General features: G+C 35.3%; 217 protein-coding genes, 1 other RNA gene, 1 pseudogene, 2 riboswitches and 1 other annotated feature (2 of these 222 cut by a window edge). Of the genes and pseudogenes, 184 read left to right on the top strand and 35 right to left on the bottom strand.

Annotated elements, in window-relative coordinates; translation table 11 throughout:
* Together CBF31_RS04210 and CBF31_RS04205 are read left to right on the top strand one after the other, a co-directional pair.
* Positions 1 to 16: the 3' end of a zinc metallopeptidase gene (locus CBF31_RS04210; protein WP_126831113.1), read on the top strand. The gene continues 680 nt to the left of window position 1, outside the view; 16 of the gene's 696 nt are visible here — the last part of the coding sequence; its start codon lies off the left edge, out of view; its stop codon occupies positions 14 to 16.
* Between the two features lie 41 nt (positions 17 to 57).
* Positions 58 to 402: a hypothetical protein gene (locus CBF31_RS04205; protein ID WP_126831112.1), complete on the top strand. Its 345-nt coding sequence runs from the start codon at positions 58 to 60 to the stop codon at positions 400 to 402.
* 35 nt (positions 403 to 437) lie between these two features.
* Here the strand turns inward: CBF31_RS04205 and CBF31_RS04200 are convergent, their stop codons facing one another.
* Complete coding sequence (locus CBF31_RS04200) at positions 438 to 1301, bottom strand: helix-turn-helix domain-containing protein (RefSeq protein WP_126831111.1); 864 nt, start codon at positions 1299 to 1301, stop codon at positions 438 to 440.
* Between the two features lie 101 nt (positions 1302 to 1402).
* On the opposite strand from CBF31_RS04200, the gene tadA reads away from it, so the two are divergent.
* The 3 genes from tadA (at position 1403) to CBF31_RS04185 (ending at position 3198) form a co-directional block, all read left to right on the top strand.
* Entirely contained in the window at positions 1403 to 1936 is a 534-nt protein-coding gene (gene tadA, locus CBF31_RS04195) for a tRNA adenosine(34) deaminase TadA (RefSeq protein WP_245977923.1), read from the top strand.
* A 57-nt stretch (positions 1937 to 1993) separates the two neighbouring features.
* Positions 1994 to 2092, top strand: an RNA gene (gene ffs, locus CBF31_RS04190) — signal recognition particle sRNA small type.
* 122 nt (positions 2093 to 2214) lie between these two features.
* The gene (locus tag CBF31_RS04185; RefSeq protein WP_126831110.1) at positions 2215 to 3198 is read left to right on the top strand and encodes an ornithine cyclodeaminase family protein; all 984 of its coding nucleotides are present in this window, start codon (positions 2215 to 2217) and stop codon (positions 3196 to 3198) included.
* 36 nt (positions 3199 to 3234) lie between these two features.
* Here the strand turns inward: CBF31_RS04185 and CBF31_RS04180 are convergent, their stop codons facing one another.
* Genes CBF31_RS04180 through CBF31_RS04170 form a run of 3 tightly spaced genes read right to left on the bottom strand, consistent with a single transcriptional unit; the run spans position 3235 to position 6438 of the window.
* Positions 3235 to 4023 carry a TPM domain-containing protein gene (locus CBF31_RS04180; RefSeq protein ID WP_126831109.1) on the bottom strand — a complete coding sequence of 263 codons (789 nt, stop codon included), beginning with the start codon at positions 4021 to 4023 and terminating at the stop codon, positions 3235 to 3237.
* A complete protein-coding gene (locus CBF31_RS04175; RefSeq protein WP_126831108.1) occupies positions 4020 to 5159 on the bottom strand; it encodes a TFIIB-type zinc ribbon-containing protein in 1140 nt (379 codons plus the stop codon). The genes CBF31_RS04180 and CBF31_RS04175 overlap by 4 nt, the downstream gene beginning before the upstream one ends.
* A gap of 46 nt (positions 5160 to 5205) precedes the next feature.
* Complete coding sequence (locus tag CBF31_RS04170; protein ID WP_126831107.1) at positions 5206 to 6438, bottom strand: SPFH domain-containing protein; 1233 nt, start codon at positions 6436 to 6438, stop codon at positions 5206 to 5208.
* 221 nt (positions 6439 to 6659) lie between these two features.
* Between CBF31_RS04170 and dnaX the strand changes: the two genes are divergently transcribed.
* The 23 genes from dnaX to CBF31_RS04055 all read left to right on the top strand — a co-directional run bounded on the left by dnaX (position 6660) and on the right by CBF31_RS04055 (position 30269).
* Entirely contained in the window at positions 6660 to 8429 is a 1770-nt protein-coding gene (gene dnaX, locus CBF31_RS04165) for a DNA polymerase III subunit gamma/tau (protein ID WP_126831106.1), read from the top strand.
* A 42-nt stretch (positions 8430 to 8471) separates the two neighbouring features.
* Entirely contained in the window at positions 8472 to 8786 is a 315-nt protein-coding gene (locus tag CBF31_RS04160; protein ID WP_126831105.1) for a YbaB/EbfC family nucleoid-associated protein, read from the top strand.
* A 72-nt stretch (positions 8787 to 8858) separates the two neighbouring features.
* Positions 8859 to 9455 carry a recombination mediator RecR gene (gene recR / locus CBF31_RS04155; protein ID WP_126831104.1) on the top strand — a complete coding sequence of 199 codons (597 nt, stop codon included), beginning with the start codon at positions 8859 to 8861 and terminating at the stop codon, positions 9453 to 9455.
* A 32-nt stretch (positions 9456 to 9487) separates the two neighbouring features.
* Positions 9488 to 10135, top strand: coding sequence for a dTMP kinase (gene tmk, locus CBF31_RS04150; protein WP_126831103.1), 648 nt, complete (start codon positions 9488 to 9490; stop codon positions 10133 to 10135).
* Between the two features lie 32 nt (positions 10136 to 10167).
* Entirely contained in the window at positions 10168 to 10497 is a 330-nt protein-coding gene (locus tag CBF31_RS04145; protein WP_126831102.1) for a cyclic-di-AMP receptor, read from the top strand.
* 1 nt (position 10498) lies between these two features.
* Positions 10499 to 11443, top strand: a complete 945-nt coding sequence (gene holB, locus CBF31_RS04140; protein ID WP_126831101.1) for a DNA polymerase III subunit delta' — start codon at positions 10499 to 10501, stop codon at positions 11441 to 11443.
* Between the two features lie 14 nt (positions 11444 to 11457).
* Complete coding sequence (locus tag CBF31_RS04135; RefSeq protein WP_126831100.1) at positions 11458 to 12315, top strand: PSP1 domain-containing protein; 858 nt, start codon at positions 11458 to 11460, stop codon at positions 12313 to 12315.
* Positions 12308 to 12649, top strand: coding sequence for a DNA replication initiation control protein YabA (locus CBF31_RS04130; protein WP_126831099.1), 342 nt, complete (start codon positions 12308 to 12310; stop codon positions 12647 to 12649). Before CBF31_RS04135 ends, CBF31_RS04130 begins: the two co-directional genes overlap by 8 nt.
* Positions 12650 to 12719: 70 nt before the next feature.
* Positions 12720 to 13604 (top strand): 16S rRNA (cytidine(1402)-2'-O)-methyltransferase, encoded by an 885-nt coding sequence (gene rsmI / locus CBF31_RS04125; protein WP_126831181.1) that lies wholly within the window; start codon positions 12720 to 12722, stop codon positions 13602 to 13604.
* Between the two features lie 188 nt (positions 13605 to 13792).
* Positions 13793 to 15229 (top strand): APC family permease, encoded by a 1437-nt coding sequence (locus CBF31_RS04120; RefSeq protein WP_126831098.1) that lies wholly within the window; start codon positions 13793 to 13795, stop codon positions 15227 to 15229.
* A gap of 229 nt (positions 15230 to 15458) precedes the next feature.
* Complete coding sequence (locus tag CBF31_RS04115; protein WP_126831097.1) at positions 15459 to 16160, top strand: GntR family transcriptional regulator; 702 nt, start codon at positions 15459 to 15461, stop codon at positions 16158 to 16160.
* A gap of 113 nt (positions 16161 to 16273) precedes the next feature.
* The gene (locus CBF31_RS04110) at positions 16274 to 17380 is read left to right on the top strand and encodes an amidohydrolase/deacetylase family metallohydrolase (protein WP_126831096.1); all 1107 of its coding nucleotides are present in this window, start codon (positions 16274 to 16276) and stop codon (positions 17378 to 17380) included.
* The gene (locus CBF31_RS04105; protein ID WP_126831095.1) at positions 17370 to 18467 is read left to right on the top strand and encodes a DgaE family pyridoxal phosphate-dependent ammonia lyase; all 1098 of its coding nucleotides are present in this window, start codon (positions 17370 to 17372) and stop codon (positions 18465 to 18467) included. Before CBF31_RS04110 ends, CBF31_RS04105 begins: the two co-directional genes overlap by 11 nt.
* 22 nt (positions 18468 to 18489) lie before the next feature.
* Positions 18490 to 19230, top strand: a complete 741-nt coding sequence (gene dagF / locus CBF31_RS04100; protein WP_126831094.1) for a 2-dehydro-3-deoxy-phosphogluconate aldolase — start codon at positions 18490 to 18492, stop codon at positions 19228 to 19230.
* Positions 19231 to 19245: 15 nt separating this feature from the next.
* Entirely contained in the window at positions 19246 to 20262 is a 1017-nt protein-coding gene (locus CBF31_RS04095) for a sugar kinase (RefSeq protein ID WP_126831093.1), read from the top strand.
* A 197-nt stretch (positions 20263 to 20459) separates the two neighbouring features.
* Positions 20460 to 21890, top strand: a complete 1431-nt coding sequence (locus CBF31_RS04090; protein WP_126831092.1) for an APC family permease — start codon at positions 20460 to 20462, stop codon at positions 21888 to 21890.
* A 126-nt stretch (positions 21891 to 22016) separates the two neighbouring features.
* Positions 22017 to 22703 carry a TetR/AcrR family transcriptional regulator gene (locus tag CBF31_RS04085; RefSeq protein ID WP_126831091.1) on the top strand — a complete coding sequence of 229 codons (687 nt, stop codon included), beginning with the start codon at positions 22017 to 22019 and terminating at the stop codon, positions 22701 to 22703.
* Positions 22697 to 24424, top strand: a complete 1728-nt coding sequence (locus CBF31_RS04080; protein ID WP_126831090.1) for an ABC transporter ATP-binding protein — start codon at positions 22697 to 22699, stop codon at positions 24422 to 24424. Before CBF31_RS04085 ends, CBF31_RS04080 begins: the two co-directional genes overlap by 7 nt.
* The gene (locus CBF31_RS04075; protein ID WP_126831089.1) at positions 24421 to 26271 is read left to right on the top strand and encodes an ABC transporter ATP-binding protein; all 1851 of its coding nucleotides are present in this window, start codon (positions 24421 to 24423) and stop codon (positions 26269 to 26271) included. Before CBF31_RS04080 ends, CBF31_RS04075 begins: the two co-directional genes overlap by 4 nt.
* A 119-nt stretch (positions 26272 to 26390) precedes the next feature.
* On the top strand, positions 26391 to 27146 hold the full coding sequence (locus CBF31_RS04070; RefSeq protein WP_126831088.1) for a CppA C-terminal domain-containing protein: 756 nt from the start codon (positions 26391 to 26393) through the stop codon (positions 27144 to 27146).
* Positions 27147 to 27339: 193 nt separating this feature from the next.
* Positions 27340 to 28602: a UDP-N-acetylglucosamine 1-carboxyvinyltransferase gene (locus tag CBF31_RS04065; RefSeq protein ID WP_126831087.1), complete on the top strand. Its 1263-nt coding sequence runs from the start codon at positions 27340 to 27342 to the stop codon at positions 28600 to 28602.
* Positions 28603 to 28605: 3 nt separating this feature from the next.
* On the top strand, positions 28606 to 29901 hold the full coding sequence (gene rho / locus CBF31_RS04060; RefSeq protein ID WP_126831086.1) for a transcription termination factor Rho: 1296 nt from the start codon (positions 28606 to 28608) through the stop codon (positions 29899 to 29901).
* 104 nt (positions 29902 to 30005) lie between these two features.
* Positions 30006 to 30269 (top strand): type B 50S ribosomal protein L31, encoded by a 264-nt coding sequence (locus CBF31_RS04055; protein ID WP_126831085.1) that lies wholly within the window; start codon positions 30006 to 30008, stop codon positions 30267 to 30269.
* Positions 30270 to 30406: 137 nt separating this feature from the next.
* Here CBF31_RS04055 and CBF31_RS04050 read toward each other — a convergent pair whose 3' ends face one another.
* The gene (locus CBF31_RS04050) at positions 30407 to 30796 is read right to left on the bottom strand and encodes a phosphate-starvation-inducible PsiE family protein (protein ID WP_126831084.1); all 390 of its coding nucleotides are present in this window, start codon (positions 30794 to 30796) and stop codon (positions 30407 to 30409) included.
* 185 nt (positions 30797 to 30981) lie between these two features.
* Here CBF31_RS04050 and CBF31_RS04045 point away from each other — a divergent pair, with 185 nt between their 5' ends.
* A complete protein-coding gene (locus tag CBF31_RS04045; protein WP_126831083.1) occupies positions 30982 to 32970 on the top strand; it encodes a bifunctional metallophosphatase/5'-nucleotidase in 1989 nt (662 codons plus the stop codon).
* A 45-nt stretch (positions 32971 to 33015) separates the two neighbouring features.
* Here CBF31_RS04045 and CBF31_RS04040 read toward each other — a convergent pair whose 3' ends face one another.
* Positions 33016 to 33843, bottom strand: coding sequence for an AraC family transcriptional regulator (locus CBF31_RS04040; protein ID WP_126831082.1), 828 nt, complete (start codon positions 33841 to 33843; stop codon positions 33016 to 33018).
* Positions 33844 to 34065: 222 nt separating this feature from the next.
* Here CBF31_RS04040 and CBF31_RS04035 point away from each other — a divergent pair, with 222 nt between their 5' ends.
* Both CBF31_RS04035 and CBF31_RS04030 read left to right on the top strand, forming a co-directional pair.
* Positions 34066 to 35607 carry an MFS transporter gene (locus CBF31_RS04035; protein WP_126831081.1) on the top strand — a complete coding sequence of 514 codons (1542 nt, stop codon included), beginning with the start codon at positions 34066 to 34068 and terminating at the stop codon, positions 35605 to 35607.
* 13 nt (positions 35608 to 35620) lie between these two features.
* Positions 35621 to 36007, top strand: a complete 387-nt coding sequence (locus CBF31_RS04030; RefSeq protein ID WP_126831080.1) for an HsmA family protein — start codon at positions 35621 to 35623, stop codon at positions 36005 to 36007.
* 41 nt (positions 36008 to 36048) lie between these two features.
* Here CBF31_RS04030 and gnd read toward each other — a convergent pair whose 3' ends face one another.
* Entirely contained in the window at positions 36049 to 36945 is an 897-nt protein-coding gene (gene gnd, locus CBF31_RS04025) for a phosphogluconate dehydrogenase (NAD(+)-dependent, decarboxylating) (RefSeq protein WP_126831079.1), read from the bottom strand.
* A 166-nt stretch (positions 36946 to 37111) separates the two neighbouring features.
* Here gnd and CBF31_RS04020 point away from each other — a divergent pair, with 166 nt between their 5' ends.
* The 4 genes from CBF31_RS04020 to CBF31_RS04005 all read left to right on the top strand — a co-directional run bounded on the left by CBF31_RS04020 (position 37112) and on the right by CBF31_RS04005 (position 40778).
* Positions 37112 to 37963, top strand: a complete 852-nt coding sequence (locus tag CBF31_RS04020) for a MurR/RpiR family transcriptional regulator (protein ID WP_126831078.1) — start codon at positions 37112 to 37114, stop codon at positions 37961 to 37963.
* A 108-nt stretch (positions 37964 to 38071) separates the two neighbouring features.
* On the top strand, positions 38072 to 38815 hold the full coding sequence (locus tag CBF31_RS04015; RefSeq protein ID WP_126831077.1) for a threonine/serine exporter family protein: 744 nt from the start codon (positions 38072 to 38074) through the stop codon (positions 38813 to 38815).
* A gap of 5 nt (positions 38816 to 38820) precedes the next feature.
* A complete protein-coding gene (locus CBF31_RS04010) occupies positions 38821 to 39294 on the top strand; it encodes a threonine/serine exporter family protein (protein ID WP_126831076.1) in 474 nt (157 codons plus the stop codon).
* A 218-nt stretch (positions 39295 to 39512) separates the two neighbouring features.
* A complete protein-coding gene (locus CBF31_RS04005) occupies positions 39513 to 40778 on the top strand; it encodes a YeeE/YedE family protein (protein ID WP_126831075.1) in 1266 nt (421 codons plus the stop codon).
* 21 nt (positions 40779 to 40799) lie between these two features.
* Here CBF31_RS04005 and CBF31_RS04000 read toward each other — a convergent pair whose 3' ends face one another.
* Positions 40800 to 41714: a LysR family transcriptional regulator gene (locus CBF31_RS04000; protein WP_126831074.1), complete on the bottom strand. Its 915-nt coding sequence runs from the start codon at positions 41712 to 41714 to the stop codon at positions 40800 to 40802.
* Positions 41715 to 41888: 174 nt separating this feature from the next.
* On the opposite strand from CBF31_RS04000, the gene CBF31_RS03995 reads away from it, so the two are divergent.
* The 6 genes from CBF31_RS03995 to cobT all read left to right on the top strand — a co-directional run bounded on the left by CBF31_RS03995 (position 41889) and on the right by cobT (position 48889).
* On the top strand, positions 41889 to 43178 hold the full coding sequence (locus CBF31_RS03995) for a YeeE/YedE family protein (RefSeq protein ID WP_126831073.1): 1290 nt from the start codon (positions 41889 to 41891) through the stop codon (positions 43176 to 43178).
* Between the two features lie 68 nt (positions 43179 to 43246).
* Positions 43247 to 44950, top strand: coding sequence for an FAD-dependent oxidoreductase (locus CBF31_RS03990; protein ID WP_126831072.1), 1704 nt, complete (start codon positions 43247 to 43249; stop codon positions 44948 to 44950).
* A gap of 100 nt (positions 44951 to 45050) precedes the next feature.
* Entirely contained in the window at positions 45051 to 45830 is a 780-nt protein-coding gene (locus CBF31_RS03985) for an ABC transporter permease (RefSeq protein ID WP_126831071.1), read from the top strand.
* Positions 45831 to 46871, top strand: a complete 1041-nt coding sequence (locus CBF31_RS03980; RefSeq protein ID WP_126831070.1) for a taurine ABC transporter substrate-binding protein — start codon at positions 45831 to 45833, stop codon at positions 46869 to 46871.
* A 15-nt stretch (positions 46872 to 46886) separates the two neighbouring features.
* Positions 46887 to 47666 (top strand): ABC transporter ATP-binding protein, encoded by a 780-nt coding sequence (locus CBF31_RS03975; RefSeq protein ID WP_126831069.1) that lies wholly within the window; start codon positions 46887 to 46889, stop codon positions 47664 to 47666.
* Positions 47667 to 47785: 119 nt separating this feature from the next.
* Positions 47786 to 48889: a nicotinate-nucleotide--dimethylbenzimidazole phosphoribosyltransferase gene (gene cobT / locus CBF31_RS03970; protein ID WP_126831068.1), complete on the top strand. Its 1104-nt coding sequence runs from the start codon at positions 47786 to 47788 to the stop codon at positions 48887 to 48889.
* A 61-nt stretch (positions 48890 to 48950) separates the two neighbouring features.
* Here cobT and CBF31_RS03965 read toward each other — a convergent pair whose 3' ends face one another.
* From CBF31_RS03965 to CBF31_RS03940, 7 genes are all read right to left on the bottom strand, one after another.
* A complete protein-coding gene (locus CBF31_RS03965; protein ID WP_126831067.1) occupies positions 48951 to 49937 on the bottom strand; it encodes a tRNA dihydrouridine synthase in 987 nt (328 codons plus the stop codon).
* A gap of 133 nt (positions 49938 to 50070) precedes the next feature.
* Positions 50071 to 50235, bottom strand: a complete 165-nt coding sequence (locus tag CBF31_RS11020) for a hypothetical protein (RefSeq protein ID WP_170167869.1) — start codon at positions 50233 to 50235, stop codon at positions 50071 to 50073.
* A gap of 70 nt (positions 50236 to 50305) precedes the next feature.
* Positions 50306 to 51421: an NAD(P)/FAD-dependent oxidoreductase gene (locus CBF31_RS03960; RefSeq protein ID WP_126831066.1), complete on the bottom strand. Its 1116-nt coding sequence runs from the start codon at positions 51419 to 51421 to the stop codon at positions 50306 to 50308.
* Positions 51422 to 51489: 68 nt separating this feature from the next.
* Entirely contained in the window at positions 51490 to 52377 is an 888-nt protein-coding gene (locus CBF31_RS03955) for a cation diffusion facilitator family transporter (protein ID WP_126831065.1), read from the bottom strand.
* Positions 52378 to 52561: 184 nt separating this feature from the next.
* Complete coding sequence (locus tag CBF31_RS03950; RefSeq protein WP_126831064.1) at positions 52562 to 54466, bottom strand: PTS fructose transporter subunit IIABC; 1905 nt, start codon at positions 54464 to 54466, stop codon at positions 52562 to 52564.
* Between the two features lie 13 nt (positions 54467 to 54479).
* The gene (gene pfkB / locus CBF31_RS03945) at positions 54480 to 55403 is read right to left on the bottom strand and encodes a 1-phosphofructokinase (protein WP_126831063.1); all 924 of its coding nucleotides are present in this window, start codon (positions 55401 to 55403) and stop codon (positions 54480 to 54482) included.
* A gap of 1 nt (position 55404) precedes the next feature.
* Positions 55405 to 56157 carry a DeoR/GlpR family DNA-binding transcription regulator gene (locus tag CBF31_RS03940; protein ID WP_126831062.1) on the bottom strand — a complete coding sequence of 251 codons (753 nt, stop codon included), beginning with the start codon at positions 56155 to 56157 and terminating at the stop codon, positions 55405 to 55407.
* A gap of 195 nt (positions 56158 to 56352) precedes the next feature.
* Here CBF31_RS03940 and CBF31_RS03935 point away from each other — a divergent pair, with 195 nt between their 5' ends.
* Entirely contained in the window at positions 56353 to 56871 is a 519-nt protein-coding gene (locus CBF31_RS03935) for a YehS family protein (protein ID WP_126831061.1), read from the top strand.
* Between the two features lie 35 nt (positions 56872 to 56906).
* Here CBF31_RS03935 and ypfJ read toward each other — a convergent pair whose 3' ends face one another.
* The 3 genes from ypfJ to CBF31_RS03920 all read right to left on the bottom strand — a co-directional run bounded on the left by ypfJ (position 56907) and on the right by CBF31_RS03920 (position 60133).
* A complete protein-coding gene (ypfJ, locus tag CBF31_RS03930) occupies positions 56907 to 57803 on the bottom strand; it encodes a KPN_02809 family neutral zinc metallopeptidase (protein ID WP_126831060.1) in 897 nt (298 codons plus the stop codon).
* A 159-nt stretch (positions 57804 to 57962) separates the two neighbouring features.
* Entirely contained in the window at positions 57963 to 58685 is a 723-nt protein-coding gene (locus tag CBF31_RS03925) for an amino acid ABC transporter ATP-binding protein (RefSeq protein ID WP_126831059.1), read from the bottom strand.
* Entirely contained in the window at positions 58685 to 60133 is a 1449-nt protein-coding gene (locus tag CBF31_RS03920; RefSeq protein ID WP_126831058.1) for an ABC transporter substrate-binding protein/permease, read from the bottom strand. Before CBF31_RS03920 ends, CBF31_RS03925 begins: the two co-directional genes overlap by 1 nt.
* A 220-nt stretch (positions 60134 to 60353) precedes the next feature.
* Between CBF31_RS03920 and CBF31_RS03915 the strand changes: the two genes are divergently transcribed.
* From CBF31_RS03915 to nifJ, 10 genes and pseudogenes are all read left to right on the top strand, one after another.
* Positions 60354 to 61325 carry a ribose-phosphate diphosphokinase gene (locus CBF31_RS03915; RefSeq protein WP_126831057.1) on the top strand — a complete coding sequence of 324 codons (972 nt, stop codon included), beginning with the start codon at positions 60354 to 60356 and terminating at the stop codon, positions 61323 to 61325.
* Between the two features lie 339 nt (positions 61326 to 61664).
* Entirely contained in the window at positions 61665 to 62285 is a 621-nt protein-coding gene (locus tag CBF31_RS03910; RefSeq protein ID WP_126831056.1) for a sugar O-acetyltransferase, read from the top strand.
* Positions 62286 to 62479: 194 nt separating this feature from the next.
* Positions 62480 to 63007, top strand: a complete 528-nt coding sequence (locus tag CBF31_RS03905) for a YqeG family HAD IIIA-type phosphatase (RefSeq protein WP_126831055.1) — start codon at positions 62480 to 62482, stop codon at positions 63005 to 63007.
* Entirely contained in the window at positions 63007 to 64116 is a 1110-nt protein-coding gene (gene yqeH / locus CBF31_RS03900) for a ribosome biogenesis GTPase YqeH (protein WP_126831054.1), read from the top strand. The genes CBF31_RS03905 and yqeH overlap by 1 nt, the downstream gene beginning before the upstream one ends.
* Positions 64117 to 64160: 44 nt before the next feature.
* Positions 64161 to 64472: a ribosome assembly RNA-binding protein YhbY gene (gene yhbY / locus CBF31_RS03895; protein ID WP_126831053.1), complete on the top strand. Its 312-nt coding sequence runs from the start codon at positions 64161 to 64163 to the stop codon at positions 64470 to 64472.
* A 23-nt stretch (positions 64473 to 64495) separates the two neighbouring features.
* Positions 64496 to 65092: a nicotinate-nucleotide adenylyltransferase gene (locus tag CBF31_RS03890; protein ID WP_126831052.1), complete on the top strand. Its 597-nt coding sequence runs from the start codon at positions 64496 to 64498 to the stop codon at positions 65090 to 65092.
* 7 nt (positions 65093 to 65099) lie between these two features.
* Complete coding sequence (gene yqeK / locus CBF31_RS03885; protein WP_211330818.1) at positions 65100 to 65684, top strand: bis(5'-nucleosyl)-tetraphosphatase (symmetrical) YqeK; 585 nt, start codon at positions 65100 to 65102, stop codon at positions 65682 to 65684.
* A gap of 15 nt (positions 65685 to 65699) precedes the next feature.
* A complete protein-coding gene (rsfS, locus tag CBF31_RS03880) occupies positions 65700 to 66053 on the top strand; it encodes a ribosome silencing factor (RefSeq protein ID WP_415674406.1) in 354 nt (117 codons plus the stop codon).
* A gap of 1 nt (position 66054) precedes the next feature.
* Positions 66055 to 66792: a class I SAM-dependent DNA methyltransferase gene (locus tag CBF31_RS03875; protein ID WP_126831050.1), complete on the top strand. Its 738-nt coding sequence runs from the start codon at positions 66055 to 66057 to the stop codon at positions 66790 to 66792.
* A gap of 194 nt (positions 66793 to 66986) precedes the next feature.
* Positions 66987 to 70535, top strand: a pseudogene (gene nifJ / locus CBF31_RS03870) (pyruvate:ferredoxin (flavodoxin) oxidoreductase); the annotation flags it as partial.
* 31 nt (positions 70536 to 70566) lie between these two features.
* On the opposite strand, the gene CBF31_RS03865 reads toward nifJ, so the two are convergent.
* On the bottom strand, positions 70567 to 71043 hold the full coding sequence (locus CBF31_RS03865; protein ID WP_126831048.1) for a hypothetical protein: 477 nt from the start codon (positions 71041 to 71043) through the stop codon (positions 70567 to 70569).
* A gap of 169 nt (positions 71044 to 71212) precedes the next feature.
* Between CBF31_RS03865 and CBF31_RS03860 the strand changes: the two genes are divergently transcribed.
* From CBF31_RS03860 to glmS, 6 genes are all read left to right on the top strand, one after another.
* Entirely contained in the window at positions 71213 to 72214 is a 1002-nt protein-coding gene (locus CBF31_RS03860; RefSeq protein ID WP_126831047.1) for a LacI family DNA-binding transcriptional regulator, read from the top strand.
* A 58-nt stretch (positions 72215 to 72272) separates the two neighbouring features.
* Positions 72273 to 73895 (top strand): glycoside hydrolase family 13 protein, encoded by a 1623-nt coding sequence (locus CBF31_RS03855; protein WP_126831046.1) that lies wholly within the window; start codon positions 72273 to 72275, stop codon positions 73893 to 73895.
* A 133-nt stretch (positions 73896 to 74028) separates the two neighbouring features.
* The gene (cdaA, locus tag CBF31_RS03850; RefSeq protein ID WP_126831045.1) at positions 74029 to 74910 is read left to right on the top strand and encodes a diadenylate cyclase CdaA; all 882 of its coding nucleotides are present in this window, start codon (positions 74029 to 74031) and stop codon (positions 74908 to 74910) included.
* A complete protein-coding gene (locus tag CBF31_RS03845; RefSeq protein WP_170167867.1) occupies positions 74910 to 75884 on the top strand; it encodes a CdaR family protein in 975 nt (324 codons plus the stop codon). The genes cdaA and CBF31_RS03845 overlap by 1 nt, the downstream gene beginning before the upstream one ends.
* A 29-nt stretch (positions 75885 to 75913) precedes the next feature.
* Positions 75914 to 77269, top strand: a complete 1356-nt coding sequence (gene glmM, locus CBF31_RS03840; protein ID WP_126831043.1) for a phosphoglucosamine mutase — start codon at positions 75914 to 75916, stop codon at positions 77267 to 77269.
* A 369-nt stretch (positions 77270 to 77638) separates the two neighbouring features.
* On the top strand, positions 77639 to 79453 hold the full coding sequence (glmS, locus tag CBF31_RS03835; RefSeq protein WP_126831042.1) for a glutamine--fructose-6-phosphate transaminase (isomerizing): 1815 nt from the start codon (positions 77639 to 77641) through the stop codon (positions 79451 to 79453).
* Positions 79454 to 79494: 41 nt separating this feature from the next.
* On the opposite strand, the gene CBF31_RS03830 is transcribed toward glmS, so the two are convergent.
* Positions 79495 to 80166 carry a GntR family transcriptional regulator gene (locus tag CBF31_RS03830; protein ID WP_126831041.1) on the bottom strand — a complete coding sequence of 224 codons (672 nt, stop codon included), beginning with the start codon at positions 80164 to 80166 and terminating at the stop codon, positions 79495 to 79497.
* A 224-nt stretch (positions 80167 to 80390) separates the two neighbouring features.
* Between CBF31_RS03830 and CBF31_RS03825 the strand changes: the two genes are divergently transcribed.
* The 19 genes from CBF31_RS03825 (at position 80391) to CBF31_RS03735 (ending at position 103972) form a co-directional block, all read left to right on the top strand.
* On the top strand, positions 80391 to 81986 hold the full coding sequence (locus tag CBF31_RS03825; RefSeq protein WP_126831040.1) for a mannitol dehydrogenase family protein: 1596 nt from the start codon (positions 80391 to 80393) through the stop codon (positions 81984 to 81986).
* A 1-nt stretch (position 81987) separates the two neighbouring features.
* Entirely contained in the window at positions 81988 to 83055 is a 1068-nt protein-coding gene (gene uxuA / locus CBF31_RS03820) for a mannonate dehydratase (protein ID WP_126831039.1), read from the top strand.
* A 94-nt stretch (positions 83056 to 83149) separates the two neighbouring features.
* Entirely contained in the window at positions 83150 to 84628 is a 1479-nt protein-coding gene (locus tag CBF31_RS03815; RefSeq protein ID WP_126831038.1) for an MFS transporter, read from the top strand.
* Between the two features lie 22 nt (positions 84629 to 84650).
* The gene (gene uxaC, locus CBF31_RS03810) at positions 84651 to 86039 is read left to right on the top strand and encodes a glucuronate isomerase (protein WP_126831037.1); all 1389 of its coding nucleotides are present in this window, start codon (positions 84651 to 84653) and stop codon (positions 86037 to 86039) included.
* A gap of 176 nt (positions 86040 to 86215) precedes the next feature.
* Positions 86216 to 86929 carry a glucosamine-6-phosphate deaminase gene (locus CBF31_RS03805; protein ID WP_126831036.1) on the top strand — a complete coding sequence of 238 codons (714 nt, stop codon included), beginning with the start codon at positions 86216 to 86218 and terminating at the stop codon, positions 86927 to 86929.
* Between the two features lie 165 nt (positions 86930 to 87094).
* Positions 87095 to 88297, top strand: a complete 1203-nt coding sequence (locus tag CBF31_RS03800) for a hypothetical protein (RefSeq protein ID WP_126831035.1) — start codon at positions 87095 to 87097, stop codon at positions 88295 to 88297.
* A 33-nt stretch (positions 88298 to 88330) separates the two neighbouring features.
* Positions 88331 to 89071 (top strand): tRNA (adenosine(37)-N6)-threonylcarbamoyltransferase complex dimerization subunit type 1 TsaB, encoded by a 741-nt coding sequence (gene tsaB / locus CBF31_RS03795; RefSeq protein ID WP_126831034.1) that lies wholly within the window; start codon positions 88331 to 88333, stop codon positions 89069 to 89071.
* Positions 89043 to 89618: a ribosomal protein S18-alanine N-acetyltransferase gene (rimI, locus tag CBF31_RS03790; protein ID WP_170167866.1), complete on the top strand. Its 576-nt coding sequence runs from the start codon at positions 89043 to 89045 to the stop codon at positions 89616 to 89618. The genes tsaB and rimI (CBF31_RS03790) overlap by 29 nt, the downstream gene beginning before the upstream one ends.
* Positions 89593 to 90045 carry a ribosomal protein S18-alanine N-acetyltransferase gene (gene rimI, locus CBF31_RS03785; RefSeq protein ID WP_126831032.1) on the top strand — a complete coding sequence of 151 codons (453 nt, stop codon included), beginning with the start codon at positions 89593 to 89595 and terminating at the stop codon, positions 90043 to 90045. Before rimI (CBF31_RS03790) ends, rimI (CBF31_RS03785) begins: the two co-directional genes overlap by 26 nt.
* 19 nt (positions 90046 to 90064) lie before the next feature.
* Positions 90065 to 91078, top strand: a complete 1014-nt coding sequence (gene tsaD, locus CBF31_RS03780) for a tRNA (adenosine(37)-N6)-threonylcarbamoyltransferase complex transferase subunit TsaD (RefSeq protein WP_126831031.1) — start codon at positions 90065 to 90067, stop codon at positions 91076 to 91078.
* 195 nt (positions 91079 to 91273) lie between these two features.
* Positions 91274 to 92053 carry a 30S ribosomal protein S2 gene (gene rpsB / locus CBF31_RS03775; protein ID WP_126831030.1) on the top strand — a complete coding sequence of 260 codons (780 nt, stop codon included), beginning with the start codon at positions 91274 to 91276 and terminating at the stop codon, positions 92051 to 92053.
* A 144-nt stretch (positions 92054 to 92197) separates the two neighbouring features.
* On the top strand, positions 92198 to 93073 hold the full coding sequence (gene tsf / locus CBF31_RS03770; RefSeq protein ID WP_415674403.1) for a translation elongation factor Ts: 876 nt from the start codon (positions 92198 to 92200) through the stop codon (positions 93071 to 93073).
* A gap of 149 nt (positions 93074 to 93222) precedes the next feature.
* On the top strand, positions 93223 to 93945 hold the full coding sequence (pyrH, locus tag CBF31_RS03765; protein WP_126831028.1) for a UMP kinase: 723 nt from the start codon (positions 93223 to 93225) through the stop codon (positions 93943 to 93945).
* Between the two features lies 1 nt (position 93946).
* Positions 93947 to 94504, top strand: coding sequence for a ribosome recycling factor (frr, locus tag CBF31_RS03760; RefSeq protein ID WP_126831027.1), 558 nt, complete (start codon positions 93947 to 93949; stop codon positions 94502 to 94504).
* 164 nt (positions 94505 to 94668) lie between these two features.
* Positions 94669 to 95457, top strand: a complete 789-nt coding sequence (locus CBF31_RS03755) for an undecaprenyl pyrophosphate synthase (protein WP_126831026.1) — start codon at positions 94669 to 94671, stop codon at positions 95455 to 95457.
* Between the two features lie 41 nt (positions 95458 to 95498).
* On the top strand, positions 95499 to 96305 hold the full coding sequence (locus CBF31_RS03750) for a phosphatidate cytidylyltransferase (RefSeq protein WP_126831025.1): 807 nt from the start codon (positions 95499 to 95501) through the stop codon (positions 96303 to 96305).
* A gap of 208 nt (positions 96306 to 96513) precedes the next feature.
* Positions 96514 to 97800, top strand: a complete 1287-nt coding sequence (gene rseP / locus CBF31_RS03745; RefSeq protein WP_126831179.1) for an RIP metalloprotease RseP — start codon at positions 96514 to 96516, stop codon at positions 97798 to 97800.
* A 34-nt stretch (positions 97801 to 97834) separates the two neighbouring features.
* A complete protein-coding gene (locus CBF31_RS03740; protein ID WP_126831024.1) occupies positions 97835 to 99547 on the top strand; it encodes a proline--tRNA ligase in 1713 nt (570 codons plus the stop codon).
* Between the two features lie 87 nt (positions 99548 to 99634).
* Positions 99635 to 103972, top strand: coding sequence for a PolC-type DNA polymerase III (locus CBF31_RS03735; RefSeq protein ID WP_126831023.1), 4338 nt, complete (start codon positions 99635 to 99637; stop codon positions 103970 to 103972).
* 26 nt (positions 103973 to 103998) lie between these two features.
* Here CBF31_RS03735 and CBF31_RS03730 read toward each other — a convergent pair whose 3' ends face one another.
* Complete coding sequence (locus tag CBF31_RS03730; RefSeq protein WP_126831022.1) at positions 103999 to 104820, bottom strand: metallophosphoesterase; 822 nt, start codon at positions 104818 to 104820, stop codon at positions 103999 to 104001.
* Between the two features lie 259 nt (positions 104821 to 105079).
* Between CBF31_RS03730 and rimP the strand changes: the two genes are divergently transcribed.
* From rimP to CBF31_RS03630, 20 genes are all read left to right on the top strand, one after another.
* Positions 105080 to 105553, top strand: coding sequence for a ribosome maturation factor RimP (rimP, locus tag CBF31_RS03725; protein WP_126831021.1), 474 nt, complete (start codon positions 105080 to 105082; stop codon positions 105551 to 105553).
* A gap of 32 nt (positions 105554 to 105585) precedes the next feature.
* The gene (nusA, locus tag CBF31_RS03720; RefSeq protein ID WP_126831020.1) at positions 105586 to 106761 is read left to right on the top strand and encodes a transcription termination factor NusA; all 1176 of its coding nucleotides are present in this window, start codon (positions 105586 to 105588) and stop codon (positions 106759 to 106761) included.
* Positions 106762 to 106780: 19 nt separating this feature from the next.
* Positions 106781 to 107080: an RNase P modulator RnpM gene (gene rnpM, locus CBF31_RS03715; RefSeq protein WP_126831019.1), complete on the top strand. Its 300-nt coding sequence runs from the start codon at positions 106781 to 106783 to the stop codon at positions 107078 to 107080.
* On the top strand, positions 107070 to 107375 hold the full coding sequence (locus CBF31_RS03710; RefSeq protein WP_126831018.1) for a YlxQ-related RNA-binding protein: 306 nt from the start codon (positions 107070 to 107072) through the stop codon (positions 107373 to 107375). Before rnpM ends, CBF31_RS03710 begins: the two co-directional genes overlap by 11 nt.
* Before the next feature lie 12 nt (positions 107376 to 107387).
* Positions 107388 to 109973 (top strand): translation initiation factor IF-2, encoded by a 2586-nt coding sequence (gene infB, locus CBF31_RS03705; protein ID WP_126831017.1) that lies wholly within the window; start codon positions 107388 to 107390, stop codon positions 109971 to 109973.
* A 27-nt stretch (positions 109974 to 110000) separates the two neighbouring features.
* Positions 110001 to 110351, top strand: coding sequence for a 30S ribosome-binding factor RbfA (rbfA, locus tag CBF31_RS03700; RefSeq protein ID WP_126831016.1), 351 nt, complete (start codon positions 110001 to 110003; stop codon positions 110349 to 110351).
* Between the two features lie 125 nt (positions 110352 to 110476).
* Positions 110477 to 111394, top strand: a complete 918-nt coding sequence (gene truB, locus CBF31_RS03695) for a tRNA pseudouridine(55) synthase TruB (protein ID WP_126831015.1) — start codon at positions 110477 to 110479, stop codon at positions 111392 to 111394.
* A gap of 19 nt (positions 111395 to 111413) precedes the next feature.
* Positions 111414 to 112355: a riboflavin biosynthesis protein RibF gene (ribF, locus tag CBF31_RS03690; RefSeq protein ID WP_126831014.1), complete on the top strand. Its 942-nt coding sequence runs from the start codon at positions 111414 to 111416 to the stop codon at positions 112353 to 112355.
* Positions 112356 to 112502: 147 nt separating this feature from the next.
* Entirely contained in the window at positions 112503 to 113663 is a 1161-nt protein-coding gene (hemW, locus tag CBF31_RS03685) for a radical SAM family heme chaperone HemW (protein ID WP_126831013.1), read from the top strand.
* A gap of 273 nt (positions 113664 to 113936) precedes the next feature.
* A complete protein-coding gene (locus CBF31_RS03680; protein WP_245977908.1) occupies positions 113937 to 115337 on the top strand; it encodes an amino acid permease in 1401 nt (466 codons plus the stop codon).
* Positions 115338 to 117014, top strand: coding sequence for a M20/M25/M40 family metallo-hydrolase (locus CBF31_RS03675; protein WP_126831012.1), 1677 nt, complete (start codon positions 115338 to 115340; stop codon positions 117012 to 117014).
* 114 nt (positions 117015 to 117128) lie between these two features.
* Complete coding sequence (gene orr, locus CBF31_RS03670; protein WP_126831011.1) at positions 117129 to 118205, top strand: ornithine racemase Orr; 1077 nt, start codon at positions 117129 to 117131, stop codon at positions 118203 to 118205.
* Between the two features lie 30 nt (positions 118206 to 118235).
* On the top strand, positions 118236 to 119579 hold the full coding sequence (locus CBF31_RS03665) for an APC family permease (RefSeq protein WP_126831010.1): 1344 nt from the start codon (positions 118236 to 118238) through the stop codon (positions 119577 to 119579).
* A 19-nt stretch (positions 119580 to 119598) separates the two neighbouring features.
* Positions 119599 to 120474: a DMT family transporter gene (locus CBF31_RS03660; RefSeq protein ID WP_126831009.1), complete on the top strand. Its 876-nt coding sequence runs from the start codon at positions 119599 to 119601 to the stop codon at positions 120472 to 120474.
* Between the two features lie 126 nt (positions 120475 to 120600).
* Positions 120601 to 121659, top strand: coding sequence for a 2,4-diaminopentanoate dehydrogenase (ord, locus tag CBF31_RS03655; protein ID WP_126831008.1), 1059 nt, complete (start codon positions 120601 to 120603; stop codon positions 121657 to 121659).
* Positions 121660 to 121689: 30 nt separating this feature from the next.
* Entirely contained in the window at positions 121690 to 121989 is a 300-nt protein-coding gene (gene ortA, locus CBF31_RS03650) for a 2-amino-4-oxopentanoate thiolase subunit OrtA (protein ID WP_126831007.1), read from the top strand.
* Positions 121989 to 123395: a 2-amino-4-oxopentanoate thiolase subunit OrtB gene (ortB, locus tag CBF31_RS03645; RefSeq protein ID WP_126831006.1), complete on the top strand. Its 1407-nt coding sequence runs from the start codon at positions 121989 to 121991 to the stop codon at positions 123393 to 123395. The genes ortA and ortB overlap by 1 nt, the downstream gene beginning before the upstream one ends.
* Positions 123396 to 123407: 12 nt before the next feature.
* The gene (locus CBF31_RS03640) at positions 123408 to 123779 is read left to right on the top strand and encodes an ornithine aminomutase subunit alpha (RefSeq protein ID WP_126831005.1); all 372 of its coding nucleotides are present in this window, start codon (positions 123408 to 123410) and stop codon (positions 123777 to 123779) included.
* Position 123780: 1 nt separating this feature from the next.
* Entirely contained in the window at positions 123781 to 126003 is a 2223-nt protein-coding gene (gene oraE / locus CBF31_RS03635) for a D-ornithine 4,5-aminomutase subunit OraE (protein ID WP_126831004.1), read from the top strand.
* Between the two features lie 2 nt (positions 126004 to 126005).
* Complete coding sequence (locus CBF31_RS03630; RefSeq protein WP_126831003.1) at positions 126006 to 127376, top strand: GlmL-related ornithine degradation protein; 1371 nt, start codon at positions 126006 to 126008, stop codon at positions 127374 to 127376.
* A 72-nt stretch (positions 127377 to 127448) separates the two neighbouring features.
* Positions 127449 to 127575: riboswitch (cobalamin riboswitch) on the top strand.
* 167 nt (positions 127576 to 127742) lie between these two features.
* Here the strand turns inward: CBF31_RS03630 and CBF31_RS03625 are convergent.
* The gene (locus CBF31_RS03625) at positions 127743 to 128630 is read right to left on the bottom strand and encodes a LysR family transcriptional regulator (RefSeq protein ID WP_126831002.1); all 888 of its coding nucleotides are present in this window, start codon (positions 128628 to 128630) and stop codon (positions 127743 to 127745) included.
* A 331-nt stretch (positions 128631 to 128961) separates the two neighbouring features.
* Here CBF31_RS03625 and CBF31_RS03620 point away from each other — a divergent pair, with 331 nt between their 5' ends.
* Positions 128962 to 129525, top strand: a complete 564-nt coding sequence (locus CBF31_RS03620) for a cob(I)yrinic acid a,c-diamide adenosyltransferase (protein WP_126831001.1) — start codon at positions 128962 to 128964, stop codon at positions 129523 to 129525.
* A gap of 68 nt (positions 129526 to 129593) precedes the next feature.
* On the opposite strand, the gene CBF31_RS03615 is transcribed toward CBF31_RS03620, so the two are convergent.
* Positions 129594 to 131141 carry a YfcC family protein gene (locus tag CBF31_RS03615; protein WP_126831000.1) on the bottom strand — a complete coding sequence of 516 codons (1548 nt, stop codon included), beginning with the start codon at positions 131139 to 131141 and terminating at the stop codon, positions 129594 to 129596.
* Positions 131142 to 131700: 559 nt separating this feature from the next.
* On the opposite strand from CBF31_RS03615, the gene hrcA reads away from it, so the two are divergent.
* The 43 genes from hrcA to CBF31_RS03400 all read left to right on the top strand — a co-directional run bounded on the left by hrcA (position 131701) and on the right by CBF31_RS03400 (position 173221).
* Positions 131701 to 132732 carry a heat-inducible transcriptional repressor HrcA gene (gene hrcA / locus CBF31_RS03610; protein ID WP_126830999.1) on the top strand — a complete coding sequence of 344 codons (1032 nt, stop codon included), beginning with the start codon at positions 131701 to 131703 and terminating at the stop codon, positions 132730 to 132732.
* Between the two features lie 38 nt (positions 132733 to 132770).
* Positions 132771 to 133355: a nucleotide exchange factor GrpE gene (grpE, locus tag CBF31_RS03605; RefSeq protein ID WP_126830998.1), complete on the top strand. Its 585-nt coding sequence runs from the start codon at positions 132771 to 132773 to the stop codon at positions 133353 to 133355.
* Between the two features lie 49 nt (positions 133356 to 133404).
* Positions 133405 to 135225 (top strand): molecular chaperone DnaK, encoded by a 1821-nt coding sequence (dnaK, locus tag CBF31_RS03600; RefSeq protein WP_126830997.1) that lies wholly within the window; start codon positions 133405 to 133407, stop codon positions 135223 to 135225.
* Between the two features lie 167 nt (positions 135226 to 135392).
* Complete coding sequence (gene dnaJ / locus CBF31_RS03595; RefSeq protein ID WP_126830996.1) at positions 135393 to 136547, top strand: molecular chaperone DnaJ; 1155 nt, start codon at positions 135393 to 135395, stop codon at positions 136545 to 136547.
* Positions 136548 to 136744: 197 nt separating this feature from the next.
* The gene (locus tag CBF31_RS03590) at positions 136745 to 137677 is read left to right on the top strand and encodes a metal ABC transporter substrate-binding protein (RefSeq protein ID WP_126830995.1); all 933 of its coding nucleotides are present in this window, start codon (positions 136745 to 136747) and stop codon (positions 137675 to 137677) included.
* A 384-nt stretch (positions 137678 to 138061) separates the two neighbouring features.
* The gene (locus CBF31_RS03585; protein WP_126830994.1) at positions 138062 to 138550 is read left to right on the top strand and encodes an ECF transporter S component; all 489 of its coding nucleotides are present in this window, start codon (positions 138062 to 138064) and stop codon (positions 138548 to 138550) included.
* A 23-nt stretch (positions 138551 to 138573) separates the two neighbouring features.
* Positions 138574 to 139671, top strand: coding sequence for a threonine-phosphate decarboxylase CobD (gene cobD, locus CBF31_RS03580; RefSeq protein WP_126830993.1), 1098 nt, complete (start codon positions 138574 to 138576; stop codon positions 139669 to 139671).
* Positions 139649 to 140536: a GHMP family kinase ATP-binding protein gene (locus CBF31_RS11015; protein ID WP_170167865.1), complete on the top strand. Its 888-nt coding sequence runs from the start codon at positions 139649 to 139651 to the stop codon at positions 140534 to 140536. The genes cobD and CBF31_RS11015 overlap by 23 nt, the downstream gene beginning before the upstream one ends.
* Positions 140510 to 140700: riboswitch (cobalamin riboswitch) on the top strand. Its footprint overlaps the gene before it by 27 nt.
* A gap of 89 nt (positions 140701 to 140789) precedes the next feature.
* A complete protein-coding gene (locus CBF31_RS03570; protein WP_126831177.1) occupies positions 140790 to 142169 on the top strand; it encodes a cobyrinic acid a,c-diamide synthase CobB in 1380 nt (459 codons plus the stop codon).
* The gene (gene cbiB / locus CBF31_RS03565) at positions 142160 to 143122 is read left to right on the top strand and encodes an adenosylcobinamide-phosphate synthase CbiB (protein ID WP_245977907.1); all 963 of its coding nucleotides are present in this window, start codon (positions 142160 to 142162) and stop codon (positions 143120 to 143122) included. The genes CBF31_RS03570 and cbiB overlap by 10 nt, the downstream gene beginning before the upstream one ends.
* A gap of 18 nt (positions 143123 to 143140) precedes the next feature.
* The gene (locus tag CBF31_RS03560; RefSeq protein WP_126830992.1) at positions 143141 to 143794 is read left to right on the top strand and encodes a cobalt-precorrin-8 methylmutase; all 654 of its coding nucleotides are present in this window, start codon (positions 143141 to 143143) and stop codon (positions 143792 to 143794) included.
* A 3-nt stretch (positions 143795 to 143797) separates the two neighbouring features.
* On the top strand, positions 143798 to 144919 hold the full coding sequence (gene cbiD, locus CBF31_RS03555; protein WP_126830991.1) for a cobalt-precorrin-5B (C(1))-methyltransferase CbiD: 1122 nt from the start codon (positions 143798 to 143800) through the stop codon (positions 144917 to 144919).
* Complete coding sequence (locus CBF31_RS03550; RefSeq protein WP_126830990.1) at positions 144916 to 145521, top strand: cobalt-precorrin-7 (C(5))-methyltransferase; 606 nt, start codon at positions 144916 to 144918, stop codon at positions 145519 to 145521. Before cbiD ends, CBF31_RS03550 begins: the two co-directional genes overlap by 4 nt.
* Positions 145514 to 146065, top strand: a complete 552-nt coding sequence (locus CBF31_RS03545) for a decarboxylating cobalt-precorrin-6B (C(15))-methyltransferase (protein WP_126830989.1) — start codon at positions 145514 to 145516, stop codon at positions 146063 to 146065. Before CBF31_RS03550 ends, CBF31_RS03545 begins: the two co-directional genes overlap by 8 nt.
* Before the next feature lie 10 nt (positions 146066 to 146075).
* Positions 146076 to 146828, top strand: a complete 753-nt coding sequence (locus CBF31_RS03540) for a cobalt-precorrin-4 methyltransferase (protein WP_126830988.1) — start codon at positions 146076 to 146078, stop codon at positions 146826 to 146828.
* A gap of 1 nt (position 146829) precedes the next feature.
* Positions 146830 to 147942: a cobalt-precorrin 5A hydrolase gene (locus CBF31_RS03535; RefSeq protein ID WP_126830987.1), complete on the top strand. Its 1113-nt coding sequence runs from the start codon at positions 146830 to 146832 to the stop codon at positions 147940 to 147942.
* A gap of 34 nt (positions 147943 to 147976) precedes the next feature.
* Complete coding sequence (cobJ, locus tag CBF31_RS03530; protein ID WP_126830986.1) at positions 147977 to 148702, top strand: precorrin-3B C(17)-methyltransferase; 726 nt, start codon at positions 147977 to 147979, stop codon at positions 148700 to 148702.
* Positions 148699 to 149454 (top strand): precorrin-6A reductase, encoded by a 756-nt coding sequence (gene cobK / locus CBF31_RS03525; RefSeq protein ID WP_126830985.1) that lies wholly within the window; start codon positions 148699 to 148701, stop codon positions 149452 to 149454. Before cobJ ends, cobK begins: the two co-directional genes overlap by 4 nt.
* Positions 149427 to 150845: a uroporphyrinogen-III C-methyltransferase gene (gene cobA, locus CBF31_RS03520; protein WP_126830984.1), complete on the top strand. Its 1419-nt coding sequence runs from the start codon at positions 149427 to 149429 to the stop codon at positions 150843 to 150845. Before cobK ends, cobA begins: the two co-directional genes overlap by 28 nt.
* On the top strand, positions 150845 to 151627 hold the full coding sequence (locus tag CBF31_RS03515) for a sirohydrochlorin cobaltochelatase (protein WP_126830983.1): 783 nt from the start codon (positions 150845 to 150847) through the stop codon (positions 151625 to 151627). The genes cobA and CBF31_RS03515 overlap by 1 nt, the downstream gene beginning before the upstream one ends.
* A complete protein-coding gene (locus CBF31_RS03510) occupies positions 151627 to 152355 on the top strand; it encodes a cobalt-factor II C(20)-methyltransferase (RefSeq protein ID WP_126830982.1) in 729 nt (242 codons plus the stop codon). The genes CBF31_RS03515 and CBF31_RS03510 overlap by 1 nt, the downstream gene beginning before the upstream one ends.
* Entirely contained in the window at positions 152352 to 153098 is a 747-nt protein-coding gene (locus tag CBF31_RS03505) for an energy-coupling factor ABC transporter permease (RefSeq protein ID WP_415674405.1), read from the top strand. The genes CBF31_RS03510 and CBF31_RS03505 overlap by 4 nt, the downstream gene beginning before the upstream one ends.
* Complete coding sequence (locus CBF31_RS03500; RefSeq protein ID WP_126830981.1) at positions 153098 to 153376, top strand: energy-coupling factor ABC transporter substrate-binding protein; 279 nt, start codon at positions 153098 to 153100, stop codon at positions 153374 to 153376. Before CBF31_RS03505 ends, CBF31_RS03500 begins: the two co-directional genes overlap by 1 nt.
* Positions 153363 to 154046, top strand: a complete 684-nt coding sequence (gene cbiQ, locus CBF31_RS03495; RefSeq protein WP_126830980.1) for a cobalt ECF transporter T component CbiQ — start codon at positions 153363 to 153365, stop codon at positions 154044 to 154046. The genes CBF31_RS03500 and cbiQ overlap by 14 nt, the downstream gene beginning before the upstream one ends.
* Positions 154047 to 154051: 5 nt before the next feature.
* Positions 154052 to 154858: an energy-coupling factor ABC transporter ATP-binding protein gene (locus tag CBF31_RS03490; protein ID WP_126830979.1), complete on the top strand. Its 807-nt coding sequence runs from the start codon at positions 154052 to 154054 to the stop codon at positions 154856 to 154858.
* 11 nt (positions 154859 to 154869) lie between these two features.
* A complete protein-coding gene (locus CBF31_RS03485) occupies positions 154870 to 156366 on the top strand; it encodes a cobyric acid synthase (protein ID WP_126830978.1) in 1497 nt (498 codons plus the stop codon).
* Positions 156366 to 156950, top strand: coding sequence for a cob(I)yrinic acid a,c-diamide adenosyltransferase (locus CBF31_RS03480; protein WP_126830977.1), 585 nt, complete (start codon positions 156366 to 156368; stop codon positions 156948 to 156950). Before CBF31_RS03485 ends, CBF31_RS03480 begins: the two co-directional genes overlap by 1 nt.
* Positions 156943 to 157392, top strand: coding sequence for a precorrin-2 dehydrogenase/sirohydrochlorin ferrochelatase family protein (locus tag CBF31_RS03475; protein WP_211330810.1), 450 nt, complete (start codon positions 156943 to 156945; stop codon positions 157390 to 157392). Before CBF31_RS03480 ends, CBF31_RS03475 begins: the two co-directional genes overlap by 8 nt.
* Positions 157393 to 157418: 26 nt before the next feature.
* Positions 157419 to 158351, top strand: coding sequence for a hydroxymethylbilane synthase (gene hemC, locus CBF31_RS03470; RefSeq protein WP_126830976.1), 933 nt, complete (start codon positions 157419 to 157421; stop codon positions 158349 to 158351).
* Positions 158344 to 159060, top strand: a complete 717-nt coding sequence (locus tag CBF31_RS03465) for a uroporphyrinogen-III synthase (protein WP_170167864.1) — start codon at positions 158344 to 158346, stop codon at positions 159058 to 159060. The genes hemC and CBF31_RS03465 overlap by 8 nt, the downstream gene beginning before the upstream one ends.
* Positions 159061 to 159073: 13 nt before the next feature.
* On the top strand, positions 159074 to 159817 hold the full coding sequence (locus CBF31_RS03460) for an AIR synthase related protein (protein ID WP_126830974.1): 744 nt from the start codon (positions 159074 to 159076) through the stop codon (positions 159815 to 159817).
* Positions 159818 to 160417 carry a bifunctional adenosylcobinamide kinase/adenosylcobinamide-phosphate guanylyltransferase gene (gene cobU, locus CBF31_RS03455; protein WP_126830973.1) on the top strand — a complete coding sequence of 200 codons (600 nt, stop codon included), beginning with the start codon at positions 159818 to 159820 and terminating at the stop codon, positions 160415 to 160417.
* The gene (gene cobS, locus CBF31_RS03450) at positions 160414 to 161175 is read left to right on the top strand and encodes an adenosylcobinamide-GDP ribazoletransferase (protein WP_126830972.1); all 762 of its coding nucleotides are present in this window, start codon (positions 160414 to 160416) and stop codon (positions 161173 to 161175) included. Before cobU ends, cobS begins: the two co-directional genes overlap by 4 nt.
* Complete coding sequence (locus CBF31_RS03445) at positions 161172 to 161753, top strand: histidine phosphatase family protein (RefSeq protein WP_170167863.1); 582 nt, start codon at positions 161172 to 161174, stop codon at positions 161751 to 161753. Before cobS ends, CBF31_RS03445 begins: the two co-directional genes overlap by 4 nt.
* A gap of 5 nt (positions 161754 to 161758) precedes the next feature.
* A complete protein-coding gene (gene yjeM, locus CBF31_RS03440; protein ID WP_126830970.1) occupies positions 161759 to 163267 on the top strand; it encodes a glutamate/gamma-aminobutyrate family transporter YjeM in 1509 nt (502 codons plus the stop codon).
* 208 nt (positions 163268 to 163475) lie between these two features.
* Complete coding sequence (gene alr / locus CBF31_RS03435; RefSeq protein ID WP_126830969.1) at positions 163476 to 164606, top strand: alanine racemase; 1131 nt, start codon at positions 163476 to 163478, stop codon at positions 164604 to 164606.
* 28 nt (positions 164607 to 164634) lie between these two features.
* Positions 164635 to 165081, top strand: coding sequence for a class Ib ribonucleoside-diphosphate reductase assembly flavoprotein NrdI (gene nrdI / locus CBF31_RS03430; protein WP_211330815.1), 447 nt, complete (start codon positions 164635 to 164637; stop codon positions 165079 to 165081).
* Positions 165082 to 165182: 101 nt separating this feature from the next.
* Positions 165183 to 166124 (top strand): AEC family transporter, encoded by a 942-nt coding sequence (locus tag CBF31_RS03425; RefSeq protein WP_126830967.1) that lies wholly within the window; start codon positions 165183 to 165185, stop codon positions 166122 to 166124.
* A gap of 32 nt (positions 166125 to 166156) precedes the next feature.
* Complete coding sequence (locus tag CBF31_RS03420) at positions 166157 to 167551, top strand: DEAD/DEAH box helicase (protein WP_170167862.1); 1395 nt, start codon at positions 166157 to 166159, stop codon at positions 167549 to 167551.
* A 242-nt stretch (positions 167552 to 167793) separates the two neighbouring features.
* Complete coding sequence (locus CBF31_RS03415; protein WP_211330809.1) at positions 167794 to 168726, top strand: alpha/beta hydrolase; 933 nt, start codon at positions 167794 to 167796, stop codon at positions 168724 to 168726.
* A 14-nt stretch (positions 168727 to 168740) separates the two neighbouring features.
* Positions 168741 to 169679, top strand: a complete 939-nt coding sequence (locus tag CBF31_RS03410; RefSeq protein ID WP_126830965.1) for a DUF7278 family profilin-like fold-containing protein — start codon at positions 168741 to 168743, stop codon at positions 169677 to 169679.
* Between the two features lie 327 nt (positions 169680 to 170006).
* Positions 170007 to 172646, top strand: a complete 2640-nt coding sequence (gene alaS / locus CBF31_RS03405) for an alanine--tRNA ligase (RefSeq protein ID WP_126830964.1) — start codon at positions 170007 to 170009, stop codon at positions 172644 to 172646.
* 65 nt (positions 172647 to 172711) lie between these two features.
* Complete coding sequence (locus CBF31_RS03400) at positions 172712 to 173221, top strand: GNAT family N-acetyltransferase (protein ID WP_126830963.1); 510 nt, start codon at positions 172712 to 172714, stop codon at positions 173219 to 173221.
* An 8-nt stretch (positions 173222 to 173229) separates the two neighbouring features.
* On the opposite strand, the gene CBF31_RS03395 is transcribed toward CBF31_RS03400, so the two are convergent.
* Complete coding sequence (locus CBF31_RS03395; protein WP_126830962.1) at positions 173230 to 174060, bottom strand: Cof-type HAD-IIB family hydrolase; 831 nt, start codon at positions 174058 to 174060, stop codon at positions 173230 to 173232.
* A 145-nt stretch (positions 174061 to 174205) separates the two neighbouring features.
* On the opposite strand from CBF31_RS03395, the gene CBF31_RS03390 reads away from it, so the two are divergent.
* From CBF31_RS03390 to CBF31_RS03320, 15 genes are all read left to right on the top strand, one after another.
* Complete coding sequence (locus CBF31_RS03390; protein ID WP_126830961.1) at positions 174206 to 175126, top strand: hypothetical protein; 921 nt, start codon at positions 174206 to 174208, stop codon at positions 175124 to 175126.
* 122 nt (positions 175127 to 175248) lie between these two features.
* Positions 175249 to 176583, top strand: coding sequence for a UDP-N-acetylmuramate--L-alanine ligase (gene murC, locus CBF31_RS03385; RefSeq protein ID WP_126830960.1), 1335 nt, complete (start codon positions 175249 to 175251; stop codon positions 176581 to 176583).
* Between the two features lie 132 nt (positions 176584 to 176715).
* The gene (locus CBF31_RS03380) at positions 176716 to 177177 is read left to right on the top strand and encodes a MaoC/PaaZ C-terminal domain-containing protein (RefSeq protein ID WP_126830959.1); all 462 of its coding nucleotides are present in this window, start codon (positions 176716 to 176718) and stop codon (positions 177175 to 177177) included.
* Between the two features lie 19 nt (positions 177178 to 177196).
* Positions 177197 to 177895 (top strand): Bax inhibitor-1/YccA family protein, encoded by a 699-nt coding sequence (locus CBF31_RS03375; RefSeq protein ID WP_126830958.1) that lies wholly within the window; start codon positions 177197 to 177199, stop codon positions 177893 to 177895.
* 126 nt (positions 177896 to 178021) lie between these two features.
* Positions 178022 to 180676, top strand: a complete 2655-nt coding sequence (gene polA / locus CBF31_RS03370; RefSeq protein WP_126830957.1) for a DNA polymerase I — start codon at positions 178022 to 178024, stop codon at positions 180674 to 180676.
* Positions 180677 to 180739: 63 nt separating this feature from the next.
* Positions 180740 to 181576, top strand: a complete 837-nt coding sequence (gene mutM, locus CBF31_RS03365; RefSeq protein ID WP_126830956.1) for a DNA-formamidopyrimidine glycosylase — start codon at positions 180740 to 180742, stop codon at positions 181574 to 181576.
* Positions 181577 to 182179, top strand: a complete 603-nt coding sequence (coaE, locus tag CBF31_RS03360; protein WP_126830955.1) for a dephospho-CoA kinase — start codon at positions 181577 to 181579, stop codon at positions 182177 to 182179. It begins immediately after the preceding gene.
* A 158-nt stretch (positions 182180 to 182337) separates the two neighbouring features.
* Positions 182338 to 182799 (top strand): transcriptional regulator NrdR, encoded by a 462-nt coding sequence (gene nrdR, locus CBF31_RS03355; RefSeq protein ID WP_126830954.1) that lies wholly within the window; start codon positions 182338 to 182340, stop codon positions 182797 to 182799.
* A 23-nt stretch (positions 182800 to 182822) separates the two neighbouring features.
* Entirely contained in the window at positions 182823 to 184226 is a 1404-nt protein-coding gene (locus CBF31_RS03350; protein WP_126830953.1) for a replication initiation and membrane attachment family protein, read from the top strand.
* The gene (gene dnaI, locus CBF31_RS03345) at positions 184226 to 185158 is read left to right on the top strand and encodes a primosomal protein DnaI (protein ID WP_126830952.1); all 933 of its coding nucleotides are present in this window, start codon (positions 184226 to 184228) and stop codon (positions 185156 to 185158) included. The genes CBF31_RS03350 and dnaI overlap by 1 nt, the downstream gene beginning before the upstream one ends.
* A gap of 129 nt (positions 185159 to 185287) precedes the next feature.
* Positions 185288 to 185857 (top strand): YceD family protein, encoded by a 570-nt coding sequence (locus CBF31_RS03340; RefSeq protein WP_126830951.1) that lies wholly within the window; start codon positions 185288 to 185290, stop codon positions 185855 to 185857.
* A 63-nt stretch (positions 185858 to 185920) separates the two neighbouring features.
* On the top strand, positions 185921 to 186103 hold the full coding sequence (gene rpmF, locus CBF31_RS03335) for a 50S ribosomal protein L32 (protein WP_126830950.1): 183 nt from the start codon (positions 185921 to 185923) through the stop codon (positions 186101 to 186103).
* Between the two features lie 199 nt (positions 186104 to 186302).
* Positions 186303 to 187718 carry an NADP-dependent phosphogluconate dehydrogenase gene (gene gndA / locus CBF31_RS03330; protein ID WP_126830949.1) on the top strand — a complete coding sequence of 472 codons (1416 nt, stop codon included), beginning with the start codon at positions 186303 to 186305 and terminating at the stop codon, positions 187716 to 187718.
* Positions 187719 to 187877: 159 nt separating this feature from the next.
* On the top strand, positions 187878 to 188564 hold the full coding sequence (locus tag CBF31_RS03325) for a response regulator transcription factor (protein WP_126830948.1): 687 nt from the start codon (positions 187878 to 187880) through the stop codon (positions 188562 to 188564).
* Complete coding sequence (locus CBF31_RS03320; protein ID WP_126830947.1) at positions 188564 to 190066, top strand: HAMP domain-containing sensor histidine kinase; 1503 nt, start codon at positions 188564 to 188566, stop codon at positions 190064 to 190066. The genes CBF31_RS03325 and CBF31_RS03320 overlap by 1 nt, the downstream gene beginning before the upstream one ends.
* Before the next feature lie 58 nt (positions 190067 to 190124).
* Here the strand turns inward: CBF31_RS03320 and CBF31_RS03315 are convergent, their stop codons facing one another.
* From CBF31_RS03315 to CBF31_RS03300, 4 genes are all read right to left on the bottom strand, one after another.
* Entirely contained in the window at positions 190125 to 191123 is a 999-nt protein-coding gene (locus CBF31_RS03315; protein ID WP_126830945.1) for an inorganic phosphate transporter, read from the bottom strand.
* Between the two features lie 12 nt (positions 191124 to 191135).
* Entirely contained in the window at positions 191136 to 191756 is a 621-nt protein-coding gene (locus tag CBF31_RS03310; RefSeq protein WP_126830943.1) for a DUF47 domain-containing protein, read from the bottom strand.
* A 263-nt stretch (positions 191757 to 192019) separates the two neighbouring features.
* Positions 192020 to 192982 carry a membrane protein insertase YidC gene (gene yidC / locus CBF31_RS03305; protein ID WP_126830941.1) on the bottom strand — a complete coding sequence of 321 codons (963 nt, stop codon included), beginning with the start codon at positions 192980 to 192982 and terminating at the stop codon, positions 192020 to 192022.
* Positions 192983 to 193120: 138 nt separating this feature from the next.
* Positions 193121 to 193396, bottom strand: coding sequence for an acylphosphatase (locus CBF31_RS03300; RefSeq protein ID WP_126830939.1), 276 nt, complete (start codon positions 193394 to 193396; stop codon positions 193121 to 193123).
* 153 nt (positions 193397 to 193549) lie between these two features.
* Between CBF31_RS03300 and CBF31_RS03295 the strand changes: the two genes are divergently transcribed.
* The 9 genes from CBF31_RS03295 (at position 193550) to CBF31_RS03255 (ending at position 202881) form a co-directional block, all read left to right on the top strand.
* Complete coding sequence (locus CBF31_RS03295) at positions 193550 to 194314, top strand: TrmH family RNA methyltransferase (RefSeq protein WP_126830937.1); 765 nt, start codon at positions 193550 to 193552, stop codon at positions 194312 to 194314.
* A gap of 150 nt (positions 194315 to 194464) precedes the next feature.
* Entirely contained in the window at positions 194465 to 194929 is a 465-nt protein-coding gene (locus CBF31_RS03290) for an HD domain-containing protein (protein WP_415674425.1), read from the top strand.
* 87 nt (positions 194930 to 195016) lie between these two features.
* A complete protein-coding gene (locus tag CBF31_RS03285) occupies positions 195017 to 195349 on the top strand; it encodes a winged helix-turn-helix transcriptional regulator (RefSeq protein ID WP_126830935.1) in 333 nt (110 codons plus the stop codon).
* A gap of 332 nt (positions 195350 to 195681) precedes the next feature.
* On the top strand, positions 195682 to 196731 hold the full coding sequence (pheS, locus tag CBF31_RS03280) for a phenylalanine--tRNA ligase subunit alpha (protein ID WP_126830933.1): 1050 nt from the start codon (positions 195682 to 195684) through the stop codon (positions 196729 to 196731).
* Position 196732: 1 nt separating this feature from the next.
* The gene (gene pheT / locus CBF31_RS03275; protein WP_126830931.1) at positions 196733 to 199150 is read left to right on the top strand and encodes a phenylalanine--tRNA ligase subunit beta; all 2418 of its coding nucleotides are present in this window, start codon (positions 196733 to 196735) and stop codon (positions 199148 to 199150) included.
* Positions 199151 to 199278: 128 nt separating this feature from the next.
* Entirely contained in the window at positions 199279 to 199803 is a 525-nt protein-coding gene (locus CBF31_RS03270; protein WP_126830929.1) for a hypothetical protein, read from the top strand.
* 6 nt (positions 199804 to 199809) lie between these two features.
* Positions 199810 to 200499: a cytochrome c biogenesis CcdA family protein gene (locus CBF31_RS03265; RefSeq protein ID WP_126830928.1), complete on the top strand. Its 690-nt coding sequence runs from the start codon at positions 199810 to 199812 to the stop codon at positions 200497 to 200499.
* Between the two features lie 21 nt (positions 200500 to 200520).
* Complete coding sequence (locus CBF31_RS03260) at positions 200521 to 201081, top strand: TlpA family protein disulfide reductase (RefSeq protein ID WP_126830926.1); 561 nt, start codon at positions 200521 to 200523, stop codon at positions 201079 to 201081.
* Between the two features lie 126 nt (positions 201082 to 201207).
* Positions 201208 to 202881, top strand: a complete 1674-nt coding sequence (locus tag CBF31_RS03255) for a formate--tetrahydrofolate ligase (protein ID WP_126830924.1) — start codon at positions 201208 to 201210, stop codon at positions 202879 to 202881.
* A 39-nt stretch (positions 202882 to 202920) separates the two neighbouring features.
* Here the strand turns inward: CBF31_RS03255 and nhaC are convergent, their stop codons facing one another.
* On the bottom strand, positions 202921 to 204303 hold the full coding sequence (nhaC, locus tag CBF31_RS03250) for a Na+/H+ antiporter NhaC (protein ID WP_126830922.1): 1383 nt from the start codon (positions 204301 to 204303) through the stop codon (positions 202921 to 202923).
* 153 nt (positions 204304 to 204456) lie between these two features.
* Positions 204457 to 204643: a binding site (T-box leader), on the bottom strand.
* A 152-nt stretch (positions 204644 to 204795) separates the two neighbouring features.
* Here nhaC and CBF31_RS03245 point away from each other — a divergent pair.
* From CBF31_RS03245 to CBF31_RS03180, 14 genes are all read left to right on the top strand, one after another.
* A complete protein-coding gene (locus tag CBF31_RS03245) occupies positions 204796 to 205746 on the top strand; it encodes a LacI family DNA-binding transcriptional regulator (protein ID WP_126830920.1) in 951 nt (316 codons plus the stop codon).
* 131 nt (positions 205747 to 205877) lie between these two features.
* Positions 205878 to 207560 carry an alpha-glucosidase gene (locus CBF31_RS03240; protein ID WP_126830918.1) on the top strand — a complete coding sequence of 561 codons (1683 nt, stop codon included), beginning with the start codon at positions 205878 to 205880 and terminating at the stop codon, positions 207558 to 207560.
* A gap of 44 nt (positions 207561 to 207604) precedes the next feature.
* Positions 207605 to 209371, top strand: a complete 1767-nt coding sequence (locus CBF31_RS03235) for a glycoside hydrolase family 13 protein (protein WP_126830916.1) — start codon at positions 207605 to 207607, stop codon at positions 209369 to 209371.
* Positions 209372 to 209495: 124 nt separating this feature from the next.
* Positions 209496 to 210755, top strand: coding sequence for an extracellular solute-binding protein (locus CBF31_RS03230; RefSeq protein ID WP_126830914.1), 1260 nt, complete (start codon positions 209496 to 209498; stop codon positions 210753 to 210755).
* A gap of 103 nt (positions 210756 to 210858) precedes the next feature.
* On the top strand, positions 210859 to 212163 hold the full coding sequence (locus tag CBF31_RS03225; RefSeq protein ID WP_126830912.1) for a carbohydrate ABC transporter permease: 1305 nt from the start codon (positions 210859 to 210861) through the stop codon (positions 212161 to 212163).
* A 1-nt stretch (position 212164) separates the two neighbouring features.
* Positions 212165 to 213013 carry a sugar ABC transporter permease gene (locus CBF31_RS03220; RefSeq protein ID WP_126830910.1) on the top strand — a complete coding sequence of 283 codons (849 nt, stop codon included), beginning with the start codon at positions 212165 to 212167 and terminating at the stop codon, positions 213011 to 213013.
* A gap of 15 nt (positions 213014 to 213028) precedes the next feature.
* Positions 213029 to 213856 (top strand): hypothetical protein, encoded by an 828-nt coding sequence (locus tag CBF31_RS03215; RefSeq protein WP_126830908.1) that lies wholly within the window; start codon positions 213029 to 213031, stop codon positions 213854 to 213856.
* 23 nt (positions 213857 to 213879) lie between these two features.
* Positions 213880 to 216150 carry a glycoside hydrolase family 65 protein gene (locus CBF31_RS03210; protein ID WP_126830906.1) on the top strand — a complete coding sequence of 757 codons (2271 nt, stop codon included), beginning with the start codon at positions 213880 to 213882 and terminating at the stop codon, positions 216148 to 216150.
* Positions 216151 to 216212: 62 nt separating this feature from the next.
* The gene (pgmB, locus tag CBF31_RS03205; RefSeq protein WP_126830904.1) at positions 216213 to 216872 is read left to right on the top strand and encodes a beta-phosphoglucomutase; all 660 of its coding nucleotides are present in this window, start codon (positions 216213 to 216215) and stop codon (positions 216870 to 216872) included.
* A gap of 134 nt (positions 216873 to 217006) precedes the next feature.
* Positions 217007 to 217546: a TetR/AcrR family transcriptional regulator gene (locus CBF31_RS03200; protein ID WP_170167860.1), complete on the top strand. Its 540-nt coding sequence runs from the start codon at positions 217007 to 217009 to the stop codon at positions 217544 to 217546.
* Positions 217547 to 217582: 36 nt separating this feature from the next.
* Positions 217583 to 217915: a DMT family transporter gene (locus tag CBF31_RS03195; RefSeq protein ID WP_126830900.1), complete on the top strand. Its 333-nt coding sequence runs from the start codon at positions 217583 to 217585 to the stop codon at positions 217913 to 217915.
* On the top strand, positions 217916 to 218227 hold the full coding sequence (locus CBF31_RS03190) for a DMT family transporter (RefSeq protein WP_126830898.1): 312 nt from the start codon (positions 217916 to 217918) through the stop codon (positions 218225 to 218227).
* Positions 218228 to 218384: 157 nt separating this feature from the next.
* Entirely contained in the window at positions 218385 to 219155 is a 771-nt protein-coding gene (locus CBF31_RS03185) for an ABC transporter ATP-binding protein (RefSeq protein ID WP_126830896.1), read from the top strand.
* 4 nt (positions 219156 to 219159) lie between these two features.
* Positions 219160 to 220998, top strand: coding sequence for an ABC transporter permease (locus CBF31_RS03180; RefSeq protein ID WP_126830894.1), 1839 nt, complete (start codon positions 219160 to 219162; stop codon positions 220996 to 220998).
* 71 nt (positions 220999 to 221069) lie between these two features.
* Here the strand turns inward: CBF31_RS03180 and CBF31_RS03175 are convergent, their stop codons facing one another.
* The 4 genes from CBF31_RS03175 to CBF31_RS03160 all read right to left on the bottom strand — a co-directional run bounded on the left by CBF31_RS03175 (position 221070) and on the right by CBF31_RS03160 (position 223295).
* A complete protein-coding gene (locus CBF31_RS03175; RefSeq protein WP_170167859.1) occupies positions 221070 to 221411 on the bottom strand; it encodes a YxeA family protein in 342 nt (113 codons plus the stop codon).
* Positions 221412 to 221539: 128 nt separating this feature from the next.
* Positions 221540 to 222169 (bottom strand): NAD(P)-dependent oxidoreductase, encoded by a 630-nt coding sequence (locus CBF31_RS03170; protein ID WP_126830891.1) that lies wholly within the window; start codon positions 222167 to 222169, stop codon positions 221540 to 221542.
* A gap of 78 nt (positions 222170 to 222247) precedes the next feature.
* Complete coding sequence (locus tag CBF31_RS03165) at positions 222248 to 222661, bottom strand: DUF2871 domain-containing protein (protein WP_245977906.1); 414 nt, start codon at positions 222659 to 222661, stop codon at positions 222248 to 222250.
* Positions 222662 to 222674: 13 nt separating this feature from the next.
* On the bottom strand, positions 222675 to 223295 hold the full coding sequence (locus CBF31_RS03160; protein WP_170167858.1) for a TetR/AcrR family transcriptional regulator: 621 nt from the start codon (positions 223293 to 223295) through the stop codon (positions 222675 to 222677).
* Between the two features lie 188 nt (positions 223296 to 223483).
* Between CBF31_RS03160 and CBF31_RS03155 the strand changes: the two genes are divergently transcribed.
* From CBF31_RS03155 to CBF31_RS03135, 5 genes are all read left to right on the top strand, one after another.
* Positions 223484 to 223930 carry a hypothetical protein gene (locus tag CBF31_RS03155; RefSeq protein ID WP_126830887.1) on the top strand — a complete coding sequence of 149 codons (447 nt, stop codon included), beginning with the start codon at positions 223484 to 223486 and terminating at the stop codon, positions 223928 to 223930.
* 12 nt (positions 223931 to 223942) lie between these two features.
* A complete protein-coding gene (locus tag CBF31_RS03150) occupies positions 223943 to 224455 on the top strand; it encodes a GNAT family N-acetyltransferase (protein WP_126830885.1) in 513 nt (170 codons plus the stop codon).
* 158 nt (positions 224456 to 224613) lie between these two features.
* Positions 224614 to 225048, top strand: a complete 435-nt coding sequence (locus CBF31_RS03145; protein ID WP_126830883.1) for a MarR family winged helix-turn-helix transcriptional regulator — start codon at positions 224614 to 224616, stop codon at positions 225046 to 225048.
* A 104-nt stretch (positions 225049 to 225152) separates the two neighbouring features.
* Positions 225153 to 226958 carry a glycerophosphoryl diester phosphodiesterase membrane domain-containing protein gene (locus CBF31_RS03140; RefSeq protein WP_126830882.1) on the top strand — a complete coding sequence of 602 codons (1806 nt, stop codon included), beginning with the start codon at positions 225153 to 225155 and terminating at the stop codon, positions 226956 to 226958.
* Positions 226959 to 227248: 290 nt separating this feature from the next.
* Positions 227249 to 229729: a SpaA isopeptide-forming pilin-related protein gene (locus CBF31_RS03135; protein ID WP_126830880.1), complete on the top strand. Its 2481-nt coding sequence runs from the start codon at positions 227249 to 227251 to the stop codon at positions 229727 to 229729.
* Between the two features lie 36 nt (positions 229730 to 229765).
* Here CBF31_RS03135 and CBF31_RS03130 read toward each other — a convergent pair whose 3' ends face one another.
* Together CBF31_RS03130 and CBF31_RS03125 are read right to left on the bottom strand one after the other, a co-directional pair.
* On the bottom strand, positions 229766 to 230209 hold the full coding sequence (locus tag CBF31_RS03130) for a hypothetical protein (protein ID WP_126830878.1): 444 nt from the start codon (positions 230207 to 230209) through the stop codon (positions 229766 to 229768).
* 1 nt (position 230210) lies between these two features.
* A protein-coding gene (locus CBF31_RS03125) for a helix-turn-helix domain-containing protein (protein ID WP_170167856.1) crosses the window boundary here: on the bottom strand, positions 230211 to 230686 show its 3' portion. It continues 967 nt past the right edge of the window; only the last 476 of its 1443 coding nucleotides appear in the window; the start codon falls outside the window, past its right edge; it ends in the stop codon at positions 230211 to 230213.

The following is a 230686-nucleotide window of genomic DNA, read 5'->3' as shown; positions in this document are numbered from 1 at the left end:
CGATAGACGAGATTAGTGCTATAATAAATATAGACTAAATGGTTAGGAGCTGAGAGCATGAAAACATCAAAAAAAGTGTTAATAGGTCTTGGGATTGGTGCGGCAGTGGGAACATCGATTGCTATTATAGCGTCTGAAAAAATTAAAGAATCAGTGATAGGAACGAAAAACCGTTATCAAGTGAAACAATTCGTTGATGACAAATTAAATGGTAATGAAGAGATACTGGATGTGGTATCAGAAATGTCAGATTCTGAAGTAGCAAAAATTGTTAGTTTAATTGATAAAGTTGAACGAGGTAAGAATAAAATTAAAGTGACTGGTAAATCAGTTCGAGAGGCAACAGATGAAGTAGTTGAAACGTTAAGTAGTTTCGTTACTAACATGATGGAGCATAACTAAAAAGGAGCGGACATGCTAACATGTTCGCTCCTTTTTTAGTTAACAATCAAATAACTTAGTACAAGATCATCCATAGATTTTAAATGTAATCCAGTTTGGTCATAGAATTTTTCGATACGATATTGAAGTGTGTTTCGGTGCATGAAGAGCTCCTTAGCTGTGGAGCTAATATTTCCTTGGTTATTCCAAAGAGAAATAATGATTTCTTTCATTTCAGTATCAGCTGCTAATTTTCTACCGAATACCTGCATGATTAAGCTGTCATTAATCATGTCTTTTGTAAAGAAATGAAGGGCAACTTGCGGTAAGGCGATGGCTGCTTTACTTTTAATGTGAGGTAATTCCTGTTCAAAGATATTTTTTTCTTCATGGAAGAATCTTGGAAAACCTTCACTAAAATTGTAAAAACTACCCATGAAAGCTTTTACTTTGCACGAGAAATCAGACTCCAGGGTCAAAAGGATTCCTTCTAGTTGTTCTAGAGAAATGCTATGCTTAGTTTTTTTTTCAATAAGGACGCCATATGTATTAGAAACAAAAAAAGCATCGCTTACATTTTCGAACATACTTAAGAACGCCTTTAACCAAGAGTGACGTCCTTTATTGGTGATCTCTTTAATTAATTGAAATTGAACAACACGATAAGTTCCAGAGAGTTCTTCTAGGGGCTGGTGTTCAAATAAAAAATTAAACCAAGGATGTTTTTTACCGTCTATATTTTCTTTTTCAGGTGAAGAAAATAAGTGACTTAAAAGTTCAAGTTCTGTCGAGCTAAGTGTTTTTTTTTCGATACTTAGCCACTGATTGTTGTAGGGTATGTTTAAGAAAAGGTTTTCATCTTTTGGTAAATCAATACGCTCTGCCTGAGGATAGAGTACTTCTAGTTGCTTTGGTTCCATTTTATATCACCCTTAATCTATATCTTTTGTACTGAACATAGTATACTTAAAAGAAAGAAAAATTACAAATAACAGTTGATAAATAAAGTGAGACAGGATGAATTAGAGTGGAAAATAGATTAGCGGATAAAGATAAACAATTTTTTATGAGAGAGGCCATCAAAGAAGCCTTGAAAGCAAAAGAGAAAAAGGAAGTTCCGATTGGCGCGGTTGTCGTTTATCAAGGTGAAATTATCGGTAGAGGTCATAATATTAGGGAAACTTCCCAAGATGCGACTACTCATGCGGAATTATTGGCTATCAAAGAAGCATGTCAGTATAAAGGCAATTGGCGTTTAGAAGAATGTCAAATTTTTGTAACACTTGAACCCTGTCCAATGTGTAGTGGGGGAATTATCTTAGCACGCTTAGAAAGTGTCTACTTTGGTGCAATGGACCCTAAAGCGGGAACAGCAGGCTCATTGATGAATCTATTGACAGATGAACGTTTTAATCATCAACCTTACATAGAAAGTGGTATTCTTGAAGAAGAGTGTGGTGAATTATTACGAACTTTTTTTAAAGAGCTTAGAGAGCGAAATAAACAAAAAAAGCGTGATAAACAAGCGTTGATAGAAAAAGAAATAAACCAATAGAACAAAGTCTCTAAAAGGACTAGTAATTTTAACTGAAATGTTATATAATTAATTTTGCCGCAAGGCTAGGGCAATGGTGGGCTTACTAATTGTGTCAGGTCCGGAAGGAAGCAGCACTATGTAGGTGCCGCCATGTGCCTCATTTATATGACTTTTCAAAAGAGCTACGAGAAATCGTAGCTCTTTTTTTATTGTTAAACTGTGAGTTTATAGATGATTATTTGCAAACGCTATAGTATGCTAAGAGAAGGGTAGTAATTTTAGAGGAGGCAGATAAAATGTTAGTATTATCAAAAGAAGATATTCAAAACTGTTTTACAATGAAAGAGGCAATTGAAGCTGATAAAGAGGCCTTACGTTTATATACAGAGGGCAAAACACAAGTGCCGTTACGAGTGAATCTTAATTTAGAAGAACAAAATGGTCAAAGTTTGTTTATGCCAGCCTATTCTGGTGGAGCAGAGCCTTCATTAGGTGTGAAAATCGTATCCGTTTATCCTGATAACTATAAAAAAGGACTTCCTAATTTACCGGCAACGATGATTGTTTTAAATCCAGAAATAGGCGTGGTTGATGCGATTGTAGATGGAACTTATCTTACACAACTCAGAACAGGTGCAGTTCAAGGTGCAGCAACGGATATGTTGGCTAACAAAGAAGTTGAAATCGGCGCGCTAATAGGTACGGGTGGACAAGCTGAAAGTCAATTAGAGGCGATGTTAACCGTGAGAGAGTTTAAACAAATCAATGTTTACGATCGAGATATTGAGCGTGCAGAAGCTTTTTGTGAGACTGTTGCGAAACAACACCCAACTGTGACGTTTAAAGCGACAAAGACACCAAAAGAAACAGTAACTGATGCTGATGTTATTACAACAGTTACGACTTCTAGAATGCCAACTTTTGATGCCGTAGATGTTAAAAAAGGGGCTCATATTAATGGAGTAGGTTCATATACACCAGTAATGAAAGAAATCCCTGCAGAGATTATTAAAGTGGCGGATACTATTATTTTCGATACAACTGAAGGGGTTATGGCAGAAGCAGGAGATTTTATAGACCCAATTAAAGATGGAGTTGTAACGGAAGAAGCTTACACTGGTGAGTTAGGTCAATTAGTCTTAGGTCAAATAGAAGGACGTCAAGCTGTAGATGATATTACAATTTTTAAAACGGTAGGTTCGGCTGTTCTTGATAGTGTAACCGCACAAAAAATTGTGGATAAAGCACGAGAATTAGGCTTAGGTAAAGAAATAAACTAAAAAAAGATGAACGCGATAAGCGTTCATCTTTTTTTATTAGAAACTACGACCGCCACCACCATGGCTATTTCCACCACCTGATGTATGATTGCCATTTCCGTAATTGGCACGAGGGACGTACCTTGAAGTTGTAAAGGTGTTAACTAACTGATCTTGTCGGTCTAAAAGTTCGAGATTACCATTTTGACGATAATCATAATTATAAGTAGAACGTTTTAGACTATAGTTACTAACTATTGAGCTGTAACAAGCAATAGCTGAGATAATACCAGCTACTACCCCGATAAGTATTTTAAGAGGACTCAATGTTCTGATGCGAGAAAGCTGTCCAGTTTCTTGGTCATAATCATAACGATTAGCGTAATCTGTCATATCTTCTAAGATACTTAAAGCAGCCTGACCAAATTGTTGTCGATACATCTCATCTTCAGAATGATCTAACATACGTTCACGTCTGTTACCATCAATGATGGACATCATCTTGCCTGCGGTAGAAATATAGTAAGTTCTATTGTCCATGTCGATTAAGAAAAGGAAACCACTTTTATCAGGTCCAGTCCCATAATCATGCTGGTCATAGTAATCATCAGCTACTTCCATGGCGCTCTTACCTTCTGCATTATCAGTGGTTAAAACCACAGCATCCATTTTAGTTTGATTTTTAAAGTTAGAAACAGCCTTGTTTATCTCAGTAACTTCTTCGGTAGTGAAAAGACCAGCTTGGTCAATCACATTTTCAGAAGCGTAGGCTTGGCTTAACGCATTAGGTAAGTACAAACAGAAAGATAAAGCGAGTAATAGTATCCAGCGTAATGAATATCTCATAGCATGTAACCTCCTAACATGACTAAGCCAGCAACAAGTGTTCCTAAACCGATAGAAGCTAATGACAATTTAACTTTATCTACAGGAAGCTTTCCGCTAATTTTTCCTGTGTAGCCATTCATCGCGTAGTAAAAAGGTTTTTCTTCTAGAGAAGGATTATCTTGATTTTTATAAGTTAGAAGCCAAACAGGAAGCAAGACATAATGTTGGTCATCGCTTTGAATTGTACTTCTCATTTTTTTGTTATAAACCGTTGTATAGCCGTGTACAGTATCTGATAAGGTAGCACCGGCATAATTTTTTAATTCATCTTGAATGGTGTCTGCTAAGTCTTCATATTCAATGTCACGTTTTTCTGCTTGGAAGCCAGAAAGGTATTGTGATTTAAATGGAATAGCATCATCAATAGGAAAGGGTTGAACGGACTCAACCATCGTAACAGAGCTATTTTTATTGAGTGCATTTTTGACAAGGGCTCGAAAGGACATATTCCCTTTTCGGTACAATCGGTACTTTTTAGTCTGAGTATATTCGTAATCACCCATATGCCATACGCTAATAGAATTCGCTTCGGCTTCTAATTCACCTTTTAAGTCGGCATTCGTCACCCAATAAGGGAAATAGACACCCGTAAGTTTTTCAACTTGAGAATTAGAAAAGAAGTCTTTCGGGATAAAGTATTTCTTTCGACCCCAATCTAGAAAAGCAGAGACGGCTTCTTTTTCTTCAATTTTAAAAGGTAAAACGGACTCAGGTAAGTATTTACCGTTAAGGCGTCCAGCTAAAACTACAGGATTGTGGCAATAATAACAATACGTTGCAGCCGTGGTACTCTCTGTCACAATTTCAGCGCCACAACTTGGGCAATTAAAGAGTGACATCTCTTCTGATTCATCTGAAAAAGTATCTTGTACCGTGTCGGAAGAACTCTCTTCATAACTAGGTTCAGTAGAATCTAATTCGGGAGTGACGTCCTGGTCCTCGTGCACTTGTGGCGCATTTTGTTTTTCAAAATCTTTAATGTCAGACTCTGAAAAACGACTTAAACAAAATTCACAGTGAAAATCTTGTTCTTTTGGGTCAAAGAGTAACGGACCATCACAGTTAGGACACTTGTGACTGATAACATCGTTCATGGGATTCCTCCTTTGCATAAAAGTAAGTCGCGTAAGTTACTGCTTTTTAAAGAGGTAATCCTTGGAACGGTTGGCCACATTCAGGACAGAATTTTGGAACTGAACCAGAAATTGTCACAACTTGTTCGCAAGCACCACATTTCATTTGAATGCCAGCAGAAACAGGAGCAGGTTTTGCTTCACCACATTCTGAACAGAATTTACCTGTATTTTTTGTACCATCTTTTGGACATTCCCATGTATCAGCAGAAGTATCTTGCGCTTGTTTTTCAGCATTAGCTGCCATTTGTTGTTGATTTGATTGACTAGCTGCACCCATGAAACTACCTCCAGCATTCATACCGGCGCCCATACCCATAAAGCCGGTTGTAGCACCAGCTGCATTAGAGCCGGCTGCTTCCATACCACTTGCAATAGAGCCTTGAACAAAACCTTCTCGGATAGAAGGGTCACCAAGCATAGCCCCTTTGTTACGCATATTGATTAATTCAGTTGAATCGTCTGTATAAGAGATGCTTGCGACAGCAACAGAAACGACTTCCATCCCACGATTTGCTTTCCATTCATCGTCTAAAACATCAGCCATAAACTTGCTAAGTTCCATGCTCTTAGAAGGGACGTATGAGATACGTTCGCCGTTAGCTGATAGTTGGTTGATTGATGTTTGGAAGGCTGTTAAGAATTCTGCTAAGAATTGTTCATTGATTTCATCAATTGTAACGTGTGTTGCTGATTTTGAAAGAACTTGTGTATAGAATAAAATGGGATCCACAACGCGCATTGAATAGTTCCCGTGAGCACGTAGGAATAGTTCGGCATTGTAGAAATTATCAAAATAGTTAAGAGGAGTAGGTGTTCCGAATTTAATGCCTCTAATTTCTTGTAAGTTAATGTAAATAACTTGTTGATTTTGAGGTGTTGTCCCACCAAATTTGAAACGGCTAAATGATTCACTGATTGCTGCTTTTAAGCCACCAGAAAACATTGAAGGAGCTTTATCATTTTCAACAGTGTAGTAACCTTCTTCAGCTGTATAGTCGATGATTTTGCCGCCATCAACAAGTAGCATCATAGTATTAGGATAAACACGAATAACCGAACCATCTGTAATAACACCAGGTGTGCCTTTTTTATTTGAGCCACGACGTTCATCTTTTCTAGCTAGAATACCAGTAGTCATTACTGTTTTATCGCTTAAATCGGAAGGTTCGATGACCTCTAGCCACTGATCGGCTAAGCCTCCGTTTAATGAATCAAGACCTGCTTTAATTAACCCCATATTGTAAACGCTCCTTTTTATAATAAATTTTACTGCTATTATATCATATCCATTAACCTTAATAATAGATAGACGATTGAAAAATAAGTGTCTATTTTAAGGTGGTTTTATATGCTATGTTCTTTTGAAATTTAGGGTTTAAAATAGGAGAGATAGGTGGCATTTTAGTAGTGAATAACGTATAATAATGACTAGTGATTTCAAGAAAGAGAGGGAGCAAAATGTCTTATCAAGCTTTGTATAGAGTCTGGCGCTCACAGCGTTTTGATACTATTGTCGGCCAGAAAATGGTGACTCAAACTTTAAAGAATGCGATTATTCAAAATAAAACCTCTCATGCGTATTTATTTACAGGTCCTAGGGGGACAGGGAAAACCAGTGCAGCTAAAATTTTTGCAAAAGCGATTAACTGTCCGAATAACCAAGATGGGGAACCGTGTAATGACTGTGATATTTGTAAAGGGATAACCGAAGGCCGTCTTAATGATGTTATTGAGATTGATGCGGCAAGTAACAATGGTGTCGAAGAAATTAGAGATATCCGTGAAAAAGTAAAATACGCGCCAACACAAGCAACGTATAAAGTGTATATCATAGATGAGGTCCATATGTTATCAACAGGAGCATTTAATGCCCTGTTAAAAACATTAGAAGAGCCACCGAGTAATGTTATTTTTATTTTGGCAACAACTGAACCTCATAAAATTCCATTAACAATTATTTCAAGAACACAACGTTTTGATTTTAAACGAATTGACACAAGTGATATCGTCGCTCATTTAGGGCATATCTTAACAGAGATGTCAGTTGAGTACGAAGAGCAAAGTTTATTCGTGATTGCCCGTGCAGCTGAGGGTGGTATGCGTGATGCTTTAAGTATTTTAGACCAAGCTTTATCTTTCAGTGAAGGAAACTTAACAACCGATACAGCACTTAAAGTAACAGGTAGTTTAACTGCTGAACGTTTAGATCAGTTAGTTTCAAGTTGTTTTAAACATGAAACAGAACAAGGTTTAACGTTATTACAAGCCCTGCTTTCAGAAGGCAAAGAAAGTAGTAGAATGTTAGAAGATTTACTACTGTATTGTCGTGACTTGTTGATGTATCAGCAAGCCCCTAATTTATTGATGAGTCAAAATGGAATGATGACGGATTTATTTAAAGAGTTGAGCGACCAAATGCCAGCTCCTTTAATTTACGAGTACATTAGCATTTTAAGCGAGACTCAAAAAGAAGTAAGATTTACAAATCATCCAGATATTTATTTGGAAGTGGCGATAGTTAAGCTTTCAAATGTAGGAAATCGTCCGAGCGCTCCGGTTCATACAGAAGTTATGATGGGTGAACAAAGTAATTCACCATCAGCATCAGCGGTAAGTGATGATGTCGTACAAGGCTTACTCGAACGGATGAGTCAGTTAGAAGCAAGATTTAAAGAAGTAGGCAGTCAAGGTACTCAATCAAATAAAAAAGAGACGCCTAAAAAAGCACCATCTAAGTCGTCGTACCGCTTACCAACAGAACGTGTGTATCAAGTATTAAACGAGGCAACACGTCCTCAATTGGTTCAAGTTCAAGAGGCTTGGGATGAGTTATTACAACTGCTAACTGTAACGCAGCGTGCGATGTTAAAAGCGAGTCAACCAGTAGCAGCAAGTCCTAAAGGATTAGTCTTAGCCTTTGATTACGAGATTGTGTGTCAACGAGCGAGTGAAGATACTGACCTTCACGCTAATACGAAGCAAGGCTTACAGCGTTTACTACAATTTGAACCGTCTATCGTATGTATTCCATCTGATAAATGGGCAGGCTTACGAAATGACTTTATTAACCAACGTCCATCAGCACCAACTGATGAACAAGAGGCACCTGACGAAGGGGCTTATGTTCAAATCGCTGGTGAAGAGGAGCAAGCCCAAACAGAAACAACGGCCGTTGATACAGCTTTAGAATTATTTGGTGAAGATGTTGTAGAAGTTATAAATGATTAAACTAACTAATAAAAACAATTAAAATATAGGAGTGATTGAATTATGATGCGTGGTATGGGAAATATGCAAGGTATGATGAAACAAATGCAAAAAATGCAAAAAGAAATGGTGGCTGCACAAGAAGCTTTAAATGCAACTGAATTTACAGGTGTTGCAACAAATGATTTAGTAGAAGTAACCTTCACAGGTGACCGTAAAATGGTTGATTTAACAGTCAAACCTGAAATTATCGACCCAGAAGATCCAGAGATGTTACAAGATTTAGTACTTACTGCTGTTAACGATGCATTAGGTAAAATCGAAAAAGAAACGGAACGCACAATGGGTAAATACACAAAAGGTATGCCGGGATTCTAGTAACCGTCGAAACAGGAAGAGTTCTTCCTGTTTTTTTATGAATTAAAGTCAAGTTAAGAAAGAAGGGTTACGATGCATTATCCAACACCAATTGCGAAGTTAATAGATAGTTACATGAGATTACCAGGTATTGGAGCCAAAACAGCGACACGTTTAGCATTCTTTACATTAGATATGCGTGAAGAAGATGTTAATGATTTTGCTAAATCATTAATCAGTGTAAAACGTGACCTGCATTACTGTGAAACGTGTGGAAATATCACAGAAGAAGCACTTTGTGAGATATGCCAAGATAAAACACGTGATAAGAGTGTTGTATTAGTTGTAGAAGAGACTAAAGATGTGATGTCTTTAGAAAAAATGCGAGAGTATAAAGGACAATACCACGTTCTTCATGGTGTCTTATCGCCAATGGATGGGACAGGACCGGATGATATCAATATTGCGACTTTAATCAAACGACTTCATGATGATGAGATCAAAGAAGTCATTATCGCGACAAATGCAACAACAGAAGGTGAAGCAACTGCGATGTACTTGTCTCGCTTGATTAAACCAGCAGGCATTAAGGTGACACGTCTTGCTCACGGTTTATCAGTAGGTAGTGATATAGAATATGCTGATGAAGTAACGTTACTTAAAGCAGTAGAAGGCAGACGTGAAATTTAAGAGTCATCGCAATAAATTAGGAGTGGAAAACGATGGATAGAGGTATTTTTATTACAGTAGAGGGACCTGATGGAGCGGGTAAAACAAGCTTAATTCAGGCGTTAGCACCAATGATTGAAAAAGCGACTCAACATGAGTTAGTTTTAACACGCGAACCAGGTGGTATCCCAATAGCTGAAAAGATAAGAACAATTATACTAGACCCGAAACATACAGAAATGGATGAACGCACAGAAGCACTATTATATGCCGCTGCACGCCGTCAACATTTAGTTGAAAAAGTCATCCCAGCGCTTGATAGAAAAGCAATTGTCTTGTGTGACCGTTTTGTAGACAGTTCTCTTGCTTATCAAGGGGCAGGTCGTGAGATTGGAATGGCTGAAATCGCAAGTATCAATGAGTTTGCCTGTGATGGTCTAAGACCTGATGTAACCCTATATATTGATGTGGAATCAGAATTAGGATTAGAGCGCATTGCTAAAGGGCGAAAAACAACAGAAGTAGATCGTCTTGATAATGAAGCTTTAGATTTCCATAAAAAGGTAAGGACAGGCTATTTAGAGCTAGTTAAAGCTAATCCAGATCGAATTTTAACCATTGATGGTAGCGTATCTATTGAAGAAGTTGCCAATACTTGCTTTAATAGACTAAAGGAACGATTTCCTGAATTTATAAATTAAACAGGTAGGACCAATAGAAAGGTGGAGACATTATGAAATTAATTTTAGCAATCGTACAAGATAAAGACAGTAACCGTTTATCAGAAGAGTTTATTGAGAATAATATTCGTGCAACAAAACTGTCAACAACGGGCGGTTTTCTAAAAGAAGGTAATACAACATTTATCGTCGGAATTGAATCTGATCGTGTTTCTGAAGCATTGACACTTATCGAGACTGTCTGCCAAGCAAGAGAACAGTATATGACCTCACCTATTAGTTTAGACCCAACAGTTGATAATTATTTCTCTGTTCCAGTTCCAGTTCAAGTTGGAGGGGCGACAGTATTTGTTCTTCCGGTAGAAAGTTTCCACCAGTTCTAATATGTTAATACAAAAAAAGCAACCACTCGTTTGTGAACAGCTACAAAAGAGTATTGAAACAAATCATTTAACGCATGCTTATTTGTTTGAGGGTTTAGAAGGAACAGGCAAAAGAGAGTTAGTAGAATGGTTTAGCCAGGGGATTTTCTGTATATCTGAGGGGAATAAACCTTGCGGAGAATGTATTAATTGTACGCGTATCCTATCTGGTGAACATCCAGACGTGATGACGATAATTCCTGATGGTCAAACGATAAAAGTAGATCAAATTAGAGAGATAAAAGCGACCTTTACAAAAAGTGGTATGGAAGGACAAAAGAAAATAGTTGTGATTACTGAAGCTGAAAAGATGACAGTAAGTGCGGCCAATAGTCTTTTGAAATTCATTGAGGAACCAGATGGTCAAATTGTGATTATGTTTATCACCACATCTAAAGCTCGAATTCTTCCAACTATTCAATCAAGATGTCAAATTTTCCATTTGATGCCTTTATCTAAAGAGACCTTAACTGAAACTTTAAAATCAGACGGTATCCCTGCTCAAGAGGCAGAGTTTTTAGCACGATTAACGAATAGTCAATCTAAAGCTATTGAATTTTATCAAAATGAATGGTTTAATGAAGCTAAAGTAACTGTTTCAAAATGGGTAGACTATATCTTAGCAGATAATTTATTTGCTATGGTCTATGTGCAACAGCATGTCGTGAAAGTCTTTAAAGAAAAAGACCAACAAGCGTTAGTATTTGAAATGCTTATTATCTTTTTCAGAGAAGAATTAAACCGAAAAATTACGGGTGCACAACCTACAGCTAGAAATAGTCGCTGGTCACAAAGAAAATTACTTGCAGGGTTAGAATTAATCTTGGCAAGCCGTCAAAAAATTGAAGCAAATGTCTCGTTTCAAAACGTTTGTGAACAATTGGCCATTAAATTAATAGATGGATAGATAAGGGGGATTTGATGGTAGAAGTTGTAGGTGTTCGCTTTAGAACGTCAGGTCATATATATTATTTTACACCTCGTAAAAATGAGGTCTATACATATAATCAAAAAGTACTCGTTGAGACGCAGCAAAGTAAACAATTAGGTATGGTTGCTATACCAACAAAAATGGTTGAAGAATCAGATGTCCCTGATGAGTTAAAACCAATTATTAGAATTGGAACACCAGAAGATATTGCGAAAGAAGAGAAAAATCAATTAGATGCCAAAGCGGCTTTTTCAGTTGCTAAAAAGAAAATATCAGAACATGAGTTAGAGATGAAGCTTATTCACGTTGAGTATGCTTTTGATCGATCAAAAATGATTTTTCAATTTACAGCGGATGGTCGTATTGATTTCAGAAATCTAGTAAAAGATTTGGCAGCTATATTCAAAACTAGAATAGAGTTACGACAAATCGGTATTAGAGATGAAGCTAAGTTGCTAGGTGGGATAGGACCATGTGGCAGACAGTTGTGTTGTTCGACTTTCTTGGGAGATTTCATTCCAGTGTCAATAAAAATGGCAAAAGATCAAAACTTATCTTTAAACCAAACTAAGATTTCAGGCTTATGTGGTCGATTAATGTGTTGTTTGAAATATGAAAATGATACATATGAAGAGGCAAAGCGTGAACTACCGGATTATGGTAAAGAGTTAGATACGCCAGAAGGTTTGGGAAAAGTAGTCGGCTTAAATTTATTAGATCGTGTCGTTAAAGTGAGACTTTTTGGTAAAGATATGACATTAGACTATGATTATGATGAAATTAAAGCGTATAAAAAGAAAAAAATGAGTGAACGTGACACTGATAAAAAGGAAGAGTCTGATGGATAAAAAAACATTGTGCGATGAGTTCGGCAATATTGAAACGGACTTAACGAGCATTATAAAACGTTTAAGTGATATGCAGCAAGCCGTTAATACATTAGCAGAACAGAACGTTAATTTAGAAATTGAAAACCGTCATTTACGAGAGCGTTTGATGGAATTAGAAGCAGCTACCGCTGAACAAGATGAAGAGAAACAAGGCTTATCAAAATCTCGCTTAAATCTTGAAAAAATATATGAAGAAGGCTTTCATGTTTGTAATATTTGTTACGGAACACGCCGAGAAAATGATGAAGAATGTGCCTTTTGTTTAGATGTCATTTATGGTGAGCGTCGTTAAAACTGGTTGGCTTAGCCTGCCAGTTTTTTTCTTATAGATAAAAAATGCATAGAAGATGGAGAATATAATGCTGAGTAAACAAAAAAGTTTTGATAAATTAGGTCCAGTAGGCAAACTATATTTAGTCCCAACGCCGATTGGTAATTTACAAGATATGACATTTCGTGCTGTTGCACAATTATCAGAAGCTGATGTTATTGCTAGTGAAGATACAAGAAATACTCAAAAGCTACTAAATCATTTTGAAATAACAACCCCGCAAATTAGTTTTCATGACCACAATTACCGTGAGAGAATTCCTGAATTAATCAGAAGAATGGAAGCAGGAGAAGTTATAGCTCAAGTTAGTGATGCAGGTATGCCATCAATAAGCGACCCAGGTCACGAACTTGTAGTTGCTTGTGCGGAACAAGGCATTCCAGTTATAGCTTTACCTGGTGCTACGGCAGGTGTGACCGCATTGGTAGCTTCAGGACTTCCAGCTGATCGTTTTACTTTTTATGGGTTTTTACCACGTAAAAAAAATGAGCAAATTGCAGCGTTGGAGAAGTTAGCTTATAAAAAAGAAACATTAATTTTTTATGAATCACCTTACCGAGTTAAAGCCACATTTGCTAATATTGCAACAGTCTTTGGTAAGGATAGATCGGTTGTATTGTGTCGAGAGCTTACAAAACTTCATGAAGAATATTTAAGAGGAACAGCCGATGAACTGGCTGAGTACTTAAAGGAAAATGATATTAAAGGCGAATGTTGTATACTAGTAGAGGGAACGACTGAAGAGGCTCATAATCCTGATGAGTTAGAATGGGAAACGTTAACAGTAGTTGAACATGTCGAGAATTTGATATCCGAAGAAGACATCTCTTCGAAAGAGGCAATAAAAAAAGTTTCTAAACTAAGAAATCTAAAGAAACAAGATGTGTATGCAGCCTATCATAAAGATAATAACTAGTGTTATTTAATAAATGTATTTTGAAAAAAAGCAGATGAACTTTTAATGGTTCATCTGCTTTTTTTGTTATTAATCTTTTTCACAAATTTTCATTCTGAAAAAATGCTAAAAAACAACATTGTAAACGTTTTCTATGTCGGTCAACCTTTACAATAAAAGTGTAGTATAAAATGAATTTAAGGAGATTAATGATGAACGAAAAGCAATTACGTTGGTATAATATCGCACTTATGGCATTTGTTTCGGTATGGGGCTTAGGTAATGTTGTAAATAACTATGCATTACAAGGTCTGACAGTTGTGACGTCTTGGATTTTGATTATGATATTTTATTTTGTTCCGTATACACTAAGCGTTGGACAGTTAGGTTCTACATTTAAGGAAGCTTCTGGAGGGGTATCGTCGTGGATACATGCGACCTCAACCAAACGGTTAGCTTATTATGCTGCTTGGACTTATTGGGTTGTCCACATTCCTTATCTCGCCCAAAAGCCTCAAGGAATTTTATTGGCACTGAGTTGGTTGATTCAAGGAAATGGAGATTTTGTTAATACTGTAGATTCCAAAATTATATCTGCTATTTGTTTGGTTATCTTTTTACTGTTTTTATGGATTTCATCTAAAGGACTAACTACTCTTAAGATGATTGGTAATATGGCTGGAACTGCAATGTTTATTATGTCGATATTATTTATTATATTAGCAGTATCTGCACCTGCATTAAGAGGGACGGTTAGTGAAACTGCTAATATGACGCATATTTCTACATATATTCCAAAAATAAATGTGTCGTATTTGACGACAATTTCAATGTTAGTGTTCGCAGTAGGTGGTTGTGAAAAGATATCACCATATGTTAATAGTACAAAAAATGCTTCTCGTGAATTTCCCAAAGGGATGATTATTTTAGCGATAATGGTTGCAGTCTGTGCTTTATTGGGGTCTGTTGCCATGGGAATGTTGTTCGATGCTAATAATATTCCTGATGATTTGATGGTTAATGGGTCATATCAAGCCTTTGCAAAATTGGGTGAGTATTATGGAGTAGGTCGCTTTTTCGTGATACTGTACTCTGTAGCTAATTCAATGGCACAAGTATCGGCTTTGGCGTTTTCAATAGACGCGCCACTGAAAATATTACTTTCTGATGCAGATGATGATTTTATTCCTAAGAAATTATCTAAAGTAAATAAACAAGGAACACCTGTGAATGGTTATCTTTTTACTGGGATATTGGTATCTATTTTAATTATTATTCCATCTCTAGGAATTGGTAATATGACAGAACTTATAAAATGGATGACTAGTTTAAATGCAATTGTTATGCCAATGCGTTATCTATGGGTATTTTTAGCGTATATGTGGATCAATAAGCAACATAAAAAATTTACTTCTGATTATAAATTCGTTAAAAATCCAATCGTGGGTTATATTATTGGATTATGGTGCTTTGTTTTCACAGCATTTGCTTGTATTTTAGGGATGCTTCCTAAGATCGCCTATTCAGCAGATCATGGTCAATATATCTTCCAACTTGCTATGAATATATTAACTCCCATTGTATTAATTGCATTAGGTATGATTATGCCGGCTTTAGCACGTAAGGAAAAGAAACAAATAATTTAAAAAATGAGAAAACAATGTGTAAATACTGATGTAAAAAAAATTTAAGGTGTTATATAAAAAGTAGCACCTTATTTTTTTTATATGAAGTAAAAAAAGGTTTGTGTTATTTATTGAAAAAATTATTGAGATTTAAAAGTAAAAAGAGAGCTAAAAGCTCTTTTTTTTTGTATAATGAATGAGAGTAGTCCTACGATACAAGTTGGGAGAAGAAAAGGAAGGTAGTTGTTAAATGAAAAGAAAGAGTGTTCTTTATTTAGATATTGCCGATACGATAAAAAATGACATTCAAAATAATGTTTATCCGGTAGGGACAATGTTACCGACAGAAACTGATTTTGAAGCTTTATTCGGCGTAAGTAAGATTACAATTAGAAAAGCGATAGAAGTATTAGCTAATCAGGGATACGTTGAAAAGAAAAGTGGGAAAGGGACAACAGTTATTAGTAATCGTCTATTTAATAAGTTGTCTAAAGGAGATTCTTTCTCAACTATTTTAGAAAAAAAAGGTCAAAATATTACTAAAGAAATAGTATCAATTGAGAAGATAGAAATTCATGAAGATCATCCTTACTATCACTATTTTGGGTCAGAGGTTACAAAAATATTTAGACTTTATAAGCTAGATGGAGAGCCCTATATTATTTTTAACCACTTTTTATCCGGAAGTATTTATGAAGAAATAAATGAAAATTTAGATGTTGCGTCGTTGTATCATTTACTATCTAAGCAAGGGTTTACGATTAATCATTTTAAAGATCAATTTTCGATTAGCATACTAGGTGCGGAGGAACAACGCATTTTAAAAACAGAGGAGACTCATTTATTAAAACGTGTTAGACGAAGTTATAATGAAGAAGAAAAAGTAATAGAAGTATCGGTAGCACTTTATGATACAGAAAAATATCCATATGAAATACAATTTGAAGTATAAATCCTATTTTTGATAGGATTTATTTTTTTTTATTGAGAAAATGCAGGATTATAATGTTATAATGTTATAATAAATAAAAAAGTTGTCGAATAGTAAGTGAAAGGAGTGAAAAAATGTTTGATTTAATTATTAAAAATGCTAAGACAGTCACAGGAGATAGTATAGAAATAGGGGTCACTGATGGTGAAATCGTTGCCATTTCAGATGAGCTGTCTGGAGAAAGTAAAGATAGTGTAACATTAAAAGACAGCCAACTTATTTCTGCAGGCTGGATAGATAGTCATGTTCATTGTTATGAAAAAATGTCACTTTATTATGATTTTCCTGATGAAATTGGTATAAAAAAAGGTGTGACGACAGTTATTGATGCAGGCTCGACTGGTGCGGATAATATCGGTGACTTTTATAATCATGCGATTAAGGCAAAAACGAATGTTTTGGCCTTAATTAATATTTCTAAAACAGGAATTGTAAAACAAGATGAACTAGCTGATATGGAACGATTAAGTGAAGAATCTATTAAAAATGCAATAAAAAAATACCCAGAGTTTATCATTGGTTTAAAGGCAAGAATGAGTGCTTCTGTTATTGGTGAGAATGGTTTAGAGCCTTTGATTTGGGCAAAACGTATTCAAAAAGCCACAGATGACTTACCTTTAATGGTACATATAGGCTCGGCTCCTCCAGAATTATCAGATATATTAAAAGAACTTGAAGCAGGCGATATTGTGACCCATTGTTTTAATGGAAAAGAGAATGGTATTTTAGCGTCTGATGATTCTATTAAATCATTTGTATTTGATGCCTATGAAAAAGGCGTTATTTTTGATATTGGACACGGAACAGATAGCTTTAATTTCCACGTAGCAGAAATTGCCTTTAAAGAAAAGCTTAAAGCCGCAACGATTAGTACAGATATATATCATCGTAACCGTGAAGATGGACCGGTTCATGATTTGGCAACGACATTAGAAAAATTACTAGAAGTAGGGTATAATTTACCCGAGTTAATTGAAAAAATAACGGTTAAACCGGCAGAATATTTTGATTTAACAGGTAAAGGTCACCTAGAAGTAGGGGCAGATGCTGACTTTACGGTCTTCAGTTTAAATGAAGAGTTAAAGACTTTAACTGATTCAAATGGCAATACACGACAAGTCAAAAAACAGATTATTCCGGAATTGACGATTGTAGGAGGCGACATATACAATGCAAAGTAGTCATGAGAAGTATCAATTAAAAGAAGTTATAAATGCGTCAGGTAAGATGACAATTTTAGGTGTATCAAAAGTATCAAAAAAGGTACAAGAGGCACAAATTGAAGGTGGCAATAATTTCTATGAAATGTCAGAGTTGATGAGTCAAACTGGAAATTATATCGCAAATTTAGTTGGTGTAGAAGGCGCACGTGTTGTTTCAAGTGCATCGGCTGGTATTGCCCAGTCAATAGCTGCTGTTATAGGTAAAGGGTCACGTTATCATTTGTATCACCCTTATGAAGATAGAGGAGAGGCACGTGAGATTATCATCCCTAAAGGTCATAATGTCGATTACGGTACAGGTATTGATGTTATGATTGCTCAAGGTGGTGGAAAAATAGTTGAAGCGGGTTATTCAAATCGTTGTACACCAGAAGATATTGAGATGATGATAACGGATAAAACGGCAGCTATCTTGTACGTAAAGAGTCACCATACTGTTCAAAAAAGTATGTTAACCATCCAAGAGGCGATTGAAGTTGCACATCGTCATAAGCTACCATTGATTTTAGATGCAGCAGCGGAGGAAGAGTTAAGTTATTATGTTGAATTAGGAGCAGACTTGATTATTTTTAGTGGGGCTAAGGCTATTGAAGGGCCAAGTTCAGGTCTTGTAGTAGGAAAGCAACCTTATATGGAATGGGTTAGTATGCAGTCATTAGGTATGGCGCGCTCTATGAAAATTGGAAAAGAAAATGTACTTGGCTTTACTCAAGCTATTGAAGATTATTTAGCGAATGGTAGTGAAGATGGGGAGTCGATGAAGCGCCGTCTAGTGCCGTTTCTTGAGAATCTAAATACATTAACAGGTATTACAGCAACATGTGTGCAAGATGGAGCAGGCAGAGAAATCTACCGTGCAGAAGTAAAAGTGTCAGAAAATCTTGATGCTAAAGAAGTAATCCGCGAATTAAAAGCAGAAAGTCCAGCAGTATATACGCGTGAATACCGAGCAAATAATGGCATTATTGAATTTGATATCAGAGCAGTTTCAGAAGATGAGATGACAAAGATTGTTGAACGTTTACGCACAATTGTTACGGAATAAAGAAAGAAAGAAGGAACTGAAAATGAAAAAAACACCAAATTATTATCAAGATAGAGTCTGTTTAAATGTATTAGCTAATTCAATTGAGAATGCAAAGGCATGTTACGAAGCGGCAGAAGGACACGTTGTACTAGGTGTGTTATCTAAAAATTATGCAACAGATGAGTTAGCAATTGAAGATATGAAAAAATATCAAGAAGCAACAGGTAATGCTTTATCTGTAGGACTTGGAGCAGGGGACCCTAACCAAAGTCAAATGGTGACACGCTTATCAGAAGTACTGCAACCCCAACATGTTAATCAAGTTTTTACAGGAGCGGGAGCGTCACGTACGGCTTTAAAACAAGATGAAACAGTTGTAAATGCTTTAGTGTCACCAACAGGTCGTCCAGGATTTGTTAACATCGCAACAGGACCATTGAGTAGCCAGGCGCCGGTAGCTGAAATACCTGTAGAAACGACTATTGCCTTACTAAAAGATATGGGAGCAAGCTCAATTAAATATTTTAATATGAAAGGTTTAAACCATATTGATGAATTTAAAGTAGTAGCAGAAGCGTGTGCCACTCACGATTTCTATTTAGAACCAACAGGTGGAATTGATTTAGAGAACTTTGAAGAAATTTTGAGAATTACTTTAGATGCGGGTGTAAAAAAAGTGATTCCTCATGTTTACAGCTCAATTATTGATAGTGAAACAGGTGATACAAAACCAGAAGATGTCGTAACATTATTAACAATTGTGAAAAAATTAGTCGGTTAATTGAAGGGAAACACTATGACTGAAAATAAAAAGAAAATTCTAGCTTTTGGAGAGGTTATGCTTCGCATTGCAATGGCTCAGAATAGAACAATCGAACAAACAAATGAAGCCCGTTTGAATTTCACTGGGACAGGTCTAAATGTTTTAAGTGGCTTAGCTCATTTTGGATACGAGACGGCATTACTTACACAATTACCTGATAATCGTGTTGGGGATGCAGCTAAAGCTGATGTTCGCAGACTAGGCGTATCGGACCAGTTCATTAAACAAGGTGGTAATCATATCGGCCTTTATTTTCTTGAACAAGGTTACGGCAATCGACCATCTGAGGTGACATACTTGGACAGAGCTCACAGTTCATTTTGTTTGAGCACATGGACAGAGGATGAATTACGTTTAGCCGTTGACTCAGTTGATTTGGTTCACATTTGTGGGATTTCATTAATTTTGACACCTGAAACACGTTTCGCTGCATTAGCATTGGCAAGAATTGCTTTCGAGTCAGAGAAAGAGGTTTGTTTCGATTTTAATTACCGTCCCTCACTTGCTTATGAGGCGGACCTGAATTTAATCAGGAAAGACTATGAAGAGATGTTAGGTTATGCGTCTATCGTATTGGGTTCAAGTCGTGATTTAATTGAATTATTAGAATTGGAAACGAAGTATGAGGAGTCGAACTATGAGCGGATTGTTCAGAAGTTTTTAAAAGCGAATAAAATAAAATTATTTGCAGGAACTAATAAAAAAATTGAAACGACTGCTCGATTTGTACAAGGGTTTGTTTACACAGAGTCTGAATATGCTTTATCGCCTTTCTATCCAGTCTACACGTTAGATAGAATAGGAACAGGTGATGCTTATGCTGCAGGTATTATCGTGAAGTATTTAGAAAATAGTCCTCTTCAAGATATCGTTAACTTTGCAACAGCCAGTTCAGTTTTAGCTCATACCACTCAAGGAGACAGTCCAATATTATCCAAACGACATGTTGATCAATTCTTAGAGAACCCTCACTTAGATATAATGAGATAATACTAATAATCATAAAACTTAACGTATCAACAAGGTAATCGCTTACTTTGTTAGTGCGTTATTTTTTTGTCTGTATTTTAGTGTTATTTATTAATTAAATTTTAATGATAATGACAGATTCCATATTGCTTATAAAAGAACAAGCGATTAAACTTAAGGAGGATTTATTAACTAAAACTTGATAAGGAGAGTAAACGATGAACGAAAAGCAATTGCGTTGGTATAACATCGCCTTAATGGCCTTTGTAGCTGTATGGGGTCTAGGTAACGTTGTGAATAACTTCGCTCAACAAGGGTTAACGGTAGTAGTATCTTGGATTTTGATCATGGCATTATATTTTGTTCCTTATGCATTAAGTGTAGGGCAATTAGGTTCAACTTTTAAAGAATCAGCTGGGGGTGTTTCATCTTGGATTAAAGAAACATCAACAACTAGACTCGCATATTATGCGGCTTGGACATATTGGGTTGTACATATTCCGTACCTAGCTCAAAAACCACAAGGTATTTTAGTAGCGTTAAGCTGGTTATTTAAAGGTAATGGAGATTTTGTTAATACTGTAGATGCGAAACTAGTATCACTTATCTGTTTAGCTATTTTCTTAGTATTCTTATGGATTGCTTCAAAAGGTTTAACAACACTTAAAATGATTGGTAATATGGCGGGGACAGCAATGTTCGTAATGTCATTACTATTTATTTTATTAGCTGTTTCAGCTCCTGCTTTAACAGGTTCAGAAATTGCTACACCAAATATGGGCAAACTTTCAACTTATATTCCTAAGTTTGATTTCTCATATTTAACAACAGTTTCTATGTTAGTATTTGCCGTAGGTGGATGTGAAAAAATCTCACCTTATGTAAACAATACTAAAAACCCATCTAAAGAGTTCCCTAAAGGAATGTTAATTTTAGCGGGTATGGTTGCAGTCTGTGCGTTATTAGGTTCAGTTGCAATGGGTATGATTTTTGATGCCAACAATATTCCAGAAGATTTAATGGTAAATGGAGCCTATGAAGCGTTCCAACGTTTAGGTAACTTTTATAATGTAGGACCATTATTTGTTATTTTATATGCAGTAGCTAATTCATTAGCACAAATTTCTGCATTAGCATTCTCTATTGATGCGCCACTTAAGATTTTACTTTCAGATGCAGATCCTAATTACATCCCATCTAAATTATCTAAAGTTAACAAAAAAGGAACACCAGTTAATGGTTACATCTTCACTGGTATCTTAGTAACAATATTAATCGTGTTACCTTCATTAGGTATCGGTAACATGAATGAATTATTCAAATGGTTAACAAACTTAAATTCAGTTGTAATGCCTATGCGCTATATGTGGGTCTTCTTGGCCTTTATCTGGATTAATAAAAAGCATACTGAATTCGAATCAGACTATAAATTTATTAAAAATCCAAAAGTTGGTTATATTGTTGGATGGTGGTTATTCTTATTCACTGCGTTAGCATGTATCTTTGGTATGGTACCAAAAGTAGATTACGCTACACATCAAACAGAATATATTTTCCAATTAGCTTTAAATATTGCGACACCAATCGTTTTAATTGCATTAGGTATGATTATGCCAGCAATTGCACGTCGTGAACAAGCTAAAAAATAATAAGTTTTAAAAGAAGTAGCTAATAGCTGCTTCTTTTTTTGTTGCAATATGACAGGTTGTCATATATAATGACATAGTGTCATATGACAGGTTGTCATATTTTTGGAGGAGAATGGAGGAAACAGAATGCCTAAGGAAACTTTTTTTAATTTACCGTCAGAAAAGCAAGAGCGCTTGATGGATGCGGCTCAAAAAGAATTTTCAAGAGTCCCATTACAAGACGCCTCTATTGCTAAGATTGTAAAACTAGCAGGGATATCTCGTGGCAGTTTTTATCAGTATTTCGAAGATAAAGACGATTTGTATTACTATTATTTTGATACATTACGTCTATCGAGTAAAAGCGATTTTGAGAGTTTGTTAAAACAATCTGATGGGAATTTATTTGAAGCAGCGGTTGTTTATTTTAATCGTTGGTTTGAAGAAGCGTTGTATGGTCCAAATTCTGCATTTTATAAAAATCTATTTATGTATTTAGATTTTAAAGGAACAGCACGTGTCTCGCCGGAGATTTCTCAAGAAGCTCATTATGCGAAACTTAAAGAACAACGGAAATGTGAGCATAAAGAGAAGATTGAAACGATGATGGATGTTATCGATACAAGTCAGTTGAAATTTTCAAGTGATAAGGAATTGATTATGCTAGTGAAACTAGTGACAGGCATGATGTTTACATCTATTAACCATGCATATAAGCAAGAAATTCGTGGTGAAAAAGTGAATGTTAGTGAGATTAAAGAAGAGTTTGCAACGAAATTGGGTTGGTTGCAATATGGTGTGTATAAAAATGAGGTAGGTGAAGATGAATGTTAAAAATAGTTAAACGTATGTCCTTAGTGTCGGTATTTGTAGCTTTGGGCTTTATGTTAGTTCAGGTAATGAGTGATTTATACTTGCCGACACTAACGTCAAATATTATTGATAAAGGAGTCGCTCAAGGCGATATTCCTTATATCTGGTCTGTTGGTGGCGTAATGATTGGTTTTTCTTTCATTAGTATATTAGCGGCGATTGGAAATACTTATTTTGCAACAAAAGAAGCGCAAAAGTTAGGGAAACAACTTCGCTCTGAGATTTTTTCAAAAGTGAGTTATGCCTCACATAATCAAATGGATAAATTTGGGACGGCATCTTTGATTACACGTACAACAAATGACGTGAATCAAATTCAGATGGTTGCTCAAATGTTTTTACGTCTAATGATTAATGCTCCGATTACATTAATAGGTGCAAGTTTCTTAGCGTATCAAAAAAATGCGGAGTTAACAAGAGTCTTTTTAATCACGATTCCAATTTTAATTGTCTTTATTGGGATAGTGATGTATTTTGCGGTTCCTCTATTTAAGAGTATGCAAAAGAAAACAGATAGACTTAATTTAGTTTTCCGTGAAGGTTTGACAGGTGTTCGTGTTATTCGTGCTTTTAATCGTGCGGATTATGAAGCGGATCGTTTTGATGAAGCCAATCACGATTTTGTTTCAACAGCGATTAAAGTCAATACAATTATGGCTATGATGATCCCGATTGTTACAGTTATTATGAGTGGTACGACTATTTTAATTGTATGGCAAGGTAGTCATTTAATTGCAGATATGAAAATGGAAGTAGGGCATATGATTGCCTTTATGACCTATGCAACACAAATTTTAATCAGTTTCTTAATGTTATCTATGATTTTCATTATGGTACCTCGTGCGCAAGCATCAGCCGTTCGTATCAATGAAGTCTTAGATTTAGAAGATGATTTAGAACAACCCAAAACACCAACAGCGTTATCTACTGATCAAGAAACAGTTTCATTAGAATTTGATCATGTGGATTATCGTTATAAAGGAGCTGAAAACTTAGCTCTTAAAGATGTTAATTTCTCACTTAAAGGTGGCGAAACATTAGCGATTATTGGTGGAACAGGCTCTGGTAAAACTACTTTAGTTAATTTGATTCCACGTTTCTTTGACATTGAATCGGGGGAAATTAAATTAAATGGTGTTCCTGTCAACACTGTGGATAAAGAAGAATTAGTTGATCATATTGGATTTGTTCCACAAAAAGCAATGTTATTTACAGGAACTATTAGAGAAAATTTACAGTACGGAAAAGAAAATGCAACAGATGAAGAATTGTGGCATGCATTAGAAATTGCTCAAGCTAAATCATTTGTTTCTGAATTAGAAGAGGGTCTAGACAGTCATGTTGAACAAGGGGGAGGCAACTTCTCTGGTGGACAACGTCAACGTCTGTGTATTGCCAGAGCTTTGGTTAAAGAGGCAGATGTCTTTGTTTTCGATGATTCATTCTCAGCGTTAGATTTTAAAACAGATGCTAAGTTACGCGAAGCACTTAAAAAAGATATTAAAGAAGAAATTGTTGTCATTGTAGCCCAACGTATTAGTACGGTTATCGATGCTGATTTAATATTAGTTATTGATGAAGGAAAAATCGTGGGACAAGGAACACATGATGAATTAAAAGAAACATGTGAAACTTACCAAGAAATTATTAGTTCTCAAATGAGAGAGGAGGAGATTGCATGAGCGGAAGACGTGGCGGACCAGGAGCAGCTTTAGGAACAAAACCTGAAAAGGCGAAGAATTTCTGGGGAACAACTAAACGTTTACTTAGATACATGTCCAAACGTGCGTATGCGATTTTATTAGTATTTGTACTTGCAATCGCAGCAACTATCTTTCAGATTAGTACACCTAAGGTATTAGGTAAGGCAACGACTGAAATTTATAACGGAATCATGAAAGGAGTTGCCCAAGCCAAGGCGGGGACACCTTTAGAGAAGTTTCCGATTGATTTTGATAAAGTTGGTCAAATTTTACTCATTGTTATTGGGATGTACGCCATCTCAGCAGTCTTTAATTTTACACAACAATTTATCATGACCCGTGTTTCTCAGCGTACAGTGTATCAAATGCGTCAAGAGTTAAAAGTAAAAATGAACAAGGTACCTATTCATTACTATGACACGCATTCAAATGGAGATATCATGTCTCGTGCGATTAACGATATGGATAATATTTCGAGTACGTTACAACAAAGTTTGACACAACTTGTGACGAGTACTGTGACAGTCGTGGGTGTCCTAGCGATGATGTTATCAATCAGCTGGCAATTAACACTAGTTGCTTTAGCAACTGTTCCTTTGAGTTTGATTGTTGTTATGGTGGTAGCACCTAAATCACAAAAACACTTTAGCCAACAACAAAAGAGTTTGGGGTTACTAAATAATCAAACAGAAGAAACTTATGGTGGACATAATGTAATTAAGAGCTTTAATTACGAGTCTCAAGCTATCGAAGTATTTGAGGAACAAAATGAAAAATTATATGAAGCTGGACGTAAAGCACAATTTATTTCTGCTATGATTATGCCATTAATGAATTTCATTAAAAATATCGGGTATGTCTTAGTGGCGGTACTTGGTGGGATTAAAGTGGCAAATGGGAACATGGATTTAGGGGATGTTCAGGCATTCTTACAATATACAAATCAATTCTCACAACCTTTAACACAGATTGCGAACTTGATGAATACAATTCAATCAACAATTGCTTCTGCGGAACGTGTGTTTGAAGTTCTAGATGAACAAGAAATGTCTGATGAAAAATCAGAGTATCCTGTAGTCGAAACATCTAAAAAAGTTATTTTTGATGATGTCCAGTTTGGATACGATGAGTCAGAATTATTAATGACAGGATTTGATTTAGAAGTAGATGAGGGGGAAATGATTGCCATCGTTGGGCCTACGGGTGCGGGTAAAACAACTCTTATTAACTTACTAGAACGTTTTTACGATGTTAGTGGTGGTTCAATTAAATTAGATGGTCAAGATGTTCGTGATATGACACGTGAAGAGTTACGTGCTCGTTTCTCTATCGTCTTACAAGACAGTTGGTTATTCACAGGTTCTATTTATGACAATATTCAGTATGGCAATCCTAATGCGACAGAAGAACAAGTCTATGAAGCAGCCAAAGCAGCTCATGCTGATGAATTTGTTCGTCGTTTACCAGAAGGATACGATACAGTGTTAAATGAGGATGCAAGTAATATTTCTCAAGGGCAACGTCAATTGATTACTATTGCACGTGCCTTCCTTGCTAATCCTGAAATCTTGATATTAGATGAAGCAACATCAAGTGTGGATACTCGTACTGAAGTTTTAATCCAACAAGCGATGAACCGTTTGTTAAAAGGTAGAACAAGTTTCGTGGTGGCACACAGATTATCTACGATCAGAGATGCAGATAATATTATTGTGATGAATCAAGGCTCTATTATGGAAACTGGAAATCATGATGTCTTAATGGCTAAAGATGGTTTTTATGCAGATTTATATAACAGTCAGTTTTCTGATACAGTTGAGATGTAAAAAAAGGGGTTTCTTTTTAAAAGAGACCCTTTTTTTTTTTGCGTATTACTGTTAATTTTATAGAAAAAATGATAGGATAACATTTGTTAAATATTTTCTAGAAAGGTAGCGAAAAAAACATGTTGACTGGCCGATTATTAGCCCCTGTATTAGACGTCATTGCTCTGAAAGTTAAAGATATTGATAAGGAATTGTTTTTTTATAAAGAACTATTGAATTTAGATGTTTTAATTGAAGAGAATGGGATTGCTTATGTAGGAACTAAAGCTAATAATGACACCATTTTCTCGTTATATGAAGATCCAGATAGCTATAAAACAACAGACAATCGTAATGGGTTACTTGGTTACTCATTGTATTTTCCAACACGAGAATCTTTTGATAAAGTTGAAACTAATTTTAGAAACGCAAATTACAATTATGAGTATTTAAAAGAAGCTCAAGGTCTAAGGATAAATGTAGTCGATCCAGAAGGAAACCATTTATCGATTTGTTTTGAAGAAGCGATTCATTTTGAACGTAGTGGTCCTATCCTCGGAAAAGTTAAGTTGGATGTTGTTGATGAAGAAAAAAGTCACGTGTTTTACCAGAAAATATTAGGGTTCTATACCCAAACTTACAAAGAAAGACGTATCTATCAGCCTAGTAAAAATAAAATTGGGGCACTTCAATTTGAGATGCTTTCAGGCTTGCCAAGTGAAGATGATGTTTTAGGATTAGATTATTTAGCATTTAAGATGCCTAATAAACAATCTATAGCACATCTTTCAAATTATTTAAAAGAAAATAATCAAGAATTTTATTTAAGTAGAGCAGGGGATTTACTTCAAATTGATGATCCAAATGGGATTCATTTATGGTTTTATCTCAGATAAATGCTTGTTATATGAACGTTTTTTTTGAAAGAGTACAAGAAATTGCACAAGGTTGTTGTTTTATAGATGATTTTAGGTATAATTAATAGGTACTTTTTTATAATCAAAAAATGTGATAAAATGAGTAAGATTGAAGTAAAAAAATTACTAATGAAAAATAACTGCTCAGCAGTTTTAAGGAATGTGAGAAAATATGAAAAAATTTGTTATTAATGGGGGAAATCCTCTAAAAGGTGAAGTGACAATCAACGGAGCGAAAAACAGTGCGGTGGCATTAATTCCTGCAGCTATTTTAGCAGACTCTCCTGTGACATTAGACGGTATGCCAGATATTAGTGATGTCCATTCATTAAAAGAAATTCTTGAAATTATGGGTGTTAAAGTAACATTAAAAGATAATCAAATGGTAATTGATCCAACAGGTATGGTTTCAGTACCAATGCCAAGTGGTAAAATCAGCAGTTTAAGAGCGTCATATTACTTTATGGGTGCATTGTTAGGTAAATTCGGTGAAGGCGTTGTAGGACTTCCCGGAGGCTGTTTCTTAGGACCACGTCCAATTGATTTACATATCAAAGGTTTCGAAGCATTAGGTGCAGATGTTAAAACTGAACATGGTGCGACTTACTTAGACGCAACTAAAGAAGGGCTTCAAGGCGCGCGTATATTCATGGATGTTGTTTCTATTGGGGCAACAATCAATGTTATGTTAGCTGCTGTTAAGGCTGAAGGACGTACAATTATTGAGAATGCTGCGAAAGAACCTGAAATTATTGATGTAGCAACATTATTAAATAATATGGGTGCTAAGATTCGCGGTGCAGGTACGGATGAAATTAGAATAGATGGCGTTAAAGAATTACATGGTTGTCGTCATACTATTATTCCTGACCGTATTGAAGCTGGAACTTACATCTCAATGGCAGCGGCAGCTGGTGAAGGTGTTTTAGTTAAAAATGTTATTCACGAGCATATTGAAAGTTTTATTTCAAAACTTGAAGAGATGGGTGTGGAACTTGAAATTGGAGAAGATTCAATTTTTGTTCATCCTGTTAAAGAATTAAAAGGTACAAGCATTAAAACGCAACCTTATCCAGGGTTTGCAACTGATTTACAACAACCTTTGACGCCGCTTATGTTATTAGCTAAAGGTGAAAGTACATTAGTTGATACGATTTATCAAAAACGTGTCAATCATATTCCTGAATTAGCACGTATGGGTGCTAATGCTCGTGTCGAAGGAAACTTAATTATTCTTGAAGGTCCGAATAAATTACAAGGTGCAGAAGTTGCAGCTAGTGATTTACGTGCTGGAGCATGTTTAGTTACTGCAGGACTTCTTGCTGAAGGCGAAACAAAAGTAACAAATGTAGAACATATCTTAAGAGGATATGATTCAATTATTGAGAAATTAACAACTTTAGGTGCCGACATTCGAATGATTGAAGAGGACTAACCTATGATAAAAAGTGCTAAAGATTATTTAACAATGGGAGAACTTGAAACAAAGACCCTAAAAGAATTGTATACTTACGCTAAAGACTTTAAGATTCCTTATTATAGTCAAATGAATAAGAAAGAATTATCCTTAGCCGTCATTAGAGCCCAAGCTGAAAAGCAAGGGTTCTTTATGATGGAAGGAGTTTTAGATGTCGTATCTCAAGAGGGATATGGCTTTTTAAGACCGATTAATTATTCTTCTAGCCAAGAAGACATTTACATCTCATCTTCTCAGATCCGCCGTTTCGATCTTCGAAATGGAGATAAAGTAGCAGGTAAGGCTAGACCACCTAAAGAATCTGAGCGTTACTATGGCTTAATGCATGTGGAATCTGTAAATGGTAAAAATCCAGATGAAGCAAAACAACGTCCACATTTTCCAGCACTAACAGCTCTTTATCCAGATAAGCAGTTAAAATTGGAAACTACTAAAGGACGTTTAAGTACGCGAATGATTGATTGTTTTGCGCCAGTTGGTTTTGGGCAACGTGGGCTTATTGTAGCGCCACCTAAAGCAGGTAAAACATCGATTATCAAAGAAATTGCCAATGGTATCACTGAAAATCATCCTGAAGTGGAATTAATTGTTTTACTAATTGACGAACGACCAGAAGAAGTTACAGATATCGAGCGTAGTGTTAAAGCTGATGTGGTATCATCAACATTTGATTTGCAACCTCAAAATCATACGCGTGTTGCTGAATTAGTTTTAGAGCGCGCAATGCGTTTGGTAGAAGATAAACGCGATGTTGTTATTTTAATGGATAGTATTACCCGTTTAGCTAGAGCCTATAATTTAGTCGTTCCGCCAAGTGGTAGAACATTGAGTGGAGGGATTGACCCTGCAGCTTTATTTAAACCCAAACGTTTCTTCGGTGCAGCTCGTAATATTGAAGAGGGCGGTAGCTTAACTATATTAGCAACTGCTTTAGTTGATACTGGTAGCCGCATGGATGATGTAATTTACGAAGAGTTTAAAGGGACTGGTAATATGGAACTTCATTTATCTCGTGAATTAGCAGAGCGACGTATTTTCCCAGCTGTGGATGTCAAACGTTCGGGTACCCGTAAAGAGGATTTATTATTATCAGAATCTGAATTAGAAGAAGTGTGGCACTTGAGACGCCATATGAAAGGTGATTCGCTAGAGTATACGGATCAGCTACTCAATTTCTTGCGCCGAACAGATAACAATAAAGAATTGTTTGAAGCATTTAAGACAGTTAAACCTAAAACAAAAACAGCAAAAAAATAAAAAATAGATTGTCACACTTATACTAATATGTTATCATATTAGTGTTATAAACATAAAAACAACTCTGACTCAGCAAATGATTCAGGGCAAAGGAGAGCTTAATTATGAAAGAAAATATCCATCCTAATTATGTACCTGTAGTATTCATGGATTCAACTACTGGATTCAAATTCTTATCAGGTTCAACAAAAACATCAGAAGAAACTGTTGAATGGGAAGATGGTAACACATACCCATTAATCCGTATGGAAATCAGTTCTGATTCACATCCATTCTACACTGGACGTCAAAAATTCACTCAAGCAGATGGTCGTGTGGATCGTTTCAACAAAAAATATGGTCTTAAAGACGAAAACGCTGCTGAATAATTTTATCTCTGATAAAACTATTATATTCAACGTTTACAAGAGTTCATCCTTCGTGATGAGCTCTTTTTTATTTCAATAGATAAGAGGTTAACGCTGTTTAATAAATAAAAGACACTCCAACAATTTTGGAATGTCTTTTATTTATTAAATCGTTTGAGTAAAACAATAGAACCAACTAAAACTAAAATTGCGACGGCAGTTAAGAGCGTATCAAGTGCCGAACTAGGATTACCAATTGTATGTCTTAAGATAGATGTAATCGTAATGTAGATCAACATATTAACAGGAATATGATGAGATTCTTGTATATAAGTAAAGACCATCACGATAAACTCGAATAGTAAGAAGAATAATAAAACTTCATCGATCACAAGAAGTGTTTCACTGTTATCTGCGATTAATTTTGCAATTGAAATAAGTTTAAGAACCATTTCAGCTGCGAGTCCTAAAGATAGGATAATTAAAAGTAAATCGATGATAGTTGTTGCTGTAGCTACTATTTTTTTTGTAAGTTTTGAATTTTGCATAAAAGCTCCTTTAATTAACTAGTAATTAAATTTTACAGATAATGCGTGTTATTATCAACTTTAAAGTTTGTGAAATGAAACGTTTAATATTAATTAAAGTAAAAATTACGAAAAGTCTTGAATGTAAGCGTGTACAATGGTAAAGTGAAATTGCTTTAAATATCTAATAAAGGGGTCCTCGATTTATGAAACATTGGAAAGTACTATCAAGTCAAGTGGTATTAGCAGCAGTTTTAGGTGTAGGAATGACCGGTTTAGGAACAAAAGTTGAAGCAGCAGAAAATACGATTCCAATCCAAATGTTAGGATTGAATGATTTTCATGGCGCTATTGATGCGACATCTACTGCATTCATAGAAGATGAAAAATATGAAGATGTAGGCCGAGTGGCAAATTTAGCTGTTCATTTAGATGAAGCTGAGGCTGAGTTTAAAAAAGGCAACGATAAAGCAGAAACAGTTCGATTACAAGCAGGTGATATGGTGGGGGCAAGTCCTGCGAATTCTGCCTTATTACAAGATGAACCAACTGTAAGAGCTTTTGATGCAATGAATTTTACAATAGGGACTTTAGGGAATCATGAGTTTGATGAAGGACTCAAAGAATTTAAACGAATCATAGATGGTAAAGCGCCAGTTAGAGAAGATTTCGGTGAAAATATGGATGACAAGCTTTGGGATGTGGTAGCTAACTATCCAAGAGAGGCCTCAAAACAAGAAATTGTTGTAGCAAACATTGAAAATAAAACAGATGGCGACCATGGTAAGAAAGGTGAAATTCCTTATGGTTTCAAACCGTATACAATTAAAACATACGGCGAAGGCGATGAAGCAGTTAAAGTAGCGTATTTAGGAATTGTAACTTCTGAATTTCCTAATCTAGTGCTAGCTCAGCATACTCAAGATTATAAAGTGTTAGATGAAGCAGAAACAATGGCTAAGTACTCAAAAGAATTAAGAGAAAAAGAAGGGGTCAATGCCATTGTAGTCGTTTCTCACATTGCCGCAACAAGTAACAAAGGTGAGGTTCAGGGTGAAATCGTTGATATCATGTCTGATGTGGATAAATTAGATCCAGAAAATAGTATTGATGTTGTATTTGCAGGGCATAATCACCAATTTACAAATGGTGTTATTAAAGGGAAAAATGACGTGAGAATTGTTCAAAGTACGTCACAAGGAAAAGCGTATATTGATTTGCGTGGGGAGTTAGATCCTGAAACAAAAGATTTCGCTAAGACACCAGAGGCAGAAATCAAGCCTACAACAGATGTTGGCGAAGAGAAACAGGACAAAGACGTTCAAGCAATTGTAACGGAAGCTAATGAGTTAATTAAACCTATAACAGAGGCTAAAGTTGTTTCTGCTGATACTGATACCCTAACGAAAGATGCGGAAGGGCGTCAAGTGATTACAAAAGATTATAATGCTCATAGTGAGTCACCATTGGGCAATTTAATAACAGATGCACAACTGTATATGGCCAATAATGAAGAATTAAAAGATGAAGACGGTAAGGTTGTTAAAGCAGATTTCGCACTGACTAATAATGGTGGAATACGTGCTGACTTAATTGCAGATAAAGATGGAAACTTCACTTGGGGAGCTATTCAAACAGTTCAACCATTTGGAAATATCTTACAAGTTGTTGAAATCAGCGGAAAAGATTTACGAAGTGCTTTAAATGAACAACATAAAAATGGAAAATTACATTACTTCTTACAAATTTCAGGACTGAACTATACATATTCAGGTGTAGGTGATGATTTTGAGGTGATTGATCTAAAAGATAATGAAGGTAATGCGATTGAAGACGATAAAAATTATAACATCATTATCAATGATTTCTTATTTGGTGGAGGCGATGGATTCAAGAGCTTTACAAAAGGGAAACTTTTAACAGCGATGGATACAGATACCTCAATTTTTGTTAACTACTTCAAAAAATTAGAAGCAGACGGTGAAAAAGTAAAAGCACCTGAAGTGGGACGAAAAGTTGAAGTGAAAGCTGACAAAAAAGACAAAGAGGATAAAAAAGCGACTTCTGAAACTAAAGAAGAAAAAGATTCAGAAGATAAAAAAGATACAAAATCAAACAAAGGAATTATCGGAGCTGTTGCGGTAGTTGTTATTGGAGCAATTGTTTATTTCATGAAAAAAGGTAAAAAAGAATAGTAGTATAGGAGATTAAAAAAACGTCGAAGAAAACTCTTCGACGTTTTATTTTTTTTCGACTTCTGATGGTGAGATACCGTAATGCTTTTTAAATAGTTTACTGAAGTGATAGGCATCTTGGTAACCAACAGTTTCAGCGACTTCTTTAACCGTAACATTTTGGTTTTGAAGAAGTAATTTTGCACGATTGAGCCTTATTTTTATTAAATAATTAATAGGAGGATCACCTGTTTCTTCTTTAAAAACTTTCGAAATATAAGTAGAACTAATGTACATCAAATCAGAAAGACGATCTAGACTGATATCTTCGGTATGATGGGTTTCAAGATAATAAATAATATTATTGACGATGCTTTGCTTTTCTTTCTCAGATTCTTTTTCGTTTAAAGTAGTGTCATCAAGTAGAGCACTTTTGTCACTTCTTAAAATGAGAACGATTATCTCCATAACTAATGTTTTAATAAGAGCTTCGTAGCCAATTGAGCGAGAGTTTTTTTCTTCGATAATTCGCCAACATAAGTTGAAAAATTCATGTTGTTTATCTCCTAGATTAACAATAGGTGAGTTGAATGGAAAGTGATCTCGTTTATACCCTCCAAGTGAGATGTTCTTAATTCCGATATGCATCTGATGACTACTAGTATGTGCCAATTGATTATCTTGATGCTGTTTTCCGGGATTAAAAAGCATCACGGTCCCAGCTGTTGCTGTGACTATTTCATTTTCAATAATGTAATGTGCTTGTCCTTCTAGGACGATTGAAATTTCAGGGAAATTGTGAGCATGCATACGACCTTGGCTTTCTTCAGTTCCCCAACAATCAAAAGCATAAAGTATTTCTGGATTGAATGTTTTACTATCTATTTGTAGCATTTTTCTAACCCCTAGCGTTTTAATTTACAAGTCTATTGTACCTTATTTTTGAAATGAATGTAGCGTTTACATCGTATGTTTTATAGCATTTTGTCATAGTGACAGTTAAATTAGTCAAAGTACCTAATCAATTTAGCAGTTGACATAGTGACACGGTGTCACTATAATAAATAACAGTTAGGTGACACGGTGTCACTATTAAAAAAGAAAGAGATGAGAGGTATGACACAACAAGCAAAAAAAGATACAACTAAGTTAGCGATGATGGTCCTAGTATTAGGTGTTTTCATGTCAGCATTAGATAACGGCATTATCTCGGCAGCCCTAACAACTATTAATTCATCATTTAATGTCTCAGAAGTTCAAGGTTCATGGGGCATCACGCTATATACATTAGGTATGGCGATATCGACGCCTATTATTGGGAAATTAGCAGACAGGTATGGTCGTAAAAAATTATTTATGATTGAGATTTCCGTCTTTGCTTTAGGGTCACTTTTAGTAGCTCTAAGTCCAACTTTCACTTTATTTTTAGCCGCTCGTTTTATTCAAGCACTCGGTGGTGGTGGTATTTTCATCATTGCAAGTTCATTTGTGTTAACGGTATTTCCTAAAGAAAAACAAGGTGGCTTATTAGGGATGCTTGGTGCGGTCAATGGGATTGCATCAGTTGTAGGACCAAATGTCGGAAGTTTAGTTCTTAATATGACAGGAAAATGGCATTGGTTATTTTTAATTAATTTACCAATTGCACTTATTATCATTGTGACTGGTTTAATGTGGATACCAGAAACGAAAATTAATGTTATGAAACGTACAGATTATTGGGGTACGGTGTTATTAAGTTTAGGTATCTTAAGTTTCATGTTAGCTATCACAAATCTGCAACAAAGTGATTTGTTAGGAAGTTTATTAAGCGCTAAAGTATTAGGTTTCTTAATTTTAGGTATTGTTTTATTCGTTGGTTTATTCTTACTTGAAAAAGCGAATGAGTCGAAAGATGTCGATGCGATATTAGCATATCATTTATTAACAAATCGTAATTTTATGCTGACTCTTTTAATGGGGGTATTAACAGGAACGTTAATTGCAATCTTTGTCTATATTCCAAGTTATGTGGAGCATCGTCTAGGGGTATCTGCTAATCAAGCAGGTGTTTATATGTCAGGGATTGGTTTAGCTTCGATTGTCGGTGCAGGTAGTGGTGGCCGTTTTGTAGATAAAAAAGGGGCGCGACAAACTATTTTAATTGCGAGCTTAATTTCATTTATAGGGTTTGGAAGTTTGGCTTTCTTTAGTACCTCAACAACGAGCTTTTTAATTACATCTTCAGTAACAGGTCTAGGCTTCGGTATGTTAATGGGAGCCCCACTTTCAGTATTAGCTTCAGAAGCGGCTGGGGAAGAAAAAGGCTCTGCCTTAGGAACCTTATCAGTAAGTAGACAAGTTGGGTTAACAATAGCACCAACTTTATACGCCGCTTTGATACAAAATGGGTTTGAACCTTTGTTGCCAGAAATCAAACAAACTGTTTCTTCAGACTACATGACAGATAAATTGGGTAACTTGAACACATCATCTGTCGAATCAATTTTATTAGGAATTAAAGATGTGCCAAATAGTTCAGAAAAATCTCAAATGTTAGACATTTTTTATAATACAGCACATACAGCTTATCAACACATGTTCTTGATGAGTACAGTAGCATCAGCTTTAATTTTAGTCTTTGCCTTATTATTAAAACAAAAAAAGAAAACAAGTTAAAAGGAGTATACGCATGAGTACAGAATTAATTTTAGCAAGTGGTGCAATGATGATTGCCCTAGTTTTATACAGTATCGGAGTTTTTGGAGAAAAATTAAGTGGAACAATTCAATTTAAACACTTAGTCTTTTTCTTTGGTGGTTTAATCTTTGATACGACAGGAACAACATTGATGAATCAAATTGCAAAAGGTAATGGTGGGTCACAATTCGGGTTACATCAATTAACAGGTGGGGCCGCTCTTATTTTAATGGGCTTCCATTTCATTTGGGCAATTTGGGTTTATAAAAAAGGCAGTGAAGAAGCAAAAGAAAAATTCCACAAATTTAGTATAGGTGTATGGACACTCTGGGTAATCTCATTTGTGTTAGGTATGCTTGTCGGTATGGGAGTTTTATAAAAAGGAAGGACGTTTAAACGTCCTTCCTTTTTGTATGCTTATTATTTTTTTTCAACAGCATGGCCACCGAAGCCATTACGTAAAGCTGCTACTACTTTTCCAGTGAATGTATCATCGTATAATGAGCGATTACGCATCATAAGTGATAATGCAATAACAGGAGTAGGGATTTGGTAATCTAAAGCTGTTTCGATTGTCCATTTTCCTTCACCAGAAGCGTGCATAACACCTTTGATGTTGTCTAATTTAGCATCCTCTTGGAAAGCTTCTTCAGCTAATTCCATTAACCACGAACGGATGACAGACCCATTATTCCAAACTTTTGCAACAGCTTCTAAATCATAATCAAAAGGTCCACCTTCTAAAACATCAAAGCCTTCAGCGATAGCTTGCATCATACCATATTCGATTCCGTTATGAACCATTTTTAAGAAGTGGCCACTGCCGACTTCACCAGTGTACATGTAACCATTTTCGATTGCGATACTATCGAATAGAGGTTCAATCTCTTTGAAGACATTTTTATCGCCACCAATCATCAGACAAGCCCCGTTATTAGCTCCGCTTGTTCCACCACTTGTCCCACAATCAAAGAAGAAAATACCTTTTTCTTTTAGGTCGATACCGTGTTGTTGAGAAACTTTGTAGTTAGAGTTACCACCATCAATAATGATATCTCCTGGAGTTAATAGAGTACTTAATTGATCTAGTACGATTTGTAACGGCTCACCGTTAGGAACCATAATCCAAATGATTTTCTTTTCGGGTAGGGCATTAATAAAAGATTCTAAAGTAGCTTCAGTTTTTACACCTGCACGTTTAGCATTTTCAAGACTTTCAGGCATGACGTCTGTTCCGACAACAGTGTGTCCTTGACGTCCCATATTAATTGCTAAGTTTAATCCCATTTTTCCTAAACCGATAATTCCGATATTCATAATGTGCTCACTCCTGTGAAAGTTTTATTTATTAGAGTTAGTATAAAATAAAATTTTATTTTATGCAACAATAAATAAAAGTTTTATTTTTTTAGTGACATGGTATAATCAAGAAAAGTAAAAAAGGTTTTTAAGACCTAAATAAAAAGTCAAAGGAGTTTTCAACTTGAAAAATCCCATTGAAGTAAAAATAAACACGATTTATCGTGACATTAGCCGTAAAGAACAACAAGTGGCAGATTATATTTTAAATTTTCCAGAACAAATTATCCATCAGTCTATTGGTGATTTATCTAGACAACTAGGGATGGCAGAATCAACGGTTTTTCGTTTTTGTCAGCGACTAGGTTATAAGGGGTATAAAGAATTTAAAATTGACTTAGCCTCAGCTGTTCAAAGTGAAAAAGACAAAGAACATGTTATTTATGAAGGGATAACTGAAAAAGATAGCCCTCGTGAGATTGCTCAAAAAGTATTTGCATCTAATCAACAAGCTCTGCAAGATACGATTGATTTATTAGATGATAAGCAAATGACAGCAGCAGTTAATATACTGACTCAGTCTGAGAAAGTGATATTCTTTGGAAGTGGTGGCTCTAATGTTATTGCTTTAGATGCATTTCATAAGTTTTTAAGAAGTCCGCTTAATGTAGGATGTAACACGGATAACCATATTCAGTTAATGGAAGCTGCTCGCATGGGTGAACAGGATTGTGCGGTGATTATTTCACATTCTGGACAGAGTCAAGACAGCTTGCAAATTGCTGGACTTGCTAAAAAGAATGGTGCGAAACTCATTGTTATCACAAGCTTCTTATTATCACCATTAGCGGAGTTATCGGATTGTTGCTTATTATCAACCTCAAAAGAAATTGATTATCGTCCAGAAGCTTTAGCGACACGACTGACTCAGCTTAGCTTGATCGATGCTCTTTATGTGAATGTGATGTATCAAAATATAGAAAAATCTGAGAAGTCCTTAGAACAAATTAGAGGAGCTATTTCAATCACTAAGTAATTCTTAATATTAGAGACTTTATGGTTGTCATTGCCTGTTTGCCTTGTTATGATGTATTGGAAATTGCTTGACTAGAGATGGTTACAAGTAATGGGAAGGAGGCACTATATGACTCATAAAGAATTTTTATTAGAGACGTGTGCGCTAGCTGGTAAAGTTATGCTAGAAAATGGAGCGGAAATGTACCGTGTAGAAGACACGATGAATCGAATTGCAGCATGTAAAAATGAAGTTGGTAAAACTTTTGTCACTCAAACAGTTGTCTTGATGGGGCTTGAAGGAACGCAACAAGTTCAAATGGAGACTGTGAGTGTTAGAACAATCAATTTGGGAAAAGTTTCAGCAGTAAATGATTTATCACGGTTATTAGCCAGTGATTTGATTGACATAAAAGAATTGAATCATCAATTAAAAGAATTGCAAAGAGTAATGCCACCTATAGAGCTTATGTTAAAAACAGTATGTGCCACTTTAATTAGTGCAAGTTTGATGATTTTGCTAGGTGGATCATGGCAGGATTTTATCCCAACGTGTCTTGTTGGAGCAGGGGGGTATATAGCTTATTTGCTAAGTGTTAACTATTTAAGATTAAAATATGTTGATGAATTTGTTGGTGCATTTGCAATGGGGATTCTAGCGTTCTTAATGTTAAAATCAGGATTCGGTCATTCGTTGGATGATATGATTATTGGAAGTATCATGCCTTTAGTACCCGGTGTGGCTTTAACAAATACTGTTCGAGATTTACAGGAAGGACACATCTTATCAGGGATTTCACGTGGTGTTGAAGCGTTAATTATTGCCTTGATGATAGGTGCCGGTATTGCGGTAGCTTTTAGTGTGATGAGGTAATTATTATGACAATACAAATATTTATATTAAAATTTTTTGAACAATTCATTCTAAGTTTTATATCAGCAGTAGGGTTTGCTATTATTTTCCAAGTGCCCAGAAATCGTGTGATATATAGCGGATGGGCTGGGGCAGGTGGTTGGATAATTTATTGGTTCTGTTTATTAATTGGAATGGGCAATATTATCTCAACGTTTATTGGTGCATTTTCAATAGCTTGGATTAGTTATATTATTGCAAGAAAGTTAAAAACACCGGCTACTTTATATAATATCCCAGGAATTACATCAGTCGTTCCCGGTGGGACATCTTATAAAATGACCTACAGTTTACTGATTGGTGATTATCATCAAGCAGTAGAACATGGGATTCAAGTGATTGCCTTAGCAGGAGCGATTGCAGGTGGGTTAATTTTCTTTGAAGTAGCAAGACGTAACTTTAAAGAAGGACTAGTCCCCAAAATACAAAAAAGAAGATAAAATAAGTCACAAATGTGGCTTATTTTTTTAGTGTATTTTTGCACAATCAGAACGTGACTATTGATTAGATAATAGAGTTTATTCCATTATACGATTATTTTTATGGGGTAGTTTATGAAAAAAACGTGAATTCTTTTTGAACTTTTTTCACAAAAGTTGTTCTATTTTTCACAAAGGTAGGTTATACTGTGGTTAGAAAAAAGAAGGAGTTGTAATTTATGGAGAAGAAAGACAAAATTATCGGTTTTATTTTGTTAGCCGTATTACTAGCAGGAGGCCCATTTGTTCTAGAAACTAGTGCGTTGTATTTTCGATTAGTAATTGGACTAGCGTTGGGCTATACTTTATCACGTTCATATACAGGTTTTGCTGGAAGTGTTAACAGAGCTTACAATACAGGATCAACTAAATTAATGAGAACTTTAATGTTTATGTTTGTGATTACAGCCATTATTAATGTTGCATTTTTATTATTTGCAAAAGATTTAACAGCTTATGATTTATCAATCAACCCGATTAATCTGGGGTTATTATTAGGTGGTATTTTATTCGGTTTCGGTATGTCATTTTCATCATGTTGTGCGTCTGGTGTGTTAACGGACTTAGTAACTGATTTACCAAGAGCCGGAATTACATTGATATTCTTCTGTTTTGGTGTATTTATTGGTTTCCCTATTCAAAGCACACAATCATGGATTACCGATTCATGGTTCACATCTGAAACAGGTGCTAAGTTTGCTAAAGGAGTTTATTTCCCTGACTGGTTCAAATGGGACGGTTTAGATGGTTATTTAGGTGCTACAATTTTAACTGTTATTTTAGCAGCAATTGTTATTTTCTTGTCATTCCGTTACGAACAATCTCGTCGTAAGAAAAATACATATACAGGTGTTTTATCTGAACGTATGCAAGATGTACAAGAACCTATGGATGTTGAAAACTTTGAGTTAGCAAGTGAAACAACCTATAACAGAGTATTTGTTAAGCCTTGGACATTACAACAAGGTGCCTTCATCATCACGATTATCTTTGCTTTGCTTATGGGCGTTACAAAAAGTGGTTGGGGTGCTTCAACACCTTACGGATTCTGGTTTGGTAAAGTATTAACAGTTTTCGGAGTATCTGCAGATAGTTTAGCGGACTTTACACATAAATCAGCGGACGTGTATGGAGGTCCATTACTTTCAAATGGTGTCACTGTTCAAAACTTTGCGATTTTCTTAGGAACATTAGTTTTTATCTTAACATCAGGTTTATTTATGAAAACAATGCGAGCTATCCCTAAATTAAAAGCCAAAGATGCGAGTTTGTATGCTCTTGGTGGATTATGTATGGGATTCGGAACTCGTTTATCTAATGGGTGTAATGTTGGAGCGTTATACACACCAATCGCTCATTTCTCACTATCAGGTTGGGTTTTCTTAATCACTCTAGTTGCTGGTGGTATCTTAGGAAATAAATTTGCTAAACGTATTAATGGCTAATCTATAACAAAAATAACCATGCTAAAATTTAGCATGGTTATTTTTATCATGGTTTTTACCTTCAACCAGTAAAAGGTCTCTGAATTTTTTGATAGGTTTTGATGCAATTTGATTGTTTTTTAAGACTAATGAGAAAGGAAAACCTACTGTATTGCCATTAGTTATAGCAATTTGACCAAGCTTCCCGCGTTCTAAATCTTCTTGTACTGACATGTGATAGAGAAAACTGATCCCTTCATTATTTTCGACTAATGTTTTTATTAAATTAATATGACCAACTGTTGTTTGCTTTGAAAAATCCTTAGGAGTTAATCCGTGTTTTTTTATAGCATGACTCCAACTACCATATATACCGGACCCTGTCTCACGTAATATTATTGTTTCAGAAGTGAGTGCACTAAGAGGAACTTTTGAACCTGCTAAATGATGTTCGGTTGGGCAGATACAGACAATAGGCTCGTGAATAAAAATATCGGAAGTATAATCTTCTTTGTTAAATGGACCAGATACAAGGGCGATATCAATATCACCATTATCAAGCTGTTCTAATAAATGAGTAGTATTATCGATTAACAATTTGACTTTAATCCCTTCCTCTTCTGAGAATTTCCGAACGATATCCCAAATATAAAATTCACCAATAGTTAGGCTGGCTCCAATAACGAGCGGATGGGAGTCATACGATTGTTTAAGTGTGGATTTAATGTGTTTAATTTCATAATCGAGACCAAGGATCTGTTCTTTTAAATACTCTCCTTCGGTAGTTAAAGTTAATTGATTTTTTTTATAATTTACTAATTTGACATCCAAATGATTTTCTAAATATTGAATATGTTTGGTTACAGCTGGTTGGCTTAAGTTTAGCTGTTGAGCTGCTTTAGTATAATTAAGTGTTTCAGATAGAATAATAAATGTATCATAACGGTAATCAAGCATTTAGAAATCTCTCCTTTGTTTAAGTAACGAATTATTATAAATGAAAATTATGTACAAACTTGCTTATAACTTTTAGTTATACCAGTATAACAAGTTGGTATTTCAAAAACAACTAAATGAGCACTATAATAATAAGTATAGAAAGTGAAAAAAATCACAAAGGAGAGAGATGTTATGGAAGGGAAAAAAATTAATAAGCAACAATTAGTTGGAGCTCTGATTGTTATTGCCTTATTAGTAGGATTTGGTTTTTATTTAAACTCTTTAAAAGCAGTTTTACCAATTCAACTTTTATCAGGTGTTGCGTTAGGTGTCATTTTAACAAAAGCCCGCTTTGGTTTTGCTGGTGGGATTAAACGGATTTATGTTAGAGGTGAAGGAAGTTTAACGAAAGCACTTCTAATTATGTTGACACTAACAATGATTGTATTCTTAGGTGTTCAGTGGTTTGCAGCTCAAAATGGAGCAGTTGCAGCATTTAGTGCAGTAGAAGGTCAAGCTATTATTCCAGGTACTCAAAATGTTCATTTTACTAATATTGCAACAGTTCTTGGTGGTATCATCTTCGGTATGGGAATGATTTTTGCTGGAGGCTGTGCATCTGGGACATTAACAGATATGGGTGAAGGAGAAGGTAGAGCATTATTAGCGTTTATCTTCTTTATCTTAGGATCTATACCAGGTGAACTGGCTCGTTACAGTGTGGATCAATCAGCTCTTGGTAAAATTGGTGTTCAAGCGTATTTACCAGATTACTTCGGTTATATTGGAGCGTTCGCTGTATCAATGATAGGAGTATTTGTTCTCTATGCGATAACAGTAAATTATGAGAAAAAACGAAAATTAGAAGGAACGTACGCAGATCCACTTGGTGATTGGGAAGACTTTGAGAAGCCTATGGAAGCAACAGAAAAAGATGGGTTTTGGAGTTACACGACGTATCATAAATTCTTTGTTGAACGTTTAAGTTTCAAAATGGCAGCTGTTTGGATTGCAGCGATTTGTAGTTTTATTCTACTAACAACAGGAAAACCTTGGGGTGTAACAAGTGCCTTTTCCAAACTAGCTGTTTTCTTATTACAACCTTTAGGTCTTAACTTTACCTCGCCGGGACTTGAAAAAATTGTTGCTGGTGTCGATGGTGGGATGTTAATGGATGGAGGAACTATCAGAAACCTAGGAATTGTGGCGGGAGCTTTAGTTGCTTTTCTATTAGCTGGTCGTTTTTCATTCAAATTTAAAATGACAGCAAAAGATGCTATGTACTACGCAGTTGGTGGCTTGATGATGGGATTTGGGGCTCGTTTTGCTAAAGGATGTAACGCAGGTGCTCTTTATTCTTCAATGAGTACATTCTCAATTTCAGGCTGGATCTTCTTAATTGCGATGTGTATTGGTGGTATGGTAAGCTTAAAAGTGTTTGCAGGGAAGATGTCAATGATCCCGGGCTCACGAAAAAAATAAGTAATAATAACATAAGGTAGTCATTGTAATAACTATATAGATTAACTAAATTTTAGGAGGAATTATAAATGAGTAAACGTATTTTAATCGTCGGCGGTGTCGCAGGTGGAGCTTCAGCAGCAGCAAGAGCACGTAGATTGGATGAGTCAGCAGAAATTATTATGTTTGAAAAAGGACCTTTCGTTTCATTTTCTAACTGTGCTTTACCTTTCCATTTAAGTGGGATTGTTGAAGAAGCTGAAAACTTAGTCTTAATGTCACCAGAGGTTTTCCGTAAACAATACAATATTATCGCACGTGTAAACAGCGAAGTAATGTCAATTCAACCAGATGAAAAATCAATCGTAGTAAAAGATTTAACGACGGGTGAAGAAACGACTGAAAAATATGATGAACTTGTATTATCTCCAGGAGCTAACCCAATCTTACCAGGAAGCATTAAAGGAATTGATAAAGAGCATGTCTTCTCAGTTCGTAATGTTCCAGATATTGATAGCATTAAACGTTATATCGACACAAACAACGTAGAAGATATCGTTGTTGTCGGTGGCGGATTTATTGGGGTAGAAGTTGCAGAAAACTTACACTTAGCTAAGAAAAATGTAGCGTTAATTGAAGCGGCTAATCAAGTAATGGCACCTTTCGATTATGATATGGCTCAAATTTTACATAAAGAAATGATTGATAACGATATCAACTTAATTTTAGAAGATGCTGTATCAGAAATTACAGAAGATAAAGTTATTTTATCATCAGGTAAAGAAGTTAAAGCGGGCGCTGTAATTATGGCAATTGGTGTAACACCTGAAACTAAATTAGCTCGTGAAGCTGGTCTTGAAATTGGTGTAACTGGTGGAATTAAAGTAAACCACCACTACTTAACATCAGCTCCTAATGTCTATGCTGTAGGAGATGCAATTGAAGTAACACATAAACAAACTCAAAAACCAACTCGTTTAACATTAGCTGGTCCAGCACAACGTCAAGCACGTGCGGCAGCTGACCACATGTATGGTAGAACATACCGCAATACAGGTGTTATTGGATCATCAGTTATCCAATGTTTTGAAATGAACGCAGCTTCAACTGGTTTGAATGAAAAAGATTGCCAACGTGAAGGAATTGCTTATCAAACAGCTTATGTTATTCCAAAAGATCGTGTTGGTTTGATGCCAGATGCTAATCCATTATTCTTCAAACTAATCTTTGCTGATCCATCAGGTCAAATTTTAGGAGCTCAAGCAATGGGTAAAGGTAACGTAGACAAACGTATCGACGTTATTGCAACTATGATTACAATGAATGGTAATTTAGAAGACCTTAAAGAATTAGAATTATCATATTCTCCAATGTTCGGAACAGCTAAAGATGTTGTAAATATGGCTGCTTTAGTTGGCTTAAACGTCTTAAATGGAGATTTCAAACAAGTACCTGTAACTAAAGTTAGAGAATTAGTAGAAAGCGATGCATTTATCATTGATGCTCGTGAAGAAGGCGAATATGCTGCTGGTCATTTAAATAATGCAGTAAATATTCCATTCAGCCAATTCCGTGACCGTTTATCAGAAATTCCAAAAGATCGTCCAGTTTACGTTCACTGTTTATCAAGTCAACGTAGCTACAACATGGTTAAAGCTCTAGGTATGTTAGGCTTTGATAATGTTCATAACTTAATGGGATCATTCTTAGGAATAAGCATGTACGAATACTATAACGATGTAGTTAAAGGCCGTAAACCAATTATGACAGACTATCGTTTCGATTTGTTATAAAATAAAATTTCTTGTATGATAGAAGAAATTGACATGAAAGAGGTTGGGGTCAATCCTGACCTCTTTTCTTGTCTTAAATCAATAGAAAAGTTGGGTGACTATGAAAGAACAAAAACAAAAATCTTATAAGTCATATACATGGATAACATGGTTTGTTATTTTGGGTATCTGGTTTATTGCGACAGAAAGTGGATTGGTAGCTTCTCGCTTGGTACCCTCACCAGTTCAAGTTGTTAAAACATTTTTTAAAATTGTTAAAGAAGGCTATAATGGTGTTTCCTTTTGGTCTCATTTAGGAATTAGTTTGTACAGACTAGCTTTATCTTCATTTTTAGCACTTATTACTGCGATACCATTAGGTTTAATGAGTGGGTTCTTTAAACCATTTCGTGCTATTGTAGATTCGATTGTTCAGTTTTACCGTCCGTTACCACCGTTAGCGTATTATACGTTACTTATTTTATGGTTAGGGATAGATGAGTCTTCAAAAGTGATGCTGTTATTCTTAGCAGCCTTCGCCCCTATTTATTTAGCGTGTGTATCTGCGGTTTCCAATATTAATCCAGATTTGATACTAAGTGCTCAATCGCTCGGAGCTTCTAAAAAAGAAGTCTTCAAAACGATAGTATTACCCGCTTGTTTACCTGAGATTTTTACAGGTTTAAGAACAGCGATTGGTGTCGCTTACACAACACTTGTTTCAGCGGAAATGGTCGCTGCCACATCAGGTGTAGGGTGGATGGTTATTGATGCTTCTCGTTATTTAAAGAGTGACGTAATGTTCGTTGGGATTATATTATTAGGAATTACTGGTGTGTTATTAGATATCGGTGTTCGTAAATTGGAAGAAAAAGTCGTGTTCTGGAAGGGGAAAGAATAGATGAAGAAAATGTTTAAAAGAGTAGTAATGTCACTAGGTTTGTTAGCAACTGTAGGACTTCTTGCAAGTTGTGGCAGTAAAGAAGAAGCAGGTAAGGACGCGTTACCTAAAGAAGTTAATATTGGTATTATCCGTGTACCGAATGACAAACAAGTTGCTATTTCAGAAAATTATTTTAAAGAATACTTTGAAGATAAAGGTATTAAAACAAACTTTATGTTTTTTGATTCAGGAGTAGCGGCGAATCAAGCCTTTGCTTCAGGGAGTATTGATTTTGCAGAGATGGGATACACAAATGCAGTTGTTGCATTGTCAACAGATATTCCAGTTAAATTAATTTGGCTACACGAAATTTTAGGTTCAAATGAAGCCTTGGTTGTACCGAAAGATTCTGCAGCAAAAGATGTTAAAGATTTAAAAGGCAAGAAAATTGCGACGCCATTCAGTTCAACTTCTCACTATAGTTTGTTAAATGCTTTGACTGAGGCAGGTATCAAAGATGATGTTAAATTGCTTGATATGCAAACAAGTGAAATCGTAGCAGCTTGGGAACGTGGCGATATTGACGGGGCTTATACGTGGGAGCCAACATTAAGTGCGATTAAAGAAACAGGAAAAGTTTTAACAGATAGCAAAGAATTAGCCGATCAAGGATATTTAACAGCTAATATTGATTTAGTTCGTGAAGATTTCGCTAAAAAGTACCCAGATTTAGTTAGCGATTATATTAAAGTATTAAATAAAGCTGTATCGTTTTATGAAAAATCACCAGAAAAAGCAGCAGTAGCGGCAGCGAAACCATTAGAAATCACGCCTGAAGAAGCGTTAAAACAAATGAAAGCTACTACATGGTTGCCAAGTGATAAACAAATTTCAGCAGACTTCCTAGGAACGAGTGATAAGCCAGGGAACTTCCACCAAGTCTTTATGGATACTGCAAAATTCTTAAAAGAGCAAGGGTCTATTTCAGAAGTTCCTAAGATGGAAGAAATTAATGACTTTATAGAGTCGTCATTCGTTGAAAAATCTCTAGAGAAATAAGAGGTGACATAAGAAATGTCAAACACAAAAGAAGCGATTATATCAGTTGATAACGTGAGCGTTTTTTATGATGGTAAGCAAACGAAAGTGCCAGCGATTGAAAACATTAGTTTAGAAATTGATCAAGGAGAATTTGTTTGTTTAGTTGGACCATCTGGATGCGGAAAAAGTACGTTGTTAAAAATTATAGCAGGTTATATTCAACCTAGTCAGGGTAAAGCTTTCATGAAAGAAGAAGAAATTACCCAAGCAGATTGGAGACGAGGCGTCGTATTTCAGTCGCCAACACTTTATCCTTGGTTAACAGTTAGAAAAAATATTGAATATGGTCCTAAAGTTAGAAAAGTTTCAAAAGAAGAGTGTGCTAAATTAAGTACATATTACTTAGATGAAGTAGGGCTAACCGAGTTCGCTAACCATCATCCATATGAGTTATCAGGAGGGATGAAGCAACGTGTGTCTTTAGCAAGGGCTTTAGCTAACCAGCCAGAAATCATCTTAATGGACGAACCTTTTAGTGCGTTAGATGCGATTACACGTGTAAAAATGCAAGATTTTTTACGTGAGATGTGGCAAAAAAATAATCAAACAATTTTACTGATAACCCACGATATAGATGAAGCTTTGGCTTTAGGTACAAAAGTGGCGATTATGAGTAAAAATCCAGGTAAGATTGAAAAAGTTATCGATGTAGAGTATTCTAATAAAATTATGATGGATTCTAATTATGAGTTTGAAAATGATAAAGCCTACATCCATGATAAATCAGAAATATTAAAAATGATTTCTGAATAAAACATCAGCCTTAAGCTGATGTTTTTTTTTATTTGTTAAAATTAAGCGCTTTCTATGAATGTGTAATAAAAAGGTGTAAACTTTAGATTGAAAGTACAAGAAAAGAGGAGGAAGTTTTGATGATATTTAAGTTCATAAAAGAAAAAGACTTACAGTTTGATAGTTATATAGAAGAGTATACAGACTCAATAAAAAAATGTGAAGAAAACTTCCAAATTAAGATTAATGAAAAATGTAGTGAAATGGCAGTTCCACCGGGGGCTTTTGGTCATATGGAAACACTATATAAAAAAATATATAGTATTACCAAAGGAAAAGTTAAAGTGGATAAACCTGGTATTCTTGTGTATGTATCTGATAATGGGATTTGCGAAGCTGGTGTTAGCAATAATCCGACATCTACAACTTATCAAGTAGGTCGTAATATGTTAGAAGGAAAAGCGGCGATTAATTTGTTGTCTGAGAAGATTGAGAATCAATTAGAAATTGTGGATGTTGGATGTTTGACTGATTTGGAAGAATCTGTCACTACTAAAGTGAGTTATGGGACTAATAATTTTTTAGAGATGCCAGCAATGACAAGAGAACAAGCGGGACATGCACTAGTTATAGGAATACAAAAGACAGAAGAGAAAATTAGTGAGGGATGGAACCTTATTGGAACGGGTGAGATGGGAGTTGGAAATACAACTACCTCTGCAGCAGTAATTTCAGTTTTATTACAAGAACAAGTTGAAAGAGTTGTAGGTTTTGGGGCAGGACTAGATAATGAAGGATTCAATAGAAAAATAATGGTTATTAAAGAAGGGCTGAATAAAAATAGCCCTTTTAAAGATGGGTTAGATGTTGCGGCAAAAGTAGGTGGATATGACATATTAGCAATAGCAGGAACATTTATTGCATGTGCAAAGCACCAAGTACCTTGTGTAATCGATGGGGTAATATCTATTGCAGGACTGTTAGTGGCTCAAACGATAGTTCCTGATATATGTGACTATGTGCTACCATCTCATAACTCTATGGAGCCTGGCTTTCAATTAGTGGCAAAAAGACTTGGGTTAGAACCATTTTTTCAATTTAATATGCGTCTAGGAGAAGGATCGGGATGTCCGTTTTTATTCCAATTAGTAGGCACCTCATGCTTTCTGATTGAAAATATGTCTCAATTTGAAGAAGTAGGATTAAACAGATTAGATTATGTTGATATTCGAAATAATAATTGAGAAAAAACTAGCTTCTGATTTTTCACGATAATTTTTAATCGGAAAATCAGAAGCTAGTTTTTTAATTTTCTAATGTGTCTTGAGGTGTGGGGCCTTTATAGAAGTCAGCTAAAATTTGTCTGACTTCATCAGTTGATTTTGTTGTCATGAGTTTGACGCGTAAATCACTAGCTCCAGGGAAACCTTTAACGTAAATCTTAAAGAATCGGTGTAAGCCTACAATATTACGCGGAATTAATTCGGAATAGTGGTCTTGTAAATCAAGTTGCATTTCAAGAAGACCTAATAATTCTCTAGCGCTATGTTGAGTTGGATTTTTTTCGAAAGCGTATGGATTTCTAAAAATCCCACGGCCAATCATAATACCGTCTACACCATATTTTTCCGCAAGTTCTAAACCTTGGGTGCGGTCAGCAATATCACCATTAATGGTAATTAATGTATGTGGTGCATGTTTATCACGAAGTGCCATTACGTCGGGGATTAAATCCCAGTGGGCGTCCACTTTACTCATCTCTTTACGTGTACGTAAGTGAATGGAAAGGTTAGCGATATCTTGTTTTAAAATATGTGTTAACCAAGGTTCCATTTCATCTAGCGAATCAAATCCTAAACGTGTTTTTACGCTAACAGGTAGGCCGCCTGCTTTGGCTGCCTGGATTAACTCAGCAGCAACCTCAGGACGTTGGATTAGTCCGCTTCCCTTCCCACGTCCAGCGACATTAGGAACAGGACACCCCATATTAATATCAATTCCTTTAAAGCCCATTTTAGCTAAATCGATACTCATTTTTTCAAAAAATTCAGGTTTATCTCCCCAGATGTGTGCGACCATTGGTTGTTCGTCTTCGGTAAAGACTAGACGACCACGGACACTTTCAATACCATCAGGGTGGCAGTAACTATCAGAGTTAGTAAACTCTGTAAAAAAGACGTCTGGTGCGCCTGCTTCTTTGACAACGTGTCTAAAAACAACATCAGTTACATCTTCCATTGGTGCTAATACAAAAAAAGGCTTAGGTAATTCTGCCCAAAAATTAGTAGTCATGTGATACTCTCCATTTCTATACTAGTGTCAGTTCTGACAAAACACTATTATTATACTAAGAGTGAGGGAAATAAGCAAAGACTTGAAATAAACCTAACAAAAAATCCTCTAAATAGACTTTAGAGGATAAAAATTAGTTCTCTTCTTTTTTGACAGCTTCTTCTTTTTTTAAGAATTTATCAGCTTCAGCTTGTGCTTCTTCAGCGCGTTTTTTCATTTCATCAGCATAAGGGTCAGCAAAACCAAAATCTTCAAAGCGTTTTTCTAATTTATCATTTTTCTTTAGTTTAATACTCATTATAAAAAACCTCCATAATTTTGTGTCATTTATTTTATTAGTATACCTTGTTTTGTAGTGATTGTCTTATTTATTTTTTAATAATATAAGGGGCTGTTGTGTAGTTTTCTGGTTGAAGGACAGTAGTTTCCCCATGTAACCATTCGATTAAGGTTTTAGCAATAATAGGTCCGGTTGTTAGACCAGAAGAACCTAAACCACTTGCTACAAGTAGACCTGATAATTCTGAGATTTCACCAAAGAAAGGTAAAAAATCAGATGTATAGGCACGCGTACCGACACGAACTTCCGAAATCGTTTCTTCTTCAATAGAAGGGGCGAGTGGATAAATACTTTCGACCATATCTGCTACAACCTGATCATCAATCGTTAAATCGTAACCTTGGTCATTTTCATGAGTGGCACCAATTAAAAGTGAGCCGTTATCGAAAGGAATAATATCACTCTCGCCTTGAGGCATGACAACAGGCCAGTCATTAGTAAGTTGGCTTGTTTTGAAGTGAGCCAGTTGACCTTTTTGCCCTCTGACATCAACCTCATAACCTAGAGGACTGATCAAATCAGGTAACCAAGCACCCGTTGCAATAATCACTTTATCAAAAGTTTGTGTTGAGCCGTCTGCTAGTGTTAAAAGATAGCCTTCCTCAGAAGGATTAAGTTCAGTAATACGCTGTTTTATAAGTGTTCCTTGTTGGGCAATAAAGCCAGCTTGTAATTGATTAATTAATAAGCGCCCGTCAACACGTGCACCACCCGATACGAATAGGGCAGATGAATGTGGTGTAAGAAGTGGCATTTTTTCTTTAATTTGTTCAGGAGAAAGCAGGGCGATCTCCCCAATTTCAGGTGCATCTTTTTTACGTTCTGTTGCCAAATTAAATAGTTTGTCTAGGAGTGCCTGATTTTTTTTGAATAAAAGCGTCCCTACCTGACGGTAACAAGTGGTTTCAGTAACCTTATTTAGGTCATTTATCATACTAGGATATAGGGCAGCACCAGATTTAGCTAAGTTGTACCAGTTTTTATTGCGGCGTTGTGATAACCAAGGGGAGATAATCCCTGCAGCAGCACGTGTAGCTTGCCCTGTTTCATCATCGAATAATGTTACGTCATCTTCTGGGTGTTGGCTGGCATAAAAAGCGGCACTTGAGCCAACTATTCCACCACCAATAATAGCTAATTTCATAAGAGTCTCCTTTTTTTAAATAGTAGTCTTCTTTATTATAACGTAAAAAAAGAAGAGTGGAGACAAAATTAACTGTCCGACTCTTCTTTGTAGGGTTCAACGTGAACGTCAGTATCAAATACTTTATATTTAATACTTAACATAATTTCAATTTGCTCCGTAATATCATGACTTTCTTCAACAGTCATATCCCCGTCCATTAAAACGACAACATCTAAAAAGATATTGGCCCCGTAGGTACGGCCACGGATATCGGCTACATCAATAATACCGGGAATAGCTAAGATGTCTTTACGGTAGGTTTCAATTTCTTCTTCAGAAAAGCCATCAGATAATGAAAAGGCACTTTCTGAAAAGACCTCTAGACCTGTTTTGATAATAATAAGCCCAACGACAAGAGCGGCACCATTATCTAGCCAGTGCCAATTAAAACTAGCTGCTAATATTGCAATGGCAGTCCCTATACTGGTATAGGCATCCGATAAATTATCTTTTGCAGCAGCGAGAAGAGCTTGGCTGTTGACTCTCTTAGCAAGATTACGATTATAAAGATAGACGCCTAACATTAAGACGGCTGAAAAGACACCGACATAAGCAGCGATAGGGTCTGGAGAAGTGGTCGTATGATTTAAAAAAGCTTTGATTGAACTAATTAAGACCTGTCCACCTACAACGACCATAATAAATGAAGTCACCATACTGGCTACAGTCTCTACTTTCCAGTGACCGTAACGGTGGTCATCATCAGCAGGGCGTCTTGCTAGTCTTAACCCGATTAAGACAGCTAGTGAAGCGATTATATCAGTGAAGTTATTTAAACCATCAGCACGTAAGGCAGAGGAATCAGCCCAGACACCGACTGTTAATTTTAATACAGCGATTAAGATATAAGCAAGAATACTAATGACCGCTCCTTTTTCCGCGGCTTTAAGTTCTCTGTAACGTTCTTCAATCATCTATAGTCATCTGCCTTTCTTTTGAAACTAGATATCGATTATAACAAAGGGATAGAGCTATTTCTATAAATAAGGGTAGCCGAAAGAATAAGACTTTTTTCATGAAAAATGATGTTTCGTATGCTTTATTTTCATGAAAGGGATGCATATAAAAAGACTTCCTAATCAAAGGAAGTCTTATAGTTTAATTGTTTACAGATTTACGCATTAGGCCGACAATCACAGCACTAATAAGAGAACCTAGTAAGATAAAGCCAATATATAAGAATGGTTTGTTAACTAATAAGATAACAAAGATACCACCATGTGGCGCCATTAATTTAATTCCTAAGCTGCTAACAAGAGAACCTGTAATAGCAGAACCAACTACGAAACCTGGTAATGTACGAAGAGGGTCTTGTGCGGCAAATGGAATAGCACCTTCTGTAATGAATGACGCACCCATTACTAAGTTAGTCAGACCAGCTTGTTGATCTTTTTGAGAGTATTTATTTTTAAATAATAATGTTGAAAAGAAAATAGCTAAAGGTGGAACCATCCCACCAGCCATAACCGCTGCCATTACAGTACTACCACCTGACACAACAGAAGCGGCAAGTGTTCCTGTACCGAAGACATAGGCTGCTTTATTCACAGGACCACCTAAGTCAATTGCCATCATACCAGCTAATAAAGCACCAAGTAGGGCAGCATTAACACCAGATAAGTTATTTAAGAAATCATTTAGACCAACATTGACAGCTTTCATTGGGATATTCACAAGTAACATCAGTAATCCTGTTACAAGAACACCGAAGAAAGGATAGAACAAGATAGTTCTAATACCTGCTAATGATTTTGGTAAGTTAGCAAATAATTTTTTAAGACCTAACATCACATAACCGGCAAGGAACCCACCAATTAAGGCACCTAAGAAACCTGCACCACCAGAAGCAGCAAGGGCACCCGCTACAAAACCAGCGACTAGACCTGGTCTGTCAGCAATACTTGAAGCAATAAATCCAGCTAGTATCGGCAACATGAACCCGAAAGCAGCATTACCAATTGATCTTAAATAACCAGGGAAAGCATTGTATTCTCCAAGTTTTTCTAATTGATCTTGAGGAACGCCCATTGCTTGGTCTAACATGAAGGCAAGTGCGATAACAATCCCACCACCAATAACGAAAGGTAACATATTACTAACACCATTCATTAAGTGTTTGTAGATACGACTACCGACTGTTCCTTTTGATTGTTCAGCACCGTCGTCAGATGATGCTGAGTTATCACCATGATAGATAGGAGCATCAGCTTGACTCGCTTTTGTTAATAACTCTTCTGTTTTTCTAATTCCATCACTTACAGGACGATTTAATAAAGGTTTACCGTCAAAACGAGCCATTTCAACTTGTTTATCAGCTGCAACGATAACAGCTGTTGCACGTTCGATATCTTCAGCTGTTAAACGATTTTTAACACCGTCCGACCCGTTAGTTTCAACTTTGATAGAAATGCCCATTTCTGCGGCTTTATTTTTCAAAGCATCTTCAGCCATATAAGTATGAGCAATGCCTGTTGGACAAGCTGTAACGGCAACAACAAAAGGTTGCGAGCTATCAACAGGAGTTATTTCTTCAGCAGGAGTATCTTGTTCTGCTGTTGCTTCTTTGAATAAACGGATAACATCATCTGATGTTTCAACTGTTTTAAGACTTGCTACAAATTCTGGTTTGATTAATAAACGAGATAAGCTAGCAAGAGCTTGTAAATGAGTATCATTTGCACCTTCTGGAGCGGCAATCATAAAGAATAAATGTGTCGGTTGACCATCTAATGCTTCGTAATCTAAGCCTTCTTCACTTTTAGCAAATAAAACAGTAGGGGTTACAACTGCTTTATTTTTAGCATGTGGCATAGCGATTCCATCGCCTAAACCAGTAGTTGTTTGCTCTTCACGAGCGATAATGCCTTGTTTAAATACTTCTTTATCAGAGATGCAGTTTTCTTCGGCTAATTTGTCGACCATTTCAGTAATAGCCGTTAATTTATCCTTGCTTTTTAAATCTAAAATCATCACGTTTGGGTTTAATAACTCGATAATATTCATGTGAGACTCCTTTTTAATTTAGTATTTTTAAAGTGACTTGCGGTAATAAGTTAACAATTTTATCTTTAGTAGCTAAATCACCTGAGAAGGCTGTAGCACTTCCAGATGCGACCCCGTATCTAAAGGCGTCTTCTAATTCTGATTGAGCATTGGCACGATTGAGTTGGCTAATAAAACCAGCAACCATTGAATCCCCAGCCCCAACAGAATTTTTTAAATCGCCTTTAATAGGTGGTGCGAAGATCGTTAAGTCAGGTGTAATAAGCAGAGCGCCATCTTTACCCATTGAAACAATGACATTTTTAGCCCCGCGTTTTAGTAAGTTTTGACCATAAGGTATGATATCTTCGATTGTGACAAGAGTGGTATCAAACATTTCACCAAGCTCATGATGATTGGGCTTGATAAGTAAGGGGTGATATTCTAGTGACTCAAGTAAAGCGTCACCTGTTGTATCAATAATGAATTCAGCACCTTGTTTAGTAATAAGAGCAATCAGTTCTTGATAAAAATCAGAAGGAAGTGCTCCAGGTATACTTCCTGCAAGGACAACTAAATCATCTGATGTAAGAGAAGATAATTCATGTTTTAGTGCTGAAATATCTTGTTCAGTTAAATCAGGCCCTTGACCATTTATTTCGGTTTCTTGATCCGCTTTTAATTTAACGTTAATACGTGTATCTGTTTTTACCGGTGTAAAACGAGTTGTGATTTTTTCTCCAGCTAGTGCTTCTTCTATGAAGCGACCAGTGAAGCCACCTAGAAAACCAAGAGCTGTAGAATCGACGTCCAAGCGTTTTAAAATACGTGAGACATTGATACCTTTTCCACCAGGGTATTTATCTTGGTTCTCCGAACGGTTAACGGAGCCGGTTTCTAATGTATCTAATCTAACAACATAGTCGATAGACGGATTAAGTGTGACAGTGTAAATCATGTTAATTGACCTCCTGGATTGATAGTAACGGTTGATAAACCTCTTTGATTTTGTCAGGCAGAGTAGGAGTCAAGACAGTTCCTTGGTCCAATTCAGCCACTTTAGCAAAAGAAACTTGATTAAACTTTGTTTCATCTACTAAAAAGTAAAAACGTTCACTTTGATTGATAGCAGCAGTTTTCATTAACGCTTCATTAGGGTCAGGTGTTGTAAACCCGGCTTCTGGATGAATGCTATTAATTCCCATGAATGCTTTATCAAAGTGTAGGCTTGAAACGTGTTGCAGACTGAAATTATCCACAGTAGCGCGAGTCTTCAGTTTGATTGTTCCGCCAATAATTAAAGTCGGAATGCCAGACTGAATTAAAAGAGAGGCATGATACACCGAATTTGTAACAACGGTTACATCTTTGAGTTGCGTAAGAAGTGGAATCATCTCATAAGTAGCCGTCCCTGCATCAAGATAAATAATATCACCTTCATGAACGAGTGAAGCAGCGTAACGTGCGACTTGTTTTTTTGCATCAAGATTAGCTGTTGCTTTTTCAGCCATATCAGGTTCGTCGGTTACTTTTGCAAGTCGTTTTGCTCCACCATGAACACGTTTCAAAAGTCCATGTGCTTCTAGTTCTTGTAAATCACGTCTAATAGTAGATTCCGAAGCTTCTAATTCAAGCATTAGATCTTTTGATTTTACAATTTTATTAGTTTCGAGTGCGTCTAAAATTAGTTGTTGACGCTCATCTGTTAGCATAACGTCACCTCATTTCATCTTTAGTTTAGCATTATTTTTAATCCGTAACAATCAAAAACGGTCAAACCTTTCAAAAACATTCAAAAAGGAAGGTTTATAGTGATGAACTGACAGCTGTGGAATAAAGGGTGCAATCTTTTTCGTAACGTTATATAATAGCGAGAGAAACTGCTAGGAAAGAAAGGATACATATCAATGAATAATAATGATAAATTGTTACGTCTGCGCTATGCGTTAGATTTAAAAGATGTTGAAATGGTAGAAATTTTTAAATTAGGTGGGATTGATTTAACAAAAGAGGAAGTTAAAGCCCTTTTAACACGTTTACCTAAAGATGAGATAACAGAAAACGAGTTCGATGAAAATATTTACCAAGAAAAATGTAACAACCGTACGTTAGAATCATTTTTCAATGGGTTTATTACGTACAAAAGAGGGAAGCGTCCTCTTAAACCAGGTGAAGTAGAGAAGCCGATTAAGTATACATTGACACATCAAAATGCAAATAATGAAATGCTTAAAAAATTGAAGATTGCTCTAAAACTGACAAGTGATGACATGTTAGACATTTTAGATGAAGCGGGTGTTCGAATTTCTAATAGTGAATTAAGTGCTATTTTAAGAAAAGAAGGACATCGTAATTATCAAATGTGTGGGGATAAATTTGCTCGTAACTTCTTAAAAGGATTAACGCTTATTAATAGAGGTGAATAAAAAAGACTTAGCCGCTTTGGCTAAGTCTTTTTGTTTTAGTCTAAATCTAAATTAGTCGCACTAAATGTGTCACCGTGTTGGAAATCACCGTATTCATAACCACGGTAGAACCAGTTTTTACGCTGTTTAGATGTACCATGAGTAAAGCTATCTGGGACAACAAATCCTTGGAATTTCTTCTGAAGGGTATCATCACCGATACTGTTTGCAGCAGTTAGAGCTTCTTCAATATCCCCAATTTCTAAAATAGGTTGCCCGTTATACGTTTTATCATTAATATAACGTGTCCAGACACCAGCATAGTAATCGGCTTGAAGCTCCATACGAACTTGATATTTATTGTATTCTTTTGTCGAAAGTTGACGTCTTAAACGGTTCATCTGATCTGAAATTCCTAATTGTTCTTGAACGTGATGTCCCACTTCATGAGCCACAACGTAGGCCATTGCAAAATCGCCTTTTGCTTTAAATTTATTAGCTAGTTCATCATTAAAAGATAAGTCCAGGTAAACTTTTCTATCTCCGGGGCAGTAGAACGGTCCAACAGAAGAGTCTGCAGAACCACAAGCCGTTTGGACACGACCTGAGTAAAGGACCATTTTAGGTTGTTCATAAGGCATACCTTCACGTCTAAATTCATCTTCCCAAAAGTCTTCTAGATGTCCGAAGACGACTGATATAAATTCTTTACGGTCTTTAGTTTGCTGTGAATCTTGTTGAGTACTTCTAGCTGGGGCTGGGTTTGGTACTGTATTTAATATAGAAGAAAGACCACCACCGCCACCAAATAATAACATCATTGCAATAAGTACAAGTGTTCCGACTCCGCCACCACGAGCCATATTACCAGTAGGAAACCCACCCATACCACCAGAACGATTACCCGTTCGGTCTTCTACGTTGCTACTTTGTCTTTGTCCGCGCCATTTCATAATATACACCTCAAATTAGTATTGTCATATTCTTTCCTATTATAGAGAGTTTAAAGGCAAGATTCAAATAATTCGTATAAAAATAAAAGAATGATTAAAATAAAATAACCTCCAACTCGCTTATTTCTAAGAAAGAGGAGGTAAGTCTTTAGCGTTCTATTATAGAACTTTACTTAAAAAATCTTGAGTTCTAGGATTTTGAGGGGCATCAAAAATAACATCGGGCTGACCTTCTTCTTGAATAATCCCATCAGCCATAAAAATAACACGATCGGCTACTTCTTTTGCAAAGCCCATTTCATGAGTCACAATAACCATCGTCATACCGTCTTTAGCCAAGTCTTTCATAACTTGTAAAACTTCTCCTACCATTTCAGGGTCAAGAGCAGAGGTTGGTTCATCAAACAGCATCACATCAGGTGCCATAGCAAGGGCTCTTGCAATAGCAACACGTTGTTTTTGTCCACCAGAAAGTTGGTTGGGATAAGCCGTTTCCTTATCAGCGAGGCCAACTTTTGCTAGTAAATGACGACTATTTTTTTCAGTAACATCTAAGGCTTCTTTTTTTACTTTAGTGGGACTCAGTGTTAGATTTTCCAAAACTGTTTTATGAGGGAATAAGTTGAAGTTTTGGAAAACCATGCCCATTTTTTGTCTAAGTTGATTAATATCTGTTTTTTTAGACGTTAATTCTTGCCCCTCGAATTCGATAGAGCCTGAAGTAGGTTCTTCTAGTAAGTTTAGACAACGAAGTAGGGTACTTTTACCACTTCCGGAAGGGCCGATAATCACAACAACCTCTCCTTCATTGATAGTTAAATCGATACCCGTTAAGACGTGGTTAGAACCAAAATCTTTGTGTAAGTCTTTTATAGTAATCATTAATTTTCCATTCTCCTTTCAGCAACACCAATTAAGCGAGATAAACTAAACGTTAAAATAAAGTAAATAATAGAAACAATGACGATCGGTAAGAATGGTTTAAAGCTCGCGCCTTGAACTACTCCTGCTTGGAACATTAAATCAGATACCCCAATGACTGACACAACAGATGATTCTTTGATGACTGTGACAAATTCATTGGCTAAGGCAGGTAAAATATTCTTAATAGCTTGTGGTAGTACGATTAATTTCATCCCTTCGTATTCAGTCATACCAAGAGAACGAGCGGCTTCAAGTTGTCCTTTGTCTACTGCATTAATACCAGCTCTAATAATTTCAGCCACATAAGCTGCACTATTTAAAGCCAAAGCTATACAGCCAGCAGTTAAGGCATTAACATCAAGTCCTAATGAGGTTGTGCCGAAGTAGACTAGAAAAATTTGAACAAGTAGAGGTGTACCACGAACATATTCAATATAGATAACAGCGAAAGTTTTGATTAATTTTGTTTTAGAAAGCTTCATAAAAGCCAAAATTGTTCCTAATACAGCTCCGCTTAATACACCCACTAAAGCTAAGAAAATAGTATAGAATGTTCCTTTAGCAAAATTACCACCGTATTTTTCAAAAAAACTTGTATCATCAGCTAACATTAGTTTAGCGGCAGCTTCTTTATATGACGGCATTAGCTCTTGATCGTCGATTTGTTTAATACTTTTATTTACTGCAGTTAAAAGTTCAGGTTGTTCTTTTTTTAGAGCGATTGCAAGTTCTGAATCACCCTCTTTAAATTTTACATCAGCAAGGGTTAATTCGCTATTTTGTGACACATAAGCTTCAGCAACAGGTCCTTCTAAAACGATAGCGTCTACTTTTTTATTTTGCAGGGTCATAATCATATCCGTCACTTTTTGAAGGGATACGATTTTGGCACCAGTTAATTCTTTTTGAGCCAAGGCTTCTTGAGTCGATTGTTTTTGAGCGCCAACTTTTGAATCAGAAAAATCAGATGTTGTTTTAAATTTCTCTTGGTCTTCTTTTCTAATGATTATTTTTTGATCTAATTGTAAGTAAGGATTAGAAAAGGCAACTTCTTTTTCCCTTTCAGGTGTGGGTGCCATTCCTGAAATGACTAGGTCGACTTTTCCTGTTTGGAGTGAGCCGAGTAAGGCATCAAAACCAAGTTCTTCAATTTTAAGTGTGACGCCAAGGTCTTTGGCAATTTTTTCCCCCATCGAAACATCAGCACCCACAACGGTATCTTTTCCGTTGACTGTGGCATGGAATTCGTAAGGAGGGTAGTCAGCGCTTAGGCCAATAGTTAAAGTTCCCTTTTCCTTAATACGTTCTAAAGTTGAGCCTTCAGATGCATAAATACTCGGAGTAATGAATAAAAAGCTAAGAATAGTAAAAAGTAAAAGTGGTAAAGAAATACGGTTGATTTTCATAATAGCGCTCCTTCTGTTAAGTTATAAATTGTATATTATCATTAAATATTCATAAAAACAAGAATAAAATGTATAAAAATACAAAATCAAGCATAAATCGAACGCTGTTTGAAAAAAAAGAGTAAATGAGTGATTTTATATGAAAATCACTGCGAAATCTGATAGAATATAAGGGATAGTGTGCAGCGATGTACTCATAAAAATTATATTGGAGGATGTTATGACACAGTCAGAACTGGGATCACAATTAAAACTTTTTAGTTTAAGTTCAAACCAAGAATTAGCAGAAAAAATTGCATCAGTAGTAGGAGTACCATTAGGAAAATGTAGTGTTAAGCAATTTAGCGATGGTGAGCTTCAAATTAATATCGAGGAAAGTGTTCGTGGTGATGAAGTTTATATCGTTCAGGGAACAAGTTATCCAGTAAATGATAATTTATTAGAGCTTTTAATCATGATTGATGCTCTAAAACGAGCAAGTGCGAAAACAATTAATATCGTTATGCCGTACTTTGGTTATGCAAGACAAGATAGAACAGCTAAACCAAGAGAACCAATTACAGCTAAGTTAGTAGCGGATTTAATCGAAAAAGCTGGGGCTACAAGATTGTTAACATTAGATCTACATACGGTTCAATTACAAGGATTCTTTGATATTCCGGTAGATAATTTATTTACAATGCCGTTGTTCGAAGAGCATTATCTTGCAAAAGATTTAATGGGAGAGAATATTGTGGTAGTATCACCGAAAAATAGTGGAGTAGGTCGAGCGCGTGTTCTAGCAAAATATCTAGATGCCTCACTTGCTATCGTAGATCAATGTTCAAATGATGAGAGCGAAAGAGAAAGTTATGTGATCGGTAATGTTGAGAATAAAACATGTATCGTTGTAGATGATATTATTAATACGGGACACACATTAGCAGTAGCAGCAAACGTATTAAAAGAGGCTGGTGCTAAAGACGTTTATGCTTGTGCGTCACATGGGCTATTCAATGGGGATGCGGCATCGATTTTAGCAGAAGCGCCGTTTGAAAAAATCTGTGTAACAGATTCAATCAAGTTACCTGAAACAGTTAACCTACCAAATTTAGAGATTATTACATGTTCTAGATTAATGGGGGACGCAGTTAACCGTATTTATAAAAATATAGCAATGAGTCCATTATTTGGTTATCATAATAAATCTTAAAAAAACACTGGCTTTTGCCAGTGTTTTTTTGTTTGAGCAACAGGTAAATGAACATAAAAATAGCCACCTGAGCAAGCTCAGATGGCAAGGAGATTTTATTATTTACTTTGGAGGAGTAAATAATGAAAAAGTTTGTTAGGGTTGTTTCTTGGTATGTATATATAATATACGTTAAATGTGAATTTATTGTGAATAAAATATAATTTTAGAGTGAATTGATCATTTTTTTATAAAATAACACTAAAATTATAGTTAAATGCTACTATTTTATAAAAATAGGCTATAATGAAAGCGGATAATTTAAAAGTGAAATATAAATGTCAGGAGATAAGTTATAAAATGAGAACTGAAAAGGAAAAAATGTTAGCAGGCGACATGTATATGGCTAATGATCAAGAACTACGTGATGATTTTTTTGCATGTCGTCATTTAACACGTTTATTTAATCAAACAAAAGAAACAGAGTTAGAAGAGAGAACAAAGTTATTAAAAAAATTGCTAAAGAATACAGGTTCAGAGTTTTACATTGAACCTCCGTTTAGATGTGATTATGGAAAAAATATATCAATTGGTGAAAATTTTTACGCTAACTTTGACTGTATTATGTTGGATGTAGCTAATATAACCATTGGTGACAATGTGATGTTTGCGCCAAGAGTAAGTCTATTCACGGCAGGACATCCATTAGATGCTGAAATTAGAAATTCGGGATTAGAGTTTGGTTCTGAAATAAAAATAGGGAACAACGTTTGGATTGGCGGAAATACGACAGTTAATCCAGGTGTAACAATTGGTAATAATGTTGTCATTGGTTCTGGTTCTGTCGTGACAAAAGATATTCCAGAAAATAGTATAGCCGCTGGCAATCCTTGTCGTGTTCTACGTGACGTTTCTGATGAAGATAAAAAGTATTGGCAGGATAAACATACCATGTATTGGGAAGAACGAAATCACAACTAGATAGAGTTGCTCAAAAAGAGTAAGATATTTTTCATATCTTATTCTTTTTTTTGCATTCTCCTTTAAATAGGATGAAATCAACCTCAAAATAAGGTATAATAGTAAGGATAATAGGGGTACTGTCTAGTACGCCTGTTTTTTAAGTTCAGATGAAACATCAGTTAAGTAAACTGAACAGCTTGAAAGGAGCTACTATGTTTTTAAATTACAAACCAACATGGATGCTAGAAGCAATCTATCAACTAACACCGGAAGAATTAGCGAAACATGATATTAGAGCTGTTTTGACGGATTTAGATAACACATTAATCGCTTGGAACAATCCGGATGGTACCGAAGAACTTTTAAACTGGATTGAAAGTATGAAGGCGGCAGGAATTCCTGTTATTGTTGTGTCTAACAATAAAGCTGAACGTGTCGAGCGTGCGATTTCTCATTTAGGTTTAGATTATGTAGCGCGTGCTCTTAAGCCCTTTACTAAAGGGATGAACGAGGCGGCTAAAAAATTAAACTTACCAAAAGAAAATATTGTAATGGTAGGGGACCAGTTGATGACGGATATTAAAGCATCTAATAGTGCGGGTATTCGTTCAATTTTAGTGAAACCTATCGTGTCATCTGACGCATGGAATACGAAGCCTAATCGTGCCATGGAAAAAATGATTATGACACATTTAAAGAAAAATAACTCTGATATGAAATGGAGAGGTGATTTATCATAATGGAAGAAGAAATTCGTTGTATAGGATGCGGATCAGAAATCCAAACAGAAGATAAAGAAGGCTTAGGTTATACACCTAATTCAGCTTTACAAAAAGGACTAGAATCTGGCGATGTGTATTGCCAACGTTGTTTTAGATTACGTCATTATAACGACATTCAAGATGTTGCATTAACAGATGATGACTTCTTACGATTGTTAAATGGAATCGGTCAAGAAGATGCTTTAATCGTTAATGTTGTTGATATTTTTGATTTTAATGGAAGTTTAATTCCAGGATTACATCGTTTTATCGGGAATAACCCGGTTCTTTTAGTTGGGAATAAAGTAGATATTTTACCAAAATCTCTAAAGCGTGGTAAATTAACACAATGGATGCGTGAACGTGCTCATGAAGCAGGGCTACGTCCTGAAGAAGTGATGTTAACAAGTGCTAAGAAGCCAGCTGAGATGGAAGATTTACTTAAAACAATTGAAAAATACCGTAAAGGTCGCGATGTGTATGTCGTGGGTGTTACTAATGTTGGGAAGTCAACGTTAATTAATGCCATTATTAAATCAACAGCAGGTGTTCAAGAGCTCATTACAACATCTCAATTCCCAGGAACGACATTAGATAAGATTGAAATTCCTTTAGAAGATGGTAAAAACTTAATCGACACACCAGGAATTATTCATAAATTCCAAATGGCTCATTACTTAGGTAAAAAAGACTTGAGAATTGTAGCGCCAACTAAAGAAATTAAACCTAAAGTTTACCAATTAAATGCGGGTCAAACATTATTCTTAGGCGGGCTAGCTCGCTTTGATTATATCCAAGGTGATAAGACATCATTTATCACGTATGTTTCTAACGATGTGGATATTCACCGTACTAAAACTGAAAAAGCAGATGAGTTTTATAAAAAACATGCGGGTGGCTTATTAACACCACCTCAAGCTGACGAAGTAGGGGACTTCCCAGACCTAGTTAGATTTGAATTTTCAGTTAAAGAAAATACAGATATTGTCTTTGCCGGTTTAGGTTGGATTACAATCACATCACCATGTGTGGTAGCGGGATGGGCACCAAAAGGCGTAGATGTATTACGTCGTAAAGCATTAATTTAAGAGTTGACTCGTTTAAGAGATCATTAGAAAAGAGGCTATATATAATGGAATTAAGAGGAAAACAAAAACGCTTTTTAAGAAGCGAAGCACATCATTTAAACCCAATCATCCAAATCGGTAAAGGTGGATTAACAGAATCAGTTATTGATCAAATCGAGGAAACATTAGAACGTCGTGAACTAATTAAAATTAGTTTGTTACAAAATACAGATGAGGTTGCTGATGACGTAGCCGAAGCTTTAACACAAGCTATCAATTGTGACGTTGTTCAAATTATTGGACGTGTCTTAGTGGTATTTAAACCATCATCAAAAGAGAAGTTCCAAAAAATTTCTATCGACGTTCGCAAAATTTAATTTTAAAGGAGTGCTGAGGGAGTTTGGCAGGACAATCAAAAAAAAAGGAACGTGTTGGGATATTAGGTGGTAATTTTAATCCGGTGCATTACGCTCATTTAATAGTAGCAAGCCAAGTGTATCATCAGTTAGAGCTAGATAAAATCTATCTTATGCCATCTTTCGAATCTCCGCACGTTGACCCTAAAAAAACAATCTCAGCCTCTCATAGGATTGAGATGTTGAAGTTAGCGCTAGTAGATGATAGTTCTTCTATGGAAATTGAGACGATTGAAATTGAACGACAAGGTAAAAGTTACACCTATGATACAATGGCGGAATTAACGTCCCAACATCCAGACAAAGAGTATTATTTTATCATTGGTGGCGATATGGTTGACTATTTACCAAAATGGCATCGTATAGATGACCTTATAAAAATAGTACAACTTGTAGGTGTTAATCGCCCAGGTTACCCTTTAACATCTGACTATCCTGTTAAGTGGGTAGAGGTGCCGATGATGGATATCAGTTCCTCTTATATTCGAGAGAAAATCTCGACAGGAGGCACAGTGGATTACCTCTTACCTAAAAATGTGATAGACTATATAGATAAGAAGGGATTGTATCAGCATGGCTAAAACTGAACTGATTTATAGCGAAGCGTTTAGTCCACATACACGAGACGTATTACTTGGAAAAGTGTCAGCACAAATGAGTGCGAAAAGATTTGCTCATGTGTTGCGAGTAGAAGAGATGGCTCTGGAGTTATGTGAGTTGTACAAAGGTGATCCTGAAAAAGTCAGCATCGCTGCTTTGACTCATGATTATGCTAAAGAGCGCCCGGATGATGAGATGATTCAAGTGATAAAAGACAATCAACTATCGGATGAGTTAATCCCATTTGGTAACGCCATCTGGCATGGTGTTGCAGGTGCAGAACTTGTGAGAGCTGAGCTTGGCATTACAGACGAGGATATTTTAAATGCGATTAGATACCATACGACAGGTGCGAAAGAGATGAGTTTACTATCAAAAATCATTTATGTAGCGGATTATGTTGAACGTGGCCGAGACTTTCCAGTTGTTGCTGAAGCAAGAAAAATCGCATTATCAGATTTAGATGAAGCAGTCGCTTTTGAAACGAAACAAACATTGTTATATTTGGTAAAACAAGAAGCACTGATTTATCCAAAAACATTAGAAACATATAACCATTGGGTTGTTAAATAATAGGAGGGAATTATCATAGAAAGCAAACAGTTATTAGAAGTAGTAGTAAAAGCAATAGACGACAAACGAGGCGAGGAAATCATCGCATTAGACGTACAAGGTATCTCATTATTAGCAGATTACTTTGTTATTTGTCACGGTAACAGTGAAAAACAAGTTGGGGCTATCGTTGATTCAGTAGCCAATGCGGCACGTGAACAAGGAATTGAAGTAGGACGTATCGAGGGGAAAGAATCAGGTAAATGGGTATTAGCAGATTTAGGCGATATCGTATTACACGTCTTCCACGGAGAAGAACGTAGCTTCTATAATTTAGAAAAATTATGGTCAGACGCACCAATGGTCGACGTAACAGGTATGGTGGACTAGATTGTTATATAAGACATTCGCTTTAGTCTATGATGAGGTTATGGACCCATTTCTTTATACAGAATGGTTAAACTTCACGAAAAGACATTTACCAACGGATACAAAACGTATTTTAGAATTAGCTTGTGGGACAGGTGCTCTTGCGTGTGATTTTTCTCGAGACGGTTATGAAGTAATCGCAGTTGATCTTTCAGAAGAGATGTTATCAATTGCTAGTGAGCGTGCGGAAGAAGAAGGCGTTGAAGTTCAATTTGTTCAGGGCGACATGATGGATTTATCAGAGCTAGGGACATATGAAGCAATCACGTGTTATTCTGATTCGCTTTGCTACATGCCAAACCAAGAATCCGTTCAGCAAGTTTTTGATTCAGTTTATCAAGCCCTTGAAGAAGGCGGCACATTTATGTTTGATGTTCATTCTATTTTCCAAGTTGATGAAGTATTCCCAGAATACAGTTACCATTATCAAACTGATGATTTTGCTTTCCTATGGGACAGCTATCAAGGTGAAAAGGACCATAGTATCGAACATAATTTAACGTTCTTCGTTAAAGAAAATCCTGAAGATGAAAAATTCATTCGTCATGATGAGCTTCATCAAGAAAGAACCTATTCGCTTGATAATTATTATATGATGCTAGAAAGTGCAAACTTTACTAATATCGAAATATACGCAGATTTCACAGATGAAAAACCATCAGAAAATTCAACACGTTGGTTCTTTGTTTGTAAAAAATAGACGTTAAATCAACAAACATGTACTGCTTACCAGTATGTGTTTGTTTTTTATTATAAATACGGTTGAAAAGATTGTGAAACTATTAAAATAAAAGGATTATCCTTACTAAAAGTAACATTTTCGTTTATACTACTAAGTGAGAAACCTATTTAGGTCTAGTGTTATTAATAAAACAAGAGAAGGAAGCGACTCAAATGAGACAAAGAAAAACAATGGATGGCGGCACAGCAGCTGCTTACATTTCCTATGCGTTTACTGAGTTAGCAGCCATTTACCCTATCACACCTAGTTCAAGCATGGCCGAACTAGTCGATGAATGGTCAGCTGAAGGGAAGAAAAATATATTTGGTCATCCGGTCAAAGTGGTTGAGATGCAATCAGAAGCTGGTGCAGCTGGAGTAGTTCATGGTTCACTTAAATCAGGAGCATTAACAACAACTTATACAGCCTCACAAGGGTTATTACTTATGATTCCAAATATGTATAAAATGGCAGGGGAATTATTACCTGCAGTTTTCCATGTGGCAAGTCGTGCTGTCGCAACGAGTGCGTTAAGTATTTTTGGCGACCATGGTGATGTGATGGCAGCGCGTCAAACAGGTGTTGTGATGCTAGCTGAGAGTACGGTACAAGAAGTCATGGATTTATCTGCCGTAGCTCATCTTGCTGCGATTGAAGCAAGTCTACCTGTTATGAGTTTCTTTGATGGGTTTAGAACCAGTCATGAAATTCAAAAAGTAGATATTTTAGAATATGATGAAATAAAAGGATTAGTCAATCAAGAAAAATTGGCTGAATTTAGAGCGAAAAGTATGAATCCGAATCATCCACATATCAGTGGAATGAACCAAAATGATGACATTCATTTCCAACAAAGAGAAACCGTCAACTCGCACTATTTAGCAGTACCAGGTATTGTTCGTAACTATATGCAAGAAATTAATAAGTTACGCGGAACAGACTATGATTTGGTTAATTATTATGGAGCAGACGATGCGGAAGAAGTGATTGTCTCTATCGGAAGTGTGGCACCAGTTGTCCAACAAACTGTAGATTATCTAAATGCCTCAGGTCGTAAAGTCGGTCATATTAATATCAGATTATACCGTCCATTCCCTGTAGAGGATTTCTTAGCTTGTGTTCCTGATACGGTTAAATCAATGGCTGTATTAGACAGAACGAAAGAACCAGGTGCTGGTGGCGAGCCGTTGCTATTAGATGTTCAAAGTGCGATGTATAATTCAGAAGCGCGTCCTGTAATTATTGGGGGACGTTACGGATTAGGGTCTAAAGATTGTACACCTGACCAAATTGTTGCAGTATTTGATGAATTAAAACGACCAAAATCAGAAATGAAAGAGCGTTTCACTATTGGTATCGTAGATGATGTGACGCATCTATCACTCCCAACATCAGGTAAACTCGATTTAACACCAGAAGAAACCTTCCAAGCGAAATTCTGGGGATTCGGTTCTGATGGAACAGTTAGTGCAAATAAATCTTCTATTAAAATTATTGGAGATTATACGGATTTATATGCCCAAGGTTATTTTTCTTATGACTCTAAAAAAGCAGGTGGGTTAACAGTCTCTCATCTTCGCTTTGGGAAAGAACCGATTAAATCTACGTACTTAGTAGAAAATCCAAATTTTGTAGCCTGTCATAATTCATCGTATTTATATAATTATGATTTGTTAAAAGGTCTTAAACCAGGAGGCACCTTCTTACTCAATACGATTTGGACAGAAGAACAGTTAGTTAAAAATCTACCGAGTCAATTGAAAAAAGAAATGGTCGAGAAAAATATTAACTTTTATACAATCAATGCGATGGCGTTAGCGAAAGAAGTTGGTCTAGGTCAACGTATCAATACGATTATGCAGACGGCATTCTTTGAATTAATGGATTTAATTCCACAAGAAACAGCTATAAGTCTGATGAAAGATCAAGTTCAAAAAGTTTACGGCAAGAAATCTCAAGCCGTTGTTGAGAAGAACTTTGAGGCTATTGATAGAACGGTTGCGTTATTAAATAAAGTAGAAGTCTCTGAAGCATGGTTAACAGATACTGTTGAAGTAAAAACAGATCCTGAAGATAAACCATCATTTGTCTTTAATATTGTGGATCCAGTAAACAGACAAGAAGGAAACTCTCTAACAGTAGGTGATTTAAAAGCGAACAATATGACTGATGGTCGAATGCCATTAGGAACCGCTGCCTTTGAAAAACGAGGTATTGCCTTAGAAGTTCCAGTTTGGGATGTGGATAAATGTACAATGTGTAATGAATGTGCCTTTGTCTGTCCGCATGCTGCAATTCGTCCATTCTTAGCGGACGATGAGGAGATGGAAGAAGCACCTGAAGGCTTCATAACCCGTGAGATGCGTGGAGCAGATGGACTGAATTACCGTATTCAAGTGTCATTAGAGGATTGTACAGGATGTGGTCTCTGCGTTGAGGTTTGTCCGGCTAAAGGTAAGGCTTTAGAAATGAAACCTTACGAAGAAATGAAAGAAGAAGCGATTAATTGGGCGTTCGCTATGACGTTAAAAACAAAAGATAACCCAGTTAAGCTAGGTTCTGTTAAAGGCTCACAATTTCAAAAACCGTTAATTGAATTTTCGGGAGCTTGTTCGGGTTGTGGTGAAACACCTTATATTAAACTATTAACACAGTTGTATGGTGACCGTTTGATGATGGCTAATGCAACAGGGTGTTCATCAATTTTTGGTGCAGCAGCGCCGTCAACACCATATACAACTAATGATCAAGGACAAGGTCCGGCTTGGTCCAATTCATTATTTGAAGACAATGCTGAATATGGTTATGGGATGTATCTTGCCAATAACTCTCGTCGTGAGTATCTTGCGACTAAGATGGTAGAGGCTTTAGATTTATCAGTGCTTTCTGATGATTTAAGAGCGCTTATGACGGATTGGTTGGAACATATGACAAGCAGTGAAGGGACGCAACAACGCGCCCAAAAACTAAAGGTAGTCCTAGCTGAAGAACAGTCTAAACATGAGTTACTAGCTGAAATCTACGACGGTCATGATTTATTTGTAAAACCGAGTCAGTGGATTATCGGTGGTGACGGTTGGGCGTATGATATTGGCTTTGGTGGATTAGACCACGTTATTGCTAGTGGTGAAGATGTGAATATCTTAGTCATGGATAATGAAGTCTACTCAAATACAGGTGGACAAAAATCTAAAGCCACACCGATGTCTGCTGTAGCTAAATTTGCAGCTGATGGTAAACGTGGAGGTAAAAAAGATTTAGGTGTGATTGCCATGAGTTATGAACACGTTTATGTGGCTCAAATTTCATCTAGTGCCAATCAAATGCAGACGATTAAAGCAATTGAAGAAGCCGAAAAATTCCCTGGACCATCGCTTATTATTGGGTATACACCTTGTATTGAACATGGTATATCTGGTGGAATTACAATTCAACAAGCAAAAGATGCTGTTGAAACAGGCTACTGGTCACTTTATCGTTATAATCCATTGTTGGCTGAAAAAGGCAAAAACCCAATGACGATTGACTTCAAGAAACCTGATTTTTCTAAGATGAAAGACTTCATGAAGACTGAAACTCGTTTTGCGAGATTAAGTTCGATTGATGAAGAGGTTTCTGAAGAGTTATTCGATGAAACTGTAGCGCAGGCTAAAGCAAGATTCTACCGCTATGCAAGAATTGCAGGACAAGAAGAAAAGATTAGAGCAAAACTTGAAAAAGAATAATTAAAAACGCTGATTGGATACTATCCGATCAGCGTTTTTTTAGAATGTCATCGCCCCAAAGTAACTTAGCTTCTTCCTCTAGTTTTAAGACAATCGTTTGTGTTTCTTTAGGCAGACTGCTATGAGATAAATCGATTGAGCCGTTATTAAGTGTCATATTTTTCTCATTATTTTTAATAGGTTGTTCTATAGAACCCTGTAAGCTTATTTCGGGTTCTGAGTTGTGTTTTGGCCAAATGATTAATCCGTAATCACTATTTGCGGTACTAATAGCCAAGTTACCTGTGAAACTACCATAACTAGGATATTTTACATTTGCGACATAGTGTTTAGTATCGTCAGTTTTGTGATAAGAAAAATTCTTTATTGTAGTATCAAAATTAGTGATGTAAGGGTGGTAAGTACTTCTGACATAAAAATAAGCAGCATTATAAATTAAAAATAGAGATAAAATTGATGTACCGATAATTATTATTAGTTTCTTCTTTTTCTTTATATGAGACATAAAATCTCCTTTCTTGTATAATTCGAGGATTATTTTCCTATCAACTTTATCGTACACTGATTTATACTAAATGTAAATACTTGTTTTAATTGACAGGAGAAAGTGAGAATGTTATTCTTTCACTATAAAGAGTAAACGTTTACGTTAAGAGTTTGAAAGGAGGTATGGTATGACATTATCCATGGTTGAAATTGCTAAACGTGCAGGTGTTTCAGTAGCGACTGTCTCGAGAGTGATGAATAAAAAAGGCGGTTACGGCAAAGCAACAGGTGAAAAAGTTGAAGCGATTATTAAAGAAGCGGGTTATCAAAAAAATGAAATGGCTAGTGGATTGAAGCGAAAGTTCACACGGTCGATAGGTGTTATTATTCCCAATGTGGTTACTAATTATTTTGGATTAATTGTTGAAGGGATAGAAGAAGAAGCACGAAAAAATGGTTACTCAATTTTATTAGCACACAGTGGTAATGGCGGAGAGCATTTTGAACACGCGTTAGCGACGCTAACAGAAAGACGTGTGAGTGGCTTGATTTTTGTGTCAGTTCAAACCACAGATGATGACTACGATTTGGTAAAACAGTCAACTACGCCTCATATTTTTATATCTTCGGATTCTGATACGCAAGACTTTTCTAAAATTAAGATTGACGATTATCAAGCTGCTTTAGAGGCTACTCGTTATTTAATAGGAAAAGGTCATAAAAAAATAGGGTTGGTGGGACTTAATCCTACAGATAAAGTAGCGGGAGAACCTCGTATTAAAGGCTATAGACGAGCGTTTGAAGAAGCGAATCTACAACTTGATGAGAAGTGGATTATTTCTGGTGATTTTGGTGTAGAGACTGCTGAAAAGGGTGTTGAAATAAGCCTTGACCAGATAGACACGACCGCTTTATTTTGTGCCAGTGATGAGGCTGCGATCGGGGCGATGAAGGCTTGTCGTAAAAAAGGACTAAATGTACCAGAAGACATTTCGATTATGGGATTTGACGATTCAACTACGGCCAAATTATGTTACCCAGAATTGACAACAGTACATCAGCCTTTATTCGAGATGGGGAGTCAGTCGGTTTTTAAAATAATACAAGCAATTGAAACTAATGACGTTATTGAGAGTGACATTGTACCATTTGATATTATTGAACGCGAGTCAGTGGTGAGTCTAACTTAAAATGCGTCATTGCATTTTAAATAAAAACGTAAACGTTTACGTAAAAAGGAGAATAGTTATGCAAAAAAAATGGTGGCATGATTCGGTTGTGTATCAAATTTATCCAAGAAGTTTTCAAGATAGTAATGGTGACGGTGTTGGTGATATCCAAGGTATTATTAGTCGCTTAGATTATCTAAAAAAATTAGGGATTGATGCATTATGGCTAAGTCCAGTCTTTGAATCGCCTAATGATGATAATGGCTATGATATTAGTGATTACAGAAATATTATGGCAGAGTTTGGGTCAATGGCAGATATGGATGATTTGATTCAGTCATGTAATGAGCGTGGCATTCGCCTGATTATGGATTTAGTAGTTAATCACACGTCGGATGAACACCCGTGGTTTATTGAAGCGAAAAAATCGAAAGATAATCCATACCGTGATTACTACATTTGGCGTGACCCTGTTGAAGGTGATGTTCCCAATGGCTTAGGGTCTACTTTTAGTGGTCCAGCGTGGGAATTTGATGAGACAACTGGGCAATATTATTTACATCTATTTAGTAAAAAACAGCCAGATTTAAACTGGGAAAATAAAAAGGTACGAGAAGAAGTCTGGGACATGATGAATTTCTGGTTAGATAAAGGAATTGGCGGTTTCCGCATGGATGTGATTGATTTGATTGGCAAGCAGCCTGATAATGAAATCACAGGAAATGGTCCTAAATTACATGAGTATTTACAGGAAATGAATAAAGAAACGTTTGGGAAACATGATGTCATGACTGTTGGTGAAACATGGGGAGCGACTCCTGAAATTGCTAAACTTTATTCGGATCCTAAACGGGATGAACTCTCAATGGTCTTCCAATTTGAGCATATTGGATTAGATGAAGTCCCTGGGAAAGAAAAATGGGATTGGCAAGCTCTTGATTTTAAAGAATTAAAACGTATTTTCTCGAAATGGCAAACTTGTTTTAATGGTGACGGTTGGAATAGTTTGTTCTGGAATAATCATGATACGCCTCGAATTATTTCGAGATGGGGGAATGATTCTGAAGAATACCGTGAGTTGAGTGGTAAGATGTTAGCAACGATTCTTCATATGCAAAAAGGAACACCTTATATTTATCAAGGTGAAGAAATTGGTATGGTTAATACACCTGTGCAAGATGTTTCGCAATTAGATGATATTGAAAGTTTGAATATGTACCATGACCGTTTTGCCAAAGGGTATTCAAAAGAAGATATTTTGTTCTCGATTAATAAAAAAGGACGTGACAATGCCCGTCGTCCAATGCACTGGAATTCTGAAGAACATGCAGGATTCACAGAAGGAGAACCTTGGTTAACTTTAAATCCTCGTGTGGAGGAGATTAACGTGGAACAAGCGCTAAGCAATCCGAATTCGATTTTTTATCATTATCAAAAATTAATCGAGTTAAGAAAAAATAATCCGATAGTTGTCTGGGGAGAGTACCGAGAATTACTGCCAGAAAGTGATGCGTTGTATGTTTATGAACGTTCTTTAGATGGTGAAAGTTGGTTAGTTGTCGCTAACTTTACAGAAGAGATAGTTGATTATGATTTGGTTGAGCAATCGCCAACAGAGGTTATTTTAAGTAATTATGAAGACTTACTACAAGAAGGGGCTTGCCTGAAATTAAGACCTTATGAAGCGATAATTTTTAAATAATATAAAAACAGTAACTGGTGAAGACTAGCTACTGTTTTTTATTTTGAATGGTCTAGTCATTACGGGATAGTTTTCTCATGTTTTATAATGTGATATACTAAGAAAGATAACTGAAGCATAAGGAGTGACGACCGTGATACAACAGTTTTATAATTTATTTAAACTTGAAACATGGCAAGACATCGTCCACAATTATGTACTAACACCTAATTTCTTAATTAATGTATTGGATATTGTAGTAGTCTGGTATTTGATATATAAATTATTCAGTCTTTTAAAGGGAACAAAAGCGGTTCAATTATTAAAAGGGATTGCCGTTATCATTATTGTTCGAATTATAAGCATGATCTTGGGTCTAAATACAGTATCGTGGTTGATGGACCAAGTAATTACGTATGGTGTGATCGCGGCCATTATTATTTTCCAACCTGAGGTAAGGCGCGGATTGGAACATCTTGGTCGTGTGGGCTTTCTTAATAAGACCCAAAAGAGTGAACGTAAAGACATTGCGATGGTAAAATCATTAGATAAAGCTATTGAGTATATGTCGAAACGTAAAATTGGTGCTCTTATCACCATTGAAAAATCAACAGGATTGGATGACTATATTGATACGGGTATCCCTATTAATGCGACCATAACAGGTGAGTTATTGATAAATATATTCATTCCAAATACACCACTTCATGATGGTGCTGTTATTATTCAAGGGGATAAGATTGCTGTAGCATGTGCTTACTTACCGTTATCTGAGAATGAAACTATTCCAAAAGAATTTGGAACAAGGCATAGAGCGGCAGTAGGTGTCAGTGAAGTGAGTGATGCGTTGACGATTATTGTGTCTGAAGAGACCGGTGCAGTTAGTTTAGCGCAGGATAATCAATTACACGCACATTTATCTAGAGACGAGTACTATGCTATCTTGAAAAAAGAATTGGTTCATGAAAAAGAAGTCGAAAAAGAGTCGTTATTTCAATCGTTCCTAGACGGTTTTTCAAAAGGGGGCGGTAAGTGATGGAAAGATTAGCTAACAGTAAGTGGTTCACTAAAGTATTAGCGTTGGTTTTTGCCTTGTTACTTTTCATGAATGCTAATTCTGAAAAACGACCATCCTTAAATGATACATCGCCAAGTATTTCGGCTGTAGCTGATAAGGTTCCGATTCAAGTGAAGTACGATGAAAGTAAGTATTATGTAACGGGATTTGATCCAACAACTACTGTTTATTTGAAGAGTAATAATAAAGTTCTATTGGATAGTGAGTCTCATGAACAAACCAGAGGATTTAAAGTCGAGGCTGATTTAACAGGATATAAAGAAGGTACTTTTGAGGTACCTTTGAAAGTAAAAAATCTAAATGGTGCTGTGAATGCTATTTTGAAGGATCAGTCTATCAATGTTACGATTGAAAAACGTAAGACGAAGCGTTTTAAAGTGACGCCTGTAGCGAATGATAATTTGTTAAAAAAAGGGTATGATTTAGAAAGTATGACAAGTGACCCTGCTGAAGTCGAAATTACAGCGGGAAGTGAGACGTTGAAACAAATCAAGAGTGTGAATGCTTTCTTAGAAGATGACCGTGATTTGTCAGAAGGAATGACGAAAAAAGTAAGCTTAGTTGCCCTGGATAAAGAATCAAATAGTATGAGTGTTATTATGGTTCCACCAACGGTAAACGTAAAGTTGAAAATTTCGGCACCGTCTAAATCAGTACCATTAGAAATCAAGCAATCAGGCAAGATTTCTTCAAATATAAAATCGTTTGAATTTATTCCAGAGGTTAAAAATATAACTGTTAAAGGTTCGAGAGAATCCTTAGAGAAAGTTGATAAGGTTCAGTTATTTATCGATACGACAAGTATTACAAAAGAAAGAACGAGTTCCTATCAATTGATTGCCCCAGATGGTGTTGAAGTTGAGCCTAAAGTGGTGACCGTGAATACAGTACCTCAGTTTGTAAAAGAGGATAAAGACAAAAATAAAGATTAAAATAATGAATAGTAATGGAGAGATATAACATGGGAAAATATTTTGGAACAGATGGTGTCAGAGGTGTTGCGAATCAAGAGTTAACACCAGAATTAGCATTTAAATTAGGACGTTGTGGAGGATATGTGTTGTGTCAACACCACGAAGGCGATTCTAAACCTCGTGTGTTAGTTGGACGCGATACACGTATTTCAGGCGAGTTATTAGAAACAGCACTTGTTTCAGGTTTACTATCAGTTGGGATTGAAGTTTTCCAATTAGGTGTTATTCCAACACCAGGTGTTTCTTATTTAACTCGTTTACAAAAAGCAGCAGCAGGAGTTATGATCTCAGCATCACATAATCCAGCTCAAGATAATGGGATTAAATTCTTTGGTCCAGATGGTTTTAAATTAGTTGATTCTCAAGAAGCTGAGATTGAAACGTTATTAGATGCGACAGAAGATACATTACCTCGTCCATCAGCTGATGGATTAGGAACGCTTGATGATTTTCCAGAAGGTATTTTAAAATATTCTCAATTCTTAACTGAAACAGTTGAAGGGGATTTTGAAGGAATTAAAGTATGTTTAGATGGTGCTCATGGTGCTACAACACCGCTTGTTAACCGTGTGTTTGCTGACTTGGAAGCAGACTTTTATACAATGGGAACAAGTCCAAATGGTTTGAATATCAATGATGGTGTAGGCTCAACACACCCAGAGCGTTTAGCAGAATTAGTTGTCGAAAAAGAAGCAGCGATTGGTCTAGCTTTCGATGGTGATGGCGACCGTGTTATTGCTGTTGATGAAACAGGTAAAATCGTTGATGGCGATAAAATTATGTTCATCTGTGGTAAATATTTATACGAAAATGGCAAACTTAAGAAAAATACAATCGTCTCAACTGTCATGAGTAACTTAGGTTTCCATAAAGCAGTTGAAGCTGAAGGTATGGTTGCCTTAGCAACACAAGTTGGTGACCGTTATGTTGTAGAAGAAATGCGTAAAAATGGCTACAATTTTGGTGGAGAACAATCAGGTCATATGATTTTCTTAGACCATAATACAACTGGTGATGGAATGTTATCAGGTATTCAATTAATTAATGTGATGAAAGAAACTGGTAAAAAATTATCAGAATTAGCATCAGAAATTGAAGAATACCCACAAAAACTAGTTAATATTAAAGTATCAAATAAAAATGGCGCAATGGAAGTTCCAGCTATTAAAGCAGCTATTGATGAAGCAGAAGCTGAAATGAATGGCGATGGACGTATCTTAGTTCGTCCTTCAGGAACAGAGCCTTTACTGCGTGTTATGGCAGAAGCTCCAACGATTGAAAAAGTAAATTATTATGTAGATAAGATTGCAGATGTTGTGCGTTCTGAAATCGGATTAGACTAATCAGTTTTTGAGACTCGAGATTAATTTCTCGAGTTTTTTTTGCATTCAAAACAAATATCTATACCAATTTTAGGCATTGTATCTATACCAATTTTATTAATCTAATTAAAAGGTTGACTTATTTCACGTGAGATAGTATTATAAATCTTGTTTCTATGGTTGGTGTGTGAGATTATATATCTATACCAATTTTGTTTATAGCGCCAGACCTATCTAATAGGTGACGAGGAAGAGTTTATCGAAAATTCGGCGGATGACTCTAGGGACTGCACCCTAAAGGTTTAATTAAAAACTAGTTGTAAGGCTAGAACAAAGGTTAAACCACGCAGATAGAAACAAGACTAAACATAAGAAAGTAGGAGTTTAACTATGTGCGGAATTGTTGGAGTAGTAGGAAGTAGTAATACAGTAGAGGTTTTATTAAATGGATTGGAAAAATTAGAATACCGCGGCTATGATTCAGCGGGTATTAGTGTGGCAGGAGAAGATGGAGAAACAACGGTAGTGAAGTCAGTTGGACGTATTGCTGAACTTAGAAATAAAGTTGGAGCGGACGTAACAGGAACAACTGGGATTGGACACACACGTTGGGCGACTCACGGTGTTCCATCTGAAAATAATGCTCACCCTCATACTGTTGAAGGTGGTCGCTTTACACTAGTTCATAACGGTGTCATTGAAAACTTTGAAGAGATTAAATCAGAGTATTTATCAGGTGTTAACTTTATTGGTCAAACAGATACAGAAGTGGCTGTTCAATTGATTAACTATCTAGCTGTATCAGAAAACCTTTCAGCTAAAGAAGCTTTAAGAAAAGCATTAGAGATTATCAAAGGCTCATATGCCTTCGCTTTAATGGACGTAGCAGAACCTGAAGTGGTTTATGTTGCTAAAAATAAAAGCCCATTATTAATTGGTTTAGGTGAAGGATTCAATGTTATTTGTAGTGATGCTATGGCGATGATTTCTGAAACTAAAACATTTTTAGAAATAACAGATGGTGAAATCGTAACAGTCAAAGCTGAAGGTGTTACAATTGAAACTCAAACTGGTGAAATAGTTGAACGTGCGCCTTATGAAGCTCAAATTGATGCGGCAGATATGGAAAAAGGAACATACGCTCACTATATGTTAAAAGAAATCGATGAACAACCGGCCGTTATGCGTCGCTTGGTTCAAGAATATACAAATGCTTCTGGTGAATTAGAAGTAGATGAAGAAATCACAAGCAAATTAAATAACAGTGATCGTGTTTATATTGTAGCGTGTGGTACAAGCTGGCATGCAGGCTGGGTTGGTAAAAAATTAATTGAAAACTTAACAGCGACACCAGTTGAGGTGCATGTTGCCAGTGAATTTGCTTATGACATGCCAATTATTTCTGAAAAACCATTCTTTATCTTTATTAGCCAAAGTGGGGAAACTGCAGATAGTCGTCAAGTATTAGTTAAAGTTAATGAATTAGGTTACGATTCAATGACACTAACAAACGTTGCAGGTTCTACTTTATCAAGAGAAGCTCAAACAACTATGTTACTTCATGCAGGACCTGAAATTGCTGTCGCTTCAACTAAAGCTTATACAGCACAAATTGGCGCTCTAGCTATCCTTGCTAAAGTAGCAGGTGTTGCAAATGGAAATGAAAATGCAATGGCATTTGATTTAGTTCATGAGCTTGGTTTAGTTGCCAATGCGATGGAAGTGCTTGTTAATCAAAAAGAAATGATTGCTGAGTTAACAAAAGAAAAATTAAGTACGACACGTAATGCTTTTTATATTGGTCGTGGTTTAGATTACTTCGTATCAATGGAAGCAGCATTAAAACTTAAAGAAATTTCATATATTCAAGCAGAAGGTTTTGCTGCGGGTGAATTAAAACACGGCACAATTGCGTTGATTGAAGAAGGAACACCTGTTATCGGACTTATCACTGAAGAGGTTATGGGAAGTCATACTCGTGGTAACTTGAAAGAAGTAGAAAGTCGCGGGGCAGATACATTAGTTATCTCAATGGAAGGTCTTGAAAAAGAAGGAGATAACATTATCTTACCGAAAATCAATACGCTATTAACACCGTTAGTAAGTGTTATTCCAGTTCAATTATTAGCCTACTATGCAAGTTTACAACGTGGATTAGATGTTGATAAACCGCGTAACTTAGCGAAAAGTGTAACAGTAGAATAAAAAAGTACCCATCTCCATTTTTACGGAGTTGGGTACTTTTTTTATTCTTGGAAATAGTCGGGGTAAGCTTTTATTAATTTATGTTTTTCGTCAATCATCATATGAAGATGTTGTGCTGTCAAAAATTCAGATTCTTCAGGATTTTTTGATTTAAGTGCTTCAAAAATTTGATAGTGTTGTTCTAATATGGTTTGCCATCTTAATTCGACAACTTTTAATCTCAATAGTCTAAATCTGTTTAAATGAGTGTTGTGTGTTTGCATCCAATCCCAAATCTCTTCTTTTCCTACTAAACTATAAAAATATTTATGAAACTCGTCATCTGATATAAAAAATGAAATAGGGTCGTTTTCAATAGCTGCTTTTTTTTGGACGTCAAGAATTTTTTCTAAATTATAAAAGTCATTATCAGTAACTTTTGAGCAACACTCTATCATTACTAATTTCTCTATATGTTCTCTTACGAATCGTGCATTATCAGCGGTGGATAGGTTGATTTTTGATATATAATTACCACTTTGGGCTTTAGTATATAAAAGTTCTTCTCTTCGTAATCTGATAAGTGCTTCACGTATAGGTGTGCGTCCTATTTTTATTTTATCTTCTAGATCTTTTTCAGAGAGTTTCGTTCCTGGGGGGAACGTGCAGTAAATTATTTTTTCTCTGATTTTGGAGTAAGCTTGTTCTTGTAAATTTGAATCTTTATTAGTCATAAAAGCCTCCAATTTATTTTTAATATGAAATAGTCAACACTATTTTACCGTATAAACTAAGAATATAAAAGTGTAAAACCTTCCGAACTAACATACTAGTTATTGAGTTGAAGGGGCATTATTTTAATTAATAAACATAAAAAACATGTTGACTTTGATATGTAAGCGTTATATAGTTATTTTGTAAAGAAAACTAATATGTTAGTTTGGAAGGTGGAAGAGTGATGAAGAATAATAAAAATAGTGAAAGTAGTATCTTTTATCCGGAGTATGATATATCAGGAATGAGAAGTAAAACAAAAGAAGCGCCAACTTGGGTACACTTTGGAGGGGGTAATCTTTTTAGAGCATTTCACGCTGAGATAGCTGATGATTTGTTGGTGAAAGGTCTAACTGATAAGGGTGTTGTTGTAGCGGAAACTTACGATGAAGAAGTTATCGAAAATATATATCACCAATATGATAATAAAATTTTACAGGTAATCATGAAAAGTAATGGAGCATTAGATAAACGATTAATCTCATCGGTTTCCGAAAGTTATTATCTTGCTCCAGATACTACAGGACAAAAAGAACTTAGAACGATTTTTGAGAGTGAAACTTTACAGTTAGTGACTTTTTCAATAACAGAAAAAGCGTATAAATTATCGGATATGAAAGGTAAATTTTTTCCTTTTGTTGAAAAAGATTTAAATAATTTGCCAGAAAAGGCGGAGCATACAATCAGTCAGTTGGTTTATCTAATATTGACTCGTTTTTATAAAAATGGTAAACCATTAGCACTTGTTTCTACAGATAATTTTTCTAGAAATGGACAGATTCTAGAAGATAGTGTTTTGACTATTGCTAATAAATGGCTAGATAATGGATATGTACCGAAAGAGTTTTTAGAATATATAAATAGTTCAATTAGTTTCCCTTGGACTATGATTGATAGAATAACGCCTAATCCTTCTGAAACGGTAGAAGAATTATTAAAAGAAAGCGCAAGCGACTTTGTTGGAATTTTACATTCAAAAAAACATACTAATATAGCACCATTTGTAAATACAGAAGAAACGCATTACTTAGTTATAGAAGATGATTTTCCAAATGGACGACCAAGGTTTGAAGAAGTGGGAGTAATACTTACCGATAGAGAAACTGTTGATAAAGTAGATGCTATGAAAGTAACGACATGTCTAAATCCATTACATACAACATTGGCTATATTTGGTTGTTTATTAGGTTATGATTCTATTTCTGATGAAATGAAAGATTCTGATTTAAGAGAATTGGTAAAAAAAATAGGCTATTCAGAAGGGCTACCAGTAGTTGTTAACCCAGGGATTATTAATCCTAAAGAGTTCATTGATGAAGTTATTGAAACTCGTTTACCTAACAAATATATTCCTGATACTCCACAACGTATCGCGACAGATACCTCTCAAAAAATGGCGATACGTTTTGGTGAGACTTTGAATAAATATAACAGTTCTGAGAAATTAGATGTATCAGATTTAGAATATATTCCATTAACAATTGCAGCATGGTGTCGTTATTTGATGGGAGTAAATGATGAGGGTCAGATATTTGAACCGAGTCCAGATCCTATGCTTACATTTCTTAACGAAGAATTATCTGATTTGAAATTGGGTGATTCTTTATCAGAGGAAAGCGAATTGAGAGTTATCTTAGAAAATGAGTCTATTTTTGGTTGTGATTGTTATGCTATAGGTTTAGGTAAAAAAATAGAAATGTATTTTAATAAAATGATTTCTGGCACAGGAAGTGTTCGAAATACATTGCAAGAATTATTACAAAGCGAGGGTGAAAAGTAAAATGGAAATGACATTTAGATGGTATGGCTCGGATAGTGAAAAGATAACGCTTGAGCAAGTCAAACAAATTCCAGGAGCAAAAGGGATAGTTGGGACATTATTTGATATTCCAGCAGGAGAAGTTTGGCCAAAGGATAAAATTAAAGAATTGAAAGAAGAAATTGAAGCAGCTGGTTTAACTTTAAAAGTTATTGAGAGTGTAAATGTTCATGATGACATAAAAATTGGTTTACCTTCACGTGATAAATATATTGAAAATTATAAAGCGACTATCAGAAATTTAGCTGAATATGGAATAGAAGTGATTTGTTATAATTTTATGCCTATTTTTGATTGGATTAAAACAGATCTAAATTATAAATTGCCTGATGGCTCTTATACATTAGCCTTTGAAGAAGCAGGAATTGATAAAGAACCTGAAGAGATTGTTAAAGAGGTTGAGGCTTCTTCTGGTGGCTATACGCTACCTGGTTGGGAGCCGGAACGTTTGGAACATGTGAAATATCTATTTGAAAGTTATAAAGATGTCAATGAAGAAGTTTTAAGAGCTAATTTTGAATATTTTTTAAAAGCGATTATTCCAACGTGTGAAGAAGTAGGGATGAAAATGGCAGTTCATCCAGATGATCCACCCTATTCAATTTTTAATTTACCTAGAGTAGTTAAAAATAGAGAGGATTTAAATTGGCTTTGTAGTGTGGTTGATAGTCCGGCTAATGGAATTACTTTATGTACAGGGAGTATTGCTGAAGATCCGACAAATGATGTCTATGAAATTATTTCTGAGTTTACGAAACGTGACCGTATTCATTTTGCTCATGTTAGAAATATTTGTTTTACAGAGGGTAGAGACTTTTATGAATCAGCGCATTTATCAACTGAAGGTTCTTTAGATATGTATAGAATTATGAAGGCACTTTATGATAATGGATTTGATGGTTATATAAGACCGGATCACGGTAGAATGATCTGGGGTGAGACAGGGAGACCTGGATATGGTTTATACGATAGAGCATTAGGGATAACGTATCTTAATGGTTTATGGGAAGCGTTAAATAAGAGCTGCTAGAGTTGAAAAAGAAAACTAATAATATATTTTGATTATTGGTTTTTCTTTTCTATTGCATTGAAAGCGTTTCACAACCGATAAGGAGGATGGATTCATGATAAAAAAGAAAGATAATATATCATTAACGACAGCAGTTGGGTTTGGTATGACGGATATAATGGGTGGCGGAGCCTTTACTGTTATTGGTGCATTTATGTTGTATTTTTATACAACATTTGCCGGACTATCAGCTGTTCAAGCAGCTTCAATTATTGGGATTGCAAGAATTGTAGATGCTTTTTCTAGCTTAGTTATAGGAAGTTTAACAGATAATTTTTATAAAACGAAGTTGGGACGTAAATTTGGCCGCCGACATTTCTTTTTATTGATAGGGTCACCACTGATGTTAGTGTATGCCCTTCTTTGGATTCCGAATTTAGGATACTGGTATTATCTAATTACATATCTTGCTTTTGAGATTATTGCAGCTAGTGTGTTGATTCCATGGGAAACCCTCCCTTCAGAAATGACAGATGATTTTGTTGGACGAACTAAATTATCGACTGCAAGAATGATTATTTCGGCTTTAGGTACTTTTTTAGCTACATTTATCCCAGGTCGTTTAATAGCGTATATGGGTGAAGATAAAGCTCATCCTTATTTCGTGAACGGTCTAGTTCTTGCGATTATTTTTGCTGTGTGTGTATTTATTTCTTACAGAACGACTTGGGAAAGAGGTCCTGAAGAAGTTGTTATTGAAGAGAGTAATTTATCCGTAGGAGCTTCATTGAAGAAAGAATTTAAAGATTATATGTCTACTTTAAAAATAAGAGCATTTAGAAAGCACTTAGCGATTTATTTGTTATCATTTACAGGTAAGGATGTTCACAATACCGTATTCATTTTCTTTGCGGTCTATTGCTTAAAAGTATCATCAGTAACTGCAGCAAATTTACTTTCTTTGAGTATTGTAGGAATTCCTGTTACGTTATTTGCAGGGTACTTATTGATTAAAATAGGACCTTCTAGATTATTACAATTAGGTTATTCTATAATGTTACTTATGTTGGGGGCATATTATGTTGTTTATTTAAAACAGCCTGTGAATATGGTATTTACCTTGTATGTCATTGCGTTAGTTTATCAAGTAGGTAGAGCTATTTTAGAGTGCACACCGTGGAATGTTTTTCCTTTTATCCCTGATTTAGATGAGATGGTTACATGTAAGAGACGCGAGGGTTTATTCGCAGCTGTGATGACATTTACACGTAAATCAACAGTTGCAATAGCTACTTTTGTGGTAGGTTTTATTTTAGAAGAAGGTGGTTTTGTGACGGGTGCCACAGTTCAAAGTCCAGAAGCGATTACGACTATTTTGATGACATTTTTATTTGGTACAGGAATTTTACTTGTTCTAGCTATGATTGTTACATTTAGCTTTCATTTGAATAAAGAAACACATCAAGTTGTAGTGGATGAAATTAAAAGATTGAAATCTGGTGGATTAAAATCTGATGTCGCCGATGAAACTAAAAGTATAGTTGAGGATTTGACAGGCTATAAATACGAAAATGTATGGAATGAAAATATTTAAATATATATTAGGAGGGAAAGATATGTTCTTAGATGAAACGTTTCTATTAAAAAACAAAGTTGCACAGAAATTGTACAATGATTATGCTACAAAAATGCCGATTATTGACTATCATTGTCATTTAGATCCTGAGGAGATATATAGTAATCAGAAGTTTGAGAATATAACCGAAGCTTGGTTGGCTGGTGATCATTATAAATGGAGATTAATGCGTGCTAATGGGATATCAGAGGAGTTGATTACTGGTTCAGGTTCTGATTATGATAAGTTCTGTGCATGGGCAGAAACTATTCAAAAGTGTATAGGTAATCCTTTATATGTGTGGACTCACCTAGAATTAAAGAGGATATTTGGTATAGAGGATTTATTGAATAAAAAGAATGCTGATAAGATTTGGAATGAAGCAAACAAGATTATAAAAAATGATAATATGTCCACTAGAGAACTGATAAAAAGATTTGATGTAAAAGTTGTTTGCACTACGGACAATCCCACAAGCGACTTAGAATTTCATAAAAAATTAGCTCACGAAGAATCATCTTTTAAAGTTTATCCAACTTTTAGACCAGATAATTTCATAAATATCGGTTGTGTTAATTTTGTTGACAATATTAAAGAATTGGAGAAAATTTCAGAGAAATCAATAAATAATTACGAGCAACTAGTGGAATCACTTCATCAAAGAATAATATATTTTAATGATAACGGTTGCCGTTTATCCGATCATGGTTTTGGTCATTTTGTTTTTTGTCGAATGAGTAAAAATGAAATTAATTCTATTTTCTCTAAAGTAATGAATTCAGAGGTGATTTCTAATGAGGAAATCCAAGCTTACCAATCACATTTATTAACTGATTTAATGAAATTGTATAATAGATATGGATGGACTGCACAGTTGCATATGCAAGCTTCTAGAAATAACAATAGTAAGATATTTAATTCGTATGGTCCTGATGCGGGTGTAGATGCAATGACCGATGGATGTATTGAATCAAGTCTAGTTGGGTTATTTGATTCGTTGGTAGTGTCAAATGAACTGCCTAAAGTGATTGTCTATTCACTAAATCCTAAAGATTATGAGCCGATTGTTGCTTTAATGGGGTGTTTCCAAGGTGGAGAACCGAGTAAAATTCAGTTTGGATCTGCTTGGTGGTTCAATGATACGTACTCTGGAATGAGACATCAAATGACAGCCTTAGCAGAAGGTGGCGTATTTGCAGACTTTATTGGAATGTTAACAGATTCCAGAAGTTTCTTGTCATACCCAAGACACGAGTATTTTAGAAGGATTTTATGTGAGCTGATTTCGGAATGGGTGCTTCAGGGACAAGTTCCTGAGGATTATGAGCTGCTTGGTGAGGTTGTTGAGTCTATTTGTTATAAAAATGCAACCAAATATTTTGAAGTATAGAGTTAGTTCAATAAAACTTTGAAATATATTTTATTGAAAGAGCATTGTAAAAACTCATTAATTTTTACAATGCTTTTTTTGCTGTTTTCTCTTAGTTATGTCTTGCTAAAAAAAGAGGTCTGGTCTATAATTGGACTATACCACATTGGACTATACCGAAACGGAGATGACAGATTATGAATATTATTAAAGTTAAAGATCAAGCAGAAGGCGGAAAAAAAGCTTTTGAACTTATTCAATCAGCAATGAAAGAGCGCAATGCTAAAGTTTTAGGTTTAGCAACAGGTAGCTCACCGATTACAATGTATGAAGAAATGGTTAAAAGTGATGTTGATTTTTCTGACATGGTTGCTATTAACTTAGATGAATACGTTGGTTTATCAGAAACAGACTCTCAAAGTTACCGTGTTTTCATGAACGAAAACTTATTTAATAAAAAACCTTTCAAAAACTCATATGTTCCAAACGGCATGGCTAAAAATGCTGAAGAAGAGTGTGAGCGTTATGATAGCATTATTGAAGAAAATCCTATTGATTTACAAATTTTAGGAATTGGAACAAATGGTCATATTGGGTTTAACGAACCAGGGACACCATTTGATTCATTGACACGTAAAGTGGATTTAGTAGAGTCAACTATTGAGTCAAATAAACGTTTCTTTGAGAAAAAAGAAGATGTTCCAACTCAAGCTTACTCAATGGGAATTGGTTCTATCATGAAAGCGAAAGAAATTGTTTTAGTTGCTTATGGTGAGTCAAAAGTTAATGCCTTAAAAGGAATGATTGAAGGCGAAATGACTGAAGATTGTCCAGCGAGTGCGTTACAAAAACACCCTAACGTAACAGTAATTGCGGATGAAGCTGCTTTAGCAGGTTTATCTTCTTTATAATATGTCACGAATCAAACAGACCTTGTCATTTAATTGGCAAGGTTTTTTTTAGTTTGTCTGTAACATATGTTTAAAATCATAGTTTTTACTAGTGATGTTTGGTAAAATGAAAGAGAATTTGATACTTTTATGAAAGTATGAAAGAGCTGGAAAGGACGATGAATGATGTTAATGTCAGAGTTAATAGAAGAGTTTATTTCATTAGCAATTAAAACAGGAGGCTGGATGGTACTCGACCGCCTGTATTTAAAAAATAAAATAGTTGGAATTATTGGTGAAGAAACGCTAGAGGAGTTGTCTCAACAGACAGTAGAAGAGCCTGTAGAAGATGCGTTAACAGCACTTGTAAAAGTTGTTTCAGAATTCAAAAAATTAGAAGCTGGTCAATCTAAAGAATTAGAAACGCAATTAGCGGATAGTTTAACACCACCTCCGTCAGTGGTAAACGCCTTGTTTGCTCAGCGTTATGAGAAAGATCCAGACGATGCTACTCGTTATTTCGCGGAAGTTAACGAGGTTAATCATTTCGTTGCAGCAGTAAAAGAACCTATTGTCGAAGAGAATCTTCTTGTTTGGGATAGTTCTATTAGTTTATCAGATGCAACTGAGGAAAAAGAACGTTGTCCATTATGTATGTCTAATGAAGGCTTTGAAGGGGACAGTAAAACAGAAAATCGTCAAACGCAACGTCTCATTCGTATGAATTTATTAGGAGAAACATGGAATTATCAATTTGAAAGAAACCCGTTATTTGAGCAACAGGCTTATTTTTCATCAGAAAACCATCAAGAGATGACATATGGTAAGGATAGAATTGAAAAACTAGTAACGCTTAGTGATATATTCCCACATTATTTTATAGGTGAAACGGGTGGTATGACGCCTAGTGGTTCTGCTGCAGAAAGTATTGAGCATGCGTCATTTTACGGAGCGATTGGTCAAACACTTTTGAGTAAAGCTGCAGTGAAGCAAACGAGAAAGATGAGCTTGTTTACTTCGATTGAGCTAGAAGAGTTAGAGTGGGCTATTCCAGCAATTAGGTTAGTTGGGAAAGATAAGACAGCATTAATCCAAGCGGCACATTTTGTAGAGGCTTTAGTTTTAAAACAAGTGGTAGTTTCTTCAAGTGACGATAGAGAGTATGGCTTACCGTTAGTGATTGAAAAGACGGATAAAGGGTATGTTTTAACTTTAGTGTTACTCAATCCAAGCGTGTTGTCAGAAACAAGTTTAGATTTCTGGGAAATTATTGGGTGTGTGAATGTGACGAAAGAATCATCTAAAGAAGAAACATTGAAACAAGTCACAGCACTATATGAGTTAGTATCACAAGGGATAAATACAGCTGATTATTTAGTTGGATTATAATAAAGCGTCAGCACAAAAGTGAGGAAAATTAAAATGAAAGTATTAGCGATAGATACAGCCAATCAAGGGTTGGGTGTGGCTTTAGTAGAAGATGGTAAAGTTATCGGTAATTATTTAGGAATGGCGAGTAAAAATCATAGTGTGACATTAATGCCTGCTATTGATTTTGTGATGAAAGCTAATAAATGGTCACCTAAAGAGTTAGATAGAATTGTTGTAGCTAAAGGACCAGGGTCTTATACAGGACTAAGGATTGGCGTAACGACAGCCAAAACATTAGCTTGGACATTGGGGATTGATTTAGTTGGTGTCTCAAGTTTGGCAGCAGTGGCAAGCAATTCAAAAGGATATGAAGGGGTTATCGTTCCATTGTTTGATGCTAGACGATTGAACGTATACACAGGAGCTTATAAATGGGTGAACGGTCAACTTGAAACGATTATAGAAGACCGCCATAGCTCGTTAGACAATTGGTTGGATAGTTTAATAGCACAATTTTCAGATGAAACGATTCGTTTTGTCGGAACAGATGCTGTTATTTTTGAAGAGATGATAAAAGAAAAATTACCTAAAGCGGAGTTTGTTTCTGCAGGTGGTGTAAATGAAGTCAATGCCAGTTCTCTAGCTTTATTAGGCCAAGAGATGGAACCGGTAGACTCTATAGAAGCCTTTGTACCTATTTATTTGAAAAAGGTAGAAGCAGAAGAAAAATGGCTTGAGAAAAATGAAGAAACAGGAAGTAACTATGTCGAAAAAATCACCTATACTAGCTAAAGTAAAAGGGAAGCTTCCTAAAAGAATGACTTATCCTGAAAAAAAAGTAGAGATAAAAGAAGAAGCGTATTATTTAAGGGAAGTTCGTTACATTGATATTAAGCAATTGATAAAGATTGAGAAAAAAGTATATAACGGTGAAGTACCATGGGGACGAACGGCTTTCTTAAGCGAAATGAACGGCTCAATTCCCGTGCTATATTTAGTTGTCGAACGTGAAAAAGAGTGTGTGGCATTTTTATCAGCACGTTTTGAAAATGGTGACGGTCATATTTCTAATCTGATTGTTGATCCAGAGTTTCAAGGTAAAGGGTTAGGTTTGTTATTGCTTACAGAATTAAAAAGAATGGCGATTAAACATGGGTACACCTCGCTATCTTTAGAAGTGAGGGTAAGTAATTTAGATGCCAAACGCATTTACCGAAAATTCGGATTTGAATCAAAAGCGATAAAGAAGGAATACTATTATAAGGATAAAGAAGATGCACTAGAGATGCTTTATCTTTTTGAGGATAAAAAAAATGATAAAAAGAAAAAAAGCGTATGAATATAATGAGTTAGCCAAAGCGTTAGTTTTGATAAGTGAAACTTCATATCAGTCAGGCTCTCCTTGGAAAGAAAAACAATTTTTCGAGGATCTAACGCAGGACTCAAGTGAGTATTTAATAGTAGAAGAAGTGGGCGAGATTACTGCCTATCTTGCTTTTCATATTTTATTTGATGAGATTGAAATTATTAATTTAGCAGTCTTATCTAATAAGAAGCGAAAAGGATATGCAAAATTAATGCTTAACGAGCTTATAGGCTATGCAAAAGAAGAAACGTGTCATGCTATTTTTCTTGAGGTCAGAGAAAGTAATGAGCCGGCACGACAGCTTTATATGAAAAATGGCTTTATCCAAACGGGAAAGCGTAAAAATTATTATCACTACCCACTTGAAGATGCTATTTTGATGATGTTAGAGTTAAATTAAAGTTGAAAGGGATGCTACTGTGGAAGAAAAAAAATATATATTAGCAATTGAAAGTAGTTGTGATGAAACCAGTGTAGCTGTTGTTTCGTTAGAAAATGACTTAGTATCCAATGTTGTAGCGTCACAAATATTAAGCCATAAACGTTTTGGTGGGGTTGTACCTGAAGTTGCAAGTCGCCATCATGTTGAACAAATTATAAGTTGTATGGAAGAAGCGATGACGGCAGCGTCAGTAACAGTAGCTGATTTAGAAGCGGTAGCTGTAACAGAAGGTCCCGGACTTGTCGGTGCGCTTTTAATTGGAATTAGCGCAGCTAAAGCTTTTGCGTGGGCCAATGATTTACCGTTAATTCCAGTTAACCATATGGCGGGGCATATTTATGCAGCGAGCTATGTGAAGCCATTAGAATTTCCGTTGATGGCATTATTAGTTAGTGGAGGACATACTGAACTCGTTTATATGCCAGAACATGGCGAGTATAAAATTATTGGTGAAACCAGAGATGATGCAGCAGGAGAGGCTTACGATAAAGTAGGGCGTGTACTAGGATTGGATTACCCCTCAGGTAAAGAAATTGATGAGTTAGCCCACCAAGGGAACGACACGTTTAATTTCCCGAGAGCTATGATAAAAGAAGATAATTTAGACTTTAGTTTTAGTGGTCTAAAGAGTGCCTTTATTAATACTGTTCATAATGCAGAACAAAAGAATGAAATATTAGATAGGTTGGATTTAGCAGCAAGTTTCCAAGCTAGTGTTGTAGAGGTCTTAAAAAAGAAAACATTAGACGCTTGTACGGAATACCCTGTTAAACAATTAGTTGTTGCCGGTGGTGTCGCAGCGAATAAAGGTCTACGCCAAGGTTTGACAGATGCTTTTGCGAAAAGCTTCCCTGATGTTGAATTAATTATCCCACCGCTTAATTTATGTGGAGATAATGCAGGGATGATTGGGGCAGCAGCACTTGTAGAATACAAAAAAAATAACTTAGCAGGTTGGGATTTAAACGGAAATCCAGGTTTAAGTTTATAGAAGGAACAAGTTAGACTTAGATAATCATAAGTTTAGCTTGTTTTTTTTATAAATACGTTATATAATATCATAGGTATTGAAAATATCGATACTAAAACCACATCTTAAGGGATCGGTGAAGCGGTGCTTGCTTGCAAGTTCTTGACCAGTTGAACTTAAGAGAGGAAATCTAAAAACCAAATGGAGGAAACAAAAATGGCAGTAATCTCAATGAAACAATTGTTAGAAGCCGGCGTTCACTTTGGACACCAAACTCGTCGCTGGAACCCGAAAATGAAGAAATATATCTTCACAGAAAGAAATGGTATCTACATCATCGACTTACAAAAAACTGTACGTCTTGCTGATGATGCTTACAACTACATGAAGAAAGTCGCTGAAGATGGCGGCGTTGCTTTATTCGTAGGAACTAAAAAACAAGCTCAAGAAGCTGTTAAAGAAGAAGCTACTCGCGCTGGTCAATACTATGTAAACCACCGTTGGTTAGGTGGAACTTTAACTAACTGGGATACTATCCAAAAACGTATCGCTCGCTTAAAAGAAATCAACAAAATGGAAGAAGATGGCGTATTCGACTTACTTCCTAAAAAAGAAGTTGCTGGTTTAAACAAACAACGCGAACGTCTTGAAAAATTCTTAGGTGGTATCGCTGATATGCCAAGAATTCCAGATGTTATGTTCATCGTTGATCCTCGTAAAGAGCGTATTGCAGTTCAAGAAGCTCAAAAATTAAACATTCCAATCGTTGCTATGGTTGATACTAACTGTGATCCAGATGAGATCGATGTTGTTATCCCATCAAATGACGATGCAATTCGTGCAGTTAAATTAATTGCTGGAAAAATGGCTGATGCTTTCATCGAAGGAAACCAAGGTGAAGATCAAGTTGTTGAAGAAACTTTCGCAGCAGATAAAGCTGAAGATACTACTTCAATCGAAGAAATCGTTGAAGTTGTTGAAGGCGACAACGCTTAATAAGCTTTTTAATAATCTTTAAACTTGAGACTGTCTCAAAGGCTATTGATCGGTTGGCGAAAATAAGTAGCCTAGACTTCCTTTGAGGCAGTTTTTTTAAACAAATATAACTAGACACATCTATAATTAGGAGGAAATAATATTATGAAAATTACAGCTGCTATGGTTAAAGAATTACGCGACGCTACAGGCGTTGGTATGATGGACGCTAAAAAAGCATTAGTTGAAGTTGATGGAGATATGGATAAAGCCGTTGACTTTTTAAGAGAAAAAGGATTAGCAAAAGCTGCTAACAAAGGCGACAGAATCGCTGCTGAAGGTTTAGCTAACGTACACGTTGCAGGAAATACTGCTGCTATCGTTGAAGTTAACTCAGAAACTGACTTCGTATCTAAAAATGATATGTTCGTTGATTTAGTTGCTAAAATCGCTAAATTAGTTGCTGAAAACAAACCAGCAAACATGGAAGAAGCTTTAGCTATCACAACTGAAAACGGAACTATCGAAAAAGAATGTTTAGAAGCTACTACTGTTATCGGTGAAAAAATTAGCTTCCGTCGTTTCGAATTAGTTGAAAAAACTGATAACCAAGCATTCGGTGCTTACTTACACATGGGTGGACGTATTGCTGTTCTTACAACAATCGACGGTACTACTGACGAAGCTATGGCGAAAGATATCGCTATGCACGTTGCAGCTATCAACCCTCGTTATGTTTCTAAAGATCAAGTATCTGCAGAAGAATTAGAACATGAAAAAACAGTTCTTACTGAACAAGCTTTAAATGAAGGCAAACCAGCTAACATTGTTGAGAAAATGGTTGTTGGACGTATGCAAAAATTCTTAGCAGAAATCTGTTTAGTAGACCAACCATTTGTTAAAGATCCAGACTTAACAGTTGCTAAATTTGCTGCAACTAAAGATGCTACAGTTAAATCATTCATTCGTTTTGAAGTAGGCGAAGGTATGGAAAAACGTGAAGAAAACTTTGCGGAAGAAGTAGCTAACCAAATGAAATAATCAAACTGTCTCAACTTTTTGAGAGGGTTGGGAACGCAATTACGTGTTAATTGCGCTCCCTTTTTTTAGGCAAAATCAGACTTTTTAGACTGATAGCACTTAATAGCTGTGTTAAAATGACTATAGGATCATAAATGGAGGGAATAGAGATGGAACAACCTAAATATAAACGCATTATTTTAAAAGTGAGTGGAGAAGCTCTTGCTGGAGAGGCTGGCTTCGGTATTAAACCGCCAGTTATTGAAGAAATTGTGAAAGAAATTAAAGAAGTTCATGATTTAGGTGTAGAAATCGCTATTGTTGTTGGTGGAGGAAACATTTGGCGTGGAACTATCGGTGAAGAAATGGGTATGGAACGTGCACAAGCTGACTATATGGGAATGCTTGCGACAGTTATGAATGCTCTAGCTTTACAAGATACGTTAGAAAATATTGGGGTTGGCACTCGTGTTCAATCATCAATCGAAATGCGTCAAATTGCTGAACCTTATATTCGTCGTCGTGCAGTACGTCACCTTGAAAAAGGCCGTGTTGTTATCTTCGCAGCGGGTACAGGTAACCCTTACTTCTCAACAGACACAACAGCAGCTCTAAGAGCAGCTGAAATCGAAGCTGATGTTATTTTGATGGCTAAAAATAATGTTGATGGTGTCTACTCAGCTGATCCTAAAGTGGATTCAGAAGCAACTAAATTTGAAGAATTAACTCATTTAGATGTTATCTCAAAAGGGTTACAAGTTATGGATTCAACAGCAAGTTCACTAAGTATGGACAATGATATTCCACTTGTTGTCTTCAACTTAAATGAGCCTGGCAATATTAAACGAGTTTGTTTAGGTGAAAACATCGGAACAACCGTAAGGGGGAAATAAAATGGCAAAAGAAATTTTAGCATCAGCTAAAGAGAGAATGACTAAAGCGGAAGACAGCTTACGTCGTGAATTAGGTCAAATACGTGCAGGACGCGCTAACGCTAGTCTTTTAGATCGTATTCAAGTAGATTATTATGGTGCTCCAACTCCGTTAAACGCTATTGCATCAATTAATGTACCAGAAGCTCGCGTATTAATGATTACACCGTTTGACAAAACAGCTTTAGAAAATATTGAAAAAGCTATTATGGCATCTGATATTGGAATTAGTCCAGCTAATGATGGTAATGTTATTCGTTTAGTTATTCCTCAATTAACTGAAGAGCGTCGTAAAGACTTAGCTAAAGAAGTTGGGAAATATGCTGAATCAGCTAAAGTAGCTGTTCGTAACATTCGTCGTGATGCAATTGACGACCTTAAGAAAAAAGAAAAAGCTAAAGAAATTTCTGAAGATGAGTTACGTGTATTTGAAAAAGAAGTTCAAACTTTAACAGATAACAGTACAAAATCTATTGATGACATTACATCTGAAAAAGAAAAAGAATTATTAGACGTATAATCAAAAGAGCCGTGTGAGCGGCTCTTTTTTTATTTTTACTTTATAAAGCTTAAAAAACAGTTAATATGTCATTTATATGTAAAAATAACTCCAATTAATAGGACTTTTTAAGTAGTTTTTGCTACAATAAACCATAGAAAGAAATGTTTAAAGGGAGGCAGACAATGTTTCGTTTATTTCCACAAAAAGAGAAATATCAACAAGGAACAAAAGAATGGTCGTTTGATACGAACGGACCAATTCCACAACATATAGCTGTAATTATGGATGGTAATGGCAGATGGGCTCAAAATAGACGTTTACCTCGTGTAGCAGGACATAAAGAAGGTATGAATAATGTCAAAAAAATAACGAAACAAGCAAGCCGATTGGGAGTTAAAGTATTAACACTGTATGCTTTTTCAACTGAAAATTGGAAGAGACCCACTGAAGAAGTGGATTTTTTAATGCAGTTGCCAGTGGATTTCTTTGATACATTTGTTCCAGAGTTAGTTGAGGAAAATGTAAGAGTAGAAGTCATGGGGTATACCGAGTATTTACCGGAGCATACGCAAAAAGCTATTCAAGACGCAAAGGAACAGACAAAAGAAAATACAGGTATGGTTTTAAATTTTGCGCTTAATTATGGAAGTCGAGCTGAAATTTTAACGGCGGTAAATAAAGCTGTTCAGGATGTAAAATCCGGTGTAATCGATGGAGAAATAACAGAAGAAATGTTATCAGGTTATATGATGACGGCAGATTTGGGTACAGATTTACAAGACCCGGATTTATTAATCCGAACAAGTGGTGAAGAGCGCATAAGTAACTTCCTGTTATGGCAAATTGCGTATAGTGAGTTATTCTTTACAGATGCTTATTGGCCTGATTTTGATAGCGATCATTTTGAAGAAGCATTGGCTTCGTATCAAAAAAGAAATCGTCGTTTTGGTGGATTAGACGAATCCAAATAGATAGAAATTAAAAGAAGTAGTAGAGAGGAAGTTACAGTCAAATGAAGCAACGTGTTATTACAGCAATTATTGCTCTGATTTTATTCATTCCAGTTATTATTTTTGGAGGATGGGCAATTGAAATAACAGCAACTGTATTAGCTGTTATTGGAGTGTATGAGTTATTTAGAATGAAAGGTATCGAATTCAAAAGTATCGAAGGGGTTCTAGCTAGTTTAGCAACAATAGCTTTAGTATTTCCAATTCATAAGTATTTAGGATTTATTCCAGAAGGTACAGATGTACTGAGCATTTTTTATATTTTAATTATGGGATTTTTAGCGTTAACAGTTTTTTCAAAAAATACGTATTCAATTGAGCAAGCCGCATTTCCAGCTTTAGTCACATTATATGTCGGCATGGGCTTTAAATATTTCTTACTAGCACGTGGTGAAGGTCCAAGTCTTGTTATTTTAATGTTTGGTTTAATGGTAGTTTGGACAACGGATATTGGGGCGTATATGTTTGGTAGAGCATTTGGTAAGAATAAATTAGCGCCAAACGTTTCTCCTAATAAAACATTAGAAGGTTCTGCCGGTGGCATTTTAAGTGCAGTTGTTTTTGCTTTAATTTACTTGAATTTTTATCCAGCACAAGAGTATTTTGGTTTTAATTTAGTAACAATGATTATTTTTACTATTATTTTCTCAATGGTTGGGCAGTTCGGTGACCTTGTAGAATCAGCCTATAAACGTCATTTTGGTGTTAAAGACTCTGGAAAAATTTTACCAGGTCACGGTGGTATTTTAGATCGATTTGATAGTATGTTATTTGTATTCCCGGTTATGCATATATTAGGATTATTTTAATAAAAAGGTTCAACTTGCATTCTAGCGAGTTGACCTTTTTTAGTTGTAAAAACTATTTATGCTCTTAAATAAAAGAATTTTGGCGGTTCTAGTAATTTATGTTAAAATGATGGGAGGTACACTATTATGTAAGTGGTATCTTTAAAATTAAATAAATGTGGAAACACATGAAGTCATCCTAAGAAAGTGGGGAGTGTGATAGATAGTGATTAAAACAATACTGACCTTCTTATTTGTATTCTGTGTTATCGTTATAATACATGAGTTAGGTCACTTTATATTTGCAAAACGTTCAGGAATTTTAGTTCGCGAATTTTCTGTAGGTATGGGTCCAAAGTTATTCTCACATCAAGGTAAAGATGGGACTACGTATACAGTGCGTATGATTCCAATGGGCGGTTATGTTAGAATGGCTGGTTTGGGTGAAGAAGAGGTTGAAATAAGACCAGGACAACCTATTTCAGTAGAATTGGATAAAGATAATGTGGTGACGCGACTTAACACAAGTACGAAAGTTCAATTAACCAACAGTGTACCAATGGAAGTGATTCGTTACGACTTAGAAAATGAGTTATACGTAACTGGCTATTTGTATGGGGATATTGAGCAAGAAACACGTTACACGGTCAATCATGATGCAACGATTATTGAAGAGGATGGTACAGAAGTTAGAATAGCACCGACAGACGTGCAGTTTCAGTCAGCTAAATTGTGGCAGCGTGCACTAACAAACTTTGCCGGACCATTATTCAATTTTATTCTAACGTTTGTTGTTTTTACGATTGTATTATTTATGCAAGGTGGAGTTAAGCAACCTGATATGAGTAGTGTAATCGGTGGCGTTGAAAAGGGTGGCATTGCTGAAAAAGCAGGTATAGAACCTGGAGATAAAATTATTGAAATTGGTGGAAAAACCATTTCTGATTTTGATGCGATTGGTACTGAATTAACAGCACACAAAAATGAAGAAGTAACGGTTATATTAGATCGTGACGGCAAGGAAAAAGAGGTCACTCTTAAACCTAAGGCTAAAGAGCTTGAAGATGGTACGAAACGAGTTATGATAGGTATTACTTCAGGGACTACTTTTACTAAGCTAACTTTTATTGAGAAGTTAAAATCAGCTGCTAAACAAACGCTTATCAGTGCCACTGTCATTTTTGTAGCACTTAAAGATTTGATTATGGGATTCAGCTTAAATAAACTTGGAGGACCTGTTATGATTTTCCAAGTATCGTCGCAAGTTGCCAATGAAGGAATGATAATGATTTTAAACTTCATGGGTATGCTGAGTGTCAACTTGGGTATTATGAATTTATTACCTATTCCGGCATTAGACGGTGGAAAGCTATTGCTTAATTTATATGAAGCGATTAGAAGAAAACCATTGAGTCCTGAAAGCGAGGGGAAGATCACATTAGTTGGTTTTGCTTTCATGATGATTTTAATGATTTTAGTAACATGGAACGATATCATGCGCTTCTTTTTTAGATAACTAAATAGAAGCTTAAAATAAGGGAGATTATAAAATGAAACAATCAAAAATGTTAATTCCAACATTAAGAGAGACACCAAATGATGCTGAAATCGTAAGTCATCAAATGTTATTACGTGCGGGGTATATCCGCCAAGTTACAAGTGGAGTATATAGTTATTTACCACTTGCTTACCGTGTGTTAGAAAAAATTAAAAAAATCATGCAAGAAGAATTCGAAGCAATCGATGCTACAGAAATGTTAATGCCAGCTTTAGTTCCTGCTGATTTATGGAGAGAATCTGGTCGTTATGAAACATATGGCCCATTACTAATGAAATTACAAGACCGTCATGGACGTGATTTCTTATTAGGACCAACACATGAAGAAACATTTACTGATTTAATTAAAAATGAAATCAGTTCATACAAACGTTTACCATTATCGTTATACCAAATTCAAACTAAATACCGTGATGAAAAACGTCCTCGTTCAGGTTTATTACGTGGTCGCGAATTCATAATGAAAGATGGCTATTCATTCCATGGCTCAGAAGAATGTTTAGATAAAGGCTATCATTTATATGAATCAGCTTACTACCGTATTTTTGAACGTTGTGGTTTAGAGTTCCGCGCAATCATCGGAGACGGTGGGGCTATGGGTGGTAGTGACTCTAAAGAATTTATGGCGATTGCTGAAGTTGGAGAAGATACAATTTGTTATTCTACAGAAGGCGACTATGCTGCTAACTTAGAAATGGCAACTAGTCTTTATACTCCTAAAAATTCACATGCTACGGTTTTAGATTTAGAAAAAGTAGCAACACCAGATGTTGAATCAATTGAAGATGTTGCAAACTTCTTATCAATCGATGCTTCAACAATTATTAAATCAGTATTATTCATGGCAGATGAAGAGCCTGTTATGGTATTAGTTCGTGGTGACCACGAGGTAAATGATGTTAAACTTAAAAACTATCTGAAAGCTGATTTCTTAGAACCAGCAACACCAGAAGAAGCAGCAAAATATTTTGATGCAGCATTCGGTTCTCTTGGACCAGTTAATGCACCAGAAGAAGTTAAGATTTATGCTGATTTATATATCCAAGATATGGAAAATGCTGTCGTTGGGGCTAATGAAACAGGTTTCCATTTATTAAATGCTAATAAAGGCCGCGACTTTGAACCGATTGCTTATGAAGATTTCCGTGTTGTTCAAGAAGGAGATATTTCTCCTGATGGCGAAGGCACTCTTAAATTTACAAAAGGGATTGAAATTGGTCATATCTTTAAACTAGGAACACGCTACAGTGAAGCAATGGGTGCTACAGTGTTAGATGAAAATGGACGAGATACTCCAGTTATCATGGGTTGTTATGGTATTGGTGTGAGTCGTTTAGTTTCAGCTATGGTTGAACAAAATGCAGATGAAAATGGAATGAACTGGCCAAAAGGCTTAGCGCCATTTGATGTTCATATCGTACCAGTTAACGTTAAAGATGAGGCTCAAGTTACACTTGCAGCTGAAATTGAAGGCTTAATGGAAGCTGAAGGTTATGACGTATTAGTAGACGACCGTAAAGAGCGTGCTGGTGTTAAATTTACAGATGCTGATTTAATCGGTTTACCAATCCGTATTACAGTTGGTAAAAAAGCAGCAGAAGATATTGTCGAAGTTAAAATCCGTAAAACAGGTGAAACATTAGAAGTCAAGAAAGATGAGATTGCAAGTACATTAAGTATTTTATTAAATCCTTCAGAAGACTAATCTTTCGATAAACGAAGAAGTGAGGCGGTCAGCGTTGTTAAAGCTTGGCTGTCTCTTTCTTTTGACTGAAGAAAAGGAGGAGTCTATATGTCATTAAATCCAACAGAATTATTTGAAAAACTTTTAGACCAAATGGGTTTAGAAGATACATTCCGAAATCAGCCAGTCCTCTTAAATGGAAAAGTTGAAAAAGTAGTGGTTCATAAAGTCAGTCGATGTTGGGATTTTTATTTAAAATTTGACACGATTTTACCAGCCAATTTATACCGTTTAATGACTCAACGACTTGAAATGGCGTTTAAAGATATTGCGAAAGTTAGAATGACGATTGCCAGTGATCAAACCACCGTTACTGAAGAAGAAATTCAAAACTATTGGGATTTAAGTATCGAGGCATCAAATTGTAATCGCTCAGTGGTTGATAGTGCGTTAAGAGGACAAGTCCCTCTTTATAAAGAAGGTAAAGTTGTTTTATTAGTGGAAAATGAAGGTGTTATTGATTATTTGAAACAGCAATATTTACCTGCTGTAGAGGATGCGTATCTTTCATTTGGTTTTCCAAAAATAAAAATAATTCCTGAACTTAATTTAGCTCAAGCAGAGGCCAATAAAGAAGCCTTTATGGCACGTCAGCAAGAGCAACAGGAACGCATGATGGCTGAAGCTGCAGCTGCCATGGAAAAAAATGAACAAATGAAACAAAAGAAAAAGAGTGAACCGGCAGCACTTGACGGTCCAATTCAAATGGGTAAACCTATTAATCCTAGTGAAATGATTATGTCAATGGCCGATATAACAGAAGAGGAACGCAGTGTTGTTATTGAAGGTTATGTCTTTGATGTTGAGGTGCGTGATTTACGTTCAGGACGTCAAATCTTAACAGTTAAAATTACTGATTATACCTCATCATTCTCAGTGAAGAAATTCTCAAATGGTGAAAAAGATGAAGCTATATTTGCAGCTATCAAAAAAGGAATGTGGCTAAAAGTTCGTGGTGGTATTCAAGAAGATACCTATGCGAGAGATTTAGTTTTGAATGCTAGAGATATGATGGAAGTTCATAAAAAAGGTCGTGTAGATACCGCTCCAGCTGATAGCAAACGTGTTGAATTACACATGCATACTAACATGAGTACAATGGATGCGATAACAGGTGCTACTGACTTAGTCGCTCAAGCTGCTAAATGGGGAATGCCTGCTGTTGCAATAACTGACCATTACGGTGCTCAAAGTTTCCCAGATGCACATGGAGCTGGGAAAAAACATGGCGTTAAAATTTTATATGGTATTGAAGCTAATGTAGTAGATGATGGTGTACCGATTGCCTACAATCCTCGTCATTTGTCTTTAACGGACTCGACTTATATTGTATTTGACGTTGAGACGACAGGATTATCTGCCGTTTATGATACGATAATTGAGTTAGCCGCAGTTAAGATGCATAAAGGAAATGTTATTGAAACATTTGAAGAGTTTATTGACCCAGGACATCCTCTTTCTCAAACAACAATTAATTTAACTGGTATTACTGATGATATGGTACGCGGTTCGAAATCAGAAGAGGAAGTATTGAGACTATTTAAAGAGTTTTGTGGCGATGATATTTTAGTAGCCCACAATGCTAGCTTTGATATGGGCTTCTTAAATACCAGTTATGAAAAATACGATATAGAAGAAGCTCCTAATTCAGTGATTGATACCCTTGAATTATCCCGTTTTTTACACCCCGAGTGGAAAAGCCATCGTTTAAATACGTTAGCTAAGAAATATGGTGTTAATTTGGAACAACATCACCGTGCGATTTATGATTCAGAAACAACAGGACATTTGTGTTGGATATTCTTGAAAAAAGCACAAGAAGAGCATGGTATTACATATCATGATGAGTTAAATGAGCATATTGGTGAAGGCGACTCTTATAAACGTGCGCGTCCTTTCCATGCGACTATTATGGCGACAACTCAAGCAGGGCTTAAAAATCTATTTAAACTAATTTCAATGTCTAATATTGATTATTATTATAGAACACCTCGTATTCCTCGTTCGCAATTATCGAAATTACGTGAGGGCTTAGTTGTAGGTTCGGCATGTAGTGGTGGTGAAATTTTTGAAGCGATGATGCAAAAAGGGGTAGAAGAAGCCAAGAAACGAGCTAAGTTCTATGATTATATTGAAATTATGCCTAAGCCAGTCTATGCTCCGCTTATTGAGCAAGAATTGGTTAAAAATGAGCATGATTTAGAAGAGATTATAACAAACTTAATTAAGATTGCTGATGAACTTGAGAAACCGGTTGTGGCAACAGGGAATGTTCATTACTTAAATGAAACAGATGGTATTTATCGTAAGATTCTTGTGAATTCATTAGGTGGAGCTAGTCCTTTAAACCGTCATAGTTTACCTGAAGTTCACTTTAGAACAACGAATGAAATGTTAGATGAGTTTGCATTCTTGGGTGAGGAAGAAGCCAAGCGTGTTGTTGTAACGAATACACAATTAGTAGCGAGTTGGTTTGACGAAATCACCCCAGTTAAAGATGACTTGTACACGCCGAAGATTGAAGGAGCGGAACAAGAAATTACAGATTTGAGTTACAATGAAGCGAAAAAACTATATGGTGACCCACTACCAGATATCGTTGAGAAGCGATTGAAAAAAGAATTGGATAGTATTATCGGGAATGGGTTCTCGGTTATCTATCTAATTTCTCAAAAACTTGTTCATAAGAGTTTAGAAGATGGTTATTTAGTAGGGTCTCGTGGTTCGGTTGGGTCTAGTTTTGTTGCGACGATGACCGGGATCACAGAGGTCAATCCTTTAGCTCCTCATTATAGATGTCCAGATTGTCAATATACTGAATTCTTTGAAGATGGTTCGGTTGGGTCAGGATTTGATTTACCAGAAAAACCTTGTCCTGAATGTGGTGCTCGTTTATTTAAAGACGGACATGATATTCCATTTGAGACCTTCCTTGGTTTCCACGGGGATAAAGTACCCGATATTGATTTAAACTTCTCGGGAGATTATCAAGCAGAAGCGCATAACTATACAAAAGTATTGTTTGGTGAGGAATATGTTTACCGTGCAGGAACAATCGGTACAGTAGCTGATAAAACGGCTTATGGTTTTGTAAAGGGGTATGAACGTGATAATAACCTCAACTTTAGAAATGCTGAAATCGACCGTTTGGCAAAAGGATCTACTGGTGTTAAAAGAACGACTGGACAGCATCCAGGGGGGATTATTGTTATTCCTGATTATATGGATGTTTATGATTTTTCACCAATTCAATTCCCTGCAGATGACCAAAATTCTGAGTGGAAAACAACCCATTTTGACTTCCATTCGATTCATGATAATGTATTAAAACTTGATATCTTAGGTCACGATGATCCGACGGTTATTAGAATGCTGCAAGATTTATCAGGGATTGATCCTAAAACAATCCCAACAGATGATCCAGAAGTAATGAAAATATTCTCAGGCCCACAAGTACTTGGTGTAGAACCAGATCAGATATACTCTAAGACAGGGTCTTTAGGTATTCCAGAATTTGGAACACATTTTGTACGTGGAATGTTAGAACAAACGCACCCTACAACATTTGCTGAGTTACTACAAATTTCAGGACTGTCACATGGTACTGACGTATGGCTTGGTAATGCTGAAGAATTAATTAGTAAAGGTCAAACGACATTAGCAGAAGTAATCGGCTGTCGTGATGATATCATGGTTTATTTGATTCATAATGGCTTAGAAGATGGCCTTGCCTTTAAGATTATGGAGAGTGTGCGTAAAGGGAAAGGTATTCCTGATGATTGGCAAAAAGAAATGCGAGATGTTGGGATTGCGGAATGGTATATTGAATCATGTTTGAAAATCAAGTACATGTTCCCGAAAGCCCATGCGGCAGCCTATGTTTTAATGGCATTACGTGTCGCTTATTTCAAAGTTTACTATCCAATTCTTTATTACGCAGCGTATTTCTCAGTACGTGCAGATGATTTCGATTTAGTGGCGATGTCCAAAGGGAAAGAGGCAGTCAAAGCTCAAATGAAAGAAATCAAAGATAAAGGCCGAGAAGCGTCTACTAAAGAGAAAAATTTACTTACCGTATTGGAATTATGTAATGAAATGTTAGAGCGTGGGTACACGTTCCAAATGATTGATTTGTATAAATCAGATGCAGAGAATTTTGTAATCGAAGGCAATTCATTAATAGCGCCATTTAGAGCTGTTCCTGGTTTGGGGAATAACGTGGCGAAACAGATAATGGTAGCAAGAGAAGAACAAGAATTCTTATCTAAAGAGGATTTAGCGACTCGTGGTAAAGTATCGAAAACCTTAATTGAATACATGACAGATAACGGTGTTTTAGAAGGATTACCTGATGAGAACCAATTGTCATTGTTTGATATGTTGTAAGAAAAAGAACCTAACCCGTAAAACGGTTAGGTTCTTTTTAATATAACGGAAACCAGATGGGGCTTATTATTAATTCTAAAAGGGAAACGACTGTTGCTTAACCCTCGACTTACTATTAATTTAGTCCTACTAGTTGGATGACTATAACATCCGCTAGTGTAACGAGGCAAAGCACCTTGATGGGGAGATAAAAGGCCACCGATAAAGGGGAGTCTAACTTGTCCACCATGAGCATGTCCAGAAAAGATAGCAGTAAGAGATAGCTTACTAAAATTTTTAATATAGTCTGAAAATAATTCAGGATGATGGGCTAATACAAAGACAGTTGAAAGATGTTCTAAATTGTCTAGTATAGCTGGTTCAAGTGTAGTTATTTCATTTTTCAAACCAATGATTCCAAATTCTTGTCCGTTATGAGTTAAAGTGATGGCTTCATTTTCTAAAAGGGTGGCATGAGAGTCGAGCATCAGCTTTCGCCATTTATGGTAATTACCGCAAGATGTTTCATGATTGCCTTCGATAACAAAAGTAGGGGCGATAACAGCAATTTGATTAATGACACTTTGAATAAGCGAAGTATCTAAATCTTCAGTTCGATCTATCGTATCCCCTGTAATGAAAATAAAATCAGGGTGAGTGTCTTTAATACTTTGGATAAAACTCTCTGAATCAATTCTAAATCGGCGTAAATGAATATCAGAAATATGAGTAATTTTAAGATTATTTAAAGCTGCGGGGAGATTTTGTGAGGGTAGGATGATAGTTTCACTATCGAGTTGGCGATTTGTCCAATACCCATAAAGACAAAAAAGCGAGATAAGTATAATGGATATAATAATAATAGTCATAAGTAACAACTCCTTTATATGTTTACAAGTATAGGAGAGGTTAAAGAAGACTAGCAAGAAACGATACAGGACTTATAGGAAATTTAAAAAGCTTAACCTTAACTTAAAAGTCATCGTAATGTAGATGTAATGCGTGGTAAGTTGAGTTTTCTGAAAACATATGCTATAATATTCCTAGATTGATACTGTCGAAAGAGTGAGCGCACCCCGCTCACTCTTTTTGATAGACAAGCAGATTCCCGTGAAGGAGGCGAATGATTTGAGTAGTGTAGTGGAAACTGTTACAGAGGTTGTCACACCAATTTTGGAAGAGCAAAACTTTGAATTAGCAGATTTAGAATTCGTGAAGGAAGGTAAAAACTGGTTTTTAAGAGTCTTTATCGATAAACCGAATGGCATAGATATTGAGGAATGTGCCCTAGTTAGTGAAAAACTTAGTGATGCAATGGATCTTATGGATCCAGATCCAATCCCACAAGCATACTTCTTAGAAGTATCGTCACCCGGAGCGGAACGTCCACTTAAAAAAGAATCAGATTATGAAAATGCTCTAGGAGAGTACATTCATATTTCATTATATTCAATGGTGGAAAAAGACAAACAATTCGAAGGTACGTTGAAAGAATTAACACCTGAGACGTTAACCTTAACAGTAAAAATAAAAACTAGAGTTAAAGACATCACTTTCGACCGTAGCAATATTGCTAAGGCAAGACTAGCGATTCAGTTTTAACCAGCATAAAGATAACGGAGGCTAAGTAAAAGATGAGTAAAGAAATGTTAAATGCTTTGGATGCATTGGAAGTTGAAAAAGGCATTTCAAAAGAGATAGTGATTGAAGCACTAGAAGCAGCATTAGTATCTGCTTACAAACGTCACTATGGACAAGCACAAAACGTTGAAGTTGAATTCGATTCAAAAAAAGGTAATATTCATGTCTACGCTGTAAAAGAAATTACAGAAGAAGTAATGGATTCACAATTAGAAGTGAGTCTAGATGAAGCCTTAAAATTAAATGGTGCCTATGAATTAGGCGACACAGTTCGTTTTGAAGTAACACCAAAAGACTTTGGACGTATTGCTGCACAAACAGCGAAACAAGTTATTTTACAACGTGTTCGTGAAGCTGAAAGAACAATCATTTATAACGAATTCAGTGCTTATGAAAATGAAATCATGCAAGGGATTGTTGAAAGACAAGACCATCGTTATATTTATGTAAATCTAGGTAAAATTGAAGCGGTATTATCTCGCCAAGATCAAATTCCTAATGAAGTTTACCAACCACATGATCGTATCAAAGTTTACGTATCTAAAGTTGAAAATACCTCAAAAGGCCCACAAGTATTTGTAAGCCGTAGTCATCCAGACTTATTAAAACGTCTATTCGAACAAGAAATTCCAGAAGTTTATGATGGAATTGTTGAAATCGTAAGCGTGGCTCGTGAAGCTGGCGACCGTGCTAAAGTTTCAGTGCGTTCTCAAGATGAAAACGTTGATCCAGTCGGAACATGTGTTGGTCAAAAAGGTCAACGTGTTCAAGCGATTGTTAATGAGTTAAAAGGTGAAAATATGGATATTGTTGAGTGGAATGAAGACCCAGCAGTATACATTGCAAATGCCTTAAACCCTGCACAAGTAGTTGAAGTAACATTTGATGAAAGTGGTAAAGCATGTACAGTAGTGGTTCCTGATTATCAATTATCATTAGCGATTGGTAAACGTGGTCAAAATGCCCGTTTAGCAGCTAAGTTAACAAACTTAAAAGTAGATATTAAATCTGAAACTGATATGGCAGCGATTCGTGAACAACAAGCAGCAATGCCTGTTGAAGAAGAAGTAACTGTTGAAGAACCAGTTGAAGTAGAAACTACTGAAGAAGTTGTAGAAGAAATCGTAACAGAAGACGTTACTGAAGAAGTTTCTTCAAACGAAGAGTAGAAAATAGGAGGCGATAGAGATGAAACAACGTAAAATTCCTTTAAGAAAATGTGTTGTATCAGGCGACATGAAGTCTAAAAAAGAAATGATTCGTATTGTACGTTCTAAGGAAGGTATTGTATCCATTGATCCTAGTGGGAAAATGCCAGGCCGAGGTGCATACATTTCTATTGAGCCGACTATTGTCCAAAAAGCTTGGGACAAACGTATTTTAGACCGTGCTCTAAATGCGACGATGACGGATGAGTTTTATCAAGAACTTTTAGATTATGTCAGTCATCAAAAAGCGAGACAGGAATTATTCGGAAATGACAAATAACGAAAAAGTATTAAATCTATTAGGTATGGCAATGAGAGCGGGCCGTTTAGTGTCAGGTGAAGAATTGACATTAGCTGATATCCGTAATCAACAAGCTAAGCTAGTATTCGTGGCAAACGATGCGAGTGATAATACCATAAAAAAAATTAAAGATAAGGGAGCTTTTTATAACGTCCCAGTTATAAATGAGTTCTCACAAATGGAACTAAGTGCTGCCATTGGCCGTAGTCGTATGATTATTGGGGTATGTGATAGTGGCTTTGCCAAGAAGTTCCAGGAGTTGTTATCAAAATAGGAAGGTGATTGCATGGGTAAAAAAAGAATTTATGAATTAGCTAAAGAATTAGACCAATCAAGTAAAGTTGTGGTTGATAAGGCTCATTCACTTGGTATGGACGTTAAGAATCACATGGGTTCAATTAGCGGCGACCAAGAAAAAGAACTAAGACGTGCATTCGGCGGAAAAGCTAAACCAGCTACTACGCAACCAGTCCAGTCTAACAAAGCAACAACTGGCAATAAATCTGAGGCTAATAAACCTCACGCTTCAAAAAATACAGATCAAAGAAAAGGAAGTACAAAGGCACCAGCAAAACCAGCGCAACAACGTGCCAATACACAAAACTCTATGACAAATAAACCAACTAACTCTTCCGCTCAAGGAAAAACAAGCCGTCCACAAGGACAAAACAATACAAATAACAAACGTCCACAAGGGCAAAATAACACTAATAGCCGTCCGCAAGGTCAAGCTAATACAAACAACCGTCCACAAGGACAAAACAACACAAATAGCCGTCCGCAAGGTCAAGCTAATACAAACAATCGTCCACAAGGGCAAAACAACACAAATAGCCGTCCGCAAGGTCAAGCTAATACAAACAACCGTCCACAAGGACAAAACAACACAAATAGTCGTCCGCAAGGTCAAGCTAATACAAACAACCGTCCACAAGGTCAAGGAAATACTCAAGGCGGTCAAGGTAGCAGCTATCAAGGACGTAATAACAATAACTATCGTGGTGGTGGCCAAGGTGGCTACAACAATAACCGCAACCGTTATAAAAAAGGACGCAAGAAACAATATCCAGCGTCAAATAAACCTGCTGTTCCAGCACGTAAATTTAAAGAATTACCAGAAGTTTTAGTTTATACAGAAGGTATGAACGTTGCAGAAATTTCTAAAAAAATCTACCGTGAGCCAGCTGAAATCATCAAAAAATTATTCATGATGGGTGTTATGGTTAACCAAAACCAAGCACTAGATAAAGATACAATTGAATTATTAGCTGTTGATTATGGTATGGAAGCAGAAGAAAAAGTAGCGGTTGACGTTGCTGATATCGATAAATTCTTCGAACCAGAAGCTTTAGTAGAAGAAAACTTAGCAACACGCCCACCAGTTGTAACTATCATGGGTCACGTCGATCATGGTAAAACAACATTACTTGATACATTACGTAACACAAAAGTTACTGATGGCGAAGCAGGCGGAATCACTCAGCATATCGGTGCTTACCAAATTCAAGTAGATGGTAAAACAATTACATTCTTAGATACTCCAGGACATGCGGCTTTCACAAGCATGCGTGCACGCGGTGCGAGTGTTACTGATATTACAATCTTAGTAGTAGCAGCTGATGATGGTGTTATGCCACAAACAATCGAAGCAATTAACCATGCGAAAGCGGCAGATGTACCAATTATCGTAGCAGTTAATAAGATTGATAAACCAGGTGCTAACCCGGAAAATGTTATTGGACAATTAAGTGAACATGGTCTTATCCCAGAAGCTTGGGGTGGGGATACAATTTTTGTTGAAATCTCAGCAAAACATAACACTAATATTGAAGAATTATTAGAAAATATTCTATTAATTTCTGAAGTTCAAGAATTAAAAGCTGACCCAACTCAACGTGCTATCGGTAGTGTTATCGAAGCTCGTTTAGACAAAGGTAAAGGTCCTGTTGCAACATTATTAGTTCAACAAGGAACACTACGTGTAGGAGATCCTATCGTAGTTGGTAATACTTTCGGACGTGTTCGTACGATGACAAATGATATTGGTCGTCGTGATAAAGAAGCTGGTCCAGCTACACCAGTAGAAATTACTGGTCTTAATGATGTTCCTCAAGCAGGCGATCGTTTTGTTGTCTTTGAAGATGAAAAAACAGCTCGTCAAGCCGGAGAAGAAAGAGCAAGTCGTGCTTTATTAGAACAACGTAATACAAACACTGTTGTAACATTAGACAACTTATTTGATAGCTTGAAAGATGGCGAAATCAAAGATGTTAATGTTATTATCAAAGCTGACGTTCAAGGTACTGCAGAAGCTTTAGCTGCAAGTTTACAAAAAATTGAAGTTGAAGGCGTACGCGTTAAAATCGTACATTCAGCAGTTGGTGCGATTACTGAGAGTGATGTAACATTGGCTCAAGCAAGTGGTGCGATTGTTGTCGGATTTAACGTTCGTCCAACAATTCAAGCTCGTCAACAAGCTGAACAAGATGAAGTAGATATTCGTTTACACAGTATTATCTATAACGTTATCGATGAAATCGAAACAGCAATGAACGGTTTATTAGAACCTGAATTTGAAGAAAAAATTACAGGTCAAATGTTAATCCGTGAAACATATACAGTATCAAAAGTTGGAACAATTGCAGGGTGTTATGTAACTGATGGTTCAATCAAACGTGATTGTGGCGTTCGTTTAATTCGTGATAACATTGTTATCTTCGAAGGTAAACTAGCAAGCTTGAAACGTTTCAAAGATGATGCTAAAGAAGTTAAAATGGGATTTGAATGTGGTGCGATGATCGAAGACTACAATGATATCAAAGTTGATGATGTGATTGAAGGATTTGAAATGGTCGAAATCAAAAGAAAATAAGTCCTAACAAAGAAATGAGGGAGTTTCATGGCTAAATTTCGTGATAGACGAGTCGGTCAAGAAGTTCAACGTGAAGTCAATGATATTCTTCAAAAACGTGTACGTGACCCACGTGTCCAAGACGTAACGATTACAGATGTTCGTGTGACAGGTGATTTACAACAAGCGACTATTTATTATAGTATCCTTTCTGATAAAGCTTCTGATATGCAGAAAGCTCAAAAAGGATTAGATAAAGCGACTGGTTTAATTCGTAAAGAATTAGGCCAACGCTTACGTATCTATAAAACGCCTGAATTAATTTTTGAGCGTGATGAATCAGTTGCTTACGGTAATAGAATTGATGAATTGATTCGCAATTTGAACAAAAATGATTAATAAAAAGCCAATCTAGTGATAACTAGGTTGGTTTTTTTGTTGAGTAAGAAAAAGAGAGAAAGTCAGTAATAAAGCTTATAATATGCTATAATAAACGGGTTATTAGAAAAAAGTGAGGTAACGACATGGACGGAATATTACCATTATGGAAAGAACGTGGCATGACGAGTCATGATTGCGTATTTAAATTAAGAAAAATACTAAGAACTAAAAAAGTGGGACATGGCGGAACGCTAGACCCTGATGTTGATGGTGTATTACCGATTTGTATCGGAAAAGGCACTAAAATTATTGAATATATTCAAGACAGTGGTAAAACATATATTGGTGAAATTACTTTAGGTTATTCAACAACTACTGAAGATGCAAGTGGTGAGATTGTGGACCGTCAAGATGCGCCTATGGATTTGACGACAGAAGAGATAGATAAAGCCATGGCCGAAATGGTGGGGACAATTACTCAGGTTCCACCGATGTTTTCAGCTGTTAAAGTAAATGGAAAACGTCTTTATGAGTATGCAAGAGAAGGACTAGAAGTAGAACGTCCAGAACGTAAAGCAGTAATCGAGTATTTTAATCGTACAACTGAACCTGTATTTAATGAAGAAGAAAAAACAGTATCATGGCGTTTTGAAGTAGGATGCGGTAAAGGGACTTATGTAAGAACATTGTCAGTCGATACGGGTCTTAAATTAGGTGTACCTGCTCATATGTCTGACTTAACTCGTATTGGTAGCGGTGGTTTTAAAGCTTCCGATTGTTTAACCTTGGCTCAAGTTGCCGAAAAAATGGAACAAGAAGATAAGGATTTCTTACAACCTATCGAAAAAGCGATGACGATTATGCAACGTTTAGATTTGACAGGTCAACAGTATTCCGTAGTTAAAAATGGTGGGTTCTTAATGAAGTCAACGTTACCAGATGAATTAAATTATGAGGAACTTATTGCAGTTCATTATAATAATTTATTAGTAAGTATTTACGGGGAACACCCACATAAAAAAGAAGTGATTAAACCAATTAAAGTATTACGAAATGAGTAATTAAAGGGAGTCGTTTGACGTGGAAATTATTGAAATTCATCATCCGTATAAGGAGAGTCAATTACCAAAAGAAGAGGTAGTCTTAGTATTAGGCTTCTTCGATGGTGTTCATCGCGGTCATCAGGCCGTTATTAATCGTGGTAAAGAGGAAGCGAAAGCTAAAGGGTTAAAGCTTGCTGTTATGACATTTAATCAGCATCCTTCGATTGTTTTTCAAAAAATTGACCCAACAACGATGACTTATTTAACAACAGTTGAACAAAAAGCCAGTCATATGGAAAAATTAGGTGTTGATATTTTATATGTGATTGAATTTACCTCATCTTTTGCAAGTCTAAGTCCGCAAGAGTTTGTAGACCAATATATGGTAGGCTTACATGCTAAAAGTGTGGTAGCAGGCTTTGATTACACATATGGACCACGTGACATTGCGACTATGGATAATTTACCTAACTATACGCAAGATAGATTAGATGTGATTACAGTGCCTAAATTAGAAGACCATGATGTTAAGGTGAGTTCTACAGAAATTAGAGACTTTTTAGCTGCAGGAGATATGGAAAAAGCTACTGAGTTTTTAGGCTATATCTATAGTATCGAAGGGACGGTTGTTCATGGTGACGCTCGTGGGAGAACATTAGGTTTCCCGACTGCTAATATAAAAGTATCTCATCTTACTCGCTTACCGCGTAAAGGGGTTTATGCGGTGAAAATTAAGGTAGCGAATAAATGGTATGAAGGAATGGCTCAAATTGGTCGAAATATTACCTTTGAACCAGGACGTGATATCACAGTTGAAGTAAATATTTTAGATTTTAATCAAGATATATACGGTGAACAGGTAGCTGTCGAATGGTACCATTATCTTCGTGATGAGATTAAATTCGATGGAGTGGAAGGCTTGATCAAACAACTTAACCAAGATAAAGTCGATACAGCGGAGTATTTTTCAGCTCTTTAATAGTAAAAGCATGAAGCTATCTTAGGCTTCATGCTTTTTTGTTGTTATAAAATAAACGACTTCAGGAGCGCTCTTATGTAAAATATGGTATTCTAATAAGATGAGATAAGGTAATTAAACTCTAGAGTGAAGAGGAGATAAGTGCGTATGTTAGATAATAAAATAACGCCTTTAGATAAAGTTTCAGCATATATACATATTCCGTTTTGTGAGCATATTTGCTATTATTGCGATTTTAATAAAGTATTTTTAAAAGGGCAACCGGTTGATGAGTATATTCAAGGGCTATTAAAGGAGATTCGTTTAACGACAGAAAAATACCCGTGCCAAGTAGTTGACACTTTATATGTAGGTGGTGGAACGCCAACGTCTTTAAGTGCATCACAATTAGATGTATTGTTGAAAGGGTTACGTGAGTTATTACCATTTGTTGAAGGGAATGAATTTACCGTAGAGGCGAATCCAGGAGATTTAACTGCTGAGAAATTAGACGTGATGAAGGCACATGGTGTAAACCGTCTATCTATGGGGGTACAATCATTTGATGATAAGCTTTTAAAAAAAATAGGCCGCAAACATTCTGCTCAAGATGTATACGACACAATGAAAATTGTTGAGAAGTCTGGGTTAGACAATGTAAGTATTGATCTAATCTATGCGTTACCAGGTCAGACATTGGAGAATTTTGAAGACACGTTGGATAAAGCTATTGCTTTAGGACTACCTCATTATTCGATGTATTCTCTTATTTTAGAGAACAAGACAATCTTTAATAACTGGGCAAGACAAGGTAGATTGAATTTACCGACAGAGGATATTGAAGGCGATATGTTTGATTTAGCCGCTGAAAAAATGGATAAAGCAGGTATCTTTAAATATGAGATAAGTAATTTTTCAAAACCAGGTTTTGAAAGTAAGCATAATCTAGTGTATTGGGATAATCAGCATTATTATGGATTCGGAGCTGGAGCCAGTGGTTATTTAGGAACAGAGCGTTACCGTAATCATGGTCCAATCCAACATTATTTACAACCTTTACGAGAAGATAGATTACCGATTATTGAAACGGAAGAACTCTCTCGTAAACAAATAATTGAAGAAGAAATGTTTTTAGGTCTAAGAAAAATAGAAGGTGTTTCATTGACCTCATTTGAAAATAAGTTCGAACAACCACTTGAGAGTATTTATGCCTCTGTTTTACCAAAATTAAAAGAAGAAGGATTAATTAAAGAAGAACAAGGCTTTATCCGTTTGACGGATAAAGGCTTAATCTTAGGTAATGAAGTCTTTCAAGAGTTTATCAAATAAAAACACCAACCCAAGTCGGGTTGGTGTTTTTATTTGAGGATAAAGTTAAATAGTTTACATTTTTAACGATATGTGATAATCACTATTCCTTTATTGAATAAAAATCGATAATGAAAGCGCTATAATTTGTTGTAGAAGTTCTTATTATTTATTAAATAATAAAATTTCATCTTAAAATTAACTAATCTGAAAACCAGAAAGAGGAAAGGAGAAATGATTCTATTTAAGTTGTTTTAACGCACTTATAATTATTCAAATTGGGAGGAATTGATCGTGTCAAAAGATAATGTTGCAGTTGAAAATGATACAGGTTTAAAACGATCTATGAAGGTGCATCAAATTGTCATGCTAGGTGTTGGTGGAACAATCGGAACTGGATTATTTGTTGGATCAGGATACACCATTTCGCAAGCAGGACCAGGAGGAACTCTTGTAGCTTACGGATTTGGTGCTTTTATAATGTATCTTATGATGATGTGTTTAGGTGAATTACTTGTAGCTAAGCCTATTGCTGGTGGAGTTCAAGCATACGCTACAGAGTTTATCGGTGATAGTATGGGATTTACAGTCGGCTGGGTTAAATGGTTATCATACTCTATAACGGTCCCAACACAACTTGTTGCATCATCTATTATTATGAAAAATATTTTTCCTACAGTGCCCGGTTTATTTTGGATTATTGTTTTCATGGGTATTTTATTCTTTATGAATGCAAGACCTGCTGAAAAGTACGGAAATATGAACTTTTGGTTCAGTAGTATTAAGTTTGTTTTAATTATAGTATTCATTATTGTTGGAACAGGAATGATTTTAGGTATAGGTCAGCCTAAACCTATTGGCTTTTCAAACTTTACTCAACATGGTGGTTTGTTCCCTAACGGAATGAAAGCGGTTTTAATGACGATGATGGTTTCAGCATTTGCTTATGGTGGAGCGGATATGTTTGCCACTACAGCTAGTGAAAGTGAAAATCCCGAAAAAGATATGCCTAAAGCAATAAACTCAGTTATTTTTGGTTTGTTAGCAGCATATTTTGCAAGTTTTGTTGTTTTATTAGCAATTTTACCTTGGAATCAAACGAACTTAAATGGCAGTCCATTTGCTGATGTTTTCAAACAAGCAGGATTTAAATCTGCAGAATTAGTTGTGAATATTGTTGTATTGACATCTGCATTATCATCAGCCAATGCTTTTATTTACTCTAGTGTTCGTTCATTATGGTCAATGGGGCTATACAATCAAGCACCAAAATTTGTTACGAAAGTTAATAAAAATCAGGTGCCTTTAAATGCACTTATTGTTACTATGATTTTTGCATTATTTGCAGTATTTTCAAGTATTTTATCACCTGATGTTGTTTACTTATTTTTAACTTCATTAATTGGAATAAGTAATATGTTTATCTATGTATTATACGGTGTGTGTGTTCTTTTATTCAGAAAAACCCTTAAAGAACAAGATATTTCAGTTAAAACACTAAAATATAAAGTACCATCGTATCCTCTTATACCATTGCTATTAATTGGAATTTGTATTTTAGTATTTATCGGAATGTTCTTTGATCCGACTCAAAAATCAGCTTTGATTACAGGGATTCCAGTATACGTTTTAATTTATTTAGGTTCTAGCGTATATTATAAAAATAAAAAAGTAAAAACAGGAGGTAATGAGTAAATGTATCAAGAATTAGCTAAAAAGTATGATTTAGAAAAAAGAATTGAAGAAATTACCATTGAATTAACAAGTGTATTAAGTGTTAGTGAAACTAAGGGTGAAATTGAAGTGAGTAAAAAAGTTTTCGATATTTTATCTGAATTAGACTATTATAAAGAGAATCCAAATGATTTAATTCTACAGGATATTCCAACAGATAGACACGGTAGAAATAATGTGATTGCAGTTTTAAGAGGTAAAAAAGGAAATAGTAAAAAAGCTGTTTCACTTTTAGGACATACAGACACAGTAGGAATTTCCGATTATGGTAGTATGATTGACTTAGCTAATAAGCCATATGAATTAACTGAAAAAATGACAGAAATTAAAAATACCTTACCAAAAGAAGTTGAAATGGATATTGATCGTGAAGATGAAAGATATTTATTTGGACGTGGAATTTTTGATATGAAGAGCGGAGACGCAGTAATTATAGCGTTAATGGAAGCTATATCTAAAGATTTAGAAAATTTTGAAGGTAACTTAATCTATACAGCAGTTTGTGATGAAGAAGTTAACTCTACTGGTATGTTTGCTGCAGTACCAATGTTAAATAAAATTAGAGAAGAAAATGATTGGGATATCTTGGGTATGATTGACACAGATTATATGACCAATGAATATCTTGGAGATGAGAAAAAGTATGTTTATGTGGGTGCAGTTGGTAAACTAATGCCATCGTTCTATGTTGTAGGGCGTGAGACACACGTAGGAGAATCATTTAATGGATTGGATCCTAACCAAATCTCAGCTGAATTGACAAGACGTATTAATTTAAATACTGAATATTGTGATGAGGCTTTAGGACAGTATACATTACCACCAATTACATTAAAACAACGAGATTTAAAACCAGAATATACAGTTCAAATTGCTAAAACTGCTCATTTGTTCTTTAACTATGCGACTCATAGTAGTACACCTGATCAAGTTATGGAAAAAATGGTAGCAGCTGCACATGATGCAATGAATGAGACAATTGATAATTTGAATGTTCAATATGAAAAATTCTGTAAGCTATCAAATATTGAACATACTAGATTACCATGGGAAACAAAAGTTGTAACATTTGATGAACTTTATAAATCTGTAAAATCAGAAAATCCTGATTTATTAGAAAAAGAATTAGAAGAATTTAGAGCTAAATACTTAAATAACAAGGAATTAGACGAACGTGACTATGCTTTATTAATGGTAGAAAAAGTACATAGTTTATGGTCATATCGTGATCCGGTAGTAGTCGTATTCTTCTCTCCACCGTATTACCCACATATTGTTGTAGAAGGTAAAAACGATCGTGAAAAAAATGTTCTGAATGCTGTAAGAAAAGCTGTTAAAGAAACAGATACTGATTATGAATTAGTTTATAAGAACTTCTTCCCATATATTGCAGATATTAGTTTCGCAGCAGCTCCTGATGATCCAAAAGCTGTCCAAGCTTTAAAAACTAATATGCCAGGTTTTGGTTCAAAATATATTATGCCATTAGATGATATGGCAGAATTAAATATTCCAGTACTTGATATTGGACCTTTTGGCAAGGATGCACATAAATATACTGAACGTGTAGAAGGAAATTACTCATTTAACGTCACTCCAGAATTAGTCTATAGAACAGTGAGAAACTTATTAGATTAATTATTTCTTAGTTGCTAAAAAGTTTACATTGAGCGGATAAAAAGTTGAATAATGTATCAACTTTTTATCCGTTCTTTACAATCTTAATGAAAGCGTTTTAAGGAAGGTGGAAATATGAAAAATCCTAGAATTGAAGTCGATTTAAAAAAACTTGAAGAAAATATTTCGTTTTTAGCAGAGAAAGTTTCTAGTGAAACTATTTCAGTTATGGCTGTTACAAAAGTATTTGAAGCATATCCTGATATTATTGAGTTATATAATAATTGTGATAATGTAACATATTTAGCAGATTCAAGAATAGAAAATATTATTAGTTACAAGGATTCTCCAAAACAAAAAGTCTTAATAAGAATTCCTATGCATTCAGAAATAAAAGAAGTAATTAAGTACGTTGATGTAAGTTTTAATTCAGAAATTAGTACACTTATGCTGCTTAACGAAGAAGCGAAAAAACAAGGTAAAATACATCAAGTTGTTTTGATGATAGATTTAGGTGATTTACGAGAGGGCTTTTTTGTTAAGGCTGACTTAATGGAGGCTGTAGAGGTAGTTCAAGGATTATCTAATATTAAGTTAAACGGTTTAGCAGTAAATCTGACATGTTATGGCGCTATTATCCCTGAAGAAAAAACATTAGAACGATTAGTATCATATAAAAATGAAATAGAGGATCGATTTAATGTAACTCTTGATATCATATCTGGAGGAAATTCGAGTTCAATATATTTATTAGATAGCGTAGACCAAAAATTACCAGCAGGTATTTCAAATTTACGTATAGGTGAGGCTTTCTTATTCGGTAGAGAGACAGCATATGGCGAAGAGTATAAAGAGATGAATGGTGATGTGTTCACATTAATAACAGAGGTAGTCGAGTATAAAGAAAAGCCATCTTATCCAATTGGAAAAATTGGTGTTGATGCATTTGGAAATGCGCCTCAATTTGTTGATAAAGGTGATATGGTTAGAGGGATAGTCGGAATTGGTAAACAAGATGTAGAACCGACAGCTCTTTCGCCAATTGATAAACGATTAGAAATCATAGGAGCAAGTTCTGACCACTTAATTATTGATTTCACTAACGCTAAAGAGGATTATAAAGTTGGAAGTGAAATTAAATTTAGAGTTGATTATGGCTCATTATTAAGTTGTTTTACAAGTAAATACGTAAAAAAAGATTTTGTTAAATAAAAACCATCAATAATTAGGAGGTTATATTGAATGTCAGAAGAAAATCAGTTGAAAAAGACATTAGGTTTTACCGTAGCTCTAACAACAATCATTGGAATGGTAGTAGGCTCAGGAATCTTTTTTAAACCCTATGCAGTATTTAATGCAACAGGAGGAGCTCCTGGTGTAGGAATGATAGCATGGGTTTTAGCAGCATTGTTATCTTTAGCTGGGGCTTTAACAGCAGCTGAAATTGCAGGGATGATTCCTAAGACAGGTGGAATGGTAACTTATTTGCATGATATATATGGTCCTAAATTAGGTTTCTTAACGGGTTGGGTAGATTCAACACTTTACCAAACAGGTTCAACCGCAGCTATTGCAGTAGTATTTGGTATTCAAGGTGCTAGCTTACTAGGTTTTGAGCCAGGAGCTTATTTACCCAAAGTTGTTATTGCGATAGGAATGACTGGTTTCTTAGCTGTAATGAATAATTTAGGCTCAAAAACAAGTGGGATTATTCAAAATATTGCAACAGTTGGTAAATTAATTCCCTTAATCACTATTATTGCTGTAAGTTTTGTAAAAGGGACTGGGAACGATGTGTTAACACCATTGTTAGGACCAGATTTAAACCCTGCAAAAGCATTCTCACTTGCTTTATTAGCAGCTTTATTTGCCTTTGATGGTTGGATGGGTGTAGGTATGATTGCTGGAGAGATGAAAAACCCAGGTAAAGATTTACCTAAAGCTCTTATTTTAGGTATGACTGCAGTAGGAGTAATCTATATTGTAATGAATTTAGCATACTTATGGGTAATGCCAGCGGATCAACTGATGCTTACAGAAACACCTGCAGCTGACGTTTCAACAATCTTATTTGGAGAACGTGGTGGCCAATTTGTTTCTATAGGGATTCTAATTTCGGTTTTTGGTGGATTAAACGGCTATGTATTTACAGCAGCTAGATCAACATTTACTTTAGCTCAGTCAGATCGTATTCCATTTAGCAAACAATTAAAAAAAGTTAACAAACATGGTGTGCCTTCAAACGCTACTTGGTTTGTATTTATTGTATCTTCAATTTATTGTTTAACAGGTCAATATGACTTATTAACTAACCTATCAACATTTATGATTTGGAATTTTTATATTTTAACATTTTATGGCGTAATTAAATTACGTAAAGATCAACCAGATGCAGTTAGACCTTACAAAGTTCCTTTATATCCGTTCATTCCAATAGTTGCAATTGTTGGTGGGTTGTATGTAGTTATTAGTACAATTATTACTCAAAGTAGCTATGCATTAGTAGGAATGGCTATTATGTTTATTGGTTTGCCAGTTTATTCATATTACGAAAAGAAAGAAAAAAAGAAATTAACTGAGTCGTAGAATAGAAATTGGAGGGTGTATGAATAAACATTTATTAGGAAAAGGTGGTTTAGTACTTGTAACAATTATATGGGGATCAAGCTTTGCTTTAAATGATGTTGCTTTAAGATCTTTTACGCCAGTTCAATTGCTAACATTACGTTTCGGAATAGCAGGTGTATTAATGCTAGTTTTGTTTTGGAAACAATTGACAAAAGTTGCTAAAGAAGAAATGATTCGTGGGATTATTTTAGGTGTTATTTTATTTATTGCATATATTTTGCAAACTGTCGCTTTACTGTATACAACACCATCAAAAAATGCTTTCTTAACATCCTTTAGCGTAGTGTTAGTTCCTATAATTAGTTACATATTTTTAAAGACAAAAGTTCATCGAAAAGATATTTTGGGTGCTTTATTATCATTATCTGGTGTGGCTTTAATGTCATTAACAGATTTAACGATGGTCAATATAGGTGATATTTTAACGCTAACGTGTGCGATATTTTTTGCCCTTTATATCATCTATACAACTAAATATGTAAAAGTTGGAAATCCCTATGCCTTAACCACCATACAGTTACTTACAGCATTTGTATTATCTGGAATGACAGGGATTGTATTAAAAGAAAATTGGAATTTTGACTCTACTATTGCTAATAGTTCTGTTTTATATTTGGCGATATTTTGTACAATGATAGCCTACTTACTTCAAACAATGTCACAGCGTTATACAACATCTAGCGAAACAGCCGTTATTTTATCAATGGAAGCACTGTTTGGCATGATATTCTCTATGATTATTGTAAATGAACATATAACAGATAAAACAGCAATAGGGGCAGGGCTTATATTCTTAGGTGTCATTGTCGTAGAAGTTGTTCCAACTAAATTAACTAAAAAGATTAAAACGTAGTATGTCTATTCGAGTTATGAATAGTTATTATTACTGCTTGTGCAACAAAATATTGAAAGCGTTTGCTATTATTGTAGATGTTAAGAGATTAATTTATTAAATAAATTTTTTGGGAGGAATTATAGGATGAAAAATGTAAAAGTAGTTATTTGGGGAATGGGAGCTATGGGTAGTGGAATGGCTCGTATGTTAATGAAAAAAACAGGGATTGATATTGTTGGTGCCATTGATATTGGTGCTAAAGTAGGAAAACCTATTTTTGAAGTATTAGGTGAAGAATATCCGAATAATGAAAATATCAAAATTGGTACGGTTGAAGATTATATCAAACCAGCAATTGCAGATGTTGTTTTATTATGTACAGATTCCTTTACTGAAAAAGCATTCGATAAAATTAAATTAATTGTTGAAAACAAAATGAACGTTGTTACTAGTGCTGAGGAAATGTCATATCCAAAAGCTCAAAGTCCTGAATTAGCAGATGAAATTGATCAATTAGCTAAAGAAAACGGTGTGTCTGTTTTAGGTACAGGTATTAATCCTGGCCTGATTATGGATGTATTAGTTTTAGTTATGACGGGTGCGTGTGAAGATATTAACCACATTACTTCACGTCGTGTTAATTCGTTATCACCATTTGGTAAAGCTGTTATGGAAGAGCAAGGAATCGGAATTTCAGTAGAAGAATTTGAACAAGGCAAAAAAGATGGTTCATTAGCTGGTCACGTAGGATTCCCAGAATCAATGTCATTGATGGCTGAAGCGTTGGGTGTTAAATTTGATGAAATTACTCAAGGTATGGACCCAATCGTAACTGATGTTGATCGAGTGGCTCCATATGGAGAAGCAAAAGCTGGAAGCGTTGCGGGAGTTTCAATGACTGCTTCAGGCGTTGTTAATGGAAAAGAACTTATTAAAATGGACCACCCTCAACAAATCGAACCAGAACAAGTAGGAGTTAATACTGGTGATTATGTGATTATTGACGGAAATCCAAAAATTAACCTAGTGAACTCTCCAGAAGTAGAAGGTGGAGTAGGAACAATTGCAATGTGTGTGAACATGATTCCTCAAACTATCAATGCACGTCCAGGATTAGTAACTATGATTGATTTACCAATTCCACATGCGATTCTTGGTGATTTCAGAGATCAAATCCATGAAGATGCTAAAATTGTAAAATAAAAATCAAATTTGACGGGAGCGTATTAGGACATGTTTAAAAAAGGTGAATGGGTACAAGTTCATTCAGTTGTTTTAACACCTGAACAAAGAGCGCCACAAGTACCGGATGATACAAAAAAAGTTCCACTAGAAATGTGGGTTAAAGGTTTCTTATTAGAAGATGCTTCTAAAGGAGATTTAGTAAAAGTAGAGACAGTTACAAATCGTATTGTTGAAGGTACGTTAGTTGAAGCTAGACCTACCTTTACTCATAGTTTTGGAGATTTTGTGCCGGAAATTTTAGAAATTGACAAAATGTTACGGTCAGAATTATTTGGAGGTAATGAGTAATGACAACTAATAATAGTTATGAAGCAGTAATGTCACGCCGTGGTGACATCATGGAAGAATCTTTAAAAATAGATTTTAAAGATTTTGAATTAGAAGGAATCGCTTTTGATTATGAAAGAATGATGTCGGAAGCAGGCTATAGCATAGATGAAATGATTGATATTCAAACAAAACTAGGTGTTGGAAATACACCTATAGTTGAATTATCTAATTTGACAAACTTAGCTAGAAAATATGTACCAAAAGGTAAAGGCGCTAGAATTTTTGTTAAGGATGAAGCAGCAAATGCTTCAGGAAGTTTCAAAGACAGACGTGCTGCTATTTCTTGCTACCATGCTAAGAAATTAGGTTATAAAGGTGTAGTTACGGCTACAAGTGGTAACTATGGAGCAGCAGTAGCCTCTCATGCTGCCAAACTAGGATTAAAATGTATTGTTGTTCAGGAATGTTTTGATTCTAAAGGTGTAGGCCAACCTGAAATTGTAGAAAAAGCTAGAAAATGTGAAGCTCTAGGAGCTGAAGTTGTACAATTAACAGTTGGACCGGAACTTTTCTATGAATTCTTAAAAGTAGTTGAAAAAACAGGTTATTTCAATGCTTCATTATACACACCTTTTGGTATTGCTGGTGTTGAGACACTTGGTTATGAGATTGTTAAACAATTTGATAAAGAAGTTGGCAAACAACCAGATGTTGTTGTGGCAACTAATGCTGGTGGTGGTAACCTAACAGGTACTGCTAGAGGACTTAGAAAAGCTGGAAATACAACTACAAAAGTTGTTGCGGCAAGTGTTGACTTGAGTGGCTTACACATGGCGTCGGATAACGATTTTAATAGAAAATCATTTACAACAGGTCATACAGGATTTGGTGTACCATTCTCAACTTGGCCTGACCGTTCAGATGTTCCACGTTCAGCAGCTCGTCCATTGAGATATATGGATCGCTATGTCATGATCCGTCAAGGTGAAGTATTCTTTATTACTGAAGCCTTAGCTAATTTAGAGGGATTAGAAAAAGGACCTGCAGGTAATACATCATTAGCAGCAGCTTTTGTTTTAGCTCAAGAGATGAATGAAGATGAGATTATCTTAGTTCAAGAAACAGAGTATACAGGTGCTGGTAAGAGTGTTCAACCACAATTGTCATTTGCTCGTTCAAATGGTGTGGAAATTTACTTCGGAGATCCTAGTGAAGAAGTTCCAGGTAAGTCAATCGTTCTTCCAGAACATCCAAGTAAAATTACAGTTAGGGACATTGATTTAGGTAGATTACGTCAATCGTTAATAAAAAATGCACTTAAACAAAAACAAGAATTCTCTGATGCTGAATTGACTTATTTAGCTGAGGAAATTAATGGAACTGTCGATGATGTTAAATCAATCATCAATGAATTAAAAAAATAAGAGGTGAAACTAATGGATAATAAAGAAAATGCAGTAGTTTTTGAAGAAGCAAGAAAACATTTAGCAGACTTAACAGATGAGCAATTAAAAGAACGTTTCTGGGAATTGTCAGAAGAAGTAGTTGAACCTATGCTAGAAATGGGAACTAAATATACATCTCCATCTATCGAACGTTCAATTTTATTACGTATGGGATTCTCTTCAGTTGAAGCAACTGAAATTGTAAATCGTGTAATTGCTGAAGAGCTAATGGGTAAAGGTGCAGGTCATATAGTTTATCGTATAGCTAAAGAAAATGATTTGGATATTCGTGATGCGGGTCTTAAGTTAATCGAAGGTGATTACTGGAAACAAGTCAATGATATCTTTAAAGGGGGCAACTAAAATGGTAAAAGAGATTAAATTAGAAAAAAATACAAAATTAGATGTCCATGAGATACTTGATGGCTTAGAAAATTATCATCCAAAACGTCGTGGTTGGACATGGAGAACACCAGTACCCCGCTACCAAATGCATAAATTTGAATACAAAGATATGGCAGAGTCGTTAAAACAATGTGTGCCACTACCATCAGCAAAATATTTTGATAATATTGATCCTCAAGGAACTTCATCTATAACAACTGAAATTGCTTCAGGTCGTTTTGAAGATGATATTAGACGTATGAGAATGGCAGCATGGCATGGTGCGGATCATTTAATGGTTATTCGTACTGCAGGACAATCTCATTTTGAAGGTCTAATTGAAGGGACTCCGCAAGGGATTGGTGGTATTCCAATCACTCGTAAACAAGTTAGAGCTCAACGACGAGCACTTGATGCAATTGAAGAAGAAGTAGGACGTCCAATTAACTATCATAGTTACGTTTCTGGTATTGCAGGACCTGAAGTGGCAGTAATGTTTGCTGAAGAGGGTGTTAATGGAGCCCATCAAGATCCTCAATATAATGTTTTATATCGTAATATTAATATGGTTCGTTCATTTGTCGATGCTTGTGAATCTAAAAAAGTAATGGCGTGGGCTGGGATTGCTCAAATTGATGGTGCCCACAATGCTAATGCGACTGCTCGTGAAGCATGGAAAGTTATGCCTGAATTAATGGTACAACATGCTATTAACTCAGTATTCTCTTATAAAGTTGGTATGAACAAATCAGATATTTGTTTATCTACAGTACCACCTACAGCACCACCAGCACCATCAATGTTCCTAGATTTACCATACGCAGTTGCACTGAGAGAATTCTTTAGTGAATATCGTATGAGAGCACAACAAAATACTAAATATATGGAAGCATCAACTCGTGAAGCAACAGTAACTCATGTTCTTAACTTACTAATTTCTAAATTAACAAGTGCAGACATTCAATCAACAATCACACCAGATGAAGGCCGTAATGTTCCGTGGCATATTTACAACGTAGAAGCTGTAGATACTGCTAAACAAGTATTCCAAGGATTAGACGGGTTTAATGAAATGGTTGAATTAAAAGAAGATGGACCATTAAGAGAAAATGCTCGTGAAATCAAAGAGCGTGCAGTGTTATTCATAGAAGGTATGGTTAAATCTGGAGGATACTTCCAAGCTGTTGAAGATGCAATGTTTGTTGATTCAGGTAACTACCCTGAACGTAATGAAGATGGTATCTCAAGAAAAATTAATGGAGGAGTTGGAGAAGGTACTGTCTACGAACGTGATGAAGACTACATGGCTCCAGTAACAGCTCACTATGGTTATAACAACGTTGCTCAATATGATGAGTCAGCGGTAGAAGATCCTTCTAAATTAATTGGTGGGTCTACGTTTGAAGTCCCAGAAAAAATTATTTTCATTGATGAACTTGATGAAAATGATAACGTAAATCTACGTTTAGAAGAAACAAAAGAATTCCGTGAAGGTGGCCAAATTAAACCTGAAGCTGAATGGATGGGTGATGGAATTGTCTTATTAACAATGATGATACCGGAATCTCGTCGTGTTGCAGAATTTGCTGCACTAGAAATGGGTAAAAAAATGGGATTAGTTGATTGTGAAGTTATCAATAAAGAGATTATGCAAGCTGCTGAAGGCACGCGTATTGAATTAAAAGGACGCTTACCATTCTCTATTGAAAAAGATTCATTAATTATTCCGGAAGAGCCAGTAGTATTATCAGATGATGAAATTCGCGAAGATATCAAACGTAAAAAAATGTTAATTGTAGCTGGTACCGTTGGCGAAGATGAACATTCAGTTGGATTACGTGAAATCATTGATATTAAACATGGTGGTATTGAACGATTTGGTATTGAAGCTCATTACTTAGGTACTAGTGTTCCAGTTGAGAAGATGGTTGATGCAGCGATTGAATTGAATGCAGATGCTATTCTAGCTTCTACTATTATTTCGCATGATGATATTCATTATAAAAATATGCAAAGAATTCATGAATTAGCAATAGAAAAAGGTGTAAGAGATAAATTAATGATTATGGCTGGAGGAACTCAAGTTATTCCAGAAATCGGTGTTAAACACGGTATGGATGCAGCCTTCGGACGTGGAAGTAATGGTTCAAATGTAGCAACTGCATTAGTTGAAAAACGACGCGAGATGGAAAAGGGCGAATAAATATGAAAATAGATGTCTTAGTAGCAGAAATCGGATCAACGACTACTGTTGTAAATGCTTTTGATGGCATTAATACTAAAGAACCTATTTTTATCGGCCAAGGTCAAGCAGCTACAACAGTCCAAGAGGGTGATGTCCGTATTGGTCTTGAAAATAGCATTGAAGATCTACGTAAAAACTTACAAGTTGATGACTTAACATATTCAGAAATGTTTGCGACATCAAGTGCGGCAGGCGGTCTTAAAATGACTGTTCATGGTTTAGTATTTGATATGACAGCAAGGGCAGCTAAGGAAGCTGCTCTGGGTGCTGGCGCAATTGTTAGAATTGTTACAGCTGGTAAATTACGCAGAACAGATTTAAAAAAATTACAAGAAGATCATCCCAATATTATTTTAATAGCTGGAGGAGTAGACTACGGTGAGCGTGATACTGCTCTTTATAACGCAGAAGAAATAGCTAAATTAAATTTACCTATTCCGGTTATATATGCAGGTAATATTGAGAATGATGAAGAAGTAAAATTAATTTTTGAGAACCATCAAAAAGAACTTTATATCGTAGAAAATGTTTTTCCAAAAATTGATGAGCTTAATGTTGAACCTACTCGTAAAGTTATTCAGGAGGCATTTGAAAAACATATTATACATGCCCCGGGAATGAAACATATTTTTGATATTGTTAATGAAACAATTACTCCAACCCCAGCAGCTGTAATGAATCTTTGTAAACTTATTTATGATAAAATAGGTGATGTTTTAGTTGTTGATGTTGGTGGAGCTACAACAGATGTCCATTCAGTTACTGAAGGGACAGAAGCTATATCAAGAATACAAGTTTCTCCAGAGCCCACAGCTAAAAGAACGGTTGAGGGTGATTTGGGAATGTATGTTAATATGGAAAATGTTATTGAAATTATAGGTGAAGAGCAACTCATTAAAGAAGGTTTTAATTTAGAAAAACTACGTAAAGAGTATTATGCAATTCCAAAAAATGATGAAGAAAGACGATTTATTAATCGTTTAGCTGAAGTTGCAACGATGACAGCTATTGATCGTCATGCTGGTGGGATTAGATATGTATACGGACCATCTGGGAGAGGTACCTTAGCACAAGGTAAAGACCTGTCTAATGTACGATTTATTATTGGAACGGGAGGCGCGTTAACACGTTTAGAAGACGGAGGAAAAATATTATCACAAATCATCAAAGGAGAAGACGATAACAACCTTTCTTTATTACCTACTGGTGAGGTTAAAGTGTTGATTGATAATGATTATATTATGTCTTCATTAGGTGTTTTAGCTTTTAAATATGAAGATGCAGCTATTAGACTCTTAGAAAATTCATTAAACTACAAACTGTCATGTTAGATTAATTCATAAAAGTAAGAGATAAATAGAAGCAATCGCTTTCATTATGTCGTATGTTGTTGTATACTATAAAATATAGAATAAGTTGTTATGATTTTTAAATCACAATGGAAGTTGGTGTGAAGCCAACGCTGTACCCGCAACTGTATGGATACACTTGTATCTGAGTCAGGAACATTGTTAACAATTTATTTCACTTTTTCGGGATTAAAAAGGTGGCTAAACTAGATTTTTTTAGCCGCTTTGTATATCTTATACAAGGCGGCTTTATTAATTTTAGCGAGGTTACTAACTATTATACCTGAAAAAGACCAACCTGTTTATCTGCAAATAAATAGGTTGGTCAATTTTTATAATATTAGTAATCTAAGACCACTGAAAAACTTTTTCTGAAGAATTTTTTAGAGAATGATCAGCGATTAAATTGAATAGTGACACGATGTACTCATTGTTACGGTTTGATTTATTCATAACTACTTGAATAGGTTCCTTGTTAGTTAATTCTTCAACTACTTTGATTTCACCAGAATCAATAAGTGGTTGAAGTCTACCTGATCGAACAATCCCTAACATATTTCCGTTTAATATAGCTTCTTGTACAACTTCATCACTACTAGAGTCAATAATTCTAGGTGGTGTTAATGAATGTTGAAAAAAGTTGTTATAATTGTAATATTCAGATTGATCGATAACGATAGGATACAAAGCAAAGTAATCCTCAATTTCAAAATGTTCTCTATAGAGATTTGAATTAACACATAATACAACATTTTCGTGATCAATAACTTTAGTTTCTAATTCTGAGGAGACTAAGTTGCCAGAGACAATTCCGATATCAATCTCATTTTTAAGTAATCTTCCGATTGTATCATCGTTACTGGAACCATCAATTTTAAACGTGACTGCAGGAAATTCTTTAGTCATAGTTTTCAAATGTGGCATAAAGTAGTTAAAACAATAAAAGTCATGACCTTGTAGTTTCATAACATAACTTCTACCCAATTCTGTGGGAATGGTCTTAATCAAGTTGACTTCGCTTAGAATATTAACAGTTCTTTTATATAATTCTTCTCCAGCGTAGGTTAAAAAGTATTTTCCATTCTTTTTGTCTAGAAGCATTGTTCCAAGTTCATCTTCTAAACTTTTAATGTGTTTTGTGATAGTTGGTTGTGAATAATTGAGTTTAATAGCTGAATGTGTCATATTCAATTCTTCTGCGACAACTTGAAATGTTTGCAAGTTTCTAATTTCCATAATAACCTCCTGTTTACATATATATATATTCAGTATATAGCATGTACAAAAGGTTGTAAACGATTTCAATTACAGAAAGTTTTTTTTGTTTTTTAGAACCTTTTGTGAATCATTGGGAATGTTTTTTTTAAGCTAAAAAGTGACATTGTTATCAAAAAAAGGTCGTTTTTCACAATCCGCTCAAAAGTTGGATAAAGGTAATAGTTGCTATTCCTTTTATGGTTGATAAGTATAATTTTTATTGTATATAATTAAACTATATAGGAGTATCATTATACAGTTCAATCAGATTATTTTATATGTATTTAAATATAATGAGGAGGGATTTTTCGTGAAAGTTTATACTAAAGGTGGAGACAAAGGAAAAACAAGTATTATAGGCGGTAGTAGAATTTCTAAAAATTCTTCAAGAGTGAATGCTTATGGAACGATTGATGAGTTAAATTCAAACTTAGGTTTTGTGGCTAGTAAAGTTGCTAAGGATGAAAAATTTAAAAATATATTTGAAGAAATTGGCTTAATTCAGCAGTTCTTATTTGATGCTGGAACGGATATCGCAATGTCTCCTGAAATTAAGAATTTTAGGTTATCTAATAGTGAGGTAGAATGGTTAGAAAAAACTATTGATAAGTGTGAGGCGTCACTCCCTAAAATAGAGAGTTTTATTATCCCTGGTGGTCACGAGATATCTTCTTTGATGCATATTTGTCGAACCGTAACGAGACGTGCTGAGCGCTTAGTTGTGTGTGTGATGGAGGAAGAAGAAATTAATGAAGAGGTATTAAAATTTTTAAATCGTTTATCTGACTATTTTTTTGTAGCAGCAAGAAGTGTAAATCACATTGCTGGTGTAAGTGATGTGTCTTATGAGCGTAGCGGAAAAGTATTTCATTAATTAAATATAGAGTATAAAAAAACACGTCAATTCCTTGAATAAAGGGTTGACGTGTTTTTTATATATTATTAAATATAAGCTCCTAGACCTAATAGGATAATAGCAAGTGCTCCAATTGCTATCATAAGCGGTGTAACAAATTTCAACCATTTATCGAATGAAATGTTAACCATTGCAAGTGATGCAAGAACTAAACCAGTTGGTGTGATGAATGAGATTATTCCTTGACCCCAGTTATAAGCATCAACAATGATAGCACGGTCGATACCTACAACGTCTGCAAGTGGAGCCATAACTGGCATAGACAGTACAGCTAAACCTGAAGATGAAGGGATGAAGAAGCCTAATAGGATAAATACAAAGAACATTACAGTTGTAAAGACAACCCCACTCATGTGAGAGACGCCATTACTTAACCAGAACATTAATGTATCACTAATTTTAGCATCTTCCATGATGATTGTAACCCCACGGGCTAAACCAATAACAAGAGCAACACCTAGTAAATCAGATGCGCCGGCGATAAATTCACCAACGAATGATTTTTCATCAAGACCACTAATAGCAGCCATAATAAATGTAACACCTAAGAATAATGCTGAGATTTCAACGAACCCCCAGCCCCAATCTTTAACACCAAATACCATAATAACAAATGAAGCTGCGAATACTGTTAAAAGAATTTTTTTACGAACGTCGAAAATTAATTCTTTTTCATCAACGGTTTCTTTTAAGAAATGTGCTTCTAACTCTTCTTTTTGATCGAAGATTAATGATTCAGAAGGGTTCTTACGAACTCGTTCTGCATAACGGATAGTGTAAGCAATACACATAATAGTTCCGACAACTAACATAACTAAGCGTAAGCCCATACCATCAGTAAAGTTAATACCTGCAGTGTTTGAGGCAATAACAACTGAGAACGGGTTAACTGTGGAAGCCATCGAACCGATTGAACTTCCTAAGTAAATTGTAGCAATCGCAACTAGGGCATCATAGCCAGCAGCCATGAAAATTGGTACTAGGATTGGGTAAAAAGCGACAGTTTCTTCTGCTAATCCAAATGTTGTACCACCTATTGCGATTAAAGTAGAGATAATGATAATCAACCATTTTTCTTTACCTTTTAAGCGTAATGATAAAGCGTTCATACCAGCATTGAAGGCACCAGTTTTATTGATAACTCCAATGATACCACCTAAAATGAGTACGAATGTGACAATCTCGATAGATTGTGCTAGACCTTGGATAGGGGCATGTAAGAAATTCTTAACAGCTCCGAATAAACCAGGGCGTTTTTCATCTAACTCTTTGTAGCTTCCAGGTACTGCTACAGGTTTTTTGATCGAGCCATCTTCAAATTTAGAGATATCGATTTTGATATCTTTATTTTTTAAGAACTCTTGATCAGCAGGAACAGTGTTAGCCGCATCCTTTTTAGCATCTTCTTCAGTCATACCAGCTGGAACGATTGTAAATGTCTTATCGTCATTGTACTGAATCGTTTCAAATTTACCAGCAGGAATGAAATAAGTTAGTCCCATAACTAATAATAATACGATTAAAATGACAGTATAGGCCGATGGGAAACTAAACTTTTTTTTCTTTTTCTCCATAAAATTAACAACTCCATTCATTATTTTTTCTGTCTCATACATTATAGGTGGATTTCAAGAATTGGACAACAATTTTATGAGTATTATTAATTTTAAATGAGAATAGTGGTCGAGTACTACTATTAATAGTAGATATAATTAATAGAAAGCTGTATTTATATACATTAAAAGCATGAAAGGTTAATAAATTACAACTTAATGAAACGCTTACTTCTTTGTTATGTCAAGTGAATTCTTATTTATAATAAAAGGGTATTATTTGTGCGATTTTTCGAATTATATTAAAATAAAAATGGGAAATAAATGAGCGTGTACAAAAATGTAATGGTTTTTATGGAGACATTCAAGCCCTTTTTATTATAAAAAGAAAAGTAAAGGTTGGGAATTGAATCTGATGAAAGTACATTATATAGTAGAAAAAGAACTTTTAGCACTCGTTGATATCAAGTGCTAAAAAAAGAGTGTAATCTGTTGACAAATAAATAAAGGGTTGGTATAGTTATACTTGTAATTAGCACTTGGGTCTTACGAGTGCTAACATAAAAAGAGGTGAGTGAGGATGCTAACAGAACGTCAATTAAATATATTGGGTTTGTTGATCCAAACGTATACCTCGTCTGGTGTACCAGTCGGATCGAAGACGCTTGTTGATGCAGGTATCAAAGCAAGTTCTGCTACGATCAGAAATGATTTAAGCACACTTGAGGAAGTTGGTTTTATAGAAAAGACACATTCATCCTCAGGTCGTATTCCATCTGTTAAAGGTTACAGGTATTATGTAGATAACTTGTTAAAACCTTCTGAGGTAAGTAAACAGGAATTATCTCTAATAAAAGGTGCCTTTGGTCAGGAGTACCGAGCTATCGATGATATTATTGCAAAATCAGCACAAATTTTATCCGATTTAACGAGTTACACAGCTTTTTCATTAGGACCAGAAGTAAAAGAGCGTAAGTTAACAGGATTTAGAGTCGTACCACTTAATAATCATCAATTAATGGCGATTATCGTGACGGATCGAGGAAATGTTGAAAGTCAGGTGTTTACTATACCGGATGGGGTTTCTGCTGAAGATATTGAGAAGATGATTAAAATTATCAATGATAAATTAGTGGGACAGCCTCTATTAACTGTTTATCATAAGCTCCGAACTGAAATTCCAATGATACTTCAAAAGTATTTCCACAGTCCAACAGGGATTATGTCACTGTTTGATACAATTATGGGTCAGGCTTTCGAAGAACGGGTCTTTGTAAGTGGCAAGATGAATTTACTAGATTTGGATGTGTTATCAGATGTGTCTCAGTTTAAATCTGTTTATTCTTTAATGGATAATACAGACCAACTAACGGCATTGATTGCACCAACAGAAGCAGATATTGATATTAGGATAGGAAATGAACTTGAAAATGACTTACTAACTAATATGAGTTTAATCACAGCTTCTTATGAAGTTGCCGGACATGGTAAAGGGACGATTGCTCTTTTAGGGCCAACGAATATGTCCTATGAAAAAATGTTAGGTCTTGTTGATGCTTTTAGAACAGAATTGTCACAAGAATTAACTGACTATTATCGACTATTAGAGTGACCTTAAGTTAATAGGGTTAGAGAAAGGGAGTTAAGAAATTGACTGAAAATCATGAAGAACTAGAAAAAGAAGAAGTAATAGAGACGAATGAAGAGAAGCAAGCTAAAGTAGATGCTATCTTAAACGGTGAAGAAACTACTGAAGAAGTAGACGGGACAGAAGAAGTTGAAAAATCTACTGAAGAATTATTACGTGAACAACTTTCAGAAATGGAAGATAAATATTTACGTGCGCAAGCAGAAATTGCTAATATGCGTAATCGTAACATTAAAGACCGTGAAGCAGCAGCTAAATACCGTTCGCAAGATTTAGGTAAAGAATTATTACCAGCTATCGATAACTTAGAGCGTGCTTTACAAATTGAAGTAACAGATGAGCAAGGTGAAAGCCTTAAAAAAGGAATCGAGATGGTAATGGAGAGTATGCTACATGCTTTAAAAACTGCCGGTATCGAAGAAATTCCTGCTAAAGGTGAAGTTTTTGACCCTAATTTACATCAAGCTGTACAAACAATCCCTCTTGAAGATGGTCAAAAACCCGATGAAATTGTTCAAGAATTACAAAAAGGTTACATCCTACATGATCGTGTCTTAAGACCGAGCATGGTTATGGTTGCACAATAAATTAAATTTGTTAAAAAATTAAATTCACATATAAAAGGAGAACGACATTATGACTAAAATTATTGGTATTGACTTAGGAACTACAAACTCTGCAGTAGCTGTATTAGAAGGCGGAGAAGCTAAAATTATTCCGAATCCAGAAGGTAACCGTACAACACCTTCAGTAGTATCATTCAAAAATGGAGAAATCCAAGTAGGGGAAGTTGCAAAACGTCAAGCTGTAACAAATCCTAACACAATCGCTTCTATCAAACGTTACATGGGTGAAGCTGGTTATAAAGTAGATGTTGAAGGTAAATCATACACGCCACAAGAAATCTCAGCTATGACTTTACAATACTTAAAAGGGTTTGCTGAAGACTACTTAGGCGAAGAAGTAACAAAAGCTGTTATTACAGTTCCAGCTTACTTCAATGATGCTCAACGTCAAGCAACTAAAGATGCTGGCCGTATTGCTGGTTTAGAAGTAGAACGTATCGTTAACGAACCAACTGCAGCAGCACTTGCTTATGGTTTAGATAAAACAGATAAAGAAGAAAAAGTATTAGTATTTGACTTAGGTGGCGGTACATTTGACGTTTCTATCCTTGAATTAGGAGACGGCGTATTCGATGTATTATCAACAGCTGGTGACAATAACTTAGGTGGGGATGACTTTGATAACAAAATCATCGATCATTTAGTTGCTGAATTCAAAAAAGAAAATGGTATTGATTTATCACAAGATAAAATGGCAGTACAACGTCTTAAAGACGCTGCTGAAAAAGCTAAAAAAGATTTATCAGGTGTATCAAGCACACAAATTAGCTTACCGTTCATCACTGCTGGTGAAGCTGGACCTCTTCATTTAGAATTAAACTTAACTCGTGCTAAATTCGATGAATTAACAGCTGACTTAGTAGAAAGAACTAAAATTCCAGTTCGTCAAGCTCTTAAAGATGCTGGCTTAACTCAATCAGAAATTGATGAAGTTATCTTAGTCGGTGGATCAACTCGTATTCCTGCAGTTGTAGACGCTGTACAAAAAGAAACTGGTAAAGATGCTAACAAATCAGTTAACCCGGATGAAGTAGTAGCAATGGGTGCTGCAATCCAAGGTGGGGTTATCACTGGTGATGTTAAAGATGTTGTATTATTAGACGTTACACCATTATCATTAGGTATCGAAACAATGGGATCAGTATTCACTAAATTAATTGACCGTAATACAACAATTCCAACAAGTAAATCACAAGTCTTCTCAACAGCAGCAGACAACCAACCAGCAGTAGATATTCACGTGTTACAAGGTGAACGTCCAATGGCATCAGATAACAAAACATTAGGTCGTTTCCAATTAACTGATATTCCAGCTGCACCACGTGGTGTGCCACAAATCGAAGTAACATTCGATATTGATAAAAATGGTATCGTAAACGTATCTGCTAAAGACTTAGGTACTCAAAAAGAACAAACAATTACAATTAAATCATCTTCAGGTTTAACAGATGAAGAAATTGATAAAATGGTAAAAGACGCTGAAGCAAATGCTGAAGCAGATAAAGCTCGTAAAGAAGAAGTAGATTTACGTAACGATGTAGATGCTTTATTATTCTCAGTTGATAAAACTTTAGGCGAATTAGAAGGTAAAGTTGATGAAGCTGAAGTTAAAGAAGCAGAAGCAAAACGTGATGAGTTAAAAGCTGCAGTTGAAGCAAATGACTTAGAACAAATGAAAACTAAACGTGACGAATTAAACGAAATTGTTCAAGCGTTGACAGTTAAATTATACGAACAAGCTGCTGCTGCTGAAGGTATGGATCCAAACGCGGCTCAAGGTAGTGCAGATGATGTTGTAGATGCTGACTTTGAAGAAGTAGACGACAAATAAGAGTGATTTAGGAAAAAGCCAAAGCACCTCGCTTTTGGCTTTTCCTACTTATTAAGGAAGAATATGTATTTAGTTTAAGTAGACTGTTTAGGTATCTCTAAAATTATGGTATGCTAATGAAGTTGAAGACAAGCTAACTAATCTAGAAAAGATGTGGAGGGAAACCCATGGCAAAACGCGATTATTATGAAGTGTTAGGTGTGTCCAAGGGCGCGACAGCTGATGAGCTAAAAAAAGCTTATCGTAAACTGTCTAAAAAATATCATCCAGATATTAATAAAGAAGCTGACGCAGAAGATAAATTCAAAGAAATTTCTGAGGCTTATGAGATTCTAAGTGACCCTCAAAGAAAAGCTGCTTATGATCAATACGGTCATGCAGGTACAGACCCTAACTACGGTGGAGGCGGCGGTTTCGGCGGCTTCAGTGGTGGCGGAGCTGGTTTTGGTGGGTTTGAAGACATATTTGAATCATTCTTTGGCGGTGGTGGTCGTTCATCTAATCCGAACGCCCCAAGACAAGGTGCTGATTTACAATATTCATTAGACTTAACCTTTGAAGAAGCTATTTTCGGTGTTGAAAAAGTGATTAAATTTAACCGTGAAGACAGCTGTAAGACATGTGATGGGACAGGGGCTAAACCTGGTACTTCACCTGTAACATGTTCTAAGTGTCACGGACAAGGGGCTGTTCAAGTTGAACGTCAAACGCCACTTGGTCGTATGATGACACAACAAACCTGTGACCAATGTGGTGGTAAAGGGCAAACTATTGCGTCACCATGTAATGATTGTCACGGAACGGGCCATACGAAGAGCCAACATAGCGTGAAAGTAAAAGTTCCTGCTGGTATTGAAGATGGTCAACAAATGCGTTTATCAGGTCAAGGTGAAGCAGGAATCAACGGCGGGCCTTACGGTGATTTATTCGTCGTATTCCGTGTTGAAGAAAGTGATATCTTTGATCGTGATGGTTCTGAAATTTACTATGATTTACCAGTAAGCTTTGTTCAAGCAACGCTTGGTGATGAAGTAGAGGTACCGACTGTTCACGGAAAAGTGAAATTAAAAGTACCAGCTGGAACACAATCAGGTACAACGTTCCGTCTAAGAGGAAAAGGGGCAACTCGTCTTCGTGGAACTGGAACTGGAGACCAACAAGTAACGGTTAAAATTATTACACCTAAGAATTTAAATGAGGCTCAAAAAGAAGCATTAAAAGCCTTTGCTAAAGCTGGTGGCGATCAAGTCCCAGATGAAGAAGAAGGATTCTTAGATAAAGTAAAAGATGCGTTTAGTTTCGATCAAAAACGTAAAAAATAAGAATAAGACTCTTAAAAAAGAGAACAAGTTGAATATTTTGACTTGTTCTCTTTTTTTGCTATTAGTAGTCGTATTTTTTCTTGCAATTGTAAATCAATATGGTATACTTCTAAAGTGTAATAGTTACGATTTGTAAAAAGCGATGTGGTGAGCTAAGCAACGAGCTATTATAATTATTAAATATTGGAGGAAGAGTAATGAAAAAAATAGTAACCCTTTTATCACTAGCTGCTTTAGGTTTAGTTTTAACAGCGTGTAGTTCTAATGAAGGAAAAAATAAAGCAAACGATAAATTACAAGTAGTAACGACATTCTATCCGATGTATGATTTTACAAAAAATATTGTTGGGGATAAGGCAGATGTCAGTATGTTAATCACTGGTGGAACAGAGCCTCATGATTATGAACCAAGTGCAAAAGATATTGCACGTATTCAAGACGCTGATGTTTTTGTGTACAATTCAAACGAGATGGAAACTTGGGTAGAAAGTGTTTTAGCAAACATTGATAAGAAAAAAACAAAAGTAATTGAAGCCAGTGATGCGATTGAGTTAATGGAAGGTTCTGAATCAGAAGAAGGTGAAGAAGCTGTGCACGGTCATGAGCATGGTTTAGACCCTCATGTTTGGTTAGATCCTGTTCTTGTGAAGAAAGAAGTTGCCGCTATTAGCGATGGAATTATTGAAGTCGATGAAAAGAATAAAGCGACATATGAAGAGAATACAAAGAACTATCAAGGCCAATTATCAGAATTAGATAAGACATTTAAAGAGGCTTTTAAAACCGCTAAAAACCGTGAATTTGTTACTCAGCATGCTGCTTTTGGTTACTTAGCTAAACAATATGATTTAAAGCAAGTTTCAATATCAGGTATTTCACCTGATCAAGAACCTAGTCCTAGTGAATTAGCTAAAATAGAAGATTTTGTTAAAAAGAATAAAGTAGATTATATTTATACAGAAGAGTTAGCTTCAAGTAAAATTGCAGAAACCATTGCAAATGCAACAGGCGCAAAGATGATAGATTTAAATACTCTTGAAGGTTTATCAAAAGATAAGCAAGAATCTGGTAGTGATTACATTAGTGAGATGAAAGAAAACGTGAAAGCCTTACAAAAAACAATTAAATAAAGTCTGTGTAAGCAGATTTTATTTTTTTATGTTTGATTTGTGAATTATGTAATAAAAACAGTTGCTATTTGGAAACGGTTTCTGTACAATTGTGTTATAAAGTTTATAACTGAGATGAGGAAATAAGGTGTGAGACCTTAGCAGACCCTTTCTACTGTAACGCAACTTAGCTATTGAATGAAACTATCAATAGAGTAAGATTATGCGGAGCCAGACTACTTATTTTAGTTATTATAAATAGACAAAGCTATTGGGATTTTGTCTTGTAACTAGTTAAAGTGGTTTGTTTACTGAATCCTTTATTATTTACAGGACATCTTTAGTTTATAAAGATGTCCTTTTTATTTTGTTTTAAGGGTTAATTTAACTATTAGGAGGATTAGAATGTCTGTTAGGAAATTAACATTATTAAGCATGTTATTGGCAATGAGTGTGTTAGGTGCAAATATTAAAATTTTGGGTTCGGTTGCTTTGGATTCTTTTCCAGCGTTTTTAGGATCTTTAATTTTAGGACCACTACCTGGAGCATTGTTAGGAGCACTAGGACATTTCATATCGGCTTTACTAGCGGGCTTTCCTTTAACACTTCCAGTACATATACTTGTGACAGCTTTGATGGCAGTAACAATGTTTATTTATGGAAAAATCAGAGAGGTGTCTACTTGTTTTAAAAAACAAACAATCACAATAAGTTGGATAGCAGCTTATTTTAGTAGTGTTTTACTGGATTTATTATTACTATATCCTTTAATTCATGAAACAGTTTTTATTTTGTTTGTCCCCTTAACAATCGCTACAGTCATTAATTTATTTATTACTGAGGTAGTTTATAAATTAATACCTAATGAAATAAAAAAACTAACGTTACGTTAAGTTTGTACAGAGGAGTGAAGTAAATGAGTGAACATGGTGGGAATCGTGAAGAAATAGCGGATTATTTAGGGATAAATAAGTCTGATTTAATAGATTTTAGTGCCAATATAAATCCTTTAGGCTTGTCTGAAAATTTATTAAATGTCTTAAAAAAAAATATAACAGAATTGCAACACTATCCAGATATTAAATATAGAAAATTAAAAAAAGCGATTGCAAACTATCACGGAGTATCAAGTTCATATGTTTTTCCTGGCAATGGAGAAGCAGAAGTAATTTATCTCTTAGCTCAAGTACTAAGGCCTAGACATGTCTTATTATTAGCTCCGACATTTTCAGAATATGAAAAGGCATTTAACTTAGTGGGGAGCAGATTCAGTTATTTTTATCTTAACGAAGAAGAAGGTTTTGAGATTAATCCAATTAATTTTTTTGAGTTTTTAGATAATAATAGCCAAATAGATTGTATTTGTTTATGCAATCCTAATAACCCTACAGGAAAAGTTATAAGTAAAAAGTTGTTAACACAGTTATTAGGACGATGCAGCGTTGATAATATTTCATTAATTTTAGATGAGGCTTTTATTGATTTTTTACCTAATACGAGTGATTTCACAATGATAGATGAATTAACTAACTCTGATAATTTATATATACTACGCTCTTTAACAAAATTTTACGCGATTCCAGGTCTTAGGTTAGGATATTTATTAACTCATAATGTCAACACTCTTCAAAAGATGGCGTTATACAAAATTCCATGGAGCATAAATATTTTAGCAGATGTTATTGGTCAAAATATTTTATTCGATGAGTCATTTCAAATCCAAACGCACAATTTTATAAACACTGAACGTCAAAGATTACAAAATGAGCTTGAAAAATTTCATCAAATAAAAGTGTATTCCTCTAGTGCAAATTATTTGTTGTTAAAGGTTACCGATATTTCAGAATTTCGAAATAAATTATTAAATAAACGAATTTTAATTAGGTCGTGTAGTAATTATCGTGGATTGACTTCTAATTATTATAGAGTTGCTGTAAAGAGTGTTGAAGATAATCAATATTTAATAGAGGCTATTACTGAGGTGTGTCGAAATGAAACCGATAGTAACAGTTAGATGCCCAGGTTCATGCGGCGAACTTTTTCAAGGGTTCATAGAGAAAGAAGAATATCTTGTAACCTTACCTATTAATCGTTATACAACATTAAAAATCTATAAACACGACAGCTTAGACCTACCTGATTTTAAAAAAATGAAACAAGCATATAGTCTTACTTGTGTATTTTTTAACATTCCCGAAGAGAATTTACCAAAGATAAAAGTTGTGAGACATTCTGATATTCCGTTATCAAAAGGAATGTCAAGTAGTACTGCTGATATTGTTGCGATGATTTATGGAGTTACTTATTGTTTAAATAAAAAGATAACAGAGAGAGAAGTTATTAAAATTTGCTGTCAGATTGAGAAAACTGATAGTATCGCCCTTAGTCAACTTTCAGTGATGGCTCCTAGTTCAGGTAATATTCTATTTCAAACAACATGGACACCTAAGTGCCACTTATTAATTTTTGAGGGACGTCAAAATCTTGATACATCTGATTTTCATGCTTTCAGAAATGAAGAGATAGTCAGGAAACAAGGGGGAATTTATTGTGAACTGGTTAATGAATTTAAAAAAAGCACATGTATACAGTCGATTAGCGAGATTGGTAAGATCGCTACGAAGAGTTCTTTTCTAAATCAAATTATACTACCCAAACCTTATTTTCAAGACATTCATTTGTTTGGTAAAAAATATGGTGCAGTGGGGACAATGGTTGCACATAGTGGGACAGTTGTAGGACTTCTTTTTAACTATAATCACCCGAGGATTAATAATTTAATCAAAGTTTTGAGATTGAATTCAGCTATTACTAAAAAGTATCCCAAAATATATCTAACCGAAACAGTAGAGGGTGGAGTCTCAATTACGAGTTTTTAAAATTGAATATTAAATTAAAAGTAACAGGGAAACAGGTGGAAATCCTGTACAGCCCCTAGCTACTGTGAGATGGACGAAATCAAATAAACCACTGATAATTTTTGGGAAGGTTTGAAAGTAGGAAGAAATCGAGTCAGGATACCTGCCTTTTAATAACTAAAAAATTCTGAGGGTGTTTATTTTTTAGTTTTCTTAATTGTACAAAACACCCATTTTTAGGGTGTTTTTATTTTAGCATTGGAGGCGTGGAATGATGAGAAAGTTAGTAATAGCAGGTACAGGAAGTGGTGTTGGGAAGACAACCGTAACTCTAGGTATCATGTCCGCTTTGAAGCAAATTGGATATGATGTCCAACCGTTTAAAGTGGGTCCAGATTATATAGATACAGCCTATCACACTAAAGTAACAGGTAATAAAAGCCGTAATTTAGACTCATTTTTAATCCAAAGTGATGACATTTTAAATTATTTATTTGAAAAAGAAGCACGTTCATCAGATATCTCAATTATTGAAGGAGTTATGGGATTATATGACGGATTGGGAATTGATAAAGATAATTGTTCAACAGCATCTCTTGCTAAAAAAATAAAGGCACCTGTCATTTTAGTGATAGACGGAAAAGCAACGTCAACGTCAGTTGCTGCAATAGTTAAAGGATTTTCTGAATTTGATAGTGATTTAGATATTGCTGGGGTTGTTTTAAACAAACTAGCGAGTGAAAATCACTATCAGTTGGTTAAACAGAGTATTGAAAAATATACTGATGTTCCTGTACTTGGTTATTTAGGAAAAAATGCGATGCTAAGTTTGCCGTCTAGACAGCTTGGATTAGTTCCTCAAAATGAGATAGAAGGACTTGAGAAAGAGATAGAACTATTAGGGGAAAAAGTGAGGAAAACTATTGATTTAGATAAATTACTAGAAATATCAGTATCTAATAACTTGAATTCTCAAACTTTGAATAAAGAAACAGTGAAAAAATATTATTCAAAAATAGAAACGCCTGTAAAGATTGCTTATGCATTGGATGATGCTTTTAATTTTTATTACGAAGACAATTTAGAATTAATGAAAAAGAAGGGAATCGAATTGATCCCGTTTAGTCCAATGTACGATCAGAAGTTACCAGAAGCGGATGCCTATTATATAGGGGGCGGATATCCAGAAGAATTTGCTAAAGAATTAGCAGAGAATAAAATTATTCGAGAGGAATTATTACGAAAATCTCAAAAAGATGTTCCAATTTATGCAGAATGTGGTGGGTTGATGTACTTAGGCAGCTATCTTAAAATTCAAGATAAAAAATATGAAATGGTCGGTGTTTTTGATGGTTTTAGCGAGATGACACCGAGTCTTAAGCGTTTCGGATATTGTCAGGGAGTTTCAACTATCGATACTCCAGTTATCCCACAAAATTTAATAGTATATGGTCATGAGTTTCATCATTCAATATTTGAAACAAGCGAACTGCCTATAATGAATATGGAAAAATGGAGAGATGGTAAAAAAATTAAAACGTGGCAAGGGGGGTATCTAAAGAATAATACTTTTGCTAGTTATTTACATCTTCACTTTTTCCAAAATAGTCAATTAATAGATCACTTTATAAGAAAGGCTGTTGAATGCATATGATGACTTCTATAATAGTACTGTTTTTAGCCTTTATTTTAGACAGTATTTTAGGTGATCCTTATAGTTGGCCTCACCCTGTTAAAGTAATTGGGAAAAGTATTAGTATTATTGATAATGGTATACAGAAAAATGTAAAAGATAAAAAGTTGAAATATTTATTTGGTATTATTTTATGGCTAATTATAGTAGGTGGGACAGGAATAGTTACTTATTTTTTACTTAAGTTTGCCACGAAGGTTCATCCATTATTTGGTGGAGTAATTGCAGTTTATTTGAGTTATACGACTATGGCAATGAAAAGTTTAGCTTATGAAGGTAACAAGATGTATAACGTTCTAAGTAAGGGGACTTTAGAGGAGGCAAGATCTCAAATTGCGATGATCGTTGGTCGTGACACGACTAACTTAACAAAAAAAGAAATCACTCAGGCGACAATAGAAACTGTAGCTGAAAATACGAATGATGGGATGATTGCTCCCTTATTCTATCTTGCACTAGGGGGCCCCGTTTTTGGAATGATGTATAAGGCGGTTAATACATTAGATTCAATGGTTGGTTATAAAAATAATAAGCATCTTGAAGTTGGAGCAGCTTCTGCTATTCTAGATGACATTTTTAGTTTTGTTCCTGCAAGAGTGACATGGTTTTTGATGATTATTGTTAGTTTTATTTTAAGATTAGATGGAAAAAATGCTCTAAAAATAGGGTGGCGCGATCGTTATAATCACAAAAGTCCTAATAGTGCTTTTCCAGAAGCAGTGGTTGCTGGAGCGCTAGGCATTCAACTAGGTGGGACGCATACCTATCATGGGATAGAAATTCAAAAGCCTACGATTGGTGATCCTTTAAAACCTGTTGAATTTTCAGATATCAACCAAACTAATAAGTTGTTATATGGTTCGTCCATTTTAGCATTATTAATTCTTATCGGTTTTAAGCTATTGTTACTATAAAAAACTAAGGAGATTTATATGAAAAAAAGAGAGTATCAACAAAACCCGCATTTAATTGAGACGGAAAGTTTTATTATTATTCAATCTATAATCGATGAGCTAGAGCCAAACTATACGTTTGAAACTAACGTTCATGAAGCTATTATTAAACGTGCTATCCATACTACTGCAGACTTTGATTATATGCACAGTTTATCTTTTACACATGATGTTATCAGTAAAATTCAAAATGTGATATTAAAAGGTGGCACTATTTTTACTGATACTAATATGGCTTTAAGCGGTATCAATAAGAAAAAATTGACAGAGTATAATTGTGATTATTTCTGCTATGTAGGTGATGAAAAAGTTGCTGCTATTGCAAAAGAGAAAGGGATAACTCGTTCAATGGCAGCTATTGAAGTAGCAGCACAAGTGGAAGGGCCGAAGTGTTTTGTTTTAGGGAATGCTCCAACGGCTGTGTATAAGATTTTAGAGATGTATGAAGATAATCAATTAGAGCTAGATGCAGTAGTAGGTGTTCCCGTAGGTTTTGTAGGTGCTGAAGAATCTAAAGAAGAATTGGCTAAAAGTAATATCCCTGCAATCGCAGCATTAGGGCGTAAAGGCGGGAGTAATTTAGCAGCAGCTATTATAAATGCTATTTTATATAATATGCCGGGACGTGAGTGATAAGTGGAAGAGTATGTTTACTATAATGGTAAAAAGTTAAGAAAAGGGTATACTACGGGCACCTGTGCGAGTGCGGCTGCTTTGGCAGCATGCTTAATGCTTTTAAATCGAGAAACTATTGAAACTATTTCCATAAAAACAGCATCAGGAGTGGTATTGAACTTACCATTAGTCGCTGGAGAGATTCAGGAGGATTATGCAATCGCAGCCATTGAAAAAGATGGTGGGGATGATGCTGATGCAACTCATGAGATGTGGATTTATGCAAAAGTTACTTTAAATGACATCGGAGAGATAGTAATTGATGGGGGCGATGGGATTGGAAGGGTAACACAACCGGGGTTAGCAATTCCTGAGGGGCAAGCAGCAATTAATCCTGTGCCAAGAAAAATGATTAAGGAAAGTTTACTCCCAGTTTTACCTAAAGGAAAAGGTGCAGATGTTCTTATCTATGCTCCAGAAGGAGAAGAACGAGGGAAGTTAACTTTTAATAGTCGCTTAGGTATTGTAGGCGGAATTAGTATTTTAGGCACAACTGGAATTGTAACGCCAATGTCAGAAGAGGGATGGAAAGCTTCAATAACCATTGAGTTGGAAATGAAATATAAACAAGGCTTACGACGAATTATTTTGACTCCAGGTAATTATGGTGAGGATTTTGTGAAGAATGAAATGGGAATTCCAACTGATAATGTTGTGAATATGAGTAATTTTGTTGGATATGTTTTAAATGAAGTTCAGAGGATAGGGTTTGAAGAGGTACTAATGGTAGGGCATATTGGTAAATTTATTAAGATTGCTGCTGGTATTTTTTCGACGCATAGCAAAGATGCAGATGGTCGAACTGAAATATTGATAGCTAATCTTGCCTTATTAGGGGCCCCAGTAGAGATGTTAAAAGAAGTAGCAAAGTGTACGACTACAGAAGCTGCTGGAGATATAATAGTTGCGAATCATTATGAGCACGTTTATCAAGTTATTGTAGATAAAATTAAACAACGCAGTGAATTATTATTACGTTATAAAAAAAGAAGGGTAACTATTGAGGCAATCATGTTTTCTTCACAACGAGGATTGTTAGCAAGTACAAAACCTTTAGAGGAGCTGGAGGTACTATTTAAATGATAAAAGTTGTTGGTATGGGACCTGGTAAAGCTGAATTGATTTTAAATGAAGGTTTACTCGCAATAGAAGCAGCAGACAGAGTAATAGGAAGTAAAAGACAGTTAGAAAGTTTTCCTCAAGTCTCTTCTTTAAAAAAAATAGAACTTCCTAAAAAATTAGCTGATTTGAAAAGTTTATTAATAGAAAATGAGGATAGGGATTGTGTCGTGTTGGCTTCAGGGAATCCAATGCTATATGGAATTGGAACATGGTTAAGTCAACAGTTTTCAGATGACCAAGTTCATATAATTTCAGGTATTAGTGCCATCCAGTATCTCTTTTCAAAAGTTAAATTATCACAAAATGATTGTTATCTAACTAGTAGTCACGGGAAGAATCCAAACTTAGATTTAATATTTGAGTTGCCAAAAGTAGCAATGGTAACCGATGAAGTATGGGGACCTTATGAGTTAGCAAAAGCATCGTTAGATAGAGGAAAACAGAAACGATTTATTATTGGGGAAAATTTAAGTTATGCTAATGAAAAAATCAATTTTTTTGAGGCATGTGATGTTCCTAATAAAAAATATGACTTGAATGTGGTGGTGATTTTAGATGCGTGATACAGAATTTATCAGAGATAAGGTACCTATGACAAAAGAGGAAGTTAGAGCGATTAGTTTAAGTAAATTATCTTTAGGAAATGCTAACTCTCTATTGGATGTAGGTGCAGGAACAGGAAGTGTAGGCTTGCAAGCGGCTTTTGAGTATCCTGATTTAGAAGTTCTTGGTATAGAACAAAAAGAAATAGCAGTCGATTTAATTTTAAAAAATAAAACGAAATTTAACCTATCAAATTATCAAGTTACTTTGGGTAAGGCTCCCATAGAGCTGAGGCAATCATTTGACCGTATTTTTATAGGGGGCAGCGGTGGTAATTTAGCAGAAATTATTGACTGGAGTTACTCCAGTTTAACGGATGAGGGAATCCTAGTCTTAAATTTCATCCTTATTGAAAACGCTTTAGAAGCGATGCGTGAGCTAGAAAAATCAAAATTTAAAGAGTTAGAGATGGTTCAAGTAGGTATAGGAGATTGGACTAAATTAGGTAAGGGGCATTATTTTAAACCCCAAAATCAAACATTGATTATTTCGTGTCAAAAATAGGAGGAAGAAGATGAGTAAAGTACATTTTGTTGGAGCAGGACCAGGTGCAGTAGACTTAATAACTTTGAAGGGCTACAAATTATTATCAGAAGCAGATGTTGTGATTTATGCGGGGTCATTAATTAATAAAGACTTATTAAATTATTGTAAAGAGGGTTGCGAATTACATGATAGTGCTTCTATGCATTTGATGCAGATTATAGATGTTATGGAAAAAGGTGTTAAAGAAGGCAAGGAAGTTGTTCGATTACAAACTGGTGATTTTTCAATATATGGCTCTATTCGAGAACAAACGGAAGAGATGAAGAAAAAAGATATTGAATTTGATTGTACACCAGGTGTGAGTTCTTTCTTGGGGGCAGCTTCAAGTATCGGTGCTGAATATACAGTTCCCGAAGTTTCTCAAAGTGTCATTATAACAAGAATGGCAGGAAGAACACCTGTACCAGAGCGAGAGTCTTTACGTTCTTATGCACAGCACCGTACATCAATGGTTATTTTTTTATCGGTACAAGGTATTGGGAAGGTCGTATCTGAATTAGTTGCTGGAGGTTATCCAGAAGAGACACCTACTTGTGTTATATATAAAGCAACTTGGGATGACGAAAAGAAAGTACACGGGACATTAGCTGATATTGAAGAGAAAGTATTAACTGCTGGGATTACTAAAACTGCTTTAATTATGGTTGGTGATTTTTTAGGAGAAGAATTTTATTATTCTAAACTATACCATCAAAAATTCAAGCATGAGTTTCGTAAATAAAATGTCAATTACGAAGAAGGATTATTTAAATAGTATCAGAGGAATAGATTCACAAATAGGCTTAAAAAAAGTTGCCATTGTCGCATTGACAGAAGTTGGAAGAAAACAAGCTCAAGTGATAAGACGACAGTTTACTTCGGCAGACATCTACGTGCCAGAGAAACGTATCAAGCAATCCAGTGAAAAAGTGTTGCCGGCGAAAAAAGTTAAGGAGTCACTTCAACTTTTATTTAGAGACTATGATTATCTCATATGTATTATGGCTACAGGTATTGTTGTTCGAAGTTTAGATGGTGTATTAGAAGATAAGCGATATGATCCGGCTATTCTTGTACTTGATGAAAAAGCTCAGTTTGTTATCAGTTTATTATCTGGTCATATAGGTGGGGCAAATGACTTAACAAGAGAATTAGCTCATCGTTTGGAAGCGATTCCTGTCATTACAACTGCAACAGATACTCAAAATGTTACAGCTCTAGACTTAATAGCAAAAGAAGTTGAGGGATGGTATGAAAATTTTAGAGAAAATACACTAGAATTTAATTCTTTATTGGCATCTCATGCTTCTGTTGGATTTTATCAAGACAAAGATTATATACAAGACACTAGAGGATTAACAGTCTTAAAGAACTTAGAACTCATACCTTGTGATTTAGATGGGCTTATAGTAGTGTCACCACAGTTAAAGCTACCAAAATTATATGATATCTTGATTCCTAAAGTCCAAGTAATACCAAAAAATTATATTTTAGGCATGGGTAGTCGAAAAGGAGTATCGGATTCAATAGTAAATCAAGCATTTACTATATTTTGCGAGTTACACAATATTCACTATAGAAGCATTAAAGAGATAGTGAGTATTGATGTTAAGAAAAATGAAATTGGATTAATTAATTTAGCTAATAAACTAAATTGTCCCTTCAATACATATAGTAAAGAAGAGCTTGAAGAGGCATCTTATTTCTACCCTAGTTCAGAGTTCGTCAAAAAAAATGTAGGAATAGGAAATGTTGCTAGTGCTAGTGCACACGTTGCTAGTAATGGAAAGGTCTTAAGCGAACGATTTAGCTATCAAGGGGTTACGATTGTCTTAGCACAAGTAACGAAAATATGAAAAATAAAATGAATGATAATGGAGGCTATACTTTATGTTATACGTGATTGGATTAGGGCCAGGATCAAAAGAAATGATGTCACACGAAGCAGTAGAAGCTATTGAAAATTCTGATGTTATTGTGGGATATACAACGTATGTCAGAATCGTTAAAGATATGTTAAAAGAGCAAGAAGTAGTATCTACAGGTATGAAGAGGGAAATAGATCGTTGTGAGAAGGCGATTGAAATCGCTTTAACAGGTAAGGATGTAGCTGTTATTTCAAGTGGGGATGCGGGAATATACGGCATGGCAGGGTTGATTTTAGAGTTAGTCGGAAATCATGAAAAAGAGTTAGAAGTAAAAGTTATCCCGGGTGTGACAGCAAGTATTGGAGGAGCGGCACTATTAGGAGCCCCAATCATGCATGATTTTTGTCACATTAGCTTAAGTGATTTATTAACACCGTGGGAAGTAATAGAGAAAAGATTGCATGCTGCTGCAAGTGCTGATTTTGTTATTTGTTTATATAATCCTAGAAGCAAAGGGCGTCCCGATAATCTTGGAAAAGCATTAGCTATAATTTCTGAGTACAAATCGACAGATACATTAGTAGGTATTGCTAAAGATGTAGGTAGAAAGAAGGAGCAAGCTATGGTTACAACAATTAAGAACCTAGATGAAGAACTTGTTGATATGACAACAATTGTTATTGTTGGAAACAAAGAAACCTATTTGGCAAAGGGAAAAATGATTACACCAAGAGGTTATAGCTTATGATTTTGTTATTAGGTGGCACATCAGATGCAGAAAAAATTGCACGCCAACTAATTGACTTAGATGAATCCTTTATTGTTTCAGTCGCAACAGATTATGGTTTAAGTGTCACAAAAAAATATACAGATAGTATTTACTTAGGTCGAATGGATCAAGAGAAAATGGTCGAATTTATCGAAAAGAACAATATTTCATTAATTATTGATAGTACACATCCTTTTGCAAATTTAGTTTCTGAAAATGCTATTAATGCGAGTATCGAAACAAATACACCTTACATTAGATATGAGAGAGAAAGTTGCCAAGAAATGGATGGCGTAACTTATGTATCATCGATATCAGAAGCATGTGGATTAGCTCTGAAAACAAATGGCAAAATATATTTAACTGTAGGAAGTAAAACAATGCCTGAGTATGTCAGATTGCTTCCTCTTGATAGGGTTAAGACTAGAGTTTTACCAGTTGTCAGTGTGATTAGTGAGTTAAATAAATTGGGTCTTAATTCAGATCATATTGAGGCATTACGTGGTCCATTTTCCGAAGAATTGAATATGAGTTTGTTGAAAAATGCTCAAGCAACGGTTTTGATTACTAAAGAAAGCGGAAGCAGTGGAGGGATTTTTGAAAAAGTTAGTGCTTGTCAAAAGTTAGGGATACCGTGTATCGTCATTAAACGACCGAAGGTAATATACCCAAAAGTAGTATATAAAATAGAAGAAATTGCTCAATGGCTAAAAAAGGAGTGGCAAAAGTGATAGGCATGATTTCATTAGTAGGAGCAGGACCAGGTGACATTGAATTATTGACAGTTAAAGGGAAGCGGCGTTTGCAAGAAGCGGATGTTGTTGTGTATGACCGATTAGTTAATCGAGAATTATTAAGTTTAGTTAATGAAGACTGTGAATTAATTTATGTTGGAAAAGAACCACAGTTCCATCCTGTTCCACAGGAAAAAATCTCAGAAATTTTAATAGAAAAAGCTAAAGATAATAAAAAAATAGTCAGATTAAAAGGTGGGGACCCTTATGTTTTTGGCCGAGGAGGAGAAGAAGGTGCTGCCGTATTGTCAGAAGGTATACCGTTTGAAGTGGTTCCCGGTATAACTTCTGCTATTGGTGGATTGGCCTATGCTGGAATTCCAATAACCCATCGATATGTAGCAGGTTCATTTCATGTTATTACAGCGCATAGAGGTGAAGAGGGTTTAGCTATTAATTGGCAAGCGCTAGGTAGTTTAACTGGAACGTTAGTATTTTTAATGGGTGTATCTGAATTAAGTACGATTTGTAATGAACTACAAAGAGTAGGGAAAAATCCAGAAACATCAGTAGCAGTTGTCCATTGGGCGACCCGTAGTAAGCAGAAAACAGTTGTAGGGAATCTAAAAACTATCACCGAAGAAGTAGAGAGAAAAAAAATAACATCACCAAGTTTAATTGTCGTAGGAGATGTGGTCAATTTACGAGAGACGCTAAATATTTTTGAAACGAAACCTCTATTCGGAAAAGAGATTTTAGTACCTAGAACTTCTCATAAACGCTTAGCATATCGTTTAATTGATGAAGGTGCATCAATAGTATCTTATCCATCAGCAATTCGTAAAGGTTGCTCTTGGGAAATGCCAGCAAAGATGGCTGATAATTTAGTATTTACAGATGGTGAGAGTTGGGATTCTTTTATATTGGAATTTAAAAAAATGAGTTGTGACATTAGACATTTAGATGCAAAAATCAGTGGCATTGGTCATCATACTTGTGAAAAAATTAAAGCATATGGTATTCAACTAGAACAAGAGCTTATTGAAAAATCTCAATTAGTTAGAGATGAAAATATGATGGTATTCGGTTCATCAAGAGATTTAAATTGGGTATCAGAGATTAACGCTCATTTTATAAAGACACACGACTTGGTCTATAAAGGTCAAAAACATGATGATTTAAATTCTATCACAGCAATCTGTTTGCCACATTCACAAGCTGCATATGATTTATTAGCAAACTACACATTAGCAGAGCTAGCTGATATTCCAATTTTTGTCTTAGGAAATCAAACAGCTGCTGTAATAGATAATCTTGGTTTACAAGTAATACTATCAAAAGAGGCAACATTCGATAGTTTGATTACTAAACTTGAGGAGGAATTATAATGAAAAAAGCAATTTTGGTTGTAAGTTTTGGAACTACTTATCCTGAGACACGAAAAAAAACTATAGAGGCATGTGAAAAGCGTATTGTAGATGCTTATCCAGATTATGACGTATATCGTGCTTTTACTTCAAATATGGTAATTGGACGTATAAAAAAACAAGAGGGAATGAGTATTAATACAACCTCTCAAGCACTTAAGATGTTAAAGGAACAAGAGTATCAGGAAGTCATAGTTCAACCACTGCATGTGATAACAGGAAGTGAATATCATAAAGTTTTAAAACAAGCGGAGCCTTTTCGAGGAGAATTTACTAAATTTAAAATCAGTCGACCACTGTTAACGTACCATAGAGACTACGAGAAAGTTATCGAAAGTTTGGATGATTTAATTTCCCCATTATCAGCTAAAGAAGCGATTGTTTTAATGGCTCACGGGTCAGAGCATGCCTCATTTGCGACCTATGCGTGTTTAGATCATATGTTAGGTGACAAACCGGTAGAAATTTGCTGTGTAGAAAGTTATCCTCATTTAGATGATACGATTACTTCACTAAAAGCAGCAGGTAAGACAACGCTTCATTTATATCCCTTTATGTTAGTAGCGGGAGACCATGCAACCAATGATATGGCTTCTGATGATGATGATTCTTGGAAATCACAGTTAATTAGGGCTGGTTTTAATGTAGAGACACATTTAGTTGGATTAGGTGAGAATAAAAAGATTCAAGCAATATATTTATCCCATCTTTCAGAATTAATGAATGAAGAGGAACAAGAGTAATGGCAAAATTTTATGGTATTGGAACAGGACCAGGAGATAGTGAGTTAATGACAGTTAAGGGAGCTAATTTATTAAAAAGAGTAAACATTTTATATACTCCGGAAGCGAAAAAATCAAGTAAAAGTTTAGCTCTGTCGATTGTTGAACCCTATTTAAGTGATCAATTAGAAATCAAGCAACGACATTTTCCTATGGTAAGTGATCTTGAAACTAAAATGACCAGTTGGAAAGAGATTGCAAAAGAAATTTCTGAGGATGTTAGATCAGGTAAAGAAGTAGCTTTTATTACATTGGGAGATCCAATGGTTTACAGTACCTACAGTTATTTACTGGATCTATTAGATGAGGATATAGAAACAGAGACGATTCCAGGAATTGCTTCATTTATCAGCATGGCCTCACAAGTTCAACTTCCGCTTTGTATTGATGAAGAACAGTTTTCTGTTGTACCAGCAACTGTTTCATCACGTGCTATTCAAACCGCAGTTGAGCAAAACGATACGGTGGTTCTTATGAAAGTTGCTAATCATTTACCAAAGGTTTTATCTGTATTAAAAAAGTTAGATTTATTGGAGCAAACCATTTTAATTAGTCATGCCTCACAGACTCAAGAAATTCGTAAAATGACAATTAAAAATCTACAGGAAACAGATAAAATTTCTTATTTTTCAACAATGATTGTTTATAAAAATCGACAACTATTTAAAATTAAGGAGGAAAAAAGATGAGTAAGAATATGGGAATAAAATTTACTGGAACAGTAGGACTTAGTTTGTTTTTTCTAACAGTTGGGGAGCCGGTACAAACAAATGCCATGCATATTATGGAGGGGTTTTTACCACCAGCTTGGTGTGCGTTCTGGTTTGCTGTTTTTATTCCATTCTTTATATACGGTTTGATAAATATGCGTAAAATTGTGAATAAAAATCCAGAAAGTAAGATGCTATTAGCCTTATCAGGTGCGTTCATTTTTATACTGTCAGCTTTGAAATTACCTTCTGTAACAGGTTCAACTTCGCATCCAACTGGTGTAGGGATAGGAACGTTATTTTTTGGGCCATCTGTTATTAGTGTTTTAGGGACTATTTGCTTATTATTTCAAGCATTATTATTGGCCCACGGTGGCCTATCAACATTAGGGGCAAATGCTTTTTCTATGGCAGTTGTAGGACCTTTTGTTGGATATGCGGTGTATAAATTAGCTAGAAAATTGAAAATTAATCAATCAATCTCAATTTTTTTATGTGCTGCTTTAGCAGACCTATCAACTTATTTAATGACATCAATTCAATTAGGAATAGTTTTTCCCGATGCAGGACTTGGAATTTCAGGGACAATAGTTAAATTTATGGGAATATTCTGCTTAACTCAAATTCCAATTGCAATCGCTGAAGGTTTGTTAACGGTAGTGATGTACAATTTAATTTCTGCATATATCCCTAATGTTCAATTAAAAGGAGGGACAAACTAATGAGAAAGAATTTAATTTTAATTGCCGCGGTAGTTGCTTTGGTGGTTAGTGCATTTGTATTTAATTCTTCGGGAGAATATGAAGGATCTGATGGAGCCGCAGAAGATTTAATTACTGAATTACGACCTGATTATGAACCATGGTTTGAACCTTTATATGAACCTAAAAGTGGTGAGATTGAAAGCTTATTATTTACACTTCAAGGCAGTATTGGAGTTGGAGTTATAGCCTATGCAATAGGATTCTATAAAGGTAAAAATAAACATGTTACTAATTGATCAAATTGCTTATCAAAATAGAATGATAAGCTTCTCTCCAATGAAAAAAACATTATTATATTTAATAGTATTGTTGTTAGCATTGATTAGCCAACCTATTATTCAAGTGATTATAGTGTTTTTTATTGGAGGCGTAACAATGTACGTCGCAAGACTGTCTTTAAAAAAATATTTAAAGTGGTTTTTATTGCCATTACCATTTTTAGTAATCAGTTTAGTGACAATTATGGTAACAATTTCGTCTTCATCTTCTGATTTTAATCATAGTGTGGAGATAGGTAAGTTCTATTTAGGGATGAGTTCCGAAAGTATAGTTATGGCGTACCATCTGTGCTTACGATCGCTAAGCTGTTTATGTTGTACCTACTTTTTTATTTTTACAGTTCCATTTCAACAGATAATTTATGTAATGACGAAATTAAAATTACCATCTTTTTTAATAGAAATAATAATGTTGATGTATCGCTTTATCTTTATTTTTATGGAGGTAACATTAAAAATTCATACGAGTCAACAGTTAAGGTTTGGGTATAATAATTTAAAAACTAGTTACCGTAGTATGGGGCAGCTTATGCAAACGCTTGTTGTTTATATGATAGACCACTACCAACAAATGAAAATTTCTTTAGAGATTAAATTTTATGATGGTGAATTTCCATTAGGAGGGTAAATAAAATGTTAAAAGTTGATAATCTCTTGTTTGCCTACCAAGAGGAATCTATTATTTTAAATAATTTAACTTTAGAGTTTAAAGAAGGTCATGTGTATGGTTTATTAGGGGCAAATGGTTCAGGGAAATCAACACTTTTTTTATCACTCATGGGATTATTAAAACCAAAATCAGGATCAATTAGTTATCAAGGTAAGTCGTTGTCTTATAAGAAAAAAGACTTATTTAAATATCGCCAGGAAGTTGCTTTAGTTTTTCAAAACCCAGATCAACAAATTTTTTATTCAATAGTTAAAGATGATGTTGCTTTTGCTTTAAGAAATTTAGGATTTGATGAGTCAGAAATTGATAGAAGAGTGACAGATTCACTTCACGAATTAGGTATTCTTCATTTGAAAGAAAAGCCAGTGCAGTATTTAAGTTATGGTCAAAAAAAAAGAGTAGCTATTGCTAGTGCGTTGGCATTAAAAAGTAAGTGGTTGTTATTAGATGAACCCACAGCAGGTCTAGATCCAGAAGGTCGTCGTTTAATGATGGAAATTATAGATAAGTTAGCAAATCAAGGGAAAAACATTATCATATCTAGTCATGATATGGATTTAGTCTATGATAGCTGTGACTATTGTTATCTCTTAAATCAAGGAAAAGTTTTAGTACAAGGGCCAAAACAAGAGGTTTTTAGTAATCGAGAACAATTGTTAAAAGCAAAGTTAGAGCAGCCCTGGTTAGTAAAAATTCATCAACAACTGGGTTTACCATTATACGAAAATGAACAATCTTTTTTTGAACGAACTATTAAAGAAAATATGTAGAGGGTGATACAATGAAAAAAGCTCAAGCTATAATGTTACAAGGCACAGCATCAGATGCTGGAAAAAGTGTAATAGCAGCAGGATTTTGTAGATTATTTAAAGATCAAGGATTGAAGGTAGTCCCTTTTAAATCTCAAAATATGGCCCTAAATTCTTATATTACCGCAACGGGCGATGAAATGGGACGTGCTCAAGTCTTTCAAGCAGAAGCAGCTGGAATAGCACCAGATGTCAGAATGAATCCTATTTTATTAAAGCCATCAACCGATCAGCAGTCACAAGTAATTTTATTAGGAAAAGTATTAAAAGATATGACTGTTTTAGAGTATCACGACTATAAATTAACGCTACTACCAGAGATAAAAAAAGTCTATGAACAATTAGGGATAGAAAATGAAAGAATTGTTATTGAAGGTGCAGGTAGTCCAGCTGAAATAAATTTAAATGACCGCGATATTGTTAATATGGGAATGGCACGGTTGGTAGATGCCCCGGTGATTTTAGTTGCAGATATTGATAAGGGTGGTGTTTTTGCTAGTATTTATGGCACGCTTGAGTTAATGGACCCTGAGGATAAAAAAAGGGTAATTGGTGTTATTATTAATAAATTCCGAGGGGATAAGAAGTTATTAGAACCAGGACTAAAAATGATAGAAGAACTAACAGGAGTACCCGTTATTGGTGTTCTTCCTTATCTTGATTTAGATATAGATGAAGAAGATAGTGTTGTATTATCCACAAAGCAAACCTATTATGATGAAAGTAAGGCACTAGACATAGCTGTTATCAGTTTGAAAAGAATGTCTAATTTTACCGATATGCGTAGTCTAGAGCAACAACCTGATGTATCGTTACGATATGTAAAAAAACTATCAGATTTGAAGCAACCAGATCTTATTATCATACCTGGTACTAAAAATACAATTGAAGATGCCGAGTATTTGAAAAAGAATGGCTTTGATGAAGCGATTCGAACTTGTTATGAGAGAGGAACCAATATTTTCGGTATTTGTGGAGGGTATCAGTTATTAGGGGATGTACTGATAGAGAATGATACACAAGTCAAAGGATTAGGCTTACTTCCATTAGTGACGAACTTTATGTCTGAAAAAATAACGACGCAAGTAGAAGCAAAGGTAGGTAAATATAACGTAAAAGGTTACGAAATTCATATGGGTGAGACTCTAGACAAATCTTCTAAATTGAATGATTTTTCAAAAATATATCAAGTAAATGGTGAAGAGTCAGAGCGACTTGATGGTGTTATAACTAATGATGGTTCCATTATTGGAACGTATCTTCATGGTATTTTTGATAATGTAGAGTGGGCAAGAGCGTATCTTAATAATATAAGAGTTAGTAAAGGAATGGAAAAAATAGTTGGTAATTTAGAGTCTTTGGAGGAACAAAAAGAACGAGAGTATGCTAAGTTAGCTGAGGCAATGCGTGACAATATTGATTTAGATTTTATTTATTCTGAAATGATAAAATTTGGGCGGGATGTATAATGAGAATTTATACTAAGTACGGTGATTCAGGCTACACAAGAATCGTTAGCGGTAAACGTTTAAAAAAAGATGATATCAGAGTAGAGAGTTATGGAACAATTGATGAATTATGCTCGCATATTGGATTAGCGTTAACTTGTGTACCTAAAGAATGGTCTATGTATAATGAATTACTGCTAGTCCAACAAGAGGTTTTTGATTGCGGGAGTGATTTAGCTGTTCCGAATTTCTATAGACCTTTTAAGCTTAAGTCATCCAGTACAGAAAATCTAGAAGAGTGGATAGATAATTATTTGAAAGAAACACCTAATATTGAGCATTTTATTATTCCAGGAGGGACAAAACTAGCTGCTCAACTTCACGTTGTCCGTACAACGGCACGTAGAGCAGAGCGACGAATTGTCACGTTAATGTCACAAGAATCTGATATAAATCCAGCAGTTTTGACTTATATAAATCGGTTATCTGACTATATATTTGTCATATCAAGAGTAGCAAACTTACGACAATCGGGCCAAGAAATTACCTATACAAATAGTCCTAAAATTTTTAGGAGTAAACGAGGTGATACCCTCCATGAGTAAAATGTATCCTATAATGTTAAACTTAGAAAATAAAAAAGTTCTTGTAGTTGGTGGTGGCCGAATCGCAAGGAGAAAAGTTGAATTTTTACAAGGTACCGGAGCTAGTGTTACAGTCATTAGTCCCATCCTGGAGGATTCATTTAAAAATCTGGAATTTAACTGGTTAAAAATGACCTATAAGCAAGGGTTAGCTAATGAGTACTTTTTAGTTTTTGCTTGTACGAATAAAAAAGAGGTAAATCAATTGGTCGTTAAAGATTGTAAAGAAGGGCAATTGGTGAATGACACAAGTTGTCAAAATCATTCAAATTTTTTTAACATGGCAGTAATTTCAAATAAGGAATGCTTAATTGGAATTTCTACGTATGGAAAAAATCCTAGTAAGAGTAAACTCATCAAACATGAACTATTAAAATGGTTGAAGAATTTTAAATTTGATTAATAATTACTTAAGAAAGCAGTGATACTTTGAAAAAAACATATGTAGTTGGAACCCGCAAAAGTCAGTTAGCGATGACGCAAACTAAACAAACTGTAACGTTATTGGAAGAAAAATTTCCGGACATTACTTTTGAAATAAAAGGAATTGTTACAAAAGGAGATCGTTTAGCGACTGTCCATCTTTCTAAAATCGGTGGGAAAGGCGTATTTATGAAACAGATTGAAGCAGCAATCGTGAGTGGAGAGATTGATTTTGCTGTTCATAGTATGAAAGATGTCCCTTCAGTGTTACCAGAAGAAGTCACTATTGCAGCAATTCCCCCTCGTAATAGTCCTTGGGATGTTCTGGTTTCTAAAAATGGTTTGGAAAATATAGAGGACCTGCCTAAAAATAGTATTATTGGAACAAGTAGTGTGAGGCGAGGGTCACAATTATTAGCGTGGCGTCCAGATTTACAATTAAAAAATATCCGAGGCAACATAGATACTCGTTTAAAAAAATTAGCTGAAGAAGATTATGATGCTATTATTTTAGCAGAGGCAGGATTAAACCGTTTAGGATGGAATGAAAAAATCACAGGTATAAGATTATCAAAAGAGTTGTGTATCCCTGCTGTAGGACAAGGAGCACTTGGAGTGGAGTGTCTTAAAGATAGACCTGATGTCCTAGAGTTATTACAAGCGATTGATTGTCCTATAACACGCCGTTGTGTAGAGGCTGAGCGTACTTTTTTAAGTCAGATGGATGGTAGTTGTACATTTCCAATTGGTGGTTATAGTGAAATATTAGAAAATAAATTAACGCTGACAGGATTTTTAAGTAATGCAGATGGTTCAATTATTTTGAAGGAAGTTTTACAGGATGAAAATGCTGAACAATTAGGAACGAGGACTGCAGCATTATTTAATGAAAAAGGAGCTAAAAGTTTAATTAAAAAATACCGTGATGAAAATGCCTAATTCAATTTTATTTACAAGAGAGCAAAAAATTTCGGTTAATTTGAGACAAGAATTAGAAAGTTGTTCATTTCAATTGGCAGAAATACCATTAATTTCATTGGAAATTTGTCAGGAATGTGTTGATAAGACTCTTATACAAAATGATTATGACTGGATATTTTTTACGAGTGCAGCCGCGGTCCGTTTTTTTTATGAGGCATATGGTGAGATATCCTCTCATGTAAAACTAGCAGTTATAGGGAGCAAAACATTTGAAGAATTAAAAACAAGTGATCAATCTAGGGCAGATTATCCAGATATCTTCACGTCTGAATATTTTGTAGAAGAGTGGTTAAGTCATCAAACTAGTTGCCAAAAAGTTTTATTTCCACAGAGTGAGTTATCACGTGGTATTATACAAAAAAGGTTAATAGAAGAAGGACATTATGTTAGAGCATTTACGTTATACAATAATTTTTTTCCAGAACACTCAAAAAAGAAATTGCTAACATGGTTAGACCAGAAGACAGAAGGTGCTATAGTTGTTTTTGCAAGTCCATCAGCATGGCATAATTTTTACTCTTTGTATAAATTAAAGCCTTTTGATTTACAATTTGCATCAATTGGACCGATTACTAGTCATGCTATTATGAAAAATGGATATAGTGTGGCTTATGAAGCACCAGAATGCACATTGGATTCTTTAACCCGAAATATTATGAAGAAGTAGAGAGGATTTTTTTATGACCCAATTTAGAGATTTAACTGTTATACCTTTTAATGAAAAAGAAAATTTAGTAATTGCTTGTGATAGTAGTGCAAGTATTGGCATGAAATCTCATGATTTTATTAAAGCGCCCCCTTCAATTATGGCAGCATATTGTTTACGTGTCCCTTTATTAGAGCTTTTTTCAGTAGGAGCTGAAATACTTTCGGTTGTTGATTTAATAGGGAATGAGTATGAAAATACAGGTAAAGAGATGCTTGAAGGAATTAAATCAGAATTAATGAAGGCTGATTTATCTTCGGTTCCTATAAATGGAAGTACGGAAGAAAATATGCCTACAGTAATGTCTACAATAGGGATTACCGTGATTGGAAAGGTAAGTAAAGATAATTTTCGTTTTGGAAAACTTAAAGAAGCTGATTATATTGGTTATTTTGGGGTTCCGTATGTTGGAACGGAAGTGGTGGCAAATCATGAAACTATTTTTAGTTATCCTGAACTCAAGCAATTATTAAATGAAGAAGGTATTAGAGAAATTTTACCAGTTGGGTCTAAAGGAATTCTTAATGAATCTATCACTTTAGCGAATTCGAGTAATCTATCTTTTAAATTGAGAGATAAAGAAATTGATACAGAGCATTTAGAAAAATCTGCCGGACCAGCAACAGTTTTAGTTATCGGAATATCACCAGAATATAAAGACCAACTTATTGAGAAATACGATGAGTTGACTATCATAGGAAAAGTGGGTGAAAAATAAATGAATAAGTTAATATTAGTGACTGGTGGTGCAAGGAGTGGTAAATCAAGTTTCGCTGAAGGTTGCTTAAAAGAAAGTGAAAAAGTGACTTATATTGCAACAGGAATATCTTCGCCAGACGATAAGGAAATGCAAAGTCGAATAAAACATCACCAAGAGAGCAGGCCGCAACATTGGGAAACTAAAGAAGGCTATATAGATTTATCACTTTATTTTAACGAGGTTAAGAATGTAGAGCAAGACTATTTATTTGATTGTGCCACTTTATTTACTACTAATTACTTCTTTTATTTGATTGGTAAAATATATCAAATCGAACCTCCTTTTTATGATGAATTTATTGAGAGTATGTCCATGGATGACTATCACTATATTGAAAGAGAAATTTTAATAGAGTGGAAAAAAATAATCGCTCAACTTAGAGTATGCTCTGGTGAAAATTGTTATATTGTGACGAATGAAATAGGGTTAGGACTGGTACCTCAAAATAAATTTAGTCGGTTATTTAGAGACATATTAGGTAGAGTTAACCAATTTTTAGCACAGGAGGCGGATGACGTTTATTTTGTTATAAGCGGTATTCCACAAAAAATAAAATGATAAAAGCATTAATCTTATATACACAATTTTTTACTAGAATACCGGTACCACTAGCTTTAGATGAGCCCATAGAGAGAATGAGACGAGGTATTTATGCCTTTACCTTCTTTGGTTTTATAATAGGTGTCATAGAAGGCATATTTTTTTGGATAATGAGTTTGCTCTTCCCGTTATCATTATCGTTTTTTATTACCTTAGTATTTGACGGTTTGATAACTGGTGGGTTTCATTTAGATGCCTTGGCTGATATGGCAGATGGTTTATTTTCATCGCGAAATAAAGAAAAAATGTTAGAAATAATGAAAGATAGTCGTATTGGAAGTAACGGCGTACTGGCCTTAATTTTTTATTATGGGTTGTTAATCGGTGGAATGGTCTCATTTCAAGGCGTACTTACTGTAAAAACAGCTACCTTGCTAGTTATTAGTTTTAGTATGATTGGAAAAACAGGGATTAGTTTACTGTTTTATAAGATGAAGTACGCTGGTGCAACGCAAGGTTTAGGAAGTACATTTTTGAATGTAAAAACTCCCTCTATAGTACTGGCACAATTGTTTTCAATGCTTATTCTCTATACTTTTTTTAGTTGGGCGGGGTTAATTGCCTATAGTTGTGTGTTCATTGTTTCGTTATTTTATAAGCGATTGGTATACAAGAAAGTAGATGGCTTGAACGGTGATACTATAGGGGCCTATGCATGTATAAGTCAGGTTATATTTTTATTAAGTTATTTTGCGGCCAGTGGAGCTTTAGTATGATTTATTTGATAAGACACGGAGAAACACCTTTAAATTATGAAAAAAAATTTTATGGTAAGTTAGATGTTTCTTTAAATCAAAAAGGGATTAATCAAAGTTTAGAGTTACAACGAAAATTATCAGATATTTCATTCACTAAAGTCTATACGAGTGATTTAAATAGAACAATTGAGACAGCCTTATTAGTAACTAAAATAGATGAGCATTCGTTAATAAAAATGAACAAATTGAGTGAAAAAGGATTTGGACTATGGGAAGGTCTAACAGCCAATGAAATTCAAGAACATTACCCAAATGAATGGCAATCATGGTTAGATGAACCATTTAAAGTGACACCACCTGAAGCAGAAGCATTTTTTTCTTTTAAGGAGAGAGTTGAAAGTGGTTTTTGTGAGATTTTAGATAGTTATAAACAACATCCTGAAGAAGATATTTTGGTAGTAGCTCACTTGGGAGTATTACGACTAGTTTGGCAATTCATTAAGCCTGAAACTTGCTTTTGGGATATCGATATTCCTCAAGGAACATATGCTAAAATAACAACTTCTTTAAAGGAAATTATATTAGAGGAGAGTTAGGGAGAATGGTAGAAAAAAAAGAAGCTTCTTTATCACAGTTTAGATTAATATTAATGATTACAACCACGGTGTATTCTTTTTCTAGTATGTCAAATGCATTTTATTTAATGGGATATGCAGCAATACCTTGGTATTTTGTTGCGGCGATTTTATTTTTTATTCCATATACGTTTATTGTATCTGAGTTATCATCAACATATAGAAATCAAGAAGGTGGCTTATATACATGGTTGAAATCTTCATTGTCAGAAAGATCAGCATTTATAGCAACTTTTTTGTGGTACAGTAGTTATATTTTATGGATGACCAGTGTTTTTATGAAATTATGGATACCATTTTCTATATTTATTTTTGGTCAGGATCAAACAAAATCAGATTGGCAGTTTTTAGGTTTAAGTAACCGTCAAATTGTTGGAATCATGGCGGTTTTAGCAGTAGTAGTCGTTACTAAGCTGGTAAATTTAGGTTTTAAACAAGTTTCACGAATGATGTTATTAGGTGGGACATTAGTGTTAACTCTTTTTGGTATCTCAATCTTAGGAAATAGTTATCTTTTATTTAAAAATGGAGGACAATTGGCTGAACCATTAAGAAATGGTGTGTCATTTGTGGCCTCACCTAATCCTAATTATGGTGGTATTCTAGGTAACTTAGCATTCTTCACTTTTGGGATTACAGCTTTTGGAGGGCTGGATACGGTGGCGAGTATGGTAGATCAAGTGAAAAATGCTCAGAAACGATTTCCAATAGCTTTGTTGATAGGTACGTTTTTTATTGTTTGTAATTATTTATTAGGTATTATGTTATGGGGAAGTAGTGTGACGTGGAAGACACTTTTATCAGGTGAAGGAATTCATTTAGGGAATGTTATGTATGTATTGATGGAAAATTTAGGATACCAAGTTGCCATTGCAGCAGGGGCTTCTGTCCAGACCGCAGGAATGATAGCTCATTTGTTGGTTAGGTATACAGGTTTTTCTATTTTCTTTGTTTATATTGGATTACTGTCATCTATTATTTATGTTCCGCTAAAAAGTTTACTTAGTGGCACGCCGGAAGGGTATTGGTCACCACTTGTTAAGAAAAGAAATAAACATAACATTCATTATAATGCAATGTGGTTACAATGTATTTGTGTGTCTGGTTTTATTTTATTAGTATCATTTGGTGGGAAACATATCAACGAATTGTATAATCAATTGACGCTGATGACAAATGTTTCGCGTTCTTTACCTTATATGTTAGTTGCTTTTTCATTTCCAGCATTCAAGAGAACTAAAACTGATAATAATTCATTTAGTGTGTTAAAAAATAAAAAAAGTTATTATTGGGCGAGTGTGAGTGTTGTATGTAGTATATTCTTAAGTATTTTATTCACGATTATTCAACCATTGGTTCAACATGATTATCATACGGTGTTCTTTTTATTAATTGGGCCACTATTTTTTGCATTTATTGGTTTGTTTTTACAAAAAGTATTGGAAGAAAAAAAGGTACATGTAACAGTAGACTAACTGAAAAAGTATCAAGCAAAATGCTTGATACTTTTTTGTTATAAGAAAATAGAATAGTTATAAGGAATATTCATAATAGTTTGAATAAAATGACTCTATATTAATGGTATAATAGGTAATGGAATCAATAGAAGCTTAATTAAGAAAATGGCTTTCTTTGTTATAATAATTGAAATAGTTTGCTCTAAATTTTAAGGAGGATTTTGATATGACAGCAGGGTATTTAAGACCTACAAAGGCGAAAATTGATTGTAAAGCGATTTTTCATAATGTACAGACTGAAAAAGAAAGACTGAATAAAGAAACAGAGCTTTTTGCAGTAGTAAAGGCAAATGGATACGGTCATGGAGCTGTTGAAGTAGCTAATATTGCTAAACAAGCTGGAGCGACAGGTTTTTGTGTTGCAATATTAGATGAAGCACTTGAATTAAGAAGTGCTGGAATAACAGAACCTATTTTAGTGTTAGGGATGATTGATCCGCTTCATATTGGTTATTTATTAAAAGAAAACTTAACTTGTGCTGCTATAAGTACTGAATGGTTAGAAGCAGCTATAAAAAACTGGCCTAGTGATAACAAAAGTAAATTAAAAATACATGCAAAAATAGATAGTGGTATGGGACGTGTAGGGTTACGTTCAGATGAAGAAATAAATCACTTTTTAGAGATAATAGAGGCACATCCAGAATTTGATTTAGAAGGCATATTCACTCATTTTTCAAAAGCTGATTCTTCAGATAAAAGTTATTTTAAGTTGCAACAAGCTCGCTTTTCAAAAGCGCTGAGCTTATTTCCTAAAGAGGTGCGTTATGTTCATACAAGTAATTCTGCGACAGCACTTTGGCATGACCATTGGCAGTCTAATTTAGTACGTTTTGGTGCGGCAATGTATGGTTTGAATCCTTCGGGAAGAGAACTGACACCCCCTTATGAATTAAAACAGGCTATGACATTAGAAACAGAACTTGTTCAGGTAAAAAAATTAGAAGCTGAAGAAGGTATAAGTTATGGTGCGACATACTATACAGAAACTGAGGAATGGATTGGAACATTGCCTATAGGATATGCAGATGGCTTTACTAGAAATTTCCAAGGTTTTAAAGTGTTGGTAGATGGAAATCGTTGTCCCATAGTGGGTAGAGTCTGCATGGACCAATGTATGATTAAGTTACCGAAGTCTTATCCAGTAGGAACTAAAGTTATTATTTTTGGTGATGATGAAAAAGGGAACAACATCTCATTCCAAGATGCAGCAGAGTATATTGGAACTATTAATTATGAAATACCATGTGTCTTATCAGAAAGAGTACCGCTTGTTTATGTTAACGAGTGTGATTAAATTAAGTTAAAGGGGTCAGATGATGTCAATTCAGATTTTATTCTTTTCAATATCAGGAAATACTCGTGCTTTTGTTAAAAAATTAAGTGAATACGCTACGACAAAGCATGAAGAGGATGCGTCTAAACCATTAGTGACGTTTAAAGAAATTACAGATGATAGTTTATTCGAAGAGATGCTAGAACCTTTCTTTGCTTTTGTTCCTACATATTTAGATGGAGGAAATGGTGCAGAGAATGGAACAAATGAAATAATGACGAATACATTAAGTGAGTTTATTGAGTTTAAAGATAATCGTCAAAAATGTCTTGGAGTAGTGGGCAGTGGGAATAAAAACTTCAACTGGCAATATTGTTTAACAGCCAAACAATATGCAGAACGTTTTGATGTTCCGATGGTAGATGACTTCGAGTTAAGGGGCACACCAACAGATGTTGAAAGAGTGTATGAAAATTTAGTTAAATATGTAGTATAATAGAAACTTGTAAAATGTTCGTCAGAGCATTTTACAAGTTTTTTTTCGTTCGTTAAATGTTATACTTGTGAGATAGATTACAAAATGAAAGAAGGAATTTGATGTTAGAGTCGTATTTAAACATTATGGTTGTATTTGCACTTGTTCTGATGGGCTATATTTTATCGTGGAAAGGTATGTTTGATAAAAACTTGATGGGGGTGTTCTCAAATCTTGTTTTGACGATAGCTTTACCCTTTAATATGTTTTTAAATATTATTGAACGATTTACTAGAGATGAGTTTTTAAGTTTATTCAAAGGGATGTTATTACCAGCACTTTCTATTATTATTACATTTGGGATTAGTTGGGTCTATGCACGTTTAACTAATGTTGAAATCACAAGACGTGGTGTCTTTAAAACAATGTTTACCGCATCGAATACCATATTTATGGGGTTGCCAATTAATTTGGCTATTTTTGGAGAGGTATCTGTGCCGTATGTGTTACTTTATTATATTTGTAATACAACATTCTTTTGGACAGTCGGGATTTATTTAATTTCTGGCGATAGCCAAGACCCGACTATTGAGCAAGTCAAGATGGATCCTTTAGGAGTTATTAAATTATTGTTATCACCGGCTATGTTAGGCTTTATTATAGGCTTGATTTGGATGTTACTCGGCATACCAGAAATTCCTGTTTTAACTAAATTTGCAACACATTTAAGTAATTTAACAACACCGATTTCGATGTTTGTTATCGGAATGATTATTTATCAAACAGGGATTAAAAATCTTCGCATGACAAAAGATACATTCGGCGTATTGCTTGGTCGTTATTTAATATCACCCTTAGTTGTGATTGTATTATCTTGGTTTATTCATGTCCCAGACATGATGCTAAAAGTTTTTATTATTCAATCAGCGATGCCGGCTCAAAATACAATGCCAGTTTTAGCGGAAAGATATGGGGCAGATGCTGAATTTGCAACGACAACACAAGCCTATACCTTTATCTTGTATCTCTTCATTATTCCGATACTAATCGCGATAGTTCACTAAAATCTTAGATATAGCTGTTATTCTGTGCTATAATGCTACAGTGCAGATATTTTATAGAAGAGGAAGAGGTGACCATTTTGGGAACATTTAAACAATTTAATTTAAAAGCTTATTTAGAAGAAGCTTTAAAGGATAAAGGGTTTGTTACACCCACTGAAGTCCAAGAAACATTAATACCTGTTATAAAGAAAGGCCGTAGCGTTGTAGGCCAATCACAAACAGGTTCAGGAAAAACACATACATTCTTATTACCATTAATGGATAAGATTGACCCATCAAAAGATGAGGTACAAGTACTTGTAACCGCGCCAAGTCGTGAGTTAGCTAATCAAATTTATGAAGCAGCTGTTCAATTAGCTGAACATAGTGACGAAGAAATTCGTGTCGGTCGTTATGTTGGGGGAACTGATAAAAAACGTCAAATCTCTAAATTACAAAATCAACAACCGCATATTGCAATTGGAACACCAGGTCGTGTTCTTGATTTGATGAATGAAAAAGCGTTAGGTACGCATACTGCGACAGCTTTTGTTGTCGATGAAGCGGATATGACTCTTGATTTAGGATTCTTAGAAGATGTTGATAAGATAGCATCAAGTTTACCTGGAAACTTACAAATGTTAGTTTTCTCTGCAACTATTCCAACAAACTTGAAGCCTTTCCTTAAAAAATACATGGAAAATCCTGTAATCGAACATATCAAACCAAAATCAATTATCTCTGATTCTATTGATAACTGGTTAATTTCAACTAAGGGTAAAAATACAAATCAATTGGTTCACCAAATTTTAACTGTTGGTCAACCGTACCTTGCTATTGTATTTGCTAATACTAAACAAAATGTTGATGATATTGCGAATTACTTAAAAGCTCAAGGGCTGAAAGTTGCAAAAATTCATGGTGATATTTTACCTCGTGAACGTAAACGTGTGATGAAGCAAGTTCAAAATCTTGAATTCCAATATGTTGTTGCTACAGATTTAGCAGCTCGTGGGATTGATATTGAAGGTGTTTCTCATGTTATCAATGCTGAAATTCCTAATGACTTAGATTTCTTCATTCACCGTGTGGGTCGTACTGGACGTAATGGTATGCAAGGAACTGCAATTACACTTTATGATCCAAGTGATGAACGTGCAATTAATGATTTAGAAAAATTAGGCATTCATTTCACACCTAAAGAAATTAAAGGTAAAGAAGTAGTAGATGGTTATGACCGTAACCGTCGTACGAAACGTGACCGCACTAAGAAAGAATTAGACATCGAAATGATTGGTTTAGTTAAGAAGAAGAAAAAGAAAATTAAACCAGCTTATAAGAAAAAAATTGGTTGGGTTATTGCTGAGAAAGAGCAAAAGACACGTAAGATTGAACGTCGTGCTCAAGCTCGTGCAATGAAAAAATCAAAGAAAACAAAACGTAAATAATTTAAAAGTTGTTTTATGCCTAGCATAAAACAACTTTTTTTCTTAAGATTTAAGTAGATGAATTAAAAGTAATTGTTTTTATTTTACAAGAAACAACGAATATATCGTACTTTTTGTTGTTTTGAGTCTAATAAATCCATCTTTTTAGACGTAAAGTTCAAATCTTAATAGTTTGATTTTCAAAATTTATTGCTATAATAGGTAGGGTTAATAATTTAAAAAGAATGAATGAGGGTATTTATATGAAGGTAAAAGTTATTATTGGTATTGTAACGATTGTTGTACTTGTTTTAGGTGGGTTAGGTTGGGGCGTTAATTATTTGTTTAATTATGCTATTGTTAGAGGAGATAAGGACTTTATTAGTGCAGAAGCTGCTAGTGGTGGAAAGTCTAAAGGCTACGATTCTTGGGAATTCGCTGATGAGAAGCCAGAAACATTGACTCAAAAAACGAAAGATGGCCTAATGTTAAAAGCGACTCATTTTAAACAGAAGCAAGAAGGGACAGCTAAGTTAGCGATTGTAGCACATGGTTACACAAGTGATGGCATGCATATGAAAGATTATGCTAAAATGTTCTATGAGATGGGCTATGATGTTTTAGTTCCAGACGCTCGTGCTCATGGTAATAGTGAGGGAGAGTATATTGGATTTGGTTGGCCTGACCGTTTAGATTATTTAAATTGGATTAAGCAAATGACAGATGCTTATAACGATAATGTTGATATTGCATTATATGGGATTAGTATGGGAGCATCAACGGTTATGATGGTTTCGGGAGAAAAGTTACCTGATAACGTTAAAGCAATTATTGAAGATTGTGGGTATGATACAGTTGAAAATGAATTAAAACATCAATTGGGTGAAATGTTTGGCTTGCCATCATTCCCGCTAATTCCAATCACGTCACAGTATTCAAAACTACGTGCAGGTTATGATTTCAAAGAAGCCAGTGCTGTGAAACAATTAGAGAAAAATAAATTACCAATGTTATTTATCCACGGTGACAAAGACGATTTTGTACCGACAAAAATGGTTTATCCATTATATGAAGCGACAAAAGGTCCAAAGGAATTAGTCATTGTTAAAGGAGCAAAACACGCAGAAGCCTTTACACAAGATCCAGGGAAGTATCAAAAAATGGTATCAAACTTTTTAGCAGACTATATTAAATAAGGAGTGTTGTACAGATGAACTACTATGATTATCTTCAGCAAGAGAATTGGACAATGCTATCAAATGAACAGATGTTATCTCTTTATGATGATGTTATCTCAGCCTTTATCTCACCAATTGTCAATGTAGACTCTGTTAGAGTATCTAACGTTTTGCTACCCAACAGACAGTTAAAAACTTTGGTTATTCGATTAGATAAGCAAGATTTTGTCTTTGTTCCAGGGCAACGAGGTGTGACACTTGGAAAGTTAAGAGAACGTAGTAGTGAATCAGAAACACTTATTGAGTTAAGTGAATATAGAGATGATTCACAATTTAGTCCAAGACGTTTGACGGATATTGTACCCATGTTAGTCTGTTGCGAAAACGATAGGCCAGGTGCTAAATTAGATGGAAGCTATAACACGGTAACTGGAAAGTACAATGGAAATACGCCCAATGCTGACAGTATTTGCTCTCGTATCGAAGAAAGTTTGATTCACCCACAGAGTATTGAAGAGGCTTTAAATTGGGAGTATCCAAAAGTTATGCGTTTAAATGAAGAGTGGTTAGCTAAGCAAAATAATGTTAATCCGGACTACTATGCTATTTATAAAATTAAAGAATTGACCTATGGTGAGTTGTTAATGGATTTGTGTGGTTATAATATACAATTGTTGCCTGAGGATAATTTTGAATATTTATTTTTTCCAACTATCGGACTTCCAGGAACGAGTCATTCGGATCAAAATGTAATGGTGTTAGATAATGAAGGACTATTACCAGATTTATCGGTTCAATTAGTTCCTGATGATGTCCCAATTCTTACAGACCAAGTAGAGGTTCAAAAACAAATTGTAACGGCTGGTGAATGGGAAAGTGCCAGTTATAGAGTTCCTCATAATATAACACCGCAGTCTGTCTTGAAGCCAGAAGAGATTGCTTACCGTAAGTGTATCTTATTGCAACATTAATCAAGGCAAATCGTATTAAAGTAGTAAGTTAAAATTGACTTTTTTAGATTTATTGCTTATAATTTTTAAAGGAAAAGGATATGTTTTTGAGTCAGTTTTGTTCAGAGAACTTTTTGTAATTGCTGAGAGAAAAGTCAAAACACTTGTAAGATGCTCCCTTTGATAGATTGGCAAGAAATTGTCACGTGTCCCTGCGTTATCGGGCTTAAGAGGTAATGAAAGTCAAACATCATTGCAAACAAGGTGGTACCGCGCAGCAGTCGTCCTTGTTTTGCATGGTGTTTTTTTGTTATTTAAAATGCTTTTATAAAAGGAAGGAAGAAAACAATGAAAAAATTATCAAGTAGTCAAGTTCGTCAAATGTATTTAGACTTCTTCAAAACAAAAGGACATACAGTAGAGCCAAGTGCGTCATTAGTTCCAGTTAATGATCCTACTTTATTATGGATTAACTCAGGTGTCGCTACACTTAAAAAATATTTTGACGGGTCAGTTGTTCCTGAAAACCCAAGAATTGTAAATGCTCAAAAGAGTATCCGTACAAATGATATTGAAAATGTTGGACGTACAGCACGTCATCATACTATGTTTGAAATGCTAGGAAACTTCTCAATTGGGGATTACCAAAAGAAAGAAGCAATCCACTGGGCTTGGGAATTCTTAACAGACGAAAAATGGATTGGATTTGACGTTGAAAAATTATACGTTACAGTTTATCCAGAAGATAAAGAAGCGCGTCGTATTTGGGAAGAAGAAGTAGGCTTATCAACAGACCGTGTTGTAGATGTAAAAGAAAACTTCTGGGATATCGGTGCTGGTCCATGTGGTCCTAACTCAGAAATTTTCTATGACCGTGGAGAAGAATTTAATGATGTTGCTGAAGATGATCCAGAAAACTATCCTGGTGGCGAAAATGAACGTTACTTAGAGATTTGGAACTTAGTATTCTCAGAATTTAACCACACATTAGAAGATACATATGAGCCACTACCTAACAAAAACATTGATACGGGTATGGGTCTTGAGCGTATGCTTTCAATTATTCAAGATGCGCCAACTAACTTTGAAACAGATTTATTTGTTCCAATCATTGAAGCAACATCTAAATTAAGCGATGGTCAAAAATATGGTAAAGACGGTGCAGTTGATACGTCATTTAAAGTAATCGCTGACCACACACGTGCTGTAGCTTTTGCGATTGGTGATGGTGCTTTACCGTCTAATGAAGGTCGTGGCTATGTGTTACGTCGTTTATTACGTCGTTCTGTTATGCATGGTAAAAAATTAGGTATCCACAAACCATTTATGTACCAATTAGTACCAGTAGTAGCGGATATTATGTCATCATATTACCCAGAAGTAACAGAAAAAATGGACTTCATTCAAAAAGTTATCAAAACAGAAGAAGAACGTTTCCACGAAACAATCAATGATGGTTTACAAATTTTAACTGACTTAATTGAAAAATTAAAAGCTGACAACAAATCAGAATTAGCTGGTAAAGATATCTTCAAACTTTACGATACATTTGGTTTCCCTGTTGAATTAACAGAAGAAATCGCTGAAGAAGCAGGTCTTACAGTAGACCATGCTGGTTTTGAAAAAGAGATGGAAGCACAACGTGAACGTGCTCGTTCAGCTCGTAATACTGATCAATCTATGAATGTTCAATCTGCTTTATTAACAGATATTAAAGAAGAAAGTACATTCATCGGTTATGATAAAACAGATGCGACTGGAACATTATCAGTTATCATTGCAAATGATGCAGTAGTAGAGTCAGTAGCAACAGGTGAAGCACAATTAATTTTCAATGAAACACCATTCTACGCAGAAATGGGTGGACAAACATATGACACAGGTGTGATTACAACTGAAGCTGGAGATATCGTAGCGACTGTATCAGATGTTCAAAAAGCACCAAATGGTCAAGCTCTTCATAAAGTTGAAGTAACAGCTGAACTTAAAAAAGGTCAAGCGTATGTGTTAAAAGTAGACCGTAACCGTCGTATTAAAGTTCTTAAAAACCATACAGCAACTCATTTATTACACCGTGCTCTTAAAGATGTGTTAGGCGATCATGCTAATCAAGCAGGTTCACTTGTAACGCCAGAACATTTACGTTTTGACTTTACTCATTTTGGGCAAGTAACAGCTGAAGAGTTAGCTCAAATGGAACAAATTGTAAATGAAAAAATTTGGGAAGCTTTAGTTGTCGAAACAGTTGAAACAGATGTTGAAACGGCAAAAGAGATGGGGGCTATGGCATTATTCGGTGAGAAATACGGCAAAGAAGTCCGTGTTGTAAATATCGGTGGCTACTCAATTGAATTATGTGGGGGAACTCATGTTACAAATACATCTGATATTGGCGTATTCAAGATTTTATCTGAATCAGGTATCGGAGCAGGCGTTCGTCGTATCGAAGCTGTTACAAGTAAAGAGGCTTACGATGTGTTATGCGAAGAAGAAGGCTTCTTAAAACAAATTGCAGGTCTAGTTAAAGCACCTCAATTAAAAGAAGTACCGAATAAAGTAGAGCAATTACAAAAACAATTAAAAGAGTTACAAAAAGAAAACGATAGCTTAAGTGCGAAATTAGCAAGCCAACAAGCAGGAGATGTTTTCAAAGAAGTAAAAGAAGCAAATGGGGTAACGTATATCACGGCTGAAGTGACAGTTAAAGATATGAACCAATTACGTCAATTAGCTGACCAATGGAAACAAAAAGAATTATCTGATGTTTTAGTTTTAGGAACAGCTCAAGGTGAGAAAGCTAATTTATTAGTGGCTATGTCTAAAGCAGCTAACGAAAAAGGTTTCAAAGCGGGAGATTTAATTAAAGCAATCGCACCACTTGTAGGTGGCGGTGGCGGTGGGCGTCCAGATATGGCTCAAGCGGGTGGTAAAAACCCAGCAGGCATTAAAGACGCTCTAGCTGAAGTAACAACTTATTTAACTAAATAATCAAAGTAAGAATTCTGTCAGCCGAAAGACTGACAGAATTTTTTTCTAAGGAAAGGGAGATAGGTATGGAATTTAGATTGGCAACATATAAAGACGGTCAAAAAATTCAACACATATTTGACCAAGGGACTGATTATTTTAAAGCATTAGGAATTGACCAGTGGCAAGATGGCTACCCGAATGAGGCCGTTATTAAGGATGATATTCTTAAGGAACAATGTTACGTAGCTTGCGATAGTGATGATATATACGGTGTCATTGTTATGACGTTAATTGAAGAGGATGACTACCTAACTGTAGAAGGAGGAGCGTGGCGTTATGAGGGAGACTATGGTGTCATACATCGTTTAGCTGTAAATAAGGATTATCCTGCTAAGGGGCTTTCATATGAGTTGATAGCATATGCTGAAAAGATGGCACTAGAAAAAGGGCGAATGATTATGCGTGTCGATACACATAAAGATAATTTAGGAATGCAACACCTTTTGGCCAAAAGTGGCTATCAGTATATCGGGGACTTGATGTTAAGTGGAGGTTTACCTCGTATTGGTCTTGATAAAAAATTAAAAAACTAGAATGGCGTTTAGGCCGTTCTAGCTTTTTTTAGAATGAAATGCTCAATAGCTTCCGCTACGGCACTATTATTATGGTCGTTTGTACAAATGTAATCGGCTTTTTCTTTTAACTCAGGGACCGCATTGGCAACAGCGATACCAGTACCTGCAAAATCTATCATTGTACGGTCATTCATATTATCACCAATTGCAATGATTTCTTCTGGTTTAATTCCAAGTTCTTCACTTAATTCTTTTAAAGCACGTCCTTTATTAACACCAAGAGGGTTAAATTCTAAGTAACGTGCAGATGAGTAATTAATATCGAGTTGTTGCTTTAATTCCTCAGGTAGAGAGGCTTCAATAGCTTGTAATTTCGACATATCATCACTTTGGAAGTTTACTTTTAGAATAATATCATCTGTGAAAGGGGTATGGTTAAGATCGTCTATAAGTGTTAACTTTTCTGGGTCATCTAAGAAGTCATGTTCACTTTGATTCATACGATAGGTATAAATGTGGGAAAGACTGAAGACATGAATCAAGACGTCCAACTCACGTCCTATTTCAAAAAGTTGTTTAACATAAGCGTCATTTAAATTGGTTTGATTGATAATACGATTATTTTTATTTTCTGTGGTAACGCCGCCATTGAACGAAATAGAGTAATTGTTTTCTTTATCGTCTAGATTAAGTTTTTTTAGGATAGTTTGAAAATCTTCGAATCGTCTACCTGATGCGATGATGATTTTTATTCCAAAATCATCTAAATTGTTCAAATATTCTATGTTTTTATCTGATATGTTACCTTCAGATGTAATAAGTGTTTCATCTACGTCTGTGACTAAAAGTTTATACATGAACTCATCCTTATCTTTATTTTTTTGTTTTTAACTCTCGTTTAATTAATAATATAAGATTTCATTTAAAAATACTAGAAGTATTCAGAAACCTTTGAAAATATGATACACTATTGGTGATAGATAATAGAAGGACTGATAATTTATGGATAGATTTGAAGAGAAAAGAGAAAAGTTTAGATTCCCTTTATTTGATGATGCAGAACCTGTCAAATTACCAGAGGAAAATTCCCGTCATCTATTTCAAAATCAAGAGTCATTTGATGTTAACATAGATGAGAGTATAAGTAAAAGTTCAACTGTTACTGAAGGGGTAATGTCTGATAAAGAAGATGTAAACCTAGATGATGATTTAGTGATGTTACAGAAGGAAACTTCAGAAAAATTTGATTTCTCGTATCAAGGTCCACCTATGGAAAAACCAATTATAGAGATGAAAAAACCGATTTTTTATAATGACCATCATTCTAGTTTTGAAGAAAAGAAAAAAGTGGGTCATTCTCACCATAAACCAAATTTTCAAGCAGAAATTATGGAAGAAAAATTAGAAATAAAAAATAGTAAAATACCAAGCTACAGTGAGGAAGAACAGGATAGACCGGTTAGAAGACATCATTTTGTTCCACGTAAAATTCCTAGTCAAATAGCTAAGCACACTCCTAAAGAGAGTATAGAAAAAATAGAATCCAAAGAAATATTAGAACGTTTAAAAAAGCCGACTTCAAGTTATATGTCATTTGATTTAGAAGCGACAACCATTTATAAGGAGTCAGATAATGTTATCATTGAAAATACCGCAACTAGTGATTTTTTATCAGATATCCCAGGTATATTTGATGAGGTACCAATTATTTCTGAACCGATTTCTGATGATGAAAAAGCAGAAGAAATCCCATTAACACGTCAAGAATTTAAAAAATTGAGTAGAAAAGGTGATGTTGATTTGCCGGCTATCACTAAGAAAAAACAAAAAGAAATGAAAACATCTCGTTTGGATAGAGGACTGGGTAGTATTATAGAAGAACAGTTAGCCTCAAATAAAAAATCACAGTATTTTGATCTTTAATTTTCAAATAATAGAATCAACTGAATGTTTTTTATTGAAATCTTTCTGAATATATATGATAATAAACAATGCTAATAGAAAATGAGTTACAAGTAATTTTAAAACCAGAAAAGAGGCTTTTTATGAAAACGCAAGAACCAATCTATCATTTCGTTGGAATTAAAGGTGCCGGTATGAGTGCTTTGGCATTAATTCTTCATGAAAAAGGTTATCAAGTGCAAGGCTCTGATATTGAAAAATACTGTTTCACACAACGTGAGTTAGAAAAAGCAGGAGTTTCAATTCTTCCTTTCGATGAACATAATATTAAAGAGAATATGATTATAATTGCAGGGAATGCTTTTGAAGATAGTCACCGTGAAATTCAAGAAGCTTTGAAAAAAGGTCTTCAAGTAGTCCGTTACCACCGTTTCTTAGGAGACTTCATCAAAAACTTTACTAGTATTGCAGTGACAGGGTCACATGGGAAAACTAGTACAACTGGAATGTTGGCACATGTTTTTAGTGGTATCCAACCAACGAGTTATTTGATTGGTGATGGGACAGGTCATGGCGTCATGGATGCTAAATACTTTGCATTTGAAGCTTGTGAATATCGTCGTCATTTCTTAGCGTATTCACCAGATTATGCTATTATTACAAATGTTGACTTTGATCACCCAGATTACTATAAGAGTATCGATGATGTTTTTGATGCGTTCCAAACATTTGGAAGTCAAGTTAAAAAAGGCATCGTTGCTTTCGGTGATGATGAACAATTAAGAAAATTAAAAACAGATGCTCCTATTTATTATTATGGAACAAAAGATAATGATGATTTTCAAGCTAAAAACATCGAACGTACTACCACAGGTTCAGAATTTGATGTGGTTTATAAAGATGAAACAATCGGTCGTTTTATAGTACCAGCTTTCGGCATGCACAATGTCTATAATGCATTAGGTGTTATTGCGATTGCCCACTTAGAAGGACAAGATATGACTAAAGTAGCGACTGAGTTAGTAACATTCGGTGGCGTAAAACGTCGTTTCAGTGAGAAAAAAGTAGATGATATGATTATTGTAGATGATTATGCTCATCATCCTGCTGAGATTCGTGCGACAATCGATGCTGCGCGTCAAAAGTATCCAGAAAAAGAAGTGATTGCTGTATTCCAACCGCATACTTTCACACGTACTGTAGCATTATTAGATGAATTTGGTGAAGCTTTAGATTTAGCAGATCATATTTATCTATGTGATATCTTCGGTTCAGCTCGTGAAGAAGTAGGGGATGTGAAGATTGAAGACTTAGGTAACAAGATTACCAAAGGTGGTTCAGTCATTTCTGAGGACAATGTTTCTCCTTTATTAGACTTCCATGATGCCGTTGTTGTATTCATGGGTGCAGGGGATGTCCAAAAATTCCAACGCTCTTATGAAACGTTACTTGGAACAACACGTAAAAATATTATGTAATCCTAAAGACAGCCACAAAACGGCTGTCTTTTTTTTCTTGAAAATAGGGCTTAAGACTGAGTTAAACCGCTTGCTCTTTTTTTTGTATTTGGTACAATTAATAGTATTAACGATGGAGGTGTCATTGATAAAATGATCATAAAGCCCAAGAAAATTGGCAAGACAATTGATGAAATCGAAGAAGGACAATCTTTAAGCGTAACCGAGACAATTGAGGATAGCCAACTCCTTTTATATCTAGGTATTACAAATGATTCTAATCCGCTTTATATTCAACATGAGTATGCAAAACAAACAGAATATGGTGAGCCGATAGTTCCATCTGTACTTTTAATGGGGATTATCACAAGTGCTATATCTAAACATTTACCTGGTCCAGGTTCGCATGTCGTGAATTTTTCAATTAACTTTATGGAGGAAGTTCGTCATTATGAAACGGTGACATTCCAATTCGAAGTGATTAAAGTAGATAAGATGAAAGATGTTGTAACTATTTCAGTTGAAGCAACAAACAGTGAAGAAAATCGTATTCTTGATGCGGTAGTGATGGTTAAACCACCAGTACTATTAGCTGAAGATATAGATAAAAATTAAAAGTTCGAGGAGAAATTAAATGAATAATTATAATTATCAAGAAACGTCAACAAATGTTGGCTTGCAAGCCTTTTTTGCTCGCGTATATGCATATTTAGGCGTAGGTGTTGCGATTAGTGGTGTCACGTCATACTTAGTTTTAAATGTGTTTGCAGAGCAAGTATTCGGCATGATGGCAACAGGAACAACGATGAAACTTTTATTACTGTGGGTCGTAGAAATAGCACTAGTTTTATTTTTAAGTGCGAAATCAGTTAAAAACCCAGGCCTAGCTTTTGCTGGATTTATCGCTTATGCGGTAATTAACGGTGTAACACTAAGCTTCACTTTAGCAATGTATACAGGAGCAAGTGTTGTGAAGGCATTTGTCGCTGCATCATTAACTTTTATTACAATGGCTATTGTTGGTTCTGTAAGTAAGAAAGATTTATCTGGTATGGGGCATGCAATGAGAAGTGCTTTAATCGGGATTATCATTGTTATCTTAATAAATATTTTCTTGAAGAGTTCAGCGTTAGATATGTTTGTATCAATCGCAACAGTACTTGTTTTCTCAGGTCTAACAGCGTATGATCATCAAAATATTAAACGTATGTACTATCAAGTTGGAAATACTTCTGCAGCTAAAGGTATTGCGATTAACTGCGCCCTACAACTTTATTTAGACTTTATCAATTTACTAATTGCCTTCCTAAGAATTTTTGGAAGCAGAGATTAAACTTAAAGAGTTATCCTGAAAAGGATAGCTCTTTTTTTTGTGGGAAGAGTAGGTCAAAACATCGCAATATCTCATGATTTTTGTTAAACTAAATAGATAAGAGTGAATAGAGAATGGAGCTTTAATATGCCTAAAAATAAATTGTTATTGATAGATGGAAACAGTATTGCGTTTCGTGCGTTCTATGCTGTACAAAATTATGAGTCATTTAAAACAAAAACAGGTCTACATACTAATGCAGTTTTGTTTTTTAACAATATGCTAGAAAGTATTTTAGAAAAAGAAACCCCAACACACGTTTTAATTGCCTTTGATGCAGGGAAAACAACATTCCGTCATGCTTTCTTTGAAGACTATAAAGCAGGGCGTTCTAAAACGCCTGGCGAGTTTAAAGAGCAAATGCCTTATATTCGTGAGTTAATAGAAGCTCAAGGAATTAAGCATTATGAATTAATGGATTATGAAGCAGATGATATTATTGGAACACTTGCGAAACAAGTTGCGACAGATGACTTTGAAGTTGTGGTCATTTCAGGAGATAAAGATTTAACTCAATTGGCAGAAGAAAATATTCGTGTTGAAGTAACGTCACGTGGGGTTAGCGAACTTGTAACATACACACCAGAATTTATTAAAGAAAAATACGGTCTTGAGCCTCTTCAAATTATTGATATGAAAGGTTTAGCTGGAGATAATTCTGATAACATTCCAGGAGTGACACGTGTTGGAGAGAAAACAGCTCTTAAATTACTTCATCAATATGGGACAGTGGAAGGTCTATATGAGCATATCGATGAATTAAAAGCGAGCAAGATGAAAGAAAACTTGATTAATGATAAAGAACAAGCATTAATGAGTAAACGCCTTGCAACGATTGATATTAAAGCGCCGATAGATGTAGAGGTTGAGAGCCTTGTCTACGAAGGAAAAGACTTAGAAAAATTAATTCCATTCTACCGTCAAATGGAGTTCAAACAATTGTTAAGCAAGCTTGATACAAGTGGGTTAGACGATAGTTCTGAACCAATGGAAGAGGTTAAGTATCAGTTTATAGAAAAAGCTGAGGATATTTCAGCAGATATGTTTGGCTCAGATATGAGCTTTTATGTTGAAACTCTAGATAAAAATTATCATACCGCAGAAGTAGAAGCTGTAGCTTGGGGCAGTAAAGAGACTATTTACGTTGCGCTAAAAGATGAAGCTTTGCATTCGGAAGAAATGAAAAAATGGTTGGAAGATGCTAACCAAACCAAAAATGTGTATGATGCTAAAGCAAACTATGTTTTATTAAGACGATATGGGATTGAATTATCAGGTATCGCTTTTGATAGTTTATTAGGTGCTTATTTGATTGATACAAACGACAAGAGCGAAGATTTAGCAGCCCTAGCTTTCAATCATGAGTATTTTTCACTAGAGAGTGATGAAGCGATTTATGGTAAAGGCGCGAAAATGGCTATACCAGAAGATGAGATTATCTCGGAACACTTGGCGCGTAAAATCATCGCCTTAGAGCATTTGAAACCCGTCTTGATGGATAAGTTAGAGGACAAAGAACAAACTGATTTATTCTTCGAAATGGAACTCCCACTATCTAAAGTTTTAGGTGAAATGGAAAGTACAGGGATTACAGTTAATGCCCAACGCTTACAAGAGATGAAACAAGAATTTGCCATTCGTTTAAAAGAAATTGAAGAGCGTATTTACGAACAAGCAGGAGAAGAATTCAATATTAATTCACCTAAACAGTTAGGTGTTATCTTGTTTGAAAAGATGGAACTTCCTGTTATTAAGAAAACAAAGACAGGTTACTCGACAGCTGTTGACGTATTAGAACAGTTAAAAGATCAAGCTCCTATTGTGTCAGATATTTTAGATTATCGTCAAGTTGCTAAAATTCAATCAACGTATGTTGAAGGTTTACTTAAAGTCATTCAGTCAGATGGAAAAATTCATACTCGCTATGTTCAAACCTTGACGCAAACAGGTCGTCTAAGTTCTGTAGACCCAAATCTACAAAATATTCCTGTTCGATTAGAAGAAGGGCGTAAAATTAGACAAGCCTTTGTGCCAAGAAATGCCGACTGGCAAATCTTTTCGTCCGATTACTCGCAAATTGAGTTACGTGTCTTAGCGGATATTGCAAAAGACGAGCATATGAGAGATGCCTTCTTAGAGGGGCAAGATATTCATACAAGTACAGCCATGCGTGTCTTTGGTGTGGAAACACCTGAAGAAGTAACAGGAAACATCAGACGCCAAGCTAAAGCGGTCAACTTTGGGATTGTTTACGGTATTAGTGACTATGGTTTATCTCAAAATTTAGGAATTAGTCGTGCTGAAGCTCAACGCTTTATTGATACTTATTTTGAGAAATATCCAGATATTAAAACATATATGGAAGAGATCGTAAGAGAAGCGAAAGACAAAGGCTATGTAGAAACATTATGGCACCGTCGTCGTTATTTACCAGACATCAATGCCCGTAATTTTAATATCAGATCATTTGCTGAGAGAACGGCTATTAATACGCCTATTCAAGGGAGTGCTGCTGATATCTTGAAGATTGCCATGATTGAAATGGCAAAACGTCTTAAAGAAGAAAATATGGAAGCGACAATGTTATTACAAGTTCACGATGAGCTTGTGTTTGAAGCGCCGAAAAGTGAAATACCTAAATTAGAAGCATTAGTTAAAGATATCATGGAAAATGCAGTAGAATTAACAGTACCACTAAAAGTAGACAGTAGTACCGGAGATACGTGGTACGATGCAAAATAATGAGGTAGAAGGTTGAGAGTAATCCTCTTGACCTTTTTATCTGTCAATAAGAGGAGGGCTAGGATGCCTGAGTTACCAGAAGTCGAAGCTGTGCGCATAGGATTAGAGCAGTTAGTAAAGGGAAAAGAAATAAAAGAGGTCGTTGTTAACTGGGGGCGTATTATTGAGTCGCCGGAGGTTGAACTATTTAAGACTGAATTGATAGGTGAAGTTTTTGAGCGTTTCAATAGAAGAGGGAAATTTTTAATTTTAGGACTAACTCATTATGAGTTGATTTCACATTTAAGAATGGAAGGAAAATATGAGTTTCATTCGTCAGATGATGAGGTTCAAAAACACACGCATGTGATATTTAAATTCACAGACCATACAGAATTACGTTATCTAGATGTCAGAAAATTTGGGCGTATGACATTAGTTCCAAAAGATGAAGCTTCTTCATACAAAGGAATTCAAAAATTAGGACCTGAACCAATCGGATCAGATTTTGAATTAGCTATTTTTTCAAAACAACTGAAACGGTCAAGTAAGGCAATCAAACCATTATTGCTAGATCAAAAATTAGTGACAGGTTTAGGGAATATCTACGTTGATGAGGCGTTATTTGAGGCTGCTATTCACCCAGAACAACCAGCAGATACATTGAAACCCAAAGAAGTCGCGGCGTTACACAAAGCCATTATAGAGGTTTTAGGACGTGCAGTAGAGGCTGGGGGGACGACAATTAGAACTTATAAAAATGCATTAGGTGAGGCAGGTAAATTTCAACATGCTCTTAATGTGTATGGTCAAACAGGTGCACCATGTCCAACATGTGGAGAGCCTATCACAAAAATTAAAGTAGCCCAGCGCGGGACGCACTATTGTACATCGTGTCAAAAGTTAAGGAGGCCAAACTAAATGACGTTTATTTTAGGCTTAACAGGTGGTATTGCTACTGGTAAATCGACAGTTAGTCGTTATTTTTCTGATCAAGGTTATCCAGTTATTGATGCAGACCTTATCGCAAGAGAGGTAGTAGAGCCAGGTACATTGGGGTTAGAAAAAATTGTTTCTGTTTTTGGTAGAAGTGTTTTAACTCAACAAGGTGAATTGGATCGTCAAAAGTTAGGACAGCTTGTATTTAGTGATATTTTGAAACGAAAAAAACTTGATGCCGTTTTAGATGGTGAAATAAGGCAAGCTATTGTAAAGGCAATTGAAGAGTACACCTTAAAAAAAACAGCATTGGTTATAGTTGATATTCCATTATTATATGAAGCTGGATATGAGTCATTAATGACAAAGGTGATGGTTGTTTATGTATCAGAAGAAACCCAACTTAAACGCTTAATGGAAAGAAATTCATTGACTCAAGAAGAAGCAAAGCAACGAATGAACAGTCAATTATCAATCCAAATTAAGAAGATGAGAGCAGACTTTGTGATTGATAACAGTGGTACTAAAGAAGAAACAAAGCTACAAGTTTTAGATTGGTTAGAGAAAAAAGGTCTAAATTACTAAAAAGCCGTTTTATCAGGCTTTTTTTTTCTGTTTTTAAAGTATAAGCTGAACGTATTGGTAGGATAGTTGCTATACCAATAGCCCATTTCATGCTATAATGACACTATAATTAGGACAAATAGAAAATAAAAAATAGAGAAGATAATTGAGGTGATAGCATGCAATGTTCAAAGTGTCAGTATAACGGATCACGGGTAGTAGATAGTAGACCTTCTGATGAAGGAAGAGCGATTAGACGACGACGTGAGTGCGAATCATGCGGCTTTCGATTCACTACATTTGAACGCATAGAGGCGACCCCCTTACTTGTTATTAAGAAAAATGGTGGACGCGAAGAATTTAATCGAGATAAGATTTTGCGAGGATTAATTCGCTCAGCAGAGAAACGTCCAGTTTCTATGGAACAAATGGAGCAAATCGTTGATCAGGTTGAGAATAAAGTGAGAAGCTTAGGAGAAAATGAAGTTTCTACAACGTTAATTGGCGAATATGTTATGGAAGAATTGGTAAATTTAGATGAGATTGCGTATATTCGTTTTGCCAGTGTTTACCGTCAATTTAAAGATATGAGTGTCTTCTTAAAAGAGATGCAAGAAATATTAGATAAAGAAGAGAAATAGATAGGGAAGGAGATTGTTAACGAATGAATACAGCTTGGAAACAACTCCATCCACAAGATAGTTATACGGTTAAGTTGAATCGACCGATAACGATAGAAGATGAAAAGGTACTAAGTTTTTTATATCAACCGATTATTGGAATTGAAGCATTTGGTTTATATCATGCGTTCTTAACAGCTGTTCCAGTTGATGATTTTGAAAGTGATGAACAATTTCACTCAGAATTATTTAATCAACTGAATATCGATTTGCCAAGTGTCTTTAAAGCTCGTGTTAAGTTAGAAGGCTTAGGCTTACTAAGAGTATTTGTCAAAGAAGAAAATGGCAGACGACAATTTCTTTATGAGTTGTATCCTCCACAGAAAGCAGCTGATTTTTTCAAAGATACCGTTCTAAGTTTACTTTTGGTTGATAAAATCGGCGAGGAGCGTTATGAGAAACTAACGACACGTTTTGCTATGCCAAAGGTCGACCGTTCAGAATATCAAGAAATCACTAAAAAATTTGTTGATGTCTACCAATGGAATCAAGAAGGAATACATAGTCAAGAAAAATTATTATCTGAAAGTCAGGAAAAATTCACTCCTGAAGAGTCTGTTAAACCAACTATTACAGAATCGGACTTTGATTGGGCTTATTTTTTAGGCCTTTTAGATAGTCTATATGTTGATAAAACTCATCTAGAAATCGAGCTAAAAGAAATGATATTAACGATTAATCGTTTATATGGCATCGACGAATTAGAGATGAAAAAATTACTAGAGCCAGAAATTGATTATGTAACGAATCAGGTTAATATTAAACAGTTTAGACAAAGTATTATTAAAAAATATCATGTTGGTAAAAAGCAGACAAAACCAGAACCAGTTGAAGATAATACGTTGAATTCTGAAGACCAGAAAACAAAGCGACGTAATACGCTGCTTAAAAAGGGGTATTCAGAAGGTGAAATACAAGTTATTTTATCAAGTGAAACAATCAAACCCATGGTCTTTTTAACAGCTATAAAAAAACAAAAAGGTGGATTTGTAGCGATTGAAGAACGTTGGGCTGTTGAAAATTTAGTTAGAGATACAGGGTTACCCGATGCTGTTATTAACGTATTAATACATTTTGTATTAGTCGTTAAAGACAATGCGACGTTTGCACAAAAGTATGCTAATGCTATAGCGAATGACTGGGCGCAAGCTGGGATTATAAAACCAGAAGACGCGGTTACAAAAGCAAAAGAAGTTAGTTCTTCTAAAGCAAAGAAAACCCGTTCTTATGGTTCAAAAGGTTACAATAATAAACCGGTTCGTAAAGAAAGCGTACCAGATTGGGTAGGAAAAGAAAGAGGCGAAAAACCTATTTCTAAGGAGTCTGATGATTTTATAAATGAAAAAATTAGAAAACTTCGTGAGAAAAAGAAGGAAGGTGAGTCATAGTGGAAAATGTAGGAGATGAAATGGTTAAGGTAATGGCAAAGAATGACAGAATAGAAGAATTTAATAAGTTAGTCCGTGAAGTCATGCAGGATAGTGATGTTCAAGCATTTATTGCTGAAAATAGAGAGAAATTAACAGATGATGATATTTCAAAAAGTTATGCTAAACTCTATGAATTTGTCCGTGAAAAACGTAAATTTAAATTGAATGATCCAACTATGATAGCTCCAGGTTATGAACCAAAACTGGTTATCAACTATCATTCAATCGATGTGATATATGAGGAAACTGAAGAATTACTTGCTAAAAAAGCGGAAGAAAAACTGCGTAGACGAGTTAAATCTGTCGGTGTATCTAAAGATGTGCGTGAAGCGAAACTTGAAAATTATATTAGAACTCAAGAACGCGAACAAGCATTGAGAGCAGCGTTATTATTTATTGATTCTTATACTGAAAATCCAAAAGATTTTCATCAAGGGATGTATCTGCAGGGATCATTTGGTGTCGGAAAAACATACTTACTTGGCATTATAGCGAATGAATTAGCAGAATATGGGATTGATTCAAGCCTAGTACACTATCCAACATTGTTAGATGAAATGAAGCGTTCATTTAAGGACAATAGTACGGGTGAAAAAATTGATGCGATTAAGAAAGTACCTGTTTTAATGCTAGATGATATCGGCGCTGAAGCGATGACAAGTTGGGGAAGAGATGATGTTCTTGGTGTTATCTTACAATACCGTATGCAAGAACAATTACCAACCTTTTTCAGTTCAAACCTAAGTATGAATGAGCTAGAAAATGAACATTTTACAGTGAGTCAAAAAGGTGAAGTTGAACCAATGAAAGCGAAGAGAATCATGCAACGTATTCGTTATTTAGCTAAAGAAGTTGAATTAATCGGTGAAGACCGTCGTTTAAACAATTAAATAACACATACCAATCCTAATTAAAAAATGAAAGAATGCAACAGGTTATAAAGGGGTGTCAAGAAAATCTCATTGACAAACATACGAAAGCCTAGTATAATAATTTTTGTTGCTTAGAGGTGATGGAAAATGAAATGGTCATTATTAGAATTAAAAAAATACAAAGAAAGTCCATTAGAGTTTTCGGAAGTAATTGATGTCAATGATACGATTACAAAACGTGAACCAGGGATTTTGTCTGTAGCACCTGTGACAGTTACAGGTACAATCAGTGTTAGCAACGATGGATATATTGCGACATTTACGATTGATACAGTGATGACATTAGCATCAACTCGTTCGTTAGAACCTGTGCCATATCCGTGCAACTTAAATGTTGTAGAGTTTTATATGACACCTGAGCAATATGCGAGTCAAAAAGACCTTTTATCTGATGAAGATATCGTTATGATTCTTGAAAAAGACTTAATTGATTTATCTGAAGCAGTAGAAGATCACTTGATTTTATCAATCCCGTTACAAGTTTTAACAGAAGCGGAACAAGAAACAGATGCGACCGTTAAAGGTAACGATTGGGAATTAATGTCAGAAGACGCATATTACGAACAACAATTGCAACAAGATAACACAAATATTGATCCTCGTCTTGCAAAATTGTCAGCTTTATTAGATAATAGTAAAGATTCCGATGGTGAGTAAGATTGGAATAGATAGCGAAAAGCATTTGTTTTTTGCTAAATGATTTAAGGAGGTGTAGTTAATATGGCAGTACCTGCTAGAAGAACTTCAAAAGCTAAAAAAGCTAAGCGTCGTACGCATTACAAAATGTCAGTACCTGGTATGAGCACATGCTCAAACTGTGGCGAAATGAAACGTAGCCACCACGTATGTCCAGCTTGTGGTCATTACGATGGTAAAGACGTATCAGCAACTAAAGAAGCATAATAACATTTTTGAAATGTTAAAATCCCTTAGACAACCATGGAGTCTAAGGGATTTTTTTGTTGTCTAAAAATGACTCTGATAAATTAAGCGTGTTTTATTTAAATATTGTTTAAAATAAGTTATAATCATGATAAAGTAAAAAATACTTAAAAGACACTTGTTCTAATGGTGTTACTTTTAGTTACTAGGAGGATATAACATGTCAAAACAACAAATTGGTGTTGTCGGAATGGCCGTAATGGGTAAAAATTTAGCATTAAATATCGAAAGCAGAGGATACTCAGTTTCAATATTTAACCGTACAGCTTCAAAAACTGAAGAGGTTATTGCTGAACATTCAGATAAAAAATTAGTTCCTACCTATACTGTAGAGGAATTTGTAGCGTCATTAGAAAAACCACGTCGTATTATGTTGATGGTTAAAGCTGGAGATGCGACAGATAAAACAATTCAAAGTTTATTACCACATTTAGATAAAGGTGATATCTTAATTGATGGTGGAAATACATTCTTCCAAGATACGATTCGTCGTAATGAAGAATTAGCTAACTCTGGGATTAATTTCATTGGTACTGGTGTATCAGGTGGAGAAGAGGGTGCGCTTAAAGGTCCCGCTATCATGCCAGGTGGACAAAAAGAAGCTTACGATTTAGTAGCGCCTATTTTTGAACAAATCGCTGCAGTAGCTGAAGATGGAAAACCATGTGTGACATATATTGGACCAAACGGTGCAGGGCATTATGTGAAAATGGCTCATAACGGTATTGAATATGGTGATATGCAGTTAATTGCAGAGTCATATGACATCTTAACTAAACTACTAGGATTATCAGTTGAAGAGTTAGCAGAAATCTTTACAGAGTGGAATAATGGCGAATTAGATAGCTATCTAATTGAAATCACGTCAGATATCTTAACTCGTAAAGATGAAGAAACAGGAAAACCTATTGTTGATGTTATTTTAGATGCAGCTGGAAATAAAGGAACAGGTAAATGGACAAGCCAAAGTGCTTTAGACTTAGGTGTGCCACTACCACTTATTACGGAGTCTGTATTTGCTCGTTATATTTCAGCGATGAAAGAGGAACGCGTAGCAGCAAGTAAAATTATACCAGCACCTGCTGTTAAAGCATTTGATGGCGATAAAAAAGAATTTGTTGAAAAAGTACGTGAAGCCTTATACTTCAGTAAAATTATGAGCTATGCTCAAGGTTTTGCTCAATTACGTATTGCCTCAGAAGAATTCGGTTGGGATTTAGAATACGGTGAAATTGCTAAAATTTTCCGTGAAGGCTGTATTATCCGTGCTAAATTCTTACAAAAAATTACAGATGCTTACGAGCGTCAAGCTGATCTTAAAAACCTGTTATTAGATGAGTACTTCAATGAAATTACTCAAAAATATCAACAATCAGTCCGTGACGTTGTAGCGGTAGCAGTTCAAGCGGGTGTACCAGTCCCAACATTCTCATCTGCCATTAGCTACTACGATTCATACAGAAGTGAAGATTTACCAGCCAATATTATTCAAGCGCAACGTGACTACTTTGGTGCTCACACTTATGAGCGTAAGGATAAAGAGGGAATCTTCCATTACGATTGGTATACTAAATAAAACTAAAACTACTTATCGATTAAAAGATAAGTAGTTTTTCTTTTTTGTTCACATGTTATTTTAATTGAGGTTAAAAGATACCATAGCTTTTTTACTCAAGAATCGTTATAATAAAGGGTAGTAATAGTAGTATTCTATCAAAGAAGGAGATTACACTAGATGAGTAATATTTTAATCATTGAAGATGAAAAGAATTTAGCCCGTTTTGTTGAATTAGAATTAAAGCATGAAGGCTATCATGTAGAAGTTCATTACAATGGACGTACAGGCTTAGAAGCAGCTTTAGCAGGGGATTGGGATGCCATTCTTTTAGACTTAATGTTGCCTGAATTAAATGGTTTAGAAGTTTGTCGTCGTATCCGTCAGACTAAAAATACACCAATTATCATGATGACAGCTCGTGATTCTGTTATTGATAGAGTTTCAGGACTTGATCATGGTGCAGATGATTATATTGTAAAACCGTTCGCTATCGAGGAATTATTAGCAAGACTGAGAGCATTGCTTCGTCGTATCGACATTGAAGGTGATAAAAATATCATGAAACAAACAACGTTATCTTATCGTAATCTAACGATTGAAAAAGAAAATAGAATTGTTAGACGTGATAACGAAGTGATTGAATTAACGAAACGTGAATATGAGCTATTATTAGCTTTAATGGAAAACGTTAATGTTGTTCTAGCACGTGATGTGTTACTTAACAAGGTATGGGGTTATGAAACAGAAGTAGAAACAAACGTAGTAGATGTTTACATTCGTTATCTTAGAAATAAAATTGATGTACCAGGCGAAGAGAGCTATATCCAAACAGTTCGTGGAACTGGTTATGTGATGAGATCGTAATGTCTGCTTTCAGAAAAGAAATAAAATCTTTATTCAAGTCCAACTTAGTCATTACGGTTAAGTGGACTTTATTAACGTCTACCTTTATTTTTATCCTTTTCACAACGTTTGCTCTTATTACCTATAAAACGAGTACGGATTTGATGGTTAGGGAAGAAAAACGTAATGTGAAGCATACCTTAAACGAAATATCGAAACGATTATCTGAATCAGAAGAGAGCCTTACTCTTAAAGACACTATCTTTTATTTGAAAGATTCTTCTGATATGGGATTAAATGCAAGCAGTGAGGATATTATTCAACTTAATAGTTTTATTGCTGAATTATCTCAACCTGAACTAGCTGCAACAGTCTATAATAAAGACAAAGAGTTAGTTTTTGAAACAAAAGATTATAATTTGAAATACCGTGGGACTAACGTGAAGGAAACAAAAGAAGTCGAGATAGATGACCACACTGGTTTTTTAGCAACACAACCCGTTAAGAATAAAGAGGGGAAGATAGTTGGCTATATTCAATTGTTTTATGATTTAAGTTTGGTTCACGGTATTCGTAGTAAATTGTTAAGTACTATGATTCTACTAGTGGCAGCTGGAGTTATTATAAGCTTACTTTTAGGCTTTATGTTATCCTCTTATTTCTTGAAACCACTTCGTAAGATGACACACGTTATTAATGTTATTAAAAGTGACCCTCAATCTCAAATTAGACTACCTGAAATGAAGTCTAAAGATGAGTTTTCTGATTTAGCAGAAGTCTTCAATGACATGATGGATCGTATGCAGAAATTCATTGAACAGCAACAACAATTCGTTGAAGATGTTTCCCATGAATTAAGGACCCCTGTAGCGATAATAGAGGGCCATTTAAAGCTTTTAAATCGTTGGGGTAAAGATGATCCAGAAATACTAGAAGAGTCCTTAGAAGCATCGTTACAAGAGATTATTCGTATGAAGAGCTTAGTTCAGGAGATGTTAGACTTATCTCGATTGGAACAAGTTGAATTCCAACATAAAAATGATATTTCTATGGCGAGAGAAGTGACTCATCAGACGTTTAATAACTTTCAGATATTGTATCCGGATTTTACTTTTATCTTAGATGACGCGCTATTCTCAGAGCGTAAAGTGAAGATTTACCGTCATCATTTTGAACAATTACTGATTATTATTTTAGATAATGCGGTTAAGTATTCAAGAGACCGTAAAGAGATTCATATGTCAGTTGCTTCAACAAGAGATCAATTAGAAATTGCAATACAAGATTTTGGAGAAGGGATTTCTGAAGAAGACCTTGCACAAATTTTCAATCGTTTCTACCGTGTTGATAAGGCGAGAAGTCGTCATAAAGGTGGAAATGGCTTAGGTTTATCGATTGCCAAAGAGCTTGTTGAAAGCTATGGTGGTAAGATATTAGCAGAGAGTGCTGTGGGGGTAGGAACTATTTTTAGAATATTCTTACCGATGGTTGAGCTCCCTAAAAAAGAAGAAGATGAAGCGTAATGCTTCATCTTTTTTTATACAAAAAAATCGACCTCCGTGAAGAGATCGATCATTATAATTAAACAAATAAGTGTAAGACACTAAAGATAAGTGCTGAGATAACAATTGAAATAGGTAATGTAATAATCCAAGTGAATAACATACGTTTACCTGTATCCCATTTAACACCTTTAGGTCTATGTGATGTACCAACACCCATAATAGAAGAGCTGATAACATGAGTAGTACTAACTGGTAAGTGGAATAATGTTGCACTGAAAATAACAAGAACTGAGCTGACATCAGCTGCCACACCAGTAACAGGTTTAATTTTCATGATTTTACCACCGACAGTTTTGATGATTTTCCAACCACCAATACTTGTTCCAATAGCCATAGCAGTCGCACAGGCGATTTGAACCCAGTGTTGTACTTCATCACCAGATTGCATACCGTTTGCCATAAGGGCCATTGTAATAATACCCATAGCTTTTTGAGCATCGTTTGTACCGTGTGTATAAGATTGTAATGCCGCTGTTAGAATTTGGAAAATTCTAAAGTTCTTATTGGCACGAGATAAGTTGTGATTTTTAAAAATAGTTTTAATAATACTATAAACGATATACCCAACAATAAAAGCAATAAATGGTGAAATAATTAAGCCACCAAAGATTTTAATGAACCCAGAATACTTAATAGCTCCGAAGCCTTCAGATGCAATAGCAGCACCGGCAATAGAACCGATTAAAGCATGTGATGAACTACTAGGAATACCGTAGTACCATGTTATTAAGTTCCAAATAATAGCAGATAATAGAGCAGCAAGTAAGACAAGTTGCATGTTATCTAATTTAACAGGGTCAACGATCCCGCTTGTAATTGTTTTAGCAACACCTGTAAATGAAACAGCACCAAGGAAGTTCATGACAGCAGCTAAGATAATCGCATGTTTTGGTTTTAAAGCTTTAGTTGAAACACTTGTTGCAATGGCATTGGCAGTATCATGGAATCCATTGATAACGTCAAATGCTAAGGCAGCAATAACAATCAGAATAGTTAAGACTAACATTTGATCCATTTAAATTGCCCCCTATGCGTTCTTCATAACAATTGTATTTAAAGTTTTAGAAACATCCTCACAGAAGTTTGCGATTTCTTCTAAATCTTCATAAACTGTTTTGTAGCGAATGATACGAATTGGGTCTTCTTCTTCTTGGAATAGTGCAAGTAAAGCTTCACGGTATAAATCATCACATCTTGATTCATGTTGTTTGATTTTTTTAGATAAGCCATTTACTTCTTTTAATTTTTTAGTAAAGATGTAATCCACTGCTTCAGCAATTTCTTCTGTAGCGCCACAAATTTCTGCAGCCATTTTAGTGATAACATCGTTGAATTTTGATAAGTGACAAATTTCAAATGATAAGGCAGCTTTTTCCATTGAATCTAAAACATCGTCGATACGGTTTGTTAATTCTAAGATATCCTCACGTTCAATAGGTGTGATAAATGTATCGTTAAGTTCTACGATCATATCGTAAACTAATTTATCTCCTTTAGATTCATAGTTATTAATGGTTTCAGAAAAGATAGCGACATCTTCAGGTTTCTCAAGAGAGAAAGATGAAAAATATGTTGCGGCTTCTTTTAGATTCACCGTCATGTCATGTAGTAACTCACCAAACTGATCTTTTTTATTTCTTGAAAACATTTTTAAAACTCCTCGCTAGTTAAATTTATTTTTTTACCAACTACTTCCACATGGTAACATAAATAAATTCATTTAACTATGTAATTTTCTGTATTATTTGAAAAAAAATGAAAAATAATTTTTTGTAGTTATGAAAAGGCTGTAATTACTGATGTATAAGGTTTTATGAATAGTCCTATAACTCTTTTTATCCCCGTTTTTTTCAAAAAAAAATGAAAGAAAAACACCTTCTTGAATGTTATTTTCAAGAAGGTGTTTCGAGATTATTTACGTTGTTGTTTACCAGCATTACGACCGTTTTTTGGTTGTTTATTATTCAACTGTGCATTTCTTGGTTTAGTTGATTTAGCTTGGTATGTTTTATTGACTTCTTTTGGTTTTTCTGTCGGTACAACAACTGCTTTAGGTGGGTTCTTTTTAAATTCTTCAGCAATTTGTTTACGAATACGTGGTTTTTGGTAAAGATTTGAAATCAGTGTTTGGATACAACTGAAAATCCCTCCGACTACCCAGTAAAGTGTTACGCCGGCAGGTGAACTTAATGAGATAAATCCAATCATCATTGGAGACATGAATAGCATCATCTTCATTTGTTTCTTTTGTTCTTCGGACATGCCGATTGTACTTAAGTAACTTTGTAATAAGTAACTTAAAGCAGCTAGCACAGTTAAGATCATATTTGGTTTACCCAAGTTAATGCCTAAGAAAGTCGCGCTTTCGATACCAGGCATATACTTAATCGTAAAGAATAAAGCAGTAAAGATTGGCATTTGAATAAGAAGTGGTAAACATCCCATCCCACCAAACATGCTCATGTTATTGTCTTTGTATAAAGCTTGAAGCTCTTGGTTCGCAGCCATTTGCTCTTGCGGCGTTGTTGCAGCTTTTTGTTTCGCTTGAATGGCAGACATCTGCGGTTTCAAGTATTGCATTTTTTCTGATTGGTAGCTAGCTTTTTTAGTTTGGTGTAAGCCAAGTGGTAGGATAATCGCACGTACAATCAAGGTAAAGACGATAACGGCTAATCCATAATTACCACTAAAGATATCAACAAAGTAGTTGATTAAATGACTCATAGGTTCTACTAAAAGGTTATACATCCAGCCATCACCAGTTGGTTTTCCAATATTTGGACCTGATTTATAGGTTTGAACACATCCTGATAGAGTTAAAACTAATCCGAAAAGTCCAGATGCTAAAAGACCTTTTTTAAGCGATTTTTTCATTATATTCTTCCTTTACTTCTAAATTTACTGATAATGTTAACTATAATAGATAATCACTTAATTTTCAATCAAATAAAAAAATAAAGGGAAAGCGGATTCCTTGTTTAATTATTTCTTAAGGATTTTGTGAATACTGGTTTAATAAGTGACATCAAAAGTGGTGTAGTTTGGTAAAGTATCGACAAAGTCAGTTGTCATAGTATCGACACGACCACTTGGAGTAGGGGAAGCTTCTACTAAGGAAATAAATTTGTTTAATTTTGTTTCTTCTCCAGTTGCTTCTATATAAACAGAGCCATCGGGTAAGTTTTTAACAATACCTTTAATTCGTAGTCGGTCTGCTACCATTTTAGTAGTGATACGAAAGCCGACATGCTGTACTTTTCCTTGAACTGTTAATTTTACATGTTTCATTAATAACCGCCTCCTATAAAAGTTAATGTGATACTGTTATTGTACGATATTCTGATCGTTATACAACTGAAATGTGGATTTATATAGTAGGAATAAGAAGAGAATGCTATAATTGATGGATATTAAAATTATAAAGTTAGGTGACGATTAACAATGAAAGAAATAACATCTACTAAGAATGCGTATATAAAAGAATTAAAAAAACTAGATAAGAAAAAATACCGTGACGAAACAAATCGTTATATTGTTGAAGGTGAACACTTGGTTCAAGAAGCGATAAAAGCAGGTGCTTCAATAGAGAGCGTCCTTTACACTGAAACAGGTCAAACGTTGTTCGAAGCTATGTCAAAAGTAGTAAGTACTGTTGAAGAAGAGTATATAGTAACAGAAGAAGTAATGAAGACTTTGTCGTCTGTCCCAGCTCCTCAAGGGATTATGGCGGTTGTTAGAAAAGAAAAAGAAGAGGAAATTCCTAAATCAGGTACTTTCCTTCTATTAGATGGTGTACAAGACCCTGGTAATGTAGGGACGATGATTCGAACAGCAGATGCCGCAGGGATTAAGACTGTTATCTTAGGTGAGGGAACAACTGATATTTATAATGCTAAAGTTTTACGTTCTATGCAAGGAAGTCATTTCCACGTGACAGTTCGTCAAGCGGTATTGACTGAAGTGATTGCCGAGATGAAAGAAACTAATATTCCAGTTTATGGAACAGAATTAAACCCCGAAGCAGTCTCATACCGAACTGTCGAAAAAACAAGCGAATTTGCTCTTGTGATGGGGAATGAAGGTCAAGGTGTATCGGAAGAAGTCTTAGCGTTAACAGACAAAAAATTATATATTCCAATTGTTGGCCAGGCAGAATCTTTAAATGTTGCCATTGCTGCAGGAATTTTAATGTTTTCATTAACATAAAATGACAATTCTTACGATTTGTTTAATTTAAGGTGCTTAAATGGACTGTTATTTCTGTTGGTGGTAGAATTAAGATGTAGTAAAAGCATATCTTAATTGAAAAGGATGATGAATGGATTGAAGCATGATTGGCAAGCCGATGAAGAGTACATGTCGTATATTGAAGATTTAATTAACACTGAAGAAGTTCAAAAGTTGGGTGACTTTACGCAACATCACTATTCTACGCGTTTGGACCATTCGATTTCAGTATCATATATCAGTTACCGTTTAGCTAAGAAATGGAAAGGGAATGCGCGTTCCACTGCTCGTGCGGGATTGTTACATGATCTGTTTCACTATGATTGGCGCACTGAAGAGTATGATGGTGGCACCCATGCTTACGTTCACCCGCGTGTGGCCGTAAAAAATGCAGAAAAAATTACAGAGTTGTCAGATTTAGAACGTGACATTATAATTAAGCATATGTGGTTGGCAACAATTGCCCCTCCTCGTTATAAAGAAAGTTATATTGTAACGATGGTTGATAAATACTGTGCAGTCAATGAAGTGGTTGTGCCAGTATACCGTAATGCGAAACATAAAGTGACGTCGTTATTTAAAATGGCGAGCTAATCAAAGCAAGTTAAAAAACAGTCAAAGCAAAGTCTATTGGCTGTTTTTATTTTGAAAAAGGGTATGAAGGAAGAGGTGGATAAAGAGATGAAGGAAAGTGACTGTCAGGAGCGTCAGTTTCAGCTGTGTCCAAAATTTGAAAAGACATTCTCTATTCTGGGTAAACGTTGGAATGGATTGATTATAGATGTCCTGTTAGAAGAAGGGTGTCAACGTTTTACTCAATTAGCTCAAAAAATACCAGAGGTAAGTGACCGTGTTTTAGTTGAGCGATTAAAAGAATTAGAAGCGAACGAGATTGTATCACGTTGTGAAGATTGTAAAAATAGTAAAAAAGTAGAGTATTGTCTGACAGAAAAAGGCAAGGATTTGAAACAAGTGATGGCAGAGATTCAAACATGGGCTGAAAAGTGGATTTAATCAGTCCAAACTTGACCTAGCTTCGTTATTCATGTAGACTAATTGGTAATAGAAGAAAAACATTGCGGGAAACTAGTAATTTAGAAACGAGACGTCTCAGGGAGCATTGGCCACTGACTGAAAGCCAAGCGCGGCTCACTAAATGAATTCACTTCCTAAGTTGTCTAACCAAACATTAGACCGGTGTCGCAGGACATCGTTACCAACAATAAAGTGTATGGCAAAGTCTAGCTTTGCGATAAAATAGGATGGTACCGCGAGATCTCGTTCCTTATATAAGGAATGAGGTCTTTTTTTGTTTTCCTCAATCATAAAAAAGGAGTGACAGAAACATGTCTTTAAAACAGCAATTAGAAGCGTTAAAAGAAGAAACATTACAAAAGATTTCAGCAAGTGATGCGTTAAACGATTTGAATCAAATCCGTGTTGAAACATTAGGTAAAAAAGGTCCAATCACAGAAGTATTACGTGGGATGAAAGATTTATCAGCAGAGGAGCGTCCAGTAGTAGGGAGCTTCGCCAATGAAATTCGTGACCATTTAACAGAAAAATTAGAAGAGAAGAAAGTTCAATTAGAAGAATTAGAATTGAACCGTAAACTTGCTAAAGAAACACTTGATGTGACACTTCCTGGTAAAGAGTTAGTTCAAGGGTCAAGCCATGTTCTAACACAAACAATGACAGAGATGGAAGACATCTTCTTAGGAATGGGTTACCAAATTGTAGAAGGTTTTGAAGTAGAGCAAGATGAGTATAACTTTGAGCGTATGAACTTACCAAAAGATCATCCAGCTCGTGATATGCAAGATACGTTCTATATTACAGAAGAGTTGTTACTAAGAACACATACTTCTCCAGTTCAAGCTCGTACAATGGAGAAACATGACTTTACTAAAGGACCACTACGCATGATTAGTCCGGGTAAAGTATTCCGTCGTGATAGTGATGATGCCACACATAGTCATCAATTCCACCAAATTGAAGGATTAGTGGTTGATAAAAACATTACGATGGGTGATTTAAAAGGAACGCTTGAAGTTGTGATGAAGAAAATGTTTGGCGATGACCGTGAAATTCGTTTACGTCCAAGTTACTTCCCATTTACTGAACCATCAGTTGAAGTGGATGTGAGCTGTTTCAAATGTGGGGGTAAAGGATGTAACGTTTGTAAAGAAACAGGTTGGATTGAGATTTTAGGTGCGGGTATGGTTCATCCTAACGTTCTTAAAATGTCAGGAATTGACCCAACAGTATACAGTGGCTTTGCCTTTGGTATGGGGCCAGACCGTATTGCAATGTTACGTTACGGCGTTAATGATATTCGTAATTTCTATCAAAATGATGTTCGTTTCTTAGAACAATTTTCAGTAAAGGAGAAATAATATGTTAGTTTCTTATAAATGGTTAAACGAATTAGTTGATTTATCATCTGTTACACCAGATGAATTAGCAGATAAAATGTCTCGTACAGGGATTGAAGTTGAAGAAGTAAATGTTCCTGAAGAAGGACTTAAAAAAATCGTCGTAGGTGATGTGAAAGAATGCGTGCCACATCCAGATAGCGATCATTTATCAATTTGCCAAATCGATGTGGGTGAAGAAGAGCTTTACCAAATCGTCTGTGGTGCTCCAAATATTGCGGCAGGTAAAAAAGTTATCGTAGCATTACCTAACTCACGAATTGATGGCAATGTAAAAATCAAAAAAGGTAAAATGCGTGGCGAAGTATCATTAGGAATGGTATGTTCACTTCAAGAGCTTGGTTATGGCGACAGTGTTGTACCCAAAGCTTATGCTGAAGGAATTTACTTCATGCCAGAGGAAGCAAACGCTGGCGAACCTGTCTTTTCATATTTAGCAATGGATGATGCGATTGTTGAATTATCAATCACACCAAACCGTGCAGATGCGTTAAGCATGCGTGGAGTGGCTCATGAAGTAGCAGCTATTTATCGTAAAACACCTACATTCCCAACAAAGGAATTGGTTGAGGATACAACTGAAAAAGCGAGCGATTACTTATCAGTAAGCGTAGCAGACAAACAAGATACACCAAACTACCGTATGCGTATTGTGAAAGATGTGACAGTAAAAGAAAGTCCATTATGGTTACAAACACGCTTAATGAATGCGGGTATTCGTCCAATTAACAACATGGTAGATGTGACGAACTATGTGTTATTATTATTCGGCCAACCGTTACATGCATTTGATTATAACGAATTAGGCTCAAAAGAAATTTTAGTTCGTCGTGGTCAAGCAGGCGAAAAATTAGTGACACTTGATGGTGAAGAACGCGAGGTTACACCTGATAATATCGTGATTACGAATGGTCAAAAACCATTAGCTTTAGCAGGTATTATGGGTGGACAAGAGTCAGAAATCACTGAAAAAACAACAACGATTGCGATTGAAGCAGCGACGTTTGATGGGATTGTAACGCGTAAATCAGCGAAACAATTTGGGTTACGTAGCGAATCAAGCAGCCGTTTTGAAAAAGGTATTAACCTAGATACAGTAGCAGAAGCGTGTGAATTTGCTGCAGCAATGATGGCTGAATTAGGTGAAGGAACAGTTGTTTCTGGTGAAGTTGTAGCAGAAGAAACAAAAGCACCTGATACTAAAGTAGCGATTGAATTATCACGTATCAATGGGTCTTTAGGAACTGATTTAACAGTTGAAGCAGTGAATGAAATTTTAACAGCTTTAGATTTCAAATTTGAAGTGACAGGTGAAAGTTATGTTATTTCAATCCCTGGACGTCGTTGGGATATTTCAATCGAAGCAGATATCATCGAAGAAGTAGCACGTATCTATGGTTATGATAATTTACCATCAACTTTACCAAGTGGTGAAGCTTTACCAGGTGCTTTAACAGATGAGCAACGTCTAATTCGTGCCATGCGTGAGTCAGTTGAAGGAAATGGTTTAACAGAAGCGATTAGCTATGCGCTAACAATCGAAGAAAAAGCAACGCAATTTGTGTTAGATAAAGCTCCAGTTGTGGCGCTTCAATCTCCTATGAGTTCTGACCGTGCAGTGTTACGTCAAAACTTAATCAGTGGTTTATTAGAAGATGTGGCTTACAATACAGCGCGTAAAAATAACGATGTGGCTTTATATGAAATTGGTAAAACATTTAAACAAGAAGAGGGTCAAGCTCTTCCTACAGAAACACGTTCATTAGGTTTCGCCTTAACAGGTTTAAGAGAACAAGGCAGCTGGCAAGTTGCGAAAGCACCGGTAGATTTTTATGTGGCTAAAGGTATTGTTGAGAGTATCCTGACAACTCTTGGTTTAACTGAAGCGACAACATTTGTTGCAACAGATGAATTAAAAGAGATGCACCCAGGACGTACAGCATTCTTAATGGCTGGAGAAGAAGTAATCGGCTTTGTTGGTCAAGTTCATCCTTTAACTGCTAAAGCTTATGACATCAAAGAAACTTACGTAGCTGAGCTTAATTTAGAAAAATTATTAGCTGTAACAAGCACAGGTATCAAGTATGCACCTGTTTCTAAATTCCCAGCAATGTCACGTGATATGGCATTATTAGTGGATGCGTCTATCTCTAATCAAGCATTAGTTGATACAATTAAAGCGAATGGCGGACGTTTCTTAACAGATGTGACATTATTTGATATCTTCCAAGGTGAAAAACTTGGAGCAGATAAAAAATCAATGGCTTATTCATTAACATTCTTAAATACAGAGGCAACTCTAGTAGATGAAGAGGTTACAAAAGCAATGGATAAAGTTCAAGCTGCATTAGTTGAAGAATTTTCAGTTGAAATTCGTTAAAAATAATAATAAGGAGTCTGTCTGATGACAGGCTTCTTTTTTGTACAAAATTAAGGTTTGTTTGAAGCTAAAAGAAAGACTAGGGGCGTGGATATATGTTATATTAATGGTTCGAAAAGGAGACTATTATGAAAAAAATTATAATTGGACTAGCAGTTGTGCTAGTTGGTAGTGCAGCCTATATTGGGTTTAGACCTGAAACAGAAGCATCGAAAGAATCGACTAAATCAACTATCAAACAGACTCAATCTGTTGACCATACAAAAAAAGAAAAGGAAGCCCAAGCATTTAAAACCTATAATGAAACATTAATTAAAGATATCTACGGGGCTGAGGATAATCAATCACCAAATGAAAAACGTGAGAGCCTTTCAAAGCGCATGACACCAGAATTAGTAGATATGATGTGTCGACCAATTGGGGATCCAAATGCTAAACAACAGAGTCAAACTAAGATTGTGGAGTCAACGATGCTGAAGGTGAAAGAGTTAGCTAAAGATGAGAAGGAGACAGTCACTCGTTTTGTAATTGAAGCACCAACAAGAAAGCAATTTCCAATGGCAGCGAAAGCTCATTATGTAAAAAAAGAGAAGAATTGGATTATGGATAAGGTAGAACCTGTTCAGGAAGAACAAGAAATTAAGGGGGAATAGAATAACATGACGTTATTTTTAATTTTATTTCTAGAAGGTATTCTAACTTTTATATCACCTTGTATTTTACCGCTGATGCCTGTTTATGTTTCTTATTTTGTTGGCAGTTCGCAGTCACAAAATACGCGTACAGTCCTTTCAAGGGTAGTGACATTTACCTTAGGTTTTTCTGTTGTATTTGTTTTGATGGGGCTGTTTTCAGGAAGTCTATCTCGTTATTTAATAGCGTATCGTCGAGAAATTCAAATCGTGACAGGGACACTCATTATGATTGCGGGTCTAAAGATAACAGAATTAATTCCTATTCTTAATAAGTTGAACATGGCTCAATTAGGTTTGAAAAAAACTGTTTCAATAAAAGAAACAAGCGGACTAGGAACATTCTTTTTCTTTGGGACACTTTTTGCATTAGGATGGACGCCTTGTCTAAGTGCTTATCTAGGAACAGCGTTGATGTTGGCTGCTCAAAGTCAATCAGCACTTCTAGGTGGTGGGTTATTACTCGTTTATTCAATTGGTATGAGTATTCCCTTTATCTTAACCACCTTTTTATTGACACGCTTTACATCAGGGATGACCTGGATTAAGCAACATTACCGTCAAATTAATATCGTGTCTGGTGTACTGATGATAGCTGTAGGCCTATCGATCGTGACAGGTTGGGTTGATTATTTACAATTGCTAGTCACACGCTAGAGTAGAAAAGGAGAATGAAATATGACTAAGAAAAATTGGTTATTACTGTTAATCGTACCAGTGTTATTAATAGGAAGTTATGTGTTGTATCAAAAGCTGACAGCGGATTATGAAATGCCTGTAACAGCTCCAGAACCACCGATTGAAGAGGAAGTAAAAAGTATCACAGATGAGAGTTTTGATTTTACTTATGAGGATAAGAACGGCAAGAGAGGGAAGTTATCTGACCATAAAGGAAAGCCGATTGTCGTTAATTTTTGGGCGAGTTGGTGTCCACCTTGTCGTGAGGAAATGCCCTTATTTGAGAAGATGAAAAAAGAAAATCCTGATGTGGATTTCTTATTTATTAATCAAGCTGATGGTCAACGTGAAACACAAGACTTGGCATTGGAATTTTTAGAAACAAATGGAATTGAGATTGAAACTTATTTTGATAAGACGACAGATACTGGTTATAAATATGGCTTAGCGGCACTACCTGCAACGGTTATTATCGATCAGGATGGTGTGATTCAAGGTAGAATTATGGGACAAGTATCAGAAGAGGCTTTAAAAAATGGAATAGAGTTGATTAAAGAGTAGCCAGTAATTGGGTTGCTCTTTTTTTATAGGTTTATTTCTTAATAAAGGGAGGGAATAATGGTAGAATAGAAAAAGCGAGAAAAGGACAGGTTAAAGTAGAACAACCTGATAGAAGGAGGCAATAGTATGACAGACTATTTATCAGATATTGAGATTGCACAGCAAAATGATATGGCATTTATTGAAGAGGTAGGGGCTAAGATTGGATTAGACCGTCAAACGTTAGAGTTTTACGGCAACTATAAAGGGAAAATTGACGTTAATCAGCTTAAAGATAAGGAAGAAAAAGCTAAAGTGATCTTAGTAACTGCCATTACCCCAACGCCAGCTGGTGAAGGGAAAACAACAACAGTTGTAGGGCTAGGAGATGGCTTAAACTTAATCGGTAAAAAGGCTGTCATTGCTTTAAGAGAACCTTCTTTAGGGCCTGTTTTCGGAATTAAAGGTGGCGCTGCGGGTGGCGGTTATGCGCAAGTCGTGCCAATGGAAGATATCAATTTACACTTTACAGGCGATTTTCATGCAATTGGAGCTGCTAATAACTTGCTGGCTGCTCTTTTAGATAATCATATTCATCAAGGGAATGTTCTGAAGATAGACGTTAATCGTATTAACTGGAAACGTTGTGTGGATATGAATGACCGTCAGTTACGACAAATTGTTTGTGGGCTTGGCGCTCGTGTTAATGGTGTTCCTCGTGAAGATGGCTTTGAAATAACAGTTGCCTCAGAAATTATGGCTATTTTATGTTTAGCAGATGATTTAAATGATTTAAAAGCACGCTTAAAACGTATCATCGTGGCGTACGACTATGAAAATAATCCAGTAACGGCAGGAGATTTACAAGCAGAAGGTGCGATGACAGCTCTTCTTAAAGATGCGATTAAACCTAATTTAGTTCAAACGTTAGAAAACAACCCTGCGATTATCCACGGAGGACCATTCGCTAATATAGCACATGGTTGTAATTCAGTGATTGCGACAAAAACAGCCATGAAATTAGGCGATTATGTGGTAACAGAAGCTGGTTTTGGTGCCGACTTAGGTGCAGAGAAATTCTTAGATATTAAATGCCGACAGTCTGGTGTTAGACCTTCTGCTGTTGTAGTCGTTGCGACCATTCGTGCCTTGAAAATGCATGGTGGCTTAGGTAAAGATGAGTTACAATCAGAAGATTTAGTAGCTCTTGAAGCTGGATTACCCAATTTACTTAAACATGTAGAAAATATGACTGACGTATATGAGCTACCAGCAGTTGTTGCGTTGAATAAATTCCCAACAGATACAGAGAAAGAAATAGCATTAGTCACTGAAAAATGTGCTGAGCTTGGCGTGAAAGTTATTTTATCTGATGTATGGGCAAAAGGTGGAGAAGGTGCTCGTGATTTGGCAGAGGAAGTCGTTGCTCTTGCAGAACAACCAAGTGAGCTTCAATTTGCTTACGAAGAGTCAGATAGTATTGCTGAAAAAATTGAAAAAATAGTCACAAAAATATACGGTGGTGCGACTGTCCAATTTGCACCAGCTGCTAGAACGATGATGGCGAAATTAGAAAGCTTAGGATTTGGTCATTTACCAGTCTGTATGGCGAAGACGCAATACTCATTATCAGATAATCCTAAATTGTTAGGACGTCCAACTGATTTTGCAGTAGAGGTTAGTCGTATGAAAGTATCCGCTGGGGCAGGCTTTATCGTCGTATACACAGGTGATGTGATGACGATGCCAGGGTTACCAAAAATCCCAGCAGCAAATAAAATTGATGTGACAGAAGACGGTATGATTACCGGTTTATTTTAAATAAAAAGGACTTAGCCAATTGGCTAAGTCCTTTTTTGTTTAGGCTGATACCGTTTCTTTTTTACTAAGGCCGATGCCAGTAAAGCCAGATAAGATAGATAGGATGGGGCAAAGTAAATTAAAGAAACAGAAAGGTAAGTAAGCAAGCGTACTAACACCAAGCGTTTGAGCCATAAAGACACCACTAACACCCCAAGGGATTAGCGTATTTAGTACGGCACCTGAATCTTCAAGAGCACGAGATAGAGCCGTTGGAGCTAGGTCACTTTTATCAAAAGCAGGTTTCATCGCTTTACCTGGAAGAATAATGGCTAGGTATTGTTCGCCAATCATGATATTTGTCATAATCCCACCGAATACGGTCGCCGCAATTAAAGAGCCATTTGATGTCAGTTTGGTTGTAATCGGAGCCATTAAGGCATCAATAATTCCAAAGTTAATCAATAGGCCACCTAATGTTAAAGTTAGGATAATGAGTGAGATTGAACTTAGCATGCTAATTAAGCCGCCACGTGTTAGAAGTGTATCAAGTTCGGGAACACCTATTTTTGAAACAAAGCCATTTTCAATTAAATCAGCAATCTCACTTAAACGAATGGTTGGATTTTGAATGATAAGTAAGCCAATGGAAAGAGCTATATTTGTTAAAAGTGTGGCGATAGCTGGAACTTTCATTATTGAAAAGACAACCATCAAAATAATAGGTAAGGCAGACCACCAGCCAATTGAGAAGTGAGAGCTTAGGGCTGTAGACAAGTGTGTCACTTCAGTTAAGTTGGCGGTAGCAGTAGTTTGTCTTCCTAGAGTAAAGAATAATAGTGTCGCAATAGTAAAAGCTGGAATAGTCGTCCACATCAAGTTGCGAATGTGTTTGAATAAATCGGTGCCCGCAATAGCAGCAGATAAATTCGTACTGTCGGAAAGTGGAGACATTTTATCACCGAAAACCGCACCTGAAATGATAGCTCCAGCAATAAGTGCGGGATTAAATCCGAGTGCTGTTCCCATTCCCATTAAGGCCAGTCCAATCGTTGTGGCCGTAGTAAAAGCACTACCGATTGATGTTCCAATAACGGCGCAGACGATGAATGTTGAGGGAATAAAAAAGTTAATATTAATTAATTTAAATCCAACAACCATCATTGCAGGGATAACGCCCGCAGCAATCCAAGAGGCGATGAGCGCCCCTATGAGAAGAAAGATTAACATAGGAATAATTCCTGTAGAGACCCCTTCAATAATTCCTTTATGAATGTCATCCCAACTTATTTTTTTTGAACGTCCCCACAAAAGCAGTAGGGCGATTGTTAAGATGATGGGAGCGGTTGGGCTCATATTAAATTTGATAACGGCTGTTCCTAAAATGGTAATCATAATGATGAAAATAAGTAACGCTTCTTTGAATGTCAATTTTTTTGTCATGGGTAAAGTCCTCCTAGTTATGTGTAAGTGATGATGTCATAACTGAAAGACGATAACGAGCAATCCCTCCCACACTGCGTGACGTAATAATAAACATGACTATGCCTCCTAATAATTTTTGAAATAAAAAAAGCCCCAGCTAGCTCTAAAGCTAACTGGGACGAAATAGTCGTGGTACCACCCAAAATTCCAAGTCTAATGTGACTTGCTCTTATAAGCGTTAACGAGCTTAACCGTCTCTTTTTTATGCAAAGGGTGTAATTCACTTGTTCATCCTGATTGACTTGCACCGACCGTCAACTCTCTGTACGCTAAAATGAAAAGTTACTAAACCTTTAAAGAGGAATATGTTTGATATACTATCTCATTAAATTTAATAATAGTCAACTCTTAAATTTCCATGAGGTAGTTTTTAATTTTCCTCATTGGCAATTTATTAGTTTAAAGTTATAATCATACTAGTACTGAGTAAGTGTTTGGAGGAGGCAGTCCATGGTTACCTTAGCAGATGTAGCACGTAAAGCGAACGTGTCTAAAATGACCGTGTCACGTGTTATCAATCATCCTGAAAAAGTAACGGATGAATTGAAAGAATTAGTTTTTAATGCGATGAATGAATTAAATTATACACCAAATGTTGCCGCAAAGGCTTTGGCAAACAATAGAACACAAGTCATAAAAATGGTGATTTTAGAAGAGATGGATACGACAGAACCTTATTACATGAACTTGTTAATGGGGATTTCAAAAGAGTTGGATAAAAATCAATATTCGTTACAATTGGTAACAGAAAATAGTTTTGATATTGGACAGTCCGATGGTTATATCATTACCGGCATGCGGGATAAAGATTATGAATGGATTGGCCAAATTGATAAACCGGTTGTATTATTCGGTGAAAATCGTTATGGTCATGATTTTGTAGATACGGATAATATGCAAGGGACCACCTTATCGACGGAACACGCGATTGAAAAAGGGTATGAACGCCTAGTATTTATTGGCATTGATGTTAAAGAAACCTTTGAATTTTCAAGGGAGGCTGGCTACATTAATACCATGCAAAAAGCGCAACGTATTCCAGAAATTTATCGGTTTGACAATCGTTCTAGATACACTACTGCTTTTATTGAAGAAAATTTTGCGACATTTGAAAAGAATACGTGTTTTATATGTAGTTCCGATCGTTTAGCTCTAGGAATTGAGCGAGGCTTGCTTCATAAAGGGGCGAGTATTCCTCAAGATTATGGGGTCGTTGGATATGATGGTGTCTTTTTAGACCAGATTGCTTACCCGCAATTAACAACAATCAAACAACCTGTTATTGAGATGGGAAAATCCTGTGCGAAGATGTTATTAAATAAATTAGAACAAAAAGGGGCGCCTCAAGGTAATCTTTTTTTTGAACCGGAGTTAATAGTTAGAGAGAGTAGCTCTCGGTAGTCAAAAGACAAGTGATAAAATTATCACTTGTCTTTTTTTGTTATCGGTATCACGACTTTCTTTATTGTTGTTACATGTAACATTAGGTATTCTAGGAATGTGAGTTACAAGAAAGCAGAGGAGGTTAAGAGATGTCTTCTAATTGGTGGCAAGAAGCAATCGTTTATCAAATCTATCCAAAGAGTTTTAAAGATAGTAATCATGATGGGATAGGTGATATTAAAGGGATCATTGATGAATTAGATTATATTAAAGATCTTGGCGTTAATACATTGTGGCTGAATCCGATTTTTATTTCACCACAAATTGATAACGGTTACGATATCTCTAATTATTATGCAATCGATCCGATTTTTGGGACGGAAGAAGAGTTAGAGTTATTTATTAAAGAAGCACATAAGCGAGAGCTGAAAGTTGTCTTTGATTTTGTTTTAAATCACACCTCTAAGCAGCACCCTTGGTTTCAAGAAGCGTTAAAAGGACCCGAAAATATTTACAGAGACTATTACATTTGGGAGAAGCCGAAAGAAGATAATGGTTTACCGAATAACTGGGCGTCATTCTTTGGAGGGTCTGTTTGGGAAATGGATGATAAGAGTGGTGAGTACTATTTCCACTTATTTGATAAAGAAATGCCAGATTTGAATTGGGAGAATGTGGAAGTCAGACATGCTATGTTACATATTGCTAAATATTGGTTAAGTAAGGGCATAGATGGTTATCGTTTAGATGCGTTTATTCATATGGCAAAAGCAGATTTATCATTAAATGTACCGGATACTCCAGAGGGAGAATTTGCAATAGCAGAAGAGTATTACGCTAATTTACCAAAAGTTCAAGAGTATTTAGCCGAATTTATTGGAGAACTTAGAAAAATTAAACCTGATATTTTTATTTTAGGTGAAGCAGCCTCGGCAACATGTGAATTAGCAAAAGAATACACGGATTCTAATCGAAATCAGTGCGATACGGTTGTAAGTTTCCGCTATTTCCCAGAACGAGTGGTTGAGAAGAATGATAAAGTACCAGAAAGTCTCCTAACTAAAGAGTTAGATGTAAGCGCCTTTAAAGAAACGATGGCTGAATGGCAAGCGGCCTTAGCGGGAGAAAGATATCCCACACTTTATTGGAATAACCATGATATGCCTAGACTTGTTTCAAGATTTGGTAATGATGACACTTACCGTGACGAAAGTGCCAAGATGTTAGCGACCGTGATGTACTTGATGCGTGGGTTACCCGTGCTGTTATACGGTGAAGAAATCGGCATGAAAAATTTGGTGAGTCATGATGTATCGGACTTCCAAGCACCTGAAGCAGTTAGTTATTATAAGGATATGCTAGCTAAAGGCATAAGCTCAAAAGAGGCATTGGCACGTTTATCAAGTGTCAATAAAGAAGCAAGTCGTGGTGGGATGCAGTGGACTGAAGAGGCTAATGCAGGTTTTTCAACGGTTAGTCCTTGGAGTGGTGTTAATGAAGAACAACTGTATAATGTGCGAGAGCAATCACAGGACGAGGAAAGTATCCTAAGTTATTACCAAGCATTATTGCGATTAAAAAAAGAATCATTATTTTCAGAAGGTGCGTTTGAGTTACTACCAACATCAGACGCCAGTATTGTATACCGCCGTTTTACTGAAGATAAAGAAGCACTTGTTATTGCAAATATGACGGATAAAATTTGTCCAATAGAAGTATACGTGTCACTTAAAGAGTATGACATTGTCTTATCAAATCTTACTAGTAATAGTGATAACCTTAAAGAACTACCGCCGTATGGTGTTATTGTATTGATAAAAAATAAAAAATAAAAAATAAAAAATAAAAAATAAAAAATGTAAAAGAGGGATAGAGGATGGAAAGAGCAGCTTTATTACACAGACCAGATAGTGAGTACGCTTATTTATATGAGAAAGATGAGTTTCATATTCGTTTAAGAACAAAACGAGACGATGTTAAAGCCGTACATGTGATTAAAGGAGACCCTTATTTAATTGATCAAGATAAATGGTATCAAGAGTCAGAACCGATGACATTATTAACACAAACCGAAGATTTTGATTATTGGTTAATTAAAACAACAGCGAAGTACCGTCGTTTACAGTACGCTTTTCATGTTATTGGAATAGATGGCGAGGAAGTATTTTATGGTGATCGTGGGATTTTCCCTTGCACAGAAGAAACAAAAGCTGGCGCAGCTAACTATTTCAGAATGCCTTACTTCCAAGAAGTAGATAGATTTAAGTCACCACAATGGGTAAAGGATACGATTTGGTATCAAATCTTTCCAGAACGTTTCGCTAATGGCGATACATCAAATGATCCTGAAGGGACACTGGCTTGGGGAAGTAAAGACCCTGATAGAGAAGATTTCTTTGGTGGCGACCTGCAAGGTGTGATTGATAATCTAGATTACCTAGTTGATTTAGGGATTAACGGTATTTATTTCTGCCCGATTTTCAAAGCTCATTCGAATCATAAATATGACACGATTGATTACTATGAGATTGACCCAGACTTTGGCGATAAAGAAACGTTTAAAACATTAGTAGCGGAAGCTCACAAGCGTGGTATTAAGATAATGCTAGATGCGGTATTTAATCATATGGGCTATCATTCACCACAATGGCAAGATGTGATTAAAAATGAAGAAAAATCACAGTATGCCGATTGGTTCCATATTCACAGTTATCCAGTTGAGTTTGGGACTAATGGAAATGAAGAAGGTGCGACAACCGTTTCATATGATACGTTTGCTTTCACACCTAGAATGCCAAAATTAAATACAGCTAATCCTGAAGTTCAAAAGTATTTACTTGATATTGCAACGTATTGGATTAAAGAATTTGATATTGATGCATGGCGTTTAGATGTGGCAAATGAAGTAGACCATAATTTCTGGAAACTATTCTATAAAGAGACTGTTGCACTAAAAGATGATTTCTACATTCTAGGTGAAATTTGGCACTCGTCTCAAAGCTGGTTACAAGGCGATGAATTCCATGCCGTGATGAACTATGCGTTTACTGAAACTATCGAGAATTTCTTCGTTTACGAAGGGATTTCAGCAGATAAGATGATCAGCGGCTTGAATGAGCAATTAATGTTATACCGTCAGCAAACGAATGAAGTGATGTTTAATATGTTAGATTCACATGATACGGCACGTTTGTTAACCATTGCTAAAGAAGATAAAGAAGTAGCTAAGATGACATTAGCTTTTACGTTCTTACAACATGGGCAACCTTGTGTGTATTACGGTACAGAGGTCGGAATGACAGGTGAAAATGACCCAGATTGTCGTAAGTGTATGGTGTGGGATAAAGAAGAGCAAGATTTAGTTTTTTATGAGTTTATGAAGGACTTAATTGCACTTAGAAAAGATAATCAAGAAACTTTAACAAAAGGCTCACTAGAGTTTATCTTATCGGATAATGACAAACAAGTTGTTGGATTTGAAAGACGTACAGCTGACCAAGTTATGACTGCTTATTTCAATCGAGGCAATGAAGCTTATGTTATTAGTCCTTTAAATTCTCAAGAAATTGTGATGAGTCAAAATTACAATGAAGCTGAAATGGCAGTAGGAACAAAAGGCTTTGTTATTTTAAAAACAACATAATAAGTAAGTTAAGATGTTATCGGTAACACCTGTAAAGCGCTTGCATTGATACGGGTAACACTTAATAATAAGAGTGTAAGTTAAAGTAAACGTTTAACCAAAACTATTAGGGGGTAAGGAAACAATGAAAAAATCTTGGAAAAAAGCTAGTTTAGGTCTTTTAGTAGCAGGGGCAGCATTAGGTGTTGTGGGATGTGGCAACTCGAAAGATAAGGCAAAAACAGAAGTAGATGACAAGGTATTGGAAGTTACTGTCGATAAAGGTTATATCAAGTATTTAAATGAAATTAAAGGGTCATTTGAAAAAGATAATGGTGTAAAAGTTAAATTAAATGAACGTGATATGTTTGAGCAATTAGATGCACTTGCATTAGACGGTCCTGCTGGAAAAGCACCCGATGTAATGATGTCAGCTTATGATAGATTAGGGCCATTGGGACAACAAGGTCACATTGCCGAAGTAAAACTTGGAAATGAAGCAGATTATAATGAAACAGATAAAAAACAAGTCACAGTTGATGGTAAATTCTTCGGTGAACCTGCGATTATCGAAACATTGATTATGTACTATAACAAAGATTTAGTGAAAGATGTTCCGGCAACTTTTGCTGACTTAGAAAAATTATCGAAGGATCCTAAGTTTGATTTTGAAGCAGAAAAAGGAAAAAATGTTGGGTTCTTAGCGAAATGGACTGATTTCTATTCAGCATATGGCCTATTAGCAGGTTATGGTGGTTATGTCTTTGGTGACAATGGGACAGATCCAAGTGATGTTGGTTTAAATAGTAAAGGTGCTGTAGAAGGTATCGACTATGCTAATGAGTGGTTCCAAAATGTATGGCCTAAAGGCATGCAAGATGTTAAGAGTGCTGGCGACTTTATTGATGATCAATTCATCAATGGTAAAGCAGGCGTAGTTATTAACGGACCGTGGGCAGCAAATGGCTATAAAGAAGCTGACGTTAATTACGGCGTAGCAAAAATTCCAACACTTAAAAACGGTAAAGAATATCAAGCGTTTGGTGGCGGTAAAGCGTGGGTAATGAGTAACTATTCAAAACGTAAAGACATGGGACAAAAATTCATTGACTACGTTACAAATGAAGAAAACCAAGAAAAGTTATTTGACGTAACGAATGAAGTTCCAGCTAATAATAAAGCTCGTGAAAAAGCAGCAGCAAGTGATGATGCGATTACAAAAGCGGTTGTTGATCAATATGAAAATGCTGACCCAATGCCGAATATTCCAGAGATGGGTGAAGTTTGGGCTGGTGGAGAGAACTTAATGTTTGATGCGGCTTCTGGTAAACAAACAGCTCAAGAAGCAGCCGACGCAGCAGTTAAAGTAATCGATGATGCGATTGCACAAAAATATACTAAATAAAACAACCAGTTCCTATTATAGAACTAGGGTATGATCTAGTTTAGTGTTTCGGCAGAGGAGTTTCTTCCTCTGCCGAATTCTTTTAAAGAAGAGGAGAAAGACGATGGATAGAACAGCAACCAATCCAAAAGATGTGAAAAAAGCAACACTCTATTCCTTAATACCGGGTGGAGGACAGCTTTATAATGAACAAAAATTTAAAGCAATTGTATTCTTTGGTATATTTCTATTATTTGTTATTGAGATGATTAGTTTCGGTGGGGCAGCCTTTCAAGGGTTTGTAACTCTAGGAGCTACCCCTATAGAAGACCATTCATTGTTCTTGATGATAGAAGGAACCCTTCAAATTATAATTACTGCGATATTTTTAATCTTTTATGTGTTAAATATTCGTGATGCTAAAGCTGTTGCGAAACAGTGGAATGCAGGGATGACAGTTAATACGACAGCTAAGGGTGTTACGGATAATGTGTTAGAAAATGGCTTTGCTTATCTTTTAACATTACCAGCTTACTTAGTTATGACATTTACAATTATTTTTCCGGTATTAGTGACGTTATTTATGGCTTTTACGAATTACGATTTTTACCATATTCCACCAGCAAGTTTAATTGACTGGGTAGGGTTTAAAAATTTCTTTAGTATCTTTTTCTTAAGTTCTTACCGAGATACCTTTGGTGCCGTCTTCTCGTGGACTGTTATTTGGACTCTATGTGCATCAACGTTACAAATTGTCCTAGGTGTCTTTACAGCAGTAATTGCTAATCAAGAATTTATTAAAGGGAAACGATTTTTTGGGATTATTTTCTTATTACCTTGGGCAGTCCCAGCGTTTATTACCATTATGAGTTTCTCAAATATTTTTAATGATAGTATTGGTGCGATTAACTCTCAAGTTATCCCAATGTTAAACCATTTACCATTTGTTGATATTGGTGCAATCGCATGGAAAACAGATCCATTTTGGACAAAAGTAGCGATTATCATGATTCAAGGTTGGTTAGGTTTCCCTTATATTTATGTTATGACAACAGGGATTTTACAATCTATTCCAGGCGAATTATATGAAGCTGCAAAGATTGATGGCGCAAATGCAATGGCACGTTTTAATAAAATTACCTTACCGATGATTTTATACGTAGCGGCTCCGATTTTTGTTACTCAATATACAGGGAACTTTAATAATTTCTCTATGATTTATCTCTTTAATAATGGTGGACCAGGAAGTGTCGGTGGCGGAGCAGGGTCATCAGATATTCTAATTTCTTGGATTTATAAATTAACAACAGGAAATTCACCACAATATTCAGTTGCAGCTGCAGTAACATTATTGATTTCTGCGATTGTTATTTCAATCTCATTGATTGTATTTAAGAAAACCAAAGCATTTGATATGGAGGGAATGTAAAATGAAAAAAACTCATTCATATAAACGAACCGTTGCACTGAGTAAATTCTTTACGTACCTATTCATGGTCGTGCTATCTATTATTATTATTTATCCATTATTAATTACAGTAAGTTCTGCTTTTAAGGCAGGAAATGTTAGTGCGTTTAGTTTGGATTTTAATAGTAAATGGACATTGAATAATTTCCAACGTTTATTTTCAGAAACGTTATATGGAAGTTGGTATAAAAATACATTAATCATCGCAGTTCTAACGATGGTTTGCCAAGTGATTATCGTAACATTATCTGGTTATACCTATAGTCGTTACCGTTTTGTTGGACGTAAAAGTAGTTTGAAACTGTTCTTAATTATTCAAATGGTTCCAACAATGGCAGCTTTAACTGCCTTTTACGTTATGGCATTTTTACTAGATGCGTTAGATCAATATTGGTTCCTAACTTTAATTTATATTGGAGGTGGGATACCAATGAATACGTGGTTAATGAAAGGCTATTTTGACACCGTTCCTTATGATTTAGATGAATCAGCAAAACTAGATGGAGCAGGACATTTCAGAATATTCTGGCAAATTATTTTACCGTTAGTAAAACCAATGATTGCCGTTCAAGCATTGTGGGCCTTTATGGGACCATTCGGAGATTTCATGTTGGCACGATTCTTACTTCGTTCACAAGAAAAAATTACAGTAGCTGTTGGTCTACAATCATTTATTAGCAATTCTAAAGATCAAAAAGTTGCCTTATTCGCAGCAGGAGCAATCCTGATTGCCGTTCCAATCGTAACCTTATTCTTCTTCTTACAAAAACACTTTGTATCAGGATTATTGGCTGGCGGAACAAAAGGCTAAAAAAGGATGAAAACAATGACAAACTTACCATTCCCATTAAATTATATTAAAAACAGTATGCGACCTGAGACCGTATTTACAGGTAGAAAATCATTAAAGCTGACTCAAATTTTGGTTATCTTTATCTTTTTAACGTCGCTATTATTAATACCTGTCACTTTAAATGTTGCTAAAAATCCAAATATTTCGTTAGAAACGTTAATGCCGGATGCTTTTTCACAATTAGATAAACGAACAATGACAGCGATAAAAGAAGCGGATATTAGTGAGGGCCAATTGAATGAAACGGCACACACGTTTTTAAATGAAGACAAGACTGTTGGCTTCAATTTAACAAAAAAAGAGATGGACAACCTTTCAAGTGGGATTAGTTTTAATCAAACAGGTATGAGTTTAAAAGATAAATCAGGCTATACCTTTGATGTAGCTTATTCGAAATCATTTTCTTTGGCTACCAGTCAAACGTTAGACGAGTTTAAAAATTCTATAAGTCAAGAGTGGTTAACTCAAAATAAAGGATTTGTGGCGCTGACACTTATAATGATGAGCGCGGGAATGATTTTTATGAGTGAGTTGATGCTAGTAATTGGAGGTGCCTTCTTTATTTGGGTGACTCGCTTTAACGAAGCATCCTCAATTAAAACATTCCGTGAATCTGTTACGTTAATACTTAATGCCATGGGGTTAAGTAGTGTCTTAGCAATGGTGGTTGGATTAATAAAATTTGATATGACCATTGTTTTAAGTATCCAGTCATTGGGACTTGTCGTTATGTTATTGGCAGTATTTGTTAAAACTAGATTTAATGAAGACCAAACACTTAGAAAAATGAAACAAGCATAATTTAGTTAGAGGAGAATCAGACGATGTTCAAACGATTATTTGATATTGATCCGTGGAAGATCAAGACAACAGAATTAGCAGTAGATGATATGAGATTGCAAGAGAGTTTAACTTCAATTGGAAATGGCTATATGGGGATGCGTGGTAACTTCGAAGAGGGTTACTCAGGTGATTCACATCAAGGTACTTATATTGCAGGTGTTTGGTTTCCAGACAAAACACGTGTAGGTTGGTGGAAAAATGGCTATCCGGATTATTTTGGTAAAGTGATTAATGCTACTAATTTTATTGGGATAGACGTTGTGATTGAGGGAGAAAAAATTGACCTTGCTACAACAACGCATCGTGATTTTTATTTAGAATTAGATATGAAGACAGGGATTTTACGACGTGAGTATACCGTTATAAAAGATGGCTTAGAAGTTAAATTAACATTTGAGCGCTTTATGAGTGTAGCAACACAAGAATTAGCACTAGTTAAAGTGACAGCAGACTCCTTAAAAGGTCAAGCGACCATCGAATTAACGCCTAAATTAGATGGTAACGTCACAAATGAAGACAGTAACTATGATGAGGTCTTTTGGATTGAAAAAGCACGTCACGTTGGCGAAAAAAATTATTTAACAATGGAAACGTTAGAAAATCCATTTGGCACGCCTCGTTTTTCTGTGACGACAAGTATGAAAGTTGTGACAAGAGAAGGCTCAAAAGTCACAAAAGAGAGTGACAAATATGTAGCAGAAACATATAGCTATGTCTTGGTACCAGGCGCTTCTATTAGTTTAGAAAAATACGTTGCTGTTACAACGAGCCGTGATATTCCAGAAGCAGAACAAGTAGCATCAGGTGAGTGTATTTTAGAAACTGCTGTTAATCAAGGGTGGAACACGTTGAAATTAGCTCATATAACAGAATGGCAAGGCCGTTGGGACAAAGCTGATGTGATTATTGAAGGAGACGATGAAGCACAACAAGGAATGCGTTTTAATATCTTCCAATTATTTTCAACCTACTACGGTGAAGATGCTCGTCTAAATGTTGGACCAAAAGGCTTTACTGGTGAGAAATATGGTGGGGCAACCTATTGGGATACAGAAGCGTATATTGTTCCGATGTATTTATCAGTAACAGGTAAAGAAGTGAGTGAACAATTACTGAAATACCGTCATCAACAATTAGATGGGGCTTTCCATAATGCGTCACAACAAGGACTAAAAGGTGCCCTTTATCCCATGGTTACTTTTACAGGAGTGGAGTGCCACAATGAGTGGGAAATTACATTCGAAGAAATCCATCGTAACGGCGCGATTGCTCATGCGATATACAACTATGCCACGTATACAGGTGATGAAAGCTATCTAGTAAACGAAGGAATCGATGTCTTAGTTGCTATTTCACGATTCTGGGAAGACCGCGTGCATTTTTCAAAACGACGTAACAAGTACATGATTCATGGTGTGACGGGTCCAAATGAATATGAAAATAATGTTAATAATAACTGGTATACAAATACCATTGCAACTTGGGTTTTACGTTATACCTTAGAATCTCTTGAAAAAGTTTCGACTAATAAGTTAACTGAATTAGCTATAACTGAAGATGAGAAAGAAAAATGGCAAGACATTATTGATAAGATGTATTATCCGACAGATGAAGAGTTAGGGATTTTTGTTCAACATGACACGTTCCTAGATAAAGAGTTACGCCCAGTATCTGACTTGTCTAAAGAGTGCCTACCACTCAATCAAAATTGGTCTTGGGACCGTGTGTTACGTTCGCCATTTATTAAACAAGCGGATGTCTTGCAAGGTTTATATTTCTTAGGTCATGAATACACTAAAGAAGAGAAACAGCGTAACTTTGATTTTTATGAACCCATGACCGTGCACGAATCGTCATTATCAGCCTGTGTGCATAGTATTTTAGCAGCTGAACTAGGCATGGAAGAAAAAGCAGTAGAGCTTTATGCAAGAACAGCTAGACTAGACTTAGATAATTACAATAACGATACTGAAGATGGGCTACACATTACGTCAATGAGTGGTGGCTGGTTATCAGTGGTTCATGGTTTTGCTGGAATGAGAACGTTAACAGGCAGACTTGAATTAGCGCCATTCACTCCAAAAGGTTGGGATGGTTATCGCTTCAAACTGAACTACCGTGAACGCTTACTAGAAGTTGATGTGACAAAAGAGCAAGTCAAAATCAGTCTATTAGAAGGAGAACCTTTGGAAGTAACGTTGTTTGATGAGACTGTCCGTATTGAAACGGAGTTTGTTAAAGCATTAAATTAAACTTAAAAGTAACCAGATAATGTTCGATTATTTGGTTGCTTTTTTTAAAAGGGTGGAGAAAAATGAGTGTTAAAGGGTTTATTTTCGATTTAGATGGTGTGATTACAGATACAGCGGAGTATCATTTTGAAGCGTGGCAAAATCTTGCAAAGAATTATGACATTACAATTGACCGTGAATTTAATGAACAGTTAAAAGGCATTTCCCGTATGGATTCTTTGGATAGGATTTTAAATCATGGTGGTCGAGAAACTGATTTTACAGAAGCTCAAAAAGAAGAGATGGCATCTGAAAAAAATGGCGAGTATGTAAAATTAATTGAAAAAATGACACCTGAGCATATCTTACCTGGTGTTTTAGATTTTTTAAATGAGCTGAAAGAGCATAATTATTTACTTGGATTAGCTTCAGCAAGTAAGAATGGACCAGTTATTTTAGAGCGTCTTAATTTAAGTGGCTATTTTGATACAATTGTCGATCCTTCCTTATTAGCTAAAGGAAAGCCAGATCCTGAAATTTTTCTTACAGCAGCACATCAACTAGGAGTAAAACCAGAAGAATGTGTCGGAATAGAAGATGCGTCGGCTGGTATAGAAGCGATTAACAAAGCGAAGATGTTCTCTGTAGGGGTGGGAGATAAAGAGTCGATGAAAGAAGCAGACTACCGATTAGATAGTACAGAGGGATTAGTATTAGATGTTATTTTAAATAAAGTTAAATAGTTGTAACCCTAGTCTTTGGGCTAGGGTTATTTTTATTTCATTGTTATGTTGACTTTATATAAAAGGTATCTTAAAATAGAAACCGACTGTTCGTTTTGTTTGTGAAAGTTATGTTAATAATAAGGAGTGAAATAATGAATTTATCAAAAGTTGAAGAAAGAAAAAAATATATCTTAAGAAGTGCAAGTGAGTTGCTAGCTGAAAAAGGTTTAACTGATATTACAATTGATGAAGTAGCGAAACAAGCGTGTTTGAGTAAAGGTGGTGTTACTCACTATTTCAAAAATAAAGACCAGCTCTTAGTTGAACTTGCTAATATGTTAGATGCGGATTATTTGGATAGAATCGAAGAGGAAGCGACTAAGCATGAAGCAACTAAAGGAGTATGGACGAGAGCGTTATTAGATGTGGCTGATTTGGATCTTTTAGGTGAAACTGAAATTACAAATGCCTTAGTTGCAGGAGCGATGGCTAGTCAAAAAGAAGGGAATGATGCGAAGAGCTTTGAAGTGATTCAATCAAAGTTAGTATCAGATGGCTATGATCCTGTTTTAGCAACTATTATTCGTTTAGCGATTGATGGCCTTTACTATGCAGAATTATTTAAAGCGGAACCTCTTGATCCTAAGCTTAGAAAAGATGTCTTTGATCGTATGATTTCATGGACAGAGTAATCCAGTTAAATTAAAAATTGAAATGAGTGAGTAAGTATGACAAAAGAGTGGTTAAAAGTAATCTTTGCTTCATTATTCGAATTAGTTTGGGTCAGTGGCTTAGCCCATGCTTCAACAGTTTTAGAATGGGTTTTAACAGCAATAGGGGTAGTCGTTAGTTTTTATCTCTTAACATCATCTGTAAAAAAATTACCGATAGGAACAGTTTATGCGGTCTTTGCAGGACTGGGTTCTATTGGGAGTATTATTGTAGGTGTCGTATTCTTCGGCGAGTCAATTAGCCCATTAAAAATTGTTTTTATGGGGACATTATTACTAGGTATTATTGGGTTGAAATTGATTGAAACAGACAAGGATGAGGTGAAATAGATGCATTGGTTAGCTTTAGTAGGTGCAGGATTGATGGAAGTTTTAGGTGTATGGAATATCAAACGAATTGCAGAAGGAAATAAAAAAGCAATCATTGTTGCCTTTTTTACAATGGGAAGCAGTTTACTGATGTTATCTTTTGCTCTTCAAACTATTCCAATGGGAACAGGTTATGCGATTTGGACCGGTATTGGAACGGTAGGGACAGCCATTCTTGGTATTATTTTATACAAAGATTCAACAGATATAAAACGTCTCGCGTGTATTGCCTTGATTTTAGGGTCAACAATGGCGCTTAAATTATTATCATAAAAAGAAAGAGCTCATAGAGTTCTTTCTTTTTTATGCTCATGTGACAAAAGTGTTAGATGGGGGAGAGGAATTGTAAGATGATTCAGAGGTCATACTTTCTGCTTGCGTGTAAACTAATGGTATAAGATAAAGCGCAAGTCGCATAGGAGGAAATAAAATGACAGAAAAAGTACTAGAAGTATCTCATATAAAAAAAGTATATGGTAAAAAAGGTGAAAAACAACATGAAGCAATTAAAGATATGTCTTTCGCTATTGAAGAAGGTGAATTTGTTGGTATTATGGGGCCGTCAGGTTCAGGTAAGACGACTTTATTAAATCTTTTATCAGCATTAGATAATCCAACAAGTGGGGATATCAAAATTTCAGGTAATAGTTTAACAGGATTAAAAGAATCACAACTCTCAGATTTTAGAGCAAAAAATATAGGGTTTATTTTCCAGGATTTTAATTTACTTGAAAATTTAACAATGAGACAAAATATTGGCTTACCATTATCATTACAAGGTGTGTCTCATGCGAAGACTAAGAAAAAAGTTCAAGATATTGCTCGTATACTAGATATTGAAAGAATATTAGGTAACTATCCTACAGAGGTCTCAGGCGGTCAGAAACAACGTGTAGCAGCTGCCCGAGCATTGGTTCATAATCCAGCTTTATTACTAGGAGACGAGCCTACAGGGGCCTTAGACTCGAAGAATGCGAAGAACTTACTTGGTGCGTTAAAAGATCTAAATGAGGACTATAAAACAACTATTCTTATGGTAACCCATGATGCAGTGAGTGCGAGTTACTGTAAACGTATCTTATTCATTCAAGATGGAACGATTTATCGTGAGTTATTCCGTAGAGGAACACAGCAAGAATTTTATCAAGAAATCTTAGCCGTCCTAGCGGGATTAGAATTAGATACAGAAAGTTTGGTGTAAGTCTATGATGTTAAAATTATCCTTAACTAGCGTAAAAAAACGTTGGCAAGATTATCTCGTATTAATGATGGGGCTGATGATTTCTATCGCCATCTTCTACATGTTTCAAACCCTGTCTTTAAACTCAGACTTTTTAAAAGAAAATATTCCTGCAATTCAAATGGTCGTTTTTGTTTTCCAATTAGGAGCAATCTTACTTGGCATGATAACAGTAGTCTATATTTTATATGCTAATTCGTTCTTACTTTCAATGAGAAAGAAAGAATACGGTATGTATATGATGTTAGGGGCTAAAAAACGTAAAATTAGCCAAATGATTGCCATTGAAACGATTTTTATTGGTCTACTATCAATGGTGATTGGTGGGTTAGTAGGAACAGGTTTAGCTCAATTAATGGGGAATTATCTAAGCAAAGCAATTGATTTACCGTCAAAAACATATGTTGCATTTGTGCCTATGGCATTACTTGTTACAGTAATTTTCTTTGGGATCTTATTTATCATGACAACGATTATTAATGTGACGAAGTTTAGAAAAACAAGAACACTTGATTTGCTCTATAGTGAAGGGCAGTCTGAACGTCGTAAAAAACGTCCGGTGATGACGATTATTAAAATGCTTATTTCACTTGTTTTAATAGGAATTGGCTATTACTGTATGATGAATATGGGAAGCTTACAACTGATTGGTGTCTTTATAGCCATCTTTACGATAACACCTGGAACCTTTTTATTCTTCGGTTCATTAGTACCAGTAGTAGTATCATGGATTAAAGGAATGGAGAAGTATAGCAGTAAGGGGATTCGTATTTTTACGCTATCTCAATTAAGCTTTAAAGCCTCATCATTAGCAAGAGTGTTAGGGCTAGTGACCATGTTATTAGCCTTATCATTAGGGGCAGTAACAGTGGGGCAAGCCTTTAAAAACTTCTCAGAAGATATACTAAAGGTAAATTACAACGATGTCGTAACGTATAATGCTACGGTTGATATTCAAAAAGAAATTGATCAATTAGATGCTAAAGAAAAAATTCATTATCAATCTAAAACCAAAGAAGGAACAACTTATTTTGTAGCAAGTGAGTTTGAAAATAATCCACTATTGATGCAAGAAGAGGGAAATGTTGAAAATCCATTTATGAACCCGATTGTTCCAGTAAAAAATTTAAAAGTGGATCATGAGTACTCAAGTCAAACAAAAGGGGAATATTACATTACCCACGCTTTTTCACAATTGGCTGATAGTTATAGTTCAGAAAATACTTTTGCATTAACTTATAAAGTAGTGTCACAAGAAACCTTTGATACTATTGATGTTAAAAAAGATGATGTTCAAGTTATTCGTGTTGAAGATTACATGTCGCAAGTTGATCATTTCAAAACAATACATGCTTTAGAAAAAGAGAGAAATCCTAAAGCTGCTAGTAATATGAGTAAATACGACATGTACCAAAGTGTTCAAGGGATGGCGAGTGGTTTTATGTTCATGGGATTCTTCCTAGGCTTTGCTTTCTTGGCAATGCTTGCCAGCTGTTTGATGTTTAAAATATTATCAGGGGCTTATCAAGATGTTGCAAGATACGATATGTTACATAAAATAGGGGTAAGACGTCAGTTATTAGTTAAATCCTTACGTAAAGAAATATTCATTATTTTCTTGGTACCAGCATTTTTAGGTGTGGTACACGTATTAGTTGGTTTAAAAATGTTCACGATGTTTATACCAAATCCGTATCAATATATCGCGTTACCCTTCGCAGTATACAGTGTTGTTTATTTCATATACTATGTTGTAACAGCACAGTTATATAAAAATATTGTCTTACCTAAGATAAAATCATAAGAAAAAGACTGGGAATTTTCCCAGTCTTTTTTGTGAGGTCAGGAAATAAAAAAAGTAAAGGCAATTTACCTTTACTTTAAATGGGAGAGAGCCTTAGGAGGGAGTTTCTCTTCTTTTAATTCTTCCCAACTTGTTACACCATATCGTTTACTAATAGTTAATTTGAGATAAGCATTTCGTTTGATTGGTCTGCCGATGGTACTGTTAAATTCAACTTCTTTTTTATTTCCCTCAGCATCATAAGCAGGTAGCTCGTAAGCGTACTCTTTAAAAGGGTCTTTACCACCACTAGTAAAGGATCGGCCATTGGTAGTAATTTTTGTATAGTAATCTTCCCAACCGTAAAAATAGCGATAACCTCCAATTAAAGAACCTAGCATGATTAAACTAAGTAATACTATTATTTTCTTCATTTCTATCATCCTTTCAACTTGTATCTAAAGAATAGTATGAATGAGAAAGAAGAGATGAGCCATCGGATGAGCTATCAAGGACCTAACAGTTTTGTAAGTAATAAAAAAACTCAAGCATATGCTTGAGTTTACTTAGAAACAATTGAGATATGTTCGTTATCAAAGCCAGTGTCCTCAATAATATCAAGGAAACCTTTGGCATAATCGCCATAGCTAATATAACTTTTGTTTTCACTGTTAAGAGTTAAATGATTAGTGGCAATAGTGTATTGGTCTGTTGTTTCACCTTCAAAATCAAAATCAGCTGCAGGACTTACATAAGTCCAATGTGTCGCTTTTGTTGCTTTAAGTTCTTCTAAAGCCGCAAACATACTTTTAGCAACAGGTAAGAAAGCTTCGGGGAAATCTTCTGTTTCGAATAAACGAGTGGTTTCTTCTTCATCTACAAAAAGACTTCCAGCACCACCTACAACGTAAAGTCTAGTTGTACCATGTTTTAAAATCTTAGCCAAATGACGGAGTGACGTTTGATGAAGTTGTGGCATGATCTTAGGTGCGTTAAACGCATCTACTAAAATATCGAATTCGGCCACCTCTTTTTCAGTTAAATCATATAATTCTTTTTCAATAAAAGGCACATCTTGCGTTAACTTTTCATGATTTCTGATTAGAGCAGTGACCTCATGCCCTCGTTTTATTGCTTCCAAAAGTAGGAGAGTCCCTTGTTTACCAGTTGCACCAACAATACCTATTTTCATTCTAACTCATCCTTTCGTAATAACGCTCTATACTCCATGCTAAGCCTTATTCACTAAAAGGTCAATGAAATTGATTTTTTATTTTTGTGCAAGTTTAACAGCTTTTGATAATGAGTGGAATAATAAAGCTAAACCAACTGTCATAATGATATGACCAAGACCAGCAATACCTGAGATAGCAGGACCAGTTTCAGTACCTAAAACCGTCATAGTACCGTGGAAAATCATCATAGCTAGTGATAATAATAACCCGACATTATAAACAATGTAGAATTGGTTAAATTGTTTGAATTGAGATAAGTTGAAGTTTTTTTCTAAAAGTAACACGATTAAGAACATAATCATTCCTAATACTAAAGTATGTGTATGAGTGACAGATAATTGTGTTGTCCCTTCAAAATCTTGGATTTTTGTAAACTCACGGTAAAATACTCCTAAAGCTAATCCAAAAATAAGGTAAAAAGTACTTGTTTTGACTAATTTGTTCATCATAATAAAAATTCTCCTATTCGTCTTTTAATATGCCGTGTTTCAACCATTTGATTCGGCGATTGTATTGATCAAGTAATTCTGTTTGGTCCCAGTCATTTGCAAAATAATCATTCAGACACTGGTGGATAACAGGAACAAGAACTTTAAAGAAATCTAATAAATCTTGTTGGGATGTTATTTTTAAGTGGTCTGTTTTCATCATTTTAGTAAAATCTGTAGGTGCAGTTTTTGAAAAAGTCGCACGTTCATCTTTTTTAGCAAGCTTGTGCTCTGTAGTATAGGATAAATTAAGGGTCACGATTTTAAAGTAATCATGATATTTATCATTGGAGTAAGCATGAACTAATTCAATAAGGTACGTTTCAAGGCCTAAAAATAAATCACCCTCTGCTTTTTTTATAGCGTCCATAACAGTGCCATGTGCTTCTCCAGTTACAGTATGGTATAGGTAGTGATATAGGTCTTCGATGTCCTCGAAATACTTATAAAAACTACCTCGTGATATCTGACTATCACGGACAATATTTGCAACAGAAGCTTCATGAATACTAGCTTTTGAAAATTCTTTTAAAGCTGAATCTAAAACAATGTTCTTTTTTTCTATTGGTAAGTTAAAAAAGGTCTCTTTGGGCATGGTGTCACCTCCAATGGTTAAATGTGGCCTGAACCAACTACTGTCTAAAATTATAAGTGACACAGTGTCACTTGTCAAACAAACGGATTGGTTGTTTGAGGTCTGTCTAGCTCTAGTTAGAAGAGCCATTTTCTTAAGTCTTATGTTAAAATAGGAGTGTAAAATAATTATATAAAAAGAGGTGTCTTATGGGATTATTAACTGATTTATTAGGCGCAACAGGATTAAATGAAAATAAAAAAGAAATTTATTTAGAGGATAGTGGACAAAAACCAGAAGGGACAGCTCAAGAAGCGATTCAAAAACAATTAGAAACACTAGACCGCGCGGCTAGAGGCATTCCGTTAGAAGCTGGGCATAAAGCGGCAGTAGATATAACAGAACGTATGAAAGAAGCTGCTCGTAAAGGAGAGACACAAGTAACTTATGAACAACCTAACTTAGATGATATTTTGGGATCAATCTTTGGAAAAAAAGTTGCACCAAAAGTGGAGCAGCACAGTGGTGTGGAGGATGTTTTTGGAGATATATTAGGTGAAATTGGTAAAGAATTATCTAATAAGGGCGCAAAAACAAAAAGAAACGGCAAAGTGATGTCAATTGATTTATCAGATATCATGGACAGCTTGAGATAAAGGAGTATTACGATGAAGATTGAAACAGAACGACTTATCATCAGGTCTTACAAGGAGTCCGATAAAGAGGAGGCACTTCTGTATTTAGGTGATGAAGAGACTATGTATTTCTTACCGGAAGATGTCTTTGCTCTAGATAAAGTCTCCGAATTTATAGAAAAACAGAAAGAAAAAGAAGAATACTTTGCTGTTGAGTTAAAAGAAACGAATCAAGTGATTGGTCATCTGTATTTTGCAGCCTTTTTTGGCGAACATTCGTATGAAATTGGCTGGGTATTCAACAAGAACTATCATTCTAAAGGTTACGGCTATGAGGCAGCAAAAGCGATTATGTCATATGGTTTTGATAAACTAACTATTCATAGAATTATAGCCACCTGTCAGCCTGAAAATCATGGTTCATATAAGGTGATGGAGAAACTAGGGATGAGAAGAGAAGGATCTTTTAAAAAATGTATTCCTGTTAAAGATGGCTGGTGGGATGAGTATTATTATGCAATACTGTCATCTGAGTGGCGGTGTTGAATAAAGTTATAAGTCAAAATATATAATAATGAGTTGTTTTATATGTTTTTTGTAGTTTCTTATCAAAAAAAAATATGAAAAAGCTTACTTTTTAATTGTACTTCTTATTAAATAGACGTATTATAAGAGTAAGAAGGTGTTAAGGAGGTTGTTGTTGCATGATAAAGGCCAATGGTCACAAAGTAAATGCTTCGATTAAGTCGTTTTTAAATTACCTGATATTTTTAGAGAAACAATTAGCAGATGATTCATTTAATTTTAATGAGATTAGGATTATCTTTGAAATTTGGGAACAAGGGGAACTTTCTGCTAAAACAATTGAAACAGAATTAGATTTGGATAAAGGTTACACTAGTAGGATTCTCAAACGTTTACTTTCAGAGGATCTTATTCAAAAAGTTCAGTCAGAAGAAGATAAGCGCTTGTTTTACGTATCCTTCACACCTAAAGGCAAGAAAGTCGCCCAAAAACTATATAAAAAATATGAAACTATGATAATGGACGATTTTAATAAATTGTCATCAGATGACCAACGCAAGTATATTGATGCTCTCGAAGTCATTCAAAAAATAGAAGAGAACAAACGAAATTAAAATGAAGCTAGCCGTTAGAATACGGTTAGCTTTTTTTATTAGTCAAGTTAATTCCCAAGCCTTCTATATAGAGTAATTACTTGAATTAGTGTGGAAGTGGGTATATGGTTAGAGTAAGAAGTATAGAATGGAGGGGAAGACTTATAGGAGAGGTAGTAACACATATAAAAAATTCAATCAACAGAATTTTAGTGCACAGAAAAACATATCTAAAAAGCACTATATTTTTACAAGGTATACGATTGCTATTTGTTTTACCATTATTATCAAGTCTTTTTTACCTTATGTTAAATCGCTTGAATATTACAAACTTAACAGATCAGACAGTTACATTATTTTTTAAAAGTCCAGTAGCCTTACTTTTATTAGCTATATGGTTTTTGTTAATTGTGTACTTTATATTCTATGAGCTAGGTTTTTATTTTTTATTAGGAATAAGACAGCGAAAAGGTCAAGATGTGAGTTTTAAATCGTTGACAGTAGAGTTATTGAAAAAAGCTCGCTATTTTTTTTCGACCCATTTATTAATCATAGGAAGCTATTTTCTATTAGTCCTTCCGTTGGCATCATTGGGGTTTAAATCAGAACTATTAAAATCAATAAAAGTACCTGACTTTATAGTAGATGAACTATTATTAACAACAAAAGGTAAGTATTTATGGTTTATTGTATTGTTTGTATTGGCTTACCTATCAATGCGATTGTTGTATGTCGTTTACTATTTTGTAGAAGAGTCCAGTAGAACATTAGGAGAGGCTATCAGTTTAAGCTGGAAACGAAGTAAGCATAAATTTTTAAAAAATATGATGACGTTACTATTAGTTGCAGCGGTCGTATCTATAGTTTCATTAATAGCGGTACTTGTTATAAGTTTGCCACTTTTTGTCAGTGATGTATTAAAACCATCATTATCTCCTTATGTAGCAGGAGGTGTTTTAACTTTAATGCAGTTGTTATTATTTTTTGGTGGAGGACTAATCCAAGCGTTAATTGTGAATGTTGTTATTGAAACGATTATAGGAAAAGAAAGTGAACCATTAGAGAAAGATGGGACGTCTGTTAAAACAAAAGCTATCTTAGTTATAACTGGTGGACTATTATTTATTGCACTAAGTAGTGTAAATATGTGGTCAATTACAACTTTGATTTATCAACCACAGACTACTTTAATCGCACATCGTGGTTTGATGAAAGGTGGGATTGAGAATTCTATTGGCTCTTTAGAGGCTGCAGCATCTAGCGGTGTTGAAATGGTTGAGATGGATATTCAAGAAAGTAAGGACGGGAAATTTGTTGTCTATCATGATACTAATTTAAAACGACTGACAGGTGTATCTAAAAATACCTATGATCTTACTTTAGAAGAACTTATATCTTATGAAATGAAGCAGAGTGGATTTACGGAGACTATTTCTGATCTTGGGACTTATATTGATAGAGCTAAAGAGCTGGGGATTAACTTACTTGTAGAAGTTAAACCGCATGGGAAAGAATCAAAAGAGATGGTGGATAATTTAATCAACTTACTTGAGGAAAAGAAAGTGGCTACTGATTATATCGTTCAGTCGTTAGATAAAGATGTTTTAGATGAAATTAAAGCTAAGGCGCCTTATATTAAAACAGGCTATGTTATACCACTTACAATAGGGCATGCACCTAAATCCGATCATGATATATATGTGATTGAAGAGTTTTCAGTAAATGAGAAACTTATATCAGAAATTGAAGAATTAGACAAAGAAATATTTATTTGGACGGTAAATAAAGAAGACCTTCTAAAAAAATATTTAAATTTAAATGTAGATGGTATTATCAGTAATAATGCTGATTTGGGTGTGGGTATAAGATCAGATTTAGAAGAAGAAAAACCGTTGTATGAACGCGTAATTTTGATGTTGGAGAACATGTAAAGGTAAGTGTGTAACCAATAATGATAAAATGGATTTTTTAAACATTCATTTTATCATTATTATTTTTTTACATTTTTTTGAAAAAAAATAATAAAAACAACATCACAAACTAGTTATTACCAAGATTTTTAAGATATAATTGAATTTGTAGAGTCAAATAATACTTTTTTTAACGAACGAATTAAAAGTTGGTTTGTGAGTGATGTATTGTTTTTCTTTTTAGACTTTAAAAAGGGTGGAATCATCATTCATGAATTTTGAATATAAAGTCAAAAAAGGGGACTGATATTATGAAAAAACTAGTAAAAAAAGGTATTGTTTTATTAGCATCAATATCTATTTTAGGTGCTAACCTTGCACCAACACTTGCAGCAAGCGAAGTAGCTCAAGAAACAAATGTGACGGCTACGTTTGATGAACTGCCAAATACAGAAGTTGCTCAAGTGGAAGAGGAAACACTAACTACTGAAATCCAAGTCATGGAAAGTAGTGAGTCAGAGGTAGCAACTGAAAGTTCTGAATCCTTAATGAGTGAAAGTTCTGAAGTAACTGAAGAAGAGATACAAGGTACAGATTTAAGCTCATCAGATAGTGAAAACTATGGCGAAACGGAGACATCTGCGACTGAAGAACAAGCAGTGATGAGACCTTATAAAGAAATCGACTTTAATTTTACAGGTGATTTCCAAAGGGAAGATGGGACAAGTATCGGTTCTGGTGAAAGCGTTGGTATCCATGAAAATACACGTGTGGAATATCAGTGGGAGATTCCAAATGGTGTGGAAATTAAAGAAGGCGATACAATGACCTTTAAGTTTCCAGAACAATTGAAAGCCACTGGTAAAGCAGAGTTTCCACTTACAAATGAAAATGGAGATGTTATTGGAAATGCAAAAGTGGACCCAATAACAGGTCAGGTGGTTGTAACTTTTACTGATTATTATGAAAAAAATCCTGAGGATGGACGTCATGGTACTGTAGGTTTTACTACCAAGTGGAAAGAAGAAACTATCAATGTCGAAGAAGAGATTCCTTTAGAGTTTGATAAAAATGGTGAGATTATTATAACAGTTACGCCACCAGGTATAGGTGATCCAACTGAGATTATCCAAAAATGGGGAGAAACTATTGAAAATGGAACGAAAACCTCTTGGGTTGTCAGATTAAATTTCGCTGGTCAAACGATTAAAAATGCAGTCTATACTGATACGTTGGGTTCAATGCAAGAAATGTTACCAAATGAAATTTTTGCTTATCGTGGTCACTACGACAGTAATGGTGAGTTTGTTAGAACTTCAGAAATTCCTAAAGATCAAATTATTATAGATGAAAATGGATTTCATATCGAACTAGGTGATTTAGAAAAACCTGAACCTTCGGTAGAAATTTACTATAATACTAAGAATATTGATGAAGGAAATTCACCGCACTATGAAAATACGGGTAAATTGACCGGTACGAATATTGAGGAAAAAGAGATTACAGTTCAGACACCAGAAACTGGAAATAGTGGTTCTGGAACAGGTGAGAACAAAGGCATTGTTAAAGTAAAAAAAGTAGACTCTACAGATGAAACAAAAACTTTAGCAGGAGCCGAATTTGATATCATAGACAAAGATGGTAAAGTAGTTGAACATATTGTGACAGATGACAATGGTCAAGCACAGTCTAAAAATTTGAACATTGGAAATTATACATTAGTTGAAACAAAAGCACCAGAAGGTTATGAATTAGATTCTACACCGATTCCAGTTAAAATTGAGGCTAATGGTGAAGTGAGTGTTATAGAAGTTACTATTACTAACGACCCTATTGAGCCACCACTTGGAACTATTAAACTAATTAAGCAAGATTCTGAAGATGATACAAAACGTTTAGTAGGAGCCGAATTTGATGTTTTCAATACGGAAGGTGAAGTTGTTGGGAGCCTTATAACAAATGAGAATGGCGAAGCTATTTTAGAGAATTTACCGTTAGGCGACTATACAATTATTGAAACAAAAGCACCTGCTGGTTATGAATTAGATCCAACGCCAATTACTGTCACAGTACTAGAAAACAAAGAATCGAATACAGTCTCAGTTACAGTTGTAAATACTGAGATTCCTAAAAAAGGCACGATTGAAATCATTAAAGTTGATGATGAAACAGGTGTAACTTTAGCAGGAGCCGAATTTGATATTAAAAATAGTGCAGGTGAAATTGTTGGACATATCATAACTAATAAAGAGGGGAAAGCTAGACTTTCAGATTTAGAGTTAGGAGATTACACGATTGTTGAAACAAAAGCACCTGATGGTTATAATCTATCAGAAAAAATTTATACTATAAGTGTAGTTGAAAATGAAACAAATACTGTAGCAATTGAAATTGAAAACAGTAAAATTGTTCCAATGATTCCAATTGTACCAGGTAAACCAGTTATACCGTGGACACCGATTGTACCAGATAAACCAGTTATACCGTGGACACCAATTGTACCAGGCAAACCAGTTATACCGTGGACACCAATTGTACCAGGCAAACCAGTTATACCGTGGACACCGATTGTACCAGATAAACCAATTATTCCAAATAAACCGGTAATACCAGGTAAGCCAAATATTCCAAACAAACCGGTGATTCCAAATAAGCCAATAGTACCTGAAAGACCAAACAAAACTATTCTAAAATTACCTCAAACAGGTGAAGCAAAAGAAAGCTTGGTTTTAGCTGTTCTAGGATTTGTTCTTATTGGATTTACATCACTTCTTTATAAAAAGAATTATTAAAAAAAAACTCTAATCTTAGGATTAGAGTTTTTTTATTTAACGGTTAATTGATTCGGACATAGTTCCCATCCAGTCACCTAAATATGAAGTTTCTTGAACAGCTTCTGGAGGAAGACCACCAGAAGGATTGCTACCATTTAGGACCATAGGAGTTTTAGCGAGTGATATTGAGTCGTTAAAATAATCTTCATTATATTTTTCGGTCTTTTTTTCAGACTTAAAGCTGGTATTATGGTCTTCTTTTTTATAAAAGCTAACAATTTTAGCTTTTGTTTTGACATTATCTGGAACTTTCTTTTCATTATCTACGGGTGTAGGTACTGATTCTTTTGAGTCTTGAGGTGCAGTAGCGTCTTCTTGCTCTTTTGTGTGACGCTTAACGTAAATTGTCTTTTCACTAGTGTTATCTTCAGCAGCGTTAGCTTGTTGGAAGAGTAGTAGTGAAAAAAGTGCCGCAGTGGATAGGCGTTTTAGCTTCATATTATATCTCCTGTTTTAAGGCAATAAGTGTATTACCAAGTATTTTCCAGTCATTTGTAGTTGGAGGATTTCGCCATATTACTTGCGGTATACGGTATTCATAGGTTGCAAAATCTGAAATATAAAGACTGGTTTCATCTGTTATTATATCATCAAAATGAATTTCTAACGAGTTAAATGATCGAATATTATTTTTAATATGTTCAGTATAACTATCTCCACGAGAAAAATCGACACAGATATGTATCGGGGGCTCAAATGTACTCACCGGTAGTAGAGTTAGGAGTGCAAATAATAAGTCATAATAAAGTAAGATATTTTCAGGATTAGAGAAATCATTTTGTTCAATTAATTCAAGATAAGTCATTATGACACCACTAACGTTAGGATAGAGCTCTGAATATTGTTCGTATGAGGTTTTATCATAAAAACTATCGATTTGATAGCTGTAAAAGAAACGTTTAAAGAATATAGAAT

It is taken from the genome of Vagococcus fessus, from assembly GCF_003987565.1.
GTDB classification, from domain to species: domain Bacteria; phylum Bacillota; class Bacilli; order Lactobacillales; family Vagococcaceae; genus Vagococcus_D; species Vagococcus_D fessus.
Note: the sequence above shows the minus strand (reverse complement) of the source record. Positions and strands in the feature narration are given on the sequence as shown.

Excerpts from the sequence above, each read along its gene's own strand:
- pheT (WP_126830931.1), top strand. The coding sequence starts at position 196,733 with ATGTTAGTTTCTTATAAATGGTTAAACGAATTAGTTGATTTATCATCT.
- CBF31_RS03905 (WP_126831055.1), top strand. The coding sequence starts at position 62,480 with ATGTTTTTAAATTACAAACCAACATGGATGCTAGAAGCAATCTATCAA.
- CBF31_RS04075 (WP_126831089.1), top strand. The coding sequence starts at position 24,421 with ATGAGCGGAAGACGTGGCGGACCAGGAGCAGCTTTAGGAACAAAACCT.
- CBF31_RS04035 (WP_126831081.1), top strand. The coding sequence starts at position 34,066 with ATGACACAACAAGCAAAAAAAGATACAACTAAGTTAGCGATGATGGTC.
- dnaJ (WP_126830996.1), top strand. The coding sequence starts at position 135,393 with ATGGCAAAACGCGATTATTATGAAGTGTTAGGTGTGTCCAAGGGCGCG.
- hrcA (WP_126830999.1), top strand. The coding sequence starts at position 131,701 with ATGCTAACAGAACGTCAATTAAATATATTGGGTTTGTTGATCCAAACG.
- CBF31_RS03545 (WP_126830989.1), top strand. The coding sequence starts at position 145,514 with ATGCGTGATACAGAATTTATCAGAGATAAGGTACCTATGACAAAAGAG.
- truB (WP_126831015.1), top strand. The coding sequence starts at position 110,477 with ATGGACGGAATATTACCATTATGGAAAGAACGTGGCATGACGAGTCAT.
- CBF31_RS03660 (WP_126831009.1), top strand. The coding sequence starts at position 119,599 with ATGAATAAACATTTATTAGGAAAAGGTGGTTTAGTACTTGTAACAATT.
- infB (WP_126831017.1), top strand. The coding sequence starts at position 107,388 with ATGGGTAAAAAAAGAATTTATGAATTAGCTAAAGAATTAGACCAATCA.
- CBF31_RS04085 (WP_126831091.1), top strand. The coding sequence starts at position 22,017 with ATGCCTAAGGAAACTTTTTTTAATTTACCGTCAGAAAAGCAAGAGCGC.
- mutM (WP_126830956.1), top strand. The coding sequence starts at position 180,740 with ATGCCTGAGTTACCAGAAGTCGAAGCTGTGCGCATAGGATTAGAGCAG.
- uxuA (WP_126831039.1), top strand. The coding sequence starts at position 81,988 with ATGGAAATGACATTTAGATGGTATGGCTCGGATAGTGAAAAGATAACG.
- CBF31_RS03215 (WP_126830908.1), top strand. The coding sequence starts at position 213,029 with ATGACAAACTTACCATTCCCATTAAATTATATTAAAAACAGTATGCGA.
- rnpM (WP_126831019.1), top strand. The coding sequence starts at position 106,781 with ATGAAACAACGTAAAATTCCTTTAAGAAAATGTGTTGTATCAGGCGAC.
- CBF31_RS03180 (WP_126830894.1), top strand. The coding sequence starts at position 219,160 with ATGATGTTAAAATTATCCTTAACTAGCGTAAAAAAACGTTGGCAAGAT.
- yqeH (WP_126831054.1), top strand. The coding sequence starts at position 63,007 with ATGGAAGAAGAAATTCGTTGTATAGGATGCGGATCAGAAATCCAAACA.
- CBF31_RS03740 (WP_126831024.1), top strand. The coding sequence starts at position 97,835 with ATGAAACAATCAAAAATGTTAATTCCAACATTAAGAGAGACACCAAAT.
- ortB (WP_126831006.1), top strand. The coding sequence starts at position 121,989 with ATGACAACTAATAATAGTTATGAAGCAGTAATGTCACGCCGTGGTGAC.
- CBF31_RS03730 (WP_126831022.1), bottom strand. The coding sequence starts at position 104,820 with ATGACTATTATTATTATATCCATTATACTTATCTCGCTTTTTTGTCTT.
- CBF31_RS03505 (WP_415674405.1), top strand. The coding sequence starts at position 152,352 with ATGAGTAAGAATATGGGAATAAAATTTACTGGAACAGTAGGACTTAGT.
- cobU (WP_126830973.1), top strand. The coding sequence starts at position 159,818 with ATGAATAAGTTAATATTAGTGACTGGTGGTGCAAGGAGTGGTAAATCA.
- dnaX (WP_126831106.1), top strand. The coding sequence starts at position 6,660 with ATGTCTTATCAAGCTTTGTATAGAGTCTGGCGCTCACAGCGTTTTGAT.
- CBF31_RS03935 (WP_126831061.1), top strand. The coding sequence starts at position 56,353 with ATGAATAATAATGATAAATTGTTACGTCTGCGCTATGCGTTAGATTTA.
- CBF31_RS03460 (WP_126830974.1), top strand. The coding sequence starts at position 159,074 with ATGACCCAATTTAGAGATTTAACTGTTATACCTTTTAATGAAAAAGAA.
- CBF31_RS04105 (WP_126831095.1), top strand. The coding sequence starts at position 17,370 with ATGCAAAGTAGTCATGAGAAGTATCAATTAAAAGAAGTTATAAATGCG.
- CBF31_RS03245 (WP_126830920.1), top strand. The coding sequence starts at position 204,796 with ATGGTTACCTTAGCAGATGTAGCACGTAAAGCGAACGTGTCTAAAATG.
- CBF31_RS03395 (WP_126830962.1), bottom strand. The coding sequence starts at position 174,060 with ATGTATAAACTTTTAGTCACAGACGTAGATGAAACACTTATTACATCT.
- CBF31_RS03510 (WP_126830982.1), top strand. The coding sequence starts at position 151,627 with ATGGCAAAATTTTATGGTATTGGAACAGGACCAGGAGATAGTGAGTTA.
- cobT (WP_126831068.1), top strand. The coding sequence starts at position 47,786 with ATGATATTTAAGTTCATAAAAGAAAAAGACTTACAGTTTGATAGTTAT.
- CBF31_RS03985 (WP_126831071.1), top strand. The coding sequence starts at position 45,051 with ATGAAAGAACAAAAACAAAAATCTTATAAGTCATATACATGGATAACA.
- hemW (WP_126831013.1), top strand. The coding sequence starts at position 112,503 with ATGTTAGATAATAAAATAACGCCTTTAGATAAAGTTTCAGCATATATA.
- cobA (WP_126830984.1), top strand. The coding sequence starts at position 149,427 with ATGGCTAAAAAAGGAGTGGCAAAAGTGATAGGCATGATTTCATTAGTA.
- CBF31_RS04095 (WP_126831093.1), top strand. The coding sequence starts at position 19,246 with ATGACTGAAAATAAAAAGAAAATTCTAGCTTTTGGAGAGGTTATGCTT.
- cobJ (WP_126830986.1), top strand. The coding sequence starts at position 147,977 with ATGTTATACGTGATTGGATTAGGGCCAGGATCAAAAGAAATGATGTCA.
- yjeM (WP_126830970.1), top strand. The coding sequence starts at position 161,759 with ATGGTAGAAAAAAAAGAAGCTTCTTTATCACAGTTTAGATTAATATTA.
- CBF31_RS03710 (WP_126831018.1), top strand. The coding sequence starts at position 107,070 with ATGACAAATAACGAAAAAGTATTAAATCTATTAGGTATGGCAATGAGA.
- CBF31_RS03195 (WP_126830900.1), top strand. The coding sequence starts at position 217,583 with ATGACAAAAGAGTGGTTAAAAGTAATCTTTGCTTCATTATTCGAATTA.
- nhaC (WP_126830922.1), bottom strand. The coding sequence starts at position 204,303 with ATGACAAAAAAATTGACATTCAAAGAAGCGTTACTTATTTTCATCATT.
- CBF31_RS04010 (WP_126831076.1), top strand. The coding sequence starts at position 38,821 with ATGACAATACAAATATTTATATTAAAATTTTTTGAACAATTCATTCTA.
- CBF31_RS03465 (WP_170167864.1), top strand. The coding sequence starts at position 158,344 with ATGCCTAATTCAATTTTATTTACAAGAGAGCAAAAAATTTCGGTTAAT.
- CBF31_RS03400 (WP_126830963.1), top strand. The coding sequence starts at position 172,712 with ATGGAATTTAGATTGGCAACATATAAAGACGGTCAAAAAATTCAACAC.
- CBF31_RS03130 (WP_126830878.1), bottom strand. The coding sequence starts at position 230,209 with ATGAAGCTAAAACGCCTATCCACTGCGGCACTTTTTTCACTACTACTC.
- CBF31_RS04070 (WP_126831088.1), top strand. The coding sequence starts at position 26,391 with ATGTTGACTGGCCGATTATTAGCCCCTGTATTAGACGTCATTGCTCTG.
- ortA (WP_126831007.1), top strand. The coding sequence starts at position 121,690 with ATGTTTAAAAAAGGTGAATGGGTACAAGTTCATTCAGTTGTTTTAACA.
- rimI (WP_170167866.1), top strand. The coding sequence starts at position 89,043 with ATGTCGAAAAAATCACCTATACTAGCTAAAGTAAAAGGGAAGCTTCCT.
- CBF31_RS03165 (WP_245977906.1), bottom strand. The coding sequence starts at position 222,661 with ATGATGAACAAATTAGTCAAAACAAGTACTTTTTACCTTATTTTTGGA.
- CBF31_RS03300 (WP_126830939.1), bottom strand. The coding sequence starts at position 193,396 with ATGAAACATGTAAAATTAACAGTTCAAGGAAAAGTACAGCATGTCGGC.
- CBF31_RS03800 (WP_126831035.1), top strand. The coding sequence starts at position 87,095 with ATGTTAATGTCAGAGTTAATAGAAGAGTTTATTTCATTAGCAATTAAA.
- tsf (WP_415674403.1), top strand. The coding sequence starts at position 92,198 with ATGAAAATTACAGCTGCTATGGTTAAAGAATTACGCGACGCTACAGGC.
- CBF31_RS03540 (WP_126830988.1), top strand. The coding sequence starts at position 146,076 with ATGAGTAAAGTACATTTTGTTGGAGCAGGACCAGGTGCAGTAGACTTA.
- CBF31_RS03315 (WP_126830945.1), bottom strand. The coding sequence starts at position 191,123 with ATGGATCAAATGTTAGTCTTAACTATTCTGATTGTTATTGCTGCCTTA.
- CBF31_RS03290 (WP_415674425.1), top strand. The coding sequence starts at position 194,465 with ATGTCGTATATTGAAGATTTAATTAACACTGAAGAAGTTCAAAAGTTG.
- CBF31_RS03445 (WP_170167863.1), top strand. The coding sequence starts at position 161,172 with ATGATTTATTTGATAAGACACGGAGAAACACCTTTAAATTATGAAAAA.
- glmM (WP_126831043.1), top strand. The coding sequence starts at position 75,914 with ATGGGAAAATATTTTGGAACAGATGGTGTCAGAGGTGTTGCGAATCAA.
- coaE (WP_126830955.1), top strand. The coding sequence starts at position 181,577 with ATGACGTTTATTTTAGGCTTAACAGGTGGTATTGCTACTGGTAAATCG.
- CBF31_RS03570 (WP_126831177.1), top strand. The coding sequence starts at position 140,790 with ATGAGAAAGTTAGTAATAGCAGGTACAGGAAGTGGTGTTGGGAAGACA.
- CBF31_RS03140 (WP_126830882.1), top strand. The coding sequence starts at position 225,153 with ATGGTTAGAGTAAGAAGTATAGAATGGAGGGGAAGACTTATAGGAGAG.
- CBF31_RS03925 (WP_126831059.1), bottom strand. The coding sequence starts at position 58,685 with ATGATTACTATAAAAGACTTACACAAAGATTTTGGTTCTAACCACGTC.
- CBF31_RS03135 (WP_126830880.1), top strand. The coding sequence starts at position 227,249 with ATGAAAAAACTAGTAAAAAAAGGTATTGTTTTATTAGCATCAATATCT.
- CBF31_RS03220 (WP_126830910.1), top strand. The coding sequence starts at position 212,165 with ATGAAAAAAACTCATTCATATAAACGAACCGTTGCACTGAGTAAATTC.
- CBF31_RS04040 (WP_126831082.1), bottom strand. The coding sequence starts at position 33,843 with ATGCTACAAATAGATAGTAAAACATTCAATCCAGAAATACTTTATGCT.
- CBF31_RS04050 (WP_126831084.1), bottom strand. The coding sequence starts at position 30,796 with ATGCAAAATTCAAAACTTACAAAAAAAATAGTAGCTACAGCAACAACT.
- recR (WP_126831104.1), top strand. The coding sequence starts at position 8,859 with ATGCATTATCCAACACCAATTGCGAAGTTAATAGATAGTTACATGAGA.
- CBF31_RS03310 (WP_126830943.1), bottom strand. The coding sequence starts at position 191,756 with ATGTTTTCAAGAAATAAAAAAGATCAGTTTGGTGAGTTACTACATGAC.
- yidC (WP_126830941.1), bottom strand. The coding sequence starts at position 192,982 with ATGAAAAAATCGCTTAAAAAAGGTCTTTTAGCATCTGGACTTTTCGGA.
- pgmB (WP_126830904.1), top strand. The coding sequence starts at position 216,213 with ATGAGTGTTAAAGGGTTTATTTTCGATTTAGATGGTGTGATTACAGAT.
- CBF31_RS03830 (WP_126831041.1), bottom strand. The coding sequence starts at position 80,166 with ATGACTAATAAAGATTCAAATTTACAAGAACAAGCTTACTCCAAAATC.
- uxaC (WP_126831037.1), top strand. The coding sequence starts at position 84,651 with ATGTTCTTAGATGAAACGTTTCTATTAAAAAACAAAGTTGCACAGAAA.
- CBF31_RS03260 (WP_126830926.1), top strand. The coding sequence starts at position 200,521 with ATGACTAAGAAAAATTGGTTATTACTGTTAATCGTACCAGTGTTATTA.
- CBF31_RS03150 (WP_126830885.1), top strand. The coding sequence starts at position 223,943 with ATGAAGATTGAAACAGAACGACTTATCATCAGGTCTTACAAGGAGTCC.
- CBF31_RS04055 (WP_126831085.1), top strand. The coding sequence starts at position 30,006 with ATGAAAGAAAATATCCATCCTAATTATGTACCTGTAGTATTCATGGAT.
- CBF31_RS03815 (WP_126831038.1), top strand. The coding sequence starts at position 83,150 with ATGATAAAAAAGAAAGATAATATATCATTAACGACAGCAGTTGGGTTT.
- CBF31_RS03585 (WP_126830994.1), top strand. The coding sequence starts at position 138,062 with ATGTCTGTTAGGAAATTAACATTATTAAGCATGTTATTGGCAATGAGT.
- cbiB (WP_245977907.1), top strand. The coding sequence starts at position 142,160 with ATGCATATGATGACTTCTATAATAGTACTGTTTTTAGCCTTTATTTTA.
- holB (WP_126831101.1), top strand. The coding sequence starts at position 10,499 with ATGTTAATACAAAAAAAGCAACCACTCGTTTGTGAACAGCTACAAAAG.
- ord (WP_126831008.1), top strand. The coding sequence starts at position 120,601 with ATGAAAAATGTAAAAGTAGTTATTTGGGGAATGGGAGCTATGGGTAGT.
- CBF31_RS03375 (WP_126830958.1), top strand. The coding sequence starts at position 177,197 with ATGAATAATTATAATTATCAAGAAACGTCAACAAATGTTGGCTTGCAA.
- CBF31_RS03255 (WP_126830924.1), top strand. The coding sequence starts at position 201,208 with ATGACAGACTATTTATCAGATATTGAGATTGCACAGCAAAATGATATG.
- CBF31_RS03560 (WP_126830992.1), top strand. The coding sequence starts at position 143,141 with ATGAAAAAAAGAGAGTATCAACAAAACCCGCATTTAATTGAGACGGAA.
- CBF31_RS03240 (WP_126830918.1), top strand. The coding sequence starts at position 205,878 with ATGTCTTCTAATTGGTGGCAAGAAGCAATCGTTTATCAAATCTATCCA.
- CBF31_RS03230 (WP_126830914.1), top strand. The coding sequence starts at position 209,496 with ATGAAAAAATCTTGGAAAAAAGCTAGTTTAGGTCTTTTAGTAGCAGGG.
- CBF31_RS03805 (WP_126831036.1), top strand. The coding sequence starts at position 86,216 with ATGAATATTATTAAAGTTAAAGATCAAGCAGAAGGCGGAAAAAAAGCT.
- CBF31_RS03190 (WP_126830898.1), top strand. The coding sequence starts at position 217,916 with ATGCATTGGTTAGCTTTAGTAGGTGCAGGATTGATGGAAGTTTTAGGT.
- CBF31_RS04115 (WP_126831097.1), top strand. The coding sequence starts at position 15,459 with ATGAAAAGAAAGAGTGTTCTTTATTTAGATATTGCCGATACGATAAAA.
- CBF31_RS03200 (WP_170167860.1), top strand. The coding sequence starts at position 217,007 with ATGAATTTATCAAAAGTTGAAGAAAGAAAAAAATATATCTTAAGAAGT.
- CBF31_RS04175 (WP_126831108.1), bottom strand. The coding sequence starts at position 5,159 with ATGAACGATGTTATCAGTCACAAGTGTCCTAACTGTGATGGTCCGTTA.
- CBF31_RS03325 (WP_126830948.1), top strand. The coding sequence starts at position 187,878 with ATGAGTAATATTTTAATCATTGAAGATGAAAAGAATTTAGCCCGTTTT.
- CBF31_RS03735 (WP_126831023.1), top strand. The coding sequence starts at position 99,635 with ATGTCATTAAATCCAACAGAATTATTTGAAAAACTTTTAGACCAAATG.
- CBF31_RS03860 (WP_126831047.1), top strand. The coding sequence starts at position 71,213 with ATGACATTATCCATGGTTGAAATTGCTAAACGTGCAGGTGTTTCAGTA.
- pyrH (WP_126831028.1), top strand. The coding sequence starts at position 93,223 with ATGGAACAACCTAAATATAAACGCATTATTTTAAAAGTGAGTGGAGAA.
- glmS (WP_126831042.1), top strand. The coding sequence starts at position 77,639 with ATGTGCGGAATTGTTGGAGTAGTAGGAAGTAGTAATACAGTAGAGGTT.
- CBF31_RS04080 (WP_126831090.1), top strand. The coding sequence starts at position 22,697 with ATGTTAAAAATAGTTAAACGTATGTCCTTAGTGTCGGTATTTGTAGCT.
- CBF31_RS03615 (WP_126831000.1), bottom strand. The coding sequence starts at position 131,141 with ATGGAGAAAAAGAAAAAAAAGTTTAGTTTCCCATCGGCCTATACTGTC.
- CBF31_RS03960 (WP_126831066.1), bottom strand. The coding sequence starts at position 51,421 with ATGAAATTAGCTATTATTGGTGGTGGAATAGTTGGCTCAAGTGCCGCT.
- frr (WP_126831027.1), top strand. The coding sequence starts at position 93,947 with ATGGCAAAAGAAATTTTAGCATCAGCTAAAGAGAGAATGACTAAAGCG.
- CBF31_RS03145 (WP_126830883.1), top strand. The coding sequence starts at position 224,614 with ATGATAAAGGCCAATGGTCACAAAGTAAATGCTTCGATTAAGTCGTTT.
- dnaK (WP_126830997.1), top strand. The coding sequence starts at position 133,405 with ATGACTAAAATTATTGGTATTGACTTAGGAACTACAAACTCTGCAGTA.
- CBF31_RS03755 (WP_126831026.1), top strand. The coding sequence starts at position 94,669 with ATGTTTCGTTTATTTCCACAAAAAGAGAAATATCAACAAGGAACAAAA.
- CBF31_RS03410 (WP_126830965.1), top strand. The coding sequence starts at position 168,741 with ATGAACTACTATGATTATCTTCAGCAAGAGAATTGGACAATGCTATCA.
- CBF31_RS03995 (WP_126831073.1), top strand. The coding sequence starts at position 41,889 with ATGGAAGGGAAAAAAATTAATAAGCAACAATTAGTTGGAGCTCTGATT.
- CBF31_RS04030 (WP_126831080.1), top strand. The coding sequence starts at position 35,621 with ATGAGTACAGAATTAATTTTAGCAAGTGGTGCAATGATGATTGCCCTA.
- cbiQ (WP_126830980.1), top strand. The coding sequence starts at position 153,363 with ATGTTACTAATTGATCAAATTGCTTATCAAAATAGAATGATAAGCTTC.
- CBF31_RS04200 (WP_126831111.1), bottom strand. The coding sequence starts at position 1,301 with ATGGAACCAAAGCAACTAGAAGTACTCTATCCTCAGGCAGAGCGTATT.
- rbfA (WP_126831016.1), top strand. The coding sequence starts at position 110,001 with ATGGCTAAATTTCGTGATAGACGAGTCGGTCAAGAAGTTCAACGTGAA.
- CBF31_RS04120 (WP_126831098.1), top strand. The coding sequence starts at position 13,793 with ATGATGAACGAAAAGCAATTACGTTGGTATAATATCGCACTTATGGCA.
- CBF31_RS03845 (WP_170167867.1), top strand. The coding sequence starts at position 74,910 with ATGGAAAGATTAGCTAACAGTAAGTGGTTCACTAAAGTATTAGCGTTG.
- gnd (WP_126831079.1), bottom strand. The coding sequence starts at position 36,945 with ATGAATATCGGAATTATCGGTTTAGGAAAAATGGGATTAAACTTAGCA.
- CBF31_RS04045 (WP_126831083.1), top strand. The coding sequence starts at position 30,982 with ATGAAACATTGGAAAGTACTATCAAGTCAAGTGGTATTAGCAGCAGTT.
- CBF31_RS04145 (WP_126831102.1), top strand. The coding sequence starts at position 10,168 with ATGAAATTAATTTTAGCAATCGTACAAGATAAAGACAGTAACCGTTTA.
- oraE (WP_126831004.1), top strand. The coding sequence starts at position 123,781 with ATGGTAAAAGAGATTAAATTAGAAAAAAATACAAAATTAGATGTCCAT.
- CBF31_RS03415 (WP_211330809.1), top strand. The coding sequence starts at position 167,794 with ATGAAGGTAAAAGTTATTATTGGTATTGTAACGATTGTTGTACTTGTT.
- dagF (WP_126831094.1), top strand. The coding sequence starts at position 18,490 with ATGAAAAAAACACCAAATTATTATCAAGATAGAGTCTGTTTAAATGTA.
- CBF31_RS03590 (WP_126830995.1), top strand. The coding sequence starts at position 136,745 with ATGAAAAAAATAGTAACCCTTTTATCACTAGCTGCTTTAGGTTTAGTT.
- cobD (WP_126830993.1), top strand. The coding sequence starts at position 138,574 with ATGAGTGAACATGGTGGGAATCGTGAAGAAATAGCGGATTATTTAGGG.
- CBF31_RS03270 (WP_126830929.1), top strand. The coding sequence starts at position 199,279 with ATGAAAAAAATTATAATTGGACTAGCAGTTGTGCTAGTTGGTAGTGCA.
- alaS (WP_126830964.1), top strand. The coding sequence starts at position 170,007 with ATGAAAAAATTATCAAGTAGTCAAGTTCGTCAAATGTATTTAGACTTC.
- CBF31_RS03535 (WP_126830987.1), top strand. The coding sequence starts at position 146,830 with ATGTCAATTACGAAGAAGGATTATTTAAATAGTATCAGAGGAATAGAT.
- CBF31_RS03825 (WP_126831040.1), top strand. The coding sequence starts at position 80,391 with ATGAAGAATAATAAAAATAGTGAAAGTAGTATCTTTTATCCGGAGTAT.
- CBF31_RS03490 (WP_126830979.1), top strand. The coding sequence starts at position 154,052 with ATGTTAAAAGTTGATAATCTCTTGTTTGCCTACCAAGAGGAATCTATT.
- yhbY (WP_126831053.1), top strand. The coding sequence starts at position 64,161 with ATGGAATTAAGAGGAAAACAAAAACGCTTTTTAAGAAGCGAAGCACAT.
- rimI (WP_126831032.1), top strand. The coding sequence starts at position 89,593 with ATGATAAAAAGAAAAAAAGCGTATGAATATAATGAGTTAGCCAAAGCG.
- CBF31_RS03920 (WP_126831058.1), bottom strand. The coding sequence starts at position 60,133 with ATGAAAATCAACCGTATTTCTTTACCACTTTTACTTTTTACTATTCTT.
- rpsB (WP_126831030.1), top strand. The coding sequence starts at position 91,274 with ATGGCAGTAATCTCAATGAAACAATTGTTAGAAGCCGGCGTTCACTTT.
- CBF31_RS03515 (WP_126830983.1), top strand. The coding sequence starts at position 150,845 with ATGAAAAAAGCAATTTTGGTTGTAAGTTTTGGAACTACTTATCCTGAG.
- alr (WP_126830969.1), top strand. The coding sequence starts at position 163,476 with ATGACAGCAGGGTATTTAAGACCTACAAAGGCGAAAATTGATTGTAAA.
- CBF31_RS03665 (WP_126831010.1), top strand. The coding sequence starts at position 118,236 with ATGTCAGAAGAAAATCAGTTGAAAAAGACATTAGGTTTTACCGTAGCT.
- CBF31_RS03640 (WP_126831005.1), top strand. The coding sequence starts at position 123,408 with ATGGATAATAAAGAAAATGCAGTAGTTTTTGAAGAAGCAAGAAAACAT.
- rho (WP_126831086.1), top strand. The coding sequence starts at position 28,606 with ATGATAAAAAGTGCTAAAGATTATTTAACAATGGGAGAACTTGAAACA.
- CBF31_RS03175 (WP_170167859.1), bottom strand. The coding sequence starts at position 221,411 with ATGAAGAAAATAATAGTATTACTTAGTTTAATCATGCTAGGTTCTTTA.
- CBF31_RS03420 (WP_170167862.1), top strand. The coding sequence starts at position 166,157 with ATGCTACAGTGCAGATATTTTATAGAAGAGGAAGAGGTGACCATTTTG.
- nrdR (WP_126830954.1), top strand. The coding sequence starts at position 182,338 with ATGCAATGTTCAAAGTGTCAGTATAACGGATCACGGGTAGTAGATAGT.
- tsaB (WP_126831034.1), top strand. The coding sequence starts at position 88,331 with ATGAAAGTATTAGCGATAGATACAGCCAATCAAGGGTTGGGTGTGGCT.
- CBF31_RS03855 (WP_126831046.1), top strand. The coding sequence starts at position 72,273 with ATGCAAAAAAAATGGTGGCATGATTCGGTTGTGTATCAAATTTATCCA.
- gndA (WP_126830949.1), top strand. The coding sequence starts at position 186,303 with ATGTCAAAACAACAAATTGGTGTTGTCGGAATGGCCGTAATGGGTAAA.
- CBF31_RS03500 (WP_126830981.1), top strand. The coding sequence starts at position 153,098 with ATGAGAAAGAATTTAATTTTAATTGCCGCGGTAGTTGCTTTGGTGGTT.
- ypfJ (WP_126831060.1), bottom strand. The coding sequence starts at position 57,803 with ATGAAATGGCGCGGACAAAGACAAAGTAGCAACGTAGAAGACCGAACG.
- CBF31_RS03980 (WP_126831070.1), top strand. The coding sequence starts at position 45,831 with ATGAAGAAAATGTTTAAAAGAGTAGTAATGTCACTAGGTTTGTTAGCA.
- CBF31_RS04110 (WP_126831096.1), top strand. The coding sequence starts at position 16,274 with ATGTTTGATTTAATTATTAAAAATGCTAAGACAGTCACAGGAGATAGT.
- CBF31_RS03910 (WP_126831056.1), top strand. The coding sequence starts at position 61,665 with ATGAGAACTGAAAAGGAAAAAATGTTAGCAGGCGACATGTATATGGCT.
- CBF31_RS03225 (WP_126830912.1), top strand. The coding sequence starts at position 210,859 with ATGGATAGAACAGCAACCAATCCAAAAGATGTGAAAAAAGCAACACTC.
- CBF31_RS04205 (WP_126831112.1), top strand. The coding sequence starts at position 58 with ATGAAAACATCAAAAAAAGTGTTAATAGGTCTTGGGATTGGTGCGGCA.
- pfkB (WP_126831063.1), bottom strand. The coding sequence starts at position 55,403 with ATGATTTACACTGTCACACTTAATCCGTCTATCGACTATGTTGTTAGA.
- CBF31_RS03320 (WP_126830947.1), top strand. The coding sequence starts at position 188,564 with ATGTCTGCTTTCAGAAAAGAAATAAAATCTTTATTCAAGTCCAACTTA.
- CBF31_RS03950 (WP_126831064.1), bottom strand. The coding sequence starts at position 54,466 with ATGAATATTATCGAGTTATTAAACCCAAACGTGATGATTTTAGATTTA.
- cobK (WP_126830985.1), top strand. The coding sequence starts at position 148,699 with ATGATTTTGTTATTAGGTGGCACATCAGATGCAGAAAAAATTGCACGC.
- CBF31_RS03210 (WP_126830906.1), top strand. The coding sequence starts at position 213,880 with ATGTTCAAACGATTATTTGATATTGATCCGTGGAAGATCAAGACAACA.
- CBF31_RS03990 (WP_126831072.1), top strand. The coding sequence starts at position 43,247 with ATGAGTAAACGTATTTTAATCGTCGGCGGTGTCGCAGGTGGAGCTTCA.
- CBF31_RS03750 (WP_126831025.1), top strand. The coding sequence starts at position 95,499 with ATGAAGCAACGTGTTATTACAGCAATTATTGCTCTGATTTTATTCATT.
- CBF31_RS03295 (WP_126830937.1), top strand. The coding sequence starts at position 193,550 with ATGAAAGAAATAACATCTACTAAGAATGCGTATATAAAAGAATTAAAA.
- CBF31_RS04180 (WP_126831109.1), bottom strand. The coding sequence starts at position 4,023 with ATGAGATATTCATTACGCTGGATACTATTACTCGCTTTATCTTTCTGT.
- orr (WP_126831011.1), top strand. The coding sequence starts at position 117,129 with ATGAAAAATCCTAGAATTGAAGTCGATTTAAAAAAACTTGAAGAAAAT.
- CBF31_RS03390 (WP_126830961.1), top strand. The coding sequence starts at position 174,206 with ATGGATAGATTTGAAGAGAAAAGAGAAAAGTTTAGATTCCCTTTATTT.
- tmk (WP_126831103.1), top strand. The coding sequence starts at position 9,488 with ATGGATAGAGGTATTTTTATTACAGTAGAGGGACCTGATGGAGCGGGT.
- polA (WP_126830957.1), top strand. The coding sequence starts at position 178,022 with ATGCCTAAAAATAAATTGTTATTGATAGATGGAAACAGTATTGCGTTT.
- CBF31_RS03350 (WP_126830953.1), top strand. The coding sequence starts at position 182,823 with ATGAATACAGCTTGGAAACAACTCCATCCACAAGATAGTTATACGGTT.
- CBF31_RS04185 (WP_126831110.1), top strand. The coding sequence starts at position 2,215 with ATGTTAGTATTATCAAAAGAAGATATTCAAAACTGTTTTACAATGAAA.
- CBF31_RS03480 (WP_126830977.1), top strand. The coding sequence starts at position 156,366 with ATGAGAATTTATACTAAGTACGGTGATTCAGGCTACACAAGAATCGTT.
- CBF31_RS11015 (WP_170167865.1), top strand. The coding sequence starts at position 139,649 with ATGAAACCGATAGTAACAGTTAGATGCCCAGGTTCATGCGGCGAACTT.
- CBF31_RS04170 (WP_126831107.1), bottom strand. The coding sequence starts at position 6,438 with ATGGGGTTAATTAAAGCAGGTCTTGATTCATTAAACGGAGGCTTAGCC.
- CBF31_RS03285 (WP_126830935.1), top strand. The coding sequence starts at position 195,017 with ATGAAGGAAAGTGACTGTCAGGAGCGTCAGTTTCAGCTGTGTCCAAAA.
- CBF31_RS03155 (WP_126830887.1), top strand. The coding sequence starts at position 223,484 with ATGGGATTATTAACTGATTTATTAGGCGCAACAGGATTAAATGAAAAT.
- CBF31_RS04090 (WP_126831092.1), top strand. The coding sequence starts at position 20,460 with ATGAACGAAAAGCAATTGCGTTGGTATAACATCGCCTTAATGGCCTTT.
- CBF31_RS03630 (WP_126831003.1), top strand. The coding sequence starts at position 126,006 with ATGAAAATAGATGTCTTAGTAGCAGAAATCGGATCAACGACTACTGTT.
- CBF31_RS03955 (WP_126831065.1), bottom strand. The coding sequence starts at position 52,377 with ATGATTGAAGAACGTTACAGAGAACTTAAAGCCGCGGAAAAAGGAGCG.
- CBF31_RS04130 (WP_126831099.1), top strand. The coding sequence starts at position 12,308 with ATGGATAAAAAAACATTGTGCGATGAGTTCGGCAATATTGAAACGGAC.
- CBF31_RS04160 (WP_126831105.1), top strand. The coding sequence starts at position 8,472 with ATGATGCGTGGTATGGGAAATATGCAAGGTATGATGAAACAAATGCAA.
- murC (WP_126830960.1), top strand. The coding sequence starts at position 175,249 with ATGAAAACGCAAGAACCAATCTATCATTTCGTTGGAATTAAAGGTGCC.
- rpmF (WP_126830950.1), top strand. The coding sequence starts at position 185,921 with ATGGCAGTACCTGCTAGAAGAACTTCAAAAGCTAAAAAAGCTAAGCGT.
- CBF31_RS03235 (WP_126830916.1), top strand. The coding sequence starts at position 207,605 with ATGGAAAGAGCAGCTTTATTACACAGACCAGATAGTGAGTACGCTTAT.
- nusA (WP_126831020.1), top strand. The coding sequence starts at position 105,586 with ATGAGTAAAGAAATGTTAAATGCTTTGGATGCATTGGAAGTTGAAAAA.
- CBF31_RS04065 (WP_126831087.1), top strand. The coding sequence starts at position 27,340 with ATGAAAAAATTTGTTATTAATGGGGGAAATCCTCTAAAAGGTGAAGTG.
- CBF31_RS03675 (WP_126831012.1), top strand. The coding sequence starts at position 115,338 with ATGTATCAAGAATTAGCTAAAAAGTATGATTTAGAAAAAAGAATTGAA.
- CBF31_RS03185 (WP_126830896.1), top strand. The coding sequence starts at position 218,385 with ATGACAGAAAAAGTACTAGAAGTATCTCATATAAAAAAAGTATATGGT.
- CBF31_RS03425 (WP_126830967.1), top strand. The coding sequence starts at position 165,183 with ATGTTAGAGTCGTATTTAAACATTATGGTTGTATTTGCACTTGTTCTG.
- CBF31_RS03160 (WP_170167858.1), bottom strand. The coding sequence starts at position 223,295 with ATGCCCAAAGAGACCTTTTTTAACTTACCAATAGAAAAAAAGAACATT.
- CBF31_RS03170 (WP_126830891.1), bottom strand. The coding sequence starts at position 222,169 with ATGAAAATAGGTATTGTTGGTGCAACTGGTAAACAAGGGACTCTCCTA.
- CBF31_RS04005 (WP_126831075.1), top strand. The coding sequence starts at position 39,513 with ATGGAGAAGAAAGACAAAATTATCGGTTTTATTTTGTTAGCCGTATTA.
- cobS (WP_126830972.1), top strand. The coding sequence starts at position 160,414 with ATGATAAAAGCATTAATCTTATATACACAATTTTTTACTAGAATACCG.
- CBF31_RS03265 (WP_126830928.1), top strand. The coding sequence starts at position 199,810 with ATGACGTTATTTTTAATTTTATTTCTAGAAGGTATTCTAACTTTTATA.
- CBF31_RS03485 (WP_126830978.1), top strand. The coding sequence starts at position 154,870 with ATGAAAAAAGCTCAAGCTATAATGTTACAAGGCACAGCATCAGATGCT.
- pheS (WP_126830933.1), top strand. The coding sequence starts at position 195,682 with ATGTCTTTAAAACAGCAATTAGAAGCGTTAAAAGAAGAAACATTACAA.
- CBF31_RS03940 (WP_126831062.1), bottom strand. The coding sequence starts at position 56,157 with ATGCTAACAGATGAGCGTCAACAACTAATTTTAGACGCACTCGAAACT.
- CBF31_RS03475 (WP_211330810.1), top strand. The coding sequence starts at position 156,943 with ATGAGTAAAATGTATCCTATAATGTTAAACTTAGAAAATAAAAAAGTT.
- CBF31_RS03865 (WP_126831048.1), bottom strand. The coding sequence starts at position 71,043 with ATGTCTCATATAAAGAAAAAGAAGAAACTAATAATAATTATCGGTACA.
- CBF31_RS11020 (WP_170167869.1), bottom strand. The coding sequence starts at position 50,235 with ATGAGTATTAAACTAAAGAAAAATGATAAATTAGAAAAACGCTTTGAA.
- CBF31_RS03550 (WP_126830990.1), top strand. The coding sequence starts at position 144,916 with ATGATAAAAGTTGTTGGTATGGGACCTGGTAAAGCTGAATTGATTTTA.
- CBF31_RS04135 (WP_126831100.1), top strand. The coding sequence starts at position 11,458 with ATGGTAGAAGTTGTAGGTGTTCGCTTTAGAACGTCAGGTCATATATAT.
- CBF31_RS04000 (WP_126831074.1), bottom strand. The coding sequence starts at position 41,714 with ATGCTTGATTACCGTTATGATACATTTATTATTCTATCTGAAACACTT.
- CBF31_RS03965 (WP_126831067.1), bottom strand. The coding sequence starts at position 49,937 with ATGACTACTAATTTTTGGGCAGAATTACCTAAGCCTTTTTTTGTATTA.
- CBF31_RS03915 (WP_126831057.1), top strand. The coding sequence starts at position 60,354 with ATGACACAGTCAGAACTGGGATCACAATTAAAACTTTTTAGTTTAAGT.
- CBF31_RS03975 (WP_126831069.1), top strand. The coding sequence starts at position 46,887 with ATGTCAAACACAAAAGAAGCGATTATATCAGTTGATAACGTGAGCGTT.
- CBF31_RS04015 (WP_126831077.1), top strand. The coding sequence starts at position 38,072 with ATGACTCATAAAGAATTTTTATTAGAGACGTGTGCGCTAGCTGGTAAA.
- CBF31_RS03625 (WP_126831002.1), bottom strand. The coding sequence starts at position 128,630 with ATGGAAATTAGAAACTTGCAAACATTTCAAGTTGTCGCAGAAGAATTG.
- CBF31_RS03340 (WP_126830951.1), top strand. The coding sequence starts at position 185,288 with ATGAAATGGTCATTATTAGAATTAAAAAAATACAAAGAAAGTCCATTA.
- CBF31_RS03380 (WP_126830959.1), top strand. The coding sequence starts at position 176,716 with ATGATCATAAAGCCCAAGAAAATTGGCAAGACAATTGATGAAATCGAA.